At 58.6% G+C, this 228,367-nt stretch carries 208 protein-coding genes, 1 tRNA gene, 3 pseudogenes and 2 riboswitches; of the genes and pseudogenes, 96 read left to right on the top strand and 116 right to left on the bottom strand.

The features are described from left to right. Window positions 1-4: 4 nt before the first annotated feature. On the bottom strand, window positions 5-907 hold the full coding sequence (locus DBR46_RS18240) for a LysR family transcriptional regulator (protein WP_124527293.1): 903 nt from the start codon (window positions 905-907) through the stop codon (window positions 5-7). Between the two features lie 108 nt (window positions 908-1,015). Here DBR46_RS18240 and DBR46_RS18235 point away from each other — a divergent pair, with 108 nt between their 5' ends. Genes DBR46_RS18235 through DBR46_RS18225 form a run of 3 tightly spaced genes read left to right on the top strand, consistent with a single transcriptional unit; the run spans window position 1,016 to window position 3,536 of the window. Further along, window positions 1,016-2,248 (top strand): D-amino acid dehydrogenase, encoded by a 1,233-nt coding sequence (locus tag DBR46_RS18235; protein WP_124527292.1) that lies wholly within the window; start codon window positions 1,016-1,018, stop codon window positions 2,246-2,248. Window positions 2,249-2,258: 10 nt separating this feature from the next. Further along, window positions 2,259-2,609 carry a RidA family protein gene (locus DBR46_RS18230; RefSeq protein ID WP_124527291.1) on the top strand — a complete coding sequence of 117 codons (351 nt, stop codon included), beginning with the start codon at window positions 2,259-2,261 and terminating at the stop codon, window positions 2,607-2,609. 24 nt (window positions 2,610-2,633) lie between these two features. Next, a complete protein-coding gene (locus DBR46_RS18225) occupies window positions 2,634-3,536 on the top strand; it encodes a transporter substrate-binding domain-containing protein (RefSeq protein ID WP_124527290.1) in 903 nt (300 codons plus the stop codon). 143 nt (window positions 3,537-3,679) lie between these two features. Here DBR46_RS18225 and DBR46_RS18220 read toward each other — a convergent pair whose 3' ends face one another. Together DBR46_RS18220 and DBR46_RS18215 are read right to left on the bottom strand one after the other, a co-directional pair. Then, complete coding sequence (locus tag DBR46_RS18220) at window positions 3,680-4,399, bottom strand: 16S rRNA (uracil(1498)-N(3))-methyltransferase (protein ID WP_124527289.1); 720 nt, start codon at window positions 4,397-4,399, stop codon at window positions 3,680-3,682. A gap of 150 nt (window positions 4,400-4,549) precedes the next feature. Further along, entirely contained in the window at window positions 4,550-5,956 is a 1,407-nt protein-coding gene (locus tag DBR46_RS18215; RefSeq protein ID WP_124527288.1) for an adenosylmethionine--8-amino-7-oxononanoate transaminase, read from the bottom strand. Window positions 5,957-6,206: 250 nt separating this feature from the next. On the opposite strand from DBR46_RS18215, the gene DBR46_RS18210 reads away from it, so the two are divergent. Together DBR46_RS18210 and DBR46_RS18205 are read left to right on the top strand one after the other, a co-directional pair. After that, a complete protein-coding gene (locus DBR46_RS18210; protein ID WP_124527287.1) occupies window positions 6,207-6,758 on the top strand; it encodes a cytochrome b in 552 nt (183 codons plus the stop codon). 32 nt (window positions 6,759-6,790) lie between these two features. Continuing rightward, window positions 6,791-7,369: a YceI family protein gene (locus DBR46_RS18205; protein WP_124527286.1), complete on the top strand. Its 579-nt coding sequence runs from the start codon at window positions 6,791-6,793 to the stop codon at window positions 7,367-7,369. 254 nt (window positions 7,370-7,623) lie between these two features. On the opposite strand, the gene DBR46_RS18200 is transcribed toward DBR46_RS18205, so the two are convergent. The 5 genes from DBR46_RS18200 to ahcY form a co-directional block, all read right to left on the bottom strand. Further along, the gene (locus DBR46_RS18200) at window positions 7,624-9,513 is read right to left on the bottom strand and encodes a DEAD/DEAH box helicase (protein ID WP_017735707.1); all 1,890 of its coding nucleotides are present in this window, start codon (window positions 9,511-9,513) and stop codon (window positions 7,624-7,626) included. A gap of 222 nt (window positions 9,514-9,735) precedes the next feature. After that, the gene (locus DBR46_RS18195; protein WP_124527285.1) at window positions 9,736-10,527 is read right to left on the bottom strand and encodes an ABC transporter substrate-binding protein; all 792 of its coding nucleotides are present in this window, start codon (window positions 10,525-10,527) and stop codon (window positions 9,736-9,738) included. 63 nt (window positions 10,528-10,590) lie between these two features. Then, window positions 10,591-11,673 carry a hypothetical protein gene (locus DBR46_RS18190; protein ID WP_124527284.1) on the bottom strand — a complete coding sequence of 361 codons (1,083 nt, stop codon included), beginning with the start codon at window positions 11,671-11,673 and terminating at the stop codon, window positions 10,591-10,593. A gap of 83 nt (window positions 11,674-11,756) precedes the next feature. Further along, window positions 11,757-12,602 (bottom strand): methylenetetrahydrofolate reductase [NAD(P)H], encoded by an 846-nt coding sequence (gene metF / locus DBR46_RS18185; protein WP_124527283.1) that lies wholly within the window; start codon window positions 12,600-12,602, stop codon window positions 11,757-11,759. Between the two features lie 195 nt (window positions 12,603-12,797). Continuing rightward, window positions 12,798-14,207, bottom strand: a complete 1,410-nt coding sequence (gene ahcY, locus DBR46_RS18180; protein WP_017735703.1) for an adenosylhomocysteinase — start codon at window positions 14,205-14,207, stop codon at window positions 12,798-12,800. Window positions 14,208-14,228: 21 nt separating this feature from the next. After that, window positions 14,229-14,335, bottom strand: a riboswitch (S-adenosyl-L-homocysteine riboswitch). A gap of 198 nt (window positions 14,336-14,533) precedes the next feature. Between ahcY and DBR46_RS18175 the strand changes: the two genes are divergently transcribed. From DBR46_RS18175 to DBR46_RS18165, 3 genes are all read left to right on the top strand, one after another. Further along, window positions 14,534-14,926, top strand: coding sequence for an acyl-CoA thioesterase (locus DBR46_RS18175; RefSeq protein ID WP_016977737.1), 393 nt, complete (start codon window positions 14,534-14,536; stop codon window positions 14,924-14,926). 100 nt (window positions 14,927-15,026) lie between these two features. Beyond that, entirely contained in the window at window positions 15,027-16,943 is a 1,917-nt protein-coding gene (locus DBR46_RS18170) for a patatin-like phospholipase family protein (protein ID WP_124527282.1), read from the top strand. A gap of 71 nt (window positions 16,944-17,014) precedes the next feature. Then, window positions 17,015-17,902 carry a formate/nitrite transporter family protein gene (locus tag DBR46_RS18165; protein ID WP_124527281.1) on the top strand — a complete coding sequence of 296 codons (888 nt, stop codon included), beginning with the start codon at window positions 17,015-17,017 and terminating at the stop codon, window positions 17,900-17,902. On the opposite strand, the pseudogene DBR46_RS18160 reads toward DBR46_RS18165, so the two are convergent. Next, window positions 17,896-18,303, bottom strand: a pseudogene (locus DBR46_RS18160) (cation:proton antiporter); the annotation flags it as partial. The gene DBR46_RS18165 and the pseudogene DBR46_RS18160 overlap by 7 nt on opposite strands. A gap of 78 nt (window positions 18,304-18,381) precedes the next feature. On the opposite strand from DBR46_RS18160, the gene DBR46_RS18155 reads away from it, so the two are divergent. The 4 genes from DBR46_RS18155 to DBR46_RS18140 are packed head-to-tail and all read left to right on the top strand — an operon-like array spanning window position 18,382 to window position 24,802. Next, a complete protein-coding gene (locus DBR46_RS18155; protein WP_124527280.1) occupies window positions 18,382-20,670 on the top strand; it encodes a hypothetical protein in 2,289 nt (762 codons plus the stop codon). Window positions 20,671-20,695: 25 nt separating this feature from the next. Then, window positions 20,696-22,741, top strand: coding sequence for an integrase (locus tag DBR46_RS18150; protein ID WP_124527279.1), 2,046 nt, complete (start codon window positions 20,696-20,698; stop codon window positions 22,739-22,741). Window positions 22,742-22,743: 2 nt separating this feature from the next. Beyond that, complete coding sequence (locus DBR46_RS18145) at window positions 22,744-23,349, top strand: hypothetical protein (RefSeq protein WP_083375559.1); 606 nt, start codon at window positions 22,744-22,746, stop codon at window positions 23,347-23,349. After that, window positions 23,342-24,802, top strand: a complete 1,461-nt coding sequence (locus DBR46_RS18140; protein ID WP_096143898.1) for a site-specific integrase — start codon at window positions 23,342-23,344, stop codon at window positions 24,800-24,802. The genes DBR46_RS18145 and DBR46_RS18140 overlap by 8 nt, the downstream gene beginning before the upstream one ends. 674 nt (window positions 24,803-25,476) lie before the next feature. Here the strand turns inward: DBR46_RS18140 and DBR46_RS30575 are convergent. Both DBR46_RS30575 and DBR46_RS18125 read right to left on the bottom strand, forming a co-directional pair. Next, window positions 25,477-25,683: a hypothetical protein gene (locus tag DBR46_RS30575; protein WP_096143897.1), complete on the bottom strand. Its 207-nt coding sequence runs from the start codon at window positions 25,681-25,683 to the stop codon at window positions 25,477-25,479. 18 nt (window positions 25,684-25,701) lie between these two features. Next, entirely contained in the window at window positions 25,702-26,109 is a 408-nt protein-coding gene (locus DBR46_RS18125; RefSeq protein WP_096143901.1) for a hypothetical protein, read from the bottom strand. A 590-nt stretch (window positions 26,110-26,699) separates the two neighbouring features. Here DBR46_RS18125 and DBR46_RS18115 point away from each other — a divergent pair. The 6 genes and pseudogenes from DBR46_RS18115 to DBR46_RS18090 all read left to right on the top strand — a co-directional run bounded on the left by DBR46_RS18115 (window position 26,700) and on the right by DBR46_RS18090 (window position 30,426). Then, window positions 26,700-27,773, top strand: coding sequence for a hypothetical protein (locus tag DBR46_RS18115; RefSeq protein WP_032861748.1), 1,074 nt, complete (start codon window positions 26,700-26,702; stop codon window positions 27,771-27,773). A gap of 34 nt (window positions 27,774-27,807) precedes the next feature. After that, a pseudogene (locus DBR46_RS30690) lies at window positions 27,808-27,983 on the top strand (NAD-dependent dehydratase); the annotation flags it as partial. Between the two features lie 46 nt (window positions 27,984-28,029). Beyond that, window positions 28,030-28,239 carry a hypothetical protein gene (locus DBR46_RS18105; RefSeq protein WP_096143896.1) on the top strand — a complete coding sequence of 70 codons (210 nt, stop codon included), beginning with the start codon at window positions 28,030-28,032 and terminating at the stop codon, window positions 28,237-28,239. After that, a complete protein-coding gene (locus DBR46_RS18100) occupies window positions 28,236-28,712 on the top strand; it encodes a hypothetical protein (protein ID WP_124527278.1) in 477 nt (158 codons plus the stop codon). The genes DBR46_RS18105 and DBR46_RS18100 overlap by 4 nt, the downstream gene beginning before the upstream one ends. Before the next feature lie 53 nt (window positions 28,713-28,765). Further along, window positions 28,766-29,296: an SH3 domain-containing protein gene (locus DBR46_RS18095; RefSeq protein WP_305955599.1), complete on the top strand. Its 531-nt coding sequence runs from the start codon at window positions 28,766-28,768 to the stop codon at window positions 29,294-29,296. 89 nt (window positions 29,297-29,385) lie between these two features. Further along, complete coding sequence (locus DBR46_RS18090) at window positions 29,386-30,426, top strand: DUF4062 domain-containing protein (RefSeq protein WP_096143894.1); 1,041 nt, start codon at window positions 29,386-29,388, stop codon at window positions 30,424-30,426. A gap of 44 nt (window positions 30,427-30,470) precedes the next feature. On the opposite strand, the gene DBR46_RS18085 is transcribed toward DBR46_RS18090, so the two are convergent. Next, window positions 30,471-30,926: a helix-turn-helix domain-containing protein gene (locus tag DBR46_RS18085; protein ID WP_096143893.1), complete on the bottom strand. Its 456-nt coding sequence runs from the start codon at window positions 30,924-30,926 to the stop codon at window positions 30,471-30,473. Window positions 30,927-31,083: 157 nt separating this feature from the next. On the opposite strand from DBR46_RS18085, the gene DBR46_RS18080 reads away from it, so the two are divergent. From DBR46_RS18080 to DBR46_RS30570, 5 genes are all read left to right on the top strand, one after another. Then, entirely contained in the window at window positions 31,084-31,479 is a 396-nt protein-coding gene (locus DBR46_RS18080) for a hypothetical protein (protein ID WP_007246714.1), read from the top strand. Between the two features lie 40 nt (window positions 31,480-31,519). Beyond that, entirely contained in the window at window positions 31,520-31,990 is a 471-nt protein-coding gene (locus DBR46_RS18075) for a hypothetical protein (RefSeq protein ID WP_096143892.1), read from the top strand. Window positions 31,991-31,992: 2 nt separating this feature from the next. Further along, window positions 31,993-32,382 carry a hypothetical protein gene (locus tag DBR46_RS18070; RefSeq protein ID WP_017337052.1) on the top strand — a complete coding sequence of 130 codons (390 nt, stop codon included), beginning with the start codon at window positions 31,993-31,995 and terminating at the stop codon, window positions 32,380-32,382. Between the two features lie 298 nt (window positions 32,383-32,680). Continuing rightward, window positions 32,681-33,553, top strand: coding sequence for a restriction endonuclease (locus DBR46_RS18065; protein WP_124527277.1), 873 nt, complete (start codon window positions 32,681-32,683; stop codon window positions 33,551-33,553). A gap of 52 nt (window positions 33,554-33,605) precedes the next feature. After that, window positions 33,606-34,787, top strand: coding sequence for a hypothetical protein (locus DBR46_RS30570; RefSeq protein ID WP_256659331.1), 1,182 nt, complete (start codon window positions 33,606-33,608; stop codon window positions 34,785-34,787). Window positions 34,788-34,903: 116 nt separating this feature from the next. Here the strand turns inward: DBR46_RS30570 and DBR46_RS18050 are convergent, their stop codons facing one another. Beyond that, window positions 34,904-35,347: a 3'-5' exoribonuclease gene (locus DBR46_RS18050; RefSeq protein ID WP_096143180.1), complete on the bottom strand. Its 444-nt coding sequence runs from the start codon at window positions 35,345-35,347 to the stop codon at window positions 34,904-34,906. Between the two features lie 466 nt (window positions 35,348-35,813). Between DBR46_RS18050 and DBR46_RS18040 the strand changes: the two genes are divergently transcribed. The 5 genes from DBR46_RS18040 (at window position 35,814) to nhaA (ending at window position 39,278) form a co-directional block, all read left to right on the top strand. Next, complete coding sequence (locus DBR46_RS18040) at window positions 35,814-36,149, top strand: hypothetical protein (RefSeq protein WP_096143182.1); 336 nt, start codon at window positions 35,814-35,816, stop codon at window positions 36,147-36,149. 135 nt (window positions 36,150-36,284) lie between these two features. Beyond that, window positions 36,285-36,346, top strand: a riboswitch (Fluoride riboswitch). Between the two features lie 138 nt (window positions 36,347-36,484). Next, window positions 36,485-36,868, top strand: coding sequence for a fluoride efflux transporter CrcB (gene crcB / locus DBR46_RS18035; RefSeq protein ID WP_096143183.1), 384 nt, complete (start codon window positions 36,485-36,487; stop codon window positions 36,866-36,868). 10 nt (window positions 36,869-36,878) lie between these two features. Further along, the gene (locus tag DBR46_RS18030) at window positions 36,879-37,232 is read left to right on the top strand and encodes a DUF190 domain-containing protein (RefSeq protein ID WP_124527275.1); all 354 of its coding nucleotides are present in this window, start codon (window positions 36,879-36,881) and stop codon (window positions 37,230-37,232) included. Window positions 37,233-37,234: 2 nt separating this feature from the next. After that, window positions 37,235-37,765, top strand: coding sequence for an inorganic diphosphatase (ppa, locus tag DBR46_RS18025; protein WP_124527274.1), 531 nt, complete (start codon window positions 37,235-37,237; stop codon window positions 37,763-37,765). 310 nt (window positions 37,766-38,075) lie between these two features. After that, a complete protein-coding gene (nhaA, locus tag DBR46_RS18020; RefSeq protein ID WP_124527273.1) occupies window positions 38,076-39,278 on the top strand; it encodes a Na+/H+ antiporter NhaA in 1,203 nt (400 codons plus the stop codon). Between the two features lie 71 nt (window positions 39,279-39,349). Here the strand turns inward: nhaA and DBR46_RS18015 are convergent, their stop codons facing one another. Together DBR46_RS18015 and DBR46_RS18010 are read right to left on the bottom strand one after the other, a co-directional pair. Further along, window positions 39,350-39,883 carry an NUDIX hydrolase gene (locus DBR46_RS18015; RefSeq protein ID WP_124527272.1) on the bottom strand — a complete coding sequence of 178 codons (534 nt, stop codon included), beginning with the start codon at window positions 39,881-39,883 and terminating at the stop codon, window positions 39,350-39,352. Between the two features lie 61 nt (window positions 39,884-39,944). Continuing rightward, the gene (locus DBR46_RS18010) at window positions 39,945-40,298 is read right to left on the bottom strand and encodes a TraR/DksA family transcriptional regulator (protein WP_124527271.1); all 354 of its coding nucleotides are present in this window, start codon (window positions 40,296-40,298) and stop codon (window positions 39,945-39,947) included. A 545-nt stretch (window positions 40,299-40,843) separates the two neighbouring features. On the opposite strand from DBR46_RS18010, the gene DBR46_RS18005 reads away from it, so the two are divergent. The 3 genes from DBR46_RS18005 to DBR46_RS17995 are packed head-to-tail and all read left to right on the top strand — an operon-like array spanning window position 40,844 to window position 44,839. Beyond that, entirely contained in the window at window positions 40,844-42,136 is a 1,293-nt protein-coding gene (locus DBR46_RS18005; RefSeq protein WP_124527270.1) for an exo-alpha-sialidase, read from the top strand. Continuing rightward, window positions 42,136-42,750 (top strand): hypothetical protein, encoded by a 615-nt coding sequence (locus DBR46_RS18000; protein WP_124527269.1) that lies wholly within the window; start codon window positions 42,136-42,138, stop codon window positions 42,748-42,750. The genes DBR46_RS18005 and DBR46_RS18000 overlap by 1 nt, the downstream gene beginning before the upstream one ends. Window positions 42,751-42,799: 49 nt before the next feature. Continuing rightward, window positions 42,800-44,839, top strand: a complete 2,040-nt coding sequence (locus DBR46_RS17995; protein WP_124527268.1) for an LTA synthase family protein — start codon at window positions 42,800-42,802, stop codon at window positions 44,837-44,839. Window positions 44,840-44,962: 123 nt separating this feature from the next. Here DBR46_RS17995 and cfa read toward each other — a convergent pair whose 3' ends face one another. The 5 genes from cfa to DBR46_RS17970 form a co-directional block, all read right to left on the bottom strand. After that, on the bottom strand, window positions 44,963-46,135 hold the full coding sequence (cfa, locus tag DBR46_RS17990; RefSeq protein WP_124527267.1) for a cyclopropane fatty acyl phospholipid synthase: 1,173 nt from the start codon (window positions 46,133-46,135) through the stop codon (window positions 44,963-44,965). A gap of 94 nt (window positions 46,136-46,229) precedes the next feature. Then, window positions 46,230-47,099 carry a universal stress protein gene (locus DBR46_RS17985; protein WP_158619158.1) on the bottom strand — a complete coding sequence of 290 codons (870 nt, stop codon included), beginning with the start codon at window positions 47,097-47,099 and terminating at the stop codon, window positions 46,230-46,232. 15 nt (window positions 47,100-47,114) lie between these two features. Next, complete coding sequence (locus DBR46_RS17980; protein ID WP_124527265.1) at window positions 47,115-48,602, bottom strand: SulP family inorganic anion transporter; 1,488 nt, start codon at window positions 48,600-48,602, stop codon at window positions 47,115-47,117. 1,483 nt (window positions 48,603-50,085) lie between these two features. Further along, the gene (gene sthA / locus DBR46_RS17975) at window positions 50,086-51,480 is read right to left on the bottom strand and encodes a Si-specific NAD(P)(+) transhydrogenase (RefSeq protein ID WP_124527264.1); all 1,395 of its coding nucleotides are present in this window, start codon (window positions 51,478-51,480) and stop codon (window positions 50,086-50,088) included. Window positions 51,481-51,539: 59 nt separating this feature from the next. Beyond that, on the bottom strand, window positions 51,540-53,612 hold the full coding sequence (locus DBR46_RS17970) for a S1 RNA-binding domain-containing protein (RefSeq protein WP_124527263.1): 2,073 nt from the start codon (window positions 53,610-53,612) through the stop codon (window positions 51,540-51,542). A 578-nt stretch (window positions 53,613-54,190) separates the two neighbouring features. On the opposite strand from DBR46_RS17970, the gene DBR46_RS17965 reads away from it, so the two are divergent. Next, window positions 54,191-55,396, top strand: a complete 1,206-nt coding sequence (locus tag DBR46_RS17965) for an MFS transporter (protein WP_124527262.1) — start codon at window positions 54,191-54,193, stop codon at window positions 55,394-55,396. A 110-nt stretch (window positions 55,397-55,506) separates the two neighbouring features. On the opposite strand, the gene DBR46_RS17960 is transcribed toward DBR46_RS17965, so the two are convergent. From DBR46_RS17960 to DBR46_RS17900, 12 genes are all read right to left on the bottom strand, one after another. Further along, window positions 55,507-56,358 (bottom strand): universal stress protein, encoded by an 852-nt coding sequence (locus DBR46_RS17960; protein ID WP_124527261.1) that lies wholly within the window; start codon window positions 56,356-56,358, stop codon window positions 55,507-55,509. A gap of 11 nt (window positions 56,359-56,369) precedes the next feature. Beyond that, window positions 56,370-57,857 carry a SulP family inorganic anion transporter gene (locus tag DBR46_RS17955; protein ID WP_124527260.1) on the bottom strand — a complete coding sequence of 496 codons (1,488 nt, stop codon included), beginning with the start codon at window positions 57,855-57,857 and terminating at the stop codon, window positions 56,370-56,372. 983 nt (window positions 57,858-58,840) lie between these two features. Then, entirely contained in the window at window positions 58,841-60,088 is a 1,248-nt protein-coding gene (locus tag DBR46_RS17950; protein ID WP_124527259.1) for a sodium:proton antiporter, read from the bottom strand. 568 nt (window positions 60,089-60,656) lie between these two features. After that, window positions 60,657-60,893 (bottom strand): thioredoxin family protein, encoded by a 237-nt coding sequence (locus DBR46_RS17940; RefSeq protein ID WP_124527258.1) that lies wholly within the window; start codon window positions 60,891-60,893, stop codon window positions 60,657-60,659. Window positions 60,894-60,912: 19 nt separating this feature from the next. Continuing rightward, window positions 60,913-61,950 carry a permease gene (locus DBR46_RS17935; protein WP_124527257.1) on the bottom strand — a complete coding sequence of 346 codons (1,038 nt, stop codon included), beginning with the start codon at window positions 61,948-61,950 and terminating at the stop codon, window positions 60,913-60,915. Window positions 61,951-61,977: 27 nt separating this feature from the next. Continuing rightward, window positions 61,978-63,057: an ArsO family NAD(P)H-dependent flavin-containing monooxygenase gene (locus tag DBR46_RS17930; RefSeq protein WP_124527256.1), complete on the bottom strand. Its 1,080-nt coding sequence runs from the start codon at window positions 63,055-63,057 to the stop codon at window positions 61,978-61,980. A gap of 155 nt (window positions 63,058-63,212) precedes the next feature. Then, window positions 63,213-63,635, bottom strand: coding sequence for an arsenate reductase (glutaredoxin) (arsC, locus tag DBR46_RS17925; protein ID WP_124527255.1), 423 nt, complete (start codon window positions 63,633-63,635; stop codon window positions 63,213-63,215). 19 nt (window positions 63,636-63,654) lie between these two features. Beyond that, window positions 63,655-64,368, bottom strand: a complete 714-nt coding sequence (gene arsH, locus DBR46_RS17920; RefSeq protein ID WP_124527254.1) for an arsenical resistance protein ArsH — start codon at window positions 64,366-64,368, stop codon at window positions 63,655-63,657. A 47-nt stretch (window positions 64,369-64,415) separates the two neighbouring features. After that, window positions 64,416-64,886, bottom strand: coding sequence for an arsenate reductase ArsC (locus DBR46_RS17915; RefSeq protein WP_124527253.1), 471 nt, complete (start codon window positions 64,884-64,886; stop codon window positions 64,416-64,418). Between the two features lie 16 nt (window positions 64,887-64,902). Further along, window positions 64,903-66,186, bottom strand: coding sequence for an arsenic transporter (locus tag DBR46_RS17910; protein ID WP_124527252.1), 1,284 nt, complete (start codon window positions 66,184-66,186; stop codon window positions 64,903-64,905). A gap of 24 nt (window positions 66,187-66,210) precedes the next feature. Beyond that, entirely contained in the window at window positions 66,211-66,555 is a 345-nt protein-coding gene (locus tag DBR46_RS17905; RefSeq protein WP_177414087.1) for a metalloregulator ArsR/SmtB family transcription factor, read from the bottom strand. An 8-nt stretch (window positions 66,556-66,563) separates the two neighbouring features. Next, window positions 66,564-66,986, bottom strand: a complete 423-nt coding sequence (locus DBR46_RS17900) for an arsenate reductase ArsC (RefSeq protein ID WP_124527250.1) — start codon at window positions 66,984-66,986, stop codon at window positions 66,564-66,566. A gap of 129 nt (window positions 66,987-67,115) precedes the next feature. Here DBR46_RS17900 and arsN2 point away from each other — a divergent pair, with 129 nt between their 5' ends. Then, window positions 67,116-67,604: an arsenic resistance N-acetyltransferase ArsN2 gene (gene arsN2 / locus DBR46_RS17895; RefSeq protein WP_124527249.1), complete on the top strand. Its 489-nt coding sequence runs from the start codon at window positions 67,116-67,118 to the stop codon at window positions 67,602-67,604. Window positions 67,605-67,640: 36 nt separating this feature from the next. Here arsN2 and DBR46_RS17890 read toward each other — a convergent pair whose 3' ends face one another. After that, window positions 67,641-68,129: a hypothetical protein gene (locus DBR46_RS17890; RefSeq protein WP_124527248.1), complete on the bottom strand. Its 489-nt coding sequence runs from the start codon at window positions 68,127-68,129 to the stop codon at window positions 67,641-67,643. Between the two features lie 143 nt (window positions 68,130-68,272). Continuing rightward, window positions 68,273-68,518, bottom strand: coding sequence for a hypothetical protein (locus DBR46_RS17885; RefSeq protein ID WP_124527247.1), 246 nt, complete (start codon window positions 68,516-68,518; stop codon window positions 68,273-68,275). 232 nt (window positions 68,519-68,750) lie between these two features. Between DBR46_RS17885 and DBR46_RS17880 the strand changes: the two genes are divergently transcribed. The 3 genes from DBR46_RS17880 to DBR46_RS17870 all read left to right on the top strand — a co-directional run bounded on the left by DBR46_RS17880 (window position 68,751) and on the right by DBR46_RS17870 (window position 70,882). Further along, window positions 68,751-69,119, top strand: a complete 369-nt coding sequence (locus DBR46_RS17880) for a hypothetical protein (protein WP_124527246.1) — start codon at window positions 68,751-68,753, stop codon at window positions 69,117-69,119. A 61-nt stretch (window positions 69,120-69,180) separates the two neighbouring features. Continuing rightward, window positions 69,181-70,353: a DUF3800 domain-containing protein gene (locus DBR46_RS17875; protein WP_124527245.1), complete on the top strand. Its 1,173-nt coding sequence runs from the start codon at window positions 69,181-69,183 to the stop codon at window positions 70,351-70,353. Continuing rightward, a complete protein-coding gene (locus DBR46_RS17870) occupies window positions 70,346-70,882 on the top strand; it encodes a hypothetical protein (RefSeq protein ID WP_096143196.1) in 537 nt (178 codons plus the stop codon). Before DBR46_RS17875 ends, DBR46_RS17870 begins: the two co-directional genes overlap by 8 nt. A gap of 318 nt (window positions 70,883-71,200) precedes the next feature. Here the strand turns inward: DBR46_RS17870 and DBR46_RS17865 are convergent, their stop codons facing one another. Both DBR46_RS17865 and DBR46_RS17860 read right to left on the bottom strand, forming a co-directional pair. After that, entirely contained in the window at window positions 71,201-72,970 is a 1,770-nt protein-coding gene (locus DBR46_RS17865; protein ID WP_124527244.1) for an ATP-dependent endonuclease, read from the bottom strand. A gap of 182 nt (window positions 72,971-73,152) precedes the next feature. Next, window positions 73,153-73,974, bottom strand: a complete 822-nt coding sequence (locus tag DBR46_RS17860; RefSeq protein WP_096143048.1) for a hypothetical protein — start codon at window positions 73,972-73,974, stop codon at window positions 73,153-73,155. Window positions 73,975-74,679: 705 nt separating this feature from the next. Here DBR46_RS17860 and DBR46_RS17855 point away from each other — a divergent pair. From DBR46_RS17855 to DBR46_RS17840, 3 genes are all read left to right on the top strand, one after another. After that, on the top strand, window positions 74,680-74,934 hold the full coding sequence (locus DBR46_RS17855; RefSeq protein ID WP_025857575.1) for a hypothetical protein: 255 nt from the start codon (window positions 74,680-74,682) through the stop codon (window positions 74,932-74,934). A 304-nt stretch (window positions 74,935-75,238) separates the two neighbouring features. Beyond that, a complete protein-coding gene (locus DBR46_RS17845) occupies window positions 75,239-75,883 on the top strand; it encodes a hypothetical protein (protein WP_096143750.1) in 645 nt (214 codons plus the stop codon). After that, complete coding sequence (locus tag DBR46_RS17840; protein ID WP_083375586.1) at window positions 75,867-76,994, top strand: hypothetical protein; 1,128 nt, start codon at window positions 75,867-75,869, stop codon at window positions 76,992-76,994. Before DBR46_RS17845 ends, DBR46_RS17840 begins: the two co-directional genes overlap by 17 nt. 477 nt (window positions 76,995-77,471) lie before the next feature. On the opposite strand, the pseudogene DBR46_RS17835 reads toward DBR46_RS17840, so the two are convergent. Further along, window positions 77,472-78,332, bottom strand: a pseudogene (locus DBR46_RS17835) (cation:proton antiporter); the annotation flags it as partial. 194 nt (window positions 78,333-78,526) lie between these two features. On the opposite strand from DBR46_RS17835, the gene DBR46_RS17830 reads away from it, so the two are divergent. After that, on the top strand, window positions 78,527-78,913 hold the full coding sequence (locus DBR46_RS17830; protein ID WP_124527243.1) for an MAPEG family protein: 387 nt from the start codon (window positions 78,527-78,529) through the stop codon (window positions 78,911-78,913). 126 nt (window positions 78,914-79,039) lie between these two features. Here DBR46_RS17830 and DBR46_RS17825 read toward each other — a convergent pair whose 3' ends face one another. Beyond that, entirely contained in the window at window positions 79,040-80,236 is a 1,197-nt protein-coding gene (locus DBR46_RS17825) for a murein transglycosylase A (protein WP_124527242.1), read from the bottom strand. Between the two features lie 129 nt (window positions 80,237-80,365). On the opposite strand from DBR46_RS17825, the gene DBR46_RS17820 reads away from it, so the two are divergent. Next, entirely contained in the window at window positions 80,366-80,815 is a 450-nt protein-coding gene (locus tag DBR46_RS17820) for a cytochrome c (RefSeq protein ID WP_028618262.1), read from the top strand. 6 nt (window positions 80,816-80,821) lie between these two features. Here the strand turns inward: DBR46_RS17820 and DBR46_RS17815 are convergent, their stop codons facing one another. The 5 genes from DBR46_RS17815 to DBR46_RS17795 all read right to left on the bottom strand — a co-directional run bounded on the left by DBR46_RS17815 (window position 80,822) and on the right by DBR46_RS17795 (window position 85,794). Then, the gene (locus DBR46_RS17815) at window positions 80,822-81,217 is read right to left on the bottom strand and encodes a DUF1090 domain-containing protein (RefSeq protein WP_124527241.1); all 396 of its coding nucleotides are present in this window, start codon (window positions 81,215-81,217) and stop codon (window positions 80,822-80,824) included. Window positions 81,218-81,258: 41 nt separating this feature from the next. Next, a complete protein-coding gene (gene ligB / locus DBR46_RS17810) occupies window positions 81,259-82,923 on the bottom strand; it encodes an NAD-dependent DNA ligase LigB (RefSeq protein WP_124527240.1) in 1,665 nt (554 codons plus the stop codon). 95 nt (window positions 82,924-83,018) lie between these two features. Further along, window positions 83,019-83,369: a hypothetical protein gene (locus DBR46_RS17805; RefSeq protein WP_124527239.1), complete on the bottom strand. Its 351-nt coding sequence runs from the start codon at window positions 83,367-83,369 to the stop codon at window positions 83,019-83,021. 219 nt (window positions 83,370-83,588) lie between these two features. After that, window positions 83,589-84,779, bottom strand: coding sequence for a methionine adenosyltransferase (metK, locus tag DBR46_RS17800; protein ID WP_017735693.1), 1,191 nt, complete (start codon window positions 84,777-84,779; stop codon window positions 83,589-83,591). Window positions 84,780-84,798: 19 nt separating this feature from the next. Then, window positions 84,799-85,794 (bottom strand): metalloregulator ArsR/SmtB family transcription factor, encoded by a 996-nt coding sequence (locus tag DBR46_RS17795; protein ID WP_124527238.1) that lies wholly within the window; start codon window positions 85,792-85,794, stop codon window positions 84,799-84,801. A gap of 260 nt (window positions 85,795-86,054) precedes the next feature. On the opposite strand from DBR46_RS17795, the gene tkt reads away from it, so the two are divergent. The 6 genes from tkt (at window position 86,055) to fba (ending at window position 92,432) form a co-directional block, all read left to right on the top strand. Then, a complete protein-coding gene (gene tkt / locus DBR46_RS17790) occupies window positions 86,055-88,052 on the top strand; it encodes a transketolase (protein WP_124527237.1) in 1,998 nt (665 codons plus the stop codon). 159 nt (window positions 88,053-88,211) lie between these two features. Further along, complete coding sequence (epd, locus tag DBR46_RS17785; RefSeq protein WP_124527236.1) at window positions 88,212-89,267, top strand: erythrose-4-phosphate dehydrogenase; 1,056 nt, start codon at window positions 88,212-88,214, stop codon at window positions 89,265-89,267. Window positions 89,268-89,284: 17 nt separating this feature from the next. Beyond that, window positions 89,285-90,448, top strand: a complete 1,164-nt coding sequence (locus DBR46_RS17780; protein WP_124527235.1) for a phosphoglycerate kinase — start codon at window positions 89,285-89,287, stop codon at window positions 90,446-90,448. Between the two features lie 29 nt (window positions 90,449-90,477). Then, the gene (locus DBR46_RS17775; RefSeq protein WP_124527234.1) at window positions 90,478-90,705 is read left to right on the top strand and encodes a hypothetical protein; all 228 of its coding nucleotides are present in this window, start codon (window positions 90,478-90,480) and stop codon (window positions 90,703-90,705) included. A 47-nt stretch (window positions 90,706-90,752) separates the two neighbouring features. After that, window positions 90,753-91,088: an MliC family protein gene (locus DBR46_RS17770; RefSeq protein WP_124527233.1), complete on the top strand. Its 336-nt coding sequence runs from the start codon at window positions 90,753-90,755 to the stop codon at window positions 91,086-91,088. 279 nt (window positions 91,089-91,367) lie between these two features. Continuing rightward, window positions 91,368-92,432: a class II fructose-bisphosphate aldolase gene (gene fba / locus DBR46_RS17760; RefSeq protein ID WP_017735686.1), complete on the top strand. Its 1,065-nt coding sequence runs from the start codon at window positions 91,368-91,370 to the stop codon at window positions 92,430-92,432. A 57-nt stretch (window positions 92,433-92,489) separates the two neighbouring features. On the opposite strand, the gene DBR46_RS17755 is transcribed toward fba, so the two are convergent. After that, the gene (locus tag DBR46_RS17755) at window positions 92,490-92,918 is read right to left on the bottom strand and encodes a hypothetical protein (RefSeq protein WP_124527231.1); all 429 of its coding nucleotides are present in this window, start codon (window positions 92,916-92,918) and stop codon (window positions 92,490-92,492) included. Window positions 92,919-93,158: 240 nt separating this feature from the next. Next, complete coding sequence (locus tag DBR46_RS17750) at window positions 93,159-93,824, bottom strand: polysaccharide lyase family 7 protein (protein WP_124527230.1); 666 nt, start codon at window positions 93,822-93,824, stop codon at window positions 93,159-93,161. A 310-nt stretch (window positions 93,825-94,134) separates the two neighbouring features. Between DBR46_RS17750 and DBR46_RS17745 the strand changes: the two genes are divergently transcribed. Genes DBR46_RS17745 through DBR46_RS17735 form a run of 3 tightly spaced genes read left to right on the top strand, consistent with a single transcriptional unit; the run spans window position 94,135 to window position 97,099 of the window. Then, window positions 94,135-96,240 (top strand): bifunctional diguanylate cyclase/phosphodiesterase, encoded by a 2,106-nt coding sequence (locus tag DBR46_RS17745; RefSeq protein ID WP_124527229.1) that lies wholly within the window; start codon window positions 94,135-94,137, stop codon window positions 96,238-96,240. Window positions 96,241-96,282: 42 nt separating this feature from the next. Then, window positions 96,283-96,783 carry a M48 family metallopeptidase gene (locus DBR46_RS17740; protein WP_017735682.1) on the top strand — a complete coding sequence of 167 codons (501 nt, stop codon included), beginning with the start codon at window positions 96,283-96,285 and terminating at the stop codon, window positions 96,781-96,783. Window positions 96,784-96,802: 19 nt separating this feature from the next. Further along, window positions 96,803-97,099 (top strand): helix-turn-helix domain-containing protein, encoded by a 297-nt coding sequence (locus DBR46_RS17735; protein WP_124527228.1) that lies wholly within the window; start codon window positions 96,803-96,805, stop codon window positions 97,097-97,099. 115 nt (window positions 97,100-97,214) lie between these two features. Here the strand turns inward: DBR46_RS17735 and DBR46_RS17730 are convergent, their stop codons facing one another. Next, the gene (locus DBR46_RS17730; RefSeq protein ID WP_124527227.1) at window positions 97,215-97,667 is read right to left on the bottom strand and encodes a GNAT family N-acetyltransferase; all 453 of its coding nucleotides are present in this window, start codon (window positions 97,665-97,667) and stop codon (window positions 97,215-97,217) included. 177 nt (window positions 97,668-97,844) lie between these two features. Here DBR46_RS17730 and DBR46_RS17725 point away from each other — a divergent pair, with 177 nt between their 5' ends. Next, window positions 97,845-98,582 carry an ABC transporter substrate-binding protein gene (locus DBR46_RS17725; RefSeq protein ID WP_124527226.1) on the top strand — a complete coding sequence of 246 codons (738 nt, stop codon included), beginning with the start codon at window positions 97,845-97,847 and terminating at the stop codon, window positions 98,580-98,582. 104 nt (window positions 98,583-98,686) lie between these two features. On the opposite strand, the gene yccS is transcribed toward DBR46_RS17725, so the two are convergent. The 10 genes from yccS to betI form a co-directional block, all read right to left on the bottom strand. Beyond that, window positions 98,687-100,870, bottom strand: coding sequence for a YccS family putative transporter (gene yccS, locus DBR46_RS17720; RefSeq protein WP_124527225.1), 2,184 nt, complete (start codon window positions 100,868-100,870; stop codon window positions 98,687-98,689). A 219-nt stretch (window positions 100,871-101,089) separates the two neighbouring features. Continuing rightward, window positions 101,090-102,268, bottom strand: coding sequence for an NAD(P)/FAD-dependent oxidoreductase (locus DBR46_RS17715; protein WP_124527224.1), 1,179 nt, complete (start codon window positions 102,266-102,268; stop codon window positions 101,090-101,092). A 159-nt stretch (window positions 102,269-102,427) separates the two neighbouring features. After that, complete coding sequence (dbpA, locus tag DBR46_RS17710) at window positions 102,428-103,765, bottom strand: ATP-dependent RNA helicase DbpA (protein ID WP_235865629.1); 1,338 nt, start codon at window positions 103,763-103,765, stop codon at window positions 102,428-102,430. Between the two features lie 131 nt (window positions 103,766-103,896). Beyond that, a complete protein-coding gene (mdtD, locus tag DBR46_RS17705; protein ID WP_124527223.1) occupies window positions 103,897-105,324 on the bottom strand; it encodes a multidrug transporter subunit MdtD in 1,428 nt (475 codons plus the stop codon). 37 nt (window positions 105,325-105,361) lie between these two features. Further along, the gene (locus DBR46_RS17700) at window positions 105,362-106,210 is read right to left on the bottom strand and encodes an alpha/beta fold hydrolase (protein WP_124527222.1); all 849 of its coding nucleotides are present in this window, start codon (window positions 106,208-106,210) and stop codon (window positions 105,362-105,364) included. A gap of 290 nt (window positions 106,211-106,500) precedes the next feature. Continuing rightward, entirely contained in the window at window positions 106,501-107,817 is a 1,317-nt protein-coding gene (locus DBR46_RS17695; protein ID WP_124527221.1) for a TldD/PmbA family protein, read from the bottom strand. Then, complete coding sequence (locus DBR46_RS17690) at window positions 107,817-109,259, bottom strand: TldD/PmbA family protein (RefSeq protein ID WP_124527220.1); 1,443 nt, start codon at window positions 109,257-109,259, stop codon at window positions 107,817-107,819. The genes DBR46_RS17695 and DBR46_RS17690 overlap by 1 nt, the downstream gene beginning before the upstream one ends. Window positions 109,260-109,449: 190 nt before the next feature. Beyond that, window positions 109,450-111,153: a choline dehydrogenase gene (gene betA / locus DBR46_RS17685; protein ID WP_124527219.1), complete on the bottom strand. Its 1,704-nt coding sequence runs from the start codon at window positions 111,151-111,153 to the stop codon at window positions 109,450-109,452. Between the two features lie 156 nt (window positions 111,154-111,309). After that, window positions 111,310-112,782, bottom strand: a complete 1,473-nt coding sequence (gene betB, locus DBR46_RS17680; RefSeq protein WP_124527218.1) for a betaine-aldehyde dehydrogenase — start codon at window positions 112,780-112,782, stop codon at window positions 111,310-111,312. Window positions 112,783-112,874: 92 nt separating this feature from the next. Next, window positions 112,875-113,468, bottom strand: a complete 594-nt coding sequence (betI, locus tag DBR46_RS17675; RefSeq protein WP_015886274.1) for a transcriptional regulator BetI — start codon at window positions 113,466-113,468, stop codon at window positions 112,875-112,877. Window positions 113,469-113,848: 380 nt separating this feature from the next. Here betI and DBR46_RS17670 point away from each other — a divergent pair, with 380 nt between their 5' ends. Next, on the top strand, window positions 113,849-115,783 hold the full coding sequence (locus tag DBR46_RS17670; RefSeq protein WP_256659333.1) for a BCCT family transporter: 1,935 nt from the start codon (window positions 113,849-113,851) through the stop codon (window positions 115,781-115,783). Between the two features lie 170 nt (window positions 115,784-115,953). Here the strand turns inward: DBR46_RS17670 and choV are convergent, their stop codons facing one another. From choV to DBR46_RS17655, 3 genes are all read right to left on the bottom strand, one after another. Beyond that, a complete protein-coding gene (choV, locus tag DBR46_RS17665; RefSeq protein WP_124527216.1) occupies window positions 115,954-117,132 on the bottom strand; it encodes a choline ABC transporter ATP-binding protein in 1,179 nt (392 codons plus the stop codon). After that, window positions 117,129-117,974, bottom strand: a complete 846-nt coding sequence (choW, locus tag DBR46_RS17660) for a choline ABC transporter permease subunit (RefSeq protein ID WP_017735985.1) — start codon at window positions 117,972-117,974, stop codon at window positions 117,129-117,131. The genes choV and choW overlap by 4 nt, the downstream gene beginning before the upstream one ends. 69 nt (window positions 117,975-118,043) lie before the next feature. Next, window positions 118,044-118,991: a choline ABC transporter substrate-binding protein gene (locus DBR46_RS17655; RefSeq protein ID WP_124527215.1), complete on the bottom strand. Its 948-nt coding sequence runs from the start codon at window positions 118,989-118,991 to the stop codon at window positions 118,044-118,046. Between the two features lie 415 nt (window positions 118,992-119,406). Between DBR46_RS17655 and DBR46_RS17650 the strand changes: the two genes are divergently transcribed. Together DBR46_RS17650 and DBR46_RS17645 are read left to right on the top strand one after the other, a co-directional pair. Further along, entirely contained in the window at window positions 119,407-120,783 is a 1,377-nt protein-coding gene (locus DBR46_RS17650) for an L-serine ammonia-lyase (protein WP_017735988.1), read from the top strand. 518 nt (window positions 120,784-121,301) lie between these two features. Continuing rightward, the gene (locus DBR46_RS17645) at window positions 121,302-122,405 is read left to right on the top strand and encodes a GlxA family transcriptional regulator (protein WP_003216915.1); all 1,104 of its coding nucleotides are present in this window, start codon (window positions 121,302-121,304) and stop codon (window positions 122,403-122,405) included. A 106-nt stretch (window positions 122,406-122,511) separates the two neighbouring features. On the opposite strand, the gene DBR46_RS17640 is transcribed toward DBR46_RS17645, so the two are convergent. From DBR46_RS17640 to DBR46_RS17620, 5 genes are all read right to left on the bottom strand, one after another. Further along, window positions 122,512-122,775, bottom strand: coding sequence for a hypothetical protein (locus DBR46_RS17640; RefSeq protein ID WP_017735989.1), 264 nt, complete (start codon window positions 122,773-122,775; stop codon window positions 122,512-122,514). Between the two features lie 225 nt (window positions 122,776-123,000). Then, a complete protein-coding gene (locus tag DBR46_RS17635) occupies window positions 123,001-123,486 on the bottom strand; it encodes a thioesterase family protein (protein WP_124527214.1) in 486 nt (161 codons plus the stop codon). Window positions 123,487-123,606: 120 nt separating this feature from the next. Then, window positions 123,607-124,572: an L-carnitine dehydrogenase gene (locus DBR46_RS17630; RefSeq protein WP_124527213.1), complete on the bottom strand. Its 966-nt coding sequence runs from the start codon at window positions 124,570-124,572 to the stop codon at window positions 123,607-123,609. 167 nt (window positions 124,573-124,739) lie between these two features. After that, window positions 124,740-125,627, bottom strand: a complete 888-nt coding sequence (locus DBR46_RS17625; protein WP_124527212.1) for a 3-keto-5-aminohexanoate cleavage protein — start codon at window positions 125,625-125,627, stop codon at window positions 124,740-124,742. Window positions 125,628-125,700: 73 nt separating this feature from the next. Beyond that, complete coding sequence (locus tag DBR46_RS17620; RefSeq protein ID WP_124527211.1) at window positions 125,701-126,633, bottom strand: choline ABC transporter substrate-binding protein; 933 nt, start codon at window positions 126,631-126,633, stop codon at window positions 125,701-125,703. Window positions 126,634-126,826: 193 nt separating this feature from the next. On the opposite strand from DBR46_RS17620, the gene DBR46_RS17615 reads away from it, so the two are divergent. Together DBR46_RS17615 and DBR46_RS17610 are read left to right on the top strand one after the other, a co-directional pair. Beyond that, window positions 126,827-127,771, top strand: a complete 945-nt coding sequence (locus tag DBR46_RS17615; protein ID WP_177414085.1) for a GlxA family transcriptional regulator — start codon at window positions 126,827-126,829, stop codon at window positions 127,769-127,771. Window positions 127,772-127,839: 68 nt separating this feature from the next. Continuing rightward, entirely contained in the window at window positions 127,840-129,018 is a 1,179-nt protein-coding gene (locus DBR46_RS17610) for an AAA family ATPase (RefSeq protein ID WP_124527209.1), read from the top strand. 107 nt (window positions 129,019-129,125) lie between these two features. Here DBR46_RS17610 and DBR46_RS17605 read toward each other — a convergent pair whose 3' ends face one another. Together DBR46_RS17605 and DBR46_RS17600 are read right to left on the bottom strand one after the other, a co-directional pair. Further along, window positions 129,126-129,542: a DUF3010 family protein gene (locus tag DBR46_RS17605; protein WP_124527208.1), complete on the bottom strand. Its 417-nt coding sequence runs from the start codon at window positions 129,540-129,542 to the stop codon at window positions 129,126-129,128. Between the two features lie 41 nt (window positions 129,543-129,583). After that, entirely contained in the window at window positions 129,584-129,985 is a 402-nt protein-coding gene (locus DBR46_RS17600; RefSeq protein WP_017738420.1) for a lysozyme inhibitor LprI family protein, read from the bottom strand. A gap of 219 nt (window positions 129,986-130,204) precedes the next feature. On the opposite strand from DBR46_RS17600, the gene DBR46_RS17595 reads away from it, so the two are divergent. From DBR46_RS17595 to DBR46_RS17570, 6 genes are all read left to right on the top strand, one after another. Next, window positions 130,205-131,182, top strand: a complete 978-nt coding sequence (locus tag DBR46_RS17595; protein WP_003176573.1) for a dipeptidase — start codon at window positions 130,205-130,207, stop codon at window positions 131,180-131,182. Window positions 131,183-131,237: 55 nt separating this feature from the next. Continuing rightward, window positions 131,238-131,768, top strand: a complete 531-nt coding sequence (locus DBR46_RS17590) for a DUF5943 domain-containing protein (protein ID WP_033898043.1) — start codon at window positions 131,238-131,240, stop codon at window positions 131,766-131,768. A gap of 15 nt (window positions 131,769-131,783) precedes the next feature. Beyond that, complete coding sequence (gene dgcA, locus DBR46_RS17585; RefSeq protein WP_124527207.1) at window positions 131,784-133,844, top strand: dimethylglycine demethylation protein DgcA; 2,061 nt, start codon at window positions 131,784-131,786, stop codon at window positions 133,842-133,844. A gap of 173 nt (window positions 133,845-134,017) precedes the next feature. After that, window positions 134,018-135,961 (top strand): dimethylglycine demethylation protein DgcB, encoded by a 1,944-nt coding sequence (gene dgcB, locus DBR46_RS17580; RefSeq protein WP_124527206.1) that lies wholly within the window; start codon window positions 134,018-134,020, stop codon window positions 135,959-135,961. Continuing rightward, complete coding sequence (locus DBR46_RS17575; protein ID WP_124527205.1) at window positions 135,961-137,181, top strand: electron transfer flavoprotein subunit alpha/FixB family protein; 1,221 nt, start codon at window positions 135,961-135,963, stop codon at window positions 137,179-137,181. Before dgcB ends, DBR46_RS17575 begins: the two co-directional genes overlap by 1 nt. 10 nt (window positions 137,182-137,191) lie before the next feature. Further along, the gene (locus tag DBR46_RS17570; RefSeq protein ID WP_124527204.1) at window positions 137,192-137,962 is read left to right on the top strand and encodes an electron transfer flavoprotein subunit beta; all 771 of its coding nucleotides are present in this window, start codon (window positions 137,192-137,194) and stop codon (window positions 137,960-137,962) included. 120 nt (window positions 137,963-138,082) lie between these two features. Here the strand turns inward: DBR46_RS17570 and DBR46_RS17565 are convergent, their stop codons facing one another. The 14 genes from DBR46_RS17565 to gbcA all read right to left on the bottom strand — a co-directional run bounded on the left by DBR46_RS17565 (window position 138,083) and on the right by gbcA (window position 151,286). Beyond that, window positions 138,083-140,020, bottom strand: a complete 1,938-nt coding sequence (locus tag DBR46_RS17565; RefSeq protein ID WP_124527203.1) for a secretin N-terminal domain-containing protein — start codon at window positions 140,018-140,020, stop codon at window positions 138,083-138,085. Window positions 140,021-140,038: 18 nt separating this feature from the next. Further along, the gene (locus DBR46_RS17560) at window positions 140,039-140,524 is read right to left on the bottom strand and encodes a hypothetical protein (protein ID WP_124527202.1); all 486 of its coding nucleotides are present in this window, start codon (window positions 140,522-140,524) and stop codon (window positions 140,039-140,041) included. Then, window positions 140,521-141,057 (bottom strand): hypothetical protein, encoded by a 537-nt coding sequence (locus DBR46_RS17555; RefSeq protein WP_124527201.1) that lies wholly within the window; start codon window positions 141,055-141,057, stop codon window positions 140,521-140,523. The genes DBR46_RS17560 and DBR46_RS17555 overlap by 4 nt, the downstream gene beginning before the upstream one ends. A gap of 6 nt (window positions 141,058-141,063) precedes the next feature. Continuing rightward, window positions 141,064-141,618, bottom strand: a complete 555-nt coding sequence (locus tag DBR46_RS17550; RefSeq protein WP_124527200.1) for a hypothetical protein — start codon at window positions 141,616-141,618, stop codon at window positions 141,064-141,066. Beyond that, the gene (locus DBR46_RS17545; protein ID WP_256659326.1) at window positions 141,615-142,340 is read right to left on the bottom strand and encodes a hypothetical protein; all 726 of its coding nucleotides are present in this window, start codon (window positions 142,338-142,340) and stop codon (window positions 141,615-141,617) included. Before DBR46_RS17545 ends, DBR46_RS17550 begins: the two co-directional genes overlap by 4 nt. Further along, window positions 142,321-143,958 carry a GspE/PulE family protein gene (locus DBR46_RS17540; protein ID WP_124527199.1) on the bottom strand — a complete coding sequence of 546 codons (1,638 nt, stop codon included), beginning with the start codon at window positions 143,956-143,958 and terminating at the stop codon, window positions 142,321-142,323. The genes DBR46_RS17545 and DBR46_RS17540 overlap by 20 nt, the downstream gene beginning before the upstream one ends. Before the next feature lie 4 nt (window positions 143,959-143,962). Continuing rightward, window positions 143,963-145,147 carry a type II secretion system F family protein gene (locus tag DBR46_RS17535; protein ID WP_124527198.1) on the bottom strand — a complete coding sequence of 395 codons (1,185 nt, stop codon included), beginning with the start codon at window positions 145,145-145,147 and terminating at the stop codon, window positions 143,963-143,965. Next, on the bottom strand, window positions 145,144-145,608 hold the full coding sequence (locus tag DBR46_RS17530) for a transglycosylase SLT domain-containing protein (RefSeq protein ID WP_124527197.1): 465 nt from the start codon (window positions 145,606-145,608) through the stop codon (window positions 145,144-145,146). Before DBR46_RS17530 ends, DBR46_RS17535 begins: the two co-directional genes overlap by 4 nt. A gap of 1 nt (window position 145,609) precedes the next feature. After that, entirely contained in the window at window positions 145,610-146,041 is a 432-nt protein-coding gene (gene gspG / locus DBR46_RS17525) for a type II secretion system major pseudopilin GspG (RefSeq protein WP_124527196.1), read from the bottom strand. A gap of 181 nt (window positions 146,042-146,222) precedes the next feature. Next, a complete protein-coding gene (locus DBR46_RS17520; protein WP_124527195.1) occupies window positions 146,223-147,722 on the bottom strand; it encodes a lytic polysaccharide monooxygenase in 1,500 nt (499 codons plus the stop codon). 75 nt (window positions 147,723-147,797) lie between these two features. Further along, a complete protein-coding gene (locus DBR46_RS17515) occupies window positions 147,798-148,304 on the bottom strand; it encodes a type II secretion system protein (protein WP_177414083.1) in 507 nt (168 codons plus the stop codon). Further along, entirely contained in the window at window positions 148,291-148,671 is a 381-nt protein-coding gene (locus tag DBR46_RS17510) for a type II secretion system protein (protein WP_124527194.1), read from the bottom strand. The genes DBR46_RS17515 and DBR46_RS17510 overlap by 14 nt, the downstream gene beginning before the upstream one ends. Then, on the bottom strand, window positions 148,646-149,140 hold the full coding sequence (locus DBR46_RS17505) for a type II secretion system protein (RefSeq protein WP_124527193.1): 495 nt from the start codon (window positions 149,138-149,140) through the stop codon (window positions 148,646-148,648). The genes DBR46_RS17510 and DBR46_RS17505 overlap by 26 nt, the downstream gene beginning before the upstream one ends. Window positions 149,141-149,990: 850 nt before the next feature. Continuing rightward, the gene (gene gbcA / locus DBR46_RS17500) at window positions 149,991-151,286 is read right to left on the bottom strand and encodes a glycine-betaine demethylase subunit GbcA (protein WP_015886251.1); all 1,296 of its coding nucleotides are present in this window, start codon (window positions 151,284-151,286) and stop codon (window positions 149,991-149,993) included. Between the two features lie 282 nt (window positions 151,287-151,568). Between gbcA and gbcB the strand changes: the two genes are divergently transcribed. After that, complete coding sequence (gene gbcB / locus DBR46_RS17490) at window positions 151,569-152,669, top strand: glycine-betaine demethylase subunit GbcB (protein WP_124527192.1); 1,101 nt, start codon at window positions 151,569-151,571, stop codon at window positions 152,667-152,669. A 117-nt stretch (window positions 152,670-152,786) separates the two neighbouring features. On the opposite strand, the gene DBR46_RS17485 is transcribed toward gbcB, so the two are convergent. Then, window positions 152,787-152,987: a hypothetical protein gene (locus DBR46_RS17485; protein ID WP_124527191.1), complete on the bottom strand. Its 201-nt coding sequence runs from the start codon at window positions 152,985-152,987 to the stop codon at window positions 152,787-152,789. 173 nt (window positions 152,988-153,160) lie between these two features. After that, the gene (locus DBR46_RS17480) at window positions 153,161-154,201 is read right to left on the bottom strand and encodes a low specificity L-threonine aldolase (protein ID WP_017255052.1); all 1,041 of its coding nucleotides are present in this window, start codon (window positions 154,199-154,201) and stop codon (window positions 153,161-153,163) included. A 90-nt stretch (window positions 154,202-154,291) separates the two neighbouring features. Between DBR46_RS17480 and DBR46_RS17475 the strand changes: the two genes are divergently transcribed. From DBR46_RS17475 to fdhA, 8 genes are all read left to right on the top strand, one after another. Then, a complete protein-coding gene (locus DBR46_RS17475; RefSeq protein WP_124527190.1) occupies window positions 154,292-155,014 on the top strand; it encodes a TraX family protein in 723 nt (240 codons plus the stop codon). Between the two features lie 238 nt (window positions 155,015-155,252). Further along, on the top strand, window positions 155,253-156,506 hold the full coding sequence (glyA, locus tag DBR46_RS17470; RefSeq protein ID WP_124527189.1) for a serine hydroxymethyltransferase: 1,254 nt from the start codon (window positions 155,253-155,255) through the stop codon (window positions 156,504-156,506). 22 nt (window positions 156,507-156,528) lie between these two features. Continuing rightward, window positions 156,529-157,779, top strand: coding sequence for a sarcosine oxidase subunit beta (locus DBR46_RS17465; RefSeq protein ID WP_010207084.1), 1,251 nt, complete (start codon window positions 156,529-156,531; stop codon window positions 157,777-157,779). 15 nt (window positions 157,780-157,794) lie between these two features. After that, on the top strand, window positions 157,795-158,097 hold the full coding sequence (locus DBR46_RS17460) for a sarcosine oxidase subunit delta (protein WP_017738445.1): 303 nt from the start codon (window positions 157,795-157,797) through the stop codon (window positions 158,095-158,097). Next, a complete protein-coding gene (locus DBR46_RS17455; protein WP_124527188.1) occupies window positions 158,094-161,111 on the top strand; it encodes a sarcosine oxidase subunit alpha in 3,018 nt (1,005 codons plus the stop codon). Before DBR46_RS17460 ends, DBR46_RS17455 begins: the two co-directional genes overlap by 4 nt. A gap of 148 nt (window positions 161,112-161,259) precedes the next feature. Next, window positions 161,260-161,892, top strand: a complete 633-nt coding sequence (locus tag DBR46_RS17450; RefSeq protein ID WP_124527187.1) for a sarcosine oxidase subunit gamma — start codon at window positions 161,260-161,262, stop codon at window positions 161,890-161,892. A gap of 10 nt (window positions 161,893-161,902) precedes the next feature. Next, on the top strand, window positions 161,903-162,760 hold the full coding sequence (gene purU, locus DBR46_RS17445; protein WP_016977808.1) for a formyltetrahydrofolate deformylase: 858 nt from the start codon (window positions 161,903-161,905) through the stop codon (window positions 162,758-162,760). Between the two features lie 195 nt (window positions 162,761-162,955). Next, window positions 162,956-164,155, top strand: a complete 1,200-nt coding sequence (gene fdhA, locus DBR46_RS17440) for a formaldehyde dehydrogenase, glutathione-independent (RefSeq protein ID WP_124527186.1) — start codon at window positions 162,956-162,958, stop codon at window positions 164,153-164,155. Window positions 164,156-164,214: 59 nt separating this feature from the next. Here the strand turns inward: fdhA and DBR46_RS17435 are convergent, their stop codons facing one another. The 3 genes from DBR46_RS17435 to DBR46_RS17425 all read right to left on the bottom strand — a co-directional run bounded on the left by DBR46_RS17435 (window position 164,215) and on the right by DBR46_RS17425 (window position 166,056). Further along, on the bottom strand, window positions 164,215-164,673 hold the full coding sequence (locus DBR46_RS17435) for an anti-sigma factor (protein ID WP_124527185.1): 459 nt from the start codon (window positions 164,671-164,673) through the stop codon (window positions 164,215-164,217). Window positions 164,674-164,758: 85 nt separating this feature from the next. Further along, window positions 164,759-165,436, bottom strand: coding sequence for an anti-sigma factor (locus tag DBR46_RS17430; RefSeq protein ID WP_124527184.1), 678 nt, complete (start codon window positions 165,434-165,436; stop codon window positions 164,759-164,761). After that, window positions 165,433-166,056, bottom strand: a complete 624-nt coding sequence (locus tag DBR46_RS17425; RefSeq protein WP_124527183.1) for a sigma-70 family RNA polymerase sigma factor — start codon at window positions 166,054-166,056, stop codon at window positions 165,433-165,435. Before DBR46_RS17425 ends, DBR46_RS17430 begins: the two co-directional genes overlap by 4 nt. 151 nt (window positions 166,057-166,207) lie before the next feature. Here DBR46_RS17425 and DBR46_RS17420 point away from each other — a divergent pair, with 151 nt between their 5' ends. Then, a complete protein-coding gene (locus tag DBR46_RS17420; protein WP_124527182.1) occupies window positions 166,208-166,780 on the top strand; it encodes a DUF2780 domain-containing protein in 573 nt (190 codons plus the stop codon). Between the two features lie 159 nt (window positions 166,781-166,939). Beyond that, the gene (locus DBR46_RS17415) at window positions 166,940-167,731 is read left to right on the top strand and encodes a hypothetical protein (protein WP_124527181.1); all 792 of its coding nucleotides are present in this window, start codon (window positions 166,940-166,942) and stop codon (window positions 167,729-167,731) included. Between the two features lie 17 nt (window positions 167,732-167,748). On the opposite strand, the gene DBR46_RS17410 is transcribed toward DBR46_RS17415, so the two are convergent. Further along, a complete protein-coding gene (locus DBR46_RS17410; protein ID WP_124527180.1) occupies window positions 167,749-168,663 on the bottom strand; it encodes an acyltransferase in 915 nt (304 codons plus the stop codon). Window positions 168,664-168,836: 173 nt separating this feature from the next. Between DBR46_RS17410 and DBR46_RS17405 the strand changes: the two genes are divergently transcribed. From DBR46_RS17405 to creD, 4 genes are read left to right on the top strand one after another with little or no spacing between them, the layout of a single operon-like run. Beyond that, complete coding sequence (locus DBR46_RS17405; RefSeq protein ID WP_124527179.1) at window positions 168,837-169,337, top strand: ATP-dependent zinc protease; 501 nt, start codon at window positions 168,837-168,839, stop codon at window positions 169,335-169,337. A gap of 9 nt (window positions 169,338-169,346) precedes the next feature. Beyond that, window positions 169,347-170,015, top strand: a complete 669-nt coding sequence (gene creB, locus DBR46_RS17400) for a two-component system response regulator CreB (RefSeq protein ID WP_124527178.1) — start codon at window positions 169,347-169,349, stop codon at window positions 170,013-170,015. Further along, window positions 170,015-171,454, top strand: coding sequence for a two-component system sensor histidine kinase CreC (creC, locus tag DBR46_RS17395; RefSeq protein ID WP_124527177.1), 1,440 nt, complete (start codon window positions 170,015-170,017; stop codon window positions 171,452-171,454). The genes creB and creC overlap by 1 nt, the downstream gene beginning before the upstream one ends. Window positions 171,455-171,505: 51 nt before the next feature. Then, complete coding sequence (creD, locus tag DBR46_RS17390) at window positions 171,506-172,879, top strand: cell envelope integrity protein CreD (protein WP_124527176.1); 1,374 nt, start codon at window positions 171,506-171,508, stop codon at window positions 172,877-172,879. Window positions 172,880-173,053: 174 nt separating this feature from the next. Here the strand turns inward: creD and DBR46_RS17385 are convergent, their stop codons facing one another. From DBR46_RS17385 to DBR46_RS17350, 8 genes are all read right to left on the bottom strand, one after another. Then, window positions 173,054-173,683 carry a glutathione S-transferase family protein gene (locus DBR46_RS17385; protein WP_124527175.1) on the bottom strand — a complete coding sequence of 210 codons (630 nt, stop codon included), beginning with the start codon at window positions 173,681-173,683 and terminating at the stop codon, window positions 173,054-173,056. 135 nt (window positions 173,684-173,818) lie between these two features. Continuing rightward, entirely contained in the window at window positions 173,819-174,001 is a 183-nt protein-coding gene (locus tag DBR46_RS17380; RefSeq protein WP_124527174.1) for a hypothetical protein, read from the bottom strand. Further along, window positions 173,998-175,092, bottom strand: a complete 1,095-nt coding sequence (locus DBR46_RS17375) for a PepSY domain-containing protein (RefSeq protein WP_124527173.1) — start codon at window positions 175,090-175,092, stop codon at window positions 173,998-174,000. The genes DBR46_RS17380 and DBR46_RS17375 overlap by 4 nt, the downstream gene beginning before the upstream one ends. 61 nt (window positions 175,093-175,153) lie before the next feature. Then, window positions 175,154-177,583: a TonB-dependent siderophore receptor gene (locus DBR46_RS17370; protein ID WP_124527172.1), complete on the bottom strand. Its 2,430-nt coding sequence runs from the start codon at window positions 177,581-177,583 to the stop codon at window positions 175,154-175,156. A gap of 205 nt (window positions 177,584-177,788) precedes the next feature. Beyond that, window positions 177,789-178,757 (bottom strand): FecR domain-containing protein, encoded by a 969-nt coding sequence (locus tag DBR46_RS17365; protein WP_124527171.1) that lies wholly within the window; start codon window positions 178,755-178,757, stop codon window positions 177,789-177,791. Further along, a complete protein-coding gene (locus tag DBR46_RS17360; RefSeq protein WP_124527170.1) occupies window positions 178,754-179,272 on the bottom strand; it encodes an RNA polymerase sigma factor in 519 nt (172 codons plus the stop codon). The genes DBR46_RS17365 and DBR46_RS17360 overlap by 4 nt, the downstream gene beginning before the upstream one ends. Before the next feature lie 100 nt (window positions 179,273-179,372). Then, window positions 179,373-180,080, bottom strand: a complete 708-nt coding sequence (locus DBR46_RS17355; RefSeq protein ID WP_124527169.1) for a PolC-type DNA polymerase III — start codon at window positions 180,078-180,080, stop codon at window positions 179,373-179,375. Then, window positions 180,077-181,999 (bottom strand): putative nucleotidyltransferase substrate binding domain-containing protein, encoded by a 1,923-nt coding sequence (locus tag DBR46_RS17350; RefSeq protein WP_177414081.1) that lies wholly within the window; start codon window positions 181,997-181,999, stop codon window positions 180,077-180,079. The genes DBR46_RS17355 and DBR46_RS17350 overlap by 4 nt, the downstream gene beginning before the upstream one ends. A gap of 246 nt (window positions 182,000-182,245) precedes the next feature. On the opposite strand from DBR46_RS17350, the gene DBR46_RS17345 reads away from it, so the two are divergent. Beyond that, a complete protein-coding gene (locus DBR46_RS17345; protein ID WP_017738467.1) occupies window positions 182,246-182,692 on the top strand; it encodes a response regulator in 447 nt (148 codons plus the stop codon). A gap of 175 nt (window positions 182,693-182,867) precedes the next feature. On the opposite strand, the gene DBR46_RS17340 is transcribed toward DBR46_RS17345, so the two are convergent. Continuing rightward, a complete protein-coding gene (locus DBR46_RS17340; RefSeq protein WP_124527167.1) occupies window positions 182,868-185,045 on the bottom strand; it encodes a malate synthase G in 2,178 nt (725 codons plus the stop codon). A gap of 266 nt (window positions 185,046-185,311) precedes the next feature. Between DBR46_RS17340 and DBR46_RS17335 the strand changes: the two genes are divergently transcribed. Further along, complete coding sequence (locus DBR46_RS17335; protein WP_124527166.1) at window positions 185,312-185,824, top strand: glycine cleavage system protein R; 513 nt, start codon at window positions 185,312-185,314, stop codon at window positions 185,822-185,824. A 223-nt stretch (window positions 185,825-186,047) separates the two neighbouring features. On the opposite strand, the gene rarD is transcribed toward DBR46_RS17335, so the two are convergent. From rarD to DBR46_RS17310, 5 genes are all read right to left on the bottom strand, one after another. Further along, window positions 186,048-186,932, bottom strand: a complete 885-nt coding sequence (rarD, locus tag DBR46_RS17330; RefSeq protein ID WP_124527165.1) for an EamA family transporter RarD — start codon at window positions 186,930-186,932, stop codon at window positions 186,048-186,050. Between the two features lie 177 nt (window positions 186,933-187,109). Next, on the bottom strand, window positions 187,110-188,084 hold the full coding sequence (locus tag DBR46_RS17325; protein WP_124527164.1) for a serine/threonine protein kinase: 975 nt from the start codon (window positions 188,082-188,084) through the stop codon (window positions 187,110-187,112). A gap of 168 nt (window positions 188,085-188,252) precedes the next feature. Next, entirely contained in the window at window positions 188,253-190,151 is a 1,899-nt protein-coding gene (locus tag DBR46_RS17320; RefSeq protein WP_124527163.1) for a PhoX family phosphatase, read from the bottom strand. A gap of 79 nt (window positions 190,152-190,230) precedes the next feature. Beyond that, a complete protein-coding gene (locus DBR46_RS17315; RefSeq protein WP_124527162.1) occupies window positions 190,231-190,995 on the bottom strand; it encodes a TOBE domain-containing protein in 765 nt (254 codons plus the stop codon). A 58-nt stretch (window positions 190,996-191,053) separates the two neighbouring features. Then, a complete protein-coding gene (locus DBR46_RS17310) occupies window positions 191,054-191,791 on the bottom strand; it encodes a ComF family protein (RefSeq protein WP_124527161.1) in 738 nt (245 codons plus the stop codon). Window positions 191,792-191,883: 92 nt separating this feature from the next. Here DBR46_RS17310 and bioB point away from each other — a divergent pair, with 92 nt between their 5' ends. The 10 genes from bioB to DBR46_RS17260 all read left to right on the top strand — a co-directional run bounded on the left by bioB (window position 191,884) and on the right by DBR46_RS17260 (window position 204,265). Beyond that, the gene (gene bioB, locus DBR46_RS17305) at window positions 191,884-192,939 is read left to right on the top strand and encodes a biotin synthase BioB (RefSeq protein ID WP_122487227.1); all 1,056 of its coding nucleotides are present in this window, start codon (window positions 191,884-191,886) and stop codon (window positions 192,937-192,939) included. A gap of 158 nt (window positions 192,940-193,097) precedes the next feature. Further along, complete coding sequence (bioF, locus tag DBR46_RS17300) at window positions 193,098-194,279, top strand: 8-amino-7-oxononanoate synthase (RefSeq protein WP_124527160.1); 1,182 nt, start codon at window positions 193,098-193,100, stop codon at window positions 194,277-194,279. Beyond that, entirely contained in the window at window positions 194,272-195,003 is a 732-nt protein-coding gene (locus DBR46_RS17295; protein WP_124527159.1) for an alpha/beta fold hydrolase, read from the top strand. Before bioF ends, DBR46_RS17295 begins: the two co-directional genes overlap by 8 nt. Beyond that, window positions 194,996-195,808 (top strand): malonyl-ACP O-methyltransferase BioC, encoded by an 813-nt coding sequence (gene bioC / locus DBR46_RS17290; RefSeq protein WP_124527158.1) that lies wholly within the window; start codon window positions 194,996-194,998, stop codon window positions 195,806-195,808. The genes DBR46_RS17295 and bioC overlap by 8 nt, the downstream gene beginning before the upstream one ends. Then, window positions 195,805-196,485, top strand: a complete 681-nt coding sequence (gene bioD, locus DBR46_RS17285; protein ID WP_124527157.1) for a dethiobiotin synthase — start codon at window positions 195,805-195,807, stop codon at window positions 196,483-196,485. Before bioC ends, bioD begins: the two co-directional genes overlap by 4 nt. Window positions 196,486-196,591: 106 nt before the next feature. Continuing rightward, a complete protein-coding gene (locus DBR46_RS17280) occupies window positions 196,592-196,873 on the top strand; it encodes a hypothetical protein (RefSeq protein WP_017739535.1) in 282 nt (93 codons plus the stop codon). Window positions 196,874-197,199: 326 nt separating this feature from the next. Next, complete coding sequence (locus tag DBR46_RS17275) at window positions 197,200-199,005, top strand: phenylacyl-CoA dehydrogenase (protein ID WP_017739534.1); 1,806 nt, start codon at window positions 197,200-197,202, stop codon at window positions 199,003-199,005. Window positions 199,006-199,213: 208 nt separating this feature from the next. Continuing rightward, window positions 199,214-200,503, top strand: coding sequence for a diguanylate cyclase (locus DBR46_RS17270; protein ID WP_124527156.1), 1,290 nt, complete (start codon window positions 199,214-199,216; stop codon window positions 200,501-200,503). A gap of 90 nt (window positions 200,504-200,593) precedes the next feature. Next, on the top strand, window positions 200,594-202,363 hold the full coding sequence (locus DBR46_RS17265; RefSeq protein WP_124527155.1) for an acyl-CoA dehydrogenase C-terminal domain-containing protein: 1,770 nt from the start codon (window positions 200,594-200,596) through the stop codon (window positions 202,361-202,363). 123 nt (window positions 202,364-202,486) lie between these two features. After that, the gene (locus DBR46_RS17260; RefSeq protein ID WP_124527154.1) at window positions 202,487-204,265 is read left to right on the top strand and encodes an acyl-CoA dehydrogenase C-terminal domain-containing protein; all 1,779 of its coding nucleotides are present in this window, start codon (window positions 202,487-202,489) and stop codon (window positions 204,263-204,265) included. 226 nt (window positions 204,266-204,491) lie between these two features. Here the strand turns inward: DBR46_RS17260 and DBR46_RS17255 are convergent, their stop codons facing one another. After that, complete coding sequence (locus tag DBR46_RS17255; protein WP_124527153.1) at window positions 204,492-205,391, bottom strand: LysR family transcriptional regulator; 900 nt, start codon at window positions 205,389-205,391, stop codon at window positions 204,492-204,494. Between the two features lie 209 nt (window positions 205,392-205,600). On the opposite strand from DBR46_RS17255, the gene DBR46_RS17250 reads away from it, so the two are divergent. The 4 genes from DBR46_RS17250 to DBR46_RS17235 all read left to right on the top strand — a co-directional run bounded on the left by DBR46_RS17250 (window position 205,601) and on the right by DBR46_RS17235 (window position 208,019). Further along, on the top strand, window positions 205,601-206,860 hold the full coding sequence (locus tag DBR46_RS17250; protein WP_124527152.1) for an aspartate aminotransferase family protein: 1,260 nt from the start codon (window positions 205,601-205,603) through the stop codon (window positions 206,858-206,860). Between the two features lie 235 nt (window positions 206,861-207,095). Then, complete coding sequence (locus DBR46_RS17245) at window positions 207,096-207,461, top strand: type II toxin-antitoxin system RelE/ParE family toxin (RefSeq protein WP_124527151.1); 366 nt, start codon at window positions 207,096-207,098, stop codon at window positions 207,459-207,461. Further along, window positions 207,445-207,765 (top strand): DNA-binding transcriptional regulator, encoded by a 321-nt coding sequence (locus DBR46_RS17240; protein ID WP_017739527.1) that lies wholly within the window; start codon window positions 207,445-207,447, stop codon window positions 207,763-207,765. The genes DBR46_RS17245 and DBR46_RS17240 overlap by 17 nt, the downstream gene beginning before the upstream one ends. Window positions 207,766-207,860: 95 nt before the next feature. Then, complete coding sequence (locus DBR46_RS17235; protein ID WP_010207008.1) at window positions 207,861-208,019, top strand: YqaE/Pmp3 family membrane protein; 159 nt, start codon at window positions 207,861-207,863, stop codon at window positions 208,017-208,019. A 5-nt stretch (window positions 208,020-208,024) separates the two neighbouring features. Here the strand turns inward: DBR46_RS17235 and pqqE are convergent, their stop codons facing one another. The 14 genes from pqqE to rpsU form a co-directional block, all read right to left on the bottom strand. Continuing rightward, window positions 208,025-209,155, bottom strand: coding sequence for a pyrroloquinoline quinone biosynthesis protein PqqE (pqqE, locus tag DBR46_RS17230; RefSeq protein ID WP_124527319.1), 1,131 nt, complete (start codon window positions 209,153-209,155; stop codon window positions 208,025-208,027). Continuing rightward, the gene (gene pqqD / locus DBR46_RS17225; RefSeq protein ID WP_003194772.1) at window positions 209,148-209,423 is read right to left on the bottom strand and encodes a pyrroloquinoline quinone biosynthesis peptide chaperone PqqD; all 276 of its coding nucleotides are present in this window, start codon (window positions 209,421-209,423) and stop codon (window positions 209,148-209,150) included. The genes pqqE and pqqD overlap by 8 nt, the downstream gene beginning before the upstream one ends. After that, window positions 209,420-210,172: a pyrroloquinoline-quinone synthase PqqC gene (pqqC, locus tag DBR46_RS17220; protein ID WP_124527150.1), complete on the bottom strand. Its 753-nt coding sequence runs from the start codon at window positions 210,170-210,172 to the stop codon at window positions 209,420-209,422. The genes pqqD and pqqC overlap by 4 nt, the downstream gene beginning before the upstream one ends. An 11-nt stretch (window positions 210,173-210,183) precedes the next feature. Beyond that, a complete protein-coding gene (gene pqqB / locus DBR46_RS17215) occupies window positions 210,184-211,095 on the bottom strand; it encodes a pyrroloquinoline quinone biosynthesis protein PqqB (protein ID WP_124527149.1) in 912 nt (303 codons plus the stop codon). Window positions 211,096-211,164: 69 nt separating this feature from the next. Further along, window positions 211,165-211,239, bottom strand: a complete 75-nt coding sequence (gene pqqA / locus DBR46_RS17210) for a pyrroloquinoline quinone precursor peptide PqqA (RefSeq protein ID WP_003194766.1) — start codon at window positions 211,237-211,239, stop codon at window positions 211,165-211,167. Window positions 211,240-211,398: 159 nt separating this feature from the next. Beyond that, window positions 211,399-213,753 carry a pyrroloquinoline quinone biosynthesis protein PqqF gene (pqqF, locus tag DBR46_RS17205; protein WP_124527148.1) on the bottom strand — a complete coding sequence of 785 codons (2,355 nt, stop codon included), beginning with the start codon at window positions 213,751-213,753 and terminating at the stop codon, window positions 211,399-211,401. 48 nt (window positions 213,754-213,801) lie between these two features. Continuing rightward, window positions 213,802-214,596 (bottom strand): carbon-nitrogen hydrolase family protein, encoded by a 795-nt coding sequence (locus tag DBR46_RS17200; RefSeq protein WP_124527147.1) that lies wholly within the window; start codon window positions 214,594-214,596, stop codon window positions 213,802-213,804. An 11-nt stretch (window positions 214,597-214,607) separates the two neighbouring features. Continuing rightward, entirely contained in the window at window positions 214,608-216,299 is a 1,692-nt protein-coding gene (locus DBR46_RS17195; protein ID WP_124527146.1) for an NAD(P)/FAD-dependent oxidoreductase, read from the bottom strand. A 146-nt stretch (window positions 216,300-216,445) separates the two neighbouring features. Beyond that, complete coding sequence (locus tag DBR46_RS17190) at window positions 216,446-216,892, bottom strand: Lrp/AsnC family transcriptional regulator (RefSeq protein WP_017739520.1); 447 nt, start codon at window positions 216,890-216,892, stop codon at window positions 216,446-216,448. Window positions 216,893-217,025: 133 nt separating this feature from the next. Beyond that, window positions 217,026-217,102, bottom strand: a tRNA-Ile gene (locus DBR46_RS17185). 15 nt (window positions 217,103-217,117) lie between these two features. Next, complete coding sequence (locus DBR46_RS17180; protein ID WP_124527145.1) at window positions 217,118-220,861, bottom strand: EAL domain-containing protein; 3,744 nt, start codon at window positions 220,859-220,861, stop codon at window positions 217,118-217,120. Between the two features lie 122 nt (window positions 220,862-220,983). Continuing rightward, a complete protein-coding gene (rpoD, locus tag DBR46_RS17175) occupies window positions 220,984-222,834 on the bottom strand; it encodes an RNA polymerase sigma factor RpoD (RefSeq protein WP_124527144.1) in 1,851 nt (616 codons plus the stop codon). A gap of 67 nt (window positions 222,835-222,901) precedes the next feature. Continuing rightward, entirely contained in the window at window positions 222,902-224,875 is a 1,974-nt protein-coding gene (gene dnaG, locus DBR46_RS17170; protein ID WP_124527143.1) for a DNA primase, read from the bottom strand. A 442-nt stretch (window positions 224,876-225,317) separates the two neighbouring features. After that, entirely contained in the window at window positions 225,318-225,533 is a 216-nt protein-coding gene (rpsU, locus tag DBR46_RS17165; RefSeq protein WP_002551877.1) for a 30S ribosomal protein S21, read from the bottom strand. 202 nt (window positions 225,534-225,735) lie between these two features. On the opposite strand from rpsU, the gene tsaD reads away from it, so the two are divergent. Continuing rightward, window positions 225,736-226,761 carry a tRNA (adenosine(37)-N6)-threonylcarbamoyltransferase complex transferase subunit TsaD gene (gene tsaD, locus DBR46_RS17160; protein ID WP_017739515.1) on the top strand — a complete coding sequence of 342 codons (1,026 nt, stop codon included), beginning with the start codon at window positions 225,736-225,738 and terminating at the stop codon, window positions 226,759-226,761. A gap of 32 nt (window positions 226,762-226,793) precedes the next feature. Here tsaD and plsY read toward each other — a convergent pair whose 3' ends face one another. Then, window positions 226,794-227,363: a glycerol-3-phosphate 1-O-acyltransferase PlsY gene (plsY, locus tag DBR46_RS17155; protein ID WP_017739514.1), complete on the bottom strand. Its 570-nt coding sequence runs from the start codon at window positions 227,361-227,363 to the stop codon at window positions 226,794-226,796. 74 nt (window positions 227,364-227,437) lie between these two features. Here plsY and folB point away from each other — a divergent pair, with 74 nt between their 5' ends. Both folB and folK read left to right on the top strand, forming a co-directional pair. Next, window positions 227,438-227,791, top strand: a complete 354-nt coding sequence (gene folB / locus DBR46_RS17150; protein ID WP_015886183.1) for a dihydroneopterin aldolase — start codon at window positions 227,438-227,440, stop codon at window positions 227,789-227,791. Next, entirely contained in the window at window positions 227,782-228,300 is a 519-nt protein-coding gene (folK, locus tag DBR46_RS17145; protein WP_124527142.1) for a 2-amino-4-hydroxy-6-hydroxymethyldihydropteridine diphosphokinase, read from the top strand. The genes folB and folK overlap by 10 nt, the downstream gene beginning before the upstream one ends. Window positions 228,301-228,367 lie beyond the last annotated feature (67 nt).

Here is a 228,367-nt window from a genome sequence, read left to right as displayed (position 1 = left end):
GCACTTACAAACGTTGCAGCAGTTCTTGGGCGCGCTGGCCAAATATCTCTAGTAGCTTCGCCAACATATGCGGCGGCGGCTCATCCGCGCGGGTCAGCGCATACAGCGTGATCGGCAGCGGCGGTGTCAGCGTGCGGATACAGGTAGTGGCGGTCGAGGCACCAAGTGCGGTGAAGGGGTCGATCACCGTGAGGCCGGCGCCGGATTCCACCATGGCGCGGGCCAGGGAATAGGTTTGCACCGAGATCGTCACCCGTGGCGGTGGGTCGACGTTTTCCAGGTAGCTGTCGAGTTTTGCCGCCAGCGGGTCGGCGCTGGACAGGCCGATCAACGGCGTGCCCGCCAGATCCGCCAAGGGCAGCGGCGTGCTCAAATCGGCGTCAGACCAATAGCCTTTGGACGCCAACGCCACCAACACGCCATTGGCCAGCACTTGCGTGGTCAACCCCGGATGCCCGGAGAAGTTTAGGGTGAGCGCCAGATCGATCTCACGCATCAGCAGCTTCTGCACCAGCTCGCGGCTGTGGTCGCTGGACAGCTCGCAGGCCATGTCCGGGTAGTCGCGTTTCCACTCCAGGATCGCCGGTGGCAGCAGTGACAGCGCCAGCGCGGGGATGGCGCCGATGCGCACGCTCTGGCCCGGTGCGCGGCGCAGGCTTTTGGCCAGGCGCCGCACGCCTTGCAGGCTTTCGGTGACTTTCTCGACCTCACGTTCCAGCGCCAACGCTTCCGGGGTGGGCTGCAATTTGCCGCGCACTCGCAGAAACAGCGGGAAACCCAGCTGCAACTCGGCGTGCTGCAACACCTTGGTTACCGCCGGTTGCGACACGTGCAGCAACTGCGCGGCGGCGCTGACGGAGCCGGTCTGGCGGATGGCCTGGAAGATTTCGATATGACGCAGGCGCATGGCAAGTCCATAACCTTTGTTTATAGGTGGCCCATCTTTATTCATTGTCGGTGGCCTGTCACCTGCCCCTAGTCTTGAGCCCTCTTAATTCAACGGTGGGTGGCGGGGATGGGCAGGCAGGTTTGCATCATCGGTGGCGGGGTTATTGGCTTGGCGAGCGCCTATGCGCTGGTGCGCGCCGGCCATGAAGTGACGGTGATCGACGCCCGCGACAGCCTGGGCAGCGAGACCAGCTTCGCCAACGGTGGGCAATTGTCCTACCGCTATGTCGCGCCGCTGGCCGATGCCGGCGTGCCGCTGCAAGCCATTGGTTGGTTGCTGCGCGGTGACTCGCCATTGAAGCTGCGCCCACGCCTCGACCCGCAGCAATGGCGCTGGATGGCCGCGTTTCTCGGCGCCTGCCGGGGCTCGGTCAACCAGCGCAATGCCGCGCACTTGCTGCGCCTGGCGTCGCTGAGCCAGACGACGTTGCAGCAATGGCGTGAGGATGATCGCCTGGACGGTTTCGACTGGCGGCGCAATGGCAAGCTGGTGACCTTTCGTAACGCCAGCTCCTTTGAGCACGCGCGCAGCAAGGTCGCCGATATCCTGCAACAGCAAGTGCTGTCGGCCGCCGATTGCGCGAGCCTGGAGCCGGCGTTGGCGGGGGGCGGTTTTGTCGGTGGGATCTATACGCCGAACGAAGAGGTGGCCGACTGTCACGCCTTCTGCCAGCGCTTGGCGGCGCGGCTGGAAGCGTCCGGGCGTTGCCGGTTTTTGCTGGGGCGCAAGGTCAGCGGGCTGCGTCATGCGTACGGCGTGGTGCAGGCCATCGAGTTGGGCGTCGAGGTGATGCCGGTCGAGCAACTGGTGCTTGCCGCCGGTTATCGCAGCGCCGATTTGGGCGTGTCGCTGCCGCTGTATCCGTTGAAAGGCTACAGCCTCAGCGTGCCGATTGGCGCGCAGCACCGGGCGCCGAATGTGAGCATCACCGACTATGACCGCAAGATCGTCTACGCACGCCTCGGCGAGCAATTGCGGGTGGCGGCCATGGTGGATATCGTCGGTTTTGATGCCAGCCTTGAACCCAAGCGCCTGGCGCTGATGAAACGCCAGGCGCTTGAGACTTTTCCGCTGGCCGGCGACTACGCCCATGCCGTGGAATGGGCCGGCATGCGCCCGGCCACCCCGACCGGCGTGCCGCTGATTGGCGCCGGCCAGTACCGCAACCTGTGGCTGAACCTCGGCCATGGTGCGCTGGGGTTCACCCTGGCCTGCGGCAGCGGCCAACTGCTCGCCGAATTGATCGGCCAACACGTCCCTTCCATCGATATGCAGGGCCTGGCGCCCCGCGCCGCTTAAGGATGCAGCCATGACCATCAACCGAATCAGCAGCAACGACCGACTGTCCGGCGCCGTCACGTTCAAGGACCTGGTGTTCCTCTCGGGCCAGGTACCGGGCGACGGCCTGGACGTGGCCACGCAAACCCGCGAAGTGTTGGCCAAGATCGACGCGCTGTTGGCCCAGGCCGGCAGCGACAAGGACCATCTGCTGAATGCGACGATTTACTTGAAAGACATCGGCAGTGGTTTTGCGCCGATGAACGAGGTGTGGAGTGCCTGGCTGTCGCCGGGCATGGCGCCGACGCGCACCACCCTGCAAGCCGAACTGGCGCGCCCGAGTGTGCTGGTGGAAATCAGCGTGATCGCTGTACGTAACTAATTCAAAGACCAACGGAGAATAACAATGAAAAAGATCCTGTTGACCGGCTGCACCCTGGGGCTGTTGTTGGGCGCACAGGCCCAGGCGACCCCGGCACCGCTGGACGGCGCGCTGGCCAAGATCGCCAGCGCCAAGTCCATCACCTTGGGTTATCGCGATGCGTCGGTGCCGTTTTCCTACGTGGGTGATCACAGCGGTAAGCCCATGGGGTATTCAGTGGAGCTGGCGAACAAGATTGTCGAGCGTATCCAGCAGAAAACCGGGGTGGCCAACCTCAATGTGAAGTACAACCTGGTGACCTCGCAAACCCGTATCCCGCTGGTGCAAAACGGCACGGTGGACCTGGAGTGTGGCTCCACCGGGGTGACTGCCGAGCGGCAGAAGCAGGTGGCGTTTTCCTACGGGTTTATCTATGTGAAGGGCCAGTTGCTGACCGGCAAGGACAGCGGCATCAAAGGCTTTGCCGACCTGGCGGGCAAGAACGTGGTCACCACGGCCGGTACCACCAACGAGCGGTTTCTCAAGAGCTATAACGCCGAGCACAAAGCCAATATGTTCGTGATCAGCGCCAAGGACCATGGCGAAGCGTTCAAGATGCTGGAGACAGGCCGCGCGGCGGCGTTCTACATGGATGACGCGTTGCTCTATGGCGAGCGCGCCAAGGCCAAGGACCCGCACAACTGGGTGGTGGTGGGCGAGGAGCAATCCCGGGAAATCTACAGCTGCATGGTGCGCAAGGATGACCCGCAGTTTCTCGCGGTGGTCAACGAGACCCTGGGTGATCTGTACCGTAGCGGTGAGATCAATGGGATTTACCAGCGTTGGTTTGAACAGCCGATTCCGCCGAAGGGCTTGAACCTGGAATTCCCGATGACCAGTGAGTTGAAGGCGATTATTGCCAAGCCGGTCAGTGATCCAGTGGAGTGATGGGGTGACTTGGTAACCCAATCCAAATGTGGGAGCTGGCTTGCCTGCGATAGCGGTGGTTCAGTCAGCACATCTTTTACTGACACACCGCTATCGCAGGCAAGCCAGCTCCCACAGTTTTAATTGGGTTTGCACAGGGGGCGTTAGAAGTCGCCCCAAAGTTGTTGGGCCACACTGAGAGCCACCACCGGCGCCGTCTCGGTACGCAACACCCGCGGCCCAAGGCGCGCGGCGTGGTAGCCGGCAGCCTGTGCGACCTCCACTTCATTGTCCGTCAACCCACCCTCAGGCCCGATCAAAAACGCCAGGCTCGACGGCTTGGCGTGGCTGACCATCGGCTCGGCCACCGGGTGCAGCACCAGCTTCAAATCCGCTTCGGTCTGCTTCAACCAATCCGCCAGCAGCAGCGGCGGGTGAATCACCGGTACCGTCGAACGCCCGCATTGCTCGCAGGCACTGATCGCCACCTGGCGCCAGTGCAGCAGGCGCTTGTCGGCGCGTTCGTCCTTGAGGCGTACTTCACAGCGCTCGCTGAAGATCGGCGTGATCGCGTTGACGCCCAGTTCGGTGGCTTTTTGAATCGCCCAGTCCATCCGCTCGCCACGGGACAGGCCCTGGCCGAGGTGGATGTGCAGCGGTGATTCGGTCTGGCCGTTGAAGCGCTCGGTGAGTTGCACGGTGACGCGCTTTTTGCCGACTTCCAGCAGGCTGCCGAGGAACTCCTGGCCGGAACCGTCGAACAGTTGCACGGCGTCGCCTTCGACCATGCGCAGTACGCGGCTGATGTAGTGCGCCTGGGCTTCGGGCAACTCAACGTCACCGAGGCTCAGAGGGGTGTCGGTGAAAAAACGGGACAGTCTCATTTCTGTTCTCTGCAAAATTCTGTGTAGGAGCGAGGTCACTGTGGCGAGGGAGCTTGCTCCCGCTGGGCTGCGTAGCGGCCCCAAGATTTTGGGAGCGCTTCGCACTCCAGCGGGACGGTGCGACGATTCGACAAGCTCCCTCGCCACACATCAACCGGGGTCGCGGAAGCCTGGGTGGAAATCTTCTGGCACCGCAACACTGACGCTGCTGTTGGTGGCGATATCGATCCCTTCACTGGCCACCTCGGCCAGGAAGTCGATCTGCTCCGGCGTAATCACATACGGCGGCAGGAAGTACACCACGCTGCCCAACGGCCGCAACAGTGCGCCGCGTTCCAGGGCGTGTTCGAACACCTTCAAGCCACGGCGTTCCTGCCACGGGTAGGCGGTCTTGGTGGCTTTGTCCTGGACCATTTCGATCGCCAGCACCATGCCGGTCTGGCGCACTTCCGAGACGTGCGGGTGGTCCACCAGGTGCGCGGTGGCGCTGGCCATGCGCTGGGCCAGGGCCTTGTTGTTTTCGATGACGTTGTCTTCTTCGAAGATATCCAGCGTCGCCAACGCCGCCGCGCACGCCAGAGGGTTGCCGGTGTAGCTGTGGGAATGCAGGAAGGCGCGCAGCGTCGGGTAGTCGTCGTAGAAGGCGTCGTACACGTCGTCGGTGGTGACCACGGCCGCCAGCGGCAGGTAGCCGCCGGTGAGGGCCTTGGACAGGCACAGGAAGTCTGGGCGGATGCCGGCCTGTTCACAGGCGAACATGCTGCCGGTGCGGCCGAAGCCCACGGCGATTTCGTCGTGGATCAGGTGCACGCCGTAGCGGTCGCAGGCTTCGCGCAGCAGCTTGAGGTACACCGGGTGGTACATGCGCATGCCGCCGGCGCCCTGGATCAGCGGTTCGATGATCACGGCGGCGACGGTGGCGTGGTGCTCGGCCAGGGTCTGTTCCATTACCTGGGCCATCGTGCGCGAGTGGTCCTCCCAGCTCACGCCCTCGGGGCGCAGGTAGCAATCCGGGCTGGGCACCTTGATGGTGTCGAGCAGCAGCGCCTTGTAGGTCTCGGTAAACAGCGGCACGTCGCCCACCGACATCGCGGCGATGGTTTCGCCGTGGTAGCTGTTGGTCAGGGTGACAAAGCGCTTTTTGTTCGGCTGGCCACGGTTGAGCCAGTAGTGAAAGCTCATTTTCAGCGCGACTTCGATGCACGATGAACCGTTATCGGCGTAGAAGCACCGGGTCAGGCCTTCGGGTGTCATCTTGACCAGGCGCTCGGACAGCTCGATCACCGGCTGGTGGCTGAAACCGGCAAGGATCACATGCTCAAGCTGATCGACCTGATCCTTGATGCGCTGGTTGATGCGCGGGTTGGCGTGGCCGAATACGTTGACCCACCAGGAACTGACGGCGTCGAGGTAGCGCTTGCCTTCGAAGTCTTCCAGCCACACGCCTTCGCCCCGTTTGATCGGGATCAGCGGCAGTTGCTGGTGGTCTTTCATCTGGGTGCAGGGATGCCACAGCACCGCGAGGTCGCGTTGCATCCACTGGTTATTCAAGCCCATCGTTCGTCTCCTCGAAGCCACAATCGCGCAAGCCTATGCAATGGGCGGCTGTGTCACAACCCATTACGGATGAATTGGCAGTAAACGCAGGACGGTCTGTCACGTTTCTTCGGGATAGTCCTTAATCCGAGGTTAATTTAGGCTTCATACCCTCAAGATCGCATTTCTCGATATTTCAAAGCGAAATTTTCCGCTTTAATTCGATAGGTAACGCGCTAGTCTTGGGCGCAGCTCTTACGGGATTAAGTACATGCAGTTACGCAATTCACCGGCCCGCTACGGCTGGGTCAGCATGGTTTTGCACTGGGGCGTGGCCCTGGTGGTGTTTGGCTTGTTTGCGCTGGGTTTGTGGATGGTCGGCCTCGACTACTACAGCGCCTGGCGCAAAGACGCACCGGATCTGCACAAGAGCATTGGCATCACGCTGTTCGCCATCATGCTGGTGCGCATCGTCTGGCGCCTGGTCAGCCCGCCACCGCCACCGTTGGCCAGCTACAGCCGCATGACCCGCCTCGGTGCCGCGTTTGGCCACGCGTTCCTTTATTTCGGGCTGTTTGCCGTGATGATTGCCGGTTACCTGATTTCCACCGCAGACGGTGTCGGTATCCCGGTGTTTGGCCTGTTTGAGATTCCTGCAGTGGTTTCCGGGCTACCGGACCAGGCAGACACCGCTGGCGTGGTGCATCTGTACCTCGCCTGGGTATTGGTGGTCTTCGCCGGCTTGCACGGTGTGGCCGCACTGAAACACCACTTCATTGATCGTGATGTGACCCTGACGCGAATGCTGGGGCGCAAAGCCTGATGTTCAACCTCGACTCACAAGGAATAGAAAGCATGTTGAAAAAGACTCTCGCCGCTCTGGCACTTGGTTCTGCGCTGTTGTCCGCAGGTTCGGCGATGGCTGCTGACTACAAGATCGACAAGGAAGGTCAACACGCCTTCATCGATTGGAAAATCAGCCACCTGGGCTACAGCTTCATTCACGGTACCTTCAAGGATTGGGATGGCACGTTCAGCTGGGATGCCGCCAAGCCTGAAGCCAGCAAAATCGCCGTCGATGTGAAAACCGCCAGCCTGTGGTCCAACCACGCTGAGCGTGACAAGCACATCGCCAGCAAAGACTTCCTGGACGTTGCGAAGTTCGCTGATGCCAAGTTTGTGTCTACCGCGGTTAAACCGACCGGTAAAGACACTGCTGACGTGACCGGCGACCTGACCTTCCACGGCGTGACCAAGCCTGTGACCTTCAAGGCCACGTTCAACGGCGAAGGCAAGGACCCGTGGGGCGGCGAACGTGCTGGCTTCAACGCGAAAACCACGGTCAACCTGAACGACTTCGGCATCAAGGGCCCAGGTCCTTCTTCGCAGACCGTTGACCTGGACATCTCGCTGGAAGGCGTGAAGCAGAAGTAATTTCTGCCCACACAAAAAAACCGGATCGCAAGATCCGGTTTTTTTATGCCTGCCAGTTCAACACATCCATTGGTTTGAAATGGGATCCCCTGTGGGAGCGGGCTTGCTCGCGAATGCGTTGCATCAGTCGGCACGTGTATTGGCTGGTCCACCGCTTTCGCGAGCAAGCCCGCTCCCACATTGGATCTATATCTGGCCCATAAAAAATGCCCCGCTTCGAAAGAAGCGAGGCATTTTTTATGAGGCGTTGAAACTCAGCGGTTGCGAGTCAGCAGCGCTGGTTTTTCACCACGAGGGCGGCCTGGCAGTTGATCCAACTGCTCAGGTGTCGGGAAGCGATCAGCCTTCGACTCCTTGTGGATGATCTTTGGCGCCGGGCCACCGCGTGGGTTCTGCACCGCTGGCTCGGACGAACGAGGCTGATCGTCACGGGCCGGGCGGCGGTTGTTGCTGCGCGAATCTTCGCGACGGGCCTGGCCATCACGTGGCGCACCGCTGCGTGGGCCGCTGCGCTTGGCCGGTGGCGTACCGGTGGTGCCGCCGCTGCTGTTGCGCGGTGCGTTCTGACGACCGCCTTGCGGCTGGCCGCTGCGTGGCGCACCAGCGCCTGCGCCCTGTGCCGGGGCACCTGGACGACGGCCACGGCCTTGGGCCGGTTTGGCTTGGGGCACGTAGTCAACGCGGTTGCCGAAGTTGTCCACGTCATCGTCGAGGAACTCGTCCGGGGCACGGTCAGCGGCGGCGCGGGGTGGCTGTTGGCTCGGCTGACGCTGTTCGCGGGCCGGGGTGCCTTCACGTGGCTTCTGCTCGCGGGCTGGGCGTTCGCCACGGCCGTTGGTCGGCGCTTTGTCTTTGCCGCCCTTGTCCTTGCCCTTGTCGCGACGGCCACCGCCACCACCGCCGCCGTTCGGGCCATCGCCCTTCGGACCGCGTGGGTTGCGTGGGTTACGCACGTCTGGACGTTCGCGCACTTCTGGCTTTTCAGCCTCTACGGCGCTGGCATCGAAGCCCATCAGGTCGCCGTCGGCGATTTTCTGCTTGGTCATGCGCTCGATGCTTTTCAGCAGTTTTTCTTCGTCCGGCGCAACCAGGGAGATGGCCTCGCCCGAACGACCGGCACGGCCGGTACGGCCGATACGGTGCACGTAGTCTTCATCGACGTTTGGCAGCTCGAAGTTGACCACGTGTGGCAGTTGGTCGATATCCAGGCCGCGGGCGGCGATATCGGTGGCGACCAGGATGCGCACGCTGCCGGCCTTGAAGTCGGCCAGGGCTTTGGTGCGCGCGTTCTGGCTCTTGTTGCCGTGGATGGCGACGGCGGTGAGGCCGTGCTTGTCCAGGTACTCGGCCAGGCGGTTGGCGCCGTGCTTGGTACGGGTGAACACCAGCACCTGTTCCCACGCGCCGGCGGTGATCAGGTGGGCCAGCAGCGCACGCTTGTGGCTGGCAGGCAGGCGGAACACGCGTTGCTCGATACGCTCGACCGTGGTGTTCGGCGGCGTGACTTCGATGCGTTCCGGGTTGTGCAGCAGCTTGCCGGCCAGGGCGGTGATGTCGTTGGAGAACGTTGCCGAGAACAGCAGGTTCTGACGTTTGGCCGGCAGGCGGGCGAGGACCTTTTTCACGTCATGGACAAAGCCCATGTCGAGCATGCGGTCAGCTTCGTCCAGCACGAGGATTTCCACGTGGGACAGATCGACGCTGCCTTGGCCGCACAGGTCGAGCAAACGACCCGGGCAGGCAACCAGTACGTCCACACCACGGGACATGGCCTGAACCTGTGGGTTCATGCCAACGCCGCCGAAGATGCAGGCACTGACGAACTTCAAGTCGCGGGCATACAGCTTGAAGCTGTCGTGCACCTGGGCGGCGAGTTCGCGGGTTGGGGTCAGGACCAGTACGCGCGGTTGGCGCGGGCCGTGACGCTGGGATTTGTCCGGGTGACCGTTGGGAAACAACCGCTCCAGAATCGGGAGGGCGAAGCCGCCGGTTTTACCAGTACCTGTCTGAGCCGCAACCATCAGGTCGCGACCTTGCAACACGGCGGGAATGGCCCGCTGTTGCACCGGAGTAGGCTCGGTATAGCCCGCTGCCTCGATGGCGCGGACTAAAGCCTCGGAGAGACCGAGGGAAGCAAAGGACATGAGTAATCCTGTTTTAGTTAGGGCTTGGCCCAAAGGGATAATCTTGCCGGGCGTGAATGACGCTTAGGGGAGCGTTATCCCGTCCGGTCCTGCTGCGTCTGGCGGGCACTCCACCGGCTCGCGCGGGGCTGAAAGCTGCGCAGTAGCGGGGTTGGGTGCCTTTTTCAAGACCTCAGCGGCCGGGCGTAAGCCTGGCGGAAAGGCCGGAGTATAACAGAGCAATCACGGCGCGCTGCTTTCCTGCTGCTCAACGGCGTGTTCAGAGGCCGTAATGGCTTGGAATCCGCCATATTTGGCGCTCAAGGCGATGTACGCGGGCTCCTGCTTGAAGCGCTTGAGTTCGGCGGCAAAGCGCTGCACCAGCAGGTCCATGCCGGCGCCACGGCGCACCGCGAGGAATTGCTGCTGGCGGCTGACCACCATCGGCGCCTGGCTGACTTTGCCCTCCAGGCCCAACGCCTTGATCACATGCTGGCCGACGCGGCGGTCGGTAATCACCAGATCGATGCGCCCCAGCAGCAATTTGCCGAAGTTGGCTTCGTGGCTGGGGGCCGGTTCGCGGTTGAACAACCCGGACTCGCTGAATGCACCGCCATACAGGTAGCCCGGCGAGGTGCCGACGGTCAGGCCGCGCAGGTCGTCGAGGCTGTTGGCGGGGTGAGGGTGTTCGTTGGCATAAAACAGCACGAACTCGACTTCCGACAGCGGTTCACTGGGGTAGAGCAACTGCGTGTCGCGTTCGTGGCTGTGGAAAATATCCAGCGCGCCGTCGGCGTGGCCTTGATCGAGCATCGCCAGGCAGCGTTTCCAGGGCAGGAACTGCCAGTCGACATCGACCCCCAGGCGTTGGAAGACGATCACCGTGGTTTCGTAGTCCAGCCCGCGCATGCTGCCCTGGTCGTCGTAGACATAGGGCGCCCAGGGCTCGGTGACAATGCGCAGTTTCTCGCCATAAGCCGCCAGGCTCAGGCAAGTGAAAAGGGCAGCGGTCGCAAGCTTCAGGATCACGGGCATGCCCTGAGGTTACGACGCTGGGGCCCTAAAGAAAAGCTCTGGCACAAGCATCTGCGGCCCGCGCTATTTTGTCGGCGAGGTCATCAGGTGCTCATAGATCGCCGCGCGGCGCTCGCCCAGAATCAGGCGCACCAAGGGGTTGGCGAACCAGTGCTCCAGTTGGTGAGCGTCCACCGGGCATTTCTGCCGCTCAGCCTGGTTTTGCTTGGCCTTGTCCCACCAAACCGGGCCGCACGCCTGGTCGAACTCGTTTTCGTGCTCGTAGCAGCCGTAGAGGATTTCACGGATGAACTGCTGCTTGCGCTTGGGCAGGGCCAGGGTGATCAGCTTGTACATCAGGCGTTGCAGGCGCGGCGGGCGCGGCAGGTGGGCAGAGACCTTGCGCGTGTCGGCCAGGGCGTGGGCGCTGGTCGGGGCGGCGGCGTGCTTGGCGATCCACGCCTTGACCTTGGCGCGGAACAGCTGCTTGCGGCTCCAGTAGTGGTGGATCAGGTCGGGGCACTGGCGCACGTTGACCGTGCGATAGGCCACCACCGACAGGCAGAACTCTTCCAGGGTATAGGCGCCGTTGGCCTGGGGGAACAGCTCGTCCATCAAGGCAATGGAGCGGTCCAGCAAATGCGCGTCCTGCTGCGCCAGGCCCATTACGCCGGAGTTGAGCAGCGGCATGTCGTCGTCGGCCAGGCCCTTGTCGGCCAGGATTTTGGCCAGGGCGCTGTACAGCACGCTTTCGCGGTTATCGCCGTACTTGGCGTGGAATGCGTTGCACAGCACGGTGCCGGGCGCGACGCGTTCGAACAGAGCCATGGGCGAGTCGTGGAAAAACGTGTCGGTGTCGATCAGCAGCGCGCGTTCCGCGGTCTCGAGGACCTGGCGCAACAGCACGTGCTTGGTGCGGAAGTGGTAGCCGTGTGGCTCGCTCCAGCGTTGGCGGGTGGCGTCGTCCAGGGTGTGGACGTGCACCGGCAGGTCGCGATAGGGCTCGGGGTTGTCGCTGAATACCTGGATGTCCAGGGGCAAATCATGGGTGCCGCCCAGGTGGGACAGGGCACTGGCGATGCTGAATACCGCTTCCTGATGATAGGTCTCGGCGCCGAATACCAGGTAAACCAGCTGCGGGCGGGGAGTCGGGGATGCTGTATTCATGTACTGCTGGCTTCCATTCCGGGAGTATTAAACGACAAAGGCCCTCGCGGTAACGAGGGCCCTGGTGCAATTGCGAACAGACCTTAGCGGGGCAGCTTGAGGTTGTTCCAGATTGCCAGGCTAGGATCGGCCTGGTTGAGGGTATAGAAGTGCAGGCCGGGTGCGCCACCTTGCAACAAACGCTCACACATTTCGCTGATGACCTGCTCGCCGAACGCCTGGATGCTCTTGACGTCGTCGCCGTAGGCTTCCAGTTGCTTGCGTACCCAGCGTGGGATCTCGGCGCCGCACGCATCGGAGAAGCGCGCGAGCTTGCTGTAGTTGGTGATCGGCATGATGCCCGGCACGATCGGGATGTTCACACCCATGGCCCGTACACGCTCGACGAAGTAGAAGTAGCTGTCGGCGTTGAAGAAGTACTGGGTGATCGCGCTGTCGGCGCCGGCGTTGGCCTTGCGCACGAAGTTCTGCAAATCGTCTTCGAAATTGCGTGCCTGGGGGTGCATCTCCGGGTAAGCCGCCACTTCGATATGGAAGTGGTCGCCGCTTTCTTCGCGGATGAAGCTCACCAGGTCATTGGCGTAGCGCAGCTCGCCGCTGGCGATGCCCATGCCGGACGGCAGGTCGCCGCGCAGGGCGACAATGCGCTTGATGCCGGCTTGCTTGTATTGGGTCAGCAGGCCGCGCAGGTCGGCCTTGCTGTCGCCCACGCACGACAAGTGCGGAGCGGCGGGAACTTTGACTTCGCTTTCCAGCTGCAACACGGTGTTGATCGTGCGGTCACGGGTCGAGCCGCCGGCGCCGTAGGTGCAGGAGAAGAAGTCGGGGTTGTAGCTGGCCAACTGCTTGGCAGTCGCCATCAGTTTTTCATGCCCAGCATCGGTCTTGGTCGGGAAGAACTCGAAGCTGTAGCGACGGTCTTGGGACATGGTAATAACCCTATGAAACTCAGATACCGGAAGTCATGCACCGATTGAATGTGGGAGCGGGCTTGCTCGCGAAAGCGGTGTGTCAGTCACCGGATGCATCAACTGACACACCGCATTCGCGAGCAAGTCGAATCGTCGCACCGCCGCTCCCACATAAAGCCCGCTCCCCTTGAAAGGGAGCGGGCCGCAGGCAAATCAGTAGCGGTAAGCGTGCGGCTTGAACGGACCTTCAACGGTCACGCCGATGTAGTCGGCCTGGGTCTTGGTCAGTTGAGTCACCACGCCGCCGAAGCCGCGGACCATTTCCAGGGCCACTTCTTCGTCGAGTTTCTTCGGCAGTACTTCCACGGTCAGGCGCTCGGCTTTCTGGGCTGGCGACAGGTCGGCGTACTTCTGGCCGAACAGGAAGATCTGCGCCAGTACCTGGTTGGCGAACGAGCCGTCCATGATGCGGCTTGGGTGGCCAGTGGCGTTGCCCAGGTTAACCAGGCGGCCTTCGGCCAGCAGGATCAGGTAGTCGTCGTTCTGTGGGTCGAAATCGCCGGCGCCGGTACGGTGAACCTTGTGCACCTGTGGCTTCACTTCTTCCCATGCCCAGTTCTTGCGCATGAAAGCGGTGTCGATCTCGTTGTCGAAGTGGCCGATGTTGCAGACAACAGCACGCTTCTTCAGGGCTTTGAGCATGTTCGCGTCGCAAACATTGACGTTGCCGGTGGTGGTCACGATCAGGTCGATCTTGCCCAGCAGGGCCTTGTCGATGCTCGCTTCGGTGCCGTCGTTCTGGCCGTCGATGAACGGCGAAACCACTTCGAAACCGTCCATGCAGGCTTGCATGGCGCAGATCGGGTCAACTTCGGAGACTTTAACGATCATGCCTTCCTGACGCAGGGACTGGGACGAACCCTTGCCCACGTCACCGTAGCCGATCACCAGAGCTTGCTTGCCCGACAGCAGGTGGTCGGTGCCGCGCTTGATGGCGTCGTTCAGGCTGTGACGGCAGCCGTACTTGTTGTCGTTCTTGCTCTTGGTCACCGAGTCGTTGACGTTGATAGCCGGGATTTTCAGCTCGCCCTTGGCCAGCATGTCCAGCAGGCGGTGTACGCCGGTGGTGGTTTCTTCGGTCACGCCGTGGACGCGGTCGAGGATGGCCGGGTATTTCTTGTGCAGCAGCTCGGTCAGGTCGCCGCCGTCGTCGAGGATCATGTTGGCATCCCAAGGCGCGCCATCTTTCAGGATGGTTTGCTCCAGGCACCACTCGTACTCTTCTTCGGTCTCGCCTTTCCAGGCGTAAACCGCGATACCGGCAGCAGCGATGGCAGCAGCGGCCTGGTCTTGGGTCGAGAAGATGTTGCAGGACGACCAACGCACTTCGGCACCCAGGGCAACCAGGGTTTCGATCAGCACGGCAGTCTGGATGGTCATGTGGATGCAGCCGAGGATCTTCGCGCCCTTGAGCGGTTGCTCGCCGGCGTATTTGCGGCGCAGACCCATCAGGGCTGGCATTTCGGATTCGGCGATAAAGGTTTCGCGACGGCCCCAGGCAGCGAGGGACATGTCGGCGACTTTGTAGTCGGTGAAATCTGCAGGCGTGTTGACAGCGCTCATAGAGAGCCTCCATTCGTAGTGTGCGAATGGGCGCCGTTGTGCGTTTAGTATCTGGCCAGGTGATAACGGCCGGACAACGCCCCATCCGAGCCTGACAGGTTGAACCTGCTGCAGCGCCCCTCGGACAGGTGGCGGGAAAACGGTAACAATTTGATATGACCGTTTTGAAACGGCGCCGATTATAGCCGTCTGCGCCAGACTTCCCAAGCCTTTCTGTCGGACACATGAAGATCCCTCATGGCCTTGATAGGCAACGCCTCATAGAGCTCTGGCGCAGCCTCTGCCATGATGTCGCCCATCATTCGGCAAGACGCTTTGGAGTGACCATGAACTTCCACACCCGCAAATGGGTAAAACCCGAAGACCTCAACCCCAACGGCACCCTGTTCGGTGGCAGCCTGCTGCGCTGGATCGACGAAGAAGCGGCGATCTATGCGATCGTCCAACTGGGCAACCAGCGCGTGGTGACCAAGTACATCTCCGAAATCAACTTTGTCAGCGCCTCACGCCAGGGCGACATCATTGAACTGGGCATCACCGCCACCGAGTTCGGCCGCACCTCCATCACCCTGACCTGTGAAGTGCGCAACAAGATCACACGCAAAAGCATCCTCACCGTGGAAAAAATGGTCTTCGTCAACCTTGGCGAAGATGGCTTGCCGGCGCCGCACGGGCGTACCGAGATCAAGTACGTGAAGGACCAGTTCCAGGACGAGTAACCCCTGCGCGGGTCTGATTTGCTTTGCCGAATCATTCCGCGCGGATCTTTTTCGGGCGCTCTCATCACTCAGGGCTACATCCTGAAGAGAGAGCCTGCGTATGAAAGTGTCCAGTTCGCCTGTCCAGATCCAACCCCTGTCACCTCGGAAAATCGACCAGGACGTGAAGACGCCTCTGGTCGAAGGCGTAGGCCCACGCAAGTTGAGCCTTTACCGCCATAGCGATGGGCGAGTGGCGGTGGCTGTGTCACCGGCGCCGCCCAGTCACCTGGTGCTCAGCGGCGGTGGTGCCAAAGGCATTGCCTTTCCGGGGATGGTGCAAGCGCTGGAAGAGGGCAAGAAGCTGCAAGGTGTGAAGGTGATTTCCGGCTCGTCTGCCGGGGCGATTTCCGCCACCTTGCTCGCCAGTGGCATGGGCGCCAAGGCGTTCGGCGAGCTGTCGAACAGCATCGACCTGCCCAGCCTGCTCAACAGCAAAGACCCGGTAACGGCCTGGCTGCAAACGATCAGCACCCAGCTCGGCAAACTTGCCGGGCGCCTGCCTGGTGTGGCCGGCAACATTTCCCAACTGTTGCTGACCATGTTGCCGCGCCTGCAAACCGAGGCCTCGCCCCTTGAAGAGTTGATGCGCAATGAGTCGCGTAAATCGATCCTTGCCCATATCGCTGACATGCCCAGGGAAACCCGACCCGCTGAAGTCATGAAGATTGCCGACAGGCTGAGCGCCGGTGGCGCGCCGACCTTTCGTGACCTTGAGGTGTTCAGCCGCCATATTCCGGCGATCAAGCAACTCAACATCACCGGCACCGGTATGTTCGACGGCCGTCCGCAATTGGTGGTGTTCAATGCCAGCCTGATCCCGGACATGGATATTGCCCGCGCCGCACGCATTTCCGGTTCGCTGCCGGGGTTGTTCAAGAGCCCGCAAGAGCAAGGCCATGGGTTCCAGCAAGTGGCTGAGACCACGGCTTTCCAGGACGGTGGGCTACTCGCCAATACGCCCGCGCCTGGCGTGATCGGGCAGCCGCAGCCGCAAGGCCCGTTGAACCAGCCTGAGTCCTTGGTCGTCAAGTTTGAGTCCGAGGAAACCACTCCGAAAAAAAGCGGCGGATTTATCAGCAACATCGTCGATAAAGTTACCGGCACGCCACACACCGCTGCCGGGGCTTATCAAGCAGAGCGGCTCAAGGCGTATACCAACCAAACGGTGACCTTGCCGCTGAACACGGACAAAGGCGACTTTCGCGGCATGCTCAACGGCACCGTCAACTTCACCATGACGCCCGAGCAGAAAGAACACCTGCAGGCAAAGGCCCGTCAGACGGTGGCGGCGCATCTGGAAAAACGCGGGGAGGTGCGTGAGCAATATCCGTTTGCTTCTTTGGAGGACGCGGTGCTGGCGATGGACGATGAGATGCTGGCCGGTGTGCAGGATCAGTTGGCGAAAGATCCGGCGGCTGCGGGTGTGCTGCTGTTTCGCAAGACTGCGCTGCAAGCGTTGCAGGCCTTGGACAGTGCGATTGCCGAAGCGAATCAAGCCGGCGGCGCGTTGAACATCACGCCGAAGCTGGCGGCGGCATTGCGTAATCTGGATGAGCTAGCCCATCGGCCGGAGCACGTCGGGTGGCTGGGAAAGCGCTTGAGCGCGACGAGCCAGCGTAATTTCCAGCAACTGATGCAGGTGGCCGACAAACAGGCGTCGGCCACGGGTGAGCCTCTGTCGAAGGTGATGACCAGCGCTGTTGCCGAAATGAAACGACGCGATATCGCGGTGAAAGCCGACAACTTCACCCGGGAGGTCATCTACCCGTCGCTTTACCGCCCGGGCCAGCCGGCTGCGAACATCGAACTGTTGCAACGTGCAGCTCGCGACTTGGCCGATGCCACCACGCCCGCTGAGTTCAACCGCGTGCTTGACGGCATCATTGAGCACTACGGCGCGCGCGGAAAACCGTGGAGCAAACCGTTCAAGTCCACCACCATTGAGATGGCCAAGGCTTGGCGCATACCGGTTTAAATGGCGGGCCACTGAACAGCTACTGTCGCGGCGTGTCGTAGCTACAGGCACCCCTTGGACTCCGGTAGATCATGGCCACTCAAGACGACGGCAAGACCCCGAACCTGTCACAAGAAGAACAGGCCGATGTGGACAAGAACCAGCCGCCCCGCGCGGCGGTTCTGCATGAAATCATCCGTACCCAGGGTGACCAGGAGCTGGAGCGCAATGTGGCGGCGTTGTGGTGGTCGGCGCTGGCCGCCGGCTTGACCATGGGCCTGTCGCTGATGGGCATGGGCCTGCTTAATTCGCGGTTGCCGGACGGCGAAGAATTCAAAGTGATCGCCAGCTTCGGCTACTGCGCCGGCTTCCTCGCGGTGATTCTTGCACGTCAGCAGCTGTTTACCGAAAACACCCTGACCGCCGTGCTGCCGGTGATGAGCAAACCGACGTGGGCCAATGCCGGGCGGCTGTTACGGCTGTGGACGGTGGTGCTGGTGGGCAACCTGTGCGGCACCTTGCTGGTGGCCTACGTGATGCTGCACTTGCCGATCTTCGACACCAAGACCGACCTGGCTTTTCTGGAGATCGGCCGCAAGGTCATGGAAAACGACCCCGGGCAGATGTTCGCCAAGGGCATTGTTTCCGGCTGGATGATCGCGACCATGGTGTGGATGATCCCGTCGATGGAAAGCGCCAAGCTGTGGATCATCATCCTGATCACCTACCTGATGGCACTGGGCGACTTCACCCATATCGTGGTTGGTTCTGCGGAAGTGTCCTATCTGGTGTTTGCCGGCGAGCTGGCGTGGAAGGACTTCTGGCTGGTGTTCGCCGGGCCGACCTTGGCGGGCAATATCATCGGCGGCAGCTTTATCTTTGCGCTGATCAGCCATGCGCAGATCCGCAGTGAAAGCAGCCTGCCGGGCAAGCAGGCTGCGGACCCGAGGCATCCGCAGCCGACCCGTAAGGATCAGTGATGGTCCGCCGCGGCCTGGGGTTCGTCCCGAGTCACGCGCTTGACCAGCTTGCCGATGCTCAAGCCCTGCAACAGGATCGACGACAACACCACGATATAGGTGATGCTCAGCAGCAGGTCACGCTCGGGGCCCAACGGCAGTGCCAGTGCGAGCGCGACCGAAACCCCGCCGCGCAAGCCGCCCCAGGTCAGGATGCGGATCGTGCCACGCGGCACCGTGCGCCAGCGGCGTAGCAACAGGATCGCGGGTGCCACGGTCAGCAGGCGCGAGAGCAGGATGGCTATCGCGAGCAAACTGGCGGCGAACACATGCAGCCAGTTGAACGGCAACAGCAGCAACTCCATGCCGATCAAGGCGAACAGCAAGGCGTTGAGCATGTCATCGAGCAATTCCCAAATTTTGCCATTCGCATTTTTTTGTCAGTTATTTGGAGTGCCTGTAGAATAGACATTACAGCCAGCTCGCCACGGATTTTGAAAGTGACAATCGTCAAAAAAGGATCGCCCATTGAAACCTATCCCTTCCGAGCTCTGGCGCCTGATGTGGTGGAGTTGTTTCAGCGTTGCGCTGAGCGTAGGAAGGTGCCGTCGACGACGACATTGAAGCTTCTCGAATGCTTTTGTGACATCACCAACCAGCCCTTGTCTTTCTTGAAGCTTTCGTCGTCAGAGCTGACCCACATCGTTGCGGGTTTTCAAGGAGCGCTGTTCGAACAGGATTTGGTCGGCACGTCTGACGTGACGCGCGCGAAGATTTCCGTTTATCTGCAAGACATTCTGCTCGAAGCACGTAATTACGTCCCTTCCATGCCGCCGACAGAATGTGGAAGTGGACTAAGAAAAAAATATAATACGAAGTGGAAAAAAATACTCCTTGGGGTTGACCAGTGTAAAGTCAATTATTGGACTGGATGGCCTGTAGAAAACCGTAAAGGCACCAAGTTGTATTGTCACTTTGCCAATATTCATAACAGTCATGGTCATGACTTTACATCCGGCTTGTATGAGCAGCTACGACTCCATATTTCAGGGTATGGAACTACACAGATAACTATGCCGAATAAGATGGCTGGTTTTCTGAGTCAGAATAGTGATTCCTGGCCTGAATACACGTTTAACGATTCGACAATGATTTACAATTTCTTCTGGGATTTTAGGGAAAGTTTTTTCATGAGTGGCGAGGCCCTGGGGCTGGATATCGACGCACAAATGAAGACTTGGAATAAGTATATTGGGTTTGTCGAGAAGATTTTCATTCTTCCAGGCGTATGGGCCGAGCCATTGGGAGGGAAACTGCCGTTAGCACCTGCTAAGCGAATCGATGGTCAGTCGACTAATGTCAGAAAAAATGATGATGGTGCGGAGGTAAAAGTTAAGCTCGTAATGGAGGTGCCATTACATGTTACTGAGTCTGAAGCTATTGAGATATTATTCATTTCCATATCTAAGCGGCTGAAGATTATTGAAGGATGGGCCAAAGCTCAGATAGCAGATCTATATAGTAGGGTTCTTCGTCGTAAACAGCTCGCTGCGCATGGGGAGTTGGTAGATACGACTAAACGGAAGAAGGGACACCTACTAATAATCCCCAATATTTGCTGTATTTTCGAAACCTACGGCTACGGAGAGCCTTACAGCCACTACGCTTCCTTGTCAGTGGATACAAAAGATTCTCAGACTCCTGCTTCTGATTTAGCCAGCTATATGGGGATGCCTCTGACGGGGAGTCTAATGCCATTTAAGCTCCTAATTATTCTAAGGCATCCGATAATTACGTCGGAGTTTTTGGGTGATTTCGATCTTTGGAATAAGCAGGGGCAGAGATCTGGATACGTACTGGACGGGTCGGTATATAAGCTGGTGGGGTACAAGGATCGTAAGGGGGCAGGAAGGTCTGAACAAAAAATCACGCTAACCTCAGAAACTAAAGCTTTGGTCGACCAAATTATTGAGATCACTGCGCCCCTACGTGAGTATCTGAAATCACAGGGTGATCCCTCATGGAGGAAGCTATTCATTACATGCGGCAACGCATTTTCACCCCCTGTCAAAAGCACCATAACGCCGTGGTCGAGGTCGACACTTAAACCTGGTACGTATTTGAGAAATAATCTTTTAGCTCAGTTCCGCCCTCATACTGACATGCCTGAAGATGATCTCGTTAATTTTTTGGAGATGGTGAGTGCGTCTTCCGTACGCGCATCCAGAGTAACCGAGATATTCATTAAGACGCATAGCGCTGAAACTACATCTCAGGCTTTAGGCCATGATAGCTACGATCCTAACCTCATGGATCACTATCTGCCCAAGGTGATTATCGATTTCCTGCATGAAAGGCGTATGCGAGTATTTAACAAGGTCTTAATTTGTCATAGTCTTAAAGATAGCCCGTTTTTATTTCGGGCAAGCAATTTTTCAAGCGTGGATGAATTGGACACTTTCCTAGTAAATCATGCTTTTGGAGATATTCCTGCGTATCTTCAAGATCCAGAGGGTCGTCATGAAAAGCTTGAGAACGACGGGACTGTATATGCGTTAGTGTCTGCCGATATTTTGAGCGTGCTGCTCTCGATAAAATTGGCTGTTGAACAAGCGCCACCCAATCAGAAGGTTAATGCTAAGGCAGTCTACTGGGCGAGTTACGCAGGCTTTCTTGAGGGAGAGATCAGTAAGCATCGAGATGTCACTTATCGGAGCGATCTACACAAGGCGTCACTAACAGCAAGCGCAGCGTCAGTGGAGAGGTTTGTTTATGAATGCTCCATCTAAACTTGGGTTCCTCAACGAGCCTCGCATGGCACCGGCAGAAGCGTTCCGTAAGGCTTCTTGGCTAACCACTGATTTTAATGCCTCCATCTGGAGCGTAAATTTCAACGGTGATCCTATCCTGCTCAACTGGAAGGTAGCCCTAGACAATAATTCATACCTTACCGATGACGAAAACTTAGATCTGTTGAACGGTCTTAAATACTCCCTTATTGGCGCCACGCGAAATAGCCTGGTTGAAATGGCCAACTCCCAAAGTGTTGAGACATTAAGGAGGAAATTTCACGCAGCGGTAGGTGTCATTGACTGTCTGCTAATTCACGCGACCGAGCTTAAACTTTTAAGTGCAGGGTTGGCAGGTTTGTCTGAAGGCGATATGAAATGGATACTGAACAAGCTGTCTTCAGAATCCTCCGTGGCCGAAGCGCTGTATGATTGGTCAGGGAAATTGTGTGAGTATGCTCAAGTCCTGTTGAATGAGATCCCAGGCGCGACGATATCTTCCATATTGGAAGAGAATCCGTCGATGTTAGAGATAAGTTCTACTCAGCTCGAGTCTAACGAGCTTGATGTTTCCGTTGAAAATATTCCACGTATCCGGGCCGCTTTATATTATAAAGGCCACTACGACGGACATAGAGGTGCTGGCTATACGGTAAACTCCGTACGTATCTCAAACGAGATTTACAAAAATACGATCCGTGGCGGCATGGCCAAACCGAGGCATGAAATCCTCAGTTTCTATCCGCTTGGAGAATCCTATAAACGTGAGATGGAGGGGGTTAGGGTTACTTCTAGTTCGGGGAGTCTTATGGCTGAGTCCCAGTACAGGCTGTTTTACAATTTCTTATACGGAATGGGGCTGCTTAAAAATCTTGGTATGCCAGGGCCTAGTGAGCGAGTCTTGGATGGAATCAAAGGTTACACGCCAGAGTTAGCCAAGCCTGGTCGCTTTGTGACAGTGCCTTCCGGCACTATTTTTAAGTTATTCAAAGGAGCTGTCGAGTTTCATTACGAGCTTGGCCCTCTCGTAGTTGAGGGGTTTTGCAGGTTGGCTCGATACTGTGACGAGCATGACAAGTCGCTTACAAGCCTAACAGACGAACAGGTTGTTTCAATTATTGGCAGTGATTTGGAGCGTCACGGCGTAACGAAGCTGGGGCTTGGTTGCAGAAATACAAGTGATGTCGATGGTAGTGGTCTTGAAAATCGCAAGGGAGCGAAAGAGGACTATTTTGGGCGACTAAGATCCAATGTAGGCCTGCTTGAACTTGTCTATGTTTATATTGGTGTTATTCAATTTGTTGTTGGTTTGCTTATGGCGCGGCGAATCGATGAGCTTTTGCAGATCCCATCAGCACAAGCATTCGACTCCACGAGTACCTGGCTGATGTTTAGGAGAGAAAAGAGCACAACAAATACGTATGGTCTCCGTAAGTATGATGCTAGGCCTATAGATCCCCTTGCGGTACAGATGCTTGCGCAATTAGTGCGGCTTCAAGAGGAGCTGATTGATGCGGGCTTCTCGGCTGAAGCTCCTACTATTTTCTCTGTTCCTTCTCTCCATGGAAGAAAGGTACTATATTCTGCCACGAAAACAAGCATGAATACCTGTTTCGACTTCCTTTGTGACTACTTCGAGAGTGAAGTTAATGAGGTAGGTCTACGGTATTATGTCAGGCAACACCAGTTGCGCCGCGTGGCGGCTTTGTTATTTTTTCATGCGTATGGCAAAGGACGCATAGATACACTGCGTTGGATTCTCGGGCATAACGATATTGAGCATGCATGGAGGTACATTACAGATGCCACAGATGGCGCATCCCTCCGTGGGGCGGAAGCTCAAATCATTGCTGAGAACTTCTTCACTGGTGATGTGCATAACTATAAATCGTTACGTGCGTTGATGAAGGAGCAGTTCGGAACGGATGATGTGCGTCTTGTAGATCAAGGATCCTTTTCGGAGCATCTAGAGCATTTGATGAGTAAAGGCATTGTCAAATTTGAGCCTGTATTTGTTCTTGGTGCTTATGGCAAGGAAATGCAGATTCTTGTTCACGTAAAGGGGGCGTAATCATGGGTAAGCCTAGGTCGGAAATTCAAGTTCACAATCAGTCAATCAAGGCGCGACAGGTTCTGCTAGAGGACGTACTTGCCGATGTTAAAAAATACGTCTCAAATGAGGTTGTTACTTCCGCTCTAAAAAATCAGGGAGCTTTGGCTTCGCTTTCTTACAAGTTCGATTTGGCTGGCCAGCATTACGCTATCGACTCCACAAGTCTGAACACCCTCAAAAAAAAATCCGATGAATTACTTGGTCATCACGGTTTCGCAGGGCTAGAGCGTCTTAGAGGCGTGGCTAAGGATGCAATTGCCGCGTATGCCGAAAGGGGCAACAAGCCCACCAAGAAGACCAAACATGGGCTGGAGCAAATTAATAGCGAGTTAGAATGTACGGTGGTCGCACTGCGCCGTGCTAATTTCAGATTGCTTCAAGGGCTTTCCACTGCTATCTCCGGAATCAAAGAAACCAGGGATGGTTCTAGTGAGGCTATTAGAAATAAAAGCGCTAGCGAAGCCGTAAATGCACTGTTGGCAATAGTCTCGCTTAATGAGTCTCCTTTTGACGTGATTCCATCTCACGAGAATATCCAGTCTTTAAAGGTAGTACGGAGTGAGTAATTTCCCTGAGCGTAAGCTTTATTCAGTGGTTCCTGAGCTTGAGTTGTTTGACCACAACGCACTGGGGAAGCTCGTGACTAGGGATGCGAGCAATCTGACATTCATCAATTGGCCAAACGGGGCACCCTGTTTTGCCGCGAATCTCTACATGCTTTCCCTTACGGTTCGCCCCAATAGGATGAAGCGTAAAGGGTTAGCGCGTACAGGTAGAAAAGGTGGGACGATAGGTGAGTACGCTCAAAAAATCAGTCAGTTGGTTAGATTCTGTTATGCTTCAAACATTGACTTTATAGATCTATCAGATAACGACTTTACGCGGTTTATTCATCATCTAGGTACGGAGGTAGATCCCAAAAATCTTCGTGAGAAGAAGAAGGCCACACTCACCGTTGTAGACGTTGGGACTGTATGTATAGACTTTCTAAAGTATATTGGAGGGCTTTATGAGCAACCTAATTTCGTCGCGATTGGAGGGCGAATAAAGATTACTGAAAGCGTTACAGTGAAAAAAGATAAGCGTGGTCGTGATTATGCTGTGCATAGTGTTTGGCACCACGCATTTCCACCTGGTGGTAGGAGGCACGAGCGGAATGCGATTCCTGCTGTTCATGTCGACCAGCTCAGGAGCGCTGTCGATGAAATGGGGGGCTCACGGTTCATCAAGATTCGGCGGCATGCATTCATCTCAACATTGGAAAACTCTGGGGCTAGGCTTTCAGAGGTGGCGAGTCTTAAGGTCGTAGATGTCCTGACCGCGTATGAGATGAAGCACCCTATGCTTAGGTTTATCACGCTGAAGGGCGACGACAGCGAGGAAAGAGAGATACCCGTAAATAAGATGTTCCTCAATGAGCTGATCTCATACATTGAGTTTCACAGAGACAAAGTTGTAAGAAATAAATTCTCCAGTGTTAATGATCATGGTTTCGTATTTGTATCATCAGCAACCGGAACTCCGCTTTCAGAAACATCCCTTGGTAACGAGATCGGTTCAGTGCGCAGGTTTGCTGGCATCGAGGAGCAAGCATGCGCACATATGTTTCGCCACTCGTTTATCACGAACTTAGTAATGGAGTTTGTACAGCGGGATAGATATAGGCGCGCAGGAGACTTTGAAGTCAGGTTGCTTTCTGATGAAAGCTATCTTGAGGAAGTTAAGATGTATACCGGCCAGAAATCAATTGCGACTATCATGGGCTATGTACATGCAGCATTCAAGGAGATTGAGGGGTATAGCACTACAGTTAGCAATGTTTTCCTAATTCGAGCCATGGAGCAGTTCGATAAATACTCTCGTAAACTCAGGGCCCAGCTCGGCTCTACCCTTACAATTCAAGAGTATAACGTAGAGATGGAGAAGCTTGAGGCTTTAAGGGATGATGATTTTGCTCGTGAGCTTGCAAGAGAGAAAACGGTCAAAGGAATCGCTCCAATTCTGCCTGGATGCGAATGATTCCGCGAATTCTGGGACGGGTCTATCATTCACGCAGTAGTGTTGAGATACCATGGTTCATAACCAATGGATTTAAGCCTTGGGCTTTAGGTCAGGAGAACGTTTTGTTGCTGCTTACACGCTTCTGGAACCTTATCAGCCCCGACCTTCGCCCTGAGTGGGAGAAAGCGCGTGAACGCGAGTTCATCCTGGCGGCGAACTCCTTGAAGACCCTCAGGGTGACACCGGGGGGCGGGATGTCCATCGATCCTGAAGAACTCCGAGATCAGATAATCGCCTCACGTGAGCAGTTGAAGCATCTTGTCCAAAAACCAGAAGTGCCTAGGAGACCTTTCGAGGCAGCGACAGACCTTCTGGTAGAGCAAGAAGCGAGTCCCTCAGTAGAGGCTCCAGTAAGTGCCATGGACTGTATCGAGTTGGTAGCTTGGCGTCGCTTGCAGACCGGCGCTGCTGTGCGCTACGTGTGCCTCCAGTCTACAAGTACGGGGCGATCCGCTGTCGCTACAGCCAGTCTGTTCACAGAAGCCATAGAGAGTCTCCCTACTTGGGTCGACGGCAATACCAACAGGCAAGTTGCAAATGCCTTGCAGAGCGGTGGACTCCATTGGTACGCGACTTTGAGCGAGGCGATGGATGCCTGGGATGCGGAGCTTTGATGGCTCCACTAGGAGTTTTCACTTACACCAAGGCCCCCACGTTGGCGGGTTGTCCACGATATCGATGGACGTACCGAGCTCGTCTTGCATGTGTTCGAAGACTCTGTCGAGACTTGGATGAGCTTTCGATTCTCGTAGTGCGTTCACTAATTCCAGTAGCTCTCGGCCTTGGGCCACAGGCATTTGGATATCGCAATACACAGTGTCATCGTTGTCTCGTTCCACGTCTTTTCTCCGTCTGCATCAATCCAGCTTGGGCTTACTTCTGGCAGCTCTGTGTGCCTCGAGGTGCTGCATCTCTGATTCCCAACAAGCCATGAATTTATACCAGTCCGCAGCGTAAGGCCCATCTAACAATCTGGTCGACCCGATACTCGCCTGATTGAAGCGCTCCCTCCAGGGCTGGGGGATAGTCTGCTCCAAAATGATGTCGATTCCCGAGTGGTGATACTGCACGGTGACACAATCCCGAAGCTGGTTGAGCTCAAGTGCCTTGTCAGCATGAGGGGAGTCTTTTCGCTCTTGAAGTTCAAGGTCATCAAGAATGGATAAGGGATCGAACGCCTTCGAATCGCCTGGAGATATGTTCGCAAGCATCCACAAAGCTTTTCGTCTCTTGGCCTCCAGTTCGCGGAGTTCATCGTCGGGCATTTGAGTTACCTCTTGTTGGCGTTGATGGCATGCCGCCTGCGGCGTCAGGCTGCCGTGAATCGAGCCCCGCCAAGGCGTGTCTCGCCCCTGCGGGCTCGCATCCCTCATGCCTGCGCGCTCCGCTTGCTTGGTGTCTGAGCCTCTGTGAAGCATAGATCGCAACGCATCCTACCCTCATGATTCGGAGCTCGGCATCGCTATTCGAAGCGTTCTGTTATCGTTCTAAAAGTAATTTAGTCGCTCTTAGTCATCAGCCTTCTGGGGAGCCGGGAATGGACACAACTCGACACGTACCAGGCAGAGCCTACCAAACGGTTCGCGATCCCGAGCGTCTTCTAATCGAAGAGCGTGCCGAAGCTCTAGCCGCCGCAGGCTACCCGCTGCCGAATGATGATCCGGCTATGTTCGCTGAGCAGAGGCTCAAAGAGGCCAAGGAGGCTCGTTCAGCGCAAGTTGTTGGCGTTCCCGAACAAGCTTCAACTCAGAAAGATTTGCGAGGTACGTGAGAAGTGATCTTCGGTCGAAGTAGCCTGAAAATACGCTTTAACTAGAATGTAAACATTCCTGATTCTGCACACCGGGAGGCCGAAATGGACTTGCTAAAGCCCTTGTACGAACAGGACAGGCTTCATCCACACTTTCGCACCATATCTGACGGACGACCCGGCAGGCTTTACCAGCGAGAGGAGCTGCAACGCTGGCTTGATGGATTTCCAGACAGGGATAACAAATTCGTACGTGAGTTTCAGACCACGTTTAACTCAAGCTTTTGGGAAATCTATCTTCACGCAGTGTTCCGCGAGTATGGCTTTGCTTTCGACTGGACTTATCCAGCCCCTGATTTCCTAGTTTCGTCAGCAGACATTACGTTTACGGTGGAAGCAACCACTGCCAACCATTCCATTGACGCTACCCCGGAGTGGGGTAGGCCCATGACAGCGGAGTTCTTTGAAGACGTTGATTTCAATGAGCTCAATCGGGTCGCGATAATCAGGTTGGCCAACGCGTTCATGAGCAAATCACAAAAATTCCAAGATAAGTATCAGCATCATCCGCATGTCCAAGGACGCCCATTTGTCTTAGCAGTAGCACCGTTCGAACAGCCGGGTTTCAACCTCCAGGCCTACCGGGCTATCGAAGCCCTGCTATTCGATTACTACGTAGATGAAGCGGAATACCTGGCTAATCCGGAGCGCTTTCCTAACGGATTAGAGGGGAAATCTTTGGGAAGCGTACAGAAAGATAACGGTGCTGAAATCGAACTGGGGTTTTTCGATTGCTTGCGCTTCAGCCACATTAGCGCCGTGATATTCAGTAATCTGGCCACTTGGGGAAAAGTAGATGCCATGTGCGGAAATCCGGATGCGGTCATATCGTCTGTCTGGTCGCTACCGAATGGCGAGATGAAGCGCACTGTGTCCAGAGGCAACGAAGCCTCAGAAGGGATCACCGATGGGCTGCGTATCTATCACAACCCTTTTGCTACAACGCCGTTGCCGCTTGAAGTATTTCGACGAGAAGGTGTGATGCAGATGTGGGCTGATCCTTACGCTCGATCACTCATAAGTGAACAAGCCGAGAACTGCTTACAGTCCAGGACGGCTATGACTTTCTTCGTAAAGGACGATGATCCCTCTTGCGAGGGCTTATCTGAGAAAATTTAGCAGTGCGCTCTGGCCAATCCGGCTAGGCAACAATTCGCCTGTGGATTGCTTGATATCCTCAACGAATACCGATGCAGACCTTACTCGACCAATCGAAGTCGTGACGGATATGTCAAAAAGCCGTGCAATGGGCTCAACCGCCTACCAAGCGAGCGATCAACCATTTTTTTGTGTTGGGGCAAACTACGGAAGATGCGCTTGATACCCTAGGTCGTCCCAGAACACATATGCTCAGATGATTTCAGGGAGAAGGAAAATGGCAAGTGAATACTCGCTATCAGATGTGCTGGAAAGGATGTACCAAAATCAGCTCGCCCTTGAGGCTGCTCTCATGGAGCTAACCCTCCAGGTGGAAGCCCAAGGACATGCGGAAGTTGGCGACAACGTTCGTGGCACGCTTTACACAATTGGTGAGAACGCTGGCAATATCAAACAGGGGCTGGCCCGGCTCAAAAAACTCCCATGACCCAGCCGCTTTTCGATTTTGATCTCAAACGCGTTTCCCGCACGCATTACATCACTGGCAAGGCTGCGATCAACTTTCCGCACGCTGGAAGCACCACTGGCGGATGGCATTTCCTGTCCTACTTCGACCGCGATTCGGGCGTAGCAAAAGTGTCCTTGGCAGGTATTCATTATCCAGATACGACCGATTTCTTTGGAGACGCTGGAGTCATCGACGTAACCGACAAGCTTGCGATGCGAGGCTGGCCAGAAGACGGCAAAAGGCTGTTCATGGCGGATCACTACAGAGCTGCAGCTGACATGGTGATGAAATGGGTGCTAAGTGATTCTAAGCACTGCAACGTCGAGGTCGCTGATTGGTTTCCCTCTTCCGAAACGAAGCAGCGGCTTTTTGAGATCCTAAATTCGGGAAGGCCCAAACTTTTAGATCCCGACAAGCTGCAAAAAATGGAAGCTTGGCTAAGCTCGCAGTAGTCCGAAGGACAGATCTGCATGGCAGCCGGCGTATTGCGTTTTAAGCGGGAGCAATGGATATGCGCAAAAAGTCCCAGTCGTGGTTTATCCCGCTCCTGATTCTTTTTGCCGTCCTGTGGGCAATGGGGAAAAAAGACACGCCTCAAACCCCGGTAGAGCCGAGCGCTCTGAGCACGCTAGTATCAACCACGCCGACGTCTCCATCCCCACCCACGCCGACCTCCGCAACTGAGCAGTTCGTGAGCGCTGATAACCTCAATGTCCGGGATCAACCAGGCGGAAAGGTCATCTCAAAACTTAAGCGCGGGGAGAAGGTTCAAGTTTTTGAGACCCGAAAGGATTGGGCGCGCATCAGCATTGATGGTCAACCTTCAAAGTGGCTTTCGTCCAAAAGCCTGTGCAGCGGCTCAGACTGCTACGTCGTCTTAAGGCCAAGGCCAGCGATTCAGCCGAAACAGCCTGCTCGCCAACAGACCCCAGCTTACGGTTCATCCTGCCCCTGTTCCTCTGGGAACGTGTGTATCGGGCCTCGCGGTGGTCGATATTGCATTACCTCTGGCGGTAACAAACGATACGGTGTCTGATCTGCTGTTCACCATTGAGACAATCTGCAACGATCACACCTAGTTACAGTCCAAAAGGACACATATGCCAGCGTTCAGAGGATGCACTGATGAAGGTGTTCATAAGCTCCGTAGTAAGAGGATTCGAGCAGTTCAGAGCCGCCGCCAAAGACGCGGTAGAGACACTGGACATGAAGCCGGTCATGAGCGAGCACTTCGGAGCGCGAACCTATTCCTCGGAGCACGCCTGTCTGACAGAGGTCGACCAGTGCGACGTTTATATCCTGATTCTTGGCGCTAACTACGGCTATGAACCTCAGCCAGGGCTCTCAGTTACGCAGCAAGAATTCCACCAGGCAGTGAGCAAGCGTAAACCGATTTTGGTCTTCATCCAGCAGACTGACTTTGACGCGAAGCAGGCCGTGTTCGTCAACGAGGTGTCTGACTACAAACAAGGTTTTTTCAGAGCCTCATTCTCAGATCCCCAAGAGCTGTTGAAAGCTATTGTCCAGGGCTTGAGTAGAATGGAGAAATCCAAAAGCGCAATTTCTGAGAAAGCCTTTAACGAGCGCATCACAGAGGCATCAAGCTCTCGCTCCTACGGCGGTCACTCCTATGCGCCACAGCTTGAGTTCGCGTTTCTGCCACAACCCGTTGAGCAGCACGCTGTGCATGGAGCGGCCCAACGCCGTGATGAGATTTTCCATAGTTTCCATAACCTGGGCTTGGCGAAGTTCAAGCAAGGTTACGAAGACTGGGATGACAAGTTGTTCACAGGACTGAAGTCCGGAGATACGTCTTGGCGCGTTTTTGACGACGGGCTCGTCCTTTTGGAAACTGACGCAAGTGTGCCAGTCGAGGGGCGTACGGCTGGTCTCTATTTCGTGTCTCCGACCAACCTATCAAAGCTAATTATGTCCTGCTTCGAGGTGTCTGGATTCAACAGCGGATGGTATCGCATTACCTTGAAGAATTTAGACATGGCGAAGATAGAAGAGCCGCCGGCGACTGCCCCCAGCAGCTATTCGATGCCTATGCGCCGTGAAAAGCTCGTTAGTGAGTCACGACTTTTAATCCCTGCCACACGGCCCATCGTGGAGCAATGGATACAGGAAAGCATCGTAAGAATGGCCAGAAGTTTGGCTTATTGATCAGTGACACCCGTGCCTCTGTCATTTTGAGTCAAGGGGAGCGTTTAATCGTCAACGTGCCACAGGCGCCCAACAGTGCTTCTGGGTAATTCCAGGTGCCGGCAGACCTCTGCCTGAGAAAGACCTTCTGCCTTTAGTTTGCGTACTGCCTCGAGCCTTTCTGCGGCTGCGATTCTCTGTGGTGTGGTGATCTTCTGCGGCTCGCCAGGCAGCGCTTCATCAAGAACTCCTAGCCGCATGAGTTCTATCATCGATTCATTCAAGACAGAGCGTGCTGTCTTGCCCTCATCGGCTGCGGCCACCAGAGTGAGCAGCGACAAAGGCGTTAGGCCCAGCGCATGAGCCAGATCCGCACTCAGATCAATAGTCGGTGTCGTCGTCGCAGCCTCCAAGCGGCTTATGTGAGCCTGGTCAGCTTGATGCTGGAGGTCTGCTTGCGATAAGCCATTTCGAATCCTCAGCCACTGTAGCGTCGCCGCATAAGCCTTCCGCAGGGACATCCAACCTACCTCTCCCAAAAAGAGACGGTATGACGCGTTTGATAGATCCCACACAAATGCATATAATCATATCGGTGGGATTTCTGGCTTGTTGCCCGGTATTTTGCGTGTTCGCAGAGCCTGATTTTTGGGTTCGCACCATGAGGATCATCAATTTATGGGTAATTCTTCGGAGCATGAGTTGCTCCGCGAGGGTGAGATATCGTCCTTTGGAACAGAGCTACCTCAAGCCGAAATAGAGGCATTGGTGTCGGATCGTTTCGGTCGGAAACCATACTGTTTGGTCGAGGATTGGCTGATCTTTCATGTGGACGAGCCTCCTGAATCGCTCGCCAGGGTGCGCGCCATAGGCCTGCAGACAATGTTCCTTTATTCCCATTGCGTGACCTACGACAGCCAGGGCCGGTTCCCTCCAGGGGGCTGGGTACGCTCGACCCTGTGTAAGTCGTTCGACGGCGTTTGCCTGTTCGAGACCCGGAATACGGTGTACGCCTTGGTAGGCAAAGGGCGCGAGATGACCGCATCGCTCAAGACAATATTCGGCTTATGTTAATCGCAGGCGCTAAGCAGGCCTGCTCCACACGAGATGCACGATGTTCAGGATTAGCATGCAAGACCAGGCCGGCCCGGTGGGTATGTTCGGGGACGGTCTCGCTCACTTCCACGCCATGTCGCGATCCTTGGTTACTCATTGGTATCACGTCAGTCTCAAACGCCGGCATGAGGGACGGTTCGTAGCTTATGAAGAGATGCTGAACGATGAGCCTCGCTTGGTGGAGCTACTGGTCTCCCAAGACGAGAGCATGTTCATTCAAGATGTCCAGGTCGTTACCCCGGCATGGATGAACAAAGGGTCAGGCTGGAAGATGGAAAAGCTGAAATCGCTCTCCATGGGGTTCAACCAGGCAGAAGTGCCGATCTGTGTTCTGCACGTCGAGAATGGTGATGTATACGTCAATACCCATCAGTGCGACCTCGATGTCGATGCCTTGGTTGGGGTCAGGGAGCTATATCGGCGCAGCGCTGCAACCACCGGCGTAGCCTCAGCGTCGGAGGCTCTGTAGCTATGGACGACATCAATACCGTCGCAGTCGATTTACACGAAAAGCGCTACTCGGACTTCGACCTTCTTCGCATCGCCAAAGCAGTGAATCAAGACTACGACGGGCTGGTCACGGCCTACCTGGTGAATGTCCATATTCATGCGTGCAGTGCTGTTGGTGTGGTGTTCGGTCACATTTGCCCTGGGCCGTACCAACGATTTGCAGATGGTCGGCTGATTCGGACATCCGACATTCAGTCCGTAACGAAGGAAGGCAGTTTTTGGGTGATCAATACGGTCAACTCGAAGTACGTCATTGCGACGTTCAGGCGGGACGTCGGACGGCGTAGCTTGCGTGAGTTCATGCGCATAGCGGGAGACAGGTATCTGCCAACGCCGGATCGCCTCCAGTAGCTCTGAGGTCGTTGTTTTGGGCTTGCCCCGCCTCGGGGATGGCTGTCTTTTACCAATCCCGCTGTTGCGGGACTTGGCCCCTTCGGGCTTCCATCCTCAAGTCTCCAGCCCTGCTTGGGCCTAGGCGCTCCGCTTGCCATTTCGGACGCCAGCACATGGTGCCTGCTCGATTCCCTAACCGCTGGCCATTGAATCCGGTCTCCGAGGTTTTGTCCGCTTCCTCGGGAGCAGATAGTTATTGGACACTTTCAGCGATATCGTATGCTCGGTTCCCTATGCTTAGCCAAGGACGTGTGGCATGCCGAAGATCAAACCACTGGATATGAAGCTAATCGACCTTCTTTTCGAGATGGAAGGGGGTTACGTGTTGGACTTCTCAGACCGCACCATGTCCCAGTTCTTCCTCGGAGAGCTGGAGATCGATATTGATGATCCGCTGTTCGCTGCGGATGGCACATCCAAAGCTAGGCGCCTGCGTAGCTTCCTCACGCTTGCCGATATACCGACTTGCGTGCGAGCGCTCAAAGCACTCTGGCAATATCGTCAGGCTGCGCTGGCCAACCAACACAAAGATGAACCTGTGGTTAACGCCGAGGGGCGCTTCCTGACGTTGATTCAAGGCTTGGAGTCCGGCTCATCTGCCGACGTCATTAAGGGCGATCCGTTCGCAGCTGTGCGTCAGGTAAATGTTGATCAGGCGGCTCAGTTGAAGAGGGCCCTGTTGGACATTCATAAGCTCGCTCCTCAAGCACGTGGCTACGCATTCGAGACGTTCCTCCAGCAGCTGTTTGAGGCATCCAACCTCCAACCTCGCGCACCATTTCGGAATACGGGGGAACAGATAGATGGAAGCTTCCAATGCCGAGGGGACATCTACCTTGTTGAGGCGAAGTGGGTAGTGAACCCTGTTGGTGCAGGGGAGCTGCACATCTTTCAAGGCAAGATCAGCCAGAAGGCAGCTTGGACACGAGGTGTTTTTATCAGTTACTACGGATTCACTGACGTTGGGCTGGAGGCATTCGGGCGCGGCAAGAGCTTGATATGCATTTCGGGAAAAGATATCAACGATGCTTTAGACAAGCACATACCATTTGCGGATGTAATCGACCGCAAAGTGCGGGCGGCTGCTGAGACAGGTTCAGTATTCGTACCTTTGGATAAATTGTTCTAAGCCCATGCGGCAACGCTAAATTTCATCAGAGGCTCCAATGTACCTAACCATAATGAAGCCCGAATTGCTTCAGGACGTTGCATCGCTCGGTCGTGGTCTTTGGATTGTAGAAGGCCCTGATGGCCCAGCGCTCGTGGTCAAAGCGGGCAAAGAATTTATCCTCGCCGCACGTGAGAAGCGCGAGCTGAAGTTCTATCTTGCACCATACGAGTCTGATGAGGCGCAAGGCCTGACGCTGTTGACGGCCTGCTTTGATGATCCGATTAGTCCGCTGACTATTAAAACACCTCTGATGGGTAGCGATCCTTTTACAGAGGGCCTGAAAAGTCTTCCTGACCGTTTTAGCGTCTGTTTTTTTGATGAACACAATCGCGAGCTTCTGAGCAGTACAGCGCACGCTAGCCTTGAAGGGCTCCGAAAGTATGCAAAGGGTGTCAATCCCTTGGGGAAGGAGCACTGGCATCTCATGATGGAGCAGGCAGATCACTGGTTCGGCTTTACGACTAGGGAAGATGACAGCCGAGCAATAACGTTGACGCTCTTGGAGGATCTATTTCCAAGCGACTTCCTGATCACCGACCTCACTCGCCAAGGCTTCCAGGGTTCCAGAGGTTTCTCGAATACTCACCTTGAGCGACCGGAGCCAGGACACCTTCAGGAGCTGGATATCATCTATCTGCTCCAGCGTGCTTACTCTGCAGAGCAAATCATCCATGGGCCAGTGAAAGTCTCCGATGGGGAAGAGCTGACAGATGCTGTTGTTTTGGGGGCGGAGGTCACGCTGTTACTGCAGGCTAAGGACAGCCCAAACACCGCTGAGATGATGGGGACAAAGCTTGAACGAAAGCGCAAGAAGGCCCTGAGTCAGTTGAAAGGAGGCCTATCGCAGCTCCGTGGCGCAGTTTCAACTATCGAGCGTGAGGGAAATCCCGCGCTGCGGCTTGTTGATGGTACTCCCCTCAAAATCGATCTTGCAGCACGTCCCCTTGTAGGAGTCGTGGTGGTAAAAGAGCTGTTTAGCGACACCTATGAAGAGTACGGGGCCATGATCTTGGATTTCATGGACGATGTAGGTGTTCGTGTGTTGGCATTTGATTACAACGAGTTCGAGGTTATGACGAGGCACTGTCCCTCAGAGCAGGCACTCCTTTCGGCATTCTGGCAAATTTCCGAGTGCGCGGTTGAACAGAGGATCTATCCCAGACTTCGCTTTACTGAGCTACCCCCACGCTGATTCACCACCATGGCCAGCCCATGACGCGTAACCTCAACGAACTCCAGCACTGAACTATAGGTTTAGATGTCACTTCATTATCGAAAAGGTTAGCGATCCGCAACAGTGCCCTGCCATCACTGAGCAAAGACACCGGCGATAATCCTTGCATCGAGCAACGCGTGGTGAGGCAGCTCTTCACCCTCGCTAGTCGGAGTAAGTGTCGTTGCGTCAGTAGGGAAATTACGAACGATTCTGGGCCATCGTTCCTCTTCATATACCAGGTCGCAAAAAAGCTCCCAATCGTACTGAGGGGCATCAGTGACGATCTCGACCTCCTTTTTGAACGACGTCAGAAACCTGAGCAGCGATATTCTGGCTTCAACAATGGGCAATGCGTAGCTCCCACCCCACAGCTGCGGAAGCACGATTTCCTTTACGAAATCACTGCAGTCTTCTTCTTTCCAAGCATCGAGCAATTCCACGTAGAATTCGCGCCCATCCTCAGCCACCAGTGCGAGTGATATCAGCTTCGCAGCCGCTGAGAGCTTGGTAAACTCACAATCAAGAAAGACCCTCACCTTGTTAGAACTCCGTAATGACTAGGGCTCGCTTGGATATGGCGCAGGAGGGGCAGCTATGGGAAATGGCCCTCGAGCATCTTGGCTCAGACGGACTCCTCCAAGCGGTCATAGAAATGTGGAGCCGCGCCGCCCCTCCACCCAGACCATTGGTTGAACACCTGTCCACCAATGAGGTGAGTCAGGAAGTCTTGAGCATACTGAAAATTGCCCAGCAGCGGGTAGGTGCCATCGTGCCAGGTCGAACGCCTGATGCAGGCACAGTCACGCTGTACGCTCGTCACGCTAGCAACTTAGTTGATGGGCTCATTACACTGCTGCCAAAGGTGAAGCTTTCGCAAGCCTTGAGAGGCTCTTGTCTTGAAATCGAACTGGGGATTTGACGTCCGCACAGGCTCCACGAATACCAGTCAGCAACAATCCTATTAAAACTTGCCCAGCGAAATGCGTCCTTTTGAGATGTTCTATGAGCTCTGATTTAACTGAAGAAGAAATGCGTCATGCCCTTTTCGGCACACCTCAGCCAGAGGAGCAAGTTTCTACGCCGCTAGTGCCGGAGCCCGTGGAAGAAGTTGTGCTCGCCAAACCGCTGGTCGCTCCAGCAGCGAAGAAGAAAGTGGCAAAAGCATTTACGCCTAGGCTGAAGGTCACGCTTCGGGTTGGAAACGAATTCGAGGGGAAGATGCATGAGTTTATCCACGAGGCCGACACGTTGAGCTCGTTGCTTGCTGAGCAGGAGGCTGTGAAGGCTGCTAGGAAAAAGTACAAGTATGTGGAAGTGGTATCGGTTAAATCGATGTAGACGCGCCAACTAATCTGGTTGGGCGAAGGGGCGACCCCTGCCTGGATCATTGATCAACCAGCTTGCCTGGCCGAAGGGGCCTTCAGATCGCTCGCGTGTAGCTGCTCTTGATGCCATTGGCGCTGATGCTATAGGATCAGAACAGGAGATGGCATTCCTCCTTTAACCGCCTTAGAGCTGATGATGCCTACGTGAACCCTGGACAGGGTGCGTAGGTGTGTCTCCCTGTCCTCCAATTAAGGACAGGCTATGATCTTATTCTTCGAGTTTCCCTTTTCCTTCAGCGCGAGCTGCTTGCCAGTTAGTCCACTCAGATCTGATGAGGAGGACTCTGCGTGCTGAAGTCATTATTCGTCATTGCCGTTGGCGCTTCACTTGGAGCCTGGTTGCGCTGGCTGTTGGGCATGAAGCTGAATGCTCTTTTCCCGACGATCCCGCCAGGTACTGTGGTCGCGAACATGGTTGGGGGCTACATCATCGGCCTGGCCATCGCCTTCTTGGCCGCTTCTCCCACCCTCAGTCCAGAGTGGCGTCTCCTTATCATCACGGGTTTCTGTGGTGGGCTTACCACCTTCTCTACATTTTCAGCCGAAACGGTTGCCTTGATTCAGGAGGGTAGACTGGTTTGGGCGCTCGGCTCAATTTCGTTGCATGTCTTAGGCTCGTTAGCGATGACCGCTGCCGGGCTTCTGTCCTACCAAATGATTGGTACTCGCTGAGGAGATAGAAATGAAAGGCTATATGGTCGTTTTCTTCACCCAACAAAACCGTCGTTATCAGGGAAAGATGCTAGGCGAATGGATCGTCGACGTGGCTAAAGAAATGGGATTACGCGGCGCCACGCTCTGCACCGGAATCGAAGGGTTTGGGCACACTGGGAAACTGCATTCATCGCACTTTTTTGAGCTGGCGGATCAACCCACAGAAATTCGCTTGGCAATCACGGAAGATGAGGCAGAACGGCTGTTCACACGACTGGACTCCGAGGAAATATCGGTGTTTTTCACGAAGACGCCAATCGAGATGGGCACCCTTGGAAAAACGCCTTCCAGTGCAGCCCCCTCCACAACTTCGGAGGTATGAACATGAGCTACGCGGACATCCCAGCTGGCAACGCCATCCCCGATGACTTTTTCACCGTTATCGAGATTCCTGCAAACCACTCGCCGATTAAGTACGAGGTGGACAAGCCGAGCGGACAAATTTTCGTAGACCGCTTCCTCAGCACGCCCATGTTCTATCCGGCCAACTACGGGTTCATTCCAAATACGTTGAGCGATGACGGAGATCCATTGGATGTCCTGGTGATTTGCCCTTACCCGGTATCGCCTGGCGTTGTCATTCGCAGTCGCCCGGTTGGTGTGATGTATATGACTGACGAAGCCGGAGCGGATGCCAAGGTGATCGCAGTGCCTCATGAAAAACTTAGCTCGATATACAGCGACGTAAAGGAGTGCGCCGACCTCCCTGCGTTACTCCTCGCACAGATCCAGCACTTCTTCGAAAACTACAAGGCATTGGAGCCGGGCAAGTGGGTGAAGATGGGCCGTTGGGGGAGCGCGGACGAAGCGCGGGAAGAGATTCGCAAGTCGGTAGCGGCGTATATCCCCAAATAGGCCTACACCAGATTGAAATGCATCTGTCGGAGGGGCGCGCTGAGGTGCTTGCATTTATGCTTCGCCTCAGTTGCTTCAATCATCAAATATCCGAGGAACCACACGCCTGTGAAGAAGGATCGATGCTCGCTCGCCTAGTGAGGCTATGCGCTTGGAGCGCGCTCCTGGGTTTCGTGAGTGAGCCCGTTTCGGGGAACAGACTGGAGGCTGATTAGGGCTTGGTGTAAATCGTTACAGGCTATGTGCCCTGCCGCGTTGGTAAACCCCGGATGTTAAAATAATCGCTTTGGATCAAAGCGCAAGGACACTGATGACTCACAGTAAAACTCCCGCAGAAACCCCTAGAGCAGCCGCGATTCTGGCTCGCTTCCTATCGTCGGAATCCGCTGGCGGCCTTGTACTGATGGGGGCAGCACTCGCGGCTCTGATCGTGGCCAATTCGCCTCTCTCGCAAGGTTATTTTGCCGCCTTGCACAGTGTCTGGCTGGGCATGTCTGTGGAGCATTGGGTCAATGATGGCCTGATGGCTATCTTCTTCCTGATGGTCGGCCTTGAGATCAAAAGAGAGGTTCTAGCAGGTGGGCTTTCCACTTGGGGCCAGCGTGCCTTACCGGGATTCGGTGCTATAGGCGGCATGGTTGTGCCTGCGCTGATCTACATCGCAATCAACTGGGATAATTCTGAGACCTTGAAGGGCTGGGCCATCCCAGCCGCTACCGATATCGCATTCGCCCTGGGCGTCTTGTCGCTGCTGGGTAAGCGAGTCCCGACTTCGTTAAAGGTTTTCCTCGCCGCCTTGGCGATCATTGACGACCTGGGCGCTGTGGTCATCATCGCCTTTTTCTACACCACTGGTCTTTCCATGCCGATGTTGCTGACATCGCTCGCAACCCTGGTCATTCTGATCGCAATGAATCGATTGGGCGTCAGACGATTATTCCCATATTTGCTGGTCGGTGGTGTGCTGTGGTTCTTCGTGCTGCAGTCGGGAGTGCATGCCACCCTTGCGGGTGTTGCCGTTGCACTGTGCGTCCCAATGGGCAAACCTGAAGAGGAGGCCCGGTCTCCACTGCTGTTCCTGGAAGAAAAGCTGCACATGTGGGTAGCGTTCGCTGTGGTGCCGATTTTCGGCTTCGCCAATGCGGGTGTTTCACTGGCCGGTATTTCTATGGAGAATCTAGTCGATCCGGTTCCGCTGGGCGTAGCTCTGGGTCTGTTGGTGGGCAAGCAGATTGGCATTTTCCTATTGGCTGCTCTGGCCATTCGTATGGGCTTGGCCAAACTACCGGAAGGCAGCAATTGGGCACAGCTTTACGGCGTTGCGCTCTTGTGTGGCATCGGCTTCACGATGAGCCTGTTCATCGGCAGCCTGGCATTTGCTGGATCAGCTCACCTGATTGACGAAGTAAAGGTCGGTGTGTTGATCGGTTCGACCCTGGCTGCAATCGGTGGTGTCCTGATTTTACGGCGCAGCGCTGCTCCTGCCGCTTCGCCCGCCACGATTTCCAGTTAAGCGTAAGGTCGCCGGCCAAAGAATTTCTCCCTGATTGAAATTCAGTGGCCGGGAGCTACCGAGGTATCCTTTCAACTGCGGATCGGCACCAACAACTCGGACGCGACTTTTTTCAGCATGAAAGTTTCGCGCTGGATGGACTGCCCCATCGATGACTCCTGACGCTGCATCACGGCTTCATTGTGCGTTATGGCCTCATGCAGGTTGATCCAGACAGGCCGCATTCCATTAGCGATTTCGTGACTTTCCATTCGTACGGGCTCTAGCTGGGGCGCTACCTCGCATTGATAAAAATGCGAGGTCATGTGCATCAGATCGTACTGTGGCTTCCAGTAGGGCCGGTACTCCTCGATGTAACCGTAGTGCTGGAGCACCTGTATTTCACGAGCACCAGTCTCTTCCTCAAGCTCACGCTTCAGGCCTGTGACAATGTCCTCGTCACCATCAAGGCCACCTCCAGGAAAGCTGAAGTCGTTATAGCGCTCGGTGAACAGCAACAGGATCTGTTCGTCCCGCAATACGATGCCTCGAGCAGCATGACGACGGAATACTCTACCCTGCGTGGATTTGAGTTCTGGATGAATAATTTCGGTTATGAGTTGCATATAGTCTTCAGTTCAAACAAGTGATGGAGGCCTAATCATTTATCGGCATTTTCAACGGTTCTTAGTTACTTTTTTCGACTTGTTGAGCGCATCCGATGCACAGCGCAGTGGCGGGATCGAAATCCAACCTGCCTTGAGCTATTGGCTCGTCGCAGTCGACGCAATAGCCATATAAACCTTCGTCAATTCTTCGAAGCGCAGCCTCAATGCGTAGTCGTTCACTCTTCCCTCGTGCTCGGTTGGCGTCCAGCATGGCTTGTTGCTGCAATGCATCCATACGCGAGAGTCTACCTACCTTGCTTTGATCCAACTCGATGGAGTCGCGTGATTGTGCTGAGAACTCAAGATTTTCCAATTCAACCAAGCGGGCAAGTAGCAGATCGCGAGCGTGCTTCCATTTGATCTCATCACTCATGGGCAATGCCTACTGATGCAGTCTGGGGGCGGCAGGCGCGAAACACCTCCGTGAATGTTGCCGATTGGGAACTCACGAAAAAGGCTGTGGATTGGCGGTAGGACAACCGCTCATGCCAGCTATAGGATGGGCCATAAAGTTTTGTGCTTTGGCGCATTGCTGGCATCCCATGGATTAAACCTAACAGAGGTACCGATAATGAGTCACCCCGCGATCTGGACACTGCCTAGTACAGCATCTGTGCTTGCGACCGCAGAGGAGAACGGGATACCACATGTGGTAATGATAGCTAAGCTCGAAATCCATGGTAACAAATCATTAGCTCAGGGCCGGTAGTCGCGGTTGCATCTACGGGGTTGCCGGGCGATGATTCGGCCCGACATATAAGCATCTAGTCATTTTCCTCTCATTTCTAGCTGAGTCAGACCCTTGTAGAAACCAACCAAACACCACTTCGCCATGCCTCCTCCGCCGAGGTATGTGTCCGGTCGCTTCCTGCTCATGAATCAGGACGCGTCATGTGTTTGTGTATCAATGGTTTCTAAATGCGCTTGAAAAATATTTTTCTCAGCTCGGCTCTTTTTGTCCCGATTTTCGCTGTATTTACTGCCGCCTGGTGGCTCCACCCTGATCGCCCTGTATCGGGTTTTTCTTTCTCAGCAGCTGTCGATCAACAGGGGGTTAGCGCTCAGGCACCTTTTTACAGCAGCAGATTTGCCTCCTCGGATCTTGAAGAATTTGTACACGCCTCATCGGTGACGGCACTGCCTGATGGCGGTCTAATGGCGGTATGGTTTGCTGGCTCACGAGAAGGTGCAGCCGATGTACAGGTTCGCGGCGCTCGCTACGACACCGAAACGGCTGAATGGGATGATGAACTCGTTCTTGCAACGCGAGAGTCGACCCAGCGTGCGACTCAAAAATACATACGCAAACTGGGTAATCCGGTTATTGCTTTGGCGCCTGATAACCGTCTTTGGCTCTTCTATGTTTCAGTCTCAGTGGGCGGTTGGGCTGGGAGCGCAATCAATGCAATGCACTCGGATGATTTGGGTAAAAATTGGTCGGCCCCTCAGCAACTGATCACGACTCCCTTTTTGAACATCAGCACGCTCGTGCGCAATGCCCCAATATTTCATCAGGATGGCACCATCGGCTTGCCTGTATACCACGAGTTTTTGGGGAAATTTGCTGAGTATCTTTACATCAGTCCCACCGGGAATGTAATTGATAAAAGCAGAATCAGCAGAGGTAAGCACTCTTTGCAGCCTACGGTTGTGCCCATGGATGAGCGTAACGCGGTAGCTATGCTGCGTTACGCCGGTGACACATTTCACAAAGTGCTCGCGAGCCGTACGGAGGATGCAGGGCAAACCTGGAGTGAGCCTTACCCGCTTGACCCTGCTAACCCAAACTCTTCACTTGCTGCAGTGGCAACACCTAATAGCGGCTTGCTGGTCGCGTTGAATGACCTAAAGGACGGGCGATTCCGACTTCGGCTTATGAGTACCGACTCTAACCTTGACTTCTGGAAGCCGCTGATCAATTTGGATGAGTCTCCAGACCCAGAAGGTAATCCATTTAGCGCTGAAGCCTACCGTGAAATCATCGGCGATAAGTTCCGCCTATCCAGTGGCCCTCGAAGAGAAATACTCGCTGATGAATTCTTGGTGAATCTTGATCAGCGTGTCTGCGAGGATACCGGTTGCAACTTCGAATACGAATATCCCTATTTCATCAAGAGTGACGATGGTCTCTATCATATCGTTTACTCATGGAATAACACCTTCATCAAACACGTCAGCTTCAATGATGCTTGGCTAGAGGAGCAGCTCTAATGCTTGAACTTTGGCAAGCGCATTTGACCCTCGTACTACTCGCGTTCGTCGTTACTCCAAGATTTGGCCTGCGCCCAGGTATGCAAGTGATGTGGCTGATCGTCTTACTGGGAGTCAGTTTTATTTCTATAAATGGGCTTTCGTTAGCAGCCTACTTTCGCAGCTTCACGGACGATGTGGCTATTACGTCCCTTGTGGCGCTTGGATTTGCTGCTGCGGTACGTATGGGACTAGCGACGAGGCAGGATAGTACGGCTCGCTTGCAGCTACTGATCCCTTTGGCGGCGCTGGCCCTCTTTCTCTATCCGGCCACGATGGGGATGACCTACTTTGATCCTTATCGACTGGGTTACAACCCGCGACCGTTGATCATGATTATCGGCGCGATGACCTTGGGGCTGATGGTGTGGAGAAACTGGCTGGGTGTGTGCATGTTCGGCCTGGCCACTTTGGCCTTCAGCTTGGGCGTTAAACCTTCCCCGAATTACTGGGACTACTTGCTCGACCCATTCATTGCTCTCTACTGCTGGGGAGCGTTGATTGTATATGCGATTAACAGGATCTGGCGTGGCCTGTCCGCACGGCGAAAGTTCACGTTGCCGATACGTGTTTGATGGCTAGGCAAACCTACGTTGATAGTTCTATAGATTGAGGATTCAAACGATGGATTGGCTTCACTCGAGACGCTTGCACTACTGGGTTGGTGCAGTAGCAATCCTGTTCGTAACGCTGGCGGCATTGCGCGGGTTGTTCTTCATAGGTTTCTCGGGATTCGCAGCCAGCGCTCTGAGCGAGGTTGAAGCGGTACCGGAAACCCTCGGAATAGGGCTGCGGTTCGACCTTCGTTTGGCAATCCTGCTGATGTTACCCGTCGCCCTGCTGGCGTGGTTGCCGGTGTGGAATTTGACACGCTCACATGCAGTTCGCTGGTTGACGCGGCTCTACCTTGCGCTGGCGCTCGGCGCAGTAATGTTGATCTATATCGTCGACTTCGGTCACTACGCCTATCTGGGTGTGCGCATCAATGCGACCGTATTACGGTTTCTAGAAGACGCGCAGATCTCAACAGACATGGTCTGGCAAACCTATCCTGTGGTGTGGATTAGCCTTGGCTGGGTGGCTGGTACGGCCCTGATTTTTTGGCTATTGCTGCGTCTTGAGCGAGTGACCCTGGATCGTCCTGCAAAGCCCATCAGTCGACTCTCTCTGACCTGGTGCAGCGCACTGATGGTAGTGGCTGTCTTCCTCGGTATTCTGGGCCGCGTCGAGAACATTAACCTGGAAAACCCGGTACCGCTTCGTTGGAGCGACGCCTTCTTCTCTGGCGACAACCAAATTTCAGCTTTAGGCCTGAACCCGGTGATTTTTCTCTACGATACTTTGAGGGTACCCAGTGAGCCCTTTGATCGGGAGCAGGTCGCTGCACACTACGACGTTGTAAGTCGCTATTTAGATGTTGACCAGCCCGATGTTAAAAGCCTGAGTTTTAGCCGTGAACAACCACCGCAACCCTACGCCATCACGGGCAAGCAGCAACCGAACGTGGTTTTCATCATGCTCGAGTCTCTGGGCACCAGCGCTGTCGGGGCTTACGGCAATCCCCTGAACCCCACTCCGAATATTGATCGACTGGCTAAGCAGAGTTGGTTCTTCGAGAACTTCTATGTGCCCGTTACAGGAACAGCAAAAACCGTATGGGCCAGTATCTCCGGCGTACCTGACGTCTCTCGACAGGAAACAGCAACGCGCAACCCCCTAATCACTCGTCAACACAGCTTGATCAATGCAATGAAGGGTTACGACAAGTATTACATGATTGGCGGTAATTCTGGTTGGGCCAACATGAATGCGTTGATTCGTCAGAGCATCGACGATATCCAACTGTTGGACGAGCGTCACTGGAAGTCACCCATGGTAGACGTCTGGGGTGTTTCGGATTTGGATCTGTTCAAGGAAAGCGACAAGATCCTGCGCCGACAGGCTGAGGGCAAACCATTCTTTGCCTACATCCAGACTGCGGGTAACCATCGACCTTTTACCATCCCAAATGAGAACGACGGCTTCGAGGTGCTTGATATACCTCTGGAAACCGTGCAGAACGCTGGCTCTCGCAGCGTGGCTCAATACAACGCGGTACGCCTGTTGGACTTCAACATTGGGCGCCTGATGGAAATTGCTCAAGAAGGCGGTTGGTACGACAACACGATTTTCGTCATGTTTGGCGACCACAACACGCGTATCAGCCAGATTCCGCATATGCCGCCGGCATTCGAAAAACTGGGGCTTGAGAGCAATCAAGTGCCTTTGCTGATCCACGCACCCAAATTGCTCGAGCCGCGTGTGATTGACGAGGCCGTTGGCTTGGTCGACCTGCTACCCAGCGTGCTTGGCATGGCCGGTATTGAATTCCGCAACGGTGCGATGGGAAGAGATATACAGCAGCCAGCTCCAGAAGGAGAGCGTGTTGTTCCTCTGGTGCTCAGAGAGGGCACGTTCCCGCTTATCGGCGGTGTGACAAAGGACTTCCTTTTACAAATGCAGCACGATGGCAGTCAGCCGAGCTTACATGATCTTGAATCGCAAGAGCCCCTGGAAAACGTGGCCGACCTGCATCCCGAAGAGTTTCGCCGTTTGCTTGCGTTGACGCGAGGTCTACATGAGACCTCACGATTAATGCTCTATCAGAACGTCAATACGGATTGAGTTTCACTGTGGAGGCCAGTCATGCTGAGCCTCCGCACAGACGTAAGGATCAATCTCGCATTGCTGTGAACCTCCAGATCGTGCACTCCATCGAGCGGCGATCCGGTAGTACGATTGCAACGATTATGTATTGGCGCCTAGCGTGGGCCTTGAATAACCGCCCATGACGCCTTCTTTTGAAAGAACCCACTGCCACAGTTGGATATCGCGCGCACGAAACGCTCCAGCACACGACAAGAGATAGTAGCGCCACATTCGATAGAATCGGTCACCTAACTCTGCTGAAAATTGTGGCCATGCGGCTTCAAAGTTGGCGTGCCAAGCCATCAAGGTCTTATCGTAGTCAGCACCGAAGTTATGTAAATCTTCGACCACAAAAAGCCCGCCTACGGCGTCGCCGATTTGACCGATTGATGGTAGGTCGCCATTCGGAAAAATGTACTTATCGATCCATGGGTCGGGCGTAGTGTTGCGCTCGTTTTTTCCGATGGTATGCACCAGGCACAATCCGTCATCTACAAGGCAACGGGAGGCAACTTCCATAAACTCCCGATGGTTCTTACGGCCAACGTGCTCGAACATCCCCACGCTAACGACTCGATCAAAAGCGCCATGTACTTCTCGATAATCCTGGAGCCGAAACTCCAGTGGCAATCCGACGTAACGTTTTTTTGCCCAATCGGTCTGCTCCTTGGAGATTGTAACGCCCACGCACTCGACGCCATAGTGTTCAGCGGCGTACCCCATAAAACTGCCCCAGCCGCACCCAATGTCTAAAACTCGCATTCCAGGCTTCAATTGGAGTTTTCTGCAAATCAACTCGAGCTTGGCTTCCTGAGCTTCTGCAAGGTTACTAGCGTTTTCCCAGTAGCCGCAGGTATAGGCCATTCTTGGATCAAGCATTGCCGAGTAAAAGTCGTTGCCCAAATCGTAATGCGCCTCGCCTACTTGCCAGGCACGCGTTGTATTCTGTCGGTTAAGCAAGCGAACGCGCAGAGCATGGAATATCAACTTGAACGGCTGAACATGTTGATCGAGATGTGCCCGTAGTAAGTGACAGAAAAACTCGTCTAGTCTTTCCGCATCCCAGTCACCATTCATATAGGCATCACCTAGCCCTAGGCTGCCATGAGCAAATGCTCGTTCAGGAACGTTACTCGCATTAAGATGCATGTCCCAAGGGCGATCTCCGCCAATGCGTATGTCAGCTTTCTCAAGCAATTCAATCATCATCCTGTGAATACTGGATTCACGAGAGATAAATGAGGAAGGATTTGTAAGTGATTTTTGAGCCATTTCTTATATCCCGTGTTATGCCTCTTATTAAGAAGAGCTTCAAACATGGGTGGCCTCGAAAACTACTCCCGAGGCAACCTTTTCCAACAGCCGTTCACCTTCGAGTTGGCAAGTAGCTAGGTAAGAACAGCATAGGAATTGCCGTGCTACGTAGGGTTCTGCTTATTATGTTACCGACGAAAAACCCTTGGATTTTCGAATTTCCGCAAGTGCTCATCACCAATATATCTATTTTTTCTTGTTCACAATAACGTTCAATAACGATTTCATACTCACCGGGCATCACTTCAGCCTGCACGGTAAAGTTATTATTCTGTAATAAGTTCCTTGCCCAATCCACTTGACTCCATGCAGTATCAGACTCTGCGTCGATCATCAAGAGGTGGCATTTTATACCCTTCAAAAAAGGGCTATGCGCTATGGCCTCAACTGTTTTACAGTCGGTCTCGCTCCCATCGAAAACGATTAAGAAGCTTCGGGGTATATTGAACTGGGACGGCGTAACGAGCACAGGACAATTAAGTGTCAGAATGACATTCTCTACTCCCAACCCAACGCGCTCTCCTGGTGCTCCGCTGGTGTCTCCGTTTCGGCCAATAATCAACAGTTTGATTTCGCTTTCAATTTCTTGAATGCAATTAACCAATTTTCCATGGCGTTGCCGTCCTTGGGGGTGCACGATACCCAGTTGGTCTACACGATGCTTCGCCGCCTCAAGCAAATAATCGCCATGCTCTTTTGCCAAGGTATTACGTTGTTCATCGAGCTTTGCAAGTTCTTGCAAGAGCCGATCTCGAATACCGATACTAAGTGTCCCGCTTAGATCAGAAGGAGGCGCACATTCTTTCGTCAATGCGTGTAAAAACGTCAACGGGGCAGCGAGACGAACACTTGCCCATGCAGCGTAATCACATACTGCAGTTGACGACGCTGAGCCATCAATGCAGGCCATTACGTGAGTCATTGAGTTCTCCATGAATCAGTGCCCCATCAATTGATCGATAGCGTCAGGCTTATCGTGGACTCCGAAACGGTCAACGATAGTCGCGCTTGCCTCATTAAGGCCCAGCACCTCAACCTCTGTACCTTCACGCCTGAATTTGATGACGACTTTGTCCAACGCAGCAACTGCTGTGATGTCCCAAAAGTGTGCAAAGGAGAGATCAATGACAACTTTCTCCAAAGCTTCCTTGAAGTCAAACGAATCAACAAATTTATCTGCAGAGTTGAAAAAAACTTGACCAACCACAGAATACTTACGCTCGATCCCGTTTTCGTCGGCTTCAGAACTAACGTACATGTAATGGCCGATTTTGTTGGCAAAAAACATTGCTGCAAGCAATACACCCACCAGCACCCCGTAAGCGAGGTTGTGTGTTGCGACAACCACTACCACGGTGGCCACCATAACAATATTGGTGGATAACGGATGCTTTTTAAGGTTGCGCAATGAGTCCCAACTGAAGGTTCCTATTGCCACCATAATCATCACAGCGACCAGCGCAGCCATAGGGATTTGTGCCAGCCACTCGCCCAAGAATACCACCATAAGCAACAGGAAAACGCCCGCTGCCAGAGATGACAGCCTTGTACGTCCTCCAGACTTCACATTAATAATTGACTGGCCGATCATTGCACATCCAGCCATACCACCCAAAAGTCCAGATGCGATATTTGCAATCCCCTGGCCTTTACACTCCCGGTTTTTGTTACTCGGTGTATCAGTTAGGTCGTCAATAATTGTCGCCGTCATCATTGACTCTAACAGGCCGACCACTGCAAGAGCTGCTGAGTAAGGAAAGATGATCGCCAAGGTTTCAAAATTGAGCGGTACATCCGGCCAAAGGAAGAATGGCAGAGTATCTGGTAACGAACCCATGTCTCCTACGGTACGAATATCAAGTCCAAGGTATATAGCAACAGCGGTGAGTACGATGATGCATGCAAGGGGAGATGGGAGAAGCTTTCCAATCTTAGGTACATAGGGAAACAGATAAATGATGCCCAACCCCGCCAACGTCATCGCATACACTTGCCATGTAACATTAGTTAATTCTGGGAGCTGAGCCATGAAAATCAGGATGGCTAACGCGTTAACGAAACCTGTCACCACAGAGCGGGAAACAAACCGCATCAAGCTTCCAAGTTTCAAATATCCAGCAACAATCTGCAGTACACCAGTCAGTAACGTCGTAGCAAGGAGATATTGAAGCCCATGATCTTTTACTAAAGTTACCATTAATAGCGCCATCGCGCCTGTGGCGGCGGTAATCATACCTGGCCGTCCGCCTACGAAGGCAATGACCACTGATATACAGAATGAAGCGTAGAGACCCACTTTCGGATCGACCCCGGCGATGATCGAAAATGCTATTGCCTCTGGAATCAGCGCAAGGGCTACGACTATACCGGCCAATAAATCGCCTCTTATATTGGACAGCCAAGATTGCTTTATTGTTTGAAGCATTCGATTTTCCGTACAGATACATTAATAATTGGCTACTCGTTAAGAAAGTTGCCTTTGAGTATTTAGGTTAAATTTTAACTACATGGTATTTGGCTTTTAATCAAGTAATAAGAGGGTAGCAGGTCGAGGCCAAAAGCCTGATCTGATTTCATTGGGTGGTAAAAGCCCTATTTCTAAAATTAGCTGTGCACCAGTGCTCAACGGGAACGCAACAGTGAGCTTAAGTTTAGAAGTGGGCCTGCCTCACTAAGGCGGAATACCGAGTTTTGTTATGAATCCGGTACGCACCAGCGCGTCCCGACTATGCATTAAGCAAGGCCGGTGACGCATTAGAGTAAAACTTAAAATTGGCGGCATTAGCCCCCCATTTCAAAGCCCCAAATACACCATGCGTCGGAATGCATCAGTGGTTAGCTGCTGAATATGACTTCCAGATAAATACCAGGCTACTCAGCAGACAACGAACAGCATCGATTGGGTGGTGATCAGGCGACGTGTAAAATTACCGTCGTGCGTGGCGACGGCGGAGTGCCAAAAAGCCTGCATTGTAAAATGCAAACGTGCGGCGCTAAAGCGAGGGGGATGGCTGTCTAAGGTGGACTAACAACCAGAAGGGAGCAGAAATTCATCATGTGTCTTCGTATCGCCTGACATTGAATTTGCCAAAATTTTAACATATTCCTCATCGCCTTAGGGAGTAAATTTTCGAATATGGTCAAAATTTTAATGACCAACGTTGAACCCTGACGTCTGAATGTCCATTTTTTCTTGTACGCATAAGTCATTTGGAAGAATCCTCCGGTATGCCTCTCATGCTGAGACTAATTTGACCTCTATAGTCAATATTGGTGACTCTCACAGATAGCGAGTCTCCCAAGCTTAGATATTCATAAAGCTGACCTAACGGTTGCTCGGCAACCTCAGATAGCCGCAGCGTTCCATAACATCCATATGGTAATGAAATACAAGCGAAACCTACCTCTAAACTGAACACGTGCCCATGATAAATTCTGCCAGGGACTATGAGACAATCAGAGTTCTCCAGAGTGGGAATTAACGACTTATCTTCCGGGTCTGATACTTTTAGTGAAGACTGCTGACAGCGAGTGCTTCGAATTTGGGCGCTGGATGACTGGTGGCTCAGCGCTGAACAGAGACTATTATGCTCAAGAATTAGCTGCGTGTAGGTTGCATTAGATAGCCAGTAGCGCTCGTCAGGCTCAAGCTGAAAACTTCTGCTTTCAAGTATCGTATTGAATGATCGATTGGAACCCTCAACTTCAAGTCGATTTAACAGATTGCCAAGTAACTGCTGTCTAGCTAGGAGATCTTGTCTGGGAGATTTAAAAGTTAGTCTACGCATTATCATTCCTCTTATTTGGCACCATTAGGGGAAATCTAGGAACGTATCGGGCAAAGTCTAAATCATTAATCTACATTCGGTTAACCTCCTCGCTAGGGTTTCCTCCGGCTTTACACGAAATTAAAAAAGCCTACTGAGTCCGTCGAACGCGGCGACTCGATAAGCCTCTGCCATGGTTGGATAATTGAACGTCGTATTGACGAAATATTTCAAAGTATTTGCCGACCTACGTTGATTCATAATTGCCTGTCCAATATGGACGATTTCTGCTGCTTGATAGCCAAAGCAATGTACACCTAACACTTCTAAGGTATCTCGGTGAAATAGAATTTTCAGCATGCCTACCGGTTCAACGGCAATTTGTGCACGCGCCATAGATTTGAAAAAGGCTTTACCTACTTCATAAGGTATTTTGGCGTCAGTTAGTTCCCGCTCGTTTTTCCCTACCGAGCTGATCTCGGGGATGGTGTAGATACCGGTAGGTACGTCATTAACGAACCTCCAACTTCCGCTTTCAATCAGATTCTCAGCAGCCGAGCGTCCCTGGTCATAGGCAGCACTAGCGAGGCTGGGCCAACCAATCACATCCCCGGCAGCAAAGATATTGGGGACTTCCGTACGATAGTCTTGGTCAACTTGAATTTGACCACGGCTATTGGCTTCGATCCCAATATTTTCGAGCATGAGATCCTCAGTATTTCCTGAGCGTCCGTTACACCAAAGCAATGCGTCCGCCTTGATTTTTTTGCCGGATTTCAAGTGTAGGATGACGGAGCTATCAAATACCTCAATGCTCGCGTACTCCTCGTTGTGACGGATTAAAACGTTATTATTCCGAAGATGGTAGCTTAGAGCATCGGAAATTTCATCATCTAGAAAACTAAGTAGTTGTTCACGGTTGTCAATTAATTCAACCATCACTCCTAGCCCGCTAAATATTGACGCATACTCACACCCAATCACCCCCGCGCCATAAATAATTAGCTTACGAGGCGTATGATTAAGACTCAGAATTGAATCGCTGTCGTATATTCGCGCATGGGAGAAATCTACATCCGCCGGATGGTAGGGGCGAGACCCTGTAGCTATCACAACTTCCTTAGCTATTAGCGTTTCTACTTCACCGCCAGCACCAATTACATTTAAAGTTTGTTCGTCTACGAAACTTGCTATACCAAAGAAAGTATCGACCCGATTGCGAGCGTAATAGCTTGTGCGTGAGGCGACCTGCTTAGTTATGACTTGTTCCGCACTTTTTAATACGTCTGGAAACGAGAACCAGCGTGGCTCACCAATTTGTCTAAACATGGGATTGGTGTTGAACTGCATTATTTGTCGAACGGAATGTCGCAAAGCTTTTGAGGGAATAGTACCAAGGTGGGTGCAGTTACCACCAACCTGAGCGCGGCTATCCACAACAGCTACTTTGCGGCCATTTTTTGCCGAGTTCATGGCAGCACCTTCTCCTGCCGGGCCTGAACCTACAATGACAACGTCATAATTGTAAACTGCCACTCAACCTCCTCAACAAATCAAACTTTTTAAGGTACCTATTGTATTGATTATTTAAAACATCAGTATCCGCGATTCCTAGTGATCTCAGGATGTAACGCCTTGACAGACAGTTGGCCTTGACCATGGTGATTGACTGATTGGCACACTACACGAATGCATTCCCCTATCTTAAATTGCTCTCTTACTGGGACATGTGTATTTATTAATTGCTCGAGAGGGAGAAAGCCTTCACGTCCGGGAGACAAATTAACCAGTACACCATTCGCCTGTATACCGCTCACCACACCCTCAAAAATTTGACCGGGCTTAAGTGGCTTAAGTGTTTTCTGAATTGCGAGGATCGCGTTTTGCAGACTATCATCATTACTTGCACTGACTCGAACGGTTCCGTCTGGAAAAACCTCAACATTGCTATAAGTCTGCTGGCAGATTGCTTTTACAACGCTTCCGCCACGGCCAACTAATTGCCCGGTTTTCCGTGATGATATCTTCAGGATTTGTACTCTAGGTGCAAACTCACTCAGCTCTCTCGGAAAGGCAACACACTCTTTCATAAGTGCAATCAAAGAAAGGCGCGCTTGCTTAGCATTACTTAACAACTCTTGCAATATATCTCTTGTGAGAAGTGTTTTGCTTCGCAAATTAATTCCAGCAATACCAGTCATTGTCCCAGCAATTGTGGCAACGACATTGCAAGATGCTCTTTCAAAATCGTCGGGATCAATCAGCGGAACAAGTTGGGAGGGTGAACAAATTAAACCCACCTCTACCGCGCCGACAACAGAAAATAGCGGCACTCCTGCGTCTAACATAGATAGCATTGCTGTGCACAAAATTTCATCTGGCGAGCATGAATGCCTCCCAACTGGCTCTACATCTACATGGATTACGTAGGGGAACATATCTAACTTTGGTAGCACAAACCTCAAGGTATCGGCTACCCAGCGTCCGGCATTTAAAGCATGATTAGGAATTGGGTATCTCGCGCCTGCATCATCTGGAGAGTTATGAATATGGACATCAAAGCTGTTCTTTGCTTCAGTATACTGACCATTCAAGGAAGAGCGATCTCTACCCAAGGTCGTGAGCGCAATCGCGCTATGATCTCCAGTCGTATAACTGGCAGATCCATGGGCTCTTGGAAATAAGTGGGTTTTAATTTTTCTCGTATGAAGAGTTGCATGGATGTCACTTGATGACACTGCATTTAAATAATATTCCCTAAGAGTCTCCTGTACGCATTGGTAGAAGTAAACGGCGATTATCTCTTTCCGGCTTCCATCAATTTCGTTAATGCAGATCGCTATCTCCACCGCTTTTTGTAGATCACTTAACTGGTTTGAAAGATCTTTTTTCAAATTTTCCTGAAAAAGCTTCATCAGTGATGTTTTAGCAAGCGCAGCAACTTTTCTTTTTAGTGTTGTTTCGACAGTTTTTGCGAAACTCTTACTACTGGGTGAGTGTTCCAGGATCCATTCTTTTATCGAGCTGCTTGTTTTATGAATATCTCTCTGCCCAGCCTCAATTGCACAAATCAACTCTAATTCATCAAGTTCATTAGTAATGCCGCGCACTTGAATGGTCTGCGAAGAACTTCCGTACACCCACAAGTCGCACTGCGATTTTTCAATCGCGCTATTACTAGGGTTAGTGCAGAAGACGCCATTTATTTTCGCTAAGCGCGCCAAAACTATAGGGTCTGCATGCTGCGGCAAAGTAATTCCTAGCGCACAGCTTGCTGCAATGACAGCTGCGACAATTGGATCGACTTGAGGGTCACGTGAAAAGACTAGGATGTTTAACTCTATTCTTAATTCGTGTTTGTCGGGGAGGGTGTCGTTTAGCACTGATTGGAGTTCTAGAGATCTGCTTTCCTCTACTTTGTTGATCTCGGTTTGGTGGATATGTGAATCATCGGGAATTCGGCCACGTGCATAGCTTCGCTCTACAAATGAGACCACTAAGCCTGGTGGGCGAGACTGAAAAGAAGGGGGCGGCACATGACAAGTGGCCAGAACGACGCTTTGTCCAACATGAACCATCACTGGCGAACCAGTATGTTCAGCGGTCGATCCGAGTTCAATGAAAACCGGATGTTCGCCAAAGCTAAAACGCTTGCTAGAACTGCTCATAGGTATCCTCTCGCGAACCAAGAATTGAAAGGCTTGGGCGAGGTGACGCTATGGCGCTTTACGCTCCGCTAAAGAGCTTTTAGTAGAAATATACATTGGTGTCTGCCATTCTTTTGCAGTTTATTTGATTTTTCGTACGGCTGTTACCATACGCTAAAAAAGGAATGATGACAATTTAAAGGTGGCCGCCAAGGAGATGTTAAGATAAAGATCTGACATAACATTCTGTTTTATAAGCTTTTTTTGTCGAGGGCTTTTTACTCTTTGCCAGGATGGGCAGAGCCTCTCCTTGTGGCCGACAGTAGACATCTATTCCTCATTCTACGAATTGTTCCCATACGCTTAAACTCTCCCCCTAAACTCACATCAGCTCTGCCGCGCGCTGTCATGTTTTTCTAACATTTCGTTTCTGTCGTGGTCTGATTTCAATTGGCCGCCTCCGCATCTGTTTTCAGGTGCTGCAAGGTTTCTAGATTGTCTAAAATGTTATATCTGCTTTACCTTGACGGTTTGAAAGTTCATTTATGCGGTGAAAGTAATGATGCAGGACTTACGAAGTATCAGAAGCGAGATTAGCGATGTATAAATATTTAAAATTTGTTAGTTTGAACTGGAAGGGTCTTTTATTTGGTGCGACCCTCATGGCAACCTCTAGTTTTGGGCAAACTTATTTTGTGGCACTTTATAGCGGTAGTTTTAGAGGTTTTTTTTCGCTCTCGGATGGCGAGCTTGGAGCTATATACGCAGTAGCAACGCTTTTTAGCGCATTAACCCTTCCCTGGGTCGGACGTCTAATAGACCGTGTGTCGCTATTTCGATATACCCTTTTTGTCGCCATGGGTCTAGTGCTAGCATCATTGGTTACTGCTTTCAGTGTAGGGTTTATAACTCTAGGAATTGGCTTTTATTTGTTAAGATTGAGTGGTCAAGGATTGATGGTTCATACCGCTATGACAGCAACTGCTAGGAAATTTCCATTTGATGCAGGGAAAGCGCTTGGTGTCATCGCCCTGGGTTTAGCACTGGCTCAAGCGTTGATGCCTTTAGCAGCGGTGGGACTGATCGGTGCAATTGGATGGCGCTTGGCATGGGTCGTGAACGCCTTAACCGTCGCAGCAATAATAGCTTTTGCCTTAAGGCTACTTCCAACTACTATTTCCATAGAAAAAAAGTATAGCGATAGAATCACTGTCCCCCCAACCGCTCTTAGGTTATGGCGTGACCCGCGAATTCTACTGACATTGCCAATTGTTTTGGCCTCGCCATTTATTACAACCGGGTTCTTCTTTCACCAAGGTCGGTTATCAGAAGAGATGAACTGGAGTATTGCGTGGATTGCGGGATGGTTTATAGCTTATGCACTCACTCAAGCCTTATCTTTGATAATCTCTGGCCCTATGTTGGATCGCTATGGCCCGGTGCGGATTCTTCCCTTTTTTATGGCGCCGCAAGGTATAGCAATGGTGGCGCTGTATCTGTCTAGTTCGATATGGGTCGCTCCTCTATATCTAATATTGACGGGAGTCTCTTCAGCTGTTGCATCAACACTATCTACAGCTTTGTGGATGCAATTGTATGGTCAAGAACAACTAGGTCGAATTAGATCTTTAGTTGGAGCTTGGAGCGTGGTTGCTAGTGGAGCCTCTCCGGTAATCATGGGTATACTTATCGATCAAGGCATCACTCTTAGATTTCAAGCGCTTGGCTGTCTTGCTTTTATATTCATTGCTAGTCTTCTTTCAACTAAAGCGACTCTTCTGGGGCGTGCAAACCATCCGAGCTAAAAGAAACTAAATATTTAAAAGGCAGATTTTAGTTTTTCGATGGCGCAGGTCTCATATATCTGCCCATGGAGTTTCTCACATGTAAGAAACTCCATGGCTGTGGATCAATCTTAGCGAAGCAATAGTACCGGTATAGTTGCCGTTCGCAACATTGTTGTAGTTGTGCTGCCTACCAGAAACTGCCGGATACGTGAATGCCCGTAGGCTCCCATGACTAGGAGGTCAATGGCGTGCTCGGCTTGATAGGCATGCAGAACTGACTCAACTTCGCCTGGCCGGATTTCGGTCTGAACTGTCAGGCCGGATGAGGCAAGTACACTTCTTGCTTTCTCGAGTTCGTTCTGATTATCGTGAGAATCTGCTCCAACCATAACGATATGAATTGGTAAGCCTTTGCACAACGGGCTTGCAGCAAGCGTCAACAAGGTCTTGTGGCCAATAGCGCTTCCGTCAAATGCAACCATGACGGCTTCAGGTTTTTTAAATTGGCTGGTTGTAATCAAGATAGGACGATGGATAGTTCTGACTACCGCTTCAATCTGACTTCCAAGGCTTTCGGTACTATGAGCGCTATCTTCGCCAACCCTTCCAATCACCAGTAATCGAATATCGTCCTGAAGATCATTCAGGCTCTCGACGAGATGACCGTGGCGCTGCTTCAGATCAGGTGAAATGACGCCAGAGCTGACTGTCCGCTCGCGAGCCTTTTCAAGCATGTGCTGGCCATGCTCCAAGGCCAGTTTGGCACGCTGCGCATCTAGCGTGGCCAGCTCATCCAGCAGATGCTCTCGACTGCCAAGACCGATGTTGCCGCTCAGGTCTGCAGATGCTGGGTATTTCCCCTCATCCAAAACATGCAGCAAGGTAAGTGGCGCGCTAAGTCGTTGCGACGCCCATGCTGAGTAGTCGCAGACCGCCAGCGAGGATTGTGAGTTATCAATGCATGCCATTACGTGGGTCATTGTCAATCTCCTTAGTGGCTCATAAGTTTGTCGATGGCGTCAGGTTTGTCATGCACGCCAAAACGGTCAACGATAGTAGCGCTGGCTTCGTTCAGGCCCAGCACCTCAACCTCTGAACCTTCGCGACGGAACTTGATGACTACCTTGTCCAGCGCTGCAACCGAAGTGATGTCCCAGAAATGGGCCTGGGTCAGGTCGATGGTGACTTTGTTCAGGGCTTCCTTGAAGTCAAAAACGTCGGTGAATTTGTCTGATGAGCTGAAGAACACCTGGCCCACCACACGGTAAGTTCGGTGAGACTTCGTTTCTTCAAGCGTGCTCTTAATATCGAGGTAGTGTCCGACCTTGTTCGCAAAGAACAGCGATGCCAGCAGCACTCCCACCAGTACACCGTAGGCCAGGTTATGCGTCGCGACGACCACCACGACAGTCGCAACCATGACGATGTTGGTCGACAGTGGGTGCTCTTTAAGATTGCGCAGGGAATCCCAGCTAAAAGTGCCGATGGAGACCATGATCATCACGGCTACCAATGCGGCCATTGGGATCTTGGAGAGCCATTCCCCCAGGAACACGACCATCAATAGCAAGAAGATGCCTGCGCATAAAGTTGAAAGGCGAGTACGACCACCAGACTTCACGTTGATGATTGACTGGCCAATCATGGCGCAGCCGGCCATACCACCCAGCAGGCCAGATGCAATGTTTGCAACCCCTTGACCTTTGCATTCGCGGTTCTTGTTGCTGGTGGTATCGGTCAAATCATCGACGATGGTCGCCGTCATCATGGACTCAAGCAAACCGACTACAGCCAAGGCAGCTGAATACGGGAAAATGATACGCAGGGTTTCAAAGTTCAGCGGGACTTCAGGCCACAAGAAGATTGGCAGCGTGTCTGGCAACTGGCCCATGTCACCTACGGTGCGGATATCCAACCCCAGGTAAATCGCGATAGCGGTCAGTGTCAGGATGCACACCAGCGGCGAAGGAATCAGCTTGCCGATCTTCGGTATATACGGAAACAGGTAGATGATTCCCAGGCCCGCTGCGGTCATGGCGTAGACATGCCAGGTGACGTTGGTGAGTTCGGGCAGCTGCGCCATGAAAATCAGAATCGCCAGTGCATTCACAAAGCCTGTGACTACTGAGCGCGAGACAAAGCGCATCAGCGAACCTAGCTTCAGGTAACCCGCGAGGATTTGGAGCACCCCACAGAGCAACGTAGCTGCCAGCAGATACTGAAGCCCGTGATCTTTCACCAGTGTAACCATCAACAATGCCATAGCACCGGTAGCTGCCGAGATCATCCCAGGGCGACCACCGACGAAGGCAATGACGGCGCAGATACAGAAGGAAGCGTAGAGACCGACCTTGGGGTCGACGCCGGCGATTATGGAAAAGGCGATTGCTTCCGGGATCAGCGCAAGCGCGACCACTATCCCCGCGAGGACGTCTCCACGGATGTTGGAAAGCCAAGTTTGTTTGAGTGTTTGCAGCATAGAAATATCCAAGGCAATGCACCACATGCCGGCCAGACAAAAGGCGAGCGTGTCGATACGAATTCAAATTGTGAGGATTGTTCGATGAGTGCTTAGGGTGTAGGAACCGGTCACACAGCAGTACGCAGCCGCGAGCGGAGCTGGCGGAGCGAGGTATTGCGAGGGGGCGTAGCGCTAAGGCGGCGTAGGCTGCCAGTAGATCGTTTGGAGTACAGTCATGCTGGTGTTCCTGTAGCTCAAGGGTAAACAGAACCGACAGTATATAGGAAAGCTGGTGTCGATTACGATCCACCGCTCAGCTTTGCACCCGCTGAGCTTTAAGATAGAGCTAGGTAGGGAGCGCGTTTTTGAATATTAGCCCTGGTTGGAAGCGGGTGGGCTTGTCGACATAAAACGGTATCACGGCGGCTATGAATGACGCCCTAGGCGCGCAGTTGCTGAAGTCGTTGGCTTTGGCGCCTTCGTTCATCAGTAAGCATGCCTCATTCATTCAACGTCCCGAAGCCGCCCGTCATCCTCCGATCCAAAAGCGGCATTGTATCCGGCCCAGGTGGGCAGAGAAATTCTACCCACGCCTCATACGCCAGCTTTTGGCGGTGGACGGCGAGGAGCCACTCAGCGCTTCCTGACTGACGCGCCGCGACAAGCATCATTAACGTCGTCGTAGCTGCATCGAGCTCTAGCAAAAATTTATGGGATTGGAAACGACGTTCCTCGGCGTCAATCATAGATCGGCATGCCCGTCATGTGCGCTGGTGCGAATTTAACAGTCTTATTAGTATCATTGTGACATTAGCTTGCAGCTTTCGTCGACTTAGAAGTGCCAGATGGTAGAACAGTCAAGAGACGCTCATGCTGGACGAGCGGAAGACTTACATGGCAGTGAGAGTTTGGCCTGAGCCGTTAAGCAGCGAGATCACGCCTTGGTTGAAAGATATCAGCGCACCAGTAGTGCCTGTAGCCGATCCCTGTCGACACATGAATTAACCTTTCCCAGCCGTGCAGGGCATCACCTTTTTGACCAGCGTTCCGATAGTCATACCTTGGATCAAAATGGAAAACACTACGATTATGTAGGTGAGGGAAACTACTATATCGCGAGGCTCGCTCGGCGGAAGCGATAAAGCCAGAGCCACTGAAATGCCCCCGCGTAACCCACCCCAGGTCATTACACTCCAAGCGCCCTTTGGAAGCCGAAAAAGCCTACCTAAGGCGGCTATAGGAAGCCCGACCGTCAGTAAGCGAGATAGCAGCGTTAAAGCCACGACCATCAATCCCGTGACGAGAAGGGAGTTCGAGAACTGGATTAGAACCACTTCCAGGCCGATCAGGACAAACAAAACTGCGTTAAGGATTTCGTCTATCAGCTCCCAAAACATGTCGAGATTTTTCTTGGTCTGTTCTGACATTGCATAAGAGCGACCCTGATTGCCAATAATTAACCCCATCACCACCATCGCCAAAGGGCCGGAAACGTGTAGGCGTGTTGCGAGGGCATAGGCGCCGAGTACAGCGGCCAAGGTAATGAGGACTTCCTCTTGGTAGCTGTCGATGCTTTTGAGCATTCTGTAGATGACATATCCGACGACCGCGCCTAGAAGAGCGCCGCCGCCTGCCTCTTCCAACAGTAGCTGTGCGGCTACTGTAACCGAAGGAGCTTCACCGCTGGCGACCATAGCCAAAATCAGGGAAAACAGGACGACGCTGACGCCGTCGTTAAATAGAGATTCGCCCGAAATAACCAGCTCAACGCTACCGGGGGCGCCAGCAGACTTCAAAATGCCCATCACAGCGATAGGATCGGTTGGCGAGATCAGCGCACCGAACACCAGACAGTAGGCGAGCGGCAATTCGAGCTCAGTCCAGGAAAGCAACGCCCATAGACCCAAACCGATAAATAACGTCGACAGGGTTGTGCCCACTACGGCCAACGACGTCACTTGCCATCGGTATGTACGCAGCAGTGACAAGTCGACGTGCAAGGCTCCAGCGAATAGCAATAGCGACAACATTCCTTGCATGAGCAATTCGGAGAAATCTATGGACTCCACCAGCGATTGCTCCAACGTGTGCAAGGCATGAAAGCCAAGGCTATCAGCTGCCATGTTCAGCAGCGATATGCCGAGTGCGATACCCATGACACCAATGGCGGAAGGGAGCCCCACGTAACGTCGATTAACATAGGCTAGTAGCGCTGTGACACTTAGAAATATCGCAAGGATGTCTAGCAACGGTTAGCTCCGTCTGAGAGGTATGTCTGTTGATCCGCGACCAACGCTGCGATTCGCGGCGAGTTCTGCCTTCCGGTTAGAGGGCAAAAGCACCCGACAGTGCAACAAATGTTTCCGCTCGGTAGCGCTGCCTGGATAGCAGCTTGGCCACTATTGGCACATCGGCACCATGAACCAACAAACGACCCACACGCTATGTGTGGCTGCGGAGCTTTCCCCCGAATAGGCAGCCTACTGTTAAGAGCGGATGTGCATTCGATTTGCGTCGCGAGTCATCAGGCTGTGCCATGAGATAGCTTTCCACTTGCTTGACCACATTTCGTGCGGTACGAGACACTCCGATGAATGTGGTGGAGGCGAATCACGTCCAATTACCGTAGCCCACCAGCGACAGATTAGGTGAAGCAACACTCCGGTTTACGGCGACTTTGCCGTCATAGCCAACGATATCCAGGTTACCCAAGAGGTCGAGCACTGGAGAAAATTCAGTACACCAGATGACGGCATCAATCTGTACACCGCGTCAGCGAGCTTCCATGAGTGCACCATGACTATGCCGTCCCGCCCCCTAGGCGCTGAGCCACTCTTCAACCTTGTCACGGGTTGGGATGCCCCCTGAGTGAACGACTTTTCCATCAATCACGACACTGGGCGTGGACATTACCCCGTAGCTGACGATCTGTTGCATGTCTTCGATTTTTTCGAGCTTTACGGGTACACCTTTCGCACTCGCCACTTGTTCGATGATGGCGACTGTCGATTTGCATTTTGCACAACCGGTGCCCAGAACCTTGATGTCTTTCATACAAACCTCGGTAGGTGGATTACAAAGCGAAGTTGAAGACGTAACCAACGATGAGAATGCCGACGGCGACGACCCCAATGAAGGTGGCTATCAGGCGAACTTTAAGCACCTTGCGCAAAATCACCATCTCCGGAAGAGATAGAGCGATGACACTCATCATGAAGGCCAGCACAGTGCCCAGTGCCGCGCCCTTTGCGAGTAGTGCCTGCACAATGGGGATGATGCCTGCCGCATTGGTATACATGGGGATGCCGATAAGAACCGCGAGCGGAACCGACCACCAGGCTTCCTTGCCCATGAAACTGGCCATGAAATCCTCTGGCACATACCCGTGAATGCCCGCGCCAATGGCAATACCGGCGAGGATGTAAGGCCAGACTTTTCCGACGATTTCACGCACGCTGCCAAACCCGGCACTTATCCGCTCATACAGGGGCATGCGGGTGTCCCCGGCAGTTGCCTGGATCCTGGGCATGTCACGAACCCAATCTTCCAGATAGGCCTCCATTTTCAGGCGGCCAATGACCCAGCCAGCCACAATCGCAATAAACAACCCTAGGCTGAGATACAGCAACGCAACTTTCCAGCCGAACAAGCCAAGCAGCAGTGTCAGCGCGACCTCATTCACCATGGGCGCAGCAATGAGGAAAGAGAACGTCACCCCCAGGGGCACTCCAGCTTGAACAAAACCTATAAAAAGAGGAACTGCTGAGCACGAGCAAAATGGGGTAAACACCCCGAGAGAGGCAGCCATCACATTGGCTGTGCCCTCGCTTCGCCCAGCCAACATTGCGCGGGTGCGTTCAGGTGTGAAGTGGGAGTTGAGCATGCCCATCAAGAACACAATGCCGGCCAACAGCATCAGCACTTTGGGAGTGTCGTAGAAAAAAAACTGTAAGGCGCCTCCAAGGTGGCTATTCCGATCAACTGGAAGCGCTGCGACCAAAGCCTCTGAAACAGGAATAAGGGCTTCGTACAATCCGAACCAGACAAGCGCTGCTACCGCTAAAAACATGCGGGGATTCCGCTCAGGCCAGCGCACAATCATTTCGTTCATGTCCACTACTCCTCAAGCGTAGGTGTACTAGGCTGCGGACGGATCGCCAAGAAAGGTTGCAATCTCATTGACTGTGCTGCGCGCTGTCCGTGTTACACCGATCAGCGTCGCAGAAGCCGAACCTGTCCACTCGCCATAGCCCACCAGCCATAGTCTTGGCTCTTGGATCGAATGAGTGCCTTCGACCTCAACACGGCCTTCGGTGTTGATCACCCCCAGCGTATCTAGATGCTCGAGGGCTGGTCTAAATCCGGTACACCAGATCACCACATCCACGGCAGACTCAGATCCATCGGCCCAAATAACGCCTTCGCGAGTGAAACTTTCAAATGGACGTACAGATTTTAGAGCTTCACGTTCACGGGCTTCTACAACCGGCGGCACCATGACAATGTCTCCCAACCCGCCGACGGGCTGATCAATGACACGCCCCTCCTGCTGAGCTTTCAAGCGCTGAGTGGCACGTTCGAATAGCACCCGCCCATCCACTTCATCAGGCAAAAACACCGGCTCAGTAGGAGTCAACCAAGTGGTCTCAGCGACCTTGGAGACTTCTGCCAAAATCTGCGCTCCTGAATTGCCACCACCCACCACCAAAACTTTCTTGCCAGCAAACGCTTGTGCATCGACATAGTTCGCGGAATGCAATTGCCGACCGGCGAATAACTCGGCATCAGGGTAGTGAGGGATATACGGATTGCTCCAAGTGCCGGTAGCGCTGATTACAATCTTGGCATCCCAATATTTGTCGTCAGAGCGTACTCGCAGGCCAGATTCCTTACGCTCGACAGAAGTGACCCGAACCGGGCGCTCGACCGGGAATTGGTAGCGCTGTTCGTATTGGTTGAGATAGTCGACCACATGGTTGCGCGAAGGATAACCCTCTTGCGTGGGGGGCATCATCCAGCCAGGGATCGAACTCCAAGTGGCCGGAGAGAATAGACGTAGCGAATTCCAGCCGTGTCGCCAGGCACCACCGGGTTCTTCCTCCGCATCGAGGATAACGAATGAAAGTTGAGTTCGGCGTAGGAAATACGCTACCGCCAAGGCTGACTGCCCCCCGCCGATAATGACTACATCTAGTTTGTCACTGGCCGAATGAGTCATGGGGGAAACCTTAAGTCGCTGCTGAACTGTCGCCAGTATAGAGACCCAAGAACGAATCTAATCTGATCTCGATCATCTGTTGAACATGCTAAAGCTGCCGTTGGTCAGCCGGCAATTAGGCCTCATGCCTCCAGGCCCATCTGCTTTACATCGGTTTAAACCCTGCGGCCATTCTCATCAATGACGACTTGTCCGTCTTCTTTGACGAAGCTGCCGCGCTGCTCCTGCGGCAGAAGGTCGAGGACTGCCTCTGACGGACGACACAAGCGTGTGCCCAAAGGCGTCACGACGATGGGGCGATTGATCAGGATGGGATGAGCGATCATGGCATCGATGAGCTGGTCATCAGTCAGTGACGTATCGCCGAGTCCTAGCTCCTCGTAGGGAGTGCCTTTAATACGAAGCAGGGCCCGCACCTCAATACCCATATCCTTGATCAACCTGACAAGCGTGGTGCGGTCAGGTGGGGTCTGTAGGTACTCAATAACAGTCGGCTCTTCTCCGCTGTTGCGGATCAGCTCCAAGGTGTTGCGAGAGGTGCCACATTGCGGGTTGTGATAGATCGTGATCTGACTCATACCGTTTCCTCGCGGTGAGTTAAATGGAGCGCTGGTTGACGCGCTTGGACAGCTCTTCAGCTAACTCTTTTCGCTCGGAGTAGCGATCAACCAAGTAGTCCTGGCGACCCCGCAACAGCAGCGTGAACTTCATCAACTCTTCCATCACGTCCACCAGTCGGTCGTAGTACGAGGACGGTTTCATACGGCCTGCCTCGTCGAACTCGGTGAACGCCTTGGCCACCGAAGATTGATTTGGGATGGTGAACATGCGCATCCACCGCCCCAATACCCGTAGTTGGTTGACCACATTGAAAGATTGCGAGCCACCACAGACCTGCATTACTGCAAGGGTCTTTCCTTGCGTAGGTCGAACAGCACCAATCGCAAGCGGAACCCAGTCGATCTGGGCCTTGAATACTGCGCTCATGGAGCCGTGCCGCTCAGGCGAACACCACACCTGTCCTTCAGACCATTGCATGAGTTCGCGCAATTCCGCGACTTTGGGATGTGTATCCGGAGCATCATCCGGCAGCGGCAAACCCGAGGGATCGAAGATTTTGGTTTCGGCGCCGAACTCCTCCAACAAGCGGGCTGCTTCCTGAGTCACCAACCGGCTGAAAGAGCGCTCTCGCGTCGATCCATACAGAAGCAAGATTCGAGGCTTATGGAGCGACGGTGTACGCGGCTCCAGTTGCTCCAGCGACGGAATGTCGATCAGGTCGGCGTGTACGTTCGGCAATGTGTCTTGCATATAAACTCCTACGGCGGCGCCAGATTGGGCACCGCCTCGGTTGATCTTTAAAGCGAACCGATGCGATTCAGTTCAGCTTTTAGCTGGTCAGCGCTCATGGTCTTCATTGGCAGCGCAAGAAATGCGCTCACGCGCTCGTGAATTTTGGCCAGTGTGGTTTCGAACGCTGCGGTGATCTCGGCTTCCGACCCGCTAGCGTCAGACGGGTCGGCCAGACCCCAATGCGCCTTCAAAGCTGGCCCAAAGAAGATTGGGCATGCCTCACCCGCTGCCCGGTCACAGACAGTGATCACGATGTCTGGAGGCGAGCCTTCAAAAGCATCCGAAGCCTTGCTGCTCAAGCCCGCAGTGGAGATACCCGCCGCCTCAAGCGTTTGCAATGCCCGTTGATTCACCCGGCCACTGGGAAAGCTTCCTGAGCTGACCGCTTCTACACCCTCGGGCGCCAAGTGGTTGAAAAGCGCCTCGGACAGAATGCTGCGGCAGCTGTTGTGGGTGCACATGAACAAGACTTTCATCAGACGATTCCTTGATTCAGAAACTGAGGCGCAGTGCCAGGGCGGACAATGTGGCGACGAGGATAGGCAAGGTCAGCACGATCCCGGTCTTGAAGTAGTAACCCCAGCTGATCGTTATGTTTTTCCGTGCGAGCACATGCAGCCACAACAGAGTTGCCAAGCTCCCAATTGGGGTGATCTTCGGGCCCAAGTCGCAGCCGATGATGTTGGCGTAAATCATCGCTTGCTGGACTACACCATCGACTTCGGCGGCATGAATGGATAAGGCGCCTACCAGAACGGTGGGCATGTTGTTCATGATCGAAGACAGCAACGCTGTTAGCAGTCCTGTACCTAGGGACGCGCCCCAAACGCCATAATCGGCGAACACGTTCAGGATCTGCGCGATGTGGTCGGTCAGGCCGGCGTTCTTCAGGCCATAAACAACCAGATACATACCCAAAGAAAAAATCACCACCTGCCATGGTGCCTCTTTGAGCACCTTGCTTGTGTTGATGGCGTGACCACGAGCCGCGATGACGTAAAGAATGAATGCACAGACCGCTGCAATGGCGCTGATTGGTACCCCCAATGGCTCAATGACAAAGAAGCCGATCAGGAGTAGTGCCAGCACCCACCAGCCGGCAACAAAAGTGGCTCGGTCGTGGATTGCCTCGTCCGGATTGTCCAGTTGGTTGAGGTCATAGGTCTTTGGTAAATCTTTGCGGAAAAACCACAGCAGCATGGCTAATGTCGCCGCCACGCTGACGATGTTTACCGGCACCATGATCGAAGCATATTCGTTGAAGCCGATATCGAAATAGTCGGCAGAAACGATGTTGACCAGGTTGGAAACCACCAGCGGTAAGCTCGCCGTATCGGCGATAAAACCGGCTGCCATAACGAATGCCAACGTAGCAGCAGGCGAAAAACGCAACGCCAGCAACATCGCGATCACAATGGGTGTGAGGATCAATGCTGCTCCGTCATTGGCGAACAGGGCCGACACCGCTGCGCCCAGCAGGACGATAAAAGCGAACAGCTTGCGGGTGCTCCCGCCTCCCCACTGGGCCACATGCAGCGCAGCCCATTTGAAAAAGCCTGCCTCATCAAGCAGCAGACTAATGATGATGACCGCGATGAAAGTCCCAGTGGCATTCCAGACGATGCGCCAAACCTCGGGTATGTCTGCGAGGGTAACGACGCCTGCCAGCAACGCCACGATGGCACCGAACATCGCACTCCAGCCAACCCCAAGCCCCTTTGGCTGCCAGATAACAAGGACGATGGTGGCGATAAAGATCAATACGGCAATCAGCATTTCATTAATCCGGTTGGGCGTGACTCAGCTACACACGGCTTGGTTGGTCGGACGGTCGTTCATGCCGCAGAGGCGCTTAGCCTCGGTTTCCAGCCATTGCTGATTGGCGTCTACCACCGCCTTCAAAACTGCAGTCACCCACGTGGGCAAATCAGGATTCAGCCGGTAGTACACCCATTGGCCTTGGCGACGATCCAACAGCAAACCGGCAGAGCGCAGCAGCGCCAAATGGCGAGAAATCTTTGGCTGACTCAGGTCGAGTGCTGCCGTTAGCTCGCAAACACACAGCTCACCTTCACTCACGACAAGCAGCGAAATTTTTGCTCGGGTGTCATCCGCCAGGCACTTGAATAAGGTGGTGGGGTTCATGGGTTCTGTCACAGATCCTCCAGGTGTTTGGTCTTGACCAAAACGAAGAGCTTGATGCGCTCGTGGATGTCGTGGAGCGTGTGGCGAAATGCGCCAGGATCATCGCTGGTTACTGGGTCAGGAAAATCCCAGGCAATGACTTCACCTGCACTGGGCGTTGGTAGGCACTCGCTTGCGGATTTATCACAAAGAGTAATTACGTAATCGAATCGATCAGCTTGAAACTCGCTGATGGACTTGCTGCGCAGGCCCGTTGCATCGACTCCAACTGCCTCCAATGCCTGAATCGTGCGCGGATCAACCTCAGACGGTTCGGAACCGGCGCTGAAGGCCTCGAAGCTCGGGTCAGTGTGCCGCAGCAAAGCCTCCGCAAGCAGGGAGCGGACTGAGTTGGCAACGCACACGAAAAGCACTTTGATAGCAGGGCTCATGGTTGAACTCGATGCATATGGAAAATCGAATATACGATTTTTCGAATATTCGGTAAAGCGAATATGATGACTGCTGCTTCGGCTTGAGCGGTGACGGCCCATACAAAGCGGCACAAAGGAGATAAAGGGATGAGCAAGGAGATGAGGATCCAGGCAAAGGAAATAGCCGGAGGACAGTGGCAGCGCTTTCGCGATGCGCTGAAATCTGCTGACCTTCCAGCAGACGATATTGATCTTCCAGGCCGAACCTTTTTTGAGTTCACCATGGACGGAAAGAGTGTCGGATGGGGTGGGTTTGAAACATATGGAGCAGATGGATTGCTGCGCTCCATGGTTGTAGAGCCGGCATACAGATCGAAAGGGGTCGGTGTCGCGGTGCTTCGGGTCATTGAAGCGATAGCCGTCGAGCAGGGAATCGCTCGATTTCATTTGCTGACAACAACTGCGTCAGGCTTTTTTGAGCAGCAGGGCTATGCAGTAAATCAACGAGGTTCTGCGCCGCCTCTGGTTTCTCAGACAGAGCAGTTCAGAGGGCTTTGCCCTGGCTCGGCTTGCTATATGTGTAAGGATTTACATTCGAACGGGCTGACAGCGCTGTCTGAAGAACCGCTGGCTTGATAATCAAGCACAGCGGATTCCGGGGGGGAAAGGAAATCATCGCAAATACCCTCGCCCTTTCACCAAAAGCAGGGTACGAACCCACAGCTTCTTCCATGCAGGCGTATCGTAGGCAAATCCGAGGCAGGGCCTAGTTTGAGTAACAGTTCTTGCGAATGCACCGATGGGAGTGTCGCGCCGAATGTAGCCAATTTCGAAGAAGTCGCTGCGCTTCTCAAGATTGCTGCCGCCACGGGTGTAAACATGACTGTCTTGAAAATCGTGCAGCTCCTGCTCCATAGGAATTGAGGAAAACTTGAAGTTTGGATCGATAAATCCGTAATCCGCGAGATAGATCGGGTGATCACTATGACTCACAACATGAATCATCGTTTCTCTGATGATCTCAGGGCGTACCGTTCCTGTGCCGACAGAGTAATGGTCGCGCTTACCACGCATTTGCAGCCAGAGGCTCCAGACGCCAGTGCAAGCCGCAACCACGGCGCCAACTAGCGTGATCTGCTTCGTCAAAGATTCGACGTCCATGTTCCCCCTAGCGCGTTTTAGATGGTGACGTGGGTTCGGTTCCGCTGTCCTTCCAGTAACGCTTAGATTACTGCTAACGGCGCGAGATCAGCATGGGAATTGCGTGCTTCATAGAATGCCGAATGGATGCTAGGAGGTTGCATCTATTTTGCAGTGGCACTGTGCTCGCCCGGCGGCCTTGCATCTAGCACATACATCGGATCTGTTTGAGCTCCAGGCAGAATGGATGCCCAAGCTTCGTATGCTTGCTTGTGGCGGATTAAAGCTTCGTCCCAACCGCTCCCCGTCACTTCGCGAGAGACAACGAGCATCATTAGATGATTAGTGGTTGCATCTAAATCGATCAGAAGGTGATGAGCGTTAAATCGAAAATCATCGGTAGAAGGCATGACGTCACACGTTAATTGTGGGAGTGGTAAGGGAGCACGGGCACTTTCCATGTGACATCACTCTGACACTGCACAGTACCATCAGTGCGCCCTTCCAGACGACCGGTTGATGACGTTGAAGCCCACCTAGCCAATCTGAGTCGCGATGGGGGAGTGCTTGATGGTTTACCTGTTGATGGCTTTTAGCCTCGATGCCAGCTAGATTTGGAGCTTTCTACGATCAAGGAAGGATATGAAAAAGCTCATCGCAGTAATGGGAATCTGTGTCGCAATTGGCGGTTGCGCTACGTCCCACTACACCGCAGGACGAGACTTTCCGTCGGCCAGTGTAGCGAGTATCACCAAAGGCAAAACCACGACTGCTGAGTTGAAGTCGCTATTTGGTGAGCCCTACGCTAAGAGCGCAGTCAGCGAGACCGACGAGAAGTGGATCTATACCTACACCAATGGCTCAGCCCATGCCCAGAGCTACGTGGTCACCATGAAGGTGACGACTACGGGCACTCAGAAAACGCTTGACGTTTTGATCCGTAATGACGTGGTCATCAACTACACGTTCAGCGAAGGCCCCGCTCCAGGCAGTACAACTGCGACGAACTAAGTTCGCCACCTTGCCATTGGGCGACCCACTGCGCTCAGCACGTTGTTGATGGAGCAAGCTCATGGACAGAACCTATGCCTTCGTGGATGAGTCCGGGAATTCCGACCTTGATACTTCAAAGGGAGGAAGCTCGGGCTTCTTCATCGTGTGCTCCATTCTGGTGGCAGAGAAAGACCTGGAAGCTGCTTATGCCCAAGCTGAAGCACTCCGCATGCGTCATTTTCAAACTGGAGAGATCAAGTCCAGCAATCTTAAGCCCAAGGATTCAGATCGCCGTGCCCGGATCTTAAACGAGCTGTCCGATCTGCCATTCAGGCTCTATTTCACCGTCGTTGATAAGTCCCAAATTCGCAAAGACGGTGGCCTTCGTTTCAAGACCTCATTCATAAAATATGTGAATGGGTTGCTCTATGAACGTTTGTTCCGCACATACCCCGATCTCCAGATGATCGTAGACGAGCATGGTGGCCAGGAATTTCAGGAGAGCCTCAAAAGCTACGTTGCAGAACGATTCGTGGACGACCTATTTGGCGATAAGGATGCCTTCCAGACGATGGCCAGTAAGGACAACGTTTTGGTTCAGGTTGCAGATTTTTTTGCTGGCTCAGTCGCTCAGATCTACGAAGAGAAAGCATCGGAAGAAGCAGTTCTTGCCTACAAAAAGATCCTGCGCAGCCTGACTCTTGGAATGCTTGAGTGGCCATCCAAGTACCAGTCTCTTCTGCCACCGCCGGCGGATGAGTCTGGGTATGCAGACTACCAAGTACACCAAGAAGCACTCCGCCAGGCTGATCGTTTTAGCGAGCGGGCTGGCGAACACCCTGATGAGGATGAGCGCCTGCAATTGAGCATCCTGCGGTTCTTAAGATTTCAAAGCGAATTCGTCACCAAGGATTACGTGCTGACTACGGAGATCATGGCCCATCTAAAAGACAGCGGATTGGGAGAGGTCAACGGCCAGAGAATCCGATCCAGTGGCATTGCCAAGCTTCGGGATGCGGACGTCATCATCACAAGTGCGGCCAAAGGCTACAAGATCCCTCAAACACGGGCAGACATTAACGAATTTCTTGAAAGAGCGTCAGGCATTGTTGTTCCTCTACTGGAACGGGTCAAAAAGGCTCGAGAGGTATATCGGCTGAGTAGTCGAGGAGAATATGACATCGTGACGGCAGCCAACCTGGATGAGCTTGCCAAGCTGCTCACTGCGCTCGAGGCGTTTGCAGATGACTGAACTCAGTCATGGCAACGAACCTCAGCAGGCTGCATTGATCCAGGATGAAATCCTAGAGATCTTGAAAGAGGCCAAGGTGCTCGCGCGTAGATTCTATCGCCTGACCGGCAAGCCACTGGGCGTGACAGGCGAGATCGCAGAGTACGAAGCTGCTACTAGACTCCGCCTGTTACTACATCCTGCAAGACAGGCAGGTTACGACGCTACAGAGACGCTGGAAGATGGCATCGCGAGAATCCAGATCAAGGGCCGCTGTATCCTGAACCCGCTAAAGATTACAGGCCGTATGGGCGCAATTGATCTACGGCAACCCTTCGATAGTGTGCTCTTGGTGCTGCTTGATTCAGAGTTCAACGCATTTGCAATGTACGAAGCGAGTCGTGCCAAGGTAGAGGAAGCGCTGACCTTGCCTGGGTCGAAAGCCAGAAATGAACGGGGAGCGCTGGCTATTAGGCAATTCATGTCGATAGCTAGATTGCGCTGGGCTCGCCATGAGGCCAGCGAATCCGAGACTCAACTACCCTCCTAGAATCGAACGCTGGTGGTACGTTGCTCTGAGATACGAATTTAATGTCCCCAATAAGGCACATTAACCATCATTTTTGGGCTTAATGGCCCTATTTGGGTACATTACGGTGAGCGGCGGATGCAGCCCACAACGACGATAGCTCTATTGCAGTTGCGGCCAAATGATCGTCTGATAATTGCAGCAAGCCTCCGTGTGTAGCAATCGAGAGCAGGACGTCGCATTGCTTAGTGGATGCGAGACCTGAGCGTCATTCGTGCTCAGGTAGCACCTCACCGAACCAAACGACATCAGACCGAAGCATTACTGCAAGGTACGGGATTAGATAGCCCGCATCCAATCTAGGGTGCTTCGGAAAACTGGATACTCTTGATCAATTATCTCCGGTTGCCAGCTCCGGATATTGTCTTCCTGAGCGATTATGGCTGCCTCTCCCTTCTCATCAATTCTCAATGCGTCCTCAATGCAGCCCATTGGCCAGACCCAGGTTGCAAAAACTTTCATTGCCTCATGAGCAGTATTAGCAAGCGCTTGGCCGTCTGCAGTTCTGGCAAAAGCAGCCCAACAGTCAGCTGCTGAGCTACCTCTGGAATTCTGTGGCAGTCCGTTTCCACCGATGAGGAACCCTTGAGTTTGGCCGACCACTTGAAGCACAGATCTGACGTTATCCATCTCCTCGCATTCCTTCGGTAGCCATGGCCCCCTAGCGTGAGTGAATGCGAAATCTAAGTCAGCGATCACACCGCATTTGATACCCATTGCTGTCAGGACAGAAAAACCTTTGGGAATCGAAGTACAGCTACCGAGAGCAACAAAGCAGATCCGTTCGAGCTCAGGCCTGACCCCGTAGAGCTTTTCGTAGATGAGCGGGAGTAGCCTCTGATCGGTTTTGCCCTCGCAGAGAATTACCTTTTCAGCGAAATATATCTCAGCGATATTTCCGAGCTCAAAGAGGGTTCGGGATTGTGCTTGTGCCTCTGCCATAGCTTGCGCAACCGCCGCGCCCATCGGAATGCGAACCTCGGAGCCATTCTCCCGAGATCTGCGCACTATCACCGTCTCAGGCGCGTTATCCCTGCTTACCATCAAGGGCGAATGGGTTGTGAACACGACTTGGTAGCCAGATTTCGAAAGCACATTTAGTGCTTCCCTAAGGCCTCTGACGCCTTGAGGGTGGAGGAAAATCTCAGGTTCATCGATCAGTAGGAGGCGACGTGCAAGGTCTTGATCGCGTGTTTTACGGATATCGGCCAAAAGCCGGATTAGGGCCATCTGGATTGCACGCTGCGCACCACTACCTAAGGTGTCGAAGCGTCTGGTTTGACCGGATATCTCATCGGTCACGTTTAGATCACCGCTCTTGAAAAACTCCTTAACGTCGATTGACGGTACGTCTAGGTTTAGCAACAAACCAGGGAAGAAGCTTGAGAGGGCATTGGTGGCGCTGGTATCGAACTCAGTCAGTAGAGGGGATCGGTTCTCACCGTCGGCTCCCAATATATTCCTGACCGCTGTGAGTGCATCCTGTACCTCTTGATGAGCAGTGAGGATGGGGGCCATGATTTCATCCAGTAGCCCACGAATTGTGCTCCCAGCTTTGCCTTTGCCCAAGTCTTCCTGGACATCATCCATGGCGCGGATGTGCAGCGCTTCGGGTAACAATGCCGAAATGGCTTGAGGCAGGCCCGTGGGATAGGAGCGCCAGGAAGTGGGAAGACCTTGATCATCAAGACCAGCATTTTCCCAGACTTCCGTAGTCGGTTTAGTCGAGCCTGATGCGGAAATCCTTATCCAAAGGTCACCGTTGATGCAGTAGGGGGTAATCGCGGCTTGATGTTTGGCTTCAGGGATTTGTGCAATCAGCTCTTCTGTAATCCCTGACACGCAGGCGCTGATGATTATTGGCTGGCCGGGGTCATTAGCGTCTGTTTTCGCAAATGCCTTTGGTGCTAACACCAATCTGATCGCGTCGAGGATGGTGGATTTCCCCGCGTTGTTCTGACCGACCAGTGGGGTGAAATCACCCAGAGGCAAAAACACTTGCTTGCACGAGCGGAAGTTCTTGATGTGTATTTTGCTCAAGGAGTGCATGGCCGGAATTCCCTATCTACGGTGGGCATGGAGCCTCAGCGTAGCTGGAAAGTGGCGATGCGCACTGTCCTCCACTAGCACTATGGTTCTTGTCGACATGCGGAGCTTGTTTTGTAGTGGCTGGATAAGGCAGAGGGCGTTTTGAATGGCCAGCGTTTACGCCGGCCATCACCTGGTCAGCCTCAGAGTTCGTGCTCAATATCGTCGAAGAAGTTCGGGCCAAGCTCGTACTTCAGAGAACCAAATCGCGCTAGGAGGTCTGTTCTCATCTTACCCCCTGCTACAGGTTCAAGATTGATCCAGTAGCTGTATACGAGCCCCTCATCCGATTCATTAGCCGTGACTTCCGCATCGGACAGAAGCTCTGCATCTTCGACAGATATGCCCAATTCGCTCGCCAAGGCTTGGGCCATGGTTATGCGGTTGCCGCGTTCAGCTTCTTCAACTTGGGCCCAGTGCTCCCATTCAGACCTACGGTCGCGATCAGCATCAGACTCACTGCTGGAGATGACCACGCCTTCCTCAGCAAGCAGCCATATACCATCACGGCGTAGCAATTCGACCGTGGCTTTAAGATAGAATGCTGCACCGTGATACATCCTCTCTTGGTCTTGCTGCCCCTGATACGTAAGGGAGAGCCCCAACGTCAGCTTTCCGGTTGTATCGCTGTAGGCGGTGGTTTCCACTTCAAGAACATCAATGGTGAATCCGCTCGCATTGGTATCCGCAATCGCACCGGAGAGCTGATCATCCAATTCTAGATCTAGGTCGGCGTAGACATCATCCTCATGGATCGCTTGGGAAAAGTCTTTGATCCCAAAAACGGCCAACATCAGACGCGGATCCTTGAGGTTCCGTTGGGCGACGACAGAAAACTCATGGTAATCAGCGAAGCCCGCTTTTTGCACAAGGGTTTCTTGAGCGACAGAAAGCTTCAGGCCCTGATCACGAGCAAGCTGTTTAGCTTGGGATTTAAAGATGTTTAGTGGGGAAAAATCAGACATGGCAATGGTTCCTAAATCTACGACGCTTAGGTGTCCGATTGCCTGTTCACCGGGCAGCGTCTGGTTAGGGACATGCCGATGTAAAACTGAAGGGTGTCACAGATGGGCTATTGCTTCGCGAAACAGGCGCCAGGCGACCATCACCGCCTGGCGTGATGATAGGTCAGAGGAAATAGCCCCGCAATACCCCGCTGACGGATAAAACCAAACCAGAGCTAAGGAAGAAATGACGCCACTGGATTGTCACTTTTAAACGCTGAGGGTGGCTGTTCTATAGAGAACAGGACATGCGAAAGGAGTGTATTTCAAAATATTTCAAGGAGGAAACGTCGTATCCCGCGATTTAGAAGGGCTGGGCATACATACAGGGGCGAAATGGATCCAACCACTGATTTGCGCACAAGTTATCCACAGGCTTGTTACCTTGCAATGTCATTTTGACCCCATTATCTTGTAGGTCATCTCTACAACAGCACTACATGTTGTGTTTTTGGCGAGAGGCTTAGGTTTCAGTGAACACAGCGGGTATGCGTGCGAAGTTTGGACGCCGAGCACACATACCCGCCAATCCCTGAGCCAATGCGGACACTGGTGGGACGCGCATTAGAGAAAAACCGACTTTGGATGTCAACCATTCAGCTCGGCTTTCCGCTCAAGGGTTGCTCCTGCCTACTCGATTTTTTCTAGATACAGGAGCACCTAATCGTGCCGAAAAATCCTAAACAAACATCGTCTCCTGTGGCCAGCTTGGCCTCCAAAATCCTGCGTAGTGATAGCTCCTCGGCCATCCAGAAGGAATTGGCAGGTTCGGCCATGGCTCAAGCTTCGACCGGCAAGCAAACCGGTGCCGATATGGAGACTAAAGCCAGTCATGTCCTCGATAGCAACAAGTACAACGCCACCACCAAGACCCTAGCGGCCTCGGTACTTGCCCAATCGAACAAAGAGCGGGGTGAGTAAAAATGGCTCAGTATTTCGTGAACCGCAATGCACAGACCAATGGTGACCACGAGGTGCATACCAGTACGTGCATCTATTTGCCGGCACTCCATAACCGCCTTGATCTTGGCTATCACACCACCTGTGTGACCGCTGTTCGCCAGGCTCGCAACACCTACCGGCAATCGAACGGATGCCGGACGTGCTCCTCGGTATGTCATACCCAGTAGTTTTTAAAGTCTCATCGGGCGCGGGCAGCTTTGCTGCTGCCCCTCGTTAAAGTTGATTGGATTCCCGGCATTAAGTCTATTGAAGGTCGCTTTTGATGATTCACGATCATGAATACAGCCTATTGGGCGGGGTTAATCGAGCTTTGATTGGCAGGTATCTGACACTACTAGCAAGCGCGATTTCCGGCATTGCGGTTTTTTTGCTGCTATCAGCTGAAGATTTGGCTAAAAAGTATAATCTGCCTGTAAATCTTCCACCGACAGCCCTGTCGCTAATTGGCGCAGGTATAGTCTTTGCCTTGCTATACGCTTTATTCAATAAGACGGTTTGGAAATGGCGTTGGGCAGTCAAATATCTAAAAGTCCCTGACCTGTCGGGAGAGTGGCACTGCACTGGAACGACACTGGACATCGGAGGAAATCCGATTCGTAGTTGGGTAGCAGATGTATATATCTGTCAAACCTGGGACAAGATCAGAGTGCGCTTGAAGACTCACCAATCGGGCTCAAACAGTATCACTGCGGCCTTGGTTCACGATGAGGCTGACGGATACCGCCTTCTTTATAACTATCAGAATGATCCTAATCCCGGCGAGCCTGAGCTTCGAGGACACGTTGGCAGTGCAAATCTATTATTTACCAAGTTATTAGATAGCGCACAGGGTGACTATTTTAACGGTTACGGTCGGCCCACCTATGGGCGAATAGAGCTGAGGAGAAAGAATGAGCACGTCAATTAATGATCGAATTAACCGTCTACGCTCTCGACGCTCAGGGCTAGATAGATCCTCTGTAATCGCAATGGATGCGAAGGATTTCATCGTAAACCGAAGCCTCACAAAAGAAGCGTGGGAACATAGGGTTAAAGACAAGCCGAATACAACTTTTGCTTTAGGAGCGATGCAGGAGGTAGATCCTACCTACACCCGCATCAGCATCGAAACCGCAGAACGGGTTAGCAACCAGTTGTCGAAGAGGACAAGCGGTAATCTCGAATTTGAGCTACAGGGATCAGTACCACTGAATGTCCATATTCGAGGGGTCAGTGATGTTGATCTTTTAGCAATAGAAGCTGACTTTCATACCTATGATGCGCGTGGGTACATGAGTACATCGGGTCAGTACCGCTCACCGACCTCACGCACTTCAGTTGGGGTGTTAACCGCTCGCAGGGGCGAAATTAGTAAAGCTCTTCGTGATGCGTTTCCCGCTGCGACGATTGACACTTCTGGCTCTAAGGCCATCAAATTGCAAGGAGGGTCATTAGCACGTCCAGTAGACGTAGTGCCCTCCCACTGGCATGACACCATCACTTACCAAGCCTCTGGTCAGAAACATGATCGCGCTGTCACTATCCTAGATTCGCATAAAAGTACCACGATTGAAAACTGGCCTTTCCTGCACATCAAAAAGGTACGAGAACGATGTGAAACCACGGGTGGTGGACTCCGCAAATCAATAAGGTTATGTAAAAACATAAAGGCAGAGCTCGAGGCAGAGGGAAAACCTGTAACAATCTCAAGCTTTGATATTGCCTCAATAATGTACCATGCCAACATGCATAGCCTCTCCGCTGGTGCCTACTACGAATTAGCGATATTGGCCGAGACCCAAAGATATCTGGATTACTTATGGAACAACAAGGAAGAAGCGAGGCGACTGATAGTGCCAGATGGATCTCGCTTTATATTTAACACGGAAGACAAGTTTAACGGCTTGCTGCATCTCTCCGTGGCCATGGACAGCCTCCTTCGGGAGGTCGCTAAAGAGCAAAGCTTCCTGCTGAGCTTATCCGAGAAGCCTATGCTGGATGCCAGCAGGGTAGCTGTGACCAACGCGGTGATTTTCTAAAGGCAGTCATTGGATAATTTTAGAAAACGCTTTAAACCTGCTTAAGGAGTTTTTGGCACCGCTTTTGACGGTGTTAGGCCTTTCTACGGAAGGTGCCAACACTCGCTGGAATACTACATGTCCCACTTTCGCCGTTCACAGATTTCAGTAGTGAAGGAGCTTCAATCTTACTATTGACTGAAGTTGAGACTCGCACCTTGAGTATGAATATAAACATATAGGTAGGGGGCAATTGGCTGCCGTATACCCTAACCAGGATTACTTGCTCGATGGAAGGCTGACAGGTGAGCGTTTTGACTCCTAGACGCGGGTGGTATGCACACAACTTGATGTCTTGATGATGTGGATTCTGATAAAGGGGAGCGATCAGAATAGATAGCTCGGCAGGAACAGAGGCGTATCTCAGCTTTCAGTGGCGCTGCGTAGCCCCCTTCAATGTGACAAAGATGCAGGCCTTTTTGGCGCCTTTGGGAAAACCCAGAAACCGTCGAGGTAGCGGCGGGTCATGTCATTCATTGCCAGCTTGCGGCCCAGGTTACCAATGATCAGGCCCGCGACCACCATCGCAATCGGTGCCGAGACGTGCAGTTCGGTGGCCATCGCCGAGCCGCCGATCACCAGGGCGAGGGTCAGCATCACTTCGATCTGGTGCTGTTCGATGCTCTTGATCATCAGGTACACCAGGTAGCCGATCAGGCCGCCGAACACCACGCCGCCAATCGCCTCATGGGCGAACAGCATCGCCGTGGCGCCGACGGTGGGGGTTTCGCCCAACTGTGCGATGCCGAGCAAGACGGTAAACACCACCACTGCCGTGCCGTCGTTGAACAGCGACTCGCCGACGATGGTGGTCTTCAAGGGTTTCGAGGCATTGGCGGTACGCAATACGCCCAATACCGCAATCGGGTCGGTAGGCGAGATCAGCGCGCCAAACAGCAGGCAGTACAGGAAGCTTACGTGCCAGCCAAACAGGGCAAAGATGTAATACGCCAGGCTGCCGATCACCACGGTGGCGATCAGCACGCCAAAGGTCGCCAGCAGGCCGATGGGCCAGCGGTAGCTGCGCAGGTCGCTCAGGTTGACGTGCAAGGCACCGGCGAACAGCAGGAACGAGAGCATCCAGTTCATCAGCAGGTCGCCGAAGTCGATCTGGCCGATCAATTGCTGGATGCGTTCTTCCAGGCCTGGGTAACCGATAAAGCTCAGGCCTTGCAGAATCAGGGAAAACAGCAGGGCCGTGACCATCACACCGATGGTGGGCGGCAGGCCGATAAAGCGGAAATTCACATAGGTGAGCAGGGTGGTGAGGCATATGAAGGCGGCGACAAGTTCAAGCATCCGGGGTCCTTGGAAGTTGGGTGTGGGTTTATCAGTGGGTGGATGGACCGCAGCAGCGGCGTGATGTTGCAAGGCAAACGCTAATTGGCTGATAGAACCTTTGCGGGTGTAGCGGTTCATAGCGGGGGAGTGCGGCTTGCGATGTTTAGTGCTAAAACTCTAATTTCTGTTTGAAAACAAAAAAGGAATCAGTGATGACGGTGGCCTTCTGGTGTGTGTTGATCGCAATTTTCCTGCCTTACCTGTGCACGGGTGTGGCCAAGTTCAGCGGCGGCAAGTTCGGGCCTCGGCAGAACCATGACCCGCGCGCGTTCCTGGAAACCCTCGATGGGTTTGCCAAGCGCGCCAACAACGCGCAGCTCAACAGCTTTGAAGTCACCCCGGCCTTTGCGGCGGCGGTGATCATCGCGCACCTGGCCGGTACGGCGGAGTTGGTGACGATCAATGTGCTGGCGGTGTTGTTTATCACCAGTCGCCTGCTCTACATCATTTGTTATGTGGCGGACTGGGCGATCCTGCGGTCGCTGGTGTGGTTCGTGGGGATGGCGTTGATTGCGAGTTTCTTCTTTATCTCGATCTAAAAGCTGGTGAAGAACCACTGTGAGAGCGGGCTTGCTCGCGAATGCGGTGTGTCAGTCAACCTATCCAATACTGACACACCGCATTCGCGAGCAAGCCCGCTCCCACATTTTGCCCTTCAGCGCCTATCAGCTCCCTGTCGTTACTTCCGGCACTTGGGGAAGCGTCGCGCCCTTGGGCCACAACATCCAGATCTGCCCCTGCTGCTTCATATTCCCCGCCAACTCACCTGCCGCTGCACCGGTGCCCCAGAACAAGTCCGCACGCACTTCGCCGGTAATGGCGCCGCCAGTGTCCTGCGCGGCCACGGGCCTGGCGATGGGCGAGCCATCCGGTTTGGTGGTCGATAGCCACAACAGACTGCCCAACGGAATCACCTTGCGATCCACTGCCACGCTGTAGCCGGCGGTCAGCGGCACGTTTAGCGAGCCGCGCGGGCCTTCGTTGCTGTCGGGGCGGGCGCTGAAGAACACGTAGCTGGGGTTGCTCGCCAGCAGTTCCGGGATACGCTGCGGATGGGCCTTGGCCCAGGCGCTGATGGCGCCCATGGTCACGTCTTCTTTCTTCAGCTCGCCTTGTTCTACCAGCCAGCGGCCGATAGGGCGGTAGGGATAGCCGTTCTGGTCGCCATAGCCCACACGCAGTTGGCGCCCGCCGGCCAATTGGATGCGGCCCGAGCCCTGGATTTGCAGGAATTGCAGGTCCATCGGATCGGTCAGCCAGGCGATCGGCTTGGCGGTCGAGCCTTGGCCGTTGATCGCGCTGGCATCGTCGTAAGGCTTGAGCACGCGACCTTCCAGGCGACCACGCAGGCGCTTGCCCTTGAGTTCGGGGTAGATGCTTTCCAGATTGACGATGATCAGGTCATCGGGCACGCCGTACACCGGCACATTGGCCTTGGCCGTCTGGGTCAGGCTGCCGGGGTAGACCGGTTCGTAGTAACCGGTGATCAAACCGTTTGGCGTGTTGTCTGCCGAACGCAGACCGAACACGTCCAGGCGCTCCTTGAGGAAACCCCGCACGGCGACGGCATTCGCCGGCACGCTGGTCGCCGCTGCGCAGGTCGCGCCCCAGATCGGGTCGGTCTTGAGGCGTTGGCAGGCGCTGCGCCAGGATTCAAAACCCGCCAGCAAGTCGCTGTCGGACACTGCCGGCAACGCGTCCCACGGTGCGCTGACATAAGTGGCAACCGCGTGGGGTTGAGCGGGCTCAGGCTTGAGCGGCTCTTTGCCTGTTTCTTTACCCGCATCACAGCCGGCCAGCAGCGCGATCATCGGCAGAGCCCACGCCAGACGGCGGGCCCAGGGGGTGGAGGTGCCATTCATACACGCAATTCCTGAAGCGATTGCCCACGCGGTGACGTTTGCGGACAACCCTTATTATTAATAGGGCTATTGGTCTTTACGGGCGGGGCGAGGATACTGGCCGCCGTTTCCCGTGACCCTGAAGCCACCATGACTTTTAAAAGACTGACCGTTGTATTGCTGGCCTGCCTGACACTGTCCGCTTGCGGCGGCGTTGATCCGAATTCGCCCCTGGGCCAGCGCAAGGCGATCTTCAAGCAGATGCTCAAGACCGGCGAAGACCTGGGTGGCATGTTGCGTGGGCGCATCCCGTTCGACGGCGCGAAATTCGCCGAGGGTGCGGTCAAGCTGGACGCGTTGTCCCATGAGCCCTGGAAACATTTCCCGAGCGTGCGTGAAGAAGATCACACCAGCGCCAAGGACGATGTCTGGCAGAAGCAGGCCCAATTCCAGCAATTGGCCCGCGACCTTGAAGCGGCCACCGGTGAATTGGTGACCGCAAGCCAAGTGCAGCCTTACAAGGCCAGCAACCTGGGGCCTGCGGTGCAGAAAGTCGAAGATGCCTGCAGCGCCTGCCATAAACAGTTCCGGGACCACTGACCGGTATTACTTGTCGAGGTCTTCCACCGCGTCCTGCAATTCCTTGCGCGACTGAGCGAGCTTGTCCTTGCGCTTGTTGATCTTCTCGGCATCGCCTTTTTTCATCGCTTTGTCGAGGTCGGCCTGACGGCGGCTGACTTCGTGCTTGGCGTCGAGCACCTTGTTTTCACGCTCTTTCTTCAAGGACGCGTCGGTGCAATTGGCGGTGACTTCGCTCAGGGCTTTTTCCAGTCCGGCTTGCTGGGCGCTGTTGCCGTGGGCCTTGGCCTGTTCGATCTGGGCGCTGATGGCTTGGCGCTTGGCGGCGCAACCGGTGAGTTGTGGCGCTTCCTGGGCCGCCAATAGCGGCGGGGCCATGAAGGTTGCGACGGTCAGCAGGGCAAAAGGGGCGAGAAATTTCATGTGGGGCTCCAAGGTCGCAATCTGATGACGGGGCAGAGGGCTCAAAAGCCATCTATTCCCGCCACGCGTAGTGTTTCAGCCAGGGCCTGTACCTGCGGGTCGCGAAAAAAAGCGCTCAATTGCGCCGCGCGACCCGGACCGATGCCGTCGATGGCCAGCCAGGCCTGGGTGTCTCTGGCGGCCAGCGTGTGCCAGCCGCCTTCCAGGTTGTTACGTGCCGCAGGCGGTACGCCGAGGGCTTTCAGCCATTGTGCAAAGGGCCGTTGCCGTGCGCTGTGCAGGCTGTCGAGCACCCGTGCACGGCTGCGATCACCGAAGCCATCAATGTTAGCAAGCTCTGCCGCATCCAGGGTCAACCAATCAAGAAAGCCTGCGATTAGACCGGCCTGGATCAATACGTTCCAGGTCTCAGAGCCCAAATGGGGCAACGACAGGCCCTGGTTGCCGCTGAGCCAGGTGAGGCGGGCCAGCAGTTGCTCTTCGCAGCCTGGGTCCAGTTGCCAGCAACTCAGGGCGTGAAAGTCCGCTGGGTCAGGCACTGCCAGGTCGACCCGTGTGGTGTTGCGCAGAATGACCTGGTCCAACCGTGGGATCACCTGGCCTGCCAGGCTGATGGATACCTGATCGCCGGGGCGTATATCCAGGGCTTGCCAACGTTTCAATGAGCCGACGCTGACGCGGGTGATCTGCCGGTCATCCAGCCACACGGGCTCCAGCTCGAGGATGGGCGTGATGCGCCCAGTGCGCCCGATGTTGAAGTGCACCTTGCGCACCAGGGCCAGGGCTTGGCTGATCGGGTACTTCCACGCGACCGCCCAATACGGCGCGCTGGTTTTCCAGCGCACGGCGGGCGCGCGCATGGCCTGGTGCAGCACCACGCCATCGCTGGCGAAGGGCAGTGGGTGGTCATACCAATAGGCGCGCCAGTGCGCGGCGTCGTTGATGTGCTGGACGGGTTGGCTATAGCGCTGGCTGTCGGGGAAACCCCAGTGCGCCAGCGTGGCCAGGCGTTCGGTGAAGGAGGTCGGCCCCTCGGGCCAGGCCCACACAAACAGGCCGATACGGGCGGCTTCGGTGTTGCTCAGGTGCTGGCGGTTCATCAGGCCCGCCACCTTGCTGCGCGCATTGAGCCCGCCGCGAGCCGATTGCACGTGATCGTGCAGGCGCCAATAGAGTTCGCCTTGCAGCACCAGGTCAATGGGCTCCGGCAGTTGCTGGACAATACCCGGGATCTTGCGGGCCGAGGTTGACCAGTCCTGGCCCAGCGCGCCGTCACCGCGGCTGATCACTTGGCTCAGTTGGCCCTGGCGATACACCAGGGTCACGGCGACGCCATCGACCTTGGGCTGGACCCAGACGTCCTGGCGCGTGCCCAGCCAAGTGCCGACGGCCTGTTCATCCAGCAGCTTTTCCAGGCCGGTGTGGGCGACCGGGTGGGGCAGGGTGCCCCGTGAACTGGCCAGCGGGTTGTCGGTTATTGCGGCGGTTCGGGGTAAACACTGACGCCAGCGGGCCAGGCGCTGGCGGGCCTGGTCGTAGAGTTCGTCGTTGACCGGGGATTGGCCGAGCCGGTGGTAACTGTCATCCCATCGGCGTATCTGTTCGGCCAGGATGTTGACCTGTGTGCGGGCGTCATCCGGGCAGTTTTCGGCCCAGGCTGAATAGGCCAGCGCGCTGAGTAGCAGAACCATCAATCGTCGCATCATGAGCATCCTTGCTCGGAAGGGACGCCCAGCCTAAATGATCCACACACCCACAAAAAAGCCCCGACAGTGCGGGGCTTTTTACCGGGTGTTTCTGCTTACTTGAACAGACCGCCCAGGGCTTTCACGGCGTCGTTCTTATCGGCCTTGGCTTCGGTGGTTTGCTGCTTGGCATCCACTTTGGCCTGGCCTTCGGCGAGTTTGTCACAACCTTTGTTGACCTGATCCTGCGCAGCTTTATAGGCCTTGACCGACAGCGTGTCGTTCTTGGCTTCAGCGGCATCGATCTTGGCTTGCAGGTCTTTGGCGTGTTGCTGGCAGTCGCCGGTTTTGCCACCCAGCTGGGAGCTGAGGGCGCCACTCAGTGCGCTCAGGTCGGTACCGGCGTGAGCTGGCAGGGCGAACAGGCTGAGCAGGAGAGCGGCAGGGGCGAGCGTGGAGATGCGCATGAAAAACCTCAATGTTCGATTGCTTGCGCGCTGGTGAATCCCGGGCTGGCGCAAGGCAATATCCAAATAAGGTGAAGGGCCCGAGAGGGCGCGGATTCTAGAGGGCCATTATTTGGCCTGCAAGGTTTGGATCCAAAAAATGTGACAGTCGCCGCGAATCACCCGGCAATAAAAAACCCTGCCGGGCGAACCCGGCAGGGTTTTGGGTGCCGCGAGTGCTTACAGGCCGGCAGCGACGCGCAGGTCGTCGGCGCGGTCGGTTTTTTCCCAGGTGAACGTGGTGAAGGTGTCGTCGCCGACGGTCTTCTGTGCAGGGGTACGACCGAAGTGGCCGTAGGCTGCGGTTTCCTGGTACATCGGGTGCAGCAGGTCGAGCATGGTGGTGATGGCGTACGGGCGCAGGTCGAAGATCTCACGAACCAGCTTGACGATCTTGTCATCGCTGATCTTGCCGGTACCGAAGGTATTCAGCGAGATCGACGTAGGCTGGGCCACGCCGATAGCGTAGGAAACCTGAATCTCGCAACGCTCGGCCAGGCCGGCCGCGACGATGTTCTTGGCCACGTAACGACCGGCGTAGGCTGCCGAACGGTCAACCTTGGATGGGTCCTTGCCGGAGAACGCGCCGCCGCCGTGACGGGCCATGCCGCCGTAGCTGTCGACGATGATCTTGCGGCCGGTCAGGCCGCAGTCGCCTACCGGGCCACCAATGATGAACTGGCCAGTCGGGTTGATGTGGAACTGGGTGTCTTTGCTCAGCAATTCAGCCGGCAGCACGTGCTTGACGATCAGCTCCATCACGCCTTCGCGCAGGTCGGCGTAGGACACGTCCGGGTTGTGCTGGGTCGACAGCACGACGGCGTCGATACCCACGACTTTGCCGCCTTCGTAGCGGCAGGTTACCTGGGACTTGGCGTCCGGGCGCAGCCACGGTAGCAGGCCGCTTTTGCGGGCTTCGGCCTGGCGTTGTACCAGCTGGTGCGAGAAGGTGATCGGTGCTGGCATCAGCACGTCGGTCTCGTTGCTGGCGTAGCCGAACATCAGGCCCTGGTCGCCGGCGCCCTGATCTTCAGGCTTGGCGCGGTCCACACCCTGGTTGATGTCGGGGGACTGCTTTCCGATGATGTTCATCACGCCGCAGGTGGCGCCGTCGAAACCGACGTCGGAGCTGTTGTAGCCGATGTCGGTGATCACATCACGGACGATCTGCTCCAGGTCAACCCAGGCGGTGGTGGTCACTTCGCCAGCGATGATCGCTACACCGGTTTTCACCAGAGTCTCGCACGCCACACGGGCGAACTTGTCTTCAGCAATGATGGCGTCCAGCACCGCGTCAGAAATCTGGTCGGCGATTTTGTCCGGATGCCCTTCAGACACGGACTCGGAGGTGAAAAGGGAGTATTCGCTCATCTCGATGTTTTCCTGATATTTACCGATGGTGAGTGTCGCCAGCCGGTCGCTGAAAATGGCGGACCTGGATCTGGAAACCATTACGTAAACCTACATAGAGGCTTTCCCCGGGAACGAGTCCCGCAGCGGTGGCCCAACGGGCCAGATCGTCCTGTTCAAAACCCAACCAGAGATCACCGCAGGCCTCCCTGGCCCAATTCTGGTTGTGGCTGCATAAATCCGTAACCAGCAGGCTACCGCCGGGGTGCAGCAGCCCGGCCATTTGCTTGAGGGCGTCGGCGGGGGCGGCGAAATGGTGCAAGACCATGTTCAGCACCACGCAGTCGGCCTTGATCGACGCGCTATTGAGCGCATCCGCCAGTTGCAGCGTGACATTGCCCAGCGCTTCGCGCTCGCACAGCTGGCGCGCCAGTTCGAGCATCGCCGGGCTGTTGTCCAGCGCGGTGACTTGCTGGAAACGTCGCGCCAGCTCCGGCAAAAAGCCGCCATCGCCAGGGCCGACTTCCAGCGCCGTGGCCTCCTCACTGAAGCTCAGCTTGTCGAGTAGCGCCAGCACGCTTTCGCGGTATTGGGCCAACCCGGCGATCAGATCCTGCTGGGCGCGAAACTTCTCGGCGACCCGTGAGAAAAAGTCCTGGCTGGCCGCCGCGCGTTGCCCGTGGACCTGGCCGATGCGGGCTTGCACATCGCCAGGCAGGCCCAGGCTGTCCACTTCGTCGAGTAGGGCCGCGTGCAGCTTGCCGCCCAGCAGTTCGGTGTGGGGCAGGGCGCGGCGGTAGAAAATCGCATTGCCCTCGCGGCGGGTCGCCACCAGAGCGGCCTGGGCCAGTACCTTCAAGTGGTGGCTCATGCCCGACTGGCCGATGGCGAAGATCTGCGCCAGTTCCAGTACGCCAAACGAGTCGTTGGCCAGTGCGCGCAGCACGTTCAGACGCAACGGATCGCCAGCGGCCTTGCACAAGGCTGCCAGTTCATCGCCGTCGTCGGGACGCAGGGAGGGCACGGGTAGATTCATAATGGCCAGCAGTCTAGAGACGGGGGGTAATCCTCGCAAGGCCAATATCAAAAAGTTTTGATATTGATCGATAAGTGGCGGTTATAAGCGACCGCGATAACCTTTAGACGAACGGGTGACCGGTTTCTGCAAGGGAATGGCGCCCCAAGCACAGGAAAAACCGCTCAAGTGACTATCTGTCATTGCCCGCAGGCGGTGGCTGAGGGAAAATGCCGGTCCTTTTTTCCGTTTCTTTTATGCAAACCCCCAGGAGATCAGCGATGCCCAGCCGTCGTGAGCGTGCCAACGCCATTCGTGCCCTCAGCATGGATGCCGTGCAAAAAGCCAACAGCGGCCATCCCGGTGCCCCGATGGGCATGGCGGATATCGCCGAGGTACTTTGGCGTGACTACCTGAAGCACAACCCGACCAACCCATCGTTCGCCGACCGTGACCGCTTTGTGCTGTCCAACGGCCATGGCTCGATGTTGATCTATTCGCTGCTGCACCTGACCGGCTACGACGTCACCATCGACGATCTGAAAAGCTTCCGCCAGTTGCACAGCCGCACCCCGGGTCACCCGGAATTCGGCTACACCCCTGGCGTCGAGACCACCACCGGTCCTCTGGGCCAAGGCCTGGCCAACGCCGTTGGTTTCGCGCTGGCGGAAAAAGTCCTGGGCGCGCAGTTCAATCGCCCTGGCCACGACATCGTCGATCACCACACCTATGTGTTCCTGGGTGATGGCTGCATGATGGAAGGCATTTCCCACGAAGTCGCTTCCCTGGCCGGTACCCTGGGCCTGGGCAAGCTGATTGCCTTCTACGATGACAACGGCATCTCCATCGACGGCGAAGTCGAAGGCTGGTTCACCGATGACACCCCGAAGCGCTTCGAAGCCTACAACTGGCAAGTGATCCGCAACGTCGACGGTCACGACCCGGAAGAGATCAAGACCGCCATCGACACCGCGCGCAAGAGCGCGCAGCCGACCCTGATCTGCTGCAAGACCACCATCGGTTTCGGTTCGCCGAACAAGCAAGGTAAAGAAGACTGCCACGGCGCCCCATTGGGTGACGCGGAAATCGCCCTGACCCGTGCTGCTCTGAAGTGGAACCACGGCCCGTTCGAAATCCCGGCCGATATCTACGCCGAGTGGGATGCGAAAGAAAAAGGCCTGGCCACCGAAGCCGAGTGGGACCAGCGCTTTGCTGCCTACTCCGCTGAATTCCCGGAACTTGCCAACGAGCTGGTCCGCCGCCTCGCCGGTGACCTGCCTGCCGACTTCTCGGAAAAAGCCTCGGCCTACATCGCCGAAGTCGCGGCCAAGGGCGAGACCATCGCCAGCCGTAAAGCCAGCCAGAACACCCTGAACGCCTTTGGCCCGCTGCTGCCGGAGATTCTTGGCGGTTCGGCTGACCTGGCCGGTTCCAACCTGACCCTGTGGAAAGGTTGCAAAGGCGTATCGGCTGAAGACGCCAGCGGCAACTACATGTACTACGGCGTACGTGAGTTCGGCATGAGCGCCATCATGAACGGCGTGTCCCTGCACGGCGGCCTGGTGCCTTACGGCGCGACCTTCCTGATGTTCATGGAATACGCGCGCAACGCCGTGCGTATGGCTGCGCTGATGAAGAAGCGCGTGATCCACGTCTACACCCACGACTCCATCGGTCTGGGCGAAGACGGCCCGACGCACCAGCCGGTCGAGCAACTGACCAGCCTGCGTACCACGCCGAACCTGGACACCTGGCGCCCAGCCGACGCGGTGGAGTCCGCCGTGGCCTGGAAGCACGCCATCGAGCGTAAGGACGGCCCTTCGGCGCTGATCTTCTCCCGCCAGAACCTGCAACACCAGGTGCGTACCGACGCGCAGATCGCCGACATTGCCCGTGGCGGTTATGTGCTGAAGGACTGTGCTGGCGAGCCGGAGCTGATCCTGATCTCCACCGGTTCCGAAGTGGGCCTGACCGTTCAGGCGTACGACAAGCTGACCGAGCAAGGCCGCAAGGTGCGCGTGGTGTCGATCCCGTGCACCAGCGTGTTCGATGCCCAGGACGCAGGCTACAAGCAATCGGTTCTGCCGTTGCAGGTCAGCGCGCGTATCGCCATCGAAGCGGCTCACGCCGACTACTGGTACAAGTACGTGGGCCTGGAAGGCCGCGTGATCGGCATGACCACCTACGGTGAGTCGGCGCCGGCGCCAGCGTTGTTCGAAGAGTTCGGTTTCACCCTGGACAACATCCTGGGTCAGGCTGAAGAGCTGCTGGAAGACTAAGGCTGTAAATTGGGGTGGCTGTACTGACGCCTTCGCGAGCAAGCCCGCTCCCACACTTGACCGAGTTCCAGCATGAGAATGCGGTCAAAATGTGGGAGCGGGCTTGCTCGCGAAAGCGGTCTGACAGCCACCCCTTTACCCAAGGTAATCGAGAACCCCATGCCTCAACCGCGTCCCTACAAAGTTGCACTCAACGGCTACGGCCGCATTGGTCGTTGCGTCTTGCGTGCTCTGTTCGAGCGAGGGGCGGCTGCCGGGTTTGAAATTGTTGCGATCAATGATTTGGCCGACATGGCCAGCATCGAATACCTGACACGCTTTGACTCCACCCACGGCCGGTTCCCCGGCGAAGTGCGGGTCGAGGGCGATTGTCTGCATATTAATGGCAACTGCGTGCAGGTCCTGCGCAGTGCCACCCCCGAGGGCATCGACTGGAAAGCACTGGGCGTCGACCTGGTGCTGGAATGTTCCGGTGTCTATCACACCCGTGCCGATGGCCAGCGTTTCCTCGACGCCGGCGCGCCACGTGTGCTGTTTTCCCAGCCGATGGCCAGCGAGGCGGATGTCGACGCCACCATCGTCTACGGCATCAACCAGGATTGCCTGACCGGCGAAGAACTGCTGGTGTCCAACGCGTCCTGTACCACCAACTGCAGCGTGCCGCTGTTGCGCCTGCTGGACCAGGCGATCGGCCTGGATTACGTGTCGATCACCACCATTCACTCGGCGATGAACGACCAGCCGGTGATCGACGCCTACCACCACGAAGACCTGCGCCGCACCCGCTCGGCGTTCCAGTCGGTGATTCCGGTGTCTACCGGCCTGGCGCGTGGTATCGAGCGACTGCTGCCGGAACTTGCCGGGCGAATCCAGGCCAAAGCCGTACGGGTGCCGACGGTGAACGTGTCTTGCCTGGACATCACCATGCAGACCGTGAGCGACACCGATGCCGTGGAGGTCAACCGGATCCTGCGCGACGCCGCCACCAGCGGCCCGCTCAAAGGCCTTTTGGCCTACACCGAGTTGCCCCACGCCAGTTGTGATTTCAACCATGACCCGCATTCGGCGATTGTCGATGCCAGCCAGACCCGCGTTTCCGGCCCCCGGCTGGTGAACATCCTGGCCTGGTTCGACAACGAATGGGGTTTTGCCAACCGCATGCTGGATGTTGCGGAACATTATCTGCACATCGCTTCTAAACAACCTCAACAGTAATTCAGGAACTGCGACCCATGACCGTGTTGAAGATGACCGACCTCGATCTGCAAGGTAAGCGCGTACTGATCCGCGAAGACCTCAACGTCCCAGTCAAGGACGGTGTTGTCACCAGCGATGCGCGAATCCTGGCCTCGCTGCCGACCATCAAGCTGGCCCTGGAAAAAGGTGCGGCCGTGATGGTCTGCTCCCACTTGGGTCGCCCGACCGAAGGTGAGTTCTCCGCCGAAAACAGCCTCAAGCCTGTAGCCGATTACCTCAGCAAAGCCCTGGGCCGCGACGTGCCGCTGGTGGCTGACTACCTGGGTGGCGTTGACGTCAAAGCCGGCGATATCGTGCTGTTCGAAAACGTGCGCTTCAACAAAGGCGAGAAAAAGAACAGCGACGAACTGGCCCAGCAATACGCGGCGCTGTGCGATGTGTTCGTGATGGACGCCTTCGGCACCGCGCACCGTGCCGAGGGTTCGACCCACGGCGTAGCCAAGTTTGCCAAGGTTGCCGCTGCTGGCCCGTTGCTGGCGGCTGAACTGGATGCACTGGGCAAGGCCCTGGGCGCTCCGGCGCAACCGATGGCGGCCATCGTTGCCGGTTCCAAAGTCTCCACCAAGCTGGACGTACTCAACAGCCTGAGCCAGATCTGCAACCAACTGATCGTTGGCGGCGGCATCGCCAACACTTTCCTGGCCGCAGCCGGTCACCCGGTGGGCAAGTCCCTGTACGAACCGGACCTGCTGGATACCGCCCGCGCCATTGCCGCTAAAGTCAGCGTGCCATTGCCGGTGGACGTGGTGGTTGCCAAGGAATTCGCCGAGAGCGCCGCCGCCACCGTCAAGCTGATCGCTGACGTGGCCGATGACGACATGATCCTGGACATCGGCCCGCAAACCGCAGCCAACTTCGCTGAACTGCTGAAGGCTTCCCAGACCATCCTGTGGAACGGTCCGGTCGGCGTGTTCGAGTTCGACCAGTTCGGCAACGGCACCAAAGTGCTGGCCAAAGCCATTGCTGAAAGCTCGGCGTTCTCGATTGCCGGTGGTGGCGACACCCTGGCGGCCATCGATAAATATGGCGTTGCTGATCAGATCTCCTACATTTCTACCGGTGGCGGCGCGTTCCTCGAGTTCGTCGAGGGCAAAGTGTTGCCGGCCGTTGAAGTGCTGGAAACCCGAGCCAAAGGCTAAAGCGGGTGATGCGGAAAAGGAGCCTTCCCATGATCAAGTCGTTGGCACTGGTGATTGCAGCGGGCCTGTTGGCCGGCTGCGGCAGCACGCCAAATGCGGCGCCCGAGGCCGGAACGCCTGGGGTGCAGGCGAAAAAAAGCTGCTACCAGGCTGACTGGCAAGCCGAGACCATGCCGGTGATCAACAAGCGCATCGGCAATGAGCGGCTAGAGAAATACGACGCCGCGCCCAACGGTCAGGAACAGGGTTGTCCTTGACGGGTCTGATCAACTGGCGGCCAACGGTCGCCTCACGAGGATTGGCAATGAAAGGCGTTTTCGCCCTGGCAGCCCTGGCCCTGTTGGCCGGCTGCAGCAGCATGAACATGTTCAACAGCAAGGCAGAAACTGCCGACAAGTGGACCACCTGGACTTGCGACAGCAAGGCCGAGGTCAACTGGCGCTTTGCCAATGCGGCTAAATCCGAGGTGGATGTACGCCTCGGCGGTTCCGATCAGGTCTACCACCTGAAACAAGACGTGGCCGCCTCGGGTGTGCTGTACGCCAACGACCAATTGGCGTTTCACACAAAAGGTGAGGAAGGCCTGGTTTACTGGGTTGCCACCGATGATTTGATCGGCCGTGGCTGCAAGGCCCAATAAGAACTCGATCTCAAGACAAATGAGATCCAAATGTGGGAGCGGGCTTGCTCGCGAAAGCGGTGGGTCAGCTGACGAATTCGGTAACTGTCACACCGCTTTCGCGAGCAAGCCCGCTCCCACAGAAAATCCGGCTCCAAAGTGGCATCAGTTGCGAGCCGGACACTGCAATAACGATTCAGCAAACCAGGTTTTACAGCCTGGCCTGCAATAACTTGAATAGCAGCCGCCGCTACGGCAGGCTTGCACGATTAACGACCCTCGACCGGGAGAGACAACACAATGGCACTTATCAGCATGCGTCAAATGCTGGACCACGCAGCCGAGTTCGGCTACGGCGTCCCAGCCTTTAACGTCAACAACCTTGAGCAGATGCGCGCCATCATGGAAGCCGCTGACAAGACCGACTCCCCCGTGATCGTCCAGGCTTCGGCCGGTGCCCGCAAATATGCCGGCGCGCCGTTCCTGCGTCACTTGATCCTCGCGGCCATCGAAGAATTCCCACACATCCCGGTGTGCATGCACCAGGACCACGGCACCAGCCCTGACGTGTGCCAGCGCTCCATCCAACTGGGCTTCAGCTCGGTGATGATGGACGGTTCCCTCGGCGAAGACGGCAAGACCCCAACCGACTACGAGTACAACGTACGCGTTACCCAACAAACCGTTGCCCTGGCCCACGCCTGCGGCGTGTCGGTTGAAGGCGAGCTGGGCTGCCTGGGTTCCCTGGAAACCGGTATGGCCGGCGAAGAAGACGGCATCGGCGCCGAAGGCGTGCTGGATCACAGCCAGATGCTGACCGACCCGGAAGAAGCTGCTGACTTCGTGAAAAAGACCCAAGTTGACGCCCTGGCCATCGCCATCGGTACCAGCCACGGCGCCTACAAGTTCACCAAGCCACCTACCGGTGACGTGCTGGCCATCGACCGCATCAAGGAAATCCACAAACGCATCCCCAACACCCACCTGGTGATGCACGGCTCTTCCTCGGTACCGCAAGAATGGCTGGCGATCATCAACCAGTACGGTGGCGACATCAAAGAAACCTACGGCGTACCGGTTGAAGAAATCGTCGAAGGCATCAAGCACGGCGTGCGCAAGGTCAACATCGACACCGACCTGCGTTTGGCGTCCACCGGTGCGATGCGTCGCCTGATGGCCACCAACCCGAGCGAGTTCGACCCGCGTAAGTTCTTTGGTGCGACTGTGACCGCGATGCGGGATGTGTGTATCGCTCGCTACGAAGCGTTCGGTACTGCCGGTAATGCTTCGAAGATCAAGCCTATCTCGCTGGAAGCGATGTACCAGCGGTATTTGAAAGGTGAGTTGAACGCTAAGGTCAACTAAGCCCTGAGTGTTTGAAAAGAAGCCCGCAGCGATGCGGGCTTTTTTGTGCCGGCGGATTCAAACAACGGTAAAACGTAGATTCTGCGAGATGACAGTGTAAGTTCCGGATGCATTTGTCTGTTCGAAATAAATGTCGTAGGTACCAGGTGAGTTGAATTTGAACGCCGCCTCCGCCTCGTAATGCTCTCGTTTATTGGAAATTAATTCCTGCAAGCGCGCGGCGGTCAGCAGAGTGGTGATAACAGTCACCGTCGGGAAACCGGCAGAGGGAACCGGGTACAAATAATAGGTCACCGTGTCATTGATTCGTGTGTCTATGTCGAGCAGGTGATAGATGACGAGATACCTGATATTGATACGGACTACTGGCAAAGTCTGAGGGCCGGTGTAAAAATTCCCAGGTGGCACCGCGTTATGTATCTTGGGTTGGTTGCCCGATGCAAAACCAGAGACAGGAGCTTGAGCAATAGTAACTAAGCTGGGCATTAACTACTCCAGGGTAACGTGGCTATCCGCAGGACAATGTTTGGCTCAGTCCTCAGCGATTCAGTCGCGTCCGACGTTGTGATCTGAGTGCGGTGCCGTGTGTTAAGTCTAAAGTGGGTTGGTGTGCCCGCCACCTGTGAAACTTTACAGTTTTTATAGGTGTTCGCTATATCGATGGTTTTTTCCATTCCTCAGCGTGCTGAAGAGTGAAAAAAACCAGTGCTGACAGAGTGTCAGTGTTCAGTCGTGATCAATATCCAACTTCGCAAACGTCACCCGCGCCCCTTCCTTACTATCCCCACTGTTGTCCTGCACATACACCCCCGCCTTGAAATACAACGGCTTGGCCCCCCACGCCGCACCAATGCGCTCATTCCACTGCCCATCAGCGGCATACACACTGAGCAGCCCGGCTTTATTCAAATTAATGACATAGGTAAAGCTTTTCTCCAGCGGCACATTGGACGCCACGGTAATCACCCGCCCTTCACCATCATCCGGGCGCATCCTCACCTTGGCGACGATATTGCCGGTCTGGGTCTTCTCCTTGAATTGATACTCCAGCTTGATCAGCGGTTTCTGGCTGTCATAGGCATGGATCTGCCCGATAACGACTTTGCCTGAGGAGGGCACCTGATTGACCTCCAACGTGGCGCGCAGGAAGTTGTTCGCATCCGGGTAGGTCCAGTTGCGCAATCGCCCGTCGGCGTAGGTCTCACGCAATTCGCTGCGTGGGTAAATGGCGTTTTCCGTGCGGGTACCGGTGACGGGTGTCCAGAATTGCACGTTGCTGCCTTCGGCCTGGAAGTATTGGTCGTTGAAGCCGCTGAGCAACTTCGGCGTGTCGATGGTCGCGGGGGGCGAGCCGACTGGGATGCTGAGGTTCCAGGTGGAAAGATCGATCATGGTGTAGGCCTTTTACAGAAGGTGAAGGCTTTGGCCCGTGGGCCAGACGGGTTCTTTATAGGCGGTGGTCCCGCGGTTGTTAAACATTTTCTGACGATTTATTGGCGCCAAAGGAATGCCAAAAAGCCATGTTTCCCATGATTCGTGGCCTGTAGGGGTTGACCGTTAGTCGGCTTCCTGAGCTTTGAGTCAATGATGGCACCCGCGTCACTTCTGCTTTGTAGGAACCGGGTCTAGAGTGAGCCCTCAGGGTTTGTCCGGGTTTTCTCTCAAAAATGACCGGAATGGCTCCTTAAGGAAGAGACGTAGCATGGATTGCGCTCCACATAACGGCGATGGCAGTTCGGTTCTTCTGGTGGTCGATGACTACCCGGAAAACCTCATCAGCATGCGTGCGCTTTTACAGCGTGAGGACTGGCGGGTAATGACCGCCGCTTCCGGGCTGGAAGCGTTGGAATTGCTGCTGGCCCATGAAGTCGACCTGGTTTTGCTCGACGTACGCATGCCCGGCATGGACGGGTTTGAAGTGGCGCGGCTGATGCGCGGCAGCCAACGCACACGCATGACGCCGATCATCTTCCTCACCGCTCACGCCCAATCCCCCGCCGCGGTGCTGGAAGGCTATGCCAGCGGTGCGATCGACTACCTGTTCAAACCCTTCGATCCGCATATCCTCAAGCCCAAGGTGCAGGCGCTGCTGGAGCACCAGCGTAATCGCCGGGCGTTGCAGCGCTTGAGCCACGACCTGGAATCGGCCCGCGCCTTCAATGCGTCGGTGCTGGACAACGCCGCCGAAGGCATCCTGGTGGTGGGTGAGGGCAGCGTGATCCAGTACGCCAACCCGGCGATCTCGCGGCTGCTGAATGCGACGATGGCCGAGTTGCAGGGTGAGAGTTTCTTGAGTTTTCTGCAAAAACCCCATGTGCCCGCCTGGTTGAGCTTCCCGATGTACGAGGCGTATTGCAACGGTGAGACCTGGCGCCAGCATGACGCCATTTTGCGCACCAGTCGCGGCCAGCAGGTGCCGGTGGCTTTATCCAGCGCGCCACTGCCCAGCGAGCAGAAGGCCATGGTGGTGACGGTGCTGGACATGTCCGAAGTGCGTCACCTGCACCAGCAACTGGAGTTCCAGGCGGTCACTGACCCGTTGACCGGCTTGCTGAACCGGCGCGGTTTCCATCAGGCCGTGGAAAGCACGTTGCTGCGCAGCGAGCGTAACGACCACGCGCTGGTGTTGTTGTACCTGGACCTCGATGGTTTCAAACGGGTCAACGACTCGTTGGGGCACGATGCGGGGGATCGGGTGCTGCGCTGGGTGTCGGAGCAAATGCAGGCGTGCCTGCGTTCCGGTGACATTCTGGGGCGCATGGGTGGGGATGAATTCACCGCATTGCTGGAGCTGGAATTCCCCGAGCAAGCGGCGAAGATTGCGGAAAAACTCATCGAGCGCGTGTCGATCTGCCAACAGATCGAAGGCCTGGATGTGATGCTCGGGGTGAGTATCGGCATCGCCACCTTCCCCGATTGCGGCGCGGACTTGAGCGGCCTGCTGCGTGCAGCGGACATCGCCATGTACGAAGCCAAGCGCGCGGGGCGTCAGCAGTATCGTTATTACGACCAGGAAATGAACGGCCGCGCCCGCTCACGGCTGATGCTCGAAGACAGTGTGCGTACGGCCATCGAGAACAAGGACTTCACCCTAGTGTACCAGCCCCAGGTATCGGTGGAGGATGGGCGCTTGCGTGGCGTCGAAGCGTTGTTGCGCTGGCAGCACCCCAGCGTCGGCGATGTGCCGCCGGGGCTGTTTTTGCCGCTGCTGGAAGAGGCACGCCTGATCAGCCAGTTGAGCGCCTGGATCTACCTGCAAGTCGCGGCCCAGCGCCAGGCGTGGCAATCGACCTTCGACCCTGAGTTGGTGCTGAGTGTCAGCCTGAGCAGCAACCAGTTCAATATGCCCAACCTCGCGGCCCAGCTGCAGCAGGTGCTGGAGCGACATGGTTTGCAGGGGCGCCAGTTGGAGGTGGAGATTGGTGAAGACAGCTTGACCAGCAACCTGGAAGAGTCCGCCAAACAACTCAAGCTGCTGCGCCAGGTGGGGGTGCGGATCGCCCTGGATGATTTCGGCATGGGCCATTGTTCCCTGGCCCACCTGCGTGACCTGGATTTCGACACCCTCAAGCTCGACCCGCAGTTGGTCTCGCGCCTGCCGGGTTCGCCGCGGGATGCGGCGATGGCGCGCAGCATCATCGAGCTGTGCGGGCATTTTGATGTGCTGGTGGTCGCCGAAGGCGTGGCGACGCAGGCCCAGGCCGAGTGGCTCAAGGCCAATGGTTGCCCGTTTATCCAGGGGCCGTGGGTGGCGCAACCGTTGATGGCGCACGAGATCGCGGCCTGGACGCCCCCTCGCCTGAGCTGAATTCGCTACACTGGCGGCCATTCGAACCCTGTTGCAGATCCCATGACCGCGCTGAAATACCTCCAGGCCTATCCCGCCGCTCTCCAGGAGCAAGTGCGCCAATTGATCGCCAAAGACCAGTTGGGCGCCTACCTGGAGCAGCGTTACCCCGAGCGCCACGCCGTGCAAAGTGACAAGGCCCTGTACGCCTACGCGTTGGCCTTGAAGCAGGAACATCTGCGCAACGCGCCGGCCATCGACAAAGTGCTGTTCGATAACCGCCTCGACCTGACCCACCGCGCCCTCGGCCTGCACACCACGATTTCACGGGTGCAGGGCGGTAACCTGAAGTCGAAGAAAGAAATCCGCATTGCCGCGCTGTTCAAGGACGCGGCGCCGGAGTTCCTGCGCATGATCGTGGTACACGAGCTGGCGCACTTCAAGGAATCGGACCACAACAAGGCGTTCTATAAACTCTGCGACTACATGATGCCGGGCTACCATCAGGTGGAATTCGACCTGCGGGTGTACCTCACGTATCGCGACCTGCAAGGCAAACCCTGAGCGCACAAGGCGATTGACCATGGATGTGAGCAAGACCAAGAGCAGCTTCTACCGTCGCCTGTACGTGGCGTATCTGATCGACAGCGGCCTGGCCAGCAACGTGCCGGCGCTGACCGACGTGACCGGCATGCCCCGGCGCACGGCGCAGGACACGATTGCGGCGTTGGCCGACTTGGACATCGTGTGTGAATTCGAGCAGGAAGACGGTGCGCGCAACCATGCAGGGCAGTATCGGATCCGCAGCTGGGGGGCGATTGATCGGGGGTGGATTGCTGAGAATCTGGACTCGGTGAAGCGGGTGTTGGGGTATCCCTGAAGTTTTGTGGTGAATGATCTGACGCCTTCGCGAGCAAGCCCGCTCCCACATTCGATCGCATTCCAAATGATGTACGCGGTTAAATGTGGGAGCGGGCTTGCTCGCGAAGAGGCCCTCAAACCCGCCGCATACCTATATGCGGAATGTCATCCTCCAGATATTCCTCCCCCGCCACCACAAACCCATACCGCCCGTAATACCCCTGCAAATGCGCCTGGGCCGACAGAAAGATCGGCGTCTCGGGCCAGATATCGGCAATCCGCTTGAGCGTCTCTTCCATCATCTGGTGCCCCAGCCCGGTGCCGCGCGCTACGGGGGCCACGATCACCCGGCCGATCACCACGTCACCGCCCTGGGACTCCGGGTCCAGCAGGCGCAGGTAGGCCACCAGCTCATCATCTTTCCAGGCCATCAGGTGGTGGGTGTCACCGCCCAGGTCCTGCCCGTCGATGTCCTGATAAACGCATTTCTGCTCGACGACAAACACCTCGCCCCGCAGGCGCAGGATGGCGTACAGCTGTTCCTTGCCCAAGTCAGTGTGATGTTTGCAGACCCAATCGACTGTCATGGCGAAATCTCTTATCAGTAGGTGTTCTGGATAGTAAGCGCGGCAGCCGATTGTGTCTAAATCAGCTGTTTTTTGTGAGTGAAATCAAATTGCCATCATCGAGTGCATTCGCCGCCCGTTTCTTTGTGTAATCTTGAGCTACTGTTAGAACCTCTGGGCCCGCCAAGGACGTTGAGCATGCCGCGATTGTTTCGTGCCGTTGCTTTGATTGGAGTGTTGTTGCTGGCCCAGCCGGCGTTTGCCCAGCGTTTACGCCTGGTCGCGGATGCCTGGCCACCCTTTACCGATGCCACCTTGATCAATGGCGGCCTGGCCACCGACATCGTCAGTACGGCCCTGGCCCGTGCAGGCTACGCCAGTGATTTCGAACAGGTACCGTGGGCCCGCGCGCTGATGGGCGTGGGCGACGGGCGGTACGACGTGCTGGTCAACGCCTGGTACGACGATGCTCGCACGCAACTGGGGCAGTTTTCCGGTGAATACCTGCTGAACCGCGTGCGTTTTATCAAGCGCCGCGACGATCCCATCGAGTTCAAAGACCTGGCGCAGTTGCACGACTACCCGATTGCGGTGGTGCGCGGTTATGCCTATTCGGCGGCGTTCGACGGCGATGTGCAGTTGCAGAAAGTGCCTGTGCACAACTTCTCCATGGCCGTGCGCATGCTCGCGGCGCAGCGGGTGCGGCTGACGGTGGAGGATGAATATGTGGCGCGGTATTACCTGGCGCGTGAATCGCTCAAGGTACGCAATGCGGTGGAGTTTCTACCTACACCGTTGAGTGAAAACAGCCTGCATATTCTGGTGAGCCTGAAGAACCCTGAACATGCGCAGATCGTTGCGGGGTTTGATCGGGAGATTGCGAGGATGAAGGATGATGGCAGTTATGCGCGGTTGATGAAGGCGCATGGGATGTAGTGCCTGGAAGGGCCTCATCGCGAGCAAGCCCGCTCCCACATTTAACCGCGTACATCATTTGGAATGCGGTCGAATGTGGGAGCGGGCTTGCTCGCGAAGGCGATTTAAGCCTCGCCAGTCTCTTTGATCAGATGCGCAGCCAAAGTCCGCAACGGCCCCAACTGCCGACAAATCAACGCCAACTGCGTCTGCACCAACCGCTGCCCTTCATCAATCTCATCCGGCATCTGCTCCAGCTCCGCCGCCAGCGCTTCCTCGGCATCGCTCTGAATCGCAATCGGCTGCTTGTTCGCAAGCCCAGTGGCGATTTCATCGATGCTCGCCGCCAACGTATTCCCCGCGCCGTCGATCAGATGCTCACGCACCTCCGCCGGCAGCTGGGTTTCGCGGTGGGCGCCGAGCCCCGACAAGTAGCTGAGCAAGGTGTGGGACAACACCAGGAAGCGGAAGCCCACATCGGCCTCCTTACGGAAGTGCCCCGGCTCCATCAGCATGTTCGCCAAGGTCGTGGACAGCGCCGCATCGGCGTTGTGCGCGTTGCGTCGCGCCAGGCGGTAGGCGAGGTCGTCGCTTTTGCCGGCGGCGTATTGCTGCATGATCTGGCGCAGGTAGATGCTGTTGCAGGTCAGGGTGTTGGCCAGCACTTTGTTCAGGCGCCGGCCTTGCCAGTCCGGCAGGAACAGGAACACCGCCAGGCCGGCGATCAGGCTGCCGAGCAGGGTATCGAACAAGCGCGGCAGGAACAGCCCGTAGCCATCGCCCACCTGGTTGAAGCAGAACAGCACCATCAGGGTGATCGCCGCCGTGGCCAGGGTGTAGCGGGTGGTGCGGTTGATAAAGAACACCAGGCCGGCGGCGATGGCGAACATCGACTGCACCAATGGGCTCGGGAACAGATCGAACAGCGCCCAGGCCACGGTGAGACCGATGGCGGTGCCGATGATCCGCTGGCCGAGCTTGCGCCGGGTGGCGCCGTAGTTCGGCTGGCACACAAACAGCGTGGTGAGGATGATCCAGTAGCCCTGGGACGCGTGGATTGCATGCAACATGCCGTAGCCGACGGTCAACGCCAGGGACAGGCGCAGTGCGTGGCGAAACAGCAGGGAGGTCGGCGTCATCTGCGTGCGCAGGCGCGTCCACATTTCCTTGAGGTTGCGCGGGGCGCGGTCCAGCAGGTTGCTGTCGGTGGCATCCGCCAGGCGGTCGGGGTTGCTCGCATCGCCCAGCAGGCGGTCGAGGGTGGACAGGTTGGCCGCCAGCGCGCGCAGCGACCGCAGCAGCCCGCGCCACGCCGGGTTGCTCTGGATGCGCAGGTGTTCCAGCGATGCGTTGAGGTCGCCCAAGGCTTCGGCGAAGCTGTCGTCATAGATAAACGGTTGGCGCAGCTGGATCGATTCGGCCAGGGTCTGGCAGGCCTTGCCCTGTTGGCGCAGCAGGCGCTGGCAGCGGAACAGCACGTCGCTGTGGAAGAAGGCTTCGGCCAGGGCGTTGTAAGGGTAGTGCGATGAGCTGGCGCGTTCGTGGATGTCCTGGGCGAGGAAGTACAGCTTGAGGTAGCGGCTGACCTTCGAACCCGGTCGACCATTGCCCACGCGGTGCAGGATGATTTCCTTCGCCGCATTCAGCGCGGCGACCACCCGGCCGTTTTGCTGGGCCAGTTCCAGGCGGCGCGCTTCCACATCCAACTGGCGGATCGGTTCGAACAGCGAGGATTTGAGCTTGAGGTAACGCCCCAATTCACGAAACAACCGCGCCAGGCTCTGCTGCACCGGCTGGTTGGAAAACAGCGCCTGCCACAGCACCGACAGCGCGCCATACCAGGCGGCGCCGGCCACCAGCAGCAGGGGCTCATGCCAGAAGTCCGAGACCGCGCCACCGCGCTGGTCCACGCCGATCATGGTGTACACCGAGAGGATCAACGTCGCCGAGGCAATCGCGCCATAACGTTCGCCGAGGGCGCCAAGCATGGTCAGGCAGAAGGTGGCCAGGGCCAGGGAAATCGCGAAGATCCACGGATAGGGGAACAACAGCTCCACCGACAGCGCGGCAATGCTGAAGCACACCAGCGTCACCGCCAGGGCGTTGAGACGGCCTTGCCAACTGTCGTCGGTCTCGGCCAGGGCGCTGGCGATAATCCCCAGAAACAGCGGGATCAGCAGCGTCATCTCATCCTGATACCAGCACAGCGCCATGCTGCCGGTGAGGGCGATGAACACCCGGATGCTGTAGCTGAATTTATCCAGCGCCCAGAGACGGCGCAGGGACTGCTTGAACGAGGTCGATGACATGAAGGCTGGAGTCTTCCGGGACGATGCCGTTAAGTTGGCGCATCAGTGACGCCACGGCAAGGGTCGCGATCACATCTGCGCGCAATTATTTCAGCATCACCCCAAAACCAATGTGGGAGCTGGCTTGCCTGCGATAGCGGCGGTGAATTCACCACCGCTATCGCAGGCAAGCCAGCTCCCACAGGGATTGCATTTCAAATCAAAGATTGAAGTGTTATGTCAGGCGTATTGCGCGGCGGCGTAGCCTGAGGCCCATGCCCACTGGAAGTTGAAGCCGCCCAGGTGACCGGTCACATCCAGCACTTCACCGATAAAGTACAGGCCAGGGCTTTTCAGGGATTCCATGGTCTTGGACGACACCTCCCGCGTATCCACCCCACCCAGCGTCACTTCGGCCGTGCGATAACCCTCGGTCCCGGCCGGCACCAACTGCCAGTTGCCGAGTTTCTGCGCGATATCAGCGATCTCGGCATGGGTGTACTGCTTCATCGGCTTGGACACAAACCAGGTTTCCGCCAGCAGGTTGGCCATCTTCTTGGTGAAGATCTCCCCCAGCAGGGTTTTCAGCTCGCTGTTCGGGCGTTCGGCCTGTTGCGCTTGCAGCCACTCGTGGGCGTCGTGGTCGGGCAGCAAATTGATCTCCACCGTGTCACCGGACTCCCAGTACGAAGAGATCTGCAAGATCGCCGGCCCGCTCAAACCCCGGTGGGTAAACAGGATGTTCTCGCGAAAGCTCTGGTCGTTGCAGCTCACCAGGCAATCCACCGAGGTGCCGCTCAACTCGCCACACAAATCCTTGAGCTGATCGGTGATGGTGAACGGCACAAGACCGGCGCGGGTTGGCAGCAGTTCATGGCCGAATTGCTTGGCCACTTGATAACCAAAACCGGTGGCGCCCAGTGTCGGAATCGACAGCCCGCCGGTGGCGATCACCAGGGATTCGCAGCGCAGTTCACCCAAGGTGGTCTGCAACTGGTAGCCGCTTTCGATTTTGGCGATCTCCTCGATGGAAGTGTCCAGGTGCAGGCTGACGCCGACCTGGATGCACTCATCGAGCAGCATGCCGAGGATGTCGCTGGATTTGTTATCGCAGAACAGCTGGCCGAGTTTCTTCTCGTGGTACGGCACGCCGTGCTTGGCCACCAGCCCGATGAAATCCCACTGGGTATAGCGCGCCAGGGCGGATTTGCAGAAGTGCGCGTTGTGCGAGAGGAAGTTGGCCGGCTCGGTGTACATGTTGGTGAAATTGCAGCGGCCACCGCCGGACATCAGGATCTTCTTGCCGGCTTTGTTCGCGTGGTCGATCAACATCACTTTGCGCCCACGCCCGGCGGCGGTCAGTGCGCACATCAAGCCTGCGGCGCCGGCGCCAATGATCACAACTTCGGTCGAGCGCAAAACGGTGTCCTCATGCAAATACTGATTTGAAATACAGTCAAATGTGGGAGCGGGCTTGCTCGCGAATGCGGTGTGTCAGCCACTGGATAAGTTGACTGGTCCACCGCATTCGCGAGCAAGCCCGCTCCCACATTTTGATCTCTGTAGAGCTTGAGAGCTTTACAGGATGCGCACGCGCAACGAACGGCCCTTGATCTTGCCGTCATTCAAACGCTGCAACGCCTGTTTGGCGATCCCACGCTCCACGGCCACAAACGCCTGGAAGTCAAAGATCGCAATCTTGCCCACCTGCGCCCCCGGAATCCCGGCTTCACCGGTCAATGCGCCGAGGATGTCACCCGGACGCACTTTGTCTTTACGCCCGGCAGCGATGCACAGAGTGCTCATCACCGGCAGCAACGGACCACCGCTTTGCGGCTTGAGGTTGTCCAGTTGGTCCCAGTTCAGCGGCGACTTCTGCAGTTGCTCGATGGCCTGGGCGCGGTGCGCTTCGGACGGTGCAACCAGGCTGATGGCAATCCCGGTCTCGCCGGCACGGCCAGTACGACCCACGCGGTGAATGTGGATTTCCGAGTCACGGGCCAGTTCGACGTTGATCACCATGTCCAGCGCGTCAATGTCCAGACCGCGTGCCGCCACGTCAGTCGCCACCAGCACCGAGGTGCTGCGGTTGGCGAACATCGCCAGTACCTGGTCACGGTCGCGCTGTTCCAGGTCGCCATGCAGGCCCACGGCGGAAATGCCCTTGGCCGTCAGGTGATCCACGGTTTCCTGCACTTGCTGCTTGGTAAAGCAGAACGCTACGCACGAAGCCGGGCGGAAGTGCGCCAGGACTTTGGTCACGGCGTCCATGCGCTCTTCCGGCGAGATCTCGTAGAAACGCTGCTCGATCTGGTCGTCGGAGTGGAACGCTTCGGCTTTAACCTGTTGCGGCGCGCGCATGAACTTGGAGGCCAGCTGCTTGATGCTCACCGGGTAGGTGGCCGAGAACAGCAGGGTCTGGCGGCGTGGCGGGGTCTTGCTGATGATGTCTTCGATGGCGTCGTAGAAGCCCATGTCGAGCATGCGGTCGGCTTCGTCGAGGATCAGCGTGTTCAAGCCGTCCAGTACCAGCGAACCCTTGCGCAGGTGCTGCTGGATACGGCCCGGCGTGCCGACGATGACGTGGGCGCCGTGTTCCAGCGAGGCGATCTGCGGGCCGAGGGACACGCCGCCGCACAGGGTCAGGACCTTGATGTTGTCTTCGGCACGGGCCAGGCGACGGATTTCCTTGGCGACCTGGTCGGCCAGCTCACGGGTCGGGCACATCACGAGGGCCTGGCAGCCGAAATAGCGTGGGTTGATCGGGTTCAACAGGCCGATGCCGAATGCAGCGGTCTTGCCGCTGCCGGTCTTGGCCTGGGCGATCAGGTCCAGCCCCTTGAGGATCACCGGCAAGCTTTGCGCCTGGATCTGCGTCATCTCGACATAACCCAGCGAGTCGAGGTTAGCCAGCATGGCGGCGGACAGGGGCAAAGTATTAAAAGCGGTGGCGATGGTGGTCACGGGGCTGGCTCTGCAAAAACAAAATGTCGCGCAGTGTACCAGCCCTGTGGGATTTTCCCCGCAAGTTCTAGACGAGAAGCCGCTTAATGCTCGATGTGCTGCTCCGGGCTGGCCACGCGTTTGCCGTCTTTTGGCGACAATTGCAGGAAGATCGCCGCCGCCAGCATGGCCATGATGCCCACGGTGAGGAAGGTCAACTGGAACGCACCGAGTACGCTTTCCACGCCGTCGTTGCCCGTTTCAGCGGTGAAACCGCCGAGCAACGCACCGGCACATGCGACCCCAAGGCTCAGGGACAATTGCGCCACCACCGACAGCAGGCTGTTGCCGCTGCTGGCCTGGGCGTCGTCGAGGTCGATCAGGGTCACGGTGTTCATCGCGGTGAATTGCAGCGAGTTGATCGCCCCCAGCACCGCCAACATGCCCAGCAGCAGCGGGTAGGGCGTGTGTTCCGTGACCAGGCCCATGCTCGCCAGCATGATGCCCAGCGCCAGGGTGTTGCCGGTGAGCACGATGCGGTAGCCCAAACGCTCGATCAACGGCCGCGCGATGGACTTGGCAAACATCGCCGCCGCCGCCAGCGGCAGCATGCTCATTCCCGCTTCCGACGGTGAATAACCCAGCGCCACCTGCAACAGCAACGGCACCAGGAACGGCAACGCGCCGCTGCCCAGGCGCGCAAACAGGTTGCCGAGGATGCCCACGGCAAAGGTGCGGGTCTTGAACAGCACCGGCGAAAACAGCGGGTTATCGATATGCCCGGCGCGCAGCCAGTACGCCGCCAGGCACGCCAGCCCGCCGAACAGCAGCAACATCACCCGCAGGTGCGGCAGGTGCAGTTCGCCCAGGCCTTCCATGGCGATGGTGATCAGCACCATCGCCGCGCCAAACAGCAGGAAGCCGATCCCGTCGAACCGCGTGCGTTCGCTGCCGCGCAGGTCGGGGATGAATTTCCACACGGCGTAGCAGCCAATCATGCCCACCGGCAGGTTGATCAAAAAGATCCAGTGCCACGTCAGGTACTGCACCATCCAGCCGCCCATGGTCGGGCCGAGCAATGGGCCGAGCAGGCCGGGGATGGTGATGAAGCCCATGATCCGCACCAGCTCGGAGCGCGGGTAAGCACGCAGCACCACCAGTCGCCCCACCGGCAGCATCAGCGCGCCGCCCAGGCCCTGGATCACCCGCGCGCCGATCAGCATGCTCAAGCTGCTGGATAACGCGCAGAGCAGCGAACCAATGCTGAACAGCATGATCGCGCCAAAGAAGATTTTCTTGGTACCGAAACGGTCGGCGATCCAGCCCGACGCGGGGATCAGCAACGCTACGGTGAGCATGTAGGCAATCACCACGCCTTGCATGCGCAGCGGGTTTTCCGCGAGGTCGCGGGCCATGGCCGGTAACGCGGTGTTCAGAATCGTCCCGTCCAGCGACTGCATGAAGAAGGCAATCGCCACCACCCAGGGGAGCCAGCGGGCGGTCTTGGCATCGAGCGGGACGCGATTCGGCATAGAAAACCCTTTTTGTTAGCAGGCTATGTGTTGGCGATTATGCGCCATCCGTCGCGCCTTTTCCCACCAGGAAATCCAGCAACGCAGCGTGCACGGCCACGGCAGCTTCGCTGGATTCAAGGTCGAGCAAGTGGCCGGTATGTTCGGCCACGGCAAAGCTGCTGCGCCCCACGTACGCCTTGAACAACTGCGCTTCGGCGGCCGGCGTGTATTCGTCCAGGGTGCCGTTGATGAAGTGCACCGGTGTTTCAATCTGCTTGAGCGCGGGCAGGTAATTGCCATCGCCCAAGGCCAGCACTTGATGGATATGAAAGCGCGCCTGGCGGTATTCGGTGGTGGCCATTGTGGACAGGTGCCGATGGTTGTTGCGCTTGAGCCGAGGCGACAGATGTTTGCCCACCGTCTCGTTGAGCAAATCGCCAACCGCAGACTTGTCATCTGCCTCGATCAGCACCCGCACGCGCTCCACGTAATCGAGCATGGCCTGGTTGAGGTTGGGCGCCAGGGCCATCACCACCGAGCTTTGGATCGACGGCGGGTTGTGGGCCAGGGTCAGCAGCGTGGAGATGCCGCCCCAGGAGGCCGACACCAGATGGTTGACCTCGAAGCGTTCCACCAGGGCACGCAGCATCTGCACTTCGTCGTCCTTGGTCACCAGGTCCAGGTCAGCATTGTGCTCGCGGGAATAGCCGGAGAAAGGCAGGTCGAACAGCAGCACATTGAAATGCTCGGCCAGGCACTTGCTGGTGCGGGCGAACGAGCGGGTGGTGGACAGCGCGCCATTGACCATCAGCACGGTGTTTTTTTGCGGGTCGTCTCCCAGTTGCTCGACGTGTACGTTGTAGTGCTTGTACAGCTTGTTGATGACGAAACTACCGTGGTCCATGTCAACGCTCACTTCCTGTGGGTGGCGGTATGCCACCAACCGTTATAGCGAGGTTTTTTGCGGGGGACAACAGAGCACAGGGGAACAAGTGCGAGATAGGATTTCACGGTAGGAATATGGGAATTGAGTTACCTGAAAACACCGCAAAACTAATGTGGGAGTGGGCTTGTGTGGGAGCGGGCTTGCTCGCGAATACGGTGGGTCAGTCAACTCATTCAGTGACTGACACACCGTATTCGCGAGCAAGCCCGCTCCCACACAAGCCAGCTCCCACAGGGAATTTGCTGTGTTTAGAGGGTCAAGGTCAGGCGGTTTACCAAGGCGCCTGGCAGCAAATTGGAGGAAGTGTTGCGCTGGTCGTAGGTACTCGCCGACAACAACAACTCCCGCTCCGCCGTCAGCGCTTCCAACTGCGACCCCAGCAGGCTGAACACACTGTCATCAAAGCGCATCGTACTCACCGGCGCCTTGATCTCGCCGTCTTCCACCCAGAACGTGGCAAAGCGCGTCATGCCGGTAAGGCGTGCGGCCGGCAGGTCGGAGTAGTTCAGGTACCACAGGTTGCTGATGTACAAACCCGTGCCCAACTGCTTGAGGATGTCGGCCTGGGCCAGGCTGCCGGCCGCCATCTGCAAGGCGCTCGGTGCTTCGTCACTGCTGGCGCCGTTGGTGCTCAGGCCGTATTCGGCGGCGCTGCGGGAGTTGATCAATTCGCCCGCAGCCTTGCCGGCATTGATCAGTGTCACGTCGCCGCGCGGATAGCCTTCGCTGGAGAACGCTTCGCTCAGGGAACCGCTGACCTGCTCGCTCACCGTCACCAGCGGGCTCAGGGTCTGCTCGCCGGCATACAGCTTTTGCAGCGAACTGCTTTTGCTGGCGATGGCCTGGGCGGAAAAACCACCCCAGGTGATGAGGTCGATGATTTCCTCCATCGCAGCCGGAGCGAGGTAGGCGCGGTAGTGCCCAGGCGCGAGTTTATGTAGCGGGCGGCCGAGGAATTCGAGCTGCTCACGGGCTTGCTGGAAGCGCGCGGCAAATTCGCTGCTGTCCCAGGTGTGCCCGGCGTAGCTGGCCTTGACCGCTTCGCCGTTGGCGTGGAACAGGCTGAAATCGAAGTTGAAACTATTGGCCTGGTGCCAGCCGAAGGCGCCCGATGAACTGGCGAAGCCCCGGCTGATCGGGCCGGCGGCATAGAAGCCGACCAGATCGACGCCCTCTGCGGCGCGGCTGATGTCTTCCAACACCTGGGCCAGCTCCGGCAACGGCTGGGCCTGTTCGTTGCTGCTTTGCCAGGCGTTGTGGTTGAGCAACAGGTACGGGTCTTGTGGCAACAGCGGCAAGGTCTCGCGCAACTGTTGCAGGCCATCGGCGAGGCGCTGGCGGTCCAGCGCCGGCTCGCCGGCCAGGGTGATGCCGAGGTCGGCGTGGCGCCCGTCGTTGATCAGCTTGAGGTGCAGGCTGGCCTGTTGCACCTGCCCGGCCTGGCGCACCTTGGCGTGGTTGAAGCGCACGAACTCGGACGCTTCTGCAGCGTAACCCAAGTGAAATTGCTCGTTATCGGTGATGGCCTGCTTGAGCCATTCCACCAGTGCCTTGAAGTTGTCCATCAGGCATCTCCCCCAAATACATCGACGTTGCTGAACACACACGCAGGCGAGGCATGCCCCACGCGGATCACCTGGTTGGGTTCGCCTTTGCCGCAGTTCGGCGTGCCCAGCACCTTGAAGGTGCTGGCATCGCCGACGGCGCTGAGGTTGCGCCAGAACTGCGCGGAAATCGCCCTGTAGTTGGGGTTTTTCACCACGCCTTTGAGCTCGCCGTTTTCGATCAACTGGCCCCATTCGCAGCCGAACTGGAATTTATTGCGCGCGTCATCAATGGACCACGAACGGTTGGTGGACATCAGGATGCCGTTCTCGATACCGCCCACCAGTTGCTCGAAGCTCTGGTCGCCGGCCTCGATATTCAGGTTGGCCATACGGTCGATGGGCGCGCGGTTCCAGCTGCTGGCGCGGCTGTTGGCGACGCCGCCCATGCCCGAACGGAATTGCGACAACGCGCCGCCCAACGGCTTGAGCAACAGCCCGTCGCGAATCAGGAATTGTTTGTTGGCGGCGGTGCCGTCGTCGTCATGGCCGTAGCTGGCGAGCTGTTCGGGAATGTCCGGGTCGAAGGTCACGTTGAGCAATGGTGAGCCGTATTGCAGCTGGCCGAAGTCGCTGGCTTTGACAAAGCTGGTGCCGGCGTAATTGCGCTCATCGCCCAAGATGCGGTCCAGTTCCAGCGGGTGGCCGATGGATTCGTGGATCTGCAGGATCATCTGGTCGGGCATCAGCAACAGGTCGTGCGGGCCGTTGGGAGTGTTCGGCGCGAGCAGCAGTTGCAGGGCCTCGTCGGCAATGCGCGGCGCGGCGCCGGCCAGGCCGAAGCGGCTGATCACGCCAAAGCCGCCTTGCTGGCCGAAGTTGCTGCCGCCGAGGGTGCGGGTCTGGCTGTCATGGCCGTCGTAGGCGGTGACGTTGACGCCGGGGAACACAAAGCGCTGGGCCTGGCGCAGTTCGGCGCCGGCACTGTTGAGGTAGATCTGTTCGACGCGGGTCAGGCCCAGGCTGACTTCCCAGTTCACCAGGCGCTCGTCTTTGGGCACGGCGGCCGACTCGTCGCCCAGCAGTTGGTAGCAGTCGCTCAAGGACGGGAAGGCTTGCTCGAGATCGGGGGACAGGTAATCAGCCACATCGCTGGACACCGGCTGGTCGCGCAGGTCGAGCAGGGCGTGGGGTTTGATCAACCGTGCTTGTTGCTCGGCGCGCTCAAGGGCGGCTTGCAGGCCAGTCAGGGAAATGTCGTTGGTCGCGGCATAGGCTTCCACACCATTGAGACGCACGGTGAGCATGGCGCCTTCGTCGTGGTTCAGGTGCGGCGGTTCGGCGACGTTCTTGCGCACGGCCAGGTAGTGGCCGGATTCGCGGACGTAACGCAGGGAGAAGAATTCGGCGCGGGTGCGCAGGGCACTGAAGTGTTTTTTGAGTGTGGCGTGGTGTTCGAACATGGGGCCTTCCTTGTGGGCGGCTCGTCGCGGGCAGGCGGACAGAGTAGCTGATCAAGGAGGGGTTTTGCAGTGACTGCTCGGGCCTCTTCGCGAGCAAGCCCGCTCCCACATTTTGAGCGCATTCCTATGTTGGAACTCGGTCAAATGTGGGAGCGGGCTTGCTCGCGAAGGGCGCGACGCGGTGTATCAGTTACTGCGCAGTCGGGCCCACTTCACGCATCGGCTTGCCACGCACCGGCGCATCGCCCGCCACGTAGTAGTCGGCAGTGCTGCGCGGCAGCGGCTGGCGGCCACGGATCTTGTCGGCGATTTTCTCGGCGATCATGATCGTCGGCGCGTTCAGGTTGCCGGTGGTGATGATCGGCATGATCGACGCATCCACAACGCGCAGGCCTTGCATGCCATGCACGCGGCCTTCGCCGTCCACTACCGCCATGTCGTCGGTGCCCATCTTGCACGAGCAGGACGGGTGGAACGCGGTCTCGGCGTGCTCGCGGATGAACTTGTCGAGTTGCTCGTCGGTTTGCACGTCGATGCCCGGGCTGATTTCGCGACCACGGTATTGGTCCAGCGCCGGCTGCTGCATGATTTCCCGGGTCAGGCGGATGCCGTCGCGGAACTCCTGCCAGTCTTGCTCGGTGGCCATGTAGTTGAAGAGGATGCTCGGGTAGTCCCGTGGGTTCTTCGACTTCAGCTGGATGCGACCACGGCTTGGCGAACGCATGGAACCCATGTGCGCCTGGAAACCGTGCTCTTTCACACCGTTGCTGCCGTTGTAGTTAATCGCTACCGGCAGGAAGTGGTACTGGATGTTCGGCCACTCGAATTCTTCACGGGTACGGATAAAACCGCCCGCTTCGAACTGGTTGCTGGCGCCGATACCGGTGCCGTTGAACAGCCACTCGGCACCGATGGCTGGCTGGTTGTACCAGAGCAGCGACGGGTACAGCGACACCGGTTGGGTGCACGCATATTGCAGGTACAGCTCAAGGTGGTCCTGCAGGTTTTCGCCGACGCCTGGCAGGTCGTGGACCACCGGGATGTCGAGGTTGTTCAGCAGTTCGGCCGGGCCGACGCCGGAGCGTTGCAGCAGTTGCGGCGAACCGATGGCGCCACTGCACACGATCACTTCTTTGCGTGCACGGGCTTCAACGCGCTCTTCAGCCGCGCCGATCAGGTAACGCACGCCAACGGCACGCTTGCCTTCAAACAGCACTTTGTCGCTGAGGGCGTGGGTGACGATGGTCAGTGTGGAACGCTTCTTGGCCGTGTCCAGGTAGCCGCGTGCGGTGCTGGCGCGACGGCCTTTAGGCGTGACGGTACGGTCCATCGGGCCGAAGCCTTCTTGCTGGTAGCCGTTCAAGTCGACGGTGCGCGGGTAACCGGCCTGTACGCCGGCTTCAACCATGGCGTGGAACAGCGGGTTGTTGCCCGCCTTTGGCGTGGTCACGCTGACCGGGCCATCGCCGCCGTGCCAATCGTTGGGGCCGATGTCGCGGGTTTCCGCTTTGCGGAAGTACGGCAGGCAGTCGAGGTAGGTCCAGTTTTCCAGGCCTGGCAGTTTCGCCCAGCCGTCGTAGTCCATCGCGTTGCCGCGGATGTAGCACATGCCGTTGATTAGGGAAGAACCGCCCAGGCCCTTGCCGCGCCCACATTCCATGCGGCGGCCGTCCATATGTGGCTCTGGATCGGTTTCGTAGGCCCAGTTGTAGCGGCGGCCTTGCAGCGGGAACGCCAGCGCTGCCGGCATTTGCGTGCGGAAGTCGAAGCGGTAGTCGGGGCCGCCGGCTTCCAGCAGCAGGACGGTGACGCCTTCGTCTTCGGTGAGACGGGTCGCCAGGGTGTTACCGGCGGAACCGGCACCCACGATGATGTAGTCGTATTCTTGGGACATTGGATGCACCCTCTTTGGAGATGGTCAGGACAGGCGAGTGCTTCGCACTCATCGCAGGCAAGCCAGCTCCCACATTTGATCGGGTTCACATAGAACAAAATGTGGGAGCGGGCTTGCCCGCGAAGGCGGCCTCGCAGGCAATACAGGACTCGGGTCTTAGAACACCGAGACGTAATCGCCCAGCTCAACCTGTACCGATTTGATGCGGGTGAAGTTGTTCAGCGAGCTGATGCCGTTCTCACGGCCCACACCGGATTGCTTGTAGCCGCCCACTGGCATCTTCGCGTCGGACTCGCCCCAGGCGTTGATCCAGCAGATACCCGCTTCCAGCTGATGAATCACGCGGTGCGCGCGGTTCAGGTCTTTGGTCACCAGGCCAGCGGCCAGGCCGAAGTCGGTGTCGTTGGCGCGGCGGATCACTTCTTCTTCGGTTTCGTAGGTCAGGATCGCCATCACTGGGCCGAAGATTTCTTCACGCACGATGACCATGTCGTCGGTGCAGTCAGTGAACACGGTCGGGGCCACGAAGGCGCCTTTGGCGAAGTCGCCGTCGGTCAGGCGGTCGCCGCCGCACAGCAGGCGTGCGCCTTGCTCTTTGCCCTTGGCGATGTAGCCCAGCACGCTTTCCATGTGTTGGAAGCTGACCAGCGGACCGAAGTTGGTGTTTTCGTCTTCCGGGTTGCCGACGCGAATGCGCGCAACACGCTCGACGATCTTGGCTTCAAACGCCGCTTGCAGGTGCTTCGGCACGAACACGCGAGTGCCGTTGGTGCAGACCTGGCCGGAGCTGTAGAAGTTGGCCATCATCGCGGTGTCGGCGGCGCGGTCGAGGTCGGCGTCGTCGAAGATGATCAGCGGGGACTTGCCGCCCAGTTCCATGGTCACGTCTTTCAGCGAAGAGCTGGAAGCGCTGGCCATGACCTTCTTGCCGGTGTCGGTGCCGCCGGTGAAGGAGATTTTTTCGATGCGCGGGTGCTCGGTCAGCCAGGTGCCGACTTCACGGCCGCTGCCGGTCAATACGTTGAACACGCCTGCTGGAACGCCGGCTTCGGTGTAGATCTCGGCCAGTTTCAGGGTGGTCAGCGAGGTGACTTCGCTTGGCTTGAAGATCATTGCGTTACCGGCCGCCAGGGCTGGCGCGGATTTCCACAGGGCGATCTGGATCGGGTAGTTCCACGCGCCGATACCGGCCACCACGCCCAGCGGCTCGCGGCGGGTGTAGACGAAGGCGGTGTCGCGCAATGGGATCTGCTCGCCTTCAATCGCCGGCACCAGGCCTGCGTAGTATTCGAGCACGTCGGCGCCGGTGACGATGTCGACGTATTTGGTTTCGGAGAAGGCTTTGCCGGTGTCCAGGGTTTCCAGGGCGGCCAGCTCATCGTTGCGCTCGCGCAGGATATCGACGGCACGACGCAGGATGCGCGAACGCTCCATGGCGGTCATGGCGGCCCAGATTTTCTGGCCTTTTTCGGCGCTGACCACGGCACGTTCAACGTCTTCCTTGGTAGCGCGTTGCACTTGGGCGAGAACTTCACCGTTAGCCGGGTTGATGGCTTCGAAGGTGGCATCGCTGCCAGCGTCGCTGTAGCCGCCGTCAATGTAGAGTTTTTGCAGTTCGAAACGGGCCATAAAGTCCTCGCAAGTGCATAAGTGGTTGGCGTTGACCACCGCACCGTAGGCCGGTGCGGCAGCGTTCAGGGGTTGAGCGGTTTATGTGTGCTCTAACTCACCTGCTTGGCCAATTGGAAATCCATGTATTCGTAAGCGATCCGTTGCGCCTGCGCCGTGTCGAAAGCGTCTCCCGACAGGGCGCCGCGCAACCACAAACCGTCGATCAGGGCCGCCAGCCCGCGGGCTGCTTTGCGTGCGTGCGGCAATGGCAGCACGCGGCGGAACTGGCAGCACAGGTTGGAATACAGACGTTGATCGTTGATCCGCTGCAACCGGTGCAATGACGGGTGGTGCATGCTGGTGGCCCAGAAGGCCAGCCAGGTTTTCATTGCCGGGCCGTTGACCTGGCTGGCGTCGAAGTTGCCCTCGATGATCACCTGAAGGTGCGCCCGTGGGCTGTCGTCCGTCAGGGCCAGTCGGCGTTCGTGGACGTTGTCGATCAGCGCGTTCATCAAATAGCGCATCGTCGCTGCAATAAGGCCGTTCTTGTCCTTGAAGTAGTGACTGATGATGCCGTTCGAGACGCCGGCCAAACGGGCGATCAGCGCAATGCTGGCATCTCCCATCCCGACCTGATCGATGGCCGTCAAGGTGGCTTCGATCAATTGCTGGCGGCGTATGGGTTGCATACCGACCTTGGGCATGTAGCACCTCTCCTTAGGCCTGCCGAGGGGCGATAAACGTCCGTCGGCTTGATGGCCAGTCTATTTTGTTTTGATTGAACGTTCAATCAACAAAGAATAAGATCTGCGACAAATGGTCGCTGCCTACAGAAGTTTCCTACCTGGAAGCCGCGACAAATGACACCTGCAAAAACCCTTGAAACGCCCTGTCTACCGGTTCGGTAGGGGGCCGAGGATTTTCGGGGTGTCTTTATAACACCCGTCCGTCGCCTGCCCATAAAGCGATGTCCCGGGATAACCGCTGCCTTGTGTTTCTCTTTCGCACTGCCCGGAGCATCTGCGCCATGAGTTCTGCCTCTCTTATAAAGACCCCGCCAGAAAAGGTGCGGGTCAACGGTTGGGTGTTCTACACCTCCACCGCGTTGATTCTGTTGTTGACGGCCATCCTGATCATCGCCCCGCAGGAGGCCGGGCGCATGCTCGGCGTCGCACAGGCGTGGCTGTCGAAAAGCTTCGGCTGGTATTACATGGTGGTCATCGCCGCTTACCTGGTGTTTGTGGTGGGCTTGGCGTTTTCTTCCTACGGCAAACTGAAACTGGGCAGCAAGGACGACACCCCGGACTTCAGCTACGGCGCCTGGGCCGGCATGTTGTTCTCGTCGGGTATCGGCATCTCGCTGCTGTACTTCGGCGCCTCGGAGCCGTTGGATCACTACTTCAACCCGCCCGAAGGCGCGGCCGCCAGCAATATGGCTGCACGCCAGGCGTTGCAACTGACGTTCCTGCACTGGGGCCTGCACGGCTGGGCGATCTACGCCTTGGTTGGCCTGGCCGTGGCGTACTTCGCCTACCGTCATAACCAGCCGCTGGCCTTGCGATCGGCGCTGTACCCGCTGGTGGGCGAGCGTTGGGTGAAGGGCGCGGCCGGCCACGCGGTGGACGGTTTCGGCATGTTCGTGACCCTGCTGGGCCTGGTGACCAACCTGGGGATTGGCGCGATGCAAGTGTCGTCCGGGTTGGAAAACCTGTTCGGCATGGAGCACAACAACACCAACCTGCTGATCGTGATCATCGTGATGAGCACCGTGGCGACCATCGCTGCCGTGTCGGGTGTGGAGAACGGCATTCGCCGCCTGTCCAACCTCAACATCGTGCTGTTCAGCGGTTTGCTGATTTTTGTGCTGTTGTTTGGCCCGACCCTGCACCTGCTCAATGGCTTGGTGCAGAACACGGGTGACTACCTCAACGGTATCGTGCTGAAAACCTTCGACCTCTATGTGTACGAAGGCGACGCGGCGAAGACCGAAGGCTGGATGGGCCTGTGGACCCTGTTCTATTGGGCGTGGTGGATTTCCTGGGCGCCATTCGTCGGTATGTTCATCGCGCGGATTTCCCGTGGTCGCTTGGTGCGCGAACTGGTGGCCGGCGTATTGCTGATCCCGCTGGGCTTCACCCTGGCGTGGCTGTCGATCTTTGGTAACTCGGCGCTGGATTTGGTGCTGAACCACGGTGCCGTGGAGTTGGGCAAGACGGCGCTGGAACAGCCGTCGATGGCTATCTACCAACTGCTGGAGCATTACCCGGCGTCGAAAATCGTCATCGGCGTGTCGATCTTTGTTGGCTTTGTGCTGTTCCTGACCCCGGCGGATTCCGGCGCGGTGATGATGGCCAACCTGTCGTGCAAAGGCGGCAATGTGGACGAAGACGCGCCGCACTGGCTGCGGATCTTCTGGTCGGCGGTGATCACCCTGGTGACCATCGGCCTGCTGTTTGCCGGCAACTTCCAGGCCATGCAGACCATGGTGGTGCTGGCGGGGCTGCCGTTCTCGGTGGTGCTGGTGTTCTTTATGTTCGGTTTGCACAAGGCGATGCGCCAGGACGTGGCCATCGAACAAGAGCAGGCGCAATTGGCCGAGCGTGGCCGTCGTGGTTTCAGCGAGCGCCTGACCGCGCTGGACCTGCAACCGAGCCAGGGCACGGTGCAGCGTTTCATGGACAAGCACGTAACGCCGGCGTTGGAAGAAGCCGCCGTGGCGTTGCGCGAACAGGGATTGGAAGTGCAGACGCTGCTGGGCAAATCCAAACGCTGCATCGGTGTGCGGATCGAGATGGAAGAGGGCAACCCGTTTGTCTACGAAGTGAGCCTGGATGCTTACTCGTCGGCTTCCACTGACCTGCCTGAAGAAGAGCGCACCCGCTACTACCGTGCCGAGGTGTACCTGCACAACGGGCCTCAGGAATACGACCTGATGGGCTTTGCCCAGGAACAGATCACCCGGGACGTGCTCGATCAGTTTGAAAGCCATCGGCAGCTCCTTGGCCGGGTCTATAGCTGATAGTTGAAGCCTGGCAGTGTCCTCACTGACACTGCTGGGTCTAAATGTGGGAGCGGGCTTGCTCGCGAATGCGGTGGATCAGTGACAGATGTGCTGACTGACACACCGCATTCGCGAGCAAGCCCGCTCCCACATTGACCCCATTTCTTCAGTGGGGTTTGTGGGGTGGCTTACCCCAGGTTCTTGCCTAGCAGGGCATGGTACAACTCGCTATCCCCCAAGATCCCCACCACCTTGTTGTTGTCATGCAACACCAGCTTGTTCCCGGTCTGATACCGAATCTGCAACGCATCGCGCATGCCGATATTCGAGTCCACCAGCGTCGGCACCCGGCCCAAACCTTCCACCGCTTGCCCCGGCGCCCAGTTCTGCAAATTCATCACTGCGCCATTCTGGCGAGCACCCTTGATGGTGTTGCCTTCGGCCAGGTCCAGCCACGAGTCGCCACCCGGATCGAGACACACTGAGCCATTGACGCGCTTGCAGTTGTCCAGGGTGCGCATCAGGCTGCGCCCGCACAGTACGTTCAGCGGGTTGGTGTGGGCGACGAAGGTGCGCACATAGTCGTCCGCCGGGTTCAGCACGATCTCTTCCGGCACGCTGTACTGGATGATCTTGCCGTCTTTCATGATCGCGATGCGGCTGCCCAGTTTGAGCGCCTCGTCGAGGTCGTGGCTCACAAACACGATGGTCTTGCTCAGCTTGCGTTGCAGCTCCAGCAGCTCGTCCTGCAAGCCCTGGCGGATCAATGGGTCGAGGGCGGAGAAGGGCTCGTCCATCAACAGGATATCGGCGTCCATCGCCAAGGCGCGGGCCAGGCCGACGCGTTGCTGCATGCCGCCCGACAGCTCGTCCGGCTTCTTGTTGCGCCATTGGGTCAGGCCCACCAGCTCGAGTTTTTCATCCACCAGCTTGCGCCGGTCTTTCTCCGGGCGGCCTTGCATCTCCAGGCCGAAGCTGATGTTTTCGCGCACCGTCAGCCAAGGCATCAGGGCGAACTTCTGGAACACCATGGCGATGCGTTTGGTGCGCATCATTTTCAGCTCGGCCGGGGTGCAAGAGGCGATGTCGATCTGGCGACCTTCATGCTCCACGAACAGCTGGCCACGGCTCACGGTGTTGAGGCCGTTGATGCAGCGCAGCAAGCTGGATTTGCCCGAGCCCGAGAGGCCCATCAGCACGCAGATCTCGCCTTTCTCGATGTCCAGGCTGGCTTTTTCTACGCCGACAATCTGCCCGGTCTTTTTCAGGATTTCGTTACGGCTCATGCCCTGGTCCAGCAGCTTGAGCGCTTCGCGTGGGTCTTTGGAGAAGATCACGTCGACATTGTCGAATCGGATAATGCTCATGCATCACCCCCTACTTTGGCGTCGGGTTGTTTGCAGATGCGGTCGAGCATGATGGCCAGCAGGACGATTGCCAGGCCAGCTTCAAAGCCCAGGGCGATGTCAGCGGTGTTGAGTGCGTTGACCACCGGTTTGCCGAGGCCGTCGGCGCCCACCAGGGCCGCGATCACCACCATCGACAACGACAGCATGATGCATTGGGTTATGCCGGCAGCGATGCTCGGCATGGCGTGGGGCAGTTCAATGCGCGAGAGCAGTTGACGGCGCGAGCAGCCAAAGGCTTTGCCAGCGTCGAGCAGCTCTTGGGGAACGTCGCGGATACCCAGGTAGGTCAGGCGGATCGGCGCGGCAATCGCGAACACCACCGTCGAGATCAAGCCAGGCACCACACCCAGCCCGAAGAGGGTCAGGGTAGGGATGAGGTAGACGAAGGTCGGTACGGTCTGCATCAGATCGAGCACCGGCCGCATCATTGTGTAGAACAACGGTTTGTGCGCGGCAACAATGCCCAGCGGCACACCGATGACCACGCAGACCAGGGTGGCGAACAGCACTTGCGCCAGGGTCTCCATGGTTTCCTGCCAGTACCCCAGGTTGAGGATCAGCAGGAAGGAGGCGATGACAAAGACGGTCAGGCCCCATTTGCGTTGAATAAAGTGAGCCAGCAGCGCAATCAGACCGATCAATGCCAGCGGATTGAACCAGGTCAGCGCAAATGTCACGCCGTGGATCATCGTTTCCAGGGTCGATGCGATTGCGTCGAAGTAGTTGGCGCCGTGTTGGGTCAACCATTCAACGAAGGCAGCGATGTACTGGCCTAGTGGGATTTTCTGTTCAGTCAGCATGGTAGTGAATGTCCACATGCGAAGAGGGAAAACATCCCGGGGCAGCGTACCGCCCCGGGGACAACGGTGTTACTTGGCGAGGTAGGCTTTAACGGCGTCCAGTCCAGGTTTGCCATCCACAGTGGTAACACCGGCGAGCCAGGTGTCGAGGACTTGCGGGTTAGCTTTGAGCCACGCTTTGGCGGCCGCGTCGGGTTTTTGTTTGTCGTCCAGGACTTTGCCCATCAGGGTGCTTTCCATGTCCAGGGTGAACACCAGGTTTTTCAGCAGCTGGCCAACGTTGCTGCATTCCTCGGAGTAGCCCTTGCGGGTGTTGGTGTAGATGGTCGCCTGGCCGTAGTTGGGGCCGAACGAGTCGTCACCACCGGTCAGGTACTTCATCTTGAAGCGGGTGTTCATCGGGTGCGGTTCCCAGCCGAGGAACACGATGGCCTGGTCACGCTTGGAGGCGCGCTCGACCTGGGAGAGCATCCCGGCTTCGCTGGATTCGACCACTTTGAAACCGGCGGTTTTCAGGCCGAAGGCGTCTTTGTCGATCAGCGTCTGGATGGTGCGGTTGCCGTCGTTGCCCGGCTCGATGCCATAGATCTTGCCGCCCAGCTCTTCCTTGAATTTGGCGATATCGGCGAAGTCCTTCAGGCCTTTGTTGTACAGCGCCTCGGGGACCGCCAGGGTGTACTTGGCGTTCTCCAGGTTGGCGCGCACGGTCTCCACGGTGCCGGCATCACGGTACTGCTTGATGTCGTTTTCCATGGTCGGCATCCAGTTGCCGAGGAAGATGTCCATGTTCTTGCCGTCGGCCAGGGACTTGTAGGTCACCGGTACCGAAATCATCGTGGTGCGCGGCTTGTAGCCCAGGCCCTTGAGGACTTCGCTGGTGGTCGCGGTGGTGACGGTGATGTCGGTCCAGCCGACATCGGAGAAGTTGACGGTCTGACATTGTGCCGGTTCTGCAGCGTGCGCCAGGACTGGCAGACTCAACATGGCGGCCAACAACAACTGGGGTGAACCTTTCATAGGGCTAGACTCCTGTGTTTTTTCTGGCGGCCTTCGCCGCGCTTTATAGGTGTTGCGGTTGGTACGTGCGACAACAGCTCTGGCACGGTGCCTTGCAAACGAGTCGAGACTGATCATGTACCAGTGAAAATCTGACGCCTACAGGGGGCGTCGTATCCAGTACAGGGATGGTCGTATCCAGTGTCGGTGACGTCGCTTACAGATTTTTCAAAAGGTAAAACTGCTGTTTTTACCCATCTGCACCGCAAAAAACGGCCAAAACCAGGGAACGCACGGCAGCGACGCTGGTGAGCATGGTCACGTCGGTGTGAGACGCCGTGATGACGAACAAAAGCTTGATGATGCCGCCATCTGGGCGATCTGAGCGTAGCACCTCGTTCAAGCCTGGCCGTGCTTATCGAGGAGTTCTACCGCAATGGCTATCAGCGTTTTCGACCTGTTCAAGATCGGCATCGGGCCTTCGAGTTCTCACACCGTCGGCCCCATGCGCGCCGCGGCGTTGTTCGTGCAAGGCTTGCGCGAACGCGAGTGGCTGGAGCAAGTACGGCGCGTCGAAGTGCAGCTGTATGGCTCGCTGTCGGCCACCGGCATCGGCCATGGCAGCGACACCGCCACCATCATGGGCTTGATGGGTGAATGGCCCGACGCTATCGATCCGTCGCAAATCGGCATTCGCATCGCGACCCTGCGTGAAACCGACACGTTATTGCTCGACGGGCGCCTGCCAGTGCCTTTTGTGTGGGCGCGCGACATGCAACTGCTCGACGAAAACCTGCCGTTCCACCCCAATGCCATGACCCTCGTGGTGCATGGCGACAACGGCGAGCTGCACCGCGACACCTACTATTCCGTGGGCGGTGGCTTCGTGGTGGATGAAGCCCAGGCACAAAGCGGCGTGGCCGACATGGACCGCACCGAGCTGCCTTACGATTTCTCCAGCGCGGCAGAGCTGTTGCAGCTGTGCAAGACCCACAACCTGCGCGTCGCCGAGCTGATGCTGGCGAACGAAAAGGTCTGGCGCAGCGAAGAAGAAATCCGCAGCGGCCTGATGAAGCTCTGGCGCGCCATGCAAGATTGCGTGGAGCAGGGCCTCAAGCACGAAGGCATCCTGCCGGGCGGCCTCAACGTACGCCGCCGCGCGGCCAAGTTGCACCGCAGCTTGCAGGAACTGGGCAAGCCCAACGTGATCGGCTCGACCTTGAGCGCGATGGAATGGGTCAACCTGTTCGCTCTCGCGGTGAACGAGGAGAACGCCGCCGGTGGGCGCATGGTGACCGCCCCCACCAACGGCGCGGCGGGGATCATCCCGGCGGTGCTGCACTACTTTATGAAGTTCAGCGAAGAAGTCACCGAAGCCAACGTCGTGGACTACATGCTCGGCGCAGCGGCGGTGGGCATCCTGTGCAAGAAGAACGCGTCGATCTCCGGCGCCGAAGTGGGCTGCCAGGGTGAAGTCGGTTCGGCTTGCGCCATGGCGGCTGCCGGGCTGGCGGAAATCCTCGGCGCCACGCCTGAGCAACTGTGCAACGCCGCGGAAATCGGCCTGGAGCACAACCTCGGCCTGACCTGTGACCCGGTGGGCGGGCTGGTGCAAGTGCCGTGCATCGAGCGCAATGCGATTGCGGCGGTGAAGGCGATCAACGCGGCGCAGATGGCTTTGCGCGGGGATGGCCAGCACTTTATCTCGCTGGACCGGGTGATCCGGACGATGCGCGATACCGGGGCGGATATGCATGACAAGTACAAGGAGACATCGCGGGGTGGGTTGGCGGTGAGTGCTGTCGAGTGTTGAGACCGAGTCGCCTGCATTCGCGAGCAAGCCCGCTCCCACATTTGACCGAGTTCCAACTGAGAATGCGGTCAAGTGTGGGAGCGGGCTTGCTCGCGAATGCGATAGTCCAGACAACACTGCTCACAAAGTGAACGCCCAAGCCAAAAGCGCCACCTTTTAGCGCGTCGCAAACAGATAAGTAGCTCCCAAACGATTTCCTGCCTAACCATCCGTTACCCGTGCCAGCGGTGACAGACTCGTCCCACGCCCGCAAAGCGCCTTCCCACAAGTGCTACCGATCTGCTCACAGCCCTTGGGCGGGCACGTTCCTACGTCCTTTTCCGCTCATACCCGCACTTGCGACACGGGCTTATATAGACGCGTCAAAACGTCGTTTTTAGGAGTTATTGGACGGCCATTCAATTTTAGGCATGGCAATTGCTCTATCAATTCAAAGCCTCTCGCCTCGCCGGTTGAAGAGCGCAATAACAAGAGCCTCGCCTGAGGCCATCACCCGCTTTGTGTGAGGAGATACTGTGATGACGTCGTTCAACTCCGGGGCTCAACCCCAGAACCGTGCGCCTCAATCCATCGGCTTTTTGCTGCTGGACAATTTCACGCTGATTTCCCTGGCGTCCGCAGTCGAACCCCTGCGCATGGCCAACCAGCTGTCCGGCCGCGAGCTGTATCGCTGGACAACCTTGAGTGTCGATGGCAACCAGGTGTGGGCCAGCGACGGCCTGCAAATCACCCCCGATGCCTCCATGCACAAAGCCCCGGCCCTGGACACCGTGATTGTCTGCGGCGGCGTGGGCATCCAGCGCACCGTCACCCGTGAACACGTGTCGTGGCTGCAAAGCCAGGCGCGCCAATCGCGCCGCCTGGGTGCGGTGTGCACCGGCAGCTGGGCCCTGGCGTGCGCCGGTCTGCTTGATGGTTTTGATTGCAGCGTGCACTGGGAATGCCTGGCGTCGATGCAGGAAGCTTTCCCCCGCGTGGCCATGAGCACACGCCTGTTCACCCTCGACCGCAACCGCTTCACCAGCTCCGGTGGCACCGCGCCGCTGGACATGATGCTGCACTTGATCAGCCGCGATCACGGGCGTGAATTGTCCGCCGCGATCTCCGAGATGTTTGTGTACGAACGCATCCGCAACGAACAGGATCACCAACGTGTGCCGCTCAAGCACATGCTCGGCACCAACCAGCCGAAGCTGCAGGAAATCGTCGCGCTGATGGAAGCCAACCTGGAAGAACCGATCGACCTCGACGAACTGGCGGTGTACGTCGCCGTGTCGCGGCGCCAGTTGGAGCGGCTGTTCCAGAAGTATCTGCACTGCTCGCCGTCGCGTTACTACCTGAAGCTGCGCCTGATCCGTGCGCGGCAGTTGCTCAAGCAAACGCCGATGTCGATCATCGAAGTGGCGTCGGTGTGCGGGTTTGTCTCCACGCCGCACTTCTCCAAGTGCTACCGCGAATACTTCGGCATTCCGCCGCGGGATGAGCGCGTGGGCTCCAACACCACCCAGCAGGTGGCGATGATGCCGATTCCGCAGGCACTGGTGTTGTCACCGTTGTCGGGGCCGTTGTCGGCGTTGAGCCAGGCGCGCAATGAGTCGACTTTTGCCAGCGTAAGGCTCTAGACCGAGTTGTCTGTATTCGCGAGCAAGCCCGCTCCCACATTTGACTGCATTTCAAAGTTGGAACTCGGTCGAATGTGGGAGCGGGCTTGCTCGCGAAAGCGGTCTATCAGGCCCCAGAGTTCTGCTTGAACTGCACCAACGCCGGCAACAACTGCTTATCAATCGCCTGGCGCACCGCCGGCAAGATCGTCGCACTGCCGGTGTACATCTGCTCGACCATCCCTTTCAGCGCCTTGGCCCGCGCTTCGCTCAAACCGCGTACCGCACACTCGCACGCCTGCTCGGCGGTGGAGCCGCTGGACACCTCAAAACCCAGTGAGCGCAGTTGGCCCAGCAGGTCATCCTGATCAATCAAATCCGCATGCATCATGACGTTTTATCCTGGTGAAGGGAGCGGGGTTTGACCTGGATTCTGGTAGCCGCTCAACCGGTCGGCAAGGGCAGATTGCGCGAATGCCTCAGATGGCTATGGGCATGTCGTTTTCGGGCCATTTGCCGACAGAAGTAATAGGCACACTGAGCTCAAGCAAGCAGCTTGAAGGTTTGGTCACCCTCGGGATGTACGGCTCACACAAAACATTCTGCCTCGATCTTGTCACGGCTTGATCGGGGCTTTTTTTATGCCGATGACCCGGCCGAGCAGGGCAGGACGCGGCAGGTCGATCTGCTCCTGACTGATCGCCGAAAGGCGTTGCAATGACGCCTCGGTAAACGGCGCCGCATGCGGCCCGGCGAGGTCGACGTGGAGCAGCATCTGCTCGTTGCCGGCCAGCTCCTTTTCATCCCCGACTAAATGCAGGCTGTGATAGAGGTGCAGGCGCTTGGCGTCATGGGCGATCAGTTGGGTATGTACCTCGACCTCGGCGCCGAGTTTCACTTCGTGCAGGTAGTTCAGGTGCAGTTCCAGGGTGAACAGCGAATGGCCGCTGGCTTCGCGGTTTTCGCTGTCGAGGCCGAGGGTGTCCATGAGGGCGTCGGTGGCGTAGCTGAAGATCAGCAGGTAGAACGCGTCGCGCAGGTGGCCGTTGTAGTCCACCCAGTCGGGGTGGATGTTGGTGGTGTAAGTCGTCAGTGCAGGCATGGTATTAATCCTGGATCAGGAACTCGGTCAAAAAAGTGGGAGCTGGCTTGCCTGCGATGGCGGTGGTGAATCTTGCATCGCTATCGCAGGCAAGCCAGCTCCCACACAGATCAATAGCTGTTATTCAGCGAAAGTCATGCCGTGTTTGGCCTTGGTGGTTTTCACCGCCTCCAGCACCGCCAGCAGGCAATCATCACGATAGCGCTCCAGCGCCGAAATGCTGTGTTTGCCTAGCTGATCGCTGGTGCCGTCGACCACATCATCAATCAGCTTTTCCGTCAGCTCTGGCGCCGGCAAATACGTCCACGGCAACTGCAAGGCCGGGCCGAACTGTGCCATGAAATGGCGCATGCCCGCATCGCCACCGGCCAGGGTGTAGGTAAGGAATGTACCCATGAACGACCAGCGCAGCCCGGCGCCAAAACGGATGGCGTCGTCGATTTCGCCGGTGGTCGCCACGCCGTCGTTCACCAGGTGCAGCGCCTCGCGCCAAAGGGCTTCGAGCAGACGGTCGGCGATAAAGCCAGGGACTTCCTTGCGCACGTGCAGCGGGCGCATGCCGAGGGATTCGTACACCTTGATCGCCGCCTGAATCGCCTCTGGTGCGGTGTTTTTACCGCCCACCACTTCCACCAGCGGCAACAGGTAGACCGGGTTGAACGGGTGACCGACCACGCAGCGTTCCGGGTGGGTCGAGCCCTCGTAGAACTCACTCGGCAACAGGCCGGACGTGCTGGAGCCAATCAGTGCGTTCGGCTTGGCGGCGGCGCTGATCTTGCTGTGCAGTTCCAGCTTCAACTCCAGGCGTTCCGGGGCGCTTTCCTGGATGAAGTCGGCGTCTTTTACGCACTCCTCGATGGTGGCGACGAAGCGCAAGCGGTCCTGGGAGGCACCGGGTGCCAGGCCTTGCTTCTCAAGGGCGCCCCAGGCGTTGGCGACGCGTTTGCGCAGAGCGGCTTCGGCGCCGGGCGCGGGGTCCCAGGCGATTACATCCAGGCCGTGGGCGAGGGCGCGGGACACCCAACCGCTGCCGATGACACCGCTGCCGAGGGCGGCGAAGGTTTTGATTTCGGTGATAAAGCTCATTGGCGACAATCCTGAAGAGTTCGGTGATTCCCTGTGGGAATGAAGATCTAAATGTGGGAGCGGGCTTGCTCGCGAAAGCGGTGTGCCAGTTGATGTATCCGGTGACTGATCCACCGCTTTCGCGAGCAAGCCCGCTCCCACATTTTTAATCCGTTTTCGGCAGGGGGTTAGCGGCGTTGGGTCAGGCCCATCTTGATGCGGCCTTCGGCTGGGGTCAGCACTCGCGCACCCAGGCGGCTGAGGATTTCACTGGCGCGTTCCACCAGTTGCCCATTGGTCGCCAGCACGCCTTTGTCCAGCCACAAGTTGTCTTCCAAACCGACTCGCACGTTGCCGCCCAGCAGCACCGCTTGCGCCGCCATCGGCATTTGCATGCGGCCGATGCCAAAGCCGGCCCACACGGCGTCGGCGGGCAGGTTGTCGACCATGGCTTTCATGGTGGTGGTGTCGGCCGGTGCGCCCCAGGGGATGCCCAGGCACAGTTGGAACAGCGGGTTGTCGAGCAAGCCTTCCTTGATCAGCTGCTTGGCAAACCACAGGTGGCCGGTGTCGAAGATTTCCAGCTCGGCCTTCACGCCCAGCTCCTGGATACGTTTGGCGCCTGCCCGCAGTTGGGCCGGGGTGGACACGTAAATGGTGTCGCCATCGCCGAAGTTGAGGGTGCCGCAGTCCAGGGTGCAGATTTCCGGTAGCAACGCTTCGACATGGGCCAGGCGCGTCAGCGGGCCGACCAGGTCAGTGTTGGGGCCGAATTCCATCGGGTTCTCACCGGCGCCGATCTCCAGGTCGCCGCCCATGCCCGCCGTGAGGTTGACGATGATGTCGATGTCGGCCTCGCGGATGCGCTCCATCACTTCGCGGTACAGGGCGACGTCGCGGCTGAACTTGCCGGTTTCGGGGTCGCGCACGTGGCAGTGCACAACGGTGGCGCCAGCCTTGGCGGCTTCCACCGCAGCGGCGGCGATTTGCTTGGGAGTGACCGGCACGTGGGGGCTGCGGCTGGTCGTGTCGCCAGCACCGGTGAGTGCGCAGGTGATGATGACGTCATGGTTCATGGGGCGGTTCCTTACAGGCGTTGTGATGCCGTTCGCAGCCGTATCTGGCTGCGAAGCGGTGATGGAAAGTGAGTTATTTGCTGGTCAGTTGCAGGTTGGCCGCAGCCGGCTTGCCGTCGAAGGTGGTCACACCTTCAAGCCAGCGCTGCTGGTCTTGCGGGTGATCCTTGAGCCACTGCTTGGCGGACTCGATCGCGTCCTTGTGGTCCAGCAACGGTTGCATCATCCGGCTCTCGTCGGCGGCGGTGAAGGTCAGGTTGGTCAGCAGTTTGTGGACGTTGGGGCACTGCTCGGCGTAGGTCGGCGACGTGACGCTCCACACGGTGGCCATGCCTTCGTTCGGGCCCAGGGCGTCGTCGCTGCCGCTGAGGTAGGTCATGGCGACGTTGACGTTCATCGGGTGCGGCGCCCAGCCGAAGAACACCACGGCTTCCTTGCGGCGCACCGCGCGGTCGACGGCGGCGAGCATGCCGGCTTCGCTGGACTCCACCAGCTGGAATTTGCCCAGGCCGAACTGGTTCTTGGCGATCATCGCCTTGATCTGGGTATTGGCGCCTGAGCCTGGCTCGATGCCGTAGATCTTGCCGCCCAGTTCCTTGTCGAACTTGGCAATATCGGCGAAGGTTTTCAGGCCCTTGTCCGCCAGGTACGTCGGCACGGCGAGGGTGGCGCGCGCGTCTTCCAGGCTGGGTTTATCGAGGACCTTGACCTGCTTGGCGTCGACGAACGGCGTGATGGTCTGGGTCATCAGCGGGTTCCAGTAGCCCAGGAACAGGTCCAGGCGCTGGTCGCGGATGCCGGCGAAGATGATTTGCTGGGAGGCGCTGGTTTGTTTGGTCTTGTAGCCGAGGCCGTCGAGCAACACTTGGGTCATGGCGCTGGTGGCGATCACGTCGGTCCAGTTCACCACGCCCATGCGCACGTTCTGGCAGGATGCCGCGTCGGCCGCCATGACGTTGGTACTGAAAATGGCGCTGGCGCTGAGTGCGAGTAACAGTCGGTTCATGGTGGGTCCCTCGGCAGGTCGTTATTGTGGGGGCCGGTGTCTTTGTGCACCGTGACGCCACGTTACGCAGCTTGCGGGGCGGTAAAACGCACGGCGGCGACCGACTCTTGCACTGCAGCGACCTGTCCTCTTGAAACCCGTTGCGAACGGGAGTATCACAGTGCCACGCTGCCCGCCCGACGAGAGCGCCACCATGTCCCAGGATTTCTACTTTCTGCTGATGCCGGGCTTCTCGGCCATCGGTTTTATCTCCGCCCTTGAACCGCTGCGGGTGGCCAATCGCTTTCGCGGCGAGCTGTACCGCTGGCACGTGCTGAGTGCCGATGGCGGCGCGGTATTGGCGAGCAATGGCATGTCGGTCAACGTCGATGCAGCGCTGGAGCCCCTGAAAAAGGGCGCGACGTTATTGGTGGTGGCCGGCTTTGAACCGCTGAAGTTCGCCACGCCTGCGCTGGAACACTGGCTGCGCCGCCTCGACCATGACGGCGTGACCCTCGGCGCCATCGATACCGGCGCCTGCGTCCTCGCCGAAGCGGGCCTGCTCGACGGCTACCGCCTGACCCTGCACTGGGAAGCCATCGACGCGTTCAAGGAGTCCTATCCGCATCTCAGCGTGACCCAGGAACTGTTCGAGATCGACCGCCGCCGCATCACTTGCGCCGGCGGCACCGCCTCCATTGACCTGATGCTCGACCTGATCGCCCAGGCCCACGGGCCTGAGCTGGCGATCCAGGTCTCTGAACAATTCGTACTCGGCCGCATCCGCCCACGCAAAGACCACCAACGCATGCAGATCGCCACGCGCTACGGCATCAACAACAAGAAACTGGTGCAAGTGATCGGCGAGATGGAACAACACAGCGAACCGCCGCTGACCACCCTGGCGTTGGCCGAAGCGATCAAGGTTACGCGGCGCCAGTTGGAGCGCCTGTTTCGCCTGCACCTGAACGACACGCCGAGCAACTTCTACCTCGGCCTGCGCCTGGAAAAAGCCCGGCAGCTGTTGCGCCAGAGCGACATGAGTGTGCTGGAGGTGAGTATTGCCTGCGGGTTTGAATCGCCGTCGTATTTCACCCGTAGTTACCGGGCGCGGTTTGCGAAGTGTCCGAGGGAGGATCGGCGACGGGAGGTGGTTTGACGAGCAATTATAGTCAATTATACTCGCGACTATAATTTATAGTCCTTCCTATAATTGGGTATAAAAACATGTCCAAGAATAACGGCTTCGTGTTCCGCCGTCCCACCCTGGCCAGCAGCATTGCCGACGGCTTGGTGGGGGCTGGTATTCAGGATTTCACGTCTGGCCTGTTTCTCGCGGCGCCACGTCGTACCGGCAAAAGCACCTTTTTGCGCGAAGATCTGATCCCGGAATGCCAGCTCAGGGGCTGGATGACGGTGTATGTCGATCTGTGGGCTGATAAAGAAAAAGACCCCGCAGAGTTGATTGCCAGCGCGATTGCCGCAGCGCTGGTTCCCTATGAAAAGGGCATTCGCAAGCTGGCGAAGAACATGGGAATCGAGAAGTTAAGCTTTCTGCGCACCCTGTCCTGGGACTTTACCAAGCCACAATTACCTGTCGGCGCAACGCTGACCCAGGCGTTGGAACTGCTCCACAGCGCGGCAGAAAAAACCGTCGTGCTGGTGATAGATGAAGCACAGCACGCACTCACCAGCGAGTCTGGTATCAACGCGATGTTTGCGCTTAAGGCTGCCAGGGATCAACTCAACCAAGGTCGCGACGAGGAAGGCAACGGCTTGTATCTGGTGTTCACCGGCTCCAATCGCGACAAGCTGGCCCATTTGGTATTAGGCAAAAGCCAGCCATTCTTCGGTTCCAGCATCACGCCTTTTCCGCTGTTGGGCAGGGAGTTTACCCAAGCGTATACCGTGCATATCAACGCCCTTTTGGCCGAGACTAACCAGTTCAACGCTGATGACATTGATGAAGTCTTTGAGCGGGTGGGCCGTCGCCCGGAGATGTTGCGCACCATCCTGGGTGAAGTGGCGCTTGAGTTGGGTGAGGCGAATAACCTGGGTCAATTGCTGCACAGTCGCGCCGAATCGCTGCGTGCTGGCGTGTGGACCGAATTCGAAAGTGCCTGGAATGCCCTGACCATCCCTCAGCGTGCGGTGCTGGAAGTGATGGTGGAGCGTTCACAGAGCAACGAACCTTTCGCACCGTTTACCGACAGTACTGTCACGGCGGTGAGCAAGGCGCTGGAAGACATGGGCAGTGACGTGGTGCCGGGCACCCAGACTATTCAGGCCTGTATCGATGCGCTGCGCGACAAGGAGCTGGTCTGGAAGTCGAGCCGGGGAGGCTATGCCCTGGAAGACAAGTCGTTCGGCGAGTGGCTGCTGCACAAGCGCCAGACATCCATCTAAAAGGCAACGCAGGACAAATGTGGGAGCTGGCTTGCCTGCGATGGCGGTGGTGAGGCTTACATCGCTATCGCAGGCAAGCCAGCTCCCACATGGATACTCGGTGTGGCTTATTTTTTCAGCAGAGCCGAGCAGGCAGCTTTGTAGGCTTCATGCTGATATTTGTTCAGGCTGGCCGGCAGTTCAAAGTTGTGTTTCTTGTTCTGCGCATTGATGGTCTGCGGCGACAACAACGTTATCTCCACACCCTCCAGCAACTGAAACACGCCCTCAATCTTGAACGTAGTCGGCCCGCCGGCGAACTCACCCTTCTTGCTGCGCTTCTTGATCGCAATCCGCTCGATGCCGTTGGCCTGCACAAACGCCTTCACCTGGGCGGCGAAGGCTTTGACGTTGGCCGCTTCATCATCGTCTTCGAGGGCGATTTTCTTGGTGGCCAGGGCGACATGGGTCAGCGCCTGGTTGTCCAGGGAAGCGACGGCGATGATGGCTTCGCTGCCTTTGATTTCGATGCCGCAGATAGTCATGAGTGGCCTTGGTTCAGAAAGAAAGTGCCGGGGATTGTCGCTTATTCCTGCCCAATCGACTCCAAAAACTCCGACCGCTCATCACTCATCCGCGCCAGGCAATCATTTACCGCAATCGCGTAAGCCTTGGTGCCGTTCACCGCTGGGAAGGTGTCCACGGCGCAATCGGCATCCCGCAGTTTTTCCCACTTCTGCTGGGCATCCTTCAGACGAGCGGTAATGTCCGCCAGCTTGGTCTTGTCGCTGCCGTAGGTCGCGGCCATGCGTTCCAGCAGGCCCTGGTAGTTATCCTTGAGCAGTTGTTCGGCGGTGGTTTTGTTGTAGGTGGCGCATTCCAGGGTTTGTTTGTCGTTTTCGATGCCGTCGCAGGGCGTGCTGTCGGTGTCTTCGGCCGCATGGGCGGTGGTTGCGATGAGTGCCAAAGCCAGGAAAATCGATTTCATTGCGCCGTCTCATATCAGGTGATGCGGGAATTCTGGCCCAAGAGTAGGACAAAGAACAGCCGCCAGTCAGAGCTGTCATAGCAGCCTTTGTCGTGGATTGACGCTTTCGGCAATTCCCCTGTCGTTTTTGCACCCGGCTCGGGTTGTCCCTGGGCATATGCTGGCCCCAAAGCGCCGGCAGACGATTCGGCGCATGAATCGCCAATAAGGGGACGCCTGATGAGCCCAGCCGAATTGCACGCCGACAGCATCGTTATCGACGGGCTGATTATTGCCAAGTGGAACCGCGACCTGTTCGAGGACATGCGCAAAGGTGGCCTCACCGCCGCCAACTGCACCGTGTCGGTGTGGGAAGGGTTCCAGGCCACCATCAATAACATCGTGGCCAGCCAGACCCTGATCCGTGAGAACAGCGACCTGGTGATCCCGGTGAAAACCACCGCCGACATCCGCCGCGCCAAGGAACTGGGTAAGACCGGCATCATCTTCGGCTTCCAGAATGCCCACGCGTTCGAAGACCAACTCGGCTACGTCGAGATCTTCAAGCAGCTCGGCGTTGGCGTGGTGCAGATGTGCTACAACACCCAGAACCTGGTCGGCACCGGTTGCTACGAGCGCGACGGCGGCCTGTCGGGTTTTGGCCGTGAGATCGTCGGCGAGATGAACCGCGTCGGCATCATGTGCGACCTGTCCCACGTCGGCTCCAAGACTTCCGAAGAAGTCATCCTCGAATCGAAAAAACCGGTGTGCTACTCCCACTGCCTGCCGTCCGGGCTCAAGGAGCACCCGCGCAACAAGTCCGATGAAGAACTCAAGTTTATTGCGGACCACGGCGGTTTTGTTGGCGTGACCATGTTCGCGCCGTTCCTGGCCAAGGGCATCGATTCGACCATCGACGACTACGCCGAAGCCATCGAATACACCATGAACATCGTCGGCGAAGACGCCATCGGCATCGGCACCGACTTCACCCAGGGCCATGGCCAGGATTTCTTCGAAATGCTGACCCATGACAAGGGCTACGCCCGCCGCCTGACCAGCTTCGGCAAGATCATCAACCCACTGGGCATCCGCACCGTGGGCGAGTTCCCCAACCTCACCGAAACCCTGCTCAAGCGCGGCCACAGCGAACGCGTGGTGCGCAAGATCATGGGCGAGAACTGGGTCAACGTCCTCAAGGACGTCTGGGGCGAATAAGCCAGCGCAACACTGCGCAACACCTACATAAAAATTTTTCTGGAGTTAAGTTTCCATGGCCAAGATCGCCCCGCAATTACCTATCGAAGTCGACAGCGAGACCGGTGTCTGGACCTCCGACGCCCTGCCCATGCTGTATGTGCCGCGCCATTTCTTCGTCAACAACCACATCGGTATCGAGGAAGTCCTGGGCGCCGATGCCTACGCCGAGATCCTCTACAAAGCCGGCTACAAATCCGCCTGGCACTGGTGTGAAAAAGAAGCCGAATGCCACGGCCTGGAAGGCGTCGCCGTGTTCGAACACTACATGAAGCGCCTGTCGCAACGCGGCTGGGGCCTGTTCAAGATCCAGGACATCGACCTCGACAAAGGCACCTGCAGCGTCAAGCTGGAGCACTCCGCATTTGTCTACGTGTACGGCAAGGTCGGGCGCAAAGTGGACTACATGTTCACCGGCTGGTTTGCCGGCGCCATGGACCAGATTCTGCAAGCGCGCGGCAGCCAGATCCGCACCGTCGCCGAACAAGTCTACGGAGGCTCCGAAGAGGGCCACGACGACGGCTTGTTCACCGTCAAGCCGTTGTAAGCCGAGGACCGTGCCATGGCTTTCGAAGCAATGTTTGCGCCGATCCAGATCGGCAAACTGACCATCCGCAACCGCGTGCTCAGTACCGCCCACGCCGAGGTGTATGCCACCGACGGCGGCATGACCACCGAGCGCTACATCCGTTATTACGAAGAGAAAGCCAAGGGCGGCATCGGCCTGGCAATCTGTGGCGGTTCGTCCGTCGTGGCCATCGACAGCCCGCAGGAATGGTGGAGCTCGGTGAACTTGTCCACCGACCGCATCATCCCGCACTTCCAGAACCTGGCCGACGCCATGCACAAGCATGGCGCCAAGATCATGATCCAGATTACCCACATGGGCCGTCGCTCGCGCTGGGACGGCTTCAACTGGCCGACCCTGATGTCGCCGTCCGGCGTGCGTGAGCCGGTGCACCGTGCCACCTGCAAGACCATCGAGCCGGAAGAAATCTGGCGGGTGATCGGCAACTACGCCGCCGCTGCTGGCCGCGCGAAAGCCGGTGGCCTCGACGGCGTGGAACTGTCGGCCGTGCACCAGCACATGATCGACCAGTTCTGGAGCCCGCGGGTCAACAAGCGTACCGACGAATGGGGCGGCAGCTTCGAAAACCGCATGCGTTTCGGCCTGGAAGTGCTGAAGGCTGTGCGCAAGGAAGTCGGCCCGGATTTCTGCGTGGGCATCCGCCTGTGCGGTGACGAGTTCCACCCGGACGGCTTGTCCCACGAGGACATGAAGCAGATCGCCAAGTACTACGACGACACCGGCATGCTCGACTTCATCGGCGTCGTGGGCTCGGGTTGCGACACCCACAACACCCTGGCCAACGTCATCCCCAACATGAGTTATCCACCGGAGCCATTCCTGCACTTGGCCGCCGGGATCAAGGAAGTGGTCAAGGCCCCGGTGCTGCACGCGCAGAACATCAAGGACCCGAACCAGGCCACGCGCATTCTGGAAGGCGGCTACGTGGACATGGTCGGCATGACCCGTGCGCACATGGCCGACCCGCACCTGATCGCCAAGATCAAGATGGGCCAGATCGACCAGATCAAACAGTGCGTCGGCGCCAACTACTGCATCGACCGCCAGTACCAGGGCCTGGATGTGCTGTGCATCCAGAACGCCGCGACGTCCCGTGAATACATGGGCGTGCCGCATATCATCGAGAAAACCACCGGGGTCAAACGCAAGGTCGTGGTGGTCGGTGCCGGCCCTGCCGGGATGGAAGCTGCACGCGTCGCCGCCGAGCGTGGCCATGACGTGACCCTGTTCGAGAAGAAAGAATTTATTGGTGGGCAAATCACCACCGCATCCAAGGCGCCGCAGCGTGACCAGATTGCCGGGATCACCCGCTGGTTCCAGTTGGAGCTGGCGCGCTTGAATGTCGACCTGCGCCTGGGCGTGGCCGCCGATGCGGCGACTATCTTGGACCTGCGCCCGGACGTGGTGGTGCTGGCCGTGGGTGGGCATCCGTTCCTGGAGCAGAACGAACACTGGGGCGCGGCGGAAGGCCTGGTGGTCAGCAGTTGGGACGTGCTCGACGGCAAAGTCGCGCCGGGCAAAAACGTACTGGTCTACGACACCATCTGCGAATTCACCGGCATGTCGGTGGCGGATTTCCTTGCGGACAAAGGCAGCCAGGTGGAGATCGTCACCGACGACATCAAGCCCGGCGTGGCCATCGGCGGTACGTCGTTCCCGACCTACTACCGCAGCATGTACCCCAAGGAAGTGATCATGACCGGCGACATGATGCTGGAAAAGGTCTACCGCGAAGGCGACAAGCTGGTGGCGGTGCTGGAGAACGAATACACCGGCGCCAAAGAAGAACGTGTGGTGGACCAGGTGGTCGTCGAAAACGGCGTGCGCCCGGATGAAGCGATCTACTACGCCCTCAAGGAAGGCTCGCGCAACAAGGGCCAGATGGACGTCGAGGCGCTGTTCGCGATCAAGCCGCAGCCGTGCCTGAGCGAGGCGGGTGACGGTTACTTGCTGTTCCGCATCGGCGACTGCGTGGCGCAGCGCAACACCCACGCTGCGATCTATGACGCCCTGCGCCTTTGCAAGGATTTCTGACCCAGCCTTGAACCAATGTGTACTCGGTCAAAAATGTGGGAGCGGGCTTGCTCGCGAAGGCGGTGAATCAGCCACCGGATGCGTCAGCTGACACACCGCCTTCGCGAGCAAGCCCGCTCCCACATTTGGGGCCAGTTTCACAGTAGACCTGTGTGGTCTTTGGGAGCTTCACCATGTTGAATACCTTGCTTCCTATCCTTTTGTTTGCCGCCCTGGGCCTTGCCGTCCTCGGCGCCCTGCGCCGGGTAAACATGTGGCGCCGTGGCCGTGCGTCCAAAGTCGACCTGCTGGGCGGCCTGCTGGCCATGCCCAAGCGCTACATGGTCGACCTGCACCACGTGGTCGTTCGCGACAAATACATGGCCAACACCCACGCCGCCACGGCGCTAGGCTTTTTGCTGTCGGCGCTGCTCGCCATCCTGGTGCACGGCTTCGGCCTGCAAAATCGCATCCTCGGCTACGCCTTGTTGCTGGCCTCGGTGCTGATGTTTGTCGGCGCGACCTTCGTTTACCTGCGTCGGCGCAACCCGCCGTCACGCTTGTCGAAAGGCCCGTGGATGCGCCTGCCGAAAAGCCTGATGGCGTTCTCGGTGAGCTTCTTCCTGGTGACCTTGCCGGTGGCCGGGATCCTGCCGGCGGACTTCGGCGGCTGGCTGCTCGCGGCGTTGTTGAGCGTGGGTGTGTTGTGGGGCGTCAGCGAGATGTTCTTCGGCATGACCTGGGGCGGCCCGATGAAACACGCCTTCGCCGGTGCCCTGCACCTGGCCTGGCACCGCCGCGCCGAGCGCTTTGGCGGCGGGCGTTCCACCGGTTTGAAACCGCTGGATTTGAGCGACAAGACCGCGCCCCTGGGCGTGGAAAAACCCAAGGATTTCACTTGGAACCAACTGCTCGGTTTCGACGCCTGCGTGCAATGCGGCAAGTGCGAAGCCGCGTGCCCGGCCTTTGCTGCCGGCCAGCCGCTGAACCCGAAAAAGCTGATCCAGGACATGGTTGTTGGCCTGGCCGGTGGCACCGATGCGAAGTTCGCCGGCAGCCCTTATCCAGGCAAAGCGATTGGTGAACACAGCGGCAACCCGCATCAGCCGATCGTCAACGGCCTGGTGGACGCCGAGACCCTGTGGTCCTGCACCACCTGCCGCGCCTGCGTGGAAGAGTGCCCGATGATGATCGAGCACGTGGACGCCATCGTCGACATGCGCCGCCACCTCACCCTGGAAAAAGGCGCGACGCCGAACAAGGGCGCCGAAGTCCTCGAAAACCTCATCGCCACCGACAACCCCGGCGGCTTCGCTCCGGGCGGCCGGTTGAACTGGGCGGCGGACCTGAACCTGCCGTTGCTCAGCGAAAAAGGCTCCGCCGACGTGCTGTTCTGGGTCGGCGACGGTGCCTTCGACATGCGCAACCAACGCACCCTGCGCGCCTTCGTCAAAGTGCTCAAGGCGGCGAATGTCGACTTCGCCGTGCTCGGCCTGGAAGAACGCGACAGCGGCGACGTGGCCCGCCGCCTGGGCGACGAAGCGACCTTCCAGTTGCTGGCTTCGCGCAATATCCAGACCCTGGCCAAGTACAGCTTCAAGCGCATCGTCACCTGCGACCCGCACAGTTTCCATGTGCTGAAAAACGAGTACGGCGCCTTCAACGGCAACTACGTTGTGCAGCACCACAGCACCTTCATGGCCGAGCTGATCGGCGAGGGCGCGCTGAATCTGGGGCAGCACAAGGGCAATAGCGTGACCTATCACGACCCGTGCTACCTGGGCCGCTACAACGGCGAATACGAGGCGCCGCGCCAGGTGTTGCGCGCGCTGGGCATCGAGGTCAAGGAGATGCAACGCTCGGGCTTCCGTTCACGCTGCTGCGGCGGTGGTGGCGGGGCGCCGATCACCGACATTCCCGGCAAGCAGCGCATTCCCGATATGCGCATGGAAGACATCCGCGAAACCGGTGCCGAACTGGTGGCCGTGGGTTGTCCACAGTGCACGGCGATGCTTGAGGGTGTTGTTGAGCCAAGACCTTTGATCAAAGACATTGCCGAACTGGTCGCTGATGCCTTGCTGGAAGACGCCGCGCCTGCCAAAGCCCCCATAAAGCGTGAACCTGCGGAGGTGCATTGATGAGCGACATTATCCGCCGCGACCCCCGGGCCGAATGGATCGCCCGCAACCGTCTGCACCCGCTGCATGCGGCGATGCAGCCGGTGCAACACAGCTGGATGGGCCCCAACGGTGTCATCCGCAAAAACGTACATGGCGTCGGTTTTATCGGCCCCAACGGCATCAAGCGCATCGACCGCAGCGGCGCCCAGCAGGGCGGCGCGGCCAAGCGCACGGCGGCGGTGGAAGTGCAGTTGCCGCTGCATCAGATTGCCGCGCCGGCGTTTTACATCAACGTGGTGCCGGACATGGTCGGTGGCCGCTTGAGCAGCCACGACCGCGACTTGCTCGGCCTCGCCCGACAACTCGCGGGCAGCGACGGCGCGGTGCTGGCGGTGGTGTTTGGCGAGCACAAGGAAAGCGCGTTCGCCACGGCCGGTGTCGATCGCCTGCTGGTGCTGGAGGGCCACGAGTTCGACGGTTATGCACCGGAACAACGGGTGCAAGGTTTGCGGGCTGTGGATAACCAGTTCAATCCACGCCACTGGTTGCTGCCGGACAGCCGCAGCGGTGGCGGCGAATTGGGCCGGCGCTTTGCTGCCAGCCTCAAGGAACGCCCGGCCACGCGCGTATGGCAGATCAAGGGTGACGAGTGCATCGGCCGCGCCGGTGCGGGCCAGGAAGACTTGGCCCGGCCATTGCCGCGCCTGATCCTCGCTGCCGTGGAGTGCGCGGAACCGGTCAGCGAAACCCGCCACGAAGTGTTGCCCGTGGAGTTATCCACACCCCTGGCACGCAGCCTTTCGCGCATCGAGGATCTTGGTGCGGTGGCGGTGGATCCGGCAGCCATTCCGATGGCCGAAGCCGAATTCATTTTCTCCGGCGGCAACGGCGTGAAGGACTGGGCGCTGTTCCACCAGACCGCCGCCGCCCTCGGCGCCACCGAAGGCGCATCACGGGTGGCCGTGGACGACGGCTTTATGGCCCGCGACCGCCAGGTCGGCGCCAGCGGCATCTGGGTCACCGCGCGGGTGTATGTGGCGGTGGGTATTTCCGGGGCGATCCAGCACCTGCAAGGCATTGGTGCCTGCGACAAGGTGGTGGCGATCAACCTCGACCCGAGTTGCGACATGATCAAGCGTGCCGACCTGTCGGTGATCGGCGACAGCGCCGCGATTCTGCAAGCCTTGATCGCTGCGGTAGAAACCTACCGCAACGGCGCCAAGCGCGATGCGGCTTAAGGAGTTGGCCATGACCACGAATGTAATCAGCCTGGTGTCCATCGGCGCCCACCCGACTTCCGGGCGCCCGCGCCGCGCCGAGCAAGACGCGCGTGCGGTCGAGCTGGGTTTGCAGATGGCTGGGGATAAGTTGCAGGTGCTGCACGCCGGCAATATCAACGAGCCGACCCTGCGCAGTTACCTGGGCATGGGCCTGCCGCAATTGCATGTGCTGGAACAACCGGCCGGCAGCGATGCGTTACCGGTGCTCAGCGACTATCTGCGCGATGCAGGTGCCCATGTGGTGCTCGCCGGCAGCCAGGCGGAAACCGGCGAAGGCTCGGGCATGTTGCCGTTTTTGCTCGCCGAGCAATTGGGCTGGCCGTTGATTGTCGGGCTGGCGCAGGTGGAGTCCATCGACGGCGGCGTGGCGCACGTGCTGCAAGCCTTGCCGCGTGGGCAGCGGCGGCGGTTGAAGGTGCGCTTGCCGTTCCTCGCGACGGTGGATAACGCCGCACCGAAGCCTCGGCAGAGCGCGTATGGTCCGGCGCAACGCGGTGAACTGGCAGCCCATGAGGTCGAGGTTGAAGAGGATGGCTTGTTCGCCGACGCGGTGTTGCAACCGGCCAAGCCGCGGCCCAAGCGCCTGAAGGTGATCAAGGCCAAGAGCGGTGCGGATCGGATGAAGGCAGCGACGGCCAAGGCCAGTGGGGGCGGCGGGCAGGTGCTCAAGGGCGTGAGCGCGGAAGAGGGCGCACAGGCGATTCTCAAGTTGTTGGTGGAAGAAGGCGTCGTCCGCTAATCCGAAAGCGCAGAAGATCAAGTGTGGGAGCGGGCTTGCTCGCGAATGCGGTGGATCAGTCAATGAATAGGTTGGCTGACACACCACATTCGCGAGCAAGCCCGCTCCCACATTGGGTCTTCACTGTGTCTGGGGAGCCTGAGGTGCCGATACTGGTGCAGGTTTGGGCACAAGTGGTGGCAACGGCGGCGGCAACGGTTCCCAAGGCCCCGACGTGTTCATCGGCGGTGGTATCGGCGGCGTTGGATCACCCCCCGTCGGCTTGAGAATCATCTTCTCGGTGGTATCGCGCAAGATCATCCCCTCCGTCGAACTGCGCGCCTCGGTGCCGCTGTGAAAGGTGCTGATCTGCGAGATCGGTAGATCCAGGTTGCGCTCGATCCTCGGCGTCAGCAGCAGGATGATTTCGGTTTTCTGCTGGGTGCTTTTGTTGGTGCCAAACAGCTTCTTGCCGATCCAGGGGATCTGGCTCAACCAGGGCAGCCCAGAGCCTTCGTCGATCTCGGCGGTGCGGATCAGGCCCGAGACAATCTGGGTTTCATTGTTTCGCGCGGTCAGCAGCGTCTTGGTGGCGCGGGAACCCAGTTCAAACGTCGCCGGAACCGTGTCTGTCGCCTCGATCCGCTTGGTGATATGGCTCATTTCCACGTTCAGTTCCAGGTTGACCTCATCGCTCAGGCTGATGATCGGCTTGACGCTGATCTGCAACCCCACGTCCTGGTAGGACACGGATGAGGTGGTGATCTGGTTGGCGGTGGTGGTGGTCACTACGGGGATCTTGTCGCCGATATTGACCGAGGCCTCTTCGCGGTTGCGCACGCGTACCCGTGGGTTGGCCAGGGTCACGGTGTTGCCGCTGCGTTGCAGCATATTGATGCGCGCCGAGGTGCTCCCCGAATCCAGCAGAATGTTATCGCCATTGATCCCGCGCAATGCGCTGATGGGGATGCCCGCCAGCCCGGCGGGTACGTTGGCCAGGTTGCCGACCGACAAGCCAATGCTCCCCGGGTACTGGATGCCCAGGTTTTGCTCATCGTCCACGCCAACCTCCAGCACCTGGATATCAATGGTCACTTCCGACTGCGCGATATCAATGGCCTCAACCATCTTCTCCACGGCGCTCAGGGTGTCGAGCCCATCACGTACGATCACCGCGTTCAGACGCTCATCCACCAGTACTTCCTTGGGCTTGAGCACCTGCTTGATCTCGGCGGCGACGACCTTGGCGTCGCCATGGCTGAGGTAGAACGTGCGCACCGCCAGCTCGCGGTATTCGCGTTCTTTGTCCGGGCGCCGGGGGTAGATCAGGATCGTGTTGTTGTTGAGGATTTTCTTCTCCAGCCCCTGGGTGGTCAGCAACAGGTTCAGTGCATCTTCGGCCGTGGTGCGACTGGCCGTCATGCTGGCAGCGGCGCTCGGATTGACGTCCTTGTCGATGACAAAGTTGACCCCCGACAGGCGCGCGATGGTTTCGAAAATCGTGCTCAGGCTCTGGGAGCTGAATTCCAGGCTCAGGGGTTTGCGCATGGCGTCGGACAGGTTGGCACTCAGATAGTCGGCGCTCACCAGCTCGCGGGTCAGGGCGTTGCGAAAGTCCAGGGCCTCACGGTAGTTGGGCTTTTGCGCGATGATCTGGCGCACCAGGTTGAGCGCTTCCACCGGGTTGGCGCGTTTCATTTCATAGGCCCGCGCCAGTTGCGGGCGCAGTTGTTTCATGGCCTGGATGCTCTGGATTTCCTGGCGTGCGCCGAGGTTGCTGGGGTCGTATTTGAGGATGGTTTCCAGCGCGCGGATGGCCGCCGCGTCGTCGCCGCGCATCAGCGCGGTGCTGGCCTCGCGGCTGTATTGGGCAACCAGCAGCTCCAGCTTGCCGAATTGCGCCGTGCGCAATTGCACATCGTCGGGCGCGGTTTTGGCTTCGGCCTGGAGCACTTCGACTGACCTGACGATGTCGCCTTGTTGACGCAACTCTTCGCTGTGCTTGATCGCCCGCTGGGTCTCGCAGCCATTGAGCAGCATCAGCGTCAGGCTCAAGGGGATCCACGTACGTATCGACATGATCGTTTCCTTTCCCGGTCAACGCGTGTCCAGGCGCAGGGTGCTGACATGCTTGAGCGGCATGTAGGTCAGCACCACGGCGGTATCGGTAAGTTTGTCCAGTCGGTAGTGCGCGTCGAGCATCTTGCCCGGCACGATGCGCCCGGGCACCGCGCAACGGTTGCACAGGGTGTATTGGCTGCCATTGCCGCTTAGCACGACGATTTTTGCCTGGTTCTCGTAACGCCATTGCGCGGCGACGGTGAAGGGCAACGGCGGTGGTTTGGGCGGTGAGTTGTCCACCGGTGTCGGCGGCGGCAACGGGACCCAGGTTTGGGCAGGGAACAGGTCGATCACTGGGCTCGCCGGTGGTTCGGGCGTTGAGACGGTCGCAGTGTCGATGGGTTTGGCAACTTGCGCCACAGGCGCGTTGGCCGGGCGTTGCGGCGCGTCTTGCCAGAACAGCCAGCCGCAGCCAATCAAGGTCAGCAGCAACAGCGCGCGCAAATACAGCGGCAGCTTCATTCCACCACCCCCAGGACGCTGACTTTGAGGCTGATGGTGAGCACGCCACTGAGGATCTCCTTGCGTTCCAGGGTCACGCTTTCGATACGCACGGCCGGCTGCTGCGCCACGTCCGCCAAGGCTTCGCGCAACAGCACGTAGGGGCCGCTGAGTGGGATCTCGACCTCCAGGCGTTGCAGCCCGGTGTCGCCCGGCGCGGAGTAGGCCAGGGTGGTTTGTTCAATGATGAAACCACGCTGGGTGAGGGTGCCCAGCAACGTTTCCAGGCGCGGGGCGAAGTCATGGGCGCTGGGCATTTTATCCACCACCGCCGGCTCGGTGACCTGCACATCCTGGGGTTGTTCGGCGATACCGGCCTCCAGTTCCTGGCGTCGCTGCTGGTCGGCGATGCCCGCCGGGTGAATCAGCGCCACTTCAATCAACAGCGTTGCCGCCATCACCCCCAGCGCCAACAAGCCCCAGAAGCCCAGGCCTTGTTGCCATTGCATCAGCTGCCAGCGCAGGCGCGGCAGGTGACGAGTGAGGATGTCCATGGGCGGTTACCCCGCGCCAACGGTGAGTTTGACCTGCACCGGGTGTTGCGGGTCGTTGGGCTTGCGCGCGCTTTGTTGCAGGCTCACACGCACCCCCGGCTTGGCCTTGAGCCGCTCGACAAAACGGAACGCTTCGGCCAATGCCCGGGCTTCCAGGTCCAGGTGCAGCACTTGGTTCTGGGTGTTGACTTCTATCCGCGTCAGGGCGATCTCCTTGGACCAGGCCTGGGCGACTGCGTCGATCAGTGCAAAGGGCGTCTGCGACTGTTTGGAGAACGCCTCCAGCTGCTGTTTTTGCTGGGGCGACAGGCGAATGGCAGCCTGGATCAACTGCTCCTGGCGACGTGTCAGTTGAATGAATTGCTGTTCCAGCTCATCGGTGCGCAGTTGCTGTTGCTCCATGCGCTGCCAGTGCTGCCAGGTGTTGAACAGCAGCGCCAGCGCCAGCAGCCATAACACCGCCAGCAACGGTCGGTGGGCGGCGTTGGGGTGTTGGAAATCCACCCCGGGCGCAGGGGCCGCGCGCAACTGTTGCCTGAGGGTCGTGAGCCTGGAGTTCATGCCGGGGCTTCCTCCAGCCAGGGATGCAACGGCCCCAGCCATGGCGCGACAGGGCGATTGGCGACGATCAGCGTGGCTGGCGCCGAGCGTTGCGCGAGCAGGTCGGCAGTGAACAGGTTGTCGCTCAATAGGCTGTCGGGTTGGGTGGGCAGCACGCACACCTGGGACGGCGTGCCCTGTTGCCGATAGAGGCAACTGAGGCCGGTGGCTTCGGGGACCGCGAGCACGCAGTCTTCGGGCAGGTACCGCCAGTAGCGCTGGGCCACGGCCGTGAGCAATGGCGTGCAGGTCAGCAGGGGCAAGCGCGCCAGCTTGAACAGGTCGCGCAGGTCTTGCAGCAGGTCGCGTTGGATCGCCACCGCGAGGCGGTCATGGCCGAAGGCACTGTTGGCGACCTGCACTTGCCAGCCCTCGGCACCGATACCGGCCTGCTGGTTGAATGCGGCTTCAGCAAATCCTTGCCAGTCAACCTGGCGGTGCAGGCCTGTCTGCCATGGCAGCATCAGATAGTGCACATGGGGAAACCCCAGCAGTACGTTGGCCCGGTCCAGAAACCGCACGCGCCCGCGCGGTGCTTGCTCCAGCAATTGCGCGCAGGCTGCCAACGGCTCGCCGGCCTGCTCCGCGCGCCATACGGTTGCGCCCCGCCAGCGCGGGCGGGCGGCCCACGTGGCGCCGCTGTTGTGTAACCACACCACGTGCTCAGTAAAGGGAAATGACACGGTGGATCTCCTTGAGCGTGGTATCGCCCTGGGCCGCGTGGGCCAGGGCGATATCGCGGATGAACACGTGGCCGGCTTCGCGCGCCAGCTCGCGCAAGGTGGCTGCCGAACTGCGGTCGAGCAGCCCTTGTTTGATGCTGTCGGTCATGCCGAGGACTTCTGCCAGGGCGATCCGCCCGCGATAGCCGGTGTGGCGGCAGGCCTCGCAGCCTTTGCCGATGCGGTAGTGGCCTTGCTTGAGCTGGGCACTGGTCAAGTGGGCGAGCCGAGCGATTTCTGCATCGGGTTTGGTAGTGACCCCACAGTCCGCGCAGATGCGTCGCACCAGGCGTTGAGCAACCACACCGTTGAGGGCTTCCACCACGCTGTGGGCATCGACGTCCATGTAGCTGAAACGCTCAAGGACGCTGAAGGCGCTGTTGGCGTGCAACGAGGTCAGCACGCGGTGACCGGTCAGGGCGGCTTGCACGGCGATACCGGCGGTTTCGCCATCGCGGATTTCCCCCACCAGAATCGTGTCGGGATCGTGGCGCAGGATCGAGCGCAGGCCACGGGCGAATGTCAGGCCCTTCTTGTCGTTGACCGGGATCTGCGTCACACCGGCCAAGTGATACTCCACCGGGTCTTCGATGGTGATGATTTTCTGCTCGCCCGTATTGATCTCCGTGAGTGCGGCATACAGGGTCGTGGACTTGCCACTGCCAGTGGGCCCGGTGACGATCAACATGCCGTAGGGCTCGCTGGCCAACACGCGAATACGCGCAATGGTGTCAGCGGCCAGGCCGAGGCTTTCCAGGCTCAGGGACTCGCCGCGCTGCGACTTGTCGAGGATGCGCAGCACCGCGTCTTCACCGTGGATGCTGGGCATGATCGACACGCGGAAATCCACCTCGCGGCCCTGGATTTTCATTTTGAAACGCCCGTCCTGAGGCACCCGGCGCTCGCCGATATCCAGCTCCGACAACACCTTGATCCGTGACAGCGCCTGTTCGGCCATGTCCAGGCCGCTGGCTTTGCCCATCTTTTGCAACACGCCGTCGATGCGGTACTTGATCTCCAGGCCTTCGGGGTTGGTTTCCACATGGATATCGCTGGCGCGGCTTTGCAAGGCGTCGAACAACATCGAGTTGACCAGGCGCACCACCGGGTTGTCATCGCGGGCGAGGCTGCTCAGTGAGATCTCTTCGGCGGCCTGGCCGACGCGGACGTTTTCGTCGCCTTCGCCGAAGGGTTGCATCACGCGCTGGCTGGCTTCGGCCAGTTTCAGTTGGGCCTTGACCGCACCCGGCAGGCTCATGGCCAGGGGCAGCTGGCGCAGGCCAGGGGTGGACTGGAGCCAGTGTCGGTTGGCCAGGGTAAACGGCTCGCCCAGCGCCAGGCAGGTTTGGCCCTGGTAGTCCAGGGGGAGCACGTTGTGGATCAGCGACTGAGGCAGCGACAACACGTCGAAACGCCAATGGTGTTCCAGCTGACCGGGCTCGATGGCGATCAAGCCCAGTGGCGCGGCAATGCTGCTCAATTGATCGGGCGACTCGTGCAGCACTTCCACCAAGTAGTTGGCCACTGACATCGAGCGCTGCTCCGCTAGCGCTTGCCACTGCCGCGTCTGCTCGCTCATGGCATTACCCCTGTATGGATCCTGCCAATTCAAAAATCGGCATGTACAACATGAACACGATCAGGCCGATCAGCCCGCCCACCACCAGCATCAGCAAGGGTTCGAAAACCTTGCTGAACAGCTCGATGGCGCGCTCCAGCGCTTCGTCGTGAAACTGCGCAATACGCTCGCACATGGCCGCCAATTCACCGCTTTGCTCGCCGACGCGAAGCAGGCGTTCGGCAACGGCGGTGGTCAGTTGATGGCGCGCCAGGGACGTGGAAAGCGGCTGGCCGGCCTGGATATCGGTCATGGCGTGGCGCAGGTCGGCCTGGCGCTCGATGGGCAGCAGTGCGCCGGACATTTCCACCGCCGTGACCACTGGCATGCCGCCCATCAGCAACATGCCGGCGGTGCGATAAAAGCGCGCGAGGATAAACAGCGTGCGCTGAGCGCCGAGGCTGGGGATTTTCCAGAACAGGTTGGCGACCCGGCGTTTGAAGGCGGCGCTGCGCAGCAGCACCACGAGCGCGATGATCGCCAGCACCAGGCCGATCAACAGCTCGGTGCCGCGTGTATCCACCAGCGCGCCCCACCACACCATAAAGCGCGCGGTGGCGGGCAGGTCGGCCACCGCATCGAACACCGAGGCAAAGCGCGGAATCACGAAAAACAACAGGAACAGCAGGATCAACGCGCCCACGCCCAACACCACCAAGGGGTACATCAGTGCGCCGCTCACGCGCTTTTTCACCGTCTCCAGATGCGCTTCGAAATGGTGATAACGTCGTAGCGCTACGGCCAGTTGGCCGCTGTGCTCGGACGAGGCCACGGTGGCGATCAACAGCTCGGGAAAAATCTGTGGCTTGAGCTGCATCGCCCTGGACAGTGAATTGCCTTCGTACATCGATGCAAGCAAATCGCTCATGACCTGCCGGTTGATCCCTGGCGGCGCTTTGTCGCGCAGGGTTTCCACGGCTTCCACCAGCACCAGGCCGGCGTCCAGCAACACCACCAGCTCCTGGATAAACAGGCCGAGGGCGAATTTGGCGCGACGGCTGGGCAGCTTGAGTTGGCGACGTGCCTTCAGCGAGACGACCTGGGCGCCGTCGGCTTGCAGTTGCCGGCGCGCCTGGGTGAGGTCGAGGGCTTGCAGACGCAAGGTCTGCAAATGGCCGTCGCGGATGATGCGCGCGTCGATGTCGATCATGGCGTCTGCCTGGCCAGTTGTTGGCGCTGTTGCACCAGGTCGCCGTAGTAGTGCCATACCGCCCGTGCATAGCGCATACGGCGTGCTTCACGATCCGGCCGGGCGCCCGCGTTATAGGCTCCGACAGCCTGCCAGCCATAGCCCTGTTCCTGAATGAACCCGGCCAGGATCCACGCGCCGACCATCACACTGGTGCACGGCTGGTTGATCAAGTGCTGCTCGGTGATGCCGAACTGCGCGAGCGCGGGCAAGTGGCGGCTGTTGATCTGCATCAGGCCGATGTCCTGGCTGCCGTCGCCGTTGATATTGCGTGCGCGGGGGTTGAGGTTGGATTCGACCTTGGCGATGGCGTACAGCAACAAGGGATCGACGTGATAGCGGCTGGCCGCCAACTGCCAACAGTTGGCCTGGGCGGTGCCGATAAGGCACAACAGGGTCAGGACCATCCGCAGCGTGTGCATGTCACAGTCCGTAGACGATGTCGGCGTAGGTGTTCACCCCACCGGCCTTGCCATCGCGGCCCAGGGAGATGATCTCGGCGTCGTTGGGTGGAGTGCCAGGGTTCTTGAAGATATAGGGGTTACCCCAGGGGTCGGGCGGCAGCGTTTTCAGATACGGTCCCTGCCAGTTGGTGGCGTTGGCGGGACGGGTAGTCAGGGCATTGAGGCCGAGGGTTTCGTCGGGGTAGTTGCCGTTGTCCAGGCGGTACTGGTTCAAGGCGTCGGCAAGGGACTTCATCTGGCCCTGGGCGGTTTGCACTTTGGCCAGTTCCAGGCGATCGAACATCTTCGGGCCGACGTAGCCGGCGAGGAGGGCGATGATCAGCAGGACGACGAGCAGCTCCAGCAGGGTGAAGCCGCTTTGGGGGCTGTGGATAAGCGTGCGTGTGCGCATGACGATACCCGGCGGTTGTGTATAACTCTTCCGGCCCACGTTTTTCAAGCGGGCACCGCCGGTAGGACTACGTTAGAACCTGTACTGCTTTCAACTGTAGCGGTGCGCGATATAAGGCGCCGTTAGGCGCCCTATAACGTTTGGCGCTTGCAGTTATCGAGTCAGTGCATAAGCACTTGAGTCAAGGAACAACGTCCCACGCTCGCTGCCAGAATGTGGAGCCAGGTTTGCCAGGTTCATTTACGTCCTGCCCGCACCATGCTCCGGCGGCTCCCTGTTTGCACCGGTAGTTCACGCCATGATTGGATACTTCTGAGCCGCTGTTATAGCCGCCATTCGGTTTCCATTGAGGGAAACCTGTAGCTGGAGACACTCTGACGGCATGTGTCGCGGTGTAGTTGGCGCCGGTTTGCCCATCGCGTGTGTTCAATCGCACTATAAAGTCCGTGGGCTGTGTGACGACGGGTGCAGGTCCGGTTACTGTTTTAGAACTGATGTTATTAGTGATCAATACCGGGGCCCACGCATATTGTGGGGTGTTCTGCGCGTTTCTAAGCGTCCCGGTGAAGGTATAGGGTTGTCCGGAAACCAAGTCGACAGGTCCGGTAATTTCTGCCACCGGGGTTGGAGCAGGGCCCTCACCGTCAATGACCGTCATGTTCTGCATGGCGCCATCATGTTTGTAGTACACGTGGTTTCTCTTTGCATTTGTGTCGTCGAATTCGATTTTTCCATTCTCCTCATGGCCAATCTCGATGTCTTGGTTGGTGATGAGGTCCTTCAACTGCTTACTCCATTGCGTGGGGTCCAGGTTGTTCGCGTTAAGCGTTACTTTCTGGTCACTCACGTCGTTGCCATTACTGATGACACGGTGACGGATACTGTCGCCGGGCTTCGCTGTTTTGGTTGCGGGGTCGACGAAAGTCCCAATGAGATAGCGTTTTACCGGGATTTGCCCCCCTCCAAATGTCACGTCACTGCACATGACGAACGTCTCGCCCTTGTCATCATCTCTGGCCCAAATCACCACGATTACAGCTGGGCCGGTTTGGCCGTTTGGAAGAACGACGGGTAACTGCACTACGCCACTAGCCCATAGACCCTTGGGTATTGTCCCGGATTGCGGCTGCTGGACATCAGTTGCTGTGATCGGATGAACACCGCCAAGGGGCACAAGGTCGCCCACACTGACGGAGGTCGTTGCAGAGTTGAATCCTGGCTTGGTGATGAAGACGAACGCTCGGCTGGGTACGTGAACCGCAGTCATAAATAGCTTTATATTCAACGACGACCCTGAAGTTAAAGGCTCTTTTGTCCAGTCTTTTGTTGGCACGGACATGCTTCTCTTTTTGGGGTCATTTGCCGAGCACACCATCCCTTGTTGGAGCTGATCCAATATTTGATTAATAGGTGTAGTGGCTGAAAATGTATTGATGGAGAACTCATGGAACTGATCGGTCGGATAAGCTTTGTCAGCATCCGTTGGCTCTATGGCGGCTGCTGTTCTGCAGCCGTCATCAACAATGTAGCCCGACCAATGCCCTCCTGTGCTTTTACAGTTGGATTGCCTATCAATTGGGAGTCCGACAAATCCATGCCCCCAACTCGTTGTGGGTACCGACACGATTGCCGTCAGCAAACCAAGAATCAAATAATTCAAATACCGCGTTAAAGTGTTCATGCTCGAGTCCACCTTCAATTCAGATAACCAAGTTCCGAACGGCTGGAACGATCAATGTGATTTATTCACTTGCCATCATGGTTTCAGCTGATCTCCCATGGGAGCGGTGCGGGTTACAGGATTACTCTGTACAGAGCCATACAGAAACACCCACCCTTGATAACTACCTTGCCCTGTAAAACTTTGATTGATGACTGCAAAGTTGCCTTGTTTGAACGGCGTGCCCTTGGCTGTGCTGAACACACCCATGATGGTTTCACCCGGCCCCTCGACCACGCCCCATTCAGGGCTGCCGGTCAGCGGGTCATCGTAGACCCGGCGCAGGTAGCGTTTGACGGTGGACTGGCGGCGGTCGAGCACCAGGTCTTCGAGGGTTTTCGGAAAGCTGTTGCCCTCGCGGTAATACAGCCCAATCGCCCGGCGAATCTCATTGCCCCGCGCGAGCAATTCCAGCTCGCGCTCGCGCTGCAATACGCTGGACCACAGCGTGCCCACTTCCATCAGCATCACGGCCACCACGGCTACCGTCACCAACATGCCCATGAACACCGAGCCGTGTTGGCGCTGTTTACCAGTCGGCATAGGCCGTCCCGTCCTTGGCAGTGCCGGGCGCGCCGCTGCGCACGTCGCCCAGGCCTTGCTCGTCTGAGGGTTGCAGTTGCCAGGTGTCGCGGCTGCCGGTCACCGGGTCTTTGGGCACCTCGCGCAGGTAGCGTTTATCCACCAGGGTTTGCAGGGATTCGGGGTTGGCGCCGTGGTCTTCGCGGTATTGGTCCAACGCCTGGCGAATGGATGACAGGTTGTGACGCAGCACGGTTTCCTGGGCCTTGGCGTGCTGGCGGAAATAGTGCGGCGTCACCAGGGTCATGAGCGTGGCGATGATGGCCATGACCACCAGCAACTCGATCAGGGTAAAACCCCGGTTACCACTGGCTGTATAACGTTCCATTCAAACTCTCCCGGGGGCTGCGGGATGAAACGTCGAAGACATCCTCTCCTTCTTGTGGGCTGTCGGCGGTACTCTTGTAACTGCGCAGTTGCCAGGTTTTTTCAGGCACAAGTTCGGGGCATTCGCACATTGGGTCGCGGGGAATGCGGCGCAGGAAATAGAGCTTGTTGCCTTGCAGGTTGGTTTTGTCCGTGACGCCTTCGACCAGTGCTTGCAGGGTCGGTGGATAACCACTGGCACTGACGCTCTTTTCAATGCGCCCGTCGTCGGTGGCTTCTTTGTAGGAATCGATGGCGCGGCGTATCTCCCGCAACGAGCGTTGCAAGTCCAGTTCGCGGTCGCGTTTACCCATCAGTGCCGTCAGCGGATAAGCCACTGTCGCGAGTGTGGCCAGCAGGGCCAGCGTCAGTAGCAATTCAATCAGCGTAAAACCTTTGGCGCAGTGATGGCTGGTTTTACCCTGCCGCATCACCGTTGTGCCTCCTGTTATCCCGCCAAGGACTTCCGCGTTAACCCAGGCTTGTGAAATGAACTGCAAGGGGAAGTGTAGATGCCGTATGTTTTTTGTACAGTTGCTGGGGTTACCCACAATCGCTGTGTGCGTGGCTGTGGATAAGGTGTTCGTGGCTGCCCACAGGCCACGTGAATCAACGGTTACAGGCACTTGTACGAAAAATGACCAGGCTAAGTGACGGTTTTTAGGGAGGTTTTCGTGTGGATAAGGACGTAGAGCAATCTGGACTTGCCCCCAAAGTCTGTTGGCGCTTCTGTGGATAAGATGTTTGCTATCGGCTACAGGCCTTATGGATAAAGGCTCTCGTCAACATGCTCAAAAAGTAATCAATTTGCCCGTAAATGCGAATGAAAGCTCTGGAAGCCTTGGTTTATGAAGCTTTGGCGTGGTTTTCCACAGCGTAGGCAAAGTTACACCCAAAGTCTGTTGGCGGTTCTGTGGATAAGGTGTTTGCGTACCGCTACAGGCCACGGTTTAAGCTGCTTGCAGGGTTATGGTTAAAAAATGACCAGTGTCTGCTTAAAACCTGCTAGTTGAATAAGTCACGGATTTTCTTCAGTTAATTGTGGGAGGCAAGCACAGTTGCCCACAATTGCTGTGGGTGTCTTTGTGGATAAGTTGTTGGGTAAAGGCTGGAGGGCAGGGCAGGAGCGGGCTGCAAGGGTGTTGCTCAAATCTTGAACACTGAGAGGGGAAATGTGGGAGCGGGCTTGCTCGCGAAGGCGGTGTGTCAGTCAATGCATTTTCAACTGATCCACCGCCTTCGCGAGCAAGCCCGCTCCCACACAAGCCCGCTCCCACATTTTTATTCGTGTACGGCTACGCCTTTGAGGTACGGCGCCGGCGCCGCTCCCAGGTTGCTGAGCATGCGCTCGCTGTACCAATCCACAAAGTTCACCACGCCGAACTCATACGTCTTGGAGTACGGGCCCGGCTGGTAGGCCGTGGAGTTGATGCCGCGCTGGTTTTCTTCGGCCAGGCGACGGTCCTGGTCGTTGGTCGCGTCCCACACCTGGCGCATGCGCTCCACGTCGTAGTCCACGCCTTCCACGGCGTCCTTGTGCACGATCCACTTGGTGGTGACCATGGTTTCCTGGGCGCTGATCGGCCACACGGTGAACACGATGATGTGGTCGCCCATGCAGTGGTTCCACGAATGGGGCAGGTGCAGGATGCGCATAGAGCCCAGGTCCGGGTTCTTGATACGGCCCATCAGCTTGGCGCAGCCTTGTTTGCCATCCAGAGTCATCGACACAGTGCCCTTGAGCAGCGGCATGCGCACGATGCGGTTACGCAGGCCGAAGCTGGCGTGGGCGTAAGGGATCTTCTCGGCGTCCCACGCGGCAGCGGAGGCGGCGACGTGGTCCTTGAACGCCTGGTCGGCGCGCGGGTCGGTGACGTCGTCCCATTCCAGCAGGGTCTTCAGCAATTCAGGGTGCGACGCGTTGCAGTGGTAGCACTCGCGGTTGTTTTCCAGCACCAGCTTCCAGTTGGCTTTTTCGAACAAGGTGGTCTGGATCGCCACCTTGGTGTTCTCCATGTCGTACGGTTCCATGTAATGGTTCAGCGTCGACAGGAAGTCATCGATGGCCGGCGGGTTCTCGGCCAGGCTGATGAAGATGTAGCCGCCGGCGGTCTTCACGTTCACCGGTTTCAAGCCGTATTGCTTCATGTCGAAGTCGGCACCCATCTCGGTGCCGGCGAACAGCAGGCGGCCGTCCAGTTCGTAGGTCCACTGGTGGTAGTGGCAAACCAGCTTGGCGACCTTGCCCTTGTCGCTGGTGCACAGACGCGAACCGCGGTGGCGGCACACGTTGTGAAACGCATGGACCACGCCTTCGGCGCCACGGATCACGATGATCGGGTTCTTGCCCACTTGCAGGGTCAGGTAGTTGCCCTTGGTGGGGATCTCGCAGGTCATGCCGGCGATCAACCACTCTTTCTGGAAGATCTCCTGCATGTCGATATCGAACAGCCGCTCATCAGAGTAAAACGGCTGTGGCAGCGAAAAGGTACGCTCGCGCTCTTGCAGCATTTGCGCGGTGGCCTTGCGTGCGGGTTCCAGCGGATCGCCCAAGCTTAAGGTTGCGGTGACGTCCATCGTGTGTGTCCTCATGGCCATTCTGTGTGGCCGGCGAATAGTGGCTACGGTTAGTGCAGTGCAAGGCGTAAAGAAAGCGTCGTTGTTGGGAGCGAGTGTGGGGCCGCCGATGCGTCGAACCTTATCCATGGGCGACATGGCCCAATCTGATCCCGACGCTTAACCCTAGGTAGTTGGGGCCTGGTCGCGATAAGTATGTGAATGTCGCAGATAGGTAAATGGGCGCATTCGGCGTTACGCAGAATCGCCACCATAAGGCCGACGTCGGCGGTGGAGAACAACATGTCTAACAATTTCCTGAATCCGGTAACCACCCAGACCTGGGCCAATGGTCGGCACATTGTCCGTTGCGTCAAAGTCATCCAGGAAACCTGGGACGTGCGCACCTTCTGTTTTATGGCTGATCAGCCGATCCTGTTCTTTTTCAAACCTGGGCAGTTCGTCACCCTGGAGCTTGAAATCGAAGGCCAGCCGATCATGCGTTCGTACACTATTTCCAGCTCGCCGTCGGTGCCGTATAGCTTTTCGGTAACCATCAAGCGCGTACCGGGCGGCAAAGTCTCCAACTGGTTGCACGACACACTGCATGAGGGTCAGGAACTGGCGGTGCACGGGCCGGTGGGGTTGTTCAACGCCATCGACTTCCCGAGCCCGAAAGTGCTGTACCTCAGCGGCGGCGTCGGGATTACCCCGGTGATGTCCATGGCGCGCTGGTTCTACGATACCAACGCCAACGTCGACATGACGTTTATCCACAGCGCCCGCTCACCCAAAGACATCATCTACCATCGCGAACTGGAGCACATGGCGTCGCGGATCGACAACTTCAGCCTGCACCTGATCTGTGAGAAGCACGGCTTGGGTGAGCCTTGGGCGGGTTATCGCGGTTACCTGAACCACAAGATGCTGGAACTGATGGTGCCGGACTTCCTCGAACGCGAAGTGTTCTGCTGCGGGCCGACGCCGTACATGAATGCGGTGAAGCGCTTGCTGGAAGTCGCCGGTTTCGACATGGCGCGTTATCACGAGGAGTCCTTCGGCGCGACGCCACCGGAAGCCCGCGCTGATGCGGTGGAGCAAGCTGAACAAGCGGCGGATGCGCCGGAAGTCGATCTGGCGGATCTGCACCAGGTGGAATTCATTGCCTCGGGTAAAAGCATCCGCGTGGCCCCGGGCGAAACCGTGCACGCGGCGGCGGCCAAGCTTGGCCTGTTGATTCCTAAAGCTTGCGGCATGGGGATCTGCGGGACGTGCAAGGTGATGAAGCTGGGCGGCGAAGTGGAGATGGAGCACAACGGCGGGATCACCGAGGAAGACGAAGCCGAGGGTTACATCCTGTCGTGCTGCAGCGTGCCGAAAGGCGACGTACGCATCGAGTTCTAACAGCGAGCGCAGTCCAATGTGGGAGCTGGCTTGCCTGCGATAGCGGTGTGTCAGCTACCTATAAGGTTCTGATGCTCCGCTATCGCAGGCAAGCCAGCTCCCACATGCGTGGGGTGGTTACTGGGCGTAGATGTGTACGACGAAGTTCTGGCCTGATGCTGTCAATTCATAGACTTTATCGTAGATCCGCAGCGTCCTGGATGGCTCGCGGATGGTGTCGCCGACTTTGGCGAATTTCCTGAACTCATCCCAATCAATCACGGTGGTGCTGATGCTGTCGTCGTTTTGCAGGGTGTTGCCGTTGCTTTGATATTCCATGGTTTGGCTCTCTGCTGGATTTCCGTTTCCGGCCGATGATTCGGCAGGCAGTTGGGCCCGAAAGGTGGCCGCTGCAGCGGCCTTTTCCTTGCGGGTTCCAAGAGGCTAGTCAATGAAAATGCAGTGTGCTGCTGTCAGAAATATCAAATAACAGACTCGGCATTACGCCAGTATCAGGCGCCCATCACTTCCCGAATATCCGCCGCCAATTCTCTTACACGCTCTTCCTCGGTATCCCACGCACACATGAAACGCGCGCCGCCTTTGCCGATGAAGGTGTAGAAGCGCCAGCCCTTGGCCGTCAACGCGGCGATGGCCGGTTCCGAGAGTTGCAGGAACACGCCGTTGGCCTGCACCGGGAACATCAGTTCCACGCCAGGAATGTCCGCTACCAGGCTGCTCAGCAGTTGTGCGCAATGGTTGGCGTGGCGTGCGTGTTTGAGCCAGGCGTCATTTTCCAGCAGGCCCACCCACGGGGCAGACAGGAAGCGCATTTTCGACGCCAGTTGGCCGGCCTGTTTGCAGCGGTAGTCGAAGTCTTCGGCCAGCTTGTGGTTGAAGAACAGGATCGCCTCACCCACTGCCATGCCGTTCTTGGTGCCGCCAAAGCACAACACATCCACGCCGGCTTTCCAGGTCAGGTCGGCGGGTGAGCAGCCGAGGAACGCGCAGGCGTTGGAGAAGCGTGCGCCGTCCATGTGCAGGTTCAGGCCCAGCTCTTTGCAGGTGGCGCTGATGGCGCGGATTTCGTCCGGGGTGTACACGCTGCCCACTTCCGTGGCCTGGGTCAGGGTGACCACGCGGGGTTTGGGGTAGTGGATGTCCTGGCGCTTGAGGGCGATCTCGCGGATCGACTCCGGGGTCAGCTTGCCGTTTTCAGTGCGGGCGGTGAGCAGCTTGGAGCCGTTGGAGAAAAACTCCGGCGCGCCGCATTCGTCGGTTTCGACGTGGGCCGTTTCCGAGCAAATCACGCTATGGTAGCTCTGGCACAGCGAGGACAGCGCCAGGGAGTTGGCGGCGGTGCCGTTGAAGGCGAAGAACACTTCGCAGTCGGTTTCGAACAGGTTGCGGAAACCGTCGGCGGCGCGGTGGGTCCATTCATCGTCACCGTAGGCACGTTGATGGCCCTGGTTGGCTTGTTCCATGGCGGCCCAGGCTTCCGGGCAGATGCCGGAATAGTTGTCGCTGGCGAATTGTTGGCTCTTGTCGGTCATGGCCCATTCCTGTGGTCGATGTTGGTGCGCACTGTAACCAAGATTGTCGGGGGTGCGCACGCACTGTAAATGCAAAGTCGTTGGGGAATTATGCACGCTACTGACACCTTGCCTGTCGGACCTGTCCGAGACGGCGCTTTGGACTTGCTCAAATGGCTGGCGCTGCTGTGCATGGTGCTTGATCACCTGCGGTATGTCGGGTTGAGCCTGGATGGCTTGTATGTACCGGGGCGCCTGGCGTTCCCGTGGTTTTGCCTGGCGATAGCGGCGAACCTGCACCGGGTGAAAAACGCTTCGGTCAGTTGGCGTTACCTGGGTTGGCTGCTGCTGTTCAGCGTGATCAGCGAGGTGCCGTATCGGATGTTTATCGACGATGCCGATACGTTGAACGTATTGCCGACCTTGGCGCTGGGTTTGCTGGTTGCGCGAGGATGGCAGCAGAAGACGCTTTTTGATCGAGGATTGGCGCTGGTTGCCGTCATGATAGCCGGGGTGTTTTCCACACACCTGATGTTCGGATTTTTTGGTGTGCTGCTGCCGTTGGCGATGCTGCTGGTGTTCAGCCGTCCCTGGTATTTCAGCGTATTGCCGGGGTTGGTGTGTGTGGCCGCCAATCAATGGCAGGTTTTGCTCAATAGCGACACGCTGGTGGCGAAGTTGGGGCTGGCCGCATGCCTGATTGCGCCATTGGCGGGGCTGTTCTTGTTGCGACATGCCAAATATGTTTCGCCACCGGCCATGAGGCGCTGGGCTTATACCCTTTATCCGCTGCACTTCCTTCTGCTGCTAATCGTCCGCAAGATCATTGTCTAACCCCCTGTGGGAGCGGGCTTGCTCGCGAATGCGGTGTGTCAGTCAACACCTGTATTGGCTGACACACCGCATTCGCGAGCAAGCCCGCTCCCACATTTGTTCTGCGGCGTTCAATGAATGTCGTAAACGCACCTTTGCGTGGCGTGCGTAGGCATTTGATCTACAAGCGCCAGCCCTACCATCGCATCAAAGGGCCCTGCACCGGGCCTCAACAATACGAAAGGCTGGGAGAGACGCGATGTTCAGCAAACAAGACCAGATCCAGGGATATGACGACGCACTGCTGGCGGCCATGAACGCCGAGGAGCAGCGCCAGGAAGATCATATCGAGCTGATCGCGTCAGAGAACTACACCAGCAAACGTGTGATGGAAGCGCAAGGCAGCGGCCTTACCAACAAATACGCCGAAGGCTACCCGGGCAAGCGCTACTACGGTGGCTGCGAGCATGTGGATAAAGTCGAAGCCCTGGCCATCGAACGCGCCAAGCAACTGTTCGGTGCCGATTATGCCAACGTGCAGCCGCACTCTGGTTCTTCGGCCAACAGCGCGGTGTACCTGGCCCTGATCAACGCTGGCGACACCATCCTCGGCATGAGCCTGGCCCACGGCGGTCACCTGACCCACGGCGCCAAAGTGTCGTCCTCGGGCAAGCTGTACAACGCGGTGCAATACGGCATCAACACCGACACCGGCCTGATCGATTACGACGAAGTCGAGCGCCTGGCCGTCGAGCACAAGCCGAAAATGGTCGTGGCCGGTTTCTCTGCCTACTCCAAGACCCTGGACTTCCCACGCTTCCGCGCCATCGCCGACAAGGTGGGCGCGCTGCTGTTCGTCGACATGGCCCACGTCGCCGGCCTGGTTGCCGCTGGCCTGTACCCGAACCCGCTGCCGTACGCCGACGTGGTCACCACCACCACCCACAAGACCCTGCGCGGTCCGCGTGGCGGCCTGATCCTGGCCAAGGCCAACGAAGAAATCGAAAAGAAACTCAACGCTGCCGTGTTCCCCGGTGCCCAGGGCGGCCCGCTGATGCATGTCATCGCCGGCAAGGCCGTGTGCTTCAAGGAGGCGCTGGAGCCGGGCTTCAAGGCGTACCAGCAGCAAGTGATCGACAACGCCCAGGCCATGGCCGAGGTGTTCATCAAGCGCGGATATGACGTGGTGTCCGGCGGTACCGATAACCACCTGTTCCTGGTCAGCCTGATCCGTCAGGGCCTCACCGGCAAAGAGGCCGACGCCGCCCTCGGTCGCGCCCACATCACCGTCAACAAAAACGCTGTGCCGAATGACCCGCAGTCGCCGTTCGTGACCTCGGGCCTGCGCATCGGCACTCCGGCGGTGACCACCCGTGGTTTCAAAGTGCCGCAGTGCATCGAACTGGCTGGCTGGATCTGCGACATCCTCGACAACCTCGGCGACGCCGATGTCGAGGCCAACGTGGCCAAGCACGTGTCTGCCCTGTGCGCTGATTTCCCGGTTTATCGCTGAGCGCGGTTTTGGAGTAATGACTATGCAACGCTACTCGGGCTTCGGCCTCTTCAAGCACTCCCTCAGCCACCACGAAAACTGGCAGAAGATGTGGCGCACGCCGACCCCCAAGAAGGTCTACGACGTGGTCATCGTCGGCGGCGGCGGGCATGGTCTGGCGACCGCCTACTACCTGGCCAAGGAACACGGCATCACTAACGTGGCCGTGGTCGAGAAAGGCTGGCTGGGCGGCGGTAACACCGCGCGCAACACCACCATCGTGCGTTCCAACTACCTGTGGGACGAGTCGGCGCACCTGTACGAACACGCGATGAAACTGTGGGAAGGCCTGTCCCAGGACCTGAACTACAACGTGATGTTCTCCCAGCGTGGTGTCTACAACCTGTGCCACACCCTGCAGGACATCCGTGATTCCGAGCGCCGCGTGAGTGCCAACCGCCTCAACGGCGTGGACGGCGAGCTGCTCAACGCCAAGCAAGTGGCGGACGAGATCCCGTACCTGGATTGCTCGAAAAACACCCGCTACCCAGTGCTCGGCGCCACCGTGCAACGCCGCGGCGGCGTGGCCCGTCACGATGCCGTGGCCTGGGGCTTTGCCCGTGCTGCCGACGCCCTCGGCGTGGACTTGATCCAGCAGACCGAAGTGATCGGCTTTCGCAAGGAAAACGGCGTGTGCATCGGCGTGGAAACCAACAAGGGCTTTATCGGCGCCAAGCGCGTCGGTGTGGTCACCGCCGGTAACTCCGGGCACATGGCCTCGCTGGCGGGCTTCCGCCTGCCGATCGAATCCCACCCGCTGCAAGCGTTGGTGTCGGAGCCGATCAAGCCGATTATCGACAGCGTGATCATGTCCAACGCCGTGCACGGTTACATCAGCCAGTCCGACAAGGGCGACCTGGTGATCGGCGCCGGTATCGACGGCTACAACGGCTACGGCCAGCGTGGTTCGTACCCGGTGATCGAACACACCATCCAGGCCATCGTCGAAATGTTCCCGGTGCTGTCGCGCGTGCGCATGAACCGTCAGTGGGGTGGCATCGTCGACACCACGCCGGATGCGTGCCCGATCATCTCCAAGACGCCGGTACCGAACATGTTCTTCAACTGCGGCTGGGGCACCGGTGGCTTCAAGGCCACACCGGGCTCAGGCAACGTGTTTGCCGCCAGCCTGGCCAAGGGTGAAATGCACCCGTTGGCCGCACCTTTCTCCATCGACCGTTTCCACAACGGTGCGTTGATCGACGAACACGGCGCTGCGGCCGTCGCCCACTAACAGGAGAAATTTCCTATGTTGCATATCTTCTGTCCTCACTGTGGCGAACTGCGCTCCGAAGAGGAATTCCACGCGTCCGGCCAAGCGCACATCCCGCGCCCGCTGGACCCGAATACCTGCACCGACGAGCAGTGGGGCGACTACATGTTCTTCCGCGACAACCCGCGCGGCCTGCACCACGAACTGTGGATTCACGCCGCCGGTTGCCGCCAGTACTTCAACGCGACCCGCGACACCCTGACCTACGAAATTCTTGAAACCTACAAGATCGGTGAGAAGCCACAATTCACCGCCAAGGCCTCTGGAGAGAAGGTATGAGCCAGACCAATCGCCTGTCCAACGGTGGCCGGATCGATCGTAACAAAGTCCTCACGTTTACCTTCAACGGCCAGACCTACAAGGGCTTTGAAGGTGACACGCTCGCCGCCGCCCTGTTGGCCAACGGCGTCGATATCATCGGCCGCAGCTTCAAGTACTCGCGTCCTCGCGGCATCTTTGCCGCCGGCGCCGAAGAGCCGAACGCGGTGTTGCAGATCGGTGCCACCGAAGCCACCCAGATCCCCAACGTGCGTGCCACGCAACAGGCGCTGTACCAAGGCCTGGTCGCCACCAGCACCAACGGCTGGCCGAACGTCAACACTGACGTGATGGGCATTCTTGGCAAGGTCGGCGGCAAGCTGATGCCGCCGGGTTTCTACTACAAAACCTTCATGTACCCGCAATCGTTCTGGATGACGTACGAGAAGTACATCCGCAAGGCCGCTGGCCTTGGCCGCTCGCCGACCGAGAACGACCCGGACACCTACGACAACTTCAACCGTCACTGCGACGTGCTGGTAGTCGGCGCAGGCCCTGCCGGTTTGGCCGCTGCACTGGCCGCCGCACGCAGCGGTGCCCGCGTGATCATCGCCGACGAGCAGGAAGAGTTCGGCGGCTCGCTGCTCGATTCCCGTGAAAGCCTCGACGGCAAGCCGGCTACCGAATGGGTCGCCAGCGTCATTGCTGAACTGAAAGCCCTGCCCGACGTGGTGCTGCTGCCCCGCGCCACCGTCAACGGCTACCACGACCATAACTTCCTGACCATTCACGAACGCCTCACCGACCACCTCGGTGACCGTGCGCCGATTGGCGTGGTGCGCCAGCGTATCCACCGTGTGCGCGCCAAGCGCGTAGTGCTGGCGACCGGTGCGTGCGAGCGTCCGCTGGTGTACGGCAACAACGACGTGCCGGGCAACATGCTCGCCGGTGCGGTTTCGACCTACGTGCGTCGCTACGGCGTGGCACCGGGCAAGAAACTGGTGCTGTCGACCAACAACGACCACGCCTACCGCGTTGCGCTGGACTGGCTCGACGCCGGCCTGCAAGTGGTTGCCGTCGCCGATGTGCGCCACAACCCTCGTGGTGCGCTGGTGGAAGAAGCTCGTGCCAAAGGCATTCGTATCCTCACCGGCAGCGCCGTGGTCGAAGCCCGTGGCACCAAGCGTGTGACCGCTGCTCGCGTTGCTGCGATTGACGTCAAGGCACACAAAGTCACCAGCCCCGGCGAGTGGCTGGACTGCGACCTGGTGGCCAGCTCCGGCGGCTACAGCCCGGTGGTCCACCTGGCCTCGCACCTGGGCGGCAAGCCGACCTGGCGCGAAGACATCCTCGGTTTTGTACCGGGTGAAGCACCGCAGAAACGTGTGTGCGTCGGTGGTATCAATGGCGTCTACGGCTTGGGCGATTCCTTGGCCGATGGTTTTGAAGGCGGCGTGCGCGCGGCCAGTGAAGCCGGTTTTGCGCCGGTCGAAGGCACCTTGCCAAAAGCCTTGAGCCGCTTGGAAGAGCCGACCCTGGCCGTGTACCAAGTGCCCCACGACAAGCCCACCGCACGCGCACCGAAGCAATTCGTCGACCTGCAAAACGACGTGACCGCCGCCGCCATCGAACTGGCGACCCGCGAAGGTTTCGAGTCGGTCGAGCACGTCAAACGCTACACCGCGCTGGGCTTCGGCACCGACCAAGGCAAGCTGGGCAACGTCAACGGCCTGGCGATTGCCGCCCGTTCGCTGAACGTGACCATCCCGCAGATGGGCACCACCATGTTCCGCCCGAACTACACGCCGGTGACCTTCGGCGCGGTAGCCGGCCGTCACTGTGGGCACATCTTCGAACCCGTCCGTTACACCGCGTTGCAAGCCTGGCACGTGAAGAACGGCGCCGAGTTTGAAGACGTCGGCCAGTGGAAACGCCCGTGGTACTTCCCGCGCAACGGTGAAGACCTGCACGCCGCAGTGAAACGCGAATGCCTGGCCGTGCGCGACAGCGTTGGCCTGCTGGATGCGTCCACCCTCGGCAAGATCGACATCCAGGGCCCGGATGCCCGTGAGTTCCTCAACCGCATCTACACCAACGCCTGGACCAAGCTCGACGTGGGCAAGGCGCGCTACGGCCTGATGTGCAAGGAAGACGGCATGGTCTTCGACGACGGCGTGACCGCCTGCCTCGCCGACAACCACTTCCTGATGACCACCACCACCGGCGGCGCCGCCCGCGTACTCCAGTGGCTGGAAATCTACCAGCAGACCGAATGGCCAGACCTCAAGGTGTACTTCACCTCGGTCACCGACCACTGGGCCACCATGACCCTGTCCGGCCCCAACAGCCGCAAGCTGCTGGCCGAAGTGACCGACATCGACCTGGACAAGGACGGCTTCCCGTTCATGACCTGGAAAGAAGGCCTGGTGGGCGGCGTACCGGCGCGGGTGTTCCGGATCTCGTTTACCGGTGAGCTGTCGTACGAAGTCAACGTGCAGGCCGACTACGCCATGGGCGTGCTGGAAAAAATCGTCGACGCCGGCAAGAAGTACAACCTGACCCCGTACGGCACCGAAACCATGCACGTGCTGCGGGCCGAGAAGGGCTTCATCATCGTCGGCCAGGATACCGACGGCTCGATGACCCCGGACGACCTGAACATGGGCTGGTGTGTGGGGCGTACCAAGCCGTTCTCGTGGATCGGCTGGCGCGGCATGAACCGTGAAGACTGTGTGCGTGAAGAGCGCAAGCAACTGGTGGGCTTGAAGCCGGTCGACCCGAAAGTGTGGCTGCCGGAAGGCGCGCAGTTGGTGTTCGATCCGAAGCAGTCGATTCCGATGAAGATGGTCGGTCACGTGACCTCAAGTTATGCCCACAACTCCCTCGGCTATTCGTTCGCGATGGGCGTGGTGAAGGGCGGCTTGAAGCGCATTGGCGAGCGGGTGTTCTCACCGCAGGCGGATGGCAGCGTGATCGAGGCGGAGATTGTGTCTTCGGTGTTCTTCGATCCTAAGGGCGATCGCCAGAACATCTGATGGACCGAGTCGCCTGCATCGCAGGCAAGCCAGCTCCCACACTGGAATGTATTCACAAATCAACATGTGTAAATGCAGTCAATGTGGGAGCCGGGCTTGCCCGCGATGAGGCCAGAACAGACACCACCGAATTCAGAACAGGTGCTTTATGACAGCAGCCAACGTTTACCAACAACGCCCAACCACCGGGGCCAAGGCCGAGTCGTCGCTGCACCATGCCGACCTCGCCAGCCTGGTCGGCAAGGGCCGCAAGAACGCCGGCGTGACCGTGCGCGAAAAGAAACTCCTGGGCCACCTGACCATTCGTGGCGACGGCCACGATGCAGCCTTTGCTGCCGGCGTACACAAGGCCCTGGGCATCGAGTTGCCAGGCGCCCTGAGCGTGATCATCAAGGGCGAAACCAGCCTGCAATGGCTCGGCCCGGATGAGTGGTTGCTCATCGTGCCAAGCGGTGAAGAATTCGCCGCCGAGAAAAGCCTGCGTGAAGCCCTGGGTGAGCTGCATATCCAGATCGTCAACGTCAGCGGCGGCCAGCAGATTCTGGAGCTGAGCGGGCCGAACGTGCGCGATGTGCTGATGAAGTCCACCAGCTACGACGTGCACCCCGACAACTTCCCAGTGGGCAAGGCGGTGGGCACGGTGTTCGCCAAGTCGCAACTGGTGATCCGCCACACGGCCGAAGACACGTGGGAGTTGCTGATTCGCCGCAGCTTCTCGGACTACTGGTGGTTGTGGTTGCAGGATGCGTCCGCCGAATTCGGCCTGAGCGTTCAAGCCTGAGGAATGCCCCATGAGCCGCGCACCTGATACATGGATTTTGACCGCCGACTGCCCCAGCGTGCTCGGCACGGTGGACGCGGTCACCCGCTACCTGTTCGAGCAGGGTTGCTACGTCACTGAGCACCACTCGTTTGATGATCGGCTTTCGGGCCGGTTCTTCATCCGCGTGGAGTTCCGCCAGCCCGATGGTTTTGACGAGCAGGGTTTCCGCGACGGCCTGGCCACGCGCGGTGAAGCGTTCGGCATGATCTTCGAACTGACCGCGCCGAACTACCGGCCAAAAGTGGTGATCATGGTCTCCAAGGCCGATCACTGCCTCAACGACCTGTTGTACCGCCAGCGTATCGGTCAGTTGTCGATGGACGTGGTCGCGGTGGTGTCCAACCACCCCGATCTGAAGCCATTGGCCGACTGGCACCAGATTCCCTACTACCATTTCCCCCTCGACCCCAACGACAAACCGTCCCAGGAGCGTCAGGTGTGGCAGGTGGTGGAAGACACCGGGGCGGAATTGGTGATCCTTGCGCGCTACATGCAAGTGTTGTCGCCGGAGCTGTGCCGCAAACTTGATGGAAAGGCCATCAACATTCACCACTCGTTGTTGCCTGGGTTCAAGGGCGCGAAGCCGTATCATCAGGCGTACAACAAGGGTGTGAAATTAGTCGGCGCCACGGCGCATTACATCAACAACGATCTGGACGAAGGCCCGATCATCGCCCAGGGCGTGGAGGTGGTGGATCACAGCCACTATCCCGAGGATTTGATTGCCAAGGGGCGGGATATTGAAGGGCTGACGTTGGCCCGGGCGGTGGGGTATCACATTGAGCGGCGGGTTTTCTTGAACGCCAATAGAACAGTGGTGCTCTGATGGACGCCTTCGCGAGCAAGCCCGCTCCCACATTCGACCGCGTTCCAAAGTTGGAACCCAGTCGAATGTGGGAGCGGGCTTGCTCGCGAAGAGGCCTTCACTAACAACGCAAAAACAGCATCTGTACCCGAGCATTTAACGCGCTGCCCACCCAAGGGCAACGCGGTTCCATAAAAACAACAGCGAGGTGAAAGCATGTCTGGTAATCGTGGTGTCGTGTATCTCGGCAACGGCAAGGTCGAAGTACAGAAAATCGACTATCCCAAAATGCAGGACCCCCGTGGCAGGAAGATTGAGCACGGCGTCATCCTGCGCGTGGTCTCCACCAATATCTGCGGCTCCGACCAACACATGGTGCGCGGCCGCACCACTGCCCAGGTCGGCCTGGTGCTCGGTCACGAGATCACCGGTGAAGTGATCGAGATGGGCAGCGGCGTCGAAAACCTGAAAATCGGCGACCTGGTCTCGGTGCCGTTCAACGTTGCCTGCGGTCTGTGCCGCTCCTGCAAAGAACAACACACAGGCGTGTGCCTGAGTGTCAACCCGGCCCGCCCGGGCGGTGCCTACGGCTACGTCGACATGGGCGACTGGACCGGCGGCCAGGCCGAGTACGTGCTGGTGCCGTATGCCGACTTCAACCTGCTGAAACTGCCGGACCGCGACAAGGCCATGGAAAAAATCCGTGACCTGACCTGCCTCTCCGACATCCTGCCCACCGGCTACCACGGCGCCGTGACTGCCGGCGTTGGCCCAGGCAGCACCGTCTACATCGCCGGTGCCGGCCCGGTCGGCCTGGCCGCTGCCGCCTCTGCCCGCCTGCTCGGTGCGGCGGTGGTGATCATCGGTGACGTCAACCCGATCCGCCTGGCCCACGCCAAAGCGCAGGGTTTCGAGATTGCCGACCTGTCCACCGACACCCCGCTGCACGAACAGATCGCCGCGTTGCTGGGCGAGCCGGAAGTGGATTGCGCGGTGGACTGCGTGGGCTTCGAAGCCCGCGGCCACGGGCATGACGGCGTCAAGGCCGAAGCACCGGCCACCGTGCTCAACTCGTTGATGGGTGTGGTGCGCGTGGCGGGCAAGATTGGTATTCCTGGCCTGTACGTGACCGAAGATCCAGGTGCTGTGGATGCCGCCGCGAAGATGGGCAGCCTGAGCATTCGCTTTGGCCTGGGCTGGGCCAAGTCCCACAGCTTCCACACCGGCCAGACGCCGGTGATGAAGTACAACCGCCAGCTGATGCAGGCGATCATGTGGGATCGTATCAACATCGCTGACATCGTTGGCGTGGAGGTGATCAGCCTGGATCAAGCGCCAAAAGGCTACGGCGAATTTGATGCCGGTGTGCCGAAGAAGTTTGTGATTGATCCGCACAAGTTGTTCAGCGCCGCCTGAGCCTAGGCGATGTTGTAATCCAAATGAGGGAGGGGGCAACCCCCTCCCTCATTTTTGTTTCAGCGAGTGGCCAATGCGCCCTGATACACCGTCGGCCCCGTTGGCTGCTTGCTCACCGAGCCGCCTTTGATTTCCGAACTCACCATCAGCGCTACCGGCTTCTTGATGGATTCCTGCTGACGCGGGTTCAGCCCGATGATGCCTTTGCCATCTTCCGGCAACAGGCCAAGGGAGACAGGCACGCCGTCCTCGGGAATTGCCCACAGCTCCAGGCTCTGGCCTGGCGCGACGGCGGTGGCGGCGATCGATCGCACTTCCAGGTAGTCCTTGTGGGCCATGATCTGTGCCGCAGGTTGTTGGGCCGTGGTCACCAGGGTGGCGGCGGATTTGACCGAGTCCTGGGTGTACAGGGCGCCACCCACACCGGCGAGTACCACAAGGCAAGCGCCCACGAAAAGACGTGGCCGGGTCCAGAATGAGGGCTTGTACTCAATCACTTGGGGGTCGATCGTAGTCATAGGTCTCTTCCTGACAAATTTTGTAGTTAGTTCATGGACCTTGCGCGGGGCGATGGGTTCCTGAGCCCATCAGCCGTGATCTTCGTTAAAGTGATGCCAATTGGCCTTGATATAGCACAGGGCCAGTAGGCTGGCCGGTCGGCGAACCGCCGCGTGGTTCCAGGCTGACGGCCAGGGTCAGCGGCTTGATGAGCAAGGCTTGCTGGGCCGTGCTCAGTTGAATTCGACCTTTTCCATTGGCCGGCACAAGGCCCAGGGATATCGGTTTGCCGCCGCTGGGAACTGCCCATAGCTCCAAGTCACGCGCGGGCTCCACAGCGGCCAACGCCAGCGCCTCGATTTGCAGGTGATCGCCTACCGCCTGCACCCGCAACGCCGGCTGCTGGCTGGCGTTGAGCAGGGTGGCGTTGTACGTCACGCCCGGATCGCGCGGGTACAACACGCCCACCAACAGCGCCACGCCCACCGCGCAGGCGGCCGCCAGCAGGCGCACATTGCGCCACACCGGTTTCTTCACCGGCAGGTGCAGCACCTGCGGCTCGATGCGTGCCTGGATGCCTGCCCACACGTGGTCTGGCACCGGGTGTTCCGGTAGCCCGCCGGACAGGCTGGCGAGGGCGTCCTGCCAGCGGCCGAGTTCGACGCGCAGCGCCGCATCGTCCAGCAGCAGGCTGTCAAAACGCCGACGGGCGGTAGCCGGCATCAGCCCAATGGCATAGTCGGCGGCGAGTGCGCGGCGCAGGGTAGGGGTTTGGTAGTTCATGATTCAAGGCACCTGCGCAGGCGTTCCATGCCGCGACGGATCCAGGATTTGACCGAACCCAGCGGCGCCGCCATGTGTTCGGCCAGCTCCGTGCATGACAGGCCCTTGAAGTACGCCACACTGATCGATTGGCGTTGCACGGCGTCAAGGCTATCGAGGCAGCGGCTAAGTGCCTGGGCGCCACGTTCACGGTCGAGCTGTTCGTGGGCGCTGGGGCCGTCGTCGGGCAGGGCGTCCTGTTGGCCGTCGGCCAGGGGCTGTTCGCGGCGTTTGCGTAATTGGTCGATGGCCAGGTTGCGGGTGATGTTGACCATCCACGTCATCGGTGCCGCCAGGTGGGCCTCGTAGCGCGAGGCGTTGTACCAGATGCGCACGAAGGCTTCCTGCAGTACCTCTTCAGCCAGGTCCGAGCGCCCCATGAAGCGCAGGGCGATGCCGTGCAAGCGCGGCGAAACACTGCGGTAAAGCGCCTCGAACGCCTGGCGATTGCCAGAGGCAGATTCGGCCAGCAGGGCGCGCAACGGGTCTGCATCGTGAGTCGAAATAAGGCTTCTCCAGATCACCGAGCGAGGGCTGCGTGACTGCGCTCGGTAAGAGGGTAGTTCAGCGATGGCATTCATTCCATGCAACTCCGGTCGGCGCATGGGAGATATACGCGCAGGCGGACCATTCGGATGCAGCCTTTTCTGAACTAATCTCTACGTGGGAACAATCCTTCGGGATGGTCAGTCAAAGCCCTGCTTTCAGCTCTTACATCCAGAGGTTGTTTCAATGAAGATTTCACGCGGTTTTGCCCTTTCCTGCCTGATGACCCTGGCAGCCGGCCCGGTGTTCGCCGCAGGCTTCAGCCTTGGCGATGCAGCCAATGCGATTTCCGGCATGCAAGGTGGCAACAACAAGGCTGCCGCTGCTGCACCGTCGTCCGAGACGGCCGGCCTGCTGAGCGCACTGACCTCGCAACTGAACATCACCCCCGAGCAGGCGGTCGGCGGCACCGGTGCCATGCTCGGCTTGGCCAAGAACAAACTCAGCGGCAATGACTACTCGCAACTGGGCAACAGCGTGCCGGGCCTGGATCAACTGTCGGGCAACAACGCCCTGGGCAGCCTCGGCGCCTTGAGCGGGATGCTCGGCCAGGCGGGCGGCAGCAAGACCAGCGGCCTTGATGGCCTGCTGGGTAACGTGAAGAGCACCAACGACCTGAATACCGCGTTCAGTGCCCTGGGCATGGACAGCGGCATGATCGGCCAGTTTGCGCCGGTGATCCTGCAATACCTGGGTGGCCAGGGTGCCAGTAGCTCGGTGCTGGGCAAACTGGCCCAGGCTTGGGGGACTGGCGGTTGACTGTGTTTGCTGCAATATGGGGGGCTGGTTGTCGTTGAAATAAATTGTGGTGAGGCACTGGGAACGGTAGGAGTTGTGAGGGCCACGCAGTAGTACCTTCACAGCATCGCGATAGTTGATCTGTAGGAAGGTTCAATCAACTGACCCACTGGTGAACCCATGACTTCTGTCAACCAGCTTCAGAATACAGTGCAGACCTTTATCAACCAGCTCAACAGCCATGAGCAGAGCCAAAAAACTGGACAGATTGGCGCAAACGCAGCGAATAGCTCGCAGATCCCGACGTGGTTAATGCAGGATTTGCGCAATGACGTGAGGGCCGTACTTGATGGAACCAATCCTGATAAGTCAGTTGCCAACCTGCTGAAAAGCTTGCAAACACTCCAGACATTTATCGGCTCGGAAAGCTCTCGCAGCGATGCAGCGGCGAAAGAATGGCCAGCCGGTAAAGAGCTGCCTTCAGGCGGGGTCGATATTATAAAGGGGAAGGACGGCCAGCCAATAGTGCTCGGGCCGGCGAAACAGTGGACTGGCGACGGAGAAATGCCAGGTGCGGTCAAGCTTACAGATGAAGGGGCTAAACGAGGTGCGAAGGAGTGGCCAGCCGACAAAGAGCTGCCTTCCGGCGGGGTCGATATTATAAAGGGGAAGGACGGCCAGCCAATAGTGGTCGGGCCGGCGAAACAGTGGACTGGCGACGGAGAAATGCCAGGTGCGGTCAAGCTTGCAGACCTGCAGTCGAAGACGTCGAAGTCCCTGGATGATAAGGCTGACACTGTAGCTTCAACCCTCAAGAAGCTCCTTGATGGCGGCGCTACCGGCGCAGATGCCCAACAGGTGTTGGCCGATCTGCGCTCGGCCATTCAAGATCTTGTTGGCGTTGGCGCTACGGCCAGTGACGCCGAACAGGTACGAACGGCTCTAGTGAATAGCCTGCAGTCGCAGGCCTGAACGTTGAACCCAAAACACTAAGGCTCCAAGGTTCTGTGACCAGTCCCACCGCGTTCATTTGAAAGCGCTTGTATACGCAGGTCCTTCTCCGTCCAGAGCTGGTTCACCCAGTTCTGGATGGTCTGGCGAAACGCCGGATCGTTCTCGTAATCCCCCTGCCATAACGCCGGGTCCAGTTCGCGGGTGCGGATATCAATGATCACTTTCGGCACTGCGCCGCTGATCAAGTCCCAGAACCCTGGCGTCTTCTCCTGAGGGTAAACCACGGTGACGTCGAGGATCGCATCCAGTTGTTCACCCATCGCCGCCAGTACAAACGCCACGCCGCCCGCCTTGGGCTTGAGCAGATGGGTAAAGGGTGATGACTGCTGCACCCGTTTGGCCTCGGTAAATCGCGTTCCCTCCAGATAATTGACCACCGTCACCGGCTGGCGCTTGAACAGCTCGCACGCCTGCCTGGTGATCTGCAAATCCTGCCCGGCCAGCTCCGGGTGTTTGGCCAGGAACGCCTTGCTGTAGCGTTTCATGAACGGGTAATCCAGCGCCCACCAGGCCAGGCCAAGGAAGGGCACCCAGATCAGCTCTTTTTTCAGGAAAAACTTGAAGAACGGCGTACGCCGATTGAGAGCCTGGATCAGCGCGGGGATATCCACCCAGGATTGGTGGTTGCTGATGACCAGGTAGGACGTGTCGGTGCGCAAGTCGCCGCCGCCACGAATGTCCCATTGCGTCGGGATACACAGCGCGAAAATCAGCTTGTCGATCTCGGCCCAGGTCTCGGCGATCCACATTACCGCCCACGACATGGTGTCGCGCGAGCGGCCGGGGGCGACCAGTTTGAGCAGGGCAAACGCCATCAACGGACCGATCAGGACCAGGGTGTTGAGCAACAGCAGCAGGGTGACAAAACAGCCGGTGAGCAGGCGGCGCATAAGCAACTCTTGGATTCTTGTGGGCGGGCCATGATAAGCAAGGTGAGTCTAGAGGCCAAATCGCAAAGCGCTGGACGAATGTGATCGTTCCCACGCTCTGCGTAGGAACGAGCTAACTAACCCGCGCTTTTGCGGTCTAGAATCCGCCTACTTCTTTCCGAGGACATCCCTTCGTGAAACTGTTACTTGCTGCGTTCGCCCTGGTTGCCGTGCCCGTCATGGCTGCCGAACCGACCCTCTACGGTCGCTACGAATACATCCAATTGCCGGAGATCGGCGAAACCTTCAAGGCCAAGATGGACACCGGCGCCCTGACGGCCTCGCTCTCTGCGCGCAACATCGAAACCTTCCAACGTGACGGCGACGACTGGGTGCGCTTCCGCCTCGGCGGCAAGGACGCGTCCGACAAGGTCTACGAGCACAAAGTCTCGCGCATCAGCAAGATCAAGAGCCGCGCCGACGAAGACGACGACAAGGACGAAGCCACCGTGGCCAAGCGCCCGGTGATCGACCTGGAAATGTGCCTGGGCAACGTCAAGCGCACCGTCGAGGTCAACCTCACCGACCGCAGCAGCTTCAACTACCCGTTGCTGATCGGCGCCAAGGCCCTGCGTGAATTTGGCGCAGCGGTAAACCCGGCGCGTCGTTACACTGCGGACAAACCGGACTGCTGATAGACCCCCATGCCCCACATCCTGATTGTCGAAGACGAAGCGGCGATAGCCGACACGCTGATATTCGCCCTGCAAGGCGAGGGTTTCACCACCACCTGGCTGAGCCTTGGCCAGGAGGCGCTGGCCCATCAGCGCCAGGCCCCGGCGGACCTGATCATCCTCGACATCGGCCTGCCCGACATCACCGGCTTTGAAACCTGCAAGCAACTGCGCCGTTTCAGCGAAGTGCCGGTGATGTTTCTCAGCGCCCGCGACGGTGAGATTGACCGCGTAGTGGGCCTGGAGATTGGCGCCGACGATTATGTGGTCAAACCCTTCAGCCCCCGGGAAGTAGCGGCGCGGGTCAAGGCGATCCTCAAACGCGTCGGCCCCGGTGTGGCGCCAGCGGTGTTCCAGGTCGACCTGGAACGCATGCAGATCAACTATCGCGGCCAGCCGCTGAACCTGACCCGCCACGAATTCCGCCTGTTGCAAAGCCTGCTGGAACAGCCCGAGCGCGTGTTCAGCCGCGAGCAATTGCTGGACGCGGTCGGTGTGGCGGCAGATGCCGGTTACGAGCGCAATATCGACAGCCACATCAAAAGCCTGCGCAGCAAGTTACGCAGCGTGGCGGCGGAGGCCGAGCCGATCCAGACCCATCGCGGCCTCGGCTACAGCTACAGCCCGAGCAATAGCTGATGCGCCTGGGGCTGCGGATCTTCCTGGTGTATGCGCTGTTTATCGGCCTCACCGGCTATTTCGTGCTGAGCACGGTCATGAAGGAAATCCGCCCCGGCGTGCGCCAGTCCACCGAAGAAACCCTGGTGGACACCGCCAACCTGCTCGCCGAGATCCTGCGCGATGACGTGAAGAACGGCACCCTCGGCCAAAGCCATTGGCCCGAATGGCTCAAGGCCTACGGCAATCGCCAGCCGGGGGCGACCATCTGGGGCCTGCCGAAAAACCAGGTCAACCATCGCATCTATGTGACCGACGCCAAGGGCATCGTGCTGCTCGATTCCACAGGCGAGGCGGTGGGCCAGGACTATTCCAAATGGAACGACGTGTACCTGACCCTGCGCGGCGAGTACGGTGCGCGCTCCACCCGCAGCGACCCGGATGACGCCACCTCGTCTGTGATGCACGTCGGCGCACCGATCCGTGACAACGGCGAGATCATCGGCGTGGTCACCGTGGCCAAGCCCAACAGTTCGTTGCAGCCCTATGTGGACCGCACCGAACGGCGTCTGCTGTGGTACGGCGCCGGGCTGGTGGTGCTGGGCCTGTTGCTGGGTGCGTTGTTGTCGTGGTGGCTGACGGTCGCGTTGCGTCGCCTCACGGCGTATGCCGAGGCCGTCAGCGAAGGCCGCCGCGCCGAGTTGCCGCATTACCGCGGCGGTGAGTTGAAGCAGCTCTCCACCGCCGTGGAGCACATGCGCACGCAGCTGGAAGGCAAGGCCTACGTCGAACATTACGTGCACACCCTGACCCACGAATTGAAAAGCCCGCTGGCGGCGATTCGCGGCGCAGCGGAGCTGTTGCAGGGTGATATGAGCCGGGAGCAGCAGCAGCGGTTTGTCGGCAATATCGACAGCGAAAGCGCGCGCTTGCAGCAGTTGATCGAACGCCTGTTGAACCTGGCACAGGTGGAGCAGCGCCAGGGCCTCGAAGAGCAGGCGAGCATCCCGCTGGCGGCGATGGTCGAGGACATGCTCACGGCGCAATGTGCGCGGATCGAACGCGCCGGCTTGCAGGTGGAACAGGCGATTGCTGGCGATGTGAAGGTCTACGGCGAGCCGTTCCTGTTGCGCCAGGCCCTGGGCAATCTGCTGGACAACGCCCTGGACTTCACGCCTGCGGGCGGCACCTTGACGTTCAGCGCGCAGGTGCAGCACAACGATGTGCACATCAGCGTGTTCAACCAGGCGGCGCCGATTCCCGACTACGCCCTGCCACGCCTGAGCGAGCGTTTCTACTCGCTGCCACGGCCGGCCAGCGGACGCAAAAGCACCGGCCTGGGCCTGAATTTCGTCGAAGAAGTGATGAAGCTGCACGGCGGCACCTTGCAGATCGGCAATGTGCCCGGCGGCGTGCAAGTGGTGCTGCATCTCCACACAGTCTCCACATTGCCCACATAAACCCCCCACACAGGCTGCCCAGACTCGCCCCATCAAAACAGGGAGAGTCCCATGAACCGCAGTCTGCTTTTCAAACTGGGCGCGATTGCGCTGCTGATGCTGGTATTGCTGATTCCATTGCTGATGATCAACGGCATCATCGGCGATCGCCAATACACTCGCGATGCCGTGCTGGAGGATATTGCCCGCAGTTCCAGCTACAGCCAGCGCCTCACCGGGCCGGTGATGGTGGTGCCTTACCGCAAGACCGTGCGCGAGTGGAAGCTCAATGAAAAGCTCAACAAACGCTACGAAGTCACCCGTGAAGAGCGTGGTCGTCTGTATTTCCTGCCGGACCGTTTTGAGCTCGACGGCAAAGTGCAGACCGAACTGCGTGCACGGGGTATCTACCAGGCGCGGCTGTTCCATGCCGACAACCGCATCAGTGGGCGCTTCGAGCTGCCCGCGCAATGGGGCATTACCGAAGACTTCGCCGATTACCGCTTTGATCCGGCGTTTCTGGCGGTGGGTATCAGCGATATTCGCGGCATCGAAAACGCGCTGAAACTGGAGCTGGGCAGCCAGCAGCTGGACTTCGAACCCGGCTCCCAAGTGGACTGGCTGGGGCAGGGCGTGCACGTGGCGTTGCCGGTACAGGACAGCAAAAAGCCCTACGTCGTGGACTTCGCCTTCGACCTGCGCCTGCAAGGCACCGAGCAGTTGCAAGTGGTGCCGGTGGGCAAGATCAGCCAAGTGTCGCTTGCCTCCAACTGGCCGCACCCGAGCTTTATCGGCAACTTCCTGCCGGCCCAACGGGACGTCACCGATAGCGGCTTTACCGCCAACTGGCAGACCACCTTCTTCTCCACCAACCTAGAACAGGCGCTGCAAAGTTGCCTGGACGGCCAGGGCTGCAAGGACTTCACCAACCGCAGCTTCGGCGTGAACTTCATCGACCCGGTGGACCAGTACCTCAAGAGCGACCGGGCGATCAAATACGCGCTGCTGTTTATCGGCCTGACCTTTGCCGGCTTCTTCCTGTTCGAAGTGCTGAAGAGCCTGGCGGTGCACCCGATCCAATACGCGTTGGTGGGCTTTGCGCTGGCGTTTTTCTACCTGCTGCTGTTGTCGCTGTCCGAGCACATCGGCTTCGCCCTGGCCTACCTCATCTCCGCCAGCGCCTGTGTGTTGTTGATTGGCTTCTACGTCTGCCATGTGCTGCGCAGCATCCGCCACGGGCTGGGCTTTTCGGCGGGGTTGGCGGCGTTGTATGGCTTGCTCTACGGGTTGTTGAGTGCCGAGGATTACGCGCTGCTGATGGGCTCGCTGCTGCTGTTTGGCTTGTTGGGCACGGTGATGGTGCTGACGCGCAAGCTGGACTGGTATGGCGTGGGCAAGCGCAAGGCGGTGGAGCCGTTGCAGTTTGATCTGGAGGGGGTGCAATGATTGGGTTAAGGGAAGATCAGCAGATGAAGGCGCGGCTAGTCAACTTCCTCAACCACGCCACTGGACAATGTGGGAGCGGGCTTGCTCGCGAATGCGGTCTATCAGTAACGGATTCATTGACTGACCCACCGCTTTCGCGAGCAAGCCCGCTCCCACATTGGTTTGGTGTGAATGTTAGATGGGTGGCTGGGTCTGCTGCATCGAAGGGCGCTGGCTGACCTCGGCGTACCAGGCGGCAAGCTTGGGGTTATCGAGGCGCCATTGCAGGTCCGGATGGCGGAAATCCAGGTAACCCAAGGCACATGCCACACTGATCGCGGCAATATCGAAATGGCTGGTCAGCTCCGCAATCGCATCCGCTTCCAACTCGGCGACACTGCGGCGGATCTTGTTGCGCTGCTCGTCCAGCCACTGGTCCCAATGTTTCTCCTCCGGGCGCATGGCGGTCTCGTAGCGCACCAGTACGGCGGCATCCATGATGCCGTCGGCCATCGACGCCAGGGTCAGGCGGCGCCAGCGCGCCGAGCCGTCGCGGGGGATCAGCGGGTTGCCGACGTGCTGGTGGTCGAGGTAATCGAGGATCACCCGGCTGTCGTGCAGCACTGAACCGTCGGCCAGGCGCAGGGCCGGGATCTTGCCCACAGGGTTGCCTTGCAGCACGTGCTGGTCGGGCTGGATCGGCGTCGGCAGGGTGGCTTGCAAGGCCACGCGATCCTGCTGGCCGGTTTCGAGCAGCAGCACGCGGACTTTGCGCACGAAGGGGGAGGCGGGGTTGTGGAACAAGGTCATGGTGGACATGGGCATTCCTCAAGATGGGCAGGGGCTAGCCTAGAGGCATTCATGGTGTTTTTGAAGGCCCCTTCGCGAGCAAGCCCGCTCCCACATTTTGAATTGTGAACACCACCCAATGTGGGAGCTGGCTTGCCTGCGATAGCGCCCTTAGCCCCGCCGCCTAAACAACCCCCCTACACCAATCACAGCCGGCACCCCCAACCCCACCCAACTCAACGAATCCCACCACCCATCCCCCAGCAACGCCGCAAACAACCCCGCCGCACTGAGCACGCCAATCCCCAGCGGAATCGCAAACACCTTCCAGAAACTCGACTGTCTTGGCTTCATGTCTTACGCCTGACGATCCACAGATAAACCCCACTGCCCAACACGATGATGGTCAGCACATCCAGCACCGCCCACAAGATCTTCATCGGCATACCGCCATAGTCGCCAAAGTGCAGGGGCTGGGACATGCCCATGGCGTCCATGTACCACGGCCGTTCGGCGATGGCCGTGACGGCCAGGGTGCTGGCGTCGATCAGCACCGGCGTGAGCAGGTGTGACGTCAGGTGGGTGCTGCCTTTCATGAACACCGCATAGTGATGCTCACTGGAAAACCGCGTGCCGGGGAAGGCGATAAAGTCCGGCTGCATGCCGGGCGCGGCTTTGGCGGCGATGGTCAGCAGCTCGCTGGCCGGTGCGCGTTGGGTCAGCGGCGGCGCGTGTTTGTATGGCTCGATCATGGCGCTGAGGCTGTCCTGGCGCCAGGCGGCGATGATCAGGTCGGCGCAGGCGCTGATCACACCCGTGACACCCACCACCAACGCCCAGGTCAGGGTGACCGCGCCGAGCAGGTTGTGCAGGTCGAGCCAGCGCAAGCGTGTGGATTTGTCCTGGCGCACGGTGGCGAACTTCAGGCGACGCATGAACGGCAGGTACAACACCGTGCCCGAAATGATCGCCAGCACAAACAGAATGCCCATGAACGCCAGCAGCAACTTGCCCGGCAACCCGGCGAACATATCCACATGCAGGCGCAGCAGGAACAAAGTGAAGCCGCCATTCGCCGACGGCATCTCCACCGCATCACCGGTACGCGCATCCAGCATGAAGGTGTGGGACGAGTTGGGCTCGGTGCCGGCGGTGGCGGCCATGATTGCAATCACGCCGTTCGCGTCGTCTTCATCCCAGGCCAGGTACTGCATGGCTTCGCCGGGGCGATGGGCCTCGGCCTTGGCCACCAGTTGCTCCAGGTTGAGCTGCGGCGTATCGGCGGGCATTTGCGCCAGCTGCGGCTCGTTGCCCAGCAGGTGGTCGATCTCGTGGTGGAACACCAGCGGCAGGCCGGTGAGGGCAAGCAGCAGAAGGAACACCGTGCAGATCAGGCTGGTCCAGGTGTGGATGAAGGACCAGCGGCGGATGGTTTTGCTTTTCATTTTCCAGCCTTCAGACATGCCAAGGCCGCCCATTGGGCGGCCCGGTTGTTAACTCAGCCAATTACCACTGGTAGGTGGCGCTGGCGACGACGCTGCGTTGGTCGCCGAAGTAGCAGTAGTTGGCGTCACAGGTCGACAGGTAGTCCTTGTTGAACAGGTTGGTGGCGTTGAGCTTCACCGATGCGCCCTTGAGGGCGTTGTCCAGGCGGCCGAGGTCGTAATGCACCGAACCGTCGAACACGGTGTAGGCGTTGGCCTTGCCCAGCCAGGTGTTGGCCTGGTCGCCATAGGTGTTGCCGGTGTAGCGCGCGCCAAAGCCGATGCCGAAACCATCGAGTGGGCCGGTGTGCCAGGTGTAGTCAGTCCACAGCGAGGCTTGCTGGTTGGGCATCAAGGTCAGGCGGTTGCCTTTGTAGATGCCTTTTTGCACTTCGGACTTGGCCAGGGTGTAGGCCGCGATGACCTTGAGGTTCTCGGTCACGTCAGACACGGCTTCCAGCTCCAGGCCCTTGACCTTCACTTCGCCGGTCTGGCTGTTGATTTGCTGGTTGCCGGCGCCAAGGGTGGTCACCTGCACATTCTTCTGGGTCAGGTCGTAGACCGCCGCCGTCAGCAACGTGTTGGAGCCGGGCGGCTGGTACTTCACGCCCATTTCCCACTGCTTGCCTTCGGTCGGTTTAAACGTCTTGGACGCACTGGTATCGGCGTTGCTCGCCGGTTGGAACGATTCGGCGTAGGACAAGTATGGAACGAAGCCCGAATCGAACACGTAGCTCAGCGCAGCGTTGCCGCTGAAGTGTTTGACGCGGTCGGTGTTGGTCGCATCGCTGTCGTTGAAGTAAGTGGTGGCCTGATGCACCCAATCTTCACGTCCGCCCAGGGTCAGGCGCCATTTGTCCAAGGCCATCTGGTCCTGCACGTAGAGGCCGGTCTGCACGGTTTTCTGGTTGTAGTCGTAGTACGGCCGGACGTCGGTCGGGCGCACCGTCGGCGTGGTATTGATCGGGTTGAAGATGTTGATATCCGAGGCGGTACCGTAAATCGCGCGGTAGGACGTATCGGTACGCTGGTGATCCAGGCCCAGCAGCAAGGTGTGGGTCACGTCGCCGGTGGCGAAGTCGGCCTGGAAGTTGTTGTCCACCGCAAACTGGCCGATGTTCTCGTCCACGTTGGTGGTCGAACGGCTGATATTGCCGGCTGCATCAGCGGGTGAATAGGTGTAGGAACCCACGGTCAGTTGCTGGAATGACAATTCCGATTTGGTGTAGCGCAGGTTCTGCTTGAACTGCCACGTGTCATTGAAACGGTGCTCGAACGCGTAGCCCAGCGCGTAGTAGGTACGGTCATAGAACTCGTAGTCTGGGTCGCCAAGGTTCTTGTGATGGGACACTTCGCCCAGCGGCGATTTGATCTTGGTGCCCTGGATCGGCATGAACTGGCTGGTGGTGCCGGTATCGTCGCGGGTGAATTGCGAGAGAAAGGTCAGCTTGGTGTCGGGATCCATGTTCCAGGTCAGGCTGGGGGCGATGTTGTAACGCTTGTTGTCGATATGATCGACCTGGGTGCCGGCATCGCGTACCACGCCGCTGAGGCCGTAGAGGAACTGGCCTTCATCATCGATCTTGCCGGTGCTGGCGAAGTTGATCTGGCGGTAGTTGTCGCTGCCGTATTGCACTTGGACGGCATGGCTCGACTCTTCGCTGGGACGGCGGCTGACCATGTCCAACAGGCCGCCCGGTGGCGTCTGGCCGTACACCGACGACGCGGGGCCGCGCAGCAGGGCGAGGCGGTCGAGGTTCCAGGTTTCGGCCTTCGGGTTGGCGTAGACGCCGCGCGGCAGTGGCAGGCCGTCGAGGAACTGGGTCGGTTCGAAACCGCGCACGCGCATCCAGTCGTAGCGGGTGTCGCTGCCGTAGCTGGCGGAGACGATACCGGGCATGTATTTCACCGCGTCATCCAGGTTCTGCACGTTGCGGTCTTGCATCTGCTGGCGGGTGGCGACGGAGATCGAGCGCGGCGCTTCGACCAGCGCGGTGTCGGTTTTGGTGCCAGCGGCGGTGCGCGTTGCGACATAACCGTCCACCGGGCCCCAGGCGCTTTCAGTGCTGCCTTGGCCAATGATATTGGTCTCCGGCAGCGCCACCACACCCTCCGGGATTGCCACCAGCGTGTAAGTCCCGGCGCTGCTTTGCTCCAGCTGCAAGCCGGTGCCACGCAGGGCCTCGCGCAGGGCACCTGGTGCATCGAACTGGCCTTGGACCGGGGCCGAGGTCTTGCCGGCGGCGAGCGCTGGGTTGAGGGTCAGGGCCAGGCCTGCCTGGCTGGCGATCTGGTTCAAGGTACTCGCCAGGGGAGCCGCCGGCAGGTTGTAGGCGCGCACGCTGGTGGCCTGTTCGGCGGCGATCAGCGGGGTGCTGGCCAGCGGGGCGCTGAGGGCGATGGCCACGGCTAACAGGCTGGGGCGCAACAGGGTGTCTAGCGTGCGGGACATGGGGCGGCTCCTGAATGGAAATATTTCTCAATTGCCTAGGTGCCGAACGAGAATCGAAAAGTGATAGGGCTGGGTGTAAATATTTTTTTGGGGTGTTCTTGAGGGCCTCATCGCAGGCAAGCCAGCTCCCACATTTGATTTGTGAACACAGTCAAGTGTGGGAGCTGGCTTGCCTGCGATAGCAATCGCCCAGGCCCCACAGAACCTAAGGCTTGGCGCCGACAGTCACCCACCACGGCGTGTGCTGCTCGATCTGCACCGGCAACGTCGGCAGCAGCGCATTCAGCGCCAGGGTGGTGTCATGCAGCGGGAAGCTGCCGGTAATGCGCAGGTCCGCCACATGCTTATCCACACCCAGGTGCCCGGTGCGATAACGCGCCAGTTCCGCCACCACATCGCCCAGGCGCGCGTTGTCCACCACCAGCATGCCGCGCGTCCACGCATCGGTAGCGGGGGTGACGGCCAGCGTAGGGCCCAGGCCGTCGCTGCGCATCAGCACCTGCTGGCCTTCCTTGAAGATCTGTTCCTGCTGCAGCGCTTCGGGCTGGGCGCCGACGGCCGATTGCAGCACGCTCAAGCGCGTGGCGTCGTCTTCGCGCCTGACGATAAACCGCGTCCCCAGCGCCCGCAGGCTGCCGTTGCGGGTCTGCACATAGAACGGCCGCGCATCGTTGTGGCCGGTTTCGACGAGGATTTCGCCTTCCTGCAACACGATCAACCGGCGCTTTTCATCGAAGCGCACGTCGATGGCGCTGTGGGTGTTGAGGTTGATCAGGGTGCCGTCGGCCAGTTTTAGCGTGCGCTGCTCGCCGGTGGCGGTGCGCTGGTCGGCCAGCCAATAGTGGATCGGCACATAGCGTTCCCCGGCAAACAACGCCAGGCCAATCACCACGGCGATACTGGCCAAACCGCTGCCAAGCTTGCGCACCCGCTGACGAATGCCCTCGCGTGACTGCAATAAGGCTGCCCGTGCCGGGCCCGAGGCCGCGCTGAAACGCTGGTCGAGCATGCCCAGTTGGCGCCAGGCGCGGGTGTGTTCTTCGTCGCTGGCCAGCCATTTGTCGAATTCCTCGCGCTCAACCGGGCTGCCATCGCCCGAATCGAGGGACAGCTGCCAGGCAATCGCCGCATCCAGCACACGGGCCGACACCGGTTTGGAACTGATTACGCTCACAGCGGCTCGCCATACAGGGCGATGTAGCACTGGCGAATGCCCTGGGCCAGGTACTGGCGCACACGCGGCACCGACACGCCGAGGCGCTGGGCGATTTCGGCGTGGCCCAGGCCATCGAGGCGGTTATAGAGGAAGGCGGCGCGGGCCTTGCTCGACAGCTTGCCGAGCAGGCGGTCGATGGCCTTGAGGTCTTCGAGGATCAGTTGCTGCTCTTCCGGCGACGGGTGTTCGCTTTCCGGGATCAGCATCAGTTCGGTGAGGTAGGCCTGTTCCAGGGCGGCGCGGCGGAAGTAGTCGAACAGCAGGCCCTTGGCGATGGCCACCAGGAACGCCCGTGGTTCGCGGGGTTCGTGCAGCTCGTCACGGCCCAGCAGGCGCATGAAGGTGTCCTGGCTCAGGTCTTCGGCGCGGCTCGGGCAGGCCACGTTGCGTCGCAGCCAGGCCAACAGCCAGCCACGATGGTCGCGGTACAACGCGCCAACAAGCTCACTGTGTGGGTTCTGGATCGACGACAAGGCATCACCTGGCAAACAAAACGTTTAAACTAACGAGAATTATTCGCGATTGTGTCAGAGGCGTCGGGTGGGCGCAATTGGCGTCTGTCGGGTGGTGCTATTAAAACGATGGCGCTTGTTTACGCCGCTTCCATTGGCTCAAACGCTCGTGCAGCGCTTGCGGCGTGTCGATGTGCTGCTGCCGCGCGCGGCTGAACAGGATCAGCATCAGCTCGGCCGTGGCCAGGGCATCGGCGCTGGCGTGATGGCGTTCGCCCACGTGCAGGTTGAAGTGGTGGATCCAGTCGTCCAGCCCGGCTTCGCGGATATGCGCCTCTGGGCACAGCAGCGGGGCGATGTCGGCCACATCCAGGAACGGGTGAGCCAGGCGATAACCGAGGCTGTCCTTGAGCGCCCGGCACAGCATGTGTTGATCGAACGGTGCATGGAAGGCGAGCAGCGGGCTGTCGCCAACAAACGCCATGAAGTCCAACAGCGCTTCCACCGGATCGCTGCCGGCGGCAATCGCGCTGGGGCCGAGGCCGTGGATCAATACGCTGGGGCCGGGCTTGGCTTCGGCCCGTTGCAGGGTGCGCTCGAACATCTGCGAGAAATCCACCGCGCCGTCTTCGATTACCACTGCGCCGATGGATAGCACCTGGTCGCGGTTGAGGTTCAGGCCGCTGGTTTCCAGGTCCACGACCACCCAGCGCTGGCTGCGCAAGGGGCCCGTTCCCAGTGCGGCAGGCGTGGGCAACTGCGCCAGACGCTGTTGTTGCGGGGTGTCGAGCCGTGGTTTTTTCGCACGTAACCAACCGAATAGGCTCACAGCTGATACCGCAACGTCAGGCTGCTTTGCAGGCGCTGGGCCTGGCGCAGGGATTCGCGCAGGATGCGGCGGTCCAGGTGGTTGAGGCTGTCGGGGTCGACGCGGTTGGAGTACGGCTGGTTTTCCCGGGTCTGCAACTGGTGCTGCTGCATGCGGGTCTGCTGGATGAAGTGATAGGCCTCTTCATAGGCGGCGCCGTCCAGCGGCTCGATGACTTCCTTGACCACCAACTGGCGCAGGCGCTCCAGGGTGTTGTTGGCGTGGATGCCATTGGCCAGCGCCAGCAGGCGCGCACCGTCGACGAAGGGCGTGAGACCCTGCACCTTGAGGTCCAGCGTGGCCTTTTCGCTGCCTTTACGCGACAGCACAAACTCGCGAAAACGTCCTACGGGCGGGCGCTGGCGCAAGGCGTTCTCGGCGAGCATGCGCTGGAACAAGCGGTTATCGGCGACCTGATCGAGAATGCCCTGGCGCAGTTGCTCACAGCCGCGCTCATCGCCCCACACCACGCGCAGGTCGAAATAGATGCTGGAACCCAGCAGATTCTCCGGCGTGGCCTCGCGGATAAACGCCGCAAAACGCCGCGCCCATTCGCCCCGCGACAGGCACAGCTCAGGGTTGCCGGCCATGATATTGCCCTTGCACAGGCTGAACCCGCACAGCGCCAGGCTCTGGTTGATCTGCTGCGCCAGCGGCAACAGCAGGGCGCGGATCTGCGCGGCTTCGGCGGCGTCCTTGGCGTCGAACAGGATGCCGTTGTCCTGGTCGGTGTACAGCGTCTGCTCGCGGCGGCCTTCGCTGCCGAAACACAGCCAACTGAACGGCACGCCGGGATCGCCTTTTTCCGCCAGGGTCAGCTCGATCACTCGGCACACGGTGTGATCATTGAGCAGGGTAATGATGTGGGTGATCTGGGTGGACGACGCGCCGTGGGCCAGCATGCGCTCGACCAACTGGCCGATCTCGCCACGGATCGCCACCAGGTTTTCCACCCGGGGCGCGTTGCGGATGGTGCGGGCCAGGTGCACCAGGTCCACGCGTTGCAGGGAAAACAGATCGCGCTCGGACACCACGCCACACAGGCGCTGGTCCTTGACCAGGCAGACGTGGGCGATGTGCCGCTCGGTCATGGCAATGGCGGCGTCGAAGGCGCTGTGGTCCGGGGTCAGGTAGAACGGCGCCTGGGTCATGTGGTGCTCGATGGCCTGGTTGAAATCACTGGTGCCATCGGCCACCACCTGGCGCAGGTCGCGCAGGGTGAAAATCCCCAGGGGCGCCTTGTGTTCGTCAACGATCACAATGCTGCCGACCTGTTGCTCATGCATCAGCGTCACTGCCTCGCGCAGCGGTGTGGTCGGGCTGCACGTCACCGGATGGCGCATGGCCAACTCGCCGAGGCGGGTGTTCAGGGAGTATTGGGTGCCGAGGGTCTCCACGGCTTTTTGTTGGACTTGCTGGTTGACCTGGTCCAGCAGGCTGCTCACGCCGCGTAGGGCAAAGTCGCGAAACGGGCTGGAAAGGGCGAACAGCTTGATGAACGCCGGCTTGTTCAGCTGTAGGCAGAAGGTGTCTTCAGCGGCTTTATGCTCGGTACGGGTGGCGCGCTCGCCCAATAGCGCGGCGAGGGGGAAACATTCGCCGGTGGTGATTTCGAAGGTGGTCTCGGCCGAGTCTGGCCGTTCGCCGACCACACGGCCCTGCTTGACGATGTAAAAGTGTTCCACCGGCCCGCCCGACGGTTTGAGGATGCTCTCGCCGGGGCCGAAGAAGCGCAATTGGCACTGTTCCACCAGAAACGCCAAATGCGCGTTTTCCATCTGGTTGAACGGCGGGAAGCGTTGCAGGAACTGCAAGGTGCCGTGAATGTTCTGCAACACAGCAGTTTTCCCCGCCTGGGCGAAGGCATCAGCTTTACTCATAACAGTGACCGCAATTTTATTGTCGTTATCGTCCTGCATGGTCGGCTCCTGCGGGGCGGGTGCCCATTGGACGTAAGTCTAGGTCCCGGGAAACGCTGTAAACCTAGGGAAAAACCTTATATGAAGATTGTGCAAAACCCGTAGAACGCCCACTAGGCAAACTTTCCGACGAAGTGCACATTGTTCGCCCTTCCGCAGATGTCTGACGAGTGTGCTGGGAGATTGATGAGAACTGCTGAGAACCGTATGTCCGACCACGATATTTTGAGTGATGCCGAGCGCGAGGCGCTGAGCGCCGTGATGCTGGAGCCTGATTTACCGCCGCAACGGGTGTTGATCGTCGATGACGATAAGGACGCCCGTGAACTGCTGGCGGAAATCCTCGGGCTGGACGGTATTCGCTGCATGACCGCCGAGAGTGGCGAAGCGGCGTGGGCATTGTTGCAGTCCAGCGGTTCCATTGGCCTGCTCATCACCGACCTGCGCATGGCGCCCAGCAACGGTTTGGAGCTGATCCGCAAGGTGCGCGAGTCCACGCGGGCGGCGTTGCCGATCATCATCATGTCGGGGGACGCCGAAGCGCTGGATGTGATCGATGCGATGCATTTGAGTGTGGTGGATTTTTTGCTCAAGCCGATTGATAGCGTGAAGTTGGCGAAGATGGTGAAGCGGGAGTTGGGGATGGCGGCCTGATTTTTGTGGTGTATTTGCCGGCCTCTTCGCGAGCAAGCCCGCTCCCACATTTGACCGCGTATATCCTGTAGGAACTCGGTCGAATGTGGGAGCGGGCTTGCTCGCGAAAGCGTCAGCCCAGTCACCCCAAGCCCCAAAGAAAAAGCCCCGGTCTCTCGACCAGGGCTTTTTTCATTTACAGGCCATTCTTAGCCTTGAACTCCCGACGCCGACGGTGCAACACCGGCTCGGTATAGCCATTCGGCTGCTTGGTCCCTTCAATCACCAACTCCACCGCTGCCTGGAACGCGATGTTGCTGTCGAAATCCGGTGCCAGTGGGCGGTACAACTTATCCCCAGCGTTCTGACGGTCTACCACCGGCGCCATGCGCTTGAGGCTTTCCAGCACTTGGGCTTCGTTGACGATGCCGTGGCGCAGCCAGTTGGCGATGTGCTGGCTGGAGATACGCAGAGTGGCGCGGTCTTCCATCAGGCCGACATCGTTGATGTCCGGCACTTTCGAGCAGCCGACGCCCTGGTCGATCCAGCGCACCACGTAGCCAAGGATGCCCTGGGCGTTGTTGTCCAGCTCATTGCGGATTTCTTCGTCGGACCAATCGGTATTGGTCGCCAGAGGAATGGTCAGGATATCGTTCACCGACGCGCGTTCACGCGTGGCCAGTTCGGCCTGGCGGGCGAAGACGTCGACCTTGTGGTAGTGCAACGCGTGCAGCGCAGCGGCAGTCGGCGACGGGACCCAAGCGGTGTTGGCGCCGGCCAGTGGGTGGGCGATTTTCTGTTCGAGCATCGCCGCCATCAGGTCGGGCATCGCCCACATGCCTTTACCGATCTGCGCACGGCCTTGCAGGCCGGTGCTCAGGCCGATATCGACGTTCCAGTTTTCGTAGGCGCCGATCCATTTTTCCGCCTTCATTGCTGCCTTGCGCACCATCGCGCCGGCCTCCATGGAGGTGTGGATTTCGTCGCCGGTACGGTCGAGGAAGCCGGTGTTGATAAACACCACGCGCTCGCTGGCGGCCTTGATGCAGGCCTTGAGGTTGACCGTGGTGCGGCGCTCCTCGTCCATGATCCCGACTTTCAGGGTGTTGCGCGGCAGGTTCAGCACGTCTTCGATGCGGCCGAACAGCTCGTTGGTGAACGCGGCTTCTTCCGGGCCGTGCATCTTCGGTTTGACGATGTACACGGAGCCGGTGCGGCTGTTCTTGCGGCTGTTGTTGCCGTTGAGGCTGTGGGTCGCCGCCAGGCTGGTGACCAGGCCGTCGAGGATGCCTTCTGGCACTTCGTTGCCGTCTTTGTCGAGGATCGCGTCGATGGTCATCAGGTGACCAACGTTGCGCACGAACAGCAGGGAGCGGCCGTGCAGGGTCACGTCCTGGCCATTTACGCCGGTGTAGACGCGATCGGCGTTCATGGTGCGGGTGAAGGTCTTGCCGCCCTTGGCCACTTCTTCGGCCAGGTCGCCTTTCATCAGGCCGAGCCAGTTGCGGTAGATCACCACTTTGTCATCGGCATCGACGGCGGCGACGGAGTCTTCGCAGTCCATGATGGTGGTCAGCGCGGCTTCCATCAGCACGTCTTTGACGCCGGCGGCGTCGGTCTGGCCGACCGGGGTGCTGGCGTCGATCTGGATTTCGAAGTGCAGGCCGTTGTGTTTCAGCAGCACGGCGGTCGGTTGTGCCGCGTCGCCATGGAAGCCGATCAGTTGTGCGTCGTCGCGCAGGCCGCTGTTGCTGCCGCCCTTGAGGCTGACGATCAGTTTGCCGTCGACGATCTTGTAACCGGTGGAGTCGACGTGGCTGCCGGCGCTGAGCGGCGCCGCTTCGTCGAGGAAGGCGCGGGCGAAGGCAATCACCTTGTCGCCACGCACTTTGTTGTAGCCCTGGCCCTTTTCGGCGCCGTCGGCTTCGCTGATGGCATCGGTGCCATACAGCGCGTCATACAGCGAGCCCCAGCGCGCATTGGAGGCGTTGAGGGCGAAGCGCGCGTTCATCACCGGCACTACCAGCTGCGGGCCGGCCATGCGGGCAATCTCGTCGTCGACGTTTTGGGTCGTGGCCTGGAAATCTGCGACTTCTGGCAGCAGGTATCCGATGTCTTGCAGGAAGGCCTTGTAGGCCACCGCGTCGTGGGCCTGGCCGGCGTGGGTCTGGTGCCAGGTGTCGATGCGCGCCTGGAAATCGTCGCGTTTGGCGAGTAGGGCTTTGTTCTTCGGCGCCAGGTCATGGATGACCTTGTCGGCACCGGCCCAGAACTGGTCGGCAGTAATGCCGGTGCCGGGAATGGCTTCGTTGTTCACGAAGTCGAACAGGACTTTGGCGACCTGCAGGCCACCGACTTGAACGTGTTCAGTCATTGCTTGCCTCACTCTGCACAGCTTAAGCGCTTTTTAGATTTTCATTATGTAGTGCCAGGTTGCGCATACTACATGATGACTTGCGGTTGTGAAAATTAGACTAAATACGTCGTTTAGCGACCCACTTTGGTCGTACGGTCACAGCGGAGAACGGGATGTTCTCAAAAAACCATTGGATTGTTCCAGATAAATATAAAAATGGTACACGATTTGTTTTCGGTGGCTGCCGAGTCCACCTTGTAGATTGAATTCCAGAGGGCATCGCCATGGACCATCTTGTACTCACAATTATCGCCGCCGACAAACCCGGCCTGGTGGAACGCATCGCGCAGAACATCGCCGCCCATGGCGGCAACTGGCTGGAAAGCCGCATGGCCCATATGGCCGGGCAGTTTGCCGGGATCTTGCGGGTCAGTGTTCCCACAGAAAACCGTCAGGCCTTGGTGGGCGCGCTGGAGGACTTATCCACACACGGCATTCGTGTGCTGGTGGGTGAGGGCAGCAGCGGGCAGGCGAGCGCGTCCAAATCGATCATGATGACGCTGGTGGGCAATGACCGTTCAGGCATCGTGCGCGAGATCACCGCGCTGCTGAGCAAGCAAGGGGTGAACCTGGAGAGCCTGAGTACCGATGTACGCCCGGCGCCCATGAGCGGCGACCCGCTGTTTACCGCCGAGGCGCTGTTGCAGGTGCCCGCGGCGCTGTCCCTGGATACCTTGCAGTTATCCCTGGAAACCCTGGCCGATGACTTGATGGTGGAACTGCACCACGAGGAATAATCTGCCCACAAGGTTATGCATGAAAATCTTGCATGGGCCTGTGGATAACCTGTAGAGACCCGGCGCCAGGCCACGCCGGCCGGGCTTCTTCGCTGTTTGAGCAAAAAACGAGCAATTTCAAGCGCTTGTGCACAAATGGCGGGGATCAGGTTGTGGATAACCTTGGGGTGAATGTCTGCAAGCCACGGCCACTGTGGCTTGCAGAGGTTTGTACGTTATTTGATCAGCGTTTGCGCACGCTCAGCCAGGCATCCACGCTGTAGACCACCAGGCCGGCCCAGATAAACGCGAAGGCAATCAGCGTGCTCGGTGCCAGGTGTTCACCGAACAGCAGCACGGCTTCCAGCAGGACCAAGGTCGGCGCTACGTACTGTAAAAAGCCCAGTGCCGTGTAGGGCAAATGCCGTGCGGCGGCGTTGAAACACACCAATGGGATCAGCGTCACTGGACCAGCGGCCACCAGCCACCAGGCTTCGGACGTGCTCCAGAACTCTAGTTGTGCACTGTGGGCGGTCGGATTGAACAACAACCACGCCACGGCAATCGGTACCAGCATCCAGGTTTCCACCACCAGCCCGGGCAGTGCCTTGACCGGCGCCTGCTTGCGGATCAAACCGTAGAAACCGAAGGTAAGCGCCAGCACCAGCGACACCCACGGCAAGCTGCCCACTTGCCACACCTGTTGCGCCACACCCACCGCCGCCAGCGCGACCGCGGCCCACTGCAAACGCCGCAAGCGCTCGCCGAGGATCAGCATGCCCAGCAGCACATTCACCAACGGGTTGATGTAGTAACCCAGGCTCGCTTCCAGCATGCGCCCGCTGTTCACCGACCACACATAGGTCAGCCAGTTACCCGCAATCAACGAACCGCTGAGGGCCAGGATCGCCAGGCGCTTGGGGTTGTCGCGCAGTTCGCGAAACCAGCCGGGGTGTTTCCACACCAGCAGCAGCAAACCGCCGAACAGCGCGGACCACAACACGCGGTGCACGATGATTTCGGCGGCCGGGACGCTGGCGATGGCTTTGAAGTAGAGCGGGAACAGACCCCAGATGACATAGGCACTCAGGCCCAGGATGTAACCCTTGCGGGGGTTGGCGGCGTGCATTGCAGAATCCTTGCTTAGGCAGCTATCAAAGCGCGATTGTAAGGATATTTATCTGGTTGCGGGTGGTGCTTTTCTGTGGGAGCTGGCTTGCCTGCGATAGCGCTCGTTCAGACACATTCATGCTGAATGTGCCGCCGTCATCGCAGGCAAGCCCGCTCCCACAGGGGAGAGGGTGGGTCAGAAGAGTTTCAGCGGTTCTTCGTTGAGGGCTGACAGCTGCTCACGCAACGCCAACACCTGGTCGCCCCAGTAACGCTCACTGCCAAACCACGGGAAGCTGTGGGGGAACGCCGGGTCGTCCCAGCGTCGGGCCAGCCAGGCGCTGTAATGCATCAGGCGCAACGCGCGCAGCGGTTCGATCAGGGCCAATTCGCGCGGGTCGAAGTCGTGGAATTCCTGGTAGCCGTCCATCAATTCCGACAACTGCCCCAGGCATTCCTGACGGTCACCGGCGAGCATCATCCACAGGTCCTGCACCGCTGGGCCCATGCGGCAGTCATCCAGATCGACGATATGGAACATCTCGTCGCGGCACATCATGTTGCCGGGGTGGCAATCGCCGTGCATGCGGATGTTCTTGTGCGGCGTGGCCTTGTACACCTCTTCCACGCGCTTGAGCAGGTCGCGGGCCACGGACTCGTAGGCCGGCAGCAGGCTCTTGGGGATGAAGTTGCCTTCGAGCAGGGTGTTGAGGGAGTCGTGGCCGAAGTTCTTCACACCCAAGGCTTCACGGTGTTCGAACGGGCGGGTGGAACCCACCGCATGCAAACGGCCCAGCAGTTGCCCGAGGCGATAGAGCTGGTCGAGATTGCCCGGCTCCGGCGCACGACCACCACGGCGGGGGAACAGGGTGAAACGGAAACCTTCGTGTTCGAACAGGCTTTCGCCGTTGTGGATCAGCGGCGCGACCACCGGCACTTCGCATTCCGCCAGTTCGAAGGTGAAGCGGTGTTCTTCCAGGATCGCTTCGTTGGTCCAGCGCTGCGGGCGATAGAACTTGGCGATCAGCGGTTCGGAGTCTTCGATGCCCACCTGGTAAACACGGTTTTCGTAGCTGTTGAGCGCCAATACGCGCGCATCGCTGAGGAAACCGATGCTTTCGACCGCGTCGAGGACCAGGTCGGGGGTGAGTGTTTCAAACGGATGGGCCATGCGAACTCCTGCGCGCAGCAGGGCGCCGCGTCCGGCCGGGTATGGTAACAGTGATAGGTGGTGACTGTGGTGACGCCTTCGCGAGCAAGCCCGCTCCCACATTCGACCGCATTCTCATGCTGGAACTCGGTCAACTGTGGGAGCGGGCTTGCTCGCGAAGAGGCCCTATCAGGCGCCGACTATCCCACCATCATCCCGCCGAATCGCCATCACCGACGAGCGCGGCTTGCCATTCGGCAAATGCTCCGGCCACGTCGAGCCGCCGGTTTCCCCTGGATGCTGGATCCCTACAAACAGTGTCTTCTGATCCGGCGAGAAGCTGATGCCTGTCACCTCACACGCCACCGGTCCGACCATGAAGCGGCGGATTTCCCCAGTGGCCGGATCGGCACACAGCATCTGGTTATTGCCCATGCCGGCGAAATCGCCTGCGTTGCTGTAGTCGCCGTCTGTAAGAATCCACAAGCGCCCGGCCTTGTCGAAACCCAGGCCATCAGGGCTGTTGAACATGTTCTGCGGGTTGATATTTGACGAGCCACCTTTCGGCGTACCGGCATGCACGCCGGGGTTGCCGGCCACGACAAACAGGTCCCAGGTGAACGTGTGGGCGCCGTGGTTATCAGCGTCGGCCTTCCAGCGCAGGATCTGGCCGTAGACGTTTTTCTCCCGTGGGTTGGGCCCGCCCACCGGCTGGCCGTCTTCGCCGCGCTTGGCGTTGTTGGTCAGGGTGCAATAGACCTGGCCGTCGGTGGGGCTGACCACGATCCATTCCGGGCGGTCCATGCGCGTGGCTTTCACCACGCTGGCGGCGAGGCGCGCGTGGATCAGCACCTCGGCCTGGCTGGCGAAACCGGTGCTGGCGTCGATGCCGTTCTTGCCAAGGGTCAGCTCGACCCATTGGCCGGTGCCCTTCGGGTGGTCAGCGTTGCCGTCGCCGGCGTCGAAGATCGCCACATACAAGGTGCCGTGGTCCAGCAGGTCTTTGTTGGCCTTGGGGTTTTTGTGGTTGATCTTGTCGCGGCTGACGAACTTGTAGATGAACTCACCGCGTTCGTCGTCGCCCATGTACACCACGGCGCGGCCGTCGGGGGTTTCGGCCAGCGCCGCGTTTTCGTGCTTGAAGCGGCCGAGGGCGGTGCGCTTGACCGGGGTGGACTTTGGATCGAACGGATCGATTTCCACTACCCAGCCGTGGCGATTGAGTTCGTTGGGATTCTTGGCGATGTCGAAGCGCGAGTCGTGTTGATGCCAGTTGATCTCTTTGCTGGCGGCCACCGCGCCGTAGCGCTTTTGCCCGGCGTCGAAGGTTTGTTGTGGGTTGCTGCTGCCGAAGCAGTCGGTGAAGTTCTCTTCACAGGTCAGATAAGTGCCCCATGGCGTCTTGCCGTTGGCGCAGTTCTGAAAGGTGCCGAGGGCTTTGGTGCCGGTTTTGTCGGCGGCTGTTTTCAGCCAGGCGTGGCCAGCCGCGGGGCCGCCCAAGCGGATCGGCGAGTTGCCGTGGATGCGCCGGTTATAGCGCGAGTCCTGGACGAACTGCCAGGTGTCGCCCTGGCGCCGCACTTCAATCACCGACACCCCTTCGCTGGCCAGGGCCTTGCGCACTTCTTCGGCCGATTGCGGCGCGCCACCATGGGCGAAGAGGTAGCGGTAGTTGGTGTATTCGTTGTTGATCGCCATGAGCGCGCGGTTGTCGTCGCCGGGGAAGGCGAACAGGCTCATGCCGTCGTTGTGGTCACCGAATTGCTGTTCCTGGGCTGCGGCCGTGCCGTTGCCGGACGGGTCGAAGGCCGGTGCCGTCTTGCTCAGCGGTTGGCCCCAGCTGATCAGTACCGAAGCGCTGTAGCCGGGCGGCAAGGTAATGGCGTCGCTGGTGGCGGCGGCGATGCTGGTGAAACCCAGCAACGGGCTCGCGGAAGCGGCGTTGACGGCGAGTGCGCTGCGGCTCAGCAGGTTGCCGCCGAGGAACATCGCTGCCCCGCACAGGGCGCCGGCGCCGATAAAGCGGCGGCGGGTGAGGCCGACCATCTGTTCAAGGTCGGTGGCTTGGTTTTCTTCTAATAGGCTCATCTCAGGCTCCCTGCGGTTTTTGCAGACACCTTAAGGAGCGCGCGTGACGAAATTGTTGCAGTTTGACGGCGGGCGTTGCCTAGACCGGCGTGCCGAGCAACACATTGCTCGGGGCGAATTGCACCTGGATCGCCTGGCCCTCGGCTACGCCCAGGGCCTTGAGCGCGTCAGGCTGCGCCAGGGCGCATAAAACCTGGCCATTAGGCAGGGCGATGCGCACTTCGCTGGGGCCGTCGTCGGCGGCGAGAACTGTCTCGATCGTGCCACCCATGCAATTGTGTCCAGGTGTTGCAGCAGCGCCGGGAGCCAGCAATTCCAGCCAGCCGGCCTTGATCATGGCAACCACTTCCACGCCGGTCTCCAGCTCCAGGCGCTGGGTGCTGTCGTGGGTGATCTGCGCTTGCAGCGTCAGACCGCCGGCCAGTTGCAGGCGGATCAGGTCATTGCGGCCATGGCTTTCAATCGCCATGACTTGACCGTGCAGCTGGTTGCGCGCGCTGGTGCGCAGCATCAGGCGGCCGAGCAGATTGAAGTCGCTGGCGGCCTCATCCGAACCGAGCAGTTCGGCCTGCAACACTTGCAGGCGCTGGTACAGACGCAACACCCGCTCACCTTCAGCCGTCAGCTTGGCACCGCCGCCGCCCTTGCCGCCGACGCTGCGTTCCACCAGGGGCTTTTGCGCGAGGTTATTCAGTTCGTCGATGGCGTCCCAGGCGGCCTTGTAACTCAAGCCGGCGCTTTTTGCCGCGCGGGTGATCGAGCCCTGTTCGGCGATATGCCCCAGCAAGGCAATGCGCTGGGGGCGACGGATGATGTGTTGGCTGAGGGAGGCTGGCAGAGACATGGCGACACGCTTGGATGAGATACACCGAACGTTGCGGGCAAGGCGCGGCGGCGTCAAGTCAGGCGCCCGGTTTGGGGGTGCGGGCCAGGCAATACACATCGACTTGGCGCGCACCGGCATTGATCAACAGGCGGGCGAGGCTGTGGGCGGTGGCGCCGGTGGTGAGCACATCGTCTACCAGGGCGAAGTGGCGGCCCGTCACGTCGGCGTTGACGGCCAGGGCGAAGGCCGTAAGCAGGTTGCGCTGGCGGCTTTTGGCGTCGAGGGCCTGCTGTGCGACGGTGTCCTGGGGGCGTAACAACAGGTGTTCATCGATGGCGATGCCGAGGTCTTGGCTGAGCCACCGCGCCAGCATGTGTGCCTGGTTGAAGCCGCGTTCACGCAGGCGTTTGCGCGCCATGGGCACTGGTAGCAGGCAGTCGGGGCGGGGGAGTCCGGTGTTGTCGAAGTGATGTTGCAGGTGCTGGCCCAACAGCCGCGCAAGCATTTGCCCGAGGGGCCAGCGCGCCTGGTGCTTGAAGCGGCTGATCAGGCTGTCGATGGGAAAGCTGTAGGTCCAGGGGGCAATCATTTGTTTAAAGGCCGGTGGTTTTTTCAGGCATTGGCCGCATATCAGACCGTCCATCGGCAAGGGCAGGGCGCAGATCTCGCACGGTGCCATCAGCCAGGGCAGCTCGGTTTCGCAGACGTTGCATACACAATGGCTGGAGAGTGTCGCTTCATCGCAGATTAAACAGGTGTGTTCGTTTTTTAACCAGATGTAAACCTGGTGTTTGTGGTCAGGTTGACAGTGCATGAATCTTCCTTAAATATGCCGAGCATCCGTGTCGTGTCTGTGGGTATTGCCCTTCCCGCAGCGCTTGCCAAAGCATAATCAAGGAATCGCCCATGAGCGCCAGCACCACCGCCACCTTGCGTCACGATTGGTCCCTCGCCGAAGTCAAAGCGCTGTTTGTGCAGCCGTTCAATGACCTGCTGTTCCAGGCGCAGACCGTGCACCGCGCGCATTTCGACGCCAACCGTGTGCAGGTGTCGACCCTGCTGTCGATCAAGACGGGCGCCTGCCCGGAAGATTGCAAATATTGTCCGCAGTCGGGCCACTACAACACCGGCCTGGAAAAAGAAAAGCTGATGGAAGTGCAGAAGGTCCTCGAAGAGGCCGCCCGCGCCAAGGCCATCGGCTCGACGCGCTTCTGCATGGGCGCCGCGTGGAAGCACCCGTCGGCCAAGGACATGCCCTACGTGCTGCAGATGGTCCAAGGCGTCAAGGCCATGGGCCTGGAAACCTGCATGACGCTTGGTCGCCTCGACCAGGAGCAGACCGAAGCGCTGGCCCAGGCCGGTCTCGACTACTACAACCACAACCTCGATACGTCGCCGGAGTTCTACGGCAGCATCATCACCACCCGCACCTACAGCGAGCGCCTGCAAACCCTGGCTTACGTACGGGATTCGGGGATGAAGATCTGCTCCGGCGGCATCCTCGGCATGGGTGAGTCCCTCGACGACCGCGCCAACCTGCTGATCCAACTGGCCAACCTGCCGGAACACCCGGAGTCGGTGCCGATCAACATGCTGGTGAAGGTGGCCGGTACGCCGCTGGAGAACGCCGAGGACATCGACCCGTTCGACTTTATCCGCATGCTCGCCGTGGCGCGCATCCTCATGCCGCAGTCCCATGTGCGCCTGTCGGCCGGCCGCGAGGCGATGAACGAGCAGATGCAGGCCCTGGCGTTTTTTGCCGGTGCCAACTCGATCTTCTATGGCGACAAGTTGCTGACCACTGCGAACCCGCAGGCGGACAAGGACATGCAATTGTTCTCGCGTTTGGGGATCTTGCCGGAGGCCCGTGAAGAGCACGCCGATGAGGTGCATCAGGCGGCGATCGAGCAGGCGTTGGTGGAGCAGAAGAGCAGCGAGCAGTTCTACAACGCGGTGGTTTGAATCCCCGGTCCCACTTTGGAACACGATCCAACTGTGGGAGCGGGCTTGCTCGCGAAAGCGGTCTTTCAGTTGATGCATGTGTTGGCTGACACACCGTCTTCGCGAGCAAGCCCGCTCCCACATTTGGACCGTGTTCAGTCTGCTTAATCGAGGCCAGCATGTCTTTCGATCTCTCCGCGCGCCTCGCTGCCCGCCGTGCCGAACACCTTTATCGCCAACGCCCGCTGCTGCAAAGCCCCCAAGGCCCGCAAGTGGTGGTGGACGGCCAGCCGTTGCTGGCGTTCTGCAACAACGATTACCTGGGCCTGGCCAATCACCCGCACGTGATCGAAGCCTGGCGCGCCGGTGCGTCCCGCTGGGGCGTGGGCGGTGGTGCTTCGCACTTGGTGGTGGGGCATGCAACGCCACACCATGAGCTGGAAGAAGCCCTGGCCGACCTCACCGGTCGCCCGCGCGCACTGCTGTTTACTACCGGCTACATGGCCAACCTCGGCGCAGTTACCGCGCTGGTGGGGCAGGGCGATACGGTGCTGGAGGACCGGCTTAACCATGCGTCGTTGCTGGATGCCGGTTTGCTGTCCGGCGCACGTTTCAATCGCTATTTGCACAACGATGCCGACAGCCTGGCCAAACGCCTGGAGAAGGCCATCGGCAATACCTTGGTGGTCACCGACGGCGTGTTCAGCATGGACGGCGACTTGGCCGATTTGCCTGCGCTGGCCCGTGAAACACGCGCAAAAGGCGCGTGGTTGATGGTGGATGACGCCCACGGTTTTGGTCCGCTGGGCGCCAGCGGCGGCGGGATCGTCGAGCATTTCGGCTTGAGCCAGGAGGACGTGCCGGTGTTGGTCGGCACCCTCGGCAAGGCGTTTGGCACGGCCGGCGCATTTGTGGCCGGCAGTGAAGAGCTGATCGAAAGCCTGATCCAGTTCGCGCGGCCGTATATCTACACCACCAGCCAACCGCCGGCGCTGGCCTGCGCCACGTTGAAAAGCCTGGAACTGCTGCGCACCGAGCATTGGCGCCGCGCGCACCTCAACGGCCTGATCCGCCAGTTCCGCCAGGGCGCCGAGCAGTTGGGCCTGGATTTGATGGCAAGCTTTACGCCGATCCAGCCGATCCTGATCGGCGACAGCGCCAAAGCCGTGCGCCTGTCGCAGATGTTGCGCGAGCGAGGCCTGATGGTCACCGCGATCCGTCCGCCCACCGTGCCGGCCGGCAGCGCGCGTTTGCGCGTGACCTTGACGGCGGCCCACACCGAGGCGCAGGTGCAGCTATTGTTAAACGCATTGGAAGAGTGTTTCCGCTTGTTAGGCGCCACGGAGCCCGACCATGCGTGATCGACTGATCTTGTTGCCCGGTTGGGGCCTCGGCGTATCGCCGCTGGAACCCTTGGCCGCCGCCTTGCAGGGGCTCGACGAACACCTGCGGGTGCAGATCGAGCCGTTGCCGGCGCTGGATTCCAGCGACCTCGACGAATGGCTGGATGAACTCGACGCCACATTGCCGGACAACGCCTGGCTGGGCGGCTGGTCCCTCGGCGGCATGCTCGCCACGGCACTGGCGGCGCGGCGCGGGGAACGTTGCTGCGGCCTGCTGACCCTGGCGAGCAACCCGTGTTTCGTCGCCCATGACGGTTGGCCGAGTGCGATGCCTGCCGAGACCTTCGACGCCTTCCTCGCCGGTTGCCATGCGGATTCCCAAGTCACCCTGAAACGCTTCGGCCTGTTGTGTGCCAAGGGTGCTGCGGACCCGCGTGGGCTCGCGCGTCTGCTAGTGAGCGGGGCGCCGAATACGCCGTCCCGCGTGTTGATGACCGGTCTTGAACTGCTCGCCCAACTCGACACCCGCGAAGCCTTGCTGGCGTATCGCGGCCCGCAGATGCACCTGTTCGCCGGGCTGGATGAACTGGTGCCCGCCGAGGCGGCAAGCGCCCTGTTGAGCTTGCTGCCCGATGTTGAAATCGGTCTGATTGAACAGGCCGGTCACGCTTTTCTTCTGGAAGACCCCCACGGTGTCGCGGGGGCCATCCAGGCTTTTTTGCATGAGTGCGTTGATGACTGATTTATCCCACCCCCAACTGCCGGGTGCCTTGCCGGACAAGCGCCAGGTAGCGGCGTCGTTCTCCCGTGCAGCGGCCAGTTATGACAGCGTTGCCGAGTTGCAACGCGCGGTAGGCAGTGAATTGCTCGCCCGTCTGCCGGCGGCCCTCGCGCCGCAACGCTGGCTGGATATGGGCTGTGGCACCGGGTATTTCAGCCGCGTGCTGGGTGAGCGTTTGCCGGCCAGCCAAGGTGTGGCGCTGGATATTGCCGAGGGCATGCTTAACCACGCCCGGCCATTGGGCGGCGCACAGCACTTCATCGCAGGCGACGCCGAACGCTTGCCGCTTAAAGCTGACAGCTTGGGGCTGATCTTCTCCTCCCTCGCGGTGCAATGGTGTGCGAATTTCGAGGCGGTGCTCAGCGAGGCCTATCGTGTGCTGCAACCCGGCGGCGTGCTGGCGTTCGCCAGCTTGTGCGTGGGCACGCTGGATGAGCTGCGAGAAAGCTGGCGCGCGGCGGACGGCCTGGTGCACGTCAACCGCTTCCGCACCTTTGAGGCGTACCAGCAGTTGTGCGCGGCCAGCGGTTTGCGCGTGGTCAGCCTGGAGCGCCAGCCCCATGTATTGCATTACCCGGATGTGCGCAGCCTGACCCATGAATTGAAGGCGCTGGGCGCGCATAACCTCAACCCGGGCCGGCCGGGAGGGTTGACGGGGCGCGCGCGGATTGTTGCACTGGTGGACGCTTATGAGCAGTTCCGTCAGGCCCAGGGCCTGCCGGCGACTTACCAGGTGGTGTACGCAGTACTGGAGAAACCGTTATGAGCGTCGCTTATTTCATTACGGGCACCGACACCGATGTCGGCAAGACCACCGTCGCGGCCGGGCTGCTGCATGCCGCGCGACAGGCCGGAAAAAGTACCGCCGCAGGCAAGCCGGTGGCCTCCGGTTGCCAGGTCACGCCAAAGGGCCTGCGCAATGCCGATGCACTGGCGTTGTTGGCCGAGTGTTCATTGCCGCTGAGTTACGCCGAGGTGAATCCGGTGGCGTTCGAGCCGGCCATCGCGCCCCATCTGGCGGCACGGGAAGCCGGTGTTGCGCTCACGGTGCAGTCGTTGCTCAAACCCATGCAGCAGGTGTTGGCACGGGACGCGGATTTCACCTTGATCGAAGGCGCGGGCGGCTGGCGCGTACCCTTGGCCGATCAGGCGAATCTGTCGGACCTGGCCATCGCGCTGAAGCTGCCGGTGATCCTGGTGGTGGGCGTGCGCCTGGGTTGCATCAGCCATGCGTTGCTCACGGCCGAAGCCATTGCGCGGGACGGTTTGCCGCTGGCGGGTTGGGTGGCGAATATCATCGACCCCAAGACCTCCCGTCTGGAAGAAAACCTCGCCACCCTGGCCGAACGCCTGCCTGCGCCATGCCTGGGCCGCGTGCCGAAACTCAAGCACGCCGGGGCCGAAGCCGTCGCGGAGTACTTGCAGCTGGACCTGCTTGACTGATTTTGGCTATCACTAAGGCATTGTGCCATTAGTGTTTTTGACGGGTGTTTTGCCGGTTTCTCTGCTTCAATCTGTGTTCACGATTCTCTAAAGGCAGGCTTACGCCATGGACATCTCTGGAAGCAGCGCGTTTTATTCGGGCCTGAGCACCATTCAGACCGGGCAGAACCGTGTCGACCAGGCAGCCGGCAAAATCGCCAGCGCCGCGACGACCCAGCCCTCGGATGCACAGGTTGATCGTCTGCGCGCCAATGATCGTGCCCAGCCTTCCAACTCGGCGAGCAATATGGTCGAAATGGCGCAAGGCAAGTTTCAAGTGGAGCTGGGTGCCAAGGTTGCCAAGGCTTCGGATGAAATGCTTGGTACGTTGATCGATACTTACGCTTAATCCCCTCTCTCCCGGCTTGCTGGCTCTTCTGTGGGAGCTGGCTTGCCTGCGATAGCCTCAACTCGGTCTTCCTGATACACCGCGGCACCCGCATCGCAGGCAAGCCAGCTCCCACATTTGTCCTGCGCCAACCCTCTGAACTCCTACACTTTCCTTTGCTGTGGCAACCCGCCGCAAGCATCGCCGTGCGCGTCATTGATTGGCGTCATGACAAACGGCGTCTTGACATCCCCAGGTCGTAAACGTATGTTTCAAACACCTGTTTGACCGCTACAACAAATCCACGCGGTTGTTCATTCCAGATACATCAGCAGAGGTTTATCGCTATGCCTGATTACAAGGCCCCCTTGCGTGATATTCGCTTCGTTCGTGACGAACTGCTTGGCTATGAAGCGCACTATCAAAGCCTGCCGGCTTGCCAGGACGCTACCCCGGACATGGTTGACGCCATTCTCGAAGAAGGCGCCAAGTTCTGTGAGCAAGTACTGGCACCGTTGAACCGCGTGGGCGACATCGAAGGGTGTACCTGGAGTGAGTCAGGCGTTAAAACCCCTACGGGTTTCAAAGAAGCCTACAAACAATTCGTCGAAGGCGGCTGGCCAAGCCTGGCCCACGACGTGGAGCACGGCGGCCAAGGCCTGCCGGAATCCCTGGGCCTGGCGGTCAGCGAAATGGTTGGCGCCGCCAACTGGTCGTGGGGCATGTACCCGGGCCTGTCCCACGGTGCGATGAATACCATTTCCGAGCACGGCACCCCTGAGCAGCAAGACGCTTACCTGACCAAGCTGGTGTCGGGCGAATGGACCGGCACCATGTGCCTGACCGAGCCACACTGCGGCACTGACCTGGGCATGCTGCGCACCAAGGCCGAGCCTCAGGCCGACGGTTCCTACAAAGTCTCCGGGACCAAGATCTTCATCTCGGCCGGTGAACACGACATGGCCGACAACATCGTCCACATCGTCCTGGCCCGCCTGCCGGACGCACCGGCTGGCACCAAAGGTATCTCGCTGTTTATCGTGCCGAAGTTCCTGCCGAATGCAGACGGTTCGGTGGGTGAGCGCAACGCGGTGACCTGTGGCTCCCTGGAACACAAGATGGGCATCCACGGCAACGCCACCTGCGTGATGAACTTCGACGCGGCCACCGGTTTCCTGATCGGCCCGGCGAACAAAGGCCTGAACTGCATGTTCACCTTTATGAACACCGCGCGCCTGGGCACTGCGCTGCAAGGCTTGTCCCACGCAGAGATCGGCTTCCAGGGCGGCCTGAAATACGCTCGTGACCGCCTGCAAATGCGCTCCCTGACTGGCCCGAAAGCGCCGGACAAGGCCGCTGACCCGATCATCGTGCACCCTGACGTGCGCCGCATGCTGCTGACCATGAAAGCCTTCGCCGAAGGCAACCGTGCGATGGTGTACTTCACCGCCAAGCAAGTGGACATCGTCAAGTACGGCACCGACGACGAAGCCAAGAAGCAAGCCGACGGCCTGCTGGCGTTCATGACCCCGATCGCCAAGGCGTTCATGACCGAAGTCGGTTTTGAATCCGCCAACCACGGCGTGCAGATCTACGGCGGCCACGGCTTTATCGCCGAGTGGGGCATGGAGCAGAACGTGCGCGACAGCCGCATTTCGATGCTGTACGAAGGCACCACCGGTATCCAGGCGCTCGACCTGCTGGGCCGTAAAGTGCTGATGACCCAAGGCGAAGCGCTCAAGGGCTTCACCAAGATCGTGCACAAGTTCTGCCAGGCCAACGAAGGCAACGAAGCCGTCAAAGAATTCGTTGCACCGCTGGTTGCACTGAACAAAGAGTGGGGCGAGTTGACCATGAAGGTCGGCATGGCCGCGATGAAAGACCGCGAAGAAGTGGGTGCAGCCTCGGTGGATTACCTGATGTACTCCGGTTACGCGTGCCTGGCTTACTTCTGGGCCGACATGGCGCGCCTGGCAGCCGAGAAGCTGGCCGCCGGCACCACCGAAGAGGCGTTCTACACCGCCAAGCTGCAGACCGCGCGCTTCTACTTCCAGCGCATCCTGCCGCGTACCCTGGCCCATAAAGCCACCATGCTGTCGGGTGCCAACAACCTGATGGACATGAAAGAAGAAGACTTCGGCCTGGCTTACTAAGCCTTACCGTGTTCACTTCCAGAGCCGCCGCTCCTTTACGGGAGCGGCGGCTTTTTTGTGGGCGATAAAAAACCCCAGTACAGCGCTCAGGGATTAGCGTCGGCTGCCGTTACAGTGATGGCAATGTGATACATGCGTGCCAGGTTGTGCTTAACTGTCTGCATACAGGCACAGTGCCATCATTTATCTGCGGGTCGGAGTTTTACCCTTGTCACGCGTGTCCGCTGTACGGTTCAGTCATTTCCTCCCTTCGTTGCTGCTGTTGCTGGCCGGGCTCTCGGCTGCGTACGTCAAGGACCTCAACGTCTTCTTCACTTCGCTGTTCAACGTGCTGCCGACTTTGGTGCTGTTGCTCGGCGGTGCGTATTGCGCGGTGTACCGTCGCCAGCGCGAACTGTTCCTGATGATCACGGTGTACGTCGCGTATTTCCTGCTGGACACCCAGACCGATTACTACCGCGACAACGGCCGCGTGCGCGAAGACGCCGCCGTGGTGTTCCACCTGTGTTGCCTGTTGTTGCCGCTGTTGTTCAGCATCTACGCGCTGTGGCAGGAAAAGACCCACCTGTTCCGTGACTTCGTCGCGCGTTGTGCGGTGCTGTTTGCCGTCGGCAGCGTGGCGTTGGCGCTGGAGCAAAGTTATCCCCAGGCGCTGCTGAACTGGCTGGCCGAGATTCGCTGGCCGGCGCTGCATGGCAACTGGATGAGCCTGATCCAGTTGTCGTATCCGATGTTCCTGATCGGCTTCCTGACCCTCGCGGCGCAGTACTGGTATCAGCCACGCCCGCTGCACGCGGCGCAATTGGTGGGGTTTGTTGGATTGTTCTGGATGTTGCCGCAAACCTTCATCCTGCCGTTCACCCTCAACATCATGTGCAGCCAAGTGATGCTGATGATCGCCGCCGGCGTGGCCCACGAGGCGTATCAAATGGCCTTCCGCGACGAGCTGACCGGGTTGCCGGGGCGCCGTGCGCTGAACGAGCGCATGCAGCGCCTGGGTCGCAACTATGTACTGGCGATGACCGACGTCGATCACTTCAAGCGCTTCAACGACACCCATGGCCACGACGTCGGGGACCAGGTGCTGCGCCTGGTGGCGAGCAAGTTGGCCAAGGTCAACGGTGGTGGGCGCGCCTATCGGTATGGTGGGGAAGAGTTCGCCGTGGTGTTCGCCGGCAAGACCCTGGACGAATGCATGCCGCACCTGGAAGAGATCCGCGAGATCATCGCCAACTACGACATCAAGCTGCGCAACCCGGACCGCCCCCAGGACGATCAGCAAGGTCGCCAGCGCCGCGTGGGCAGCGGTGCAACCAGTGTGTCGGTGACCGTGAGTATCGGTGTGGCCGAGCGCCAGGCCGAGCAGCGCACCAGCGAAGAAGTGCTCAAGTCCGCCGACCAGGCGCTGTACGCCGCCAAGGGCGCGGGGCGCAATTGCGTGATCGCGGCCGGGCAAACCCGGCGTGGCGCGGTGCGCATGGAGAGCGCTGCCGGTTGAGTAATGGCGCTGTATTCAGCAGCGCTACAGTGATTGTCCAGGCGGGTTGCCGCCAGTAGGTTGAAGCCATCTGCTGCCGGAGACATTGCCATGCCTGACTACAAAGCTCCCCTGCGCGACATGCGCTTTCTGATCGACGACGTGTTTGATTTCCACGGCCACTACGCGGCGCTGGGGGCGACAGACGCCAGCCCGGACATGGTCAGCGCAATCCTCGAAGAAGGCGCGAAATTCTGCGAAAACGTGCTCGCACCGCTGAACCGCAGTGGCGATGAAGAGGGCTGCCATTTCGATAACGGCGTGGTCACCACGCCCAAGGGCTTCAAGGAAGCCTTCGCCCAATATGTGGAAGGCGGCTGGCACGGCGTGGCGGCGGACCCGGCCTATGGCGGCCAGGGCTTGCCGCAATCCCTGGGCCTGGTGCTCAGCGAGATGATCGGCTCCAGCAATACCTCCTGGGGCATGTACCCGGGGCTGACCCATGGCGCGATGTCGGCGATCCACGCCCACGGCAGCGCCAAGCAGAAAGACACCTTCCTGAGCAAACTTACCGCCGGGGAGTGGACCGGCACCATGTGCCTCACCGAAGCCCATTGCGGCACCGACTTGGGCCTGATCAAGACCCGCGCCGTGCCCCAGGCGGACGGCAGTTATGCGGTGACCGGCAGCAAGATCTTCATCTCGGCCGGCGAGCACGACATGAGCGCGAACATCATCCACCTGGTGCTGGCCAAGCTGCCGGACGCGCCGGCGGGCACCAAGGGCATCTCGTTGTTTATCGTGCCCAAGTTCCATGCCGACACCGGCGCGCGCAACGCGGTGCACTGCGGTTCCATCGAACACAAGATGGGCATCAAGGCGTCTGCCACCTGCGTGTTGAACTTCGACGGGGCCAAGGGCTTCCTGATCGGCGAGGCAAACAAGGGCCTCAACTGCATGTTCACCATGATGAACCACGCGCGCCTGGGCACCGGCATGCAGGGCTTGTGCAATGGCGAGGCGAGCTTCCAGGGTGCGATCAAATACGCCAACGACCGCCTGCAAATGCGTGCCCTGACCGGCGCCAAGGCCCCGGACAAAGCGGCCGACCCGATCATCGTGCACCCCGATGTGCGGCGCATGTTGTTGACCATGAAAGCCTTCAACGAAGGCAACCGCGCCCTGACCTATTTCACTGCGCAGTTGCTCGACACTGCACACCTGAGCAGCGACGCGGCCCAGCGCCAGGAGGCCGAAGACCTGTTGGCGTTCCTCACCCCGATCTGCAAGGCTTTTATGACCGACACCGGCATGGAGGTGACCAACCACGGCATGCAGATTTTCGGCGGCCATGGCTACATCCGCGAATGGGGTATGGAACAACTGGCGCGGGATGCGCGGATTGCGCCGATCTATGAGGGCACCAACGGCATCCAGGCCCTCGATTTGCTCGGGCGCAAGGTGCTGGGCAGCCAGGGCAAGCTGCTGCGTGGCTTCACTAAAATCGTGCATAAGTTCTGCGCGGCGAATGCCGAGCATGCGCAGCTCAAGGCCTACGTGGCGCAGCTCAATCAACTCAACCAGGAATGGGGCGAGCTGACGACCAAAGTGGGCATGGCGGCCATGAAGAACCCTGATGAAGTGGGCGCAGCGGCGGTGGATTACCTGATGTACAGCGGTTACATCGTGCTCGCCTACCTGTGGCTGCGCATGGCGATCGCGGCGCTTGGCGAGCCCGATACGGACTTCGCCAAAGCCAAGCTGGCCACCTGCGACTTTTACTTCAAGCGCCTGTTGCCGCGTACCGCCACCCACCGTGCGGCGGTGGAAGCGGGCAGCGAATGCCTGATGAGTCTGCCGGCGGAGGCATTTGCGCTCTGATGACTTAAAAATACCAATCAGTCACAAGTGGACCCTATGTGTCTGAAAAGTTGTTCGGGTACACTCGGAGCCTGTAAAACCGACACTTACCGAATTACTTTTCACGTTCTCACGAGGTTTGCCATGGCTGATTACAAAGCGCCGCTGCGTGATATGCGCTTCGTCCTCAATGAAGTCTTTGAGGTCGCCACCACTTGGGCCCAATTGCCGGCATTGGCAGACACCGTTGACGCCGAAACCGTAGAGGCCATCCTCGAAGAAGCCGGCAAAGTCACCGCCAAATCCATTGCCCCGCTCAGCCGTGGCGGCGATGAGCAAGGCTGCCGTTGGGAAGACACCGCGGTGTTTACCCCGGATGGTTATCCACAGGCCTACAAAACCTACGCTGAAGGCGGTTGGGTCGGCGTAGGTGGAGACCCGGTGTTCGGCGGCATGGGCATGCCCAAGGCGGTCTCGGCCCAGGTTGAGGAGATGATCAACTCGTCGAGCCTGGCGTTCGGCCTGTACCCGATGCTGACCTCCGGCGCCTGCGTGTCGATCAACACCCACGCCAGTGAAGAACTCAAGGCCATCTACCTGCCGAAGATGTACTCCGGTGAGTGGGCTGGCTCCATGTGCCTGACCGAAGCCCATGCCGGTACTGACCTGGGGATTATTCGCACCAAGGCCGAGCCGCAGGCGGACGGTTCCTACACCATCAGCGGCACCAAGATCTTTATCACCGGTGGCGAGCACGACCTGACCGACAACATCATCCACCTGGTGCTGGCCAAACTGCCGGATGCGCCGGCCGGTCCCAAGGGCATTTCGTTGTTCCTCGTGCCGAAGTTCATGGTCAATGCCGACGGCAGCCTGGGCGCGCGTAACCTGGTGAGCTGTGGCTCGATCGAACACAAGATGGGCATCCAGGCGTCCGCGACCTGTGTGATGAACTTCGATGGCGCCGTGGGTTACCTGGTGGGCGAGCCGAACCGCGGCCTGGCGGCGATGTTCACCATGATGAACTACGAACGTCTGGGCGTTGGCATCCAGGGCCTGGCGTCGGGTGAGCGCTCGTACCAGAACGCGATTGAATACGCGCGTGACCGCCTGCAAAGCCGTGCGCCGACCGGTGCCCAGGCCAAGGACAAAGTCGCGGACCCGATCATCGTCCACCCGGACGTGCGTCGCATGCTGCTGACCATGAAGGCGGCGAACGAAGGCGGCCGTGCATTCTCCACTTACGTGGCGACGCAACTGGACATCGCCAAGTTCAGCGAAGACCCGGCGGCCCGCGAGCGCGCGGATAACCTGGTGGCGTTGCTGACACCTGTCGCCAAGGCGTTCTTGAGCGATCTCGGTCTGGAAACCACCGTGCTCGGCCAGCAAGTGTTTGGCGGCCACGGTTACATCCGCGAGTGGGGCCAGGAGCAACTGGTACGTGACGTACGCATCACCCAGATCTACGAAGGCACCAACGGTATCCAGGCGCTGGACTTGATGGGCCGCAAGATCGTGGGCAGCGGCGGTGCGTTCTACACCTTGTTCGCCGACGAGGTCCGCCAGTTCATCGCAGCGGCAGGCACCGAGTTGGCCGAGTTCACCAAGCCGCTGAGCGCGGCGGTGGATAACCTCGACGAATTGACCGCCTGGGTGCTGGACCGCGCGAAGACCAACCCGAATGAAATCGGTGCGGCCTCCGTGGAGTATTTGCATGCATTTGGATACATGGCCTACGCCTACATGTGGGCACGCATGGCCAAGGCGGCGCTGGGCAAAGAGGCTGAGGAAGACTTCTACGCCAGCAAGCTGGGCACGGCGCGCTTCTATTTTGCGCGCCTGCTGCCGCGCATCCAGTCACTGAGTGCGTCGGTAAAAGCCGGTAGCGAATCACTGTTTTTGCTGGATGAAGCACTGTTCTAAGGGCTTGGAGGGCGTGTAAGCAATCTCTTACATGACGTGCTGCTATTCGTCCTCTATCGCCAAATTGGATCCACAGATAATCTACTTCACATGGACGTCGCGCAGGAAGCGCAAAGCAACAACACGGACACGTAGGATTCTGCCAGGACGGCGGAGTGAAATGGATGTCAGGGAAACAGTCTGCAAAGCCCCGCTTCGGCGGGGTTTTCTTTTGCCCGCGAAAAAGTCAGGCGCCTGCCTGCGGGGCATTCATCACGTCTTCGAGCAAGGTGCGCAACAGCGCTACCGTCGCTTGCTGGCGCTGCGCATCACGGCATACCAAGCCCACTTTCAACGGCACCCTGGGTTCGCTCAAGGGTTTCCACAGCAGCGACTGGCTGTTGTGTTCGTCCTGGGAACGTCCTGGTAGCACCGTCGCCAGCTTGGTGTGAGGCAGGCTGTCGAGAATCCCCACCATCGTGTTCAGCTCGGCCTGCACCTGCGGGCGCCGCCCGAGGTTGGCCAATTGGCCCTGCCAGATCTGCCGGACCTGAAACTCTTCCCCCAGCAGCAACATGGGCAACTCGGCCGCCTGTTTCAGCGAGACTTTCTTGAATTCCCGCAGCGGATGATCCTCGGGGATAACCACCTTCAACTCATCTTCGTACAGCAGTGCGCCGTGTAGCCCCGGCTGTCGGGGTGGCAGGTAGCTGATGCCTATGTCCAGCGAGCCATTGAGCAGTCGCCGTTCGATCTCCAGCCCGGTCAATTCGTAGATCTGCACCACCAGATGCGGCTGGGCCTTGCGCACACGCTCAAGCATTTGCGGGACCAGGCTGGTGTGCACGGTTTGCAGCACGCCAATGGCCAAGGTGCGCATGGCCTGGCCCTTGAAATTGCGCAAGGCTTCGACGGCTTGCTGCATGCCATCGATCAGCGGCAACGCGTGGTTGTACAGCGTGTGGGCCGCCAGAGTCGGCAACAGGCGTTTGCTGCTGCGTTCGAACAGGCTCACATCGAGGTTCTGCTCCAGTTGGCGGATCTGTTGGGACAGTGCCGGTTGGGAGATCGACAGACGCTCTGCGGCGCGGCCGACGTGGCCTTCCTCATACACCGCGACGAAATAACGCAGTTGCTTGAAATCCATAAGACTTACTTATCGAAAAAGCTGGAAAATCGAAATGGCTGTTGGCCCCCGAGGCGCCTAGTCTAGCGCCTATTCGCAGGGCTTACAGGGCCAGATCGGGCAATGAACAGCGTTTATTCAGACAGCGTTTACATAGGCAAGGCAAAAAACCTCATGACCGCAGTGGCCGGATGTACCGACCAAGGTCCGGTTGCTATCGGGGGCGAGCTGTGAACCTGTTCAATATGCGTCGGTCTGCGCCGAGCCTGGATGACCTGATTCTGGATGAATCGCCGTCGGGGGATTCCCTGATGCCCACCGTGGCGCGGCCGCCGCAGGTTTTCGTACGCGGCCAGGGCTCCTGGTTGTGGGACAGTGAGGACCGTGCCTACCTGGATTTCAGCCAGGGAAACGCCGCCAACAGCCTCGGCCATAGCCCGCAGGTGTTGATCAAGGCCCTGGCCGATCAGGCCCAGGCACTGATCAACCCGGGTAATGGTCTGTATAACCGCGCCCAACTCAACCTCGCCGAGCGCCTGTGCCACCGCACCGGCAGCGACCAGGCTTACCTGCTCAACAGCGGCGCGGAAGCCTGCGAAGCGGCGATCAAGCTGGCGCGCAAATGGGGCCAGCGGCATCGCGGCGGCGCCTATCGGATCATCAGCGCCAGCGCCGGTTGCCATGGGCGCAGCTTCGCCGCGATGGCCGCTTCGGCGGGCGCCGCTGGCAACCGCTTCGAACCGCAATTGCCGGGCTTCAGCCACGTGCCCTTCAACGATTTGCCGGCCCTGCACGCCGCTGTGGATGCGCAAACCGTTGCGATCATGCTCGAACCGATCCAGGGCGAGGCGGGCGTGATTCCCGCGACCGAGCATTACCTTAAAGGTGTGGAGCGCCTGTGCCGCGAGCTGGGCATTCTGCTGATCCTCGACGAAGTGCAAACCGGCCTCGGTCGTTGCGGCACCTTGCTCGCCGAACAGCAATACGGCGTGCGCGCCGACATCATCACCCTCGGCAAAGGCCTCGGCGGCGGCGTGCCCCTGGCAGCGCTGCTGGCGCGGGGCAACGCCTGTTGCTTTGAAGTGGGCGAGTTGGAAGGCACCCATCACGGCAATGCGCTCATGGCCTCGGCTGGCGTGGCGGTACTCGATACCGTGCTGGAACACGGCTTTCTTGAGCATGTGCGCGAAGCCGGCCTGCACCTGGGCGAAGGCCTCGCCCGCCTGGCTTACCGCTACGACCACGGCCAACTGCGTGGCCATGGCCTGATGTGGGGCCTGACCTTGTCAGATGATTCTGCAGATGCGGTGGTAAAAGCGGCGCTGCACGAAGGCCTTATCCTCAACGCCCCGCAACCCAACTGCCTGCGCTTTACCCCGGCGCTGACGGTGAGCAAAAGCAATATCGACGAAATGCTCCTGCGCCTGGCGCGCGCCTTCTCCCGCGTGCGCACCGCGCAACTGCAATGCCGCAAGGGCATCGCTGTTTAACCCTTATTTCCTGAACCGTCTCGCGGTATACGCGGCGCCTCCGGCCTGATTCTTTTGGCTGGGGGCGTTTTTTTGTATGTGAAATTTTTGGATTGAAAATGTTGATTGAGCGCTTGTGAAAACAATGGCTTTTTAGCGGGCGTCGGCAAGGACTGCCGATGGGGGGTGGAGCGTTGTGGCGTGCTCCATTTCAAATCTGTACCACTGGGTGGTATGTTTGCTGGAAGGGATATCCATGAAGCTCAGGTTGTTCAAGACCCGGAAATTTGCTGATGTAGCCAGCAAGGCCTGGATCTGTGATTCGCAATTGAGGGAGGCGTTTGGTCAATTGCTGAAGGGGCAGGCAGATAATCTTGGAGGTGGTGTTTGGAAAAAGCGCCTCAACCAGAATAGACATCGTTCCATCGTATTGGCCAAGGGCCGGCATTACTGGGTATATCAATTGCTGTTCGCCAAGCAAGACCAAAGCAATATCAGTCAGAGCGAGCTGATTTGGCTTCGGTCGTTGGCTACGACTTATGAAAGTTTTAACGAAGAGCAGATTCAGCGGATGCTGGATCTCAGGGAGTTCGTGGAGATACATCATGACCAAGAAGTATAAAAGCGAGGTGTTTGAGTCCATTCACCATTCTGCTGAAGCGCTTTACGCTATCGGCGCCATCACTAAGACCACCCTTCGTGAATATGACGAAGCATGCTTATCCGCTGTGCCGGAGCAAATCCCGGCAGAAAAAATTAAAGAACTGCGCGAAAACAGTCACGTCAGCCAACCTGTTTTCGCCCGCTACCTGAACACCAGCGCCTCCACGGTGAAACAGTGGGAATCCGGCGAGAAACGCCCTAGCGGCATGGCACTCAAGCTACTGAGCATCGTGCAAAAACACGGTTTGGAAATCCTGGCCTGAAGATGGCCCAACGCCAGATCCCACTGAACCCTCATGAACCCCCAAGGTCGATTAGCTACACGGCTCACACGAGCCGATTTTCTGGAGCTGAACCCATGGACATCATTCGTATCATCATCGCCATTCTGCTGCCGCCACTGGGTGTGTTCCTGCAAGTGGGTTTCGCCGGTGCGTTCTGGTTGAATATTCTGCTGACCCTGTGCGGTTATTTCCCGGGCATCATCCACGCGGTGTACATCATCGCCAAGCGCTGAGGCCGTCAGCCTTTAGCGATGAGCCGTGAATTACGCTCATTGCGAAAGGCCAGTTGCTCGATGGTCTGAGTGGCGTGTTCGGCTTCTTCCCGCGCCTTGAGGATGATGCCGTGCTGCTCGGACTTGCTGCACACCGGGTCGGCATTGCTCGCGTCCCCCGTGAGCATGAAGGCCTGGCAACGGCAGCCGCCGAAGTCTTTTTCCTTTTCATCGCATGAACGGCATGGCTCGGGCATCCAGTCGTAGCCGCGAAAGCGGTTGAAGCCGAACGAGTCGTACCAGATGTGCTGCATGCTGTGGTCGCGCACGTTGGGAAACTGCACCGGCATCTGTCGGGCGCCGTGACAGGGCAGGGCGGTGCCGTCCGGCGTCACTGTCAGAAAGATACTGCCCCAGCCATTCATGCAGGCTTTCGGGCGCTCTTCATAGTAGTCCGGGGTCACGAAGATCAGCTTGCACGGGTGGCCTTCGGCTTCCAGTTTGGCGCGGTATTCGTTGGTGATGCGTTCGGCGCGCACGAGCTGTTCCTGGGTGGGTAGCAACCCGACGCGGTTGAGCTGCGCCCAGCCGTAGAACTGGCAGGTGGCGAGTTCGACAAAGTCCGCTTCCAGCGCAATGCACAGCTCGATGATGCGGTCGATCTTGTCGATATTGTGCCGGTGGGTGACGAAGTTCAGCACCATCGGGTAGCCGTGGGCTTTCACTGCGCGGGCCATTTCGAGTTTTTGCGCGAAGGCTTTTTTCGAGCCGGCCAGCAGGTTGTTCACTTGCTCGTCGCTGGCCTGGAAGCTGATCTGGATATGGTCCAGGCCGGCCTTCTTGAAGTCGCTGATCTTCTGTTCGGTAAGGCCGATGCCGGAAGTGATCAGGTTGGTGTAGAACCCCAGTTTGCGTGCCTCGGCGATCAGTTCGGCGAGGTCCTGGCGCACCAGCGGTTCACCGCCGGAAAACCCCAGCTGTGCGGCGCCCATTTCCCGCGCTTCGCGAAACACCTTGAACCACTGCTCGGTGCTCAGCTCCTTGCCCTGCTCGGCAAAATCCAGCGGATTGGAGCAATACGGGCACTGCAACGGGCAGCGGTAGGTCAGCTCGGCGAGCAGCCACAACGGCAGGCCAATCGGCGGTTTTTCAGGCAAGGGTGATCCAGTGCTCAGCACGGGCGACCTCCATGAATTGCTCGATGTCGTCGCCCAGCTCAGGCACGCCGGGGAACTGCTTATCCAGCTCGGCGATGATCGCCGCCACATCGCGCTCGCCGTCGATCAAGCCGCCGATCAGCGCGGCGCTGTCGTTGAGCTTGATCATGCCTTCGGGGTAGAGCAGCACATGGCCCTTTTGCGCGGGTTCGTACTGGTAGCGATAGCCTTGGCGCCAGGTTGGTTTCTTGCTGCGATCAAAGCTCATAGGGTGATCCCTTTATGCCACACCCGTTGGTCGGTGACGCTGTGATACGGCGGGCGTTTCAGTTCGTAGGCCATGCTCATGGCGTCCAGCATGCTCCACAAAATATCCAGTTTGAACTGGAGAATTTCCAGCATGCGTTCCTGGCCTTCGCGGGTGGTGTAGTGCTGCAGGGTGATCGCCAAACCGTGCTCCACGTCGCGCCGGGCCTGGCCCAGGCGGGTGCGGAAATATTCGTAGCCGGTGGGGTCGATCCACGGGTAATGCTGCGGCCAGCTGTCGAGGCGCGACTGGTGGATCTGCGGCGCGAACAGTTCGGTCAGCGAGCTGCTGGCGGCTTCTTGCCAGCTGGCGCGACGGGCGAAGTTGACGTAGGCATCTACCGCAAATCGTACGCCGGGTAGGACCAATTCCTGCGAACGCAGTTGATCGGGATCGAGGCCGACGGCCTGCCCCAGGCGCAGCCAGGCTTCGATGCCGCCGTCTTCACCCGGTGCACCGTCGTGGTCGAGCAGGCGCTGGATCCACTCGCGGCGGATCTCGCGATCCGGGCAGTTGGCCAGGATCGCCGCGTCTTTGAGCGGGATGTTCACCTGGTAGTAGAAGCGGTTGGCGACCCAGCCCTGGATCTGCTCGCGGCTGGCGCGGCCTTCATACATCGCCACGTGGTAGGGGTGATGGATATGGTAGAAGGCGCCCTTGGCCCGCAGGGCGGCTTCGAATTCAGCGGTGGTCAATGGCGTGTCAGTCATTTTGGTCGCTCCTACAATTCAATGCTCATGCCGTCGTAAGCCACTTCGACATTGCGCCGCACCAGTTCGGCTCGCTCGGGGGAGTCTTCATCGAGGATCGGGTTGGTGTTATTGATGTGGATAAGTACTTTGCGCTGCTCGGGCAACTGCTCCAGCACTTCGAGCATGCCGCCGGGGCCGTTTTGCGCCAGGTGGCCCATCTCGCGCCCGGTGCGGGTGCCGACGCCACGGCGCTGCATTTCGTCGTCATCCCACATCGTGCCGTCCACCAGCAGGCAGTCGCTGGCGGCCATGATCTCCAGCAGCGGCGCGTCGACTTTGCCCAGGCCCGGGGCATAGAACAGCTTGCCGCCGGTGCGCAGGTCTTCGACGATCAAGCCGATGTTGTCGCCTGGGTGCGGGTCGAAGCGGTGCGGCGAGTAGGGCGGCGCGGCGCTGCGCAGTGGCAGCGGGGTGAAACGCAGGTTGGGGCAGGCCGGGACGGTGAAGCTGGTGTCCAGCTCGATGCGGTTCCAGGCCAGGCCGCCGTTCCAGTGGGTGAGCATGGTGAACAGCGGGAAGCCGGTGCTGAGGTCTTCATGGACCATGTCGGTGCACCACACCTGGTGCGGGCAACCTTCGCGCAGGCTCAGCAGGCCGGTGGTGTGGTCGATCTGGCTGTCCATCAGGATGATCGCGCTGATGCCGGTATCGCGCAGGGCGCGGCCCGGTTGCATCGGCGCAAAGCCTTGCAGTTGCGCACGAATATCCGGCGAGGCGTTGCACAGCACCCAATTCACACCATCGTCGGAGATCGCGATGGACGACTGGGTGCGTGCCTGGGCCCGCAGGCTGCCATCACGGAAACCTGCGCAGTTCACGCAGTTGCAGTTCCACTGGGGGAAACCACCGCCGGCGGCGGAACCTAGAATCTGGACAAACATGGTAGCTCCCAAGCAAAGCTCAAAACAAAAACGCCCCGGGCGGGCCGAGGCGTTGTATTACCCAGCAGATTAACGGCTGGCGAAGTACATGGTGACTTCGAAACCGATACGCAGATCAGTGTAAGCAGGTTTGGACCAGGTCATATTCTTACTCCTACCAAGGGATGGGACTTTCACTACCAAGTAATACATATAGTCCACCTCCAATCGGAGATGTTCAGCTGTGTGCGTAGGAATAATACTCAGATCTGTTCAAGTTAGCGCTGTCTCGGCGGAAAAAGCCTGTTGCAGGGTTGGCAATGATCAGCCTGGAGACTGCCATTGGCCCTGGATGATTGGGCCGTTGGCGATACAGCGCCAGCCGCCTGTGGCGTCGATCAATTGCTCGGCGGCGTGTTGCATCTGTTCACGCGTGAGGCCCTGGATTGATTGTTGCAGGTGCTCCAGATAATCCGCCGGATGCCCTGCCAAGCGCGCGTGCCAGAGCAGTTCGGCGGCCTGGGCAAGGGGTAGCGTCTCAGTTGAAAATTGTCGGGCCAGCGCCAGGTTGCCGAGGTCTTCGCTGCTGCTGATGCGTGCAGGTAACTGCGTGAGGAAGGTGTGCAGGTGTTCGATGATCCCAGCGAGGGACACGCTGGGGGATTGCACACCAAGCAGCAGACCGGTTTGCCCGTTGATCTGTCGGACGCCGCTGAATACCGCGTAGCCGATTTGCAGTTCTACCCGCAGGCGTTGGTAAAACGGGCCCTGGAGCATATGCCCAAGCAGGCGCCACGCAGCCTCATCCGCCAAGGATTGGCTGGGTGTCGGGCAAAACAGCAGCAGGGCGGCTTCGTTGGAATCGGTTTGTACCTCGTGCCAGATGCGCTGGCCGCCGAGGGTTGGCAGGACCCGTTCGAGATTTGTTGGGTGCCCAGGCAGGCGGGCCGCTGCGGCTTTGATCGCCGCTTCAGATGCGGCGGAAAACCCCAGCCCCAGGCCTTGCCACTGTGCGCCGGCCCAGGTTGCCTCGGTGTTTTCGGGCGTGTTGGCGGTGCCGCAAGCGGGCAGCGCCTTGAGCAATTCGCGGATGGCGATCATCGGCGTAGGTACGCAGGGTGCCTGTTGCGTCTGATTCAGGCTATGCGCCAACGCGTCCAGCACTGCCGGCATGGGTTCGGGTAACCCGACCAGTTTCACCAGCCAGTCATTGCCAACGGTTTCAAACGACAATTCAACGCCCGCCTGACGAGCATTCTCACGCAATGACTGCAGGGCGCCTTCCAGGCCAACGGGCGCAAAACGCCAGTTCAGGTACAGCGCCGCTTCATCGGTGTCATGCGCCAGCGCTTGGCTAAAGGTCAGCGCCGAGACTTCACGACGCCCCCGTGAACGGTCCTGGGCGAACGTGCGTAAACCACGGTGGGCGCTGGTCTGGCCGCGAATCAGGCCGGCGCGTTCTTCCTTGAGCGGTGGGCGCAGGAAGGGATTGTTGGGGGGTAGTTGCCAAGTGTGTCGGGCGGCCGGCAGGTGCAGCGCGTCGAGCATGGCTTTGAGGGCGGCGATGGCCTGTTCCGAGAAGTCTTCGTGGGTGTGCCGAGCCCAGGCCAGGGCGCCTCGGGTCTGCTGCTGGCGAGCGGCGAGCAGGGCGAACTCTTCTTGCAGTGCAGTCCAATCGCTATGTGCGAAAAAGCTCAGCCAGTCGTACAGCAAGGATTCAATCAGTGTCGCCTGTTCACCTTGTGCGCCGAGGGTAAAGTCGATATCGAGCACGGCTTGTCCGGCGAAGTGATACAGCACCGTCGCCTGCAAGTCAGTGGCCAGTTGTCGTGTTTGCAGCTCGGCCATCAGCCCGCCCGGCGCCGAGGCGTTGAGCCAGGTGCAAAGGAACTCCAATGCCGCGCGGGGCGCATGGCAAGTGATGACCTGATGCAGGTGATTGTCGGCGTTGTACTGATAGCCCTGGGCTTGGCCGGCCATCAATGCCGGCGGTGCGGCTTGAGGGTGCAAAACGCCTGTAAACAGCGCCTGGCTGAATCGCTGGGCCAGGGCTTCCAGTTCGTCCAACGGCTGCGGCCCGGCAAGACGCAGGCTCATCTGCCCACTCTGGTAAAACTGCTGATGGAATTCCCGCAAGGCCTGCTGAAAGGCCTCACGCTCCACCGGCAGGCTGTCGCGGTTGCCCGCATGAAAGCCGCGCAGTGGATGATCTGCCGCCAGACCTTCGAGCAACGCCACCTGCCGCTGTGCCTTGGCATCCCGGGACCAGGCGACAAACTCCGCCTGCAACACTTCACGTTCGCGCAGTTGGTCTTCTGGCGTCAGGCGCGGGTGGGCCAGCATGTCCGCCAAGCGTTCCAGCCCATCGGCAAAGGTTGCAACCGGCAGCTCAAAGAAGAAGTCGGTAGTGCGCTCACGGGTGCTGGCATTGACCTGGCCACCGTGGCGTTGCACGTAAGTCATCAACCCTTCGCTGGTAGGAAAACGCTCAGTGCCGAGAAACAACAGGTGTTCAAGAAAATGCGCCAGTCCCGGCCAAGCCAGCGGCACGTCATGGCTACCGGCAGCCACCTGTAAGGCAGCGGCGCAGCGCTTCAAGCGTGGCGCATGGAGCAGGGTAACCCGCAAGCCATTGGCGAGGGTCAGTTGACGATCAAGGGGGTGGGCCGGCGCAGGCATGGGCACTTCCGAAACGTAGGAAGTGCCTATGCTAGCAAACCCGATGGGTCAGGGCTTGTGCAGCGCGCCGTACAGTTCGGGGCGGCGATCGTGCAGGTAGTGGTTGGCGGCGCGGGCATCGAGGATCGATTGGCGCTCCAGGGTGCCGACGATCAAGGCTTCATCCAGCCCCGCCTGGGCAATGCGCTGGCCATCCGGTGCGGCGATGCTGCTTTGCCCGCAGTAGTGGATCTCGCCTTCATGCCCGCAGTAGTTGGCGTAGGCCACGAAGCACTGGTTCTCGAAGGCCCGCGCCCGCACGGTGACATCGGCGACGAAGTCGAACGGCACCATGTTCGCCGTGGGTACCAGGATCAGCTCGGCGCCGGCCAGGGCCAGGCGCCGCGTGTTTTCCGGGAACTCCAGGTCGTAGCAGATCAGCATTCCCAGCTTCCAGCCGTTGAGCTCCACCAGCGGCAAGTCGTCGCCGCCGGCGCTGAACATCGAATGATCCAGGTCGCCAAACAGATGGGTCTTGCGGTAGTTGCACAGGCGCTGGCCGTGGGCGTCGATCAACTGCACGGCGTTGTAGATCTGCCCGTCTTCGCCGCGCTCCGGGTAGCCGTACACGATTGCCAGGCCTGCGCTTTGCGCCAGTTCGGCAATCGTCTGTGCGGAAGGGCCATCTGCCGCCTCGGCCAAGGCGCCAACGGCTTCGGCGCCGATGTTGTAGCCGCTGAGGAACATCTCCGGCAGCACCAGCACATCGGCGCCGGAGGCTTCATGCGCCAACTGGTGCAGGCGCTTGAGATTGCCGGCCACGTCCAGCGGCAGTGGCGGGCATTGGTACAGGGCGACACGCATGATTCGGCTCCTTACTCGGCCAGGGCGATCGGGCCGATTTCATCGAACACATCGCCCGGCCCCGGGTTCTCGGGGTGAGTGCTGCCGCCGAAGTGGGTCATGATGCCCCACACCGCGTTCAGCGAAGTTTGCACGGCGCCTTCCACCCAGGCCGGGGTCCAGGAAACGTCGTCACCGGCGATAAAAATCCCACGCTGTTCGGCGGGCATGTCCTTCTGCATGAAGTGCGCATACATACGCTGGTTGTAGCGATAGTGACCGGGCAGCGCACCTTTGAAGGCCCCGAGGAAGTGCGGGTCGGCTTCCCAGGACACGGTAATCGGGTCGCCGATGATGCGCGCCTTGATATCGACTTTCGGGTAGATCTTCTTCAGGGCGTCGAGGGCCAGCTTCACGCGCTTGTCGATGGGCTGCGGGAGCATTTTCAGCGCGTCGCTCATCCACGAGTAAGACAGGCAGATCACGCCCGGCTTGTCGTCGCCGTTGTCGAACAGGTAAGTGCCACGGGTCAGGCGATCGGTGAGGGTCATGCTCATCAGGTCGCGGCCGGTTTCCGGGTCCTTGTCTTTCCAGAACGGGCGATCGACCATCACGAAGGTCTTCGAGGATTGCATGTAGCGGGTGCGGTCCAGGGCCATCCACATTTTTTGCGAGAACAGGCTTTCGTCGCATTCGATCTGGGTGGTCAGCAGCCAGCTCTGGCAGGTGGTCAGCACGGCGGCGTATTCACGGGTGTCGCCGTAGTTGTCGGTGACGGCGAAACGGCCACCGTCGGCGTGGGCAATGCGCTTCACCCCGGCCCGTGGCGCGCCACGGTGCAACGAACTGAGGCTGGTGCCGGCCGGCCAGTGGGCGCAACGCTCCGGCACATGGCGCCAGATGCCCATGGGCACTTGTGCCACGCCGCCGACGACGAGGTGCTGGTGGTCGTCGCAGTTGGTCATCACCACGCGGAAGATTTCCAGCATGGAGTTGGGGAAGTCCGAGTCCCAGCCACCGGTGCCGAAGCCGACCTGGCCGAAGACTTCGCGGTGCAGGAATGACAGCTTGGCAAACGCCTTGGAGGTGGCGACGAAGTCGTAGAAAGTGCGGTCGTCCCACAGCGGCACGAGCTTGTTCCACAGCTCCTTGAGGCGCGGCACGTCACGGTCGCGGATGGCTTGCTGGATATCACCGAACTGCGAGCCGGCCTCCAGGGCATCGGCCCAGGCGTCGGCCACTTCCTGGAACAGCACCGGCAAATCCGACAGCTTTTGTGCGTAATGGGTCTGGCCTTCCAGGTCGATCACGGTACTGCCAGACGCTGGGGTCAACGGGTTAGGAAACGGTTTGGTTTCCAGCCCGAGCTTGTCCACGTAGTGGTAGAACGCGGTGGACGACACCGGGAAGCGCATGCCGCCGAGCTCGGCGATGATGCCTTCAGCGCCTTCAAATGCCTGGGAGCGCAAGCGGCCGCCCATTTTCGAGGCTTCGTACACCACGGGCTTGAGGCCCAGCTTCATCAGCTCGTACGCGGCGACCAGGCCGGCAATGCCCGCGCCGACAATCGCTACTTCGGCGCCATGGTGGGCGGCGGGAATGCTACCCAGGCCGGCGGGGTGTTCGATCCAGTCATCAAAGGCGAAGGGGAAGTCCGGGCCAAAGATGGTGATGGGCTTTTTACCGTCTGCAGGGTGGCGATTGTTTTTGTTGAATGGGTTCATGGCTGACCTGGCTAGCAACTCGGTGGGGCACGTCCCGCTGAGTATAGGAAAAGATGGCAGCCAGTTTAGGGAGCGTAGCGCGCGTTAATAAGACGCAATGTGTCGTCGTATTGAGCTGTTTTTAGTCAGAGTGACGATGTTGGTGGTCAAACTGGCTGTCCGCGATCCAATTTGTTGCTGAGGATGATCGAGGTGGTGGTTTTCTCCACGCCATCGACGCTGCCGATCTGGTCCAGCAACTGGTCAAGCTGCTCCGGCGAATCGGTGCGCAGCCACGCCACGTAATCGAATTCGCCACTCACGGCGCACAACTGCTGGACCTGGGCCATCGCACTCAGGCGGCGCAGGACTTCCTTGCCTGAGCGCGGTTGTACCGTGATTCCCACATAAGCCTGCAAGCCGCCGTCCGCCACCCGTTGGCCGAGGCGTACACCGTAACCGGTGATGACCTGGGTCTTTTCCAGGCGCGCCAGGCGCGAGGTCACCGTGGTGCGCGCGATGCCCAACTGCCGGGCGAGCATGGCCACGCTTTCGCGCGCGTTGATCTGCAGGGCGGCGATCAGTTGGCGGTCGATTTCATCTAGGGCGGACAAGGGAGGGCTCCAGTGGGTTGGCGCTGAGAGTGTGGACGTTTTTTGGACAATTTCGGTTTTTTATTCGGCCGGGTGGGTTGGGAAACTATTGCGCCAGAAACGCAAAAGCCGCGCAATGCGCGGCTTTCTTGTTTGGTGGGCCCACACGGACTTGAACCGTGGACCAAAGGATTATGAGTCCTCTGCTCTGACCAACTGAGCTATAGGCCCTTAACAGGTCGCGGATTATAGCGATGGTTTCTCTGCTGTGCTATCCGAAAAATCCTCAAGGCTCATACGAAGAAAGCTCGCGGCAAAAAGCTCGGGCGGTAGGGGCAGGCTGACGATGTAGCCTTGCATCTGCTCGCAGCCTTCTGCGGCAAGAAATGCTTGTTGCGCAGGGTTTTCCACGCCTTCGGCGATGATGGTGAATTGCATGCTGTGGCCCAGGGCGATGATGGCGCGCACGATGGCGGCGTCGTGGGGGTCGTCGGGCAGGCCGCGGACGAAGGATTGGTCGATTTTCAGGAAGTCCAGCGGCAGGCGCTTGAGGTAGCTGAGGGATGAATAACCGGTGCCAAAGTCGTCAATCGCCAGTTGTACGCCCAGGTGCTTGAGTTGGTGCAGGACTTCCAGTGCTTCTTCGGCCTGGCTCATGATGAAGTTTTCGGTGATCTCCAATTGCAGGCAGCCGGGTTCGAGGCGGTAGTCGTGCAGCAGTTGTTCGATACGTGACAGCAGGTTGGGGTGGCGCAGCTGCGCGCCGGCGAGGTTGACCGAGAGTGTGCCGAAGTCGTCGAAGGTGCGACGCCAGGCGTGCATTTGTCGGCAGGCTTGTTCGAGTACCCAGTCGCCAATCTGCAGGATCATGCCGTTTTCTTCGGCCAGGGCAATGAAGTGTTCGGGGGGCACGTCGCCAAAGGTTGGGTGGTGCCAGCGGATGAGGGCTTCTGCGCCGATCAGTTCTTGCGTCACCAGGCTGAGTTTTGGCTGGTAGTACAGGCTCAGCTCGTCGCGTTCGATGGCGCGGCGTAGTTCGTGCTCCAGCGCCACGCGTTCGTTGGCTTGGGCGGTGAGGTCGCGGGTGTAACTTTCGACCCGGTTGCGGCCCTTGGCCTTGGAGCGGTACATCGCGGCGTCGGCGTTCTTCACCAGGGTGGCCACGTCGGTGCCGTCCTGGGGGTAAAGGCTGGTGCCGATACTGGCGCTGATAAAGAACTCGTGTTCGCCGGCCTGGAACGGTGGGGTGAAGCACGCCAGTAGTTTGTTCGCGAGGTAGTCGGCGTCGGTGGCGTGTTGCAGGCCTGGCAGCAGGATGATGAATTCATCGCCACCGAGGCGGGCGACGGTGTCGATGTCGCGCAGTTGCTCCTTGAGGCGCACGGCGATGTCCTTGAGCAAGAGGTCGCCGATGGGGTGGCCGAGGCTGTCGTTGATGTGTTTGAAGCGGTCGAGGTCGAGAAACAGCACGGCGCCTTGCTTGCCGGTTTCCTGATGGCCGTTGAGGGCGGCCTGCAGTCGGTTTTCGAACAGGGTGCGGTTGGGCAGGCCCGTCAGGGGGTCGTGGTGGGCCTGGTAGTCGAGGCGCGCCTGGGCCAGCTTGAGGCTGGAGATATCGGCAAACACGGCGACAAAGTGCGTGATCAACTGGTCGCGGTTGCGTACGGCGCTGATCGTTAGCCAGCTCGGGTAAACCTCGCCGTTCTTGCGGCGGTTGGAAATCTCGCCCTGCCAATGCCCTTGGGCCGTCAGTTGATGCCACATCGCGGCATAAAACGCGCTGTCGTGCAGCCCGGAGGCGAGCAGGCGCGGAGTGTGGCCCAGGGCTTCGGTCTCGCTGTAGCCGGTGATCTCGCTGAAGGCGCGGTTGACTGCGCTGATGTTCTGCCGGGTGTCGGTGATCAGCACGCCTTCGGCGGTGCTTTCGAATACCGTGGCGGCCTGTTGCAGCTTCTCCTGCATGAGTTGGCGTTCGGTGATGTCGCGGGCGATGGTGAGCATGCAGTCGTCATCGCCAATGGGCAGTGGCCGGCTGGACAACTCGCAGAGCCGGATCTGCCCGTCGCTGCGGCGGATATGGCAGATGAAGTCGCGGACATAACCGTCGCGGTGCATCAGTTCCAGCATGTGCTTGCGTTCGTTGAGATCGACCCAGATGCCCAGGTCCAGGGATGACTGGTCGAGGGATGCCGCACTGTTGAAACCGGTAATACGGCTGAAGCCATCGTTCACTTCGATCAGCAGGCCATCGCTCTGGCGGCTCAATAGCAGGCCGTCGGGTGAGGCATGGAACGCCTTGGCGAATTTCTCTTCGGAAGTTTGCAGTTGCTGCTGGGTTTCCTTGAGCTGGGAGATGTCGCGCACCACCACCACGATGGCTTCGATGGTGTCGAGTTGGAACGGTTCGGCGGAAATCAGGCCGGTAAAGGCTTGGCCGTTGCTGCGCCGAAAGGGCATCTCCAGGTTGCGGATGCTGGAGGTCTGCACCCGTTGCAGCAGATCTGGGCCAGTCTCCCCAGTCCCCCAGATGTTCAGCGCCGTGCCGGTTTTACCTACCACCTCTTCGGCGCTCAGGCCAACCTGATCTTCGAACGCCTTGTTCACTTCCAGCAGGCAGCCATCGGACAGCCGGGCGATTATCAATATGTCCGGGCATTGCTGAAATACCGAGGCAAACTTTTGCTCGGACAGTTGCAGGGCTTCTTCCGTGCGTTTGGCTTCGCTGATGTCGATCATCAAGCCGCGCAAAACTGGCTCATGGCCGTGTTCTATCAGGCTGACAATATCGCGCACCCATAGGCAGTGGCCATCGGCGGTGATGACGCGGTAATCAATGCTGTGGTCGCGGTTGGCGCGGGTTTCGCGCAAGCAATAGGTTTCGGCGCGTGTCAGGTCGGCCGGGTGAATGATGTTGCGCCAGAAACCGGGGATCAACCAGTGGGCGCGGGGATAGCCCAACAATTCCTCGGCGTGGGGTGACACGTAGCTGTAGGTGAAATCGACAACGCTGGCTTCCCACGCGATGGCGGACAGGCTCTCCACCAGGCCGCGATAGTGGTATTCGCTGCTGCGTAGTTCTTGTTCGAGCGCAACGCGGCGGGATATTTCCGAGCTGAGCCGCCGATTGATGCGAATGACGATGGCCAGCACGGTGCTCAGCAGCAATACCGCCGGCAAGCCGTAGGTCAGCAGGTCAGTCCAGAATTCACGGTGATCGGTGATGCTGCCCACCCAGTGTTGCTGGATGGCGTCGGTTTCTTGTGGGCTGAGGTCGGCGAGGACTTTATCGAGGATGCCGACCAGCATTTTGTTGTCCCGGGGTACGCCCATCGCCAGTTGGTAGCGATAGGGCGTTTCGCCACTCACGTACAAACCATCGAGCTTCAGTTGGCGCAGGCTCCAGACGCTGGAGGCGAGGTCGCCGACCACGGCATCCACTTCGTCGGTGGCCAGTGCTTGCAGGGTCGAGCTGACATTTGGCATGGCCACCAGGTTGAGGTCAGGGTGGTGGGTGCGCAGCAGTTCATGGGGTGCGTAATTCTCCACCACGGCAATCTTCAGCCCGTAGAGGTCCTTGAGGCTGTGGGGCTTGGCGCCGCCCTCATGGGCCAGGATCACGATGGGAAAGTCCAGGTAGGGGCGCGTGAACGCCATGTAGCTCTGGCGTTCCGGGGTGGACATGATGCCGGGCAGCAAATCGAGCTGGTTGTTCCTGGCCTGTTCGAGCACAGCGCTCCAACTGGCCGGTTCGATCAGCTTGACCCTTACGCCCAGGCGGTCCTGGATCAGGCGCACGTAATCAGCGGCCAGGCCTTGATAGTGGCCATTTTCATCGCGGTATTCGAAGGGTGGCCATGACGCATCCACCCCCAGCCGCAGCTCCTGATGGTCCGCCAGCCAGCCACGCTCATCATCGGTAAGAGTCAACGCGCCAGCCGTTGCGGTCCAGGTCAGCAGCGACAGCAGCAACACAGTCGGCAATCTGGGCATAACGGTCTCGTTATGGCACGGGGAATGTTTCGAGTGTAGACGGGCATTGCGGGGGGAGGGGGGTTACGCAGAGTTTTCTCGATGCAAAACAAAACCCCCGGCCTGGGCCGGGGGTTCTGGTATCACTCGTCGAGGAAGGAGCGCAGATGCTCGCTTCGCGTCGGGTGGCGCAACTTGCGCAGCGCCTTGGCTTCGATCTGACGGATCCGCTCGCGGGTCACGTCAAACTGCTTACCGACTTCCTCAAGGGTGTGGTCGGTATTCATGTCGATGCCGAAACGCATGCGCAGTACCTTGGCTTCACGGGCAGTGAGGCCGGACAGTACGTCGCGAGTCGCTTCTTTAAGGCTCTCAACGGTGGCGACATCGATTGGCGACTGCATGGTCGAGTCTTCGATGAAGTCACCCAGATGGGAGTCTTCGTCATCACCGATCGGGGTTTCCATGGAGATCGGCTCTTTAGCGATCTTCAATACCTTGCGGATTTTATCCTCAGGCATTTCCATGCGTTCGCCCAGCTCTTCCGGGGTCGGTTCGCGACCCATTTCCTGCAACATCTGCCGGGAAATACGGTTGAGCTTGTTGATGGTCTCGATCATGTGCACCGGGATACGGATGGTGCGGGCCTGGTCGGCGATCGAGCGAGTGATCGCCTGACGGATCCACCAGGTGGCATAAGTCGAGAACTTGTAGCCGCGACGGTATTCGAACTTGTCCACAGCCTTCATCAAGCCGATGTTGCCTTCCTGGATCAGGTCGAGGAATTGCAGGCCACGGTTGGTGTACTTCTTGGCGATGGAGATCACCAGACGCAAGTTCGCTTCAACCATCTCTTTCTTCGCGCGGCGGGCCTTGGCCTCACCGATCGACATGCGACGGTTGATGTCCTTGATCTCGGCAATTGTCAGGCCGGTCTCGGTTTCAAGCGCAGTCAGCTTTTGCTGGCAGCGGATGATGTCCGGTTGCAGGCGACCGATGGCTTCAGCGTATTTCGCCTTGCCTTTGGCCAGTGCGTCGGACCAGCTTTCGTCAACTTCGTTGCCCGGGAACTGGCGCAGGAAGTCGGTACGCGGCATGCGCGCATCACGGACACAGAGCTGCATGATCGCACGCTCTTGTGCACGCAGACGCTCAAGGGCGCTACGAACGCGTTCAACCAGGCCTTCGAATTGCTTCGGGACCAGCTTGATCGGCATGAACAGCTCAGCCAGGGCCAGCAGCTCGGCGATTGCCTGCTTGTTGGCGCGACCGTGCTTCTTCAGAGCCTTGCGGGTGATTTCCATTTGATCGGAAACCGCACCGAAGCGCTGGGCAGCGATGATCGGGTCTGGACCGCTTTCGACTTCTTCTTCTTCGTCGGTGCTGGCTTCAGCCTCGTCGTCGTCGGAGTCATCGTCCGCTTTCGCGGCTTTGGCATCGACAGGCGGCGGTACTTCGGCAGCTGGCGGCGCGATGCCGTCGTCCGGGTCGATATAACCGCTCAGGACGTCGGACAGGCGGCCACCTTCGGTGGTGACGCGAGTGTACTCGGAGAGAATGTGGTCAACCGTGCCAGGGAAGTGCGCGATTGCGCCCATCACTTCACGGATACCCTCTTCAATACGCTTGGCGATTTCGATTTCGCCTTCGCGTGTCAGCAACTCGACGGTACCCATTTCACGCATATACATGCGCACAGGGTCAGTCGTGCGACCGATGTCGGTCTCCACCGCGGCCAACGCAGCAGCGGCTTCTTCAGCGGCTGCCTCGTCGGTATCGGCGTCGGCCAACATAAGGGCGTCCGCATCCGGAGCACTCTCGTGTACGGGGATCCCCATGTCATTAATCATGCGGATGATGTCTTCCACCTGCTCTGGATCTGAAATATCCTCAGGCAGGTGATCGTTGACCTCTGCGTAAGTCAGATACTTCTGCTCACGACCAAGGGTGATCAACTCTTTGATACGAGACTGCTGTTGCGCTTTTCCGGACATAACACCCTATCCACTGAAGGTCTTGGCGGGCAAAAAACAAGCCGAGGATTATACCCGAGCTATGACCTCACACGCCAGCTGAGGTCGGGTTTGATGCGGAAACATTCTGTTTTAAGAGGTCGCGCATCTGTTTTGCTATCTGAATTTGCTCTTCAGCCGATAATCCTGGCTGCCTCGCTCTCTTGATGAGTTCGTCGAGGGTCTGCGTGTGCTGGCCCTCGGATAACCTAGTAATGGTGTCTAAAAACTGTTGTTCAAGGTTGTCGCCGTCAATTAGCCACTCCTTTTCCGCGAGTGCTTTCAACAAACGTCCTTGTTCGGTGCCGTGCCAGCGAGCCATCAACTGAATTGAGTTTAGCTTAGGATTTTTCTGCACTGCTTCAATCAGCGCGATTAGCACCTGGGCGTACGTGTTGCTGGCGTTGGCAAAGTGATCGGCGCTTTCAACCTTGCCCGCCAATTGCGGGTGATGGATGAGCGTGCGCAGGGCAATCAAGGTTGGCGCTTCTACGGCGACTGGGGTGCGTGGGGCGTAGGCCTCGTCACGATCACCGCGCTTGCCGTTCTTGCTCCAGGGTTTCTTGTCCCATTGCTTGCCGCCGGCGCCGGGCTTTTTCGGGGTCCACTCCTGCTGGGGCGTGTAGGCCTCGTGCGGTTGGTGGAAGTCGGCATAGTCCGGCATGGCGTCGTAATCCATGCCGGGGTCGTAGGCTGGCGGCGCTGCATCTTGCGGTGCGCTGTGGGCCAGTTGGCTGACCGCCTCGCCACTTAAACCGGTGATTTCCTGCAAGCGCTGGCGCATCAAGGTGCGCAAGTTGGCACCCGGTACCTTGTCGATCAACGGCGCAGCGAGGGTGGCCATGTGGGCCTTGCCTTCGAGGGAGCGCGGATCGGCCTCTTCGGTCAGTTGCTGGAAGAAGTAGTCTGCCAGCGGCTGCGCATGTTGATTGATGCGTGCGCGGAATGCGTCGGTGCCTTCGGAGCGGACCAGGGTGTCCGGGTCTTCGCCCTCGGGCAGGAACAAAAAGCGCGCACGGCGTCCATCCTGCAGGCTCGACAGTGTGGCTTCGAGGGCGCGCCAGGCGGCGTTGCGGCCGGCCTGGTCGCCGTCGAAGCAAAACAAGACGCTGGGCACTACACGAAACAGGCGCTTCAAGTGTTCTTCGCTGGTGGCGGTACCCAGGGTTGCCACCGCGTTGCGCAGGCCCTGCTGGGCGAGTGCGATCACGTCCATATAGCCTTCAACCACGATGATTTCATCGAGGTTGCGGTTGTTTTTGCGCGCTTCGAACAGCCCGTAGAGTTCCTGGCCCTTATGGAATACCGGGGTTTCCGGGGAGTTCAGGTACTTGGGCTTGTCGTCCCCCAGTACACGGCCACCGAACGCGATGATACGGCCACGGCTGTCGCGGATCGGGAACATCACGCGGTCGCGGAAGCGGTCGTAGCGCTTGCCGGTCTCGGCGTTCTCCACCAGCAGGCCGGCGTCAATCATGGCTTTTTGTTGCAGGGTGTCGCTGCTCAGGTGCTTGTACAGGTTGTCCCAGCCGGGCGGGGCGAAACCCAGGCCGAAGTCACGGGCGATTTCGCCGGTGAGGCCGCGACCCTTGAGGTAGTCGACGGCGGCCTTGCGCTGCGGATGGCTTTTCAGCGCCTGGCGATAAAAGTCGGCAGCGGCCGTCAGCAGTGGGTACAGCGGCGAATCGGTGGGTTGGCGCGGTTTGTGCGGGCGGCCACTTTCTTCGCGCGGGACTTCCATGCCGGCAGCCTTCGCCAGGTCCTCGATGGCCTGGGGGAAATCCAGGTTGTCGTGGTCCATGAGAAAGCCGAGGGCGTTGCCGCCCGCGCCGCAGCCGAAGCAGTAGTAGAACTGCTTGTCGGGGCTGACGCTGAACGACGGGGTTTTCTCTTTGTGAAACGGACAGCAGGCCGTGTAGTTCTTGCCGGCTTTTTTCAGTTGCACGCGTGAGCTGACAACATCGACGATGTCGGTGCGGTTCAGAAGGTCGTCAATAAAGCTCTGGGGAATTAGCCCGGCCATGGCGTTCTCGTCATCACTGCGTGTAAATGAGGGCCCGCGATGTGCTCGGGCGCACTTATCGTGGCTCGATCATCAACTGTCTGCTTGGGCTTTCAGGAAGTGTATCTGCCGTTCATTCACTGACGTTAATTTCAATCAGCTTTTCGGCATGGAAATGTTGCCCCGGCATCCGGTGTTGGCCAATGGTGGGCCTCGGAAGCTCGTGCAGGCACAGCCGACTCAGTTGATCGCCTGTTTGAAGAATAAGTGTGCTCGTCAGTAGCCTTGTTAGACTCGTCAGAAGAGACGTGCACCGCTGGCAGAAGAGCCAGTCCTGACGTGTGAAGCAGTTGTTTCGGTCGCGTGTGCGGCGTCAACAGTGAAGCATCAAGCGATATCCGCAAATGCCAACAGCCCGGCTGAGGGCCGGGCTTGGCAGAAGCTTGCTACGAACGTCTGTGTATTAGTACAGACGAACGGCGCGGCGCTGTTCGCGCTGAACTTTCTTAGCGTGACGCTTAACAGCGGCTGCTGCTTTGCGCTTACGCTCAGAAGTTGGCTTCTCGTAAAATTCGCGGCTACGAACTTCAGCCAGTACACCGGCTTTTTCGCAGGAGCGCTTGAAACGACGCAGAGCTACGTCGAAGGGTTCGTTCTCTTTAACTTTGACGGCTGGCATCCAGAGCTACCTTCTTTCATTACCGGGATCAACGTTCTCGTCGCAAGAAATTCGCGGCTGAGGTCGTCGGTTTTTAAGGGTTGCGGATGTTAACCCCTCATTGCCCGGAATGCAAAGCCTCTGATCGAAAACCGCTAGTCGGGAGGGGGAGTGGCGACTATTATGCGCGCCTTCGAATTCAGCCTCTACAAGGCGCAAACCCATGCTAGTACTGGGACTTGAAACCTCCTGCGACGAAACCGGTGTCGCACTTTACGACAGTGAACGCGGGCTTTTGGCCGATGCACTGTTCAGTCAGATCGACCTGCACCGCGCCTATGGCGGCGTGGTGCCGGAGCTTGCCAGCCGCGATCACGTCAAACGCATGCTGCCGTTGATTCGCCAGGTGCTGGACGAGGCCGGCTGCGTGCCGACCGAGATCGACGCGATTGCCTACACCGCAGGCCCTGGATTGGTCGGAGCCCTGCTGGTTGGGGCTTCTTGCGCCCAGGCGCTGGCGTTTGCCTGGGGCATTCCGGCCCTCGGCGTGCACCACATGGAAGGCCATTTACTGGCGCCGATGCTGGAAAAAACACCGCCTGAGTTCCCGTTCGTCGCTTTGTTGGTTTCCGGCGGTCACACGCAGCTGGTTCAGGTGGATGGCATCGGCCAATACACCCTGCTGGGCGAATCGTTGGACGACGCCGCCGGCGAAGCCTTCGACAAGACTGCGAAGATGATGGGCCTCAATTATCCAGGTGGCCCGGAAATCGCCCGTCTTGCCGAAAAAGGTGTGGCCGGTCGCTATACCTTTCCGCGGCCGATGTGTGATCGCCCGGGCCTGATGTTCAGCTTCAGCGGCCTGAAAACCTCTGCGCTGAATACCTGGCAGCACAGCGTCAGCGCCGGGGACGACAGTGAGCAAGCCCGTTGCGACATCGCACTGGCGTTCCAGCAGGCCGTGGTGGAGACTTTGACCATCAAGTGCAAGCGCGCCCTCAAACAGGCCGGCATGAAGCGCCTGGTGATTGCTGGCGGCGTCAGCGCCAACAAGGCGTTGCGCACGTCGTTGGAAAAAATGCTCGGCGACATGAAAGGGGATGTGTTTTATGCGCGCCCTGAGTTCTGCACCGATAACGGCGCGATGATCGCCTATGCCGGCTGCCAGCGCTTGCAGGCCGGGCAGCATGAAAGCCTGGCGATCAGCGTGCAGGCACGCTGGCCGATGGAGCAGTTGTCGCCGCTGTAACGCGTAACGTGAGCCAGGTTCATCGCGGGTATTTAAAAATGCCGTTCGCGCCCGGCAAACAGGTCGCGTAAATTGCCGCGGTGGCGCCATACGATCAACAGTGTCAGCACGCTCATCGGCAGCAGCGCCGCCGGTTCCTGCCAGGCCAGTAGCGGCAGGGTCAGCGGGGTGGCGATCAGCGCGGCGAGCGAGCTGGTGCGGGTCAGGTAGAACGTCAGCAGCCAGGCGATAACGGCCAGCAAGGCCGCGGGTGGGTAGATCCCCAGCAGCATGCCGGCTGCCGTGGCGACGCCCTTGCCGCCGCGAAAGCGGAAGTACAGGGGAAACAGATGGCCGAGGACGGCGCACACGCCGATCCACGCCTGCTGTTGCAGGGTAAGGCCGGCGAGGCTGGCGATCAGTACGGGCAGCAGGCCCTTGCACAGGTCGCCCAGCAGCGTCAGCACGGCGAGCTTCTTGCCGGCCAGGCGCAACATATTGGTGGCGCCGGCATTGCCTGAGCCACTCATTCGCGGGTCGGGATTTCCCGTCAGGCGGCTGAGCAAAATGGCGAAGGACAGCGAGCCGAGCAGGTAGGCGAGAATCGCCAGTGACCAAAACATGCTAACTATTCCGGGCGAGGACGCCCTGATTCTAACGGGGCATCGCGCCCTTGTCGTGCTGCGGAGAAGAGTGCTTGGACAGAGTGTTTATCGAAGGCCTGGAAGTTGACACCGTGATCGGGGCCTACGACTGGGAGCGCGGAATCCGCCAATGCCTGCGCCTGGACCTGAGCTTCGCCTGGGACAATCGCCCAGCTGCGGCCGGTGACGACCTGACCCTGGCCCTGGACTACGCCAGCGTGTCCGCACGTATCCAGGCGTTTGCCGAGCAATCCCAATATCAGCTGGTGGAAACCTTCGCCGAGCGCCTGGCCGAAGTGTTGATGAGTGAGTTCCAGATTCCCTGGCTGCACCTCAAGTTGACCAAGCCCGGGGCCGTGCCGGCTGCCAAGGGTGTGGGCGTGGAGATCGAGCGCGGATGTCGCTAACTCAGGTTTACCTTGGCCTTGGCAGCAATATCGAGCGCGAGACTCATCTGTGCGCTGGCCTTGACGCGCTGGCGAGTTTTTTGACGGATATCCGCTGCTCGGCGGTGTTCGAAAGCCAGCCGGTGGGGATCAAGAGTGGTCCGTTCTTCAATCTGGTGGTGTCAGCCTATACCGACCTGCCGTTGATGGAGCTGGATCGCCGCTTGAAGTTCATCGAGGCCGACAATGGCCGTTATGCGCCGGATCGCAAGGGCCTGCCGCTGGATATCGACGTGCTGTTGTACGGTGATCTGGTGGGCAATTTCGATGGATTGATCCTGCCGCGTGCAGAAATCCTCAAGAACGCCTTCGTATTGTGGCCGCTGTCGTTGATGGCGCCGCAGCGTGTGCACCCTGAGGTCGGCAAGACGCTGGCCGAGCTGTGGCGCGATGCGCAGATCGACCAGGTGCTGGCGCCTGTGGGGTTTGAGTGGCAGGGCCAGCAGCTCACACCCAACGAGCTTCTGTAGGCACTGAGCTTTCTGTGGCGAGGGAGCTTGCTCCCGCTGGGCTGCTTAGCGGCCCCAACATCTTGGG

It is taken from the genome of Pseudomonas sp. KBW05 (assembly GCF_003852405.1).
GTDB lineage: Bacteria > Pseudomonadota > Gammaproteobacteria > Pseudomonadales > Pseudomonadaceae > Aquipseudomonas.
This window is presented reverse-complemented; position numbering and strand designations above follow the sequence as displayed.

Bases quoted from the DNA above. Each gene is read 5' to 3' on its own strand.
- DBR46_RS18240 (WP_124527293.1), bottom strand. From the start codon at position 907: ATGCGCCTGCGTCATATCGAAATCTTCCAGGCCATCCGCCAGACCGGC.
- DBR46_RS18235 (WP_124527292.1), top strand. From the start codon at position 1,016: ATGGGCAGGCAGGTTTGCATCATCGGTGGCGGGGTTATTGGCTTGGCG.
- DBR46_RS18230 (WP_124527291.1), top strand. From the start codon at position 2,259: ATGACCATCAACCGAATCAGCAGCAACGACCGACTGTCCGGCGCCGTC.
- DBR46_RS18225 (WP_124527290.1), top strand. From the start codon at position 2,634: ATGAAAAAGATCCTGTTGACCGGCTGCACCCTGGGGCTGTTGTTGGGC.
- DBR46_RS18220 (WP_124527289.1), bottom strand. From the start codon at position 4,399: ATGAGACTGTCCCGTTTTTTCACCGACACCCCTCTGAGCCTCGGTGAC.
- DBR46_RS18215 (WP_124527288.1), bottom strand. From the start codon at position 5,956: ATGGGCTTGAATAACCAGTGGATGCAACGCGACCTCGCGGTGCTGTGG.
- DBR46_RS18210 (WP_124527287.1), top strand. From the start codon at position 6,207: ATGCAGTTACGCAATTCACCGGCCCGCTACGGCTGGGTCAGCATGGTT.
- DBR46_RS18205 (WP_124527286.1), top strand. From the start codon at position 6,791: ATGTTGAAAAAGACTCTCGCCGCTCTGGCACTTGGTTCTGCGCTGTTG.
- DBR46_RS18200 (WP_017735707.1), bottom strand. From the start codon at position 9,513: ATGTCCTTTGCTTCCCTCGGTCTCTCCGAGGCTTTAGTCCGCGCCATC.
- DBR46_RS18195 (WP_124527285.1), bottom strand. From the start codon at position 10,527: ATGCCCGTGATCCTGAAGCTTGCGACCGCTGCCCTTTTCACTTGCCTG.
- DBR46_RS18190 (WP_124527284.1), bottom strand. From the start codon at position 11,673: ATGAATACAGCATCCCCGACTCCCCGCCCGCAGCTGGTTTACCTGGTA.
- metF (WP_124527283.1), bottom strand. From the start codon at position 12,602: ATGTCCCAAGACCGTCGCTACAGCTTCGAGTTCTTCCCGACCAAGACC.
- ahcY (WP_017735703.1), bottom strand. From the start codon at position 14,207: ATGAGCGCTGTCAACACGCCTGCAGATTTCACCGACTACAAAGTCGCC.
- DBR46_RS18175 (WP_016977737.1), top strand. From the start codon at position 14,534: ATGAACTTCCACACCCGCAAATGGGTAAAACCCGAAGACCTCAACCCC.
- DBR46_RS18170 (WP_124527282.1), top strand. From the start codon at position 15,027: ATGAAAGTGTCCAGTTCGCCTGTCCAGATCCAACCCCTGTCACCTCGG.
- DBR46_RS18165 (WP_124527281.1), top strand. From the start codon at position 17,015: ATGGCCACTCAAGACGACGGCAAGACCCCGAACCTGTCACAAGAAGAA.
- DBR46_RS18150 (WP_124527279.1), top strand. From the start codon at position 20,696: ATGGCACCGGCAGAAGCGTTCCGTAAGGCTTCTTGGCTAACCACTGAT.
- DBR46_RS18145 (WP_083375559.1), top strand. From the start codon at position 22,744: ATGGGTAAGCCTAGGTCGGAAATTCAAGTTCACAATCAGTCAATCAAG.
- DBR46_RS18125 (WP_096143901.1), bottom strand. From the start codon at position 26,109: ATGCCCGACGATGAACTCCGCGAACTGGAGGCCAAGAGACGAAAAGCT.
- DBR46_RS18115 (WP_032861748.1), top strand. From the start codon at position 26,700: ATGGACTTGCTAAAGCCCTTGTACGAACAGGACAGGCTTCATCCACAC.
- DBR46_RS18105 (WP_096143896.1), top strand. From the start codon at position 28,030: ATGGCAAGTGAATACTCGCTATCAGATGTGCTGGAAAGGATGTACCAA.
- DBR46_RS18100 (WP_124527278.1), top strand. From the start codon at position 28,236: ATGACCCAGCCGCTTTTCGATTTTGATCTCAAACGCGTTTCCCGCACG.
- DBR46_RS18095 (WP_305955599.1), top strand. From the start codon at position 28,766: ATGGATATGCGCAAAAAGTCCCAGTCGTGGTTTATCCCGCTCCTGATT.
- DBR46_RS18090 (WP_096143894.1), top strand. From the start codon at position 29,386: ATGAAGGTGTTCATAAGCTCCGTAGTAAGAGGATTCGAGCAGTTCAGA.
- DBR46_RS18085 (WP_096143893.1), bottom strand. From the start codon at position 30,926: ATGTCCCTGCGGAAGGCTTATGCGGCGACGCTACAGTGGCTGAGGATT.
- DBR46_RS18080 (WP_007246714.1), top strand. From the start codon at position 31,084: ATGGGTAATTCTTCGGAGCATGAGTTGCTCCGCGAGGGTGAGATATCG.
- DBR46_RS18075 (WP_096143892.1), top strand. From the start codon at position 31,520: ATGTTCAGGATTAGCATGCAAGACCAGGCCGGCCCGGTGGGTATGTTC.
- DBR46_RS18070 (WP_017337052.1), top strand. From the start codon at position 31,993: ATGGACGACATCAATACCGTCGCAGTCGATTTACACGAAAAGCGCTAC.
- DBR46_RS18065 (WP_124527277.1), top strand. From the start codon at position 32,681: ATGCCGAAGATCAAACCACTGGATATGAAGCTAATCGACCTTCTTTTC.
- DBR46_RS30570 (WP_256659331.1), top strand. From the start codon at position 33,606: ATGAAGCCCGAATTGCTTCAGGACGTTGCATCGCTCGGTCGTGGTCTT.
- DBR46_RS18040 (WP_096143182.1), top strand. From the start codon at position 35,814: ATGAGCTCTGATTTAACTGAAGAAGAAATGCGTCATGCCCTTTTCGGC.
- DBR46_RS18030 (WP_124527275.1), top strand. From the start codon at position 36,879: ATGAAAGGCTATATGGTCGTTTTCTTCACCCAACAAAACCGTCGTTAT.
- ppa (WP_124527274.1), top strand. From the start codon at position 37,235: ATGAGCTACGCGGACATCCCAGCTGGCAACGCCATCCCCGATGACTTT.
- nhaA (WP_124527273.1), top strand. From the start codon at position 38,076: ATGACTCACAGTAAAACTCCCGCAGAAACCCCTAGAGCAGCCGCGATT.
- DBR46_RS18015 (WP_124527272.1), bottom strand. From the start codon at position 39,883: ATGCAACTCATAACCGAAATTATTCATCCAGAACTCAAATCCACGCAG.
- DBR46_RS18010 (WP_124527271.1), bottom strand. From the start codon at position 40,298: ATGAGTGATGAGATCAAATGGAAGCACGCTCGCGATCTGCTACTTGCC.
- DBR46_RS18005 (WP_124527270.1), top strand. From the start codon at position 40,844: ATGCGCTTGAAAAATATTTTTCTCAGCTCGGCTCTTTTTGTCCCGATT.
- DBR46_RS18000 (WP_124527269.1), top strand. From the start codon at position 42,136: ATGCTTGAACTTTGGCAAGCGCATTTGACCCTCGTACTACTCGCGTTC.
- DBR46_RS17995 (WP_124527268.1), top strand. From the start codon at position 42,800: ATGGATTGGCTTCACTCGAGACGCTTGCACTACTGGGTTGGTGCAGTA.
- cfa (WP_124527267.1), bottom strand. From the start codon at position 46,135: ATGGCTCAAAAATCACTTACAAATCCTTCCTCATTTATCTCTCGTGAA.
- DBR46_RS17985 (WP_158619158.1), bottom strand. From the start codon at position 47,099: ATGACTCACGTAATGGCCTGCATTGATGGCTCAGCGTCGTCAACTGCA.
- DBR46_RS17980 (WP_124527265.1), bottom strand. From the start codon at position 48,602: ATGCTTCAAACAATAAAGCAATCTTGGCTGTCCAATATAAGAGGCGAT.
- DBR46_RS17970 (WP_124527263.1), bottom strand. From the start codon at position 53,612: ATGAGCAGTTCTAGCAAGCGTTTTAGCTTTGGCGAACATCCGGTTTTC.
- DBR46_RS17965 (WP_124527262.1), top strand. From the start codon at position 54,191: ATGTATAAATATTTAAAATTTGTTAGTTTGAACTGGAAGGGTCTTTTA.
- DBR46_RS17960 (WP_124527261.1), bottom strand. From the start codon at position 56,358: ATGACCCACGTAATGGCATGCATTGATAACTCACAATCCTCGCTGGCG.
- DBR46_RS17955 (WP_124527260.1), bottom strand. From the start codon at position 57,857: ATGCTGCAAACACTCAAACAAACTTGGCTTTCCAACATCCGTGGAGAC.
- DBR46_RS17940 (WP_124527258.1), bottom strand. From the start codon at position 60,893: ATGAAAGACATCAAGGTTCTGGGCACCGGTTGTGCAAAATGCAAATCG.
- DBR46_RS17935 (WP_124527257.1), bottom strand. From the start codon at position 61,950: ATGAACGAAATGATTGTGCGCTGGCCTGAGCGGAATCCCCGCATGTTT.
- DBR46_RS17930 (WP_124527256.1), bottom strand. From the start codon at position 63,057: ATGACTCATTCGGCCAGTGACAAACTAGATGTAGTCATTATCGGCGGG.
- arsC (WP_124527255.1), bottom strand. From the start codon at position 63,635: ATGAGTCAGATCACGATCTATCACAACCCGCAATGTGGCACCTCTCGC.
- arsH (WP_124527254.1), bottom strand. From the start codon at position 64,368: ATGCAAGACACATTGCCGAACGTACACGCCGACCTGATCGACATTCCG.
- DBR46_RS17915 (WP_124527253.1), bottom strand. From the start codon at position 64,886: ATGAAAGTCTTGTTCATGTGCACCCACAACAGCTGCCGCAGCATTCTG.
- DBR46_RS17910 (WP_124527252.1), bottom strand. From the start codon at position 66,186: ATGCTGATTGCCGTATTGATCTTTATCGCCACCATCGTCCTTGTTATC.
- DBR46_RS17905 (WP_177414087.1), bottom strand. From the start codon at position 66,555: ATGAACCCCACCACCTTATTCAAGTGCCTGGCGGATGACACCCGAGCA.
- DBR46_RS17900 (WP_124527250.1), bottom strand. From the start codon at position 66,986: ATGAGCCCTGCTATCAAAGTGCTTTTCGTGTGCGTTGCCAACTCAGTC.
- arsN2 (WP_124527249.1), top strand. From the start codon at position 67,116: ATGAGCAAGGAGATGAGGATCCAGGCAAAGGAAATAGCCGGAGGACAG.
- DBR46_RS17890 (WP_124527248.1), bottom strand. From the start codon at position 68,129: ATGGACGTCGAATCTTTGACGAAGCAGATCACGCTAGTTGGCGCCGTG.
- DBR46_RS17885 (WP_124527247.1), bottom strand. From the start codon at position 68,518: ATGCCTTCTACCGATGATTTTCGATTTAACGCTCATCACCTTCTGATC.
- DBR46_RS17880 (WP_124527246.1), top strand. From the start codon at position 68,751: ATGAAAAAGCTCATCGCAGTAATGGGAATCTGTGTCGCAATTGGCGGT.
- DBR46_RS17875 (WP_124527245.1), top strand. From the start codon at position 69,181: ATGGACAGAACCTATGCCTTCGTGGATGAGTCCGGGAATTCCGACCTT.
- DBR46_RS17870 (WP_096143196.1), top strand. From the start codon at position 70,346: ATGACTGAACTCAGTCATGGCAACGAACCTCAGCAGGCTGCATTGATC.
- DBR46_RS17865 (WP_124527244.1), bottom strand. From the start codon at position 72,970: ATGCACTCCTTGAGCAAAATACACATCAAGAACTTCCGCTCGTGCAAG.
- DBR46_RS17860 (WP_096143048.1), bottom strand. From the start codon at position 73,974: ATGTCTGATTTTTCCCCACTAAACATCTTTAAATCCCAAGCTAAACAG.
- DBR46_RS17845 (WP_096143750.1), top strand. From the start codon at position 75,239: ATGATTCACGATCATGAATACAGCCTATTGGGCGGGGTTAATCGAGCT.
- DBR46_RS17840 (WP_083375586.1), top strand. From the start codon at position 75,867: ATGAGCACGTCAATTAATGATCGAATTAACCGTCTACGCTCTCGACGC.
- DBR46_RS17830 (WP_124527243.1), top strand. From the start codon at position 78,527: ATGACGGTGGCCTTCTGGTGTGTGTTGATCGCAATTTTCCTGCCTTAC.
- DBR46_RS17825 (WP_124527242.1), bottom strand. From the start codon at position 80,236: ATGAATGGCACCTCCACCCCCTGGGCCCGCCGTCTGGCGTGGGCTCTG.
- DBR46_RS17820 (WP_028618262.1), top strand. From the start codon at position 80,366: ATGACTTTTAAAAGACTGACCGTTGTATTGCTGGCCTGCCTGACACTG.
- DBR46_RS17815 (WP_124527241.1), bottom strand. From the start codon at position 81,217: ATGAAATTTCTCGCCCCTTTTGCCCTGCTGACCGTCGCAACCTTCATG.
- ligB (WP_124527240.1), bottom strand. From the start codon at position 82,923: ATGATGCGACGATTGATGGTTCTGCTACTCAGCGCGCTGGCCTATTCA.
- DBR46_RS17805 (WP_124527239.1), bottom strand. From the start codon at position 83,369: ATGCGCATCTCCACGCTCGCCCCTGCCGCTCTCCTGCTCAGCCTGTTC.
- metK (WP_017735693.1), bottom strand. From the start codon at position 84,779: ATGAGCGAATACTCCCTTTTCACCTCCGAGTCCGTGTCTGAAGGGCAT.
- DBR46_RS17795 (WP_124527238.1), bottom strand. From the start codon at position 85,794: ATGAATCTACCCGTGCCCTCCCTGCGTCCCGACGACGGCGATGAACTG.
- tkt (WP_124527237.1), top strand. From the start codon at position 86,055: ATGCCCAGCCGTCGTGAGCGTGCCAACGCCATTCGTGCCCTCAGCATG.
- epd (WP_124527236.1), top strand. From the start codon at position 88,212: ATGCCTCAACCGCGTCCCTACAAAGTTGCACTCAACGGCTACGGCCGC.
- DBR46_RS17780 (WP_124527235.1), top strand. From the start codon at position 89,285: ATGACCGTGTTGAAGATGACCGACCTCGATCTGCAAGGTAAGCGCGTA.
- DBR46_RS17775 (WP_124527234.1), top strand. From the start codon at position 90,478: ATGATCAAGTCGTTGGCACTGGTGATTGCAGCGGGCCTGTTGGCCGGC.
- DBR46_RS17770 (WP_124527233.1), top strand. From the start codon at position 90,753: ATGAAAGGCGTTTTCGCCCTGGCAGCCCTGGCCCTGTTGGCCGGCTGC.
- fba (WP_017735686.1), top strand. From the start codon at position 91,368: ATGGCACTTATCAGCATGCGTCAAATGCTGGACCACGCAGCCGAGTTC.
- DBR46_RS17755 (WP_124527231.1), bottom strand. From the start codon at position 92,918: ATGCCCAGCTTAGTTACTATTGCTCAAGCTCCTGTCTCTGGTTTTGCA.
- DBR46_RS17750 (WP_124527230.1), bottom strand. From the start codon at position 93,824: ATGATCGATCTTTCCACCTGGAACCTCAGCATCCCAGTCGGCTCGCCC.
- DBR46_RS17745 (WP_124527229.1), top strand. From the start codon at position 94,135: ATGGATTGCGCTCCACATAACGGCGATGGCAGTTCGGTTCTTCTGGTG.
- DBR46_RS17740 (WP_017735682.1), top strand. From the start codon at position 96,283: ATGACCGCGCTGAAATACCTCCAGGCCTATCCCGCCGCTCTCCAGGAG.
- DBR46_RS17735 (WP_124527228.1), top strand. From the start codon at position 96,803: ATGGATGTGAGCAAGACCAAGAGCAGCTTCTACCGTCGCCTGTACGTG.
- DBR46_RS17730 (WP_124527227.1), bottom strand. From the start codon at position 97,667: ATGACAGTCGATTGGGTCTGCAAACATCACACTGACTTGGGCAAGGAA.
- DBR46_RS17725 (WP_124527226.1), top strand. From the start codon at position 97,845: ATGCCGCGATTGTTTCGTGCCGTTGCTTTGATTGGAGTGTTGTTGCTG.
- yccS (WP_124527225.1), bottom strand. From the start codon at position 100,870: ATGTCATCGACCTCGTTCAAGCAGTCCCTGCGCCGTCTCTGGGCGCTG.
- dbpA (WP_235865629.1), bottom strand. From the start codon at position 103,765: ATGCTGGCTAACCTCGACTCGCTGGGTTATGTCGAGATGACGCAGATC.
- mdtD (WP_124527223.1), bottom strand. From the start codon at position 105,324: ATGCCGAATCGCGTCCCGCTCGATGCCAAGACCGCCCGCTGGCTCCCC.
- DBR46_RS17700 (WP_124527222.1), bottom strand. From the start codon at position 106,210: ATGGACCACGGTAGTTTCGTCATCAACAAGCTGTACAAGCACTACAAC.
- DBR46_RS17695 (WP_124527221.1), bottom strand. From the start codon at position 107,817: ATGGACAACTTCAAGGCACTGGTGGAATGGCTCAAGCAGGCCATCACC.
- DBR46_RS17690 (WP_124527220.1), bottom strand. From the start codon at position 109,259: ATGTTCGAACACCACGCCACACTCAAAAAACACTTCAGTGCCCTGCGC.
- betA (WP_124527219.1), bottom strand. From the start codon at position 111,153: ATGTCCCAAGAATACGACTACATCATCGTGGGTGCCGGTTCCGCCGGT.
- betB (WP_124527218.1), bottom strand. From the start codon at position 112,782: ATGGCCCGTTTCGAACTGCAAAAACTCTACATTGACGGCGGCTACAGC.
- betI (WP_015886274.1), bottom strand. From the start codon at position 113,468: ATGCCCAAGGTCGGTATGCAACCCATACGCCGCCAGCAATTGATCGAA.
- choV (WP_124527216.1), bottom strand. From the start codon at position 117,132: ATGAGCATTATCCGATTCGACAATGTCGACGTGATCTTCTCCAAAGAC.
- choW (WP_017735985.1), bottom strand. From the start codon at position 117,974: ATGCTGACTGAACAGAAAATCCCACTAGGCCAGTACATCGCTGCCTTC.
- DBR46_RS17655 (WP_124527215.1), bottom strand. From the start codon at position 118,991: ATGAAAGGTTCACCCCAGTTGTTGTTGGCCGCCATGTTGAGTCTGCCA.
- DBR46_RS17650 (WP_017735988.1), top strand. From the start codon at position 119,407: ATGGCTATCAGCGTTTTCGACCTGTTCAAGATCGGCATCGGGCCTTCG.
- DBR46_RS17645 (WP_003216915.1), top strand. From the start codon at position 121,302: ATGACGTCGTTCAACTCCGGGGCTCAACCCCAGAACCGTGCGCCTCAA.
- DBR46_RS17640 (WP_017735989.1), bottom strand. From the start codon at position 122,775: ATGATGCATGCGGATTTGATTGATCAGGATGACCTGCTGGGCCAACTG.
- DBR46_RS17635 (WP_124527214.1), bottom strand. From the start codon at position 123,486: ATGCCTGCACTGACGACTTACACCACCAACATCCACCCCGACTGGGTG.
- DBR46_RS17630 (WP_124527213.1), bottom strand. From the start codon at position 124,572: ATGAGCTTTATCACCGAAATCAAAACCTTCGCCGCCCTCGGCAGCGGT.
- DBR46_RS17625 (WP_124527212.1), bottom strand. From the start codon at position 125,627: ATGAACCATGACGTCATCATCACCTGCGCACTCACCGGTGCTGGCGAC.
- DBR46_RS17620 (WP_124527211.1), bottom strand. From the start codon at position 126,633: ATGAACCGACTGTTACTCGCACTCAGCGCCAGCGCCATTTTCAGTACC.
- DBR46_RS17615 (WP_177414085.1), top strand. From the start codon at position 126,827: ATGTCCCAGGATTTCTACTTTCTGCTGATGCCGGGCTTCTCGGCCATC.
- DBR46_RS17610 (WP_124527209.1), top strand. From the start codon at position 127,840: ATGTCCAAGAATAACGGCTTCGTGTTCCGCCGTCCCACCCTGGCCAGC.
- DBR46_RS17605 (WP_124527208.1), bottom strand. From the start codon at position 129,542: ATGACTATCTGCGGCATCGAAATCAAAGGCAGCGAAGCCATCATCGCC.
- DBR46_RS17600 (WP_017738420.1), bottom strand. From the start codon at position 129,985: ATGAAATCGATTTTCCTGGCTTTGGCACTCATCGCAACCACCGCCCAT.
- DBR46_RS17595 (WP_003176573.1), top strand. From the start codon at position 130,205: ATGAGCCCAGCCGAATTGCACGCCGACAGCATCGTTATCGACGGGCTG.
- DBR46_RS17590 (WP_033898043.1), top strand. From the start codon at position 131,238: ATGGCCAAGATCGCCCCGCAATTACCTATCGAAGTCGACAGCGAGACC.
- dgcA (WP_124527207.1), top strand. From the start codon at position 131,784: ATGGCTTTCGAAGCAATGTTTGCGCCGATCCAGATCGGCAAACTGACC.
- dgcB (WP_124527206.1), top strand. From the start codon at position 134,018: ATGTTGAATACCTTGCTTCCTATCCTTTTGTTTGCCGCCCTGGGCCTT.
- DBR46_RS17575 (WP_124527205.1), top strand. From the start codon at position 135,961: ATGAGCGACATTATCCGCCGCGACCCCCGGGCCGAATGGATCGCCCGC.
- DBR46_RS17570 (WP_124527204.1), top strand. From the start codon at position 137,192: ATGACCACGAATGTAATCAGCCTGGTGTCCATCGGCGCCCACCCGACT.
- DBR46_RS17565 (WP_124527203.1), bottom strand. From the start codon at position 140,020: ATGTCGATACGTACGTGGATCCCCTTGAGCCTGACGCTGATGCTGCTC.
- DBR46_RS17560 (WP_124527202.1), bottom strand. From the start codon at position 140,524: ATGAAGCTGCCGCTGTATTTGCGCGCGCTGTTGCTGCTGACCTTGATT.
- DBR46_RS17555 (WP_124527201.1), bottom strand. From the start codon at position 141,057: ATGGACATCCTCACTCGTCACCTGCCGCGCCTGCGCTGGCAGCTGATG.
- DBR46_RS17550 (WP_124527200.1), bottom strand. From the start codon at position 141,618: ATGAACTCCAGGCTCACGACCCTCAGGCAACAGTTGCGCGCGGCCCCT.
- DBR46_RS17540 (WP_124527199.1), bottom strand. From the start codon at position 143,958: ATGAGCGAGCAGACGCGGCAGTGGCAAGCGCTAGCGGAGCAGCGCTCG.
- DBR46_RS17535 (WP_124527198.1), bottom strand. From the start codon at position 145,147: ATGATCGACATCGACGCGCGCATCATCCGCGACGGCCATTTGCAGACC.
- DBR46_RS17530 (WP_124527197.1), bottom strand. From the start codon at position 145,608: ATGCACACGCTGCGGATGGTCCTGACCCTGTTGTGCCTTATCGGCACC.
- gspG (WP_124527196.1), bottom strand. From the start codon at position 146,041: ATGCGCACACGCACGCTTATCCACAGCCCCCAAAGCGGCTTCACCCTG.
- DBR46_RS17520 (WP_124527195.1), bottom strand. From the start codon at position 147,722: ATGAACACTTTAACGCGGTATTTGAATTATTTGATTCTTGGTTTGCTG.
- DBR46_RS17515 (WP_177414083.1), bottom strand. From the start codon at position 148,304: ATGCCGACTGGTAAACAGCGCCAACACGGCTCGGTGTTCATGGGCATG.
- DBR46_RS17510 (WP_124527194.1), bottom strand. From the start codon at position 148,671: ATGGAACGTTATACAGCCAGTGGTAACCGGGGTTTTACCCTGATCGAG.
- DBR46_RS17505 (WP_124527193.1), bottom strand. From the start codon at position 149,140: ATGCGGCAGGGTAAAACCAGCCATCACTGCGCCAAAGGTTTTACGCTG.
- gbcA (WP_015886251.1), bottom strand. From the start codon at position 151,286: ATGGACGTCACCGCAACCTTAAGCTTGGGCGATCCGCTGGAACCCGCA.
- gbcB (WP_124527192.1), top strand. From the start codon at position 151,569: ATGTCTAACAATTTCCTGAATCCGGTAACCACCCAGACCTGGGCCAAT.
- DBR46_RS17485 (WP_124527191.1), bottom strand. From the start codon at position 152,987: ATGGAATATCAAAGCAACGGCAACACCCTGCAAAACGACGACAGCATC.
- DBR46_RS17480 (WP_017255052.1), bottom strand. From the start codon at position 154,201: ATGACCGACAAGAGCCAACAATTCGCCAGCGACAACTATTCCGGCATC.
- DBR46_RS17475 (WP_124527190.1), top strand. From the start codon at position 154,292: ATGCACGCTACTGACACCTTGCCTGTCGGACCTGTCCGAGACGGCGCT.
- glyA (WP_124527189.1), top strand. From the start codon at position 155,253: ATGTTCAGCAAACAAGACCAGATCCAGGGATATGACGACGCACTGCTG.
- DBR46_RS17465 (WP_010207084.1), top strand. From the start codon at position 156,529: ATGCAACGCTACTCGGGCTTCGGCCTCTTCAAGCACTCCCTCAGCCAC.
- DBR46_RS17460 (WP_017738445.1), top strand. From the start codon at position 157,795: ATGTTGCATATCTTCTGTCCTCACTGTGGCGAACTGCGCTCCGAAGAG.
- DBR46_RS17455 (WP_124527188.1), top strand. From the start codon at position 158,094: ATGAGCCAGACCAATCGCCTGTCCAACGGTGGCCGGATCGATCGTAAC.
- DBR46_RS17450 (WP_124527187.1), top strand. From the start codon at position 161,260: ATGACAGCAGCCAACGTTTACCAACAACGCCCAACCACCGGGGCCAAG.
- purU (WP_016977808.1), top strand. From the start codon at position 161,903: ATGAGCCGCGCACCTGATACATGGATTTTGACCGCCGACTGCCCCAGC.
- fdhA (WP_124527186.1), top strand. From the start codon at position 162,956: ATGTCTGGTAATCGTGGTGTCGTGTATCTCGGCAACGGCAAGGTCGAA.
- DBR46_RS17435 (WP_124527185.1), bottom strand. From the start codon at position 164,673: ATGACTACGATCGACCCCCAAGTGATTGAGTACAAGCCCTCATTCTGG.
- DBR46_RS17430 (WP_124527184.1), bottom strand. From the start codon at position 165,436: ATGAACTACCAAACCCCTACCCTGCGCCGCGCACTCGCCGCCGACTAT.
- DBR46_RS17425 (WP_124527183.1), bottom strand. From the start codon at position 166,056: ATGAATGCCATCGCTGAACTACCCTCTTACCGAGCGCAGTCACGCAGC.
- DBR46_RS17420 (WP_124527182.1), top strand. From the start codon at position 166,208: ATGAAGATTTCACGCGGTTTTGCCCTTTCCTGCCTGATGACCCTGGCA.
- DBR46_RS17415 (WP_124527181.1), top strand. From the start codon at position 166,940: ATGACTTCTGTCAACCAGCTTCAGAATACAGTGCAGACCTTTATCAAC.
- DBR46_RS17410 (WP_124527180.1), bottom strand. From the start codon at position 168,663: ATGCGCCGCCTGCTCACCGGCTGTTTTGTCACCCTGCTGCTGTTGCTC.
- creB (WP_124527178.1), top strand. From the start codon at position 169,347: ATGCCCCACATCCTGATTGTCGAAGACGAAGCGGCGATAGCCGACACG.
- creC (WP_124527177.1), top strand. From the start codon at position 170,015: ATGCGCCTGGGGCTGCGGATCTTCCTGGTGTATGCGCTGTTTATCGGC.
- creD (WP_124527176.1), top strand. From the start codon at position 171,506: ATGAACCGCAGTCTGCTTTTCAAACTGGGCGCGATTGCGCTGCTGATG.
- DBR46_RS17385 (WP_124527175.1), bottom strand. From the start codon at position 173,683: ATGCCCATGTCCACCATGACCTTGTTCCACAACCCCGCCTCCCCCTTC.
- DBR46_RS17380 (WP_124527174.1), bottom strand. From the start codon at position 174,001: ATGAAGCCAAGACAGTCGAGTTTCTGGAAGGTGTTTGCGATTCCGCTG.
- DBR46_RS17375 (WP_124527173.1), bottom strand. From the start codon at position 175,092: ATGAAAAGCAAAACCATCCGCCGCTGGTCCTTCATCCACACCTGGACC.
- DBR46_RS17370 (WP_124527172.1), bottom strand. From the start codon at position 177,583: ATGTCCCGCACGCTAGACACCCTGTTGCGCCCCAGCCTGTTAGCCGTG.
- DBR46_RS17350 (WP_177414081.1), bottom strand. From the start codon at position 181,999: ATGAGTAAAGCTGATGCCTTCGCCCAGGCGGGGAAAACTGCTGTGTTG.
- DBR46_RS17345 (WP_017738467.1), top strand. From the start codon at position 182,246: ATGTCCGACCACGATATTTTGAGTGATGCCGAGCGCGAGGCGCTGAGC.
- DBR46_RS17340 (WP_124527167.1), bottom strand. From the start codon at position 185,045: ATGACTGAACACGTTCAAGTCGGTGGCCTGCAGGTCGCCAAAGTCCTG.
- DBR46_RS17335 (WP_124527166.1), top strand. From the start codon at position 185,312: ATGGACCATCTTGTACTCACAATTATCGCCGCCGACAAACCCGGCCTG.
- rarD (WP_124527165.1), bottom strand. From the start codon at position 186,932: ATGCACGCCGCCAACCCCCGCAAGGGTTACATCCTGGGCCTGAGTGCC.
- DBR46_RS17325 (WP_124527164.1), bottom strand. From the start codon at position 188,084: ATGGCCCATCCGTTTGAAACACTCACCCCCGACCTGGTCCTCGACGCG.
- DBR46_RS17320 (WP_124527163.1), bottom strand. From the start codon at position 190,151: ATGAGCCTATTAGAAGAAAACCAAGCCACCGACCTTGAACAGATGGTC.
- DBR46_RS17315 (WP_124527162.1), bottom strand. From the start codon at position 190,995: ATGTCTCTGCCAGCCTCCCTCAGCCAACACATCATCCGTCGCCCCCAG.
- DBR46_RS17310 (WP_124527161.1), bottom strand. From the start codon at position 191,791: ATGCACTGTCAACCTGACCACAAACACCAGGTTTACATCTGGTTAAAA.
- bioB (WP_122487227.1), top strand. From the start codon at position 191,884: ATGAGCGCCAGCACCACCGCCACCTTGCGTCACGATTGGTCCCTCGCC.
- bioF (WP_124527160.1), top strand. From the start codon at position 193,098: ATGTCTTTCGATCTCTCCGCGCGCCTCGCTGCCCGCCGTGCCGAACAC.
- DBR46_RS17295 (WP_124527159.1), top strand. From the start codon at position 194,272: ATGCGTGATCGACTGATCTTGTTGCCCGGTTGGGGCCTCGGCGTATCG.
- bioC (WP_124527158.1), top strand. From the start codon at position 194,996: ATGACTGATTTATCCCACCCCCAACTGCCGGGTGCCTTGCCGGACAAG.
- bioD (WP_124527157.1), top strand. From the start codon at position 195,805: ATGAGCGTCGCTTATTTCATTACGGGCACCGACACCGATGTCGGCAAG.
- DBR46_RS17280 (WP_017739535.1), top strand. From the start codon at position 196,592: ATGGACATCTCTGGAAGCAGCGCGTTTTATTCGGGCCTGAGCACCATT.
- DBR46_RS17275 (WP_017739534.1), top strand. From the start codon at position 197,200: ATGCCTGATTACAAGGCCCCCTTGCGTGATATTCGCTTCGTTCGTGAC.
- DBR46_RS17265 (WP_124527155.1), top strand. From the start codon at position 200,594: ATGCCTGACTACAAAGCTCCCCTGCGCGACATGCGCTTTCTGATCGAC.
- DBR46_RS17260 (WP_124527154.1), top strand. From the start codon at position 202,487: ATGGCTGATTACAAAGCGCCGCTGCGTGATATGCGCTTCGTCCTCAAT.
- DBR46_RS17255 (WP_124527153.1), bottom strand. From the start codon at position 205,391: ATGGATTTCAAGCAACTGCGTTATTTCGTCGCGGTGTATGAGGAAGGC.
- DBR46_RS17245 (WP_124527151.1), top strand. From the start codon at position 207,096: ATGAAGCTCAGGTTGTTCAAGACCCGGAAATTTGCTGATGTAGCCAGC.
- DBR46_RS17240 (WP_017739527.1), top strand. From the start codon at position 207,445: ATGACCAAGAAGTATAAAAGCGAGGTGTTTGAGTCCATTCACCATTCT.
- DBR46_RS17235 (WP_010207008.1), top strand. From the start codon at position 207,861: ATGGACATCATTCGTATCATCATCGCCATTCTGCTGCCGCCACTGGGT.
- pqqD (WP_003194772.1), bottom strand. From the start codon at position 209,423: ATGAGCTTTGATCGCAGCAAGAAACCAACCTGGCGCCAAGGCTATCGC.
- pqqC (WP_124527150.1), bottom strand. From the start codon at position 210,172: ATGACTGACACGCCATTGACCACCGCTGAATTCGAAGCCGCCCTGCGG.
- pqqB (WP_124527149.1), bottom strand. From the start codon at position 211,095: ATGTTTGTCCAGATTCTAGGTTCCGCCGCCGGCGGTGGTTTCCCCCAG.
- pqqF (WP_124527148.1), bottom strand. From the start codon at position 213,753: ATGCCTGCGCCGGCCCACCCCCTTGATCGTCAACTGACCCTCGCCAAT.
- DBR46_RS17200 (WP_124527147.1), bottom strand. From the start codon at position 214,596: ATGCGTGTCGCCCTGTACCAATGCCCGCCACTGCCGCTGGACGTGGCC.
- DBR46_RS17195 (WP_124527146.1), bottom strand. From the start codon at position 216,299: ATGAACCCATTCAACAAAAACAATCGCCACCCTGCAGACGGTAAAAAG.
- DBR46_RS17180 (WP_124527145.1), bottom strand. From the start codon at position 220,861: ATGCCCAGATTGCCGACTGTGTTGCTGCTGTCGCTGCTGACCTGGACC.
- rpoD (WP_124527144.1), bottom strand. From the start codon at position 222,834: ATGTCCGGAAAAGCGCAACAGCAGTCTCGTATCAAAGAGTTGATCACC.
- dnaG (WP_124527143.1), bottom strand. From the start codon at position 224,875: ATGGCCGGGCTAATTCCCCAGAGCTTTATTGACGACCTTCTGAACCGC.
- rpsU (WP_002551877.1), bottom strand. From the start codon at position 225,533: ATGCCAGCCGTCAAAGTTAAAGAGAACGAACCCTTCGACGTAGCTCTG.
- tsaD (WP_017739515.1), top strand. From the start codon at position 225,736: ATGCTAGTACTGGGACTTGAAACCTCCTGCGACGAAACCGGTGTCGCA.
- plsY (WP_017739514.1), bottom strand. From the start codon at position 227,363: ATGTTTTGGTCACTGGCGATTCTCGCCTACCTGCTCGGCTCGCTGTCC.
- folK (WP_124527142.1), top strand. From the start codon at position 227,782: ATGTCGCTAACTCAGGTTTACCTTGGCCTTGGCAGCAATATCGAGCGC.